The sequence below is a fragment of the Campylobacter sp. IFREMER_LSEM_CL2151 genome, from assembly GCF_025771725.1.
Taxonomy (GTDB): Bacteria; Campylobacterota; Campylobacteria; order Campylobacterales; family Campylobacteraceae; genus Campylobacter_D; species Campylobacter_D lari_C.
The window spans coordinates 1-167,823 of record NZ_JAKMQT010000003.1; the positions used below are offsets into that span (position 1 = coordinate 1).

The following is a 167,823-nucleotide window of genomic DNA, read 5'->3' on the forward strand; positions in this document are numbered from 1 at the left end:
TTCTTATGGCTTAGATTTGTGTTGTTGGTTGTTGAATTGTTTTAATGGTTTATTTGATGGGTTGGGTTTATTATTTTATTTTTATGGTTTTTATTTAGTGGTTTAGTTATTATGAACTTTAGTGATTTATCTTTTGTTTTTTGGGTGGTTGTATTTATGTTTTTATTTCTATATCTTTAGTAATTTAATTGGCTAGACTGTTTTAATTTTTTAATTTTAAATTGCTTATAGTAAATTTGTTTTTTAGGTTTTTAGTGGTTTTTATATTTTTAGTTGGTGGTGGATTTTTTGGCGAGATAGTAGCTAGGCTAGTAGCAATACTTTAATTTGGTGTTTGAATCAATTGTGGATGATAGGTTTTGGTTGTTTATATTAGATAAGGTATTAATTGATAAAAAATATAAATTAGTTTGTAAGAGATTTTTATAAGGGTTTTACTAGATTATAATATAATGTTAAGATGATATTGAGTAGATTGGAAAATTTTTTAAGAGATAATAACATATTTTTAAGTGGTGGTGCAGGTGTTGGTAAGTCTTTTTTAACTATGGAGCTTATAAAATCTTATAGAGTTCAAGGAAAAATTGTCGTTGTATTGGGTTCTACTGCACTTAGTGCTTTTAATATAGGTGGTGTTACTTTACATAGTTTTTTTGCTTTTAAAAGATGTCAAAATTATGATGAGTTGTATTATGAAGATAGAAAGCAAAAAGATAAACTAGAAAAATTAAAGAGAATTTTAAAACAATGTGATTTATTGGTTATTGATGAAATCTCTATGGTAAGCGCTTCATTGATGGAAATGATTTATTATAGATTATCAAGAAGTGGTTTTAATGGTAAAATTTTATTAGTTGGAGATTTTTTTCAACTTCCACCCGTGGTTAAGTATAAAGAAAATCAAACTCAAAATACTTTATTTCAAAATACTTTATATGCTTTTTCTTCGCAAGCTTGGAATGATCTTAAATTTATTAATTTAAAACTTAGTATTACAAAAAGAACTTTAGATAAGCAATTTTATGAATATTTGTTTTTTCTTAGAATGGGTGAAGTAAATAAAGAAATGCTAAATTTCTTTAAAAAAATGTTAATTAGTTCAAAAAATTTACTTGAGTATATGGATGAATATACTCTATTATGTGCCACAAATAAAAAAACTAATCATATTAATACTGAAAAATTAAATCTTTTACAAGGTAAAGAAAGTATATTTAAAGCAAAAGCTGAAAAACTAGACTATACTTTAGATGATAAAACTTACGAGCAGTGGATTAACGGACTTAATTCTTTGGGTGAGTTAAAATTAAAAATAGGCGCTAAGATTATTTTTTGTGTGAATAATAAAGAAGAAAATTATTATAATGGGGAGCAAGGTGTTGTTTTAGATTTTATAAAAGATAAAGAGCAAGAATATATTCTGATAGAAAAAAATAATGGTGAAAGATTGAAATTAAAATCATATGAATATACCTTAGAAGAGTATGAGCTAGATAAAGATGAAAAACTAGAAGTTAAGATAAAAGCTAAATTTGTTCAATTTCCTATAAAACTAGCTTATGCTATAACAATCCATAAATCTCAAGGTATGAGTATAGATAAATTAATATGTGATATTGATGGAATTTTTGAAAAAGGGCAATTATATGTATGCTTATCAAGAGCTATTAATCCAAGTAATTTAAAAATCGTATATAATTATAAAATGCCTTTTGAGGATTATTTTTTAAAAATTTTAAAATTCGATAAAGAGGTAAAACAATTTTATCTACAAGAAAAGTTTGTAAATTTAGAATAAGATGGAGAATGATTATGAGATGGGTGGTAATTTTATTTTTTTCTTTTTGTAGTATTTATGCTAATTCTTTAAGTATAGAAGATTTTAGAACAGATTTGTATTCAAAGGTTGGAAATAATACTTTAAAAAAGATTGAAATGACTTTGGATTTTGAGGGAGAAAATTTAGACCAAAAGAAAATTATTGATGCTTTAAACACTATTGTATCTAGTTATTTTTATGAAGATTTATTCACAGAAGTGGGTAAAAACAACTTCAAAGAAACTTTGCTTAAATTTAGCAATAAAAAATACAAAACTCAAATAAAAAATATTTACATTCTAAAAATTAATTCAGTAGCTCAATTTGATATAGAAGAACTGAAGCGTTTTGTAAAAGATTTAGAAAAAAAGGATGAAGATTTAAAAGAAACTGCTAAACAAGAAGAAATTCAAAATATTCTTAAAGTTACTAAAACTTCAGATCAAAATAATACCCAATCAAAAGATATGAATGCTACTCAAACAAGCAGTGTTAAAGATGACAATATAAGTTTCAATCAAGATGTTAATGCAAGCAAAGAAGCTATGGATATGATTTTAAAAACTATGAAAAATACCCAAATGCAAATGTTAGCACCAAGCAAAGAACAAGATTTGTTTAAAGAGATACCATTTTGATTATTGGATTATATCAAAATGACTTGGGATTTTTGGTATAAAAATATTTTCGTTAATATTTTGATCAAATTTTTGGTTGTAAAAATAAATACTAACTAAATTTCCTAATTCATCTTTATAAGAAATACTACTAAGGCTATCATTTTCTAGTTTGATATTATATGTGATATTTTCGTATTTTGCTTCATAATTTTCATGAGATATTAATTTTGCATTTTTAAAAATTGCTTGAAGATTTGGTAAATTTTGCAATTGAGTATAAATGGCTTGTTCTAATTCAGGTTCTATGATAATAACTTCTTTGTTATTGATATAAATCTGCTTTTTATTTGGTTTAGTGTAATTCCAAAAAGCTTTATTTTGAGTAATGATAAAATTTCCCTTATAGTTTAGTGAAGAATTGTTACTTTGCACTTTTTGCTCAAAATCACTGCTAAAATTTTTAAAATTTATATCAAAAGCAAAAATATTACAAGCAAATATCATTAAAAATATAAAATATTTCATAATTATCCTTTAAAATTTAACAAATTATATAAAATTTATGCAAATAAAACTTTTATATAGTTCTAATTAAAATCAAGGTATAATCTAGCATATATTTTTGTAATTAAAGGTAAAAAAATGTTTTCTAGTGTATTTAAAGCAATATTTGGCACCAAAAACGATCGAGAAGTAAAAAAATATTTAAAGAGAGTTGCGCAAATTAATGCTTTAGAGTCAAAATACCAAAATTTAAGTGATGATGAATTAAAACAAAATTTTATAGATTTTAAAACACAAATTCAAAAAGAAGAAAAAACTTTAGACCAAATACTAAATGATGTTTTTGCAATAGTTAGAGAAGTAGGAAAAAGAACGCTTAATATGCGTCATTTTGATGTACAATTAATCGGTGGTATGGTTTTGCATGAGGGAAAAATCGCTGAAATGAAAACTGGGGAAGGTAAAACCTTGGTTGCAACTTTACCTGTTGTATTAAATGCTATGAGTGGCAAGGGTGTGCATGTGGTTACTGTAAATGATTATTTAGCCAAAAGAGATGCAGAGCAAATGAGTGCCATTTACAATTTTTTAGGTTTTAGTGTGGGGGTGATACTTTCAGAGCAAAATAGCGATGAAGCGCATAAAAAAGCTTATGAGTGTGATATAACTTATGGTACAAATAATGAATTTGGCTTTGATTATTTGCGTGATAATATGAAATTTTCAAAACTTGAAAAAGTGCAAAGAGAACATAATTTTGTTATAGTTGATGAAGTAGATAGTATTTTAATAGATGAAGCAAGAACTCCGCTTATTATAAGTGGGCCTACAAATAGAACTTTAGATGGTTATATTAAAGCAAATGAAGTAGCAAAACAAATGCAAAAAGGCCAAGCAGCTGCTACTCCTCAAGAATTGCCAAGTGGTGATTTTGTTGTCGATGAGAAAAATAGAACTATCATGATTACAGAGGCTGGAATTTCTAAGGCAGAAAAATTATTTGGAGTAGAAAATTTATATAGTTTAGATAATGCAATATTAGCCCATCAACTTGATCAGGCTTTAAAAGCACATAATTTATTTGAAAAAGATGTGCATTATGTATTAAGAGATAAAGAAGTTGTAATTGTTGATGAATTTACAGGAAGGCTAAGTGAAGGAAGACGCTTTAGTGATGGCTTGCATCAAGCATTAGAGGCTAAAGAAGGGGTAAAAATTCAAGAAGAGAGTCAAACTTTAGCAGATATTACTTTCCAAAATTACTTTAGAATGTATAAAAAATTAGCAGGTATGACAGGTACTGCACAAACTGAGGCAACAGAATTTTCTCAAATTTATAATTTAGACGTAGTTTCTATACCTACAAATATACCGGTTGCAAGAATAGATAAAGATGATTTGATTTATAAAACACAAGAAGAAAAATTTAAAGCAGTTATTGAAGAGATAAAAAAAGCAAACGCAAAAGGTCAACCGGTTTTAGTAGGGACTGCAAGTATTGAAAGAAGTGAAGTATTTCATAATATGCTTGTAAAAGAACGCATTCCTCATCATGTGCTTAATGCTAAAAATCACGAGCAAGAAGCTTTAATTATCCAAGATGCGGGTAAAAAAGGCGCAGTAACTATAGCTACCAATATGGCAGGTCGTGGGGTTGATATAAAAATAGATGATGAAATAAGAGCTCTAGGAGGGCTTTATATCATAGGAACTGAGCGCCATGAAAGCAGAAGAATAGACAATCAACTTCGTGGGCGTGCAGGACGTCAAGGTGATCCTGGTGTAAGTAGATTTTATTTAAGTTTAGAGGATAATCTTTTGAGAATTTTTGGTGGTGATCGCATTAAAAATATCATGGAAAGATTAGGTATAGAAGAGGGTGAGCATATAGAAAGTCGCATTGTTACAAGAGCTGTTGAAAATGCACAAAAAAAAGTTGAAAGCTTGCATTTTGAAAGTAGAAAACACTTGCTTGAATATGATGATGTGGCTAATGAACAAAGAAAGACTATTTATAATTATAGAAATGAATTATTAGATGAAGAATTTGACTTGCAAGATAAAATTTTAAAAAATATTGTTGAATATAGTAATCATTTAGTAAGTCAAATTTATCTAAATGCAGATCTTGAAGATGATGTTAAACATTTTGAAAGTTTAAAACAAAAAGTAAGTTATGAGTGTAATCTTGAGCTTAGCGAAGCTGATTTTAAAGATTTAGGTGTAATTGAAGTAGAAAATAAATTAAGTGAAATTTTAGAAAAAGCTTACAAAGATAAAATGAGTATTATTGAAGATAAAGAAGCTAGAAGAATTGAAAGAATTTTATATCTTCAAATTTTAGATAATCTATGGAGGGAACATTTATACCAAATGGATATTTTAAAAACTGGTATAGGTTTAAGAAGTTATAATCAAAAAGATCCTTTGGTAGAATATAAAAAAGAAAGCTATAATCTTTTCATGGAGCTTGTTGAGCGTGTTAAATTTGATAGTTTAAAATTACTATTTAATGTAGTTTTTACTCAAAAAGAAGCACAAAATTTTGAAGAAAAAAGCCACGAGCAAAACGAGCAGTTTTTAGCTAATACCACAGAAAGTGGTGTTGATGAAAACGGTGAAGCGCAAATTACTAAAGTGCCTAGAAATTCACCTTGTCCTTGTGGTAGTGGTAAAAAATATAAAGAATGCCATGGTAAAAGTGGTCCTAAAAAAGGTATTTTAGCTTAAGGTATGTAATGAATTTAGTTATAGTTGAAGATGATATAAATATGAGAAAATCACTCGAAATTGCTTTGAGTGAGTATGAAGAATTTACTATAAAATCTTATAAATCAGCAACTGAAGCTTTAAAGAAACTAAATGATGATGTTGATTTGATTATTACAGATATTAATATGCCAGGTATGGATGGTATTGAATTTGTGCAAGCTTGTGAGAATAAATATGATTTTATTATTATTACAGGTAATGCAACACTAAATCGTGCTATAGAGGCAGTAAGGCTTGGGGTAAAAGACTTTCTAGTAAAACCATTTGATATTAATACTTTAGTAACTGCGATAAAACGCGCAAAAATAATTCAAGAAAAGACTTCTAAAAAAACAAATAAAAAGACTGTCAAAAAAGATGAAAATCAAGATTTTTATGGCACTTCTAAGGCTTTGGAAAATTGTTTAAAATTAGCTACAAAAGCTGCTAAAACAGATGCAAGTGTGCTTTTTTTTGGAGAAAGTGGGGTAGGTAAAGAAGTTTTTGCAAATTTTGTGCATAAAAATTCAAAAAGAGCACAAAAGCCTTTTGTAGCAATTAATATGGCGGCAATTCCATCAAATTTGATAGAAAGTGAGCTTTTTGGTTTTGAAAAAGGTGCATTTACTGATGCTAATACTACTAAAATAGGATTATTTGAGCTTGCTAATGAGGGCACTTTGTTTTTAGATGAAATAGGTGAAATGCCTTATGAAATTCAAGCAAAATTATTAAGAGCCTTGCAAGAAAAAGAAATTACAAGATTAGGAAGTACTAAAAGTATAAAGATTGATGTAAGAATTATTAGTGCAACTAATGCTCATATAGAAAAAAAGATTGCAGATAATGAATTTAGACAAGATTTATATTATAGACTTAATACTATTCCTATTAATATACCACCACTAAGAGAGCGTCAAGAAGAAATTTTACAAATTGCGCAAAAGGTACTACTTGATACGTGTAAAGAATATGATTTTAATGAAAAAACTTTAAGTCAAGAAGCACAAGATGCTTTGCTAGCTTATGATTTTCCAGGTAATATTAGAGAGTTGATTTCTATTATACAAAGAGCTTGTATTTTAAGTGAAAATGATGAGATTAGTGCTCAAGATTTATTCTTAGAAAGTAGAAAAAGTAAAGATATTAAAAATCTTGAAAAAGAATTGATTTTAGAAGCTTTAAAAAATTCACAAGATATTACAGAAGCAGCTAAGCTTATAGGGATGAGTGAGAAAATTTTTAGTGAAAAAATGAAAAAATATAATATTACTTAAAAAGGACGGACAATGAAAAAAATAGCTATTGTAGGTGCAACAGGAGCAGTTGGTGAAGAACTTTTAAATGTCTTAGACGAGCTTGATTTTCCAGTTGAAAGTATTTTACCATTAGCAAGTGCAAAAAGCGCAGGTAGTGAAGTAGAATTTAGAGGTAAAAGTTATAAAGTAAAAGAATTAACTCCAAATGTTTTTAAAGAAAATCCTGTAGATATTGCTTTTTTTAGCGCTGGAGGAAATATAAGTGCTGAGTATGCAAAATACGCAGTAGAATGTGGTGCTGTGGTAATTGATAATACAAGTCATTTTAGAATGGATGAGAATGTTCCTTTAGTGGTTCCTGAATGTAATAGTGAAGATATTAAAGATTGGGAAAAAACAGGAATTATTGCTAATCCAAATTGTTCTACTATACAAATGGTACATGTTTTAAAACCACTTGATGATGTATTTAATCTAAAAAGAGTAGACGTAAGTACTTATCAAGCAGCAAGTGGCGCAGGTAAAGAAGGTATGGAAGAATTGGTTCAAGGAATGCAAAGTTTTTTTGCTTTTAAATTAGATGAATTTGAAGCAAAAACTTTTCCTTATACCTTAGCTTTAAATTTGATTCCTCAAATCGATGTTTTTAGCGACAATGGCTACACCAAAGAAGAATTAAAAATGGTGAATGAAACGCAAAAAATATTGCATAAAAAACTTGAAATTTCAGCCACTTGCGTAAGAGTCCCTGTGCTTAGAAGTCATAGTGAAGCCATTACTATGCATTTTGAAAAAGATGTTGATGTTGCTAAAGTTAGAGAGATACTTTCTAAAGCACCAAGTGTTGTTGTGATTGATGATGTAGAAAATAAAAAATACCCTATGCCACTTTTTACAAGTGATACTAACGAAACTTATGTAGGAAGAATTAGACGTGATATTAATCACAAAAACATTTTACATTTATGGTGCGTGGCTGATCAAATTCGTGTAGGAGCTGCTACAAATGCAGTGCGTATTGCGCAAAAATGGCTAGAATTGGTTTAAAAAGGAGAAAAATGCTAGAAAGATTTTTTGAGAATTTATTAGTTAAAAGTCGTTTGGTTACTATTTTACCTGTAATTTTTGGTTTAATAGGAGCTTTTGTTTTATTTTTTATCGCAAGTTATGATGTGATTAAAGTTTTAAAGTATGTATTTGAATACTTTATGTTGCCAAATTCTACGGTAGATTTGCATGAAGATATTGTTGGTTTGATCATAGGAGCTGTGGATTTATATTTGATGGCTTTGGTTTTATTTATTTTCTCTTTTGGAATTTATGAGCTTTTTATTAGCGAAATAGAGGATTTTAAACAAACAAAGCAGTCAAAAGTTTTAGAAGTGCATAGTTTGGATCAGCTAAAAGATAAGCTTGCAAAAGTAATTATCATGGTTTTAGTTGTAAATTTTTTCCAAAGAATTTTACAAATGCAACTTAATACAGTTTTGGATATGACTTATTTGGCAGGTTCTATTTTGGCTCTTTGTGTGGGGCTTTATTTCTTGCATAAAAGTGATCATTAATAAGGAATAAAAATGGTTTTTATTGATGCGTGTTTTAAAAAATCAACCCCTTATACTCCAGTTTGGATGATGCGTCAAGCAGGAAGATATTTACCTGAATACATGGAAGTTAGAGCAAGCGCTGGAGATTTTTTATCACTTTGCAAGGACTATAAAAAAGCAAGTGAAGTTACTTTGCAACCTGTGGATATTTTGGGTGTTGATGCAGCTATTATTTTTTCAGATATTTTAGTGGTGCCTTTAGAAATGGGTATGGATTTAAAATTTGAAAAAGGCGAAGGGCCGGTATTTTCAAATCCCATTAAAACTAAGGAAGATTTGGAAAGATTAGATGTTGAAAAAAGTGTTAAAAATCTTTCTTATGTTTATGATGCACTAGCACTTACTAGAGAAAAACTTGTGTATGATAAAGCTTTGATTGGTTTTTGTGGAAGTCCTTGGACTATTGCTACTTATATGATAGAGGGTGGTGGTAGCAAAAATTATGCAAAATGTAAAAAATTAGTTTATCAAAATCCTGAATTTTTACATCAAATTTTATCTAAACTCACTTTGGCTTTAAAGTATTATATCCAAGAGCAAATTAAAGCAGGTGCTAATGCTATACAGATATTTGATAGTTGGGCAAGTGCTTTAGAAAAAGAAATGTTTTTTGAGTTTTCTTTTAAATATATGCTTGAAATTGCTGATTTTATTAAAGAAAAATATCCACATATTCCTGTGATTTTATTTCCTAAAGGTGTTAGTGGATTTTTAGATGATATAAGTGGTAATTTTGATGTTTTTGGTGTAGATTGGAGTACGCCTTTAGAATTAGCAAAAGAAAAACTAAGCGCTAAATACACTTTACAGGGCAATATGGAGCCTTGTAGATTGTATGATAAAAAGGCGATTGAAATAGGAGTGGATAAAATTTTAAATATCATGCAAGATAGTGCACATATTTTTAACCTAGGACATGGTATTTTGCCTGATATTCCTGTTGAAAATGCTAAATATTTTATCAAGTTAGTTCAAGAGAAATCTAAAAAGTGAATAAAATTACCTTTGGCCCCATAAGCTCAAGAAGATTTGGGCTTTCTTTAGGGGTTGATTTAAGTCCAAATCAAAAGCAATGTAATTTTGATTGTGTATATTGTGAGTTGCAAGCTGCAAAACCTGTGGAAAAATCTTTAGTATATCCAAAAATTCAAGATATCTTAGAACAAGTAAAACAAGCTTTATCTAGTAATGTGAAATTTGAATTTCTTACATTAACTGCAAATGGTGAACCTAGTTTATATCCTCATTTAAAAGAATTAGTTTGTGAGTTAAATAAAATAAAACAAGATAAAAAACTCTTAATATTAAGTAATGGTAGTGGTGTGTTAAATACACATGCATTTGATGCTTTAATGGATATTGATGTGGTTAAATTCAGTCTTGATAGTGCTAAAGAAAAAACATTTTATAGGATAGATAGAGCTTTAAAACAAATTAAGCTTGAAATAATGATTGAAAAAATGATAATTTTTAGGAAAAAATTTCCAGGTGAGCTTATCATGGAAGTATTGATTGTACAAGGCTTAAATGATAGTAAAGAAGAAATGTTAGCTTTAAATGAAGTATTTGATAAAATAAAGCCATCAAGAGTAGATTTTAGCACTATTGATAGACCTCCAGCTTATCCTGTTAAAGGTATATCTATGGAAAAATTAGAAGAATTAAGTATGTATATTACTAGTGTGCCTGTTGTGCTTGCTAAGCATTATTATAAAGGCGAAAAGATTGATTTTAATACTCAAGAGCTTTTGAAGATGTTACAGCTTAGAGCGCAAAGTGAATTTGATATAGAAAATAAATTTAGTCAATATAGCAAAGAGGTATTGGAAAAATTAATTAAAGAGCAAAAAGTCGTTGTAAAAAATTTAGCAGGAGTAAATTTTTATAAAAAAATATAATTTTTTGTAAAAAACTCTTGACAAAAGTTGTTTTTTCTTATATAATACCATTTCTTATTTATTGATGTTCCGGATTAGCTCAGCGGTAGAGTAGTCGGCTGTTAACCGATTGGTCGTAGGTTCGAATCCTACATCCGGAGCCACTTCATAAAATTATTCCCATATATTATAGTGTATTAACAAGTTAATTTATAATTTATTTTTGTATATATTTTTTAAGAATTAATTAGTATTTTCTTGTTTTATGAAAATACTAATTTTTAATATCAAAAGTAAAGAATTTGCTTTCAAAATTATTACCTACTTTTTCATATTGAAACATAGCAGGTTCTAGGTTTTGCACTTCATGGTATAAAAGTCCTAAAGCAAGCCTTGCTTCTAAGGTTTCTTCGTTTTCCAATCTTGCTAGTTCAAGTAAGGCTATAGCTGAATTTGGATTGTTTGAGCCTATTGCTGCAACTGCAGCTAAAAATAAAGTTTGCGCATCTTTGATTTTATAATCATCTATTAAAATATTGTAAAGCGTATATGCTTCTTGGTATTCTTTTGCAAAAATATCAACATAAGCTAGAGCAAAAATCAGCCCGATGGAGTTTTTATTGCTCATGGCAAGTCTTTTTTTAATGTCGTTTCTAACATGATTAAGCAAGCCTGTTATTTGCATAAGTGTTACATAACTATCTTTAACTATTCCAGCTCCGCCAAATAAAGAATTATAATCAAGTTTGGTAGTTAAAAAATACATTTGTGCTTGTTTGGCATACTCTTTAATATCAAGATTTGTATTTTTAGAATTAAAATATAAAATATTGCTAATAATATCTTTATTTAATAGATCTTTTAATTCCTTAATTTTTTGATTTCTTAAAGTTTCAAGATTATTGCCATTAGCAGCTATAATAGCAAACATTAGTTCTAAAGGTGTATTGTTTGTGTTTGAAAGATTATCTAAATAAGGGATCATGGCGGTAAAATCATTTTTGGCTAAATGCAATAAGTATTTAAATATATTATGATTTTGATCTATAGTGTTGTCTGCTTGGAGATTTTCTAAAAGTTCATTAGCTAGTTTAGTATAATCTTTTTTTACTAAATCCATACAATATATAGCAAAAATCCCTGCGATATAATTTTTGGGATTTAAATGATATGCGGTTGAAAAATGCTTATAGGCATTGTTATAATCTTGTAATTGTGCATAAGTTAGCGCAAGATTATAATGAATTACATCGTGAGCATGATAAATTTCACTTAAGTTTTTAAATTCTTGATTTGCTTCTCTTAAATGAAAATTAAAAGCTAAATTAATAGCATGAGATAATTCTATATTAACCCCTGATAAAGCCTTACTTTTAACAAGCAATTCATTTTCGTATTCATAACCTTGTATAAAATTACCCAAATCAGCCTTTGTGATAAGCTCCATACTTTGCTTAATATCAAAAACACGATAAGGCGAGAAGTAAAACAGCAAATCATAAATTTGTTGTTTTCCGGTAATCAATCTTTTGGCAAAATGCTGTTGGGCTATGTCGATATTTGAAAAATTTCTTTTTAATCTAGTTTTTATATTATAATATTTTGAACCTATATTTCTATCTTTTATATATAAAGCTTTTAAAATTTGAGCTCCGCTTTCAAATTGCCCTGTTTTTAATTCTACTAAAGCTAGAGCAACTTTACTTCTTGCTTCATGATTTTCTATTTTTGAAGCTTTTTCAAGATATTCTTTAGCTTTTTGATATTCACCTGATTTTGCATATAATAAGCCCAAGGGCAAACTTGCTTCGTAATCTTCTTGTTTTTGTAAAAATTCAATAGCATTTTTTTCTGATTTTAATAATGCATAAATTTTTGCTCCAAGGTAGTAAGATTCACTTTGGTATCCATTAATATTATTTGAACGCATAAACATCTGTAAAGCTTCAGGATAAAATCCTTGATAATAATTAATTAAGCCTAGGTAATAATCATACAAAGATGATTTAGAATCTTGTGGTAAATGTACTTTTGCTAAGTCAAGATAATAATTAAATTTTTCTTTATTACCAAGATTAAAATAGCATACAGCTATATTGATGGCCGCAGCTACTTTATGTTCTTCTAATTCTAAAGATTGTTTAAAATTTTCAATGGCACTAGCATAGTCTTTTTGTTTCATTTGAGCTACGCCAAGATTATAGCTAGATAAGGATTGATTGAAAATATTAATATTATTATAAAGTTCTAAAGCGCTTTCTACATCACCTTTTTCGTATAATAAATTTGCTTTTTGCACTACAAGATCTAATGCTGATTGTTTTACTTTAGTGATGCTTGTGCTAGTATTATCATCTAAGATTTGAGTATTTAAAGCGGATTTTTTATCTTCTTTGAAGACTATGAGTAAAATTAAAACTACAAGCAGTATTAGAGCAAGACCTCCAAGCGCAGAAATTAAAATAATAAATTTTTTATCAAAAAGCTTTTTTTTCTCTTCAGGTTGTGGTGTTTGAGGTTCTTCTTCTACTCTTTGAAAGGTGCTTTCTTCCTCCTCTAATTCAGGAGGTATCATACCAGGAGGGATAGCTTGCTCTTCTACTCCTGGATTTTCATCTATCTCAGAGAAAGCTTTTTCTTGATTATCTTGTTCTTTAAGTGTTACTTCTTCGGCCATGTTTTCTCTTAAAAGTATTTTCTTAATACATCAGGAATTCTTATATTTCCATCTTTTTCTTGATAATTTTCCATAATAGCTACTAAGGTTCTACCAACAGCTAATGAAGAGCCATTAAGTGTATGTACTAATTCGTTTTTGCCTTTATCATTTTTAAAGCGAATTTTTGCACGTCTTGCTTGAAAATCTTTACAATTAGATACAGAGCTAATTTCACGGTATTTATTTTGCGATGGAAGCCAAACTTCTAAATCCACTGTTTTTGCAGCTGAAAAACCTAAATCTCCAGTACAAAGCATCAAATGCCTATGTGCTAGACCTAAAGAACTTAGTAAGTCACTAGCACAATTTAGCATTTCTTCAAACATTAGCTCGCTTTGATCAGGCTTGCATATGCTAACAAGCTCTACTTTTTCAAATTGATGTTGTCTTATAATACCTCTTGTGTCTCTACCTGCACTTCCTGCTTCTTGTCTAAAACAAGCACTATAGCAAGTCATTTTTAAAGGTAATTCTTCTTGAGTTAAAATTTCATTAGAATAAAGATTAGTTACAGGAATTTCAGAAGTTGAGATGAGGTATAAATCATCATTTTCTACCTTATACATATCATCTTTAAATTTGGGAAGTTGTCCGGTGCCATACATGGTCGCACTATTTACTAAAAATGGCACATTAACTAACTCAAAACCTCTGCTTCTATTAAAATCTATCATATAATTTACCAAAGCTCTACTTAGTAAAGCCCCTTCGTTCTTAAGCACACAAAAGCGACTTTGTGAGATTTTAACTCCTCTTGTAAAATCAAGCCAATTTAATTTTTCTCCTAAATCATGATGTTCTTTGATTTCAAAATCAAAACTAGGTGGAGTTAAAACTTTTTTTAATTCTACATTCTCATCCTCATCTTCTCCAAAAGGCACGCATTCATCAGGGATATTTGGTATTGCTAGAGCAATTTGTTCTAGTTTTTCTTCTAATTCATTAACGATTTTTGATTGAGTATTAATTTTTTCTTTATTTTGACTTAGTTGTGCTTTTAAACTTTCTTTATCTTGCGCTGTTGCAAGTTCTTTGCTAAATTTGTTTTGAAAAGCTTGAAATTCTTCTAAAAGTGCTTTTTCTTTTTTTAAATTTATAAATAAATCACTCAGTTCTTTAAGTAAATTTTCATCCACTTTTTTAGCTTTTAGTTTTTGTGCAATTTCATCAAAATTATTTTGCAAAAGTTTTAAATCTAACATTCTAACTCCTTTTATAGTCCTATTTTAGCATAAATTTTTTCCATTGTTTCTTGGGCTTGTTTTTTTGCTTTGTTTGCTCCAAATTCTAAAATCTCTTCGATTTTAGAAGGATTAGCTAATAATTTTTCATATTCTTCCTTAGCCAAGGCAAAATACTCACTAACGATTTCATTTAAATACATTTTAAAATGCCCATAGCCTTCGCCACCTTTTTCATAACGGCTTTTTAAAGCTTCTTGTTCTGTTTTGTTTAAAAACAATTTTGCGATTTTAAATATATTGCAATTTTGCCAATCTTTTGGATCTTCTAAAGCTGTACTATCTGTGACAATGGAAGAAATTTGTTTTTTAATAGCTTTTGGTGTATTGAAAATATCAATTGTATTTTGATAGGACTTACTCATTTTAGCTCCATCAGTACCAGGTACTACAGCAACTTCATCATTAACTTTAGCTTGAGGTAGAGTAAAAATTTCGCCCCATTCATTATTTACTTTTAAGGCTATATCTCTTGCTATTTCAACGTGTTGAATTTGATCTTTACCCACAGGAACTACTTGAGCATTAAAAAGTAAAATATCTGCAGCCATTAAAACAGGGTAAGAAAAAAGTCCATGGTTGGCATTTAAACCTTTGGCAATTTTATCTTTATAGCTATGCGCTCTTTCTAAAAGCCCCATTGGGGTAAATTGAGAAAGAATCCAATAAAGCTCCATTACTTCTTTTACATCACTTTGTAGCCAAAATACGCTTTTTTGTGGATCGATCCCTAAACTCAAAAAAGCTGCTGCAGCTTTGAGTGAATTTTGTCTGAGTTTTTCTCCATCAAAACTTGAAGTCATAGCATGATAATTTGCTATAAACATATACATTTGATTTTCTTCTTGCATATTTAGCATTTGCCTTATAGAGCCAAAATAATTTCCTATATGTAAATCCCCACTTGGCTGTAATCCCGTAATAACTCTCATTTTACCTCTTTTTTAATTTCTTTAATAATCTCATTAACGTTTTTATTTTCAATATCTATAATAATATTTGCCTTTTTTTCGTATTTTTTTGCTCTTTGATCAAAAAGAATTTTGGCATTATTTGTATTTGCAAATAAAGGTCTAGTGGTTAATTCTTCTTTGCTTAGTCTTTGTAAAAGATAATCAAAACTTGCTTTTAAATAAACAATAATACCAATATTTTTTAATTTTTTTTGCTCTATAAAACCACCGCCACTTGCAATGGAGCAATTTTGCAAACAATGTAAAAATAAAGCTATTTTTTGCTCTTCTTTACGAAATTTTTTCTCTCCATATGTTTTAAAAATTTCACTAATTTCAAGATTATATTTTTCTTTGATCAAACTATCTGTATCTAAAAAGATTTTATCATATTTTTTAGCATAAGCTCTTGCTATGGTTGTTTTACCACAGCCCATAAAACCCACAAAAAGGAGATTATCCTTCTTGTTCATCTTTGCTACCTTTTTTTCTTGAAGCTAAAATCAAAGGAACACCTTCAAAATTAAATTGTTTTCTAATTTGATTTTGCAAATAGCGCTTATAGCTAAAATGTAAAGCTTTTGGTCTATTCATAATTAGAGCTATTTTTGGAGGTGCTAAGTCATATTGAACTGCATAATAAATTTTTACTAATTTACCATAATCATGTGGTAGTGGATGAGCTCTTGTGGCTTCTTCCACTAAAGCATTTAATTTTGCAGTTGGAATTTTTTGCGTGAAATTGGCAAAAACTTCTAAGATTTTATCTAAAAGCACATGTACTCTTTTTCCGCTTAAAGCTGATACACTTACAACGGGTGCATAAGCTAGAAATTTAAAACGATCTAGTTTTAATTCTTTTAAAGTTTTATCAAAATCAAGTTCGCTTTTATCCCATTTATTAAGCACGATAATCACACCTAAACAATGTTTAGCAGCAAGTCCTGCAATACGCTCATCAAGTTCATTAAAACCCTCAGCTGCATCAAGTACTAAAAGTGCAATTTGAGCATTAGCTAGGGCATATTCAGTTCTATTTAGCGCATAACGTTCCAAGCCTTGTATTTTCCCGCGTTTTCTAATCCCTGCAGTATCTACAAACTCAATGATTTTATCTTTATGCATAATGCTTTCATTAACAGGATCAATCGTAGTACCTGCTATATCGCTTACCACGCTACGTTCTTCTTTTACTAAAGCATTTAAAAGACTTGATTTTCCTACATTTACCCTGCCGATAATTCCTACTTTAATATGGTTTTCATTGATGGTTTTTAGTTTAAAATCTCCGCTATTTTCATCAAAATTTTCTAAATAACTTTCAAAGTCTTCTTCTTCATCTGCATTTAAAAAACTTTCATTTAAAAACTTACCAGCCCACATGCAAAGTTCATCAATGCCTATATTATGTGTAACCGAGATGTTAAAAACTTCTTTTACTCCAAAATTAGAAAATTCCCAAGATCTTTCTTCATCTTTTTTGTTATCGACTTTATTGATTACTAAAGCTATGGGTTTATTGAGTTTTTTCATTTCATAAAAAAATGCTTTATCTTCATCATCAGGTAAAAATTTACCATCCACCATATAAAAGATAATATCACTATTTTTAGCAGCTTTAAGCGAATTTGCTTTGACATTTTTAAAAAGCTCATTGCTCTCATCAAGTCCGCCACTATCTATTAATAGGGCTTTTTTGCCATCAATTTCTACCTCTATTTTGTTTGTATCTCTTGTAGTCCCGCTTATGTCACTGGTGATAGCTATACGTTTTCTTGCAAGTCTATTAAAAAGACTTGATTTGCCAACATTTGGTTTTCCTATTAAAATAATACTTTGCATTAATACTCATTTTTTAAATTTTTATTTGTGATTATATAAAAATTGCCTTAAAATTAAGCAAAAAAGACTAAAATAACGGGAATTTTTATATGGAATTTATATGTTAAGAATAGTTAAAAAGAATTTAGGTATATATTTTATGATTATTGCTTCCATAGAATTTGCATTTGTAGGTGCTTGTGCAAAAATTCTTAGTGAAGAATTATCATCGATCGAAATTATGTTTTTTAGAAATATCATAGGCACAGCTTTTATGCTTTATGCGCTTTCAAAATTAAATTTTCATAAAAGTGGTGGGCATTTAGGTTTGCTGATTTTTAGAGGTGTTATAGGGACAATCGCTTTATATCTTTTCTTTTATAATGTTTCTAATATTTCATTAGGTGGTGCTTTTGCTTTTCAAAAAACAGCACCTATTTTTATAGCTTTGATCGCTTTTTTGTTTTTTAAAGAAAGTTTAGGATTAAAAGCTTGTTTTGGGATTTTGATTGCTTTTATAGGGGTGTTGTTAATTTGTCAGCCTTTTGCAGATAGCACTACGCATTCAGGTTTTGATTTAAAAAATAGTATTTTGGGAATTTTAAGTGGTTTTTGTGCAGCTTTAGCGCTAACTAGTGTAAGAGAACTTAGAAAATCATACCCAGCGCCTTTTATAGCTTTATCTTTTGTTTTAATTGGTACTCTTATGCCTTTAATATCTATGATTATAGGTTCTTTTTATGAAATAAAAGAGCTTGATTTTTTAATTGCTCCTTTTGTTATGCCTAGTCTTAAAGCTTGGATTTTTATTGTTTTGATGGGAATTTTTGGAGCAATGTATCAAATTCATGTTACTAAAGCTTATGGAGTAGCAAAAAAGGCAGGAGTTGTTGCAGGAGTTAGTTATATAGATGTAGTTTTTACTTTGTTTTTAGGTATATTATTAGGAGATGAATTTCCTAGTTTTATGGTTTTTATAGGAATTTTTAGCATTATTTTAGGAGGAATTATTTTGGTTAGTAAGCAAACAAAAGGAAAGAAAAATGGAAAATAAAACAGATTTAATTTATGGTTTAGAAGATAAACCACCTTTTGCTAAGGCATTTTTTGCTGCATTGGTGCATTTGATGGCTATGTTTGTGGCTGTGATTACACCTGCTTTATTAATTTGCAAAGGTCTTGGAATAGATGATACTAATACAGCAAGAATTATTTGTATGTCGCTTTTTGCTTCAGGTGTTGCTTCGCTTTTGCAGATTAAAACTTGGGGTCCTATAGGGAGTGGGCTTTTATCTATTCAAGGGACTAGTTTTAACTTTGTTGCGCCTATTATACTAGGTGGGCTTGTTTTAAAAAATAATGGTTTATCGCAAGAAGCAATGCTTGGAGCTATTTTTGGTACTTTAATGCTTTGTTCTACTACTGAAATGATTATTTCTCAAATTTTACCTTTTGTAAGAAGAGTGATTTCGCCTTTGGTTTCTGGTATAGTAGTGATGATTATAGGTCTTAGTTTGATTAATGTTGGCCTTGTGAGTGCAGGAGGTGGATTTGCGGCTAAAGCAAGTGGTGAATTTGGTTCTTTGCAAAATTTATTATTAGCCGGAGTTGTGATTTTAAGTATTATTGTTTTAAATCGTTTTAATAATGCCTATATAAGAATTTCTTCTTTGTTTATAGCTATGATAATAGGGCTTTTGGTAGCTATGACTTTTGAAAATTTTAGCTTTAATTTTAATGAAAATTTGCCTTTAGTGTTTTTACCTGATCCTTTACATTATGGTTTGAGTGTTGATTATAATCTCATTTTACCTTTGATTTTGGTTTTTATGGTAACTTCTTTAGAAACAATTGGTGATATTAGTGCCACTAGTGAAGTTTCAAATCAGCCGGTTAAAGGTGAACTTTATGCAAAAAGATTAAAAGGTGGAGTTTTAGCAAATGGTTTTAATTCTTTTGTTTCAGCCTTTTTTAATACTTTTCCAAACTCATGTTTTGGGCAAAACAATGGTGTCATAGCCCTAACAGGTGTTGCAAGTCGCTATGTAGGGTTTATTGTAGCTTTTATGTTGATGATTTTAGGTTTATTTCCTATTGTGGCTGATATTACTTTACAAATTCCAGAGCCTATTTTAGGTGGAGCAACTTTAGTAATGTTTGGCACTATAGCTGCAACAGGAGTTAGGATTATTTCTAAAGAAAATTTAAACCGTCGTTCTATTATCATTATAGCTATGAGTTTGGGTATAGGGCTTGGAGTTTCTAATAATCCTGATATTTTAGAATTTATGCCAATGTGGTTTAAAACTTTATTTTCTTCAGGGATTGCAGCAGGTGGGATTACAGCTATTATTTTAAATTTTGTTTTCCCTCTTGAAGAAAATAATAAAAATAAAGTAAAATAATAAAAAACAAGGAAAAATGATGAAAAAAATGATACTAATAGCAGGGCCTTGTGTGATAGAAAATGAAGAACTTGTTTTTAAGGTTGCACAAGAGCTTGAATGCTTTTTAAAAGATGATAGAATTGATTTTTATTTTAAATCAAGCTTTGATAAAGCAAATAGAACTAGTATTAATAGTTTTAGAGGACCAGGTCTTGAAAAAGGTTTGGAAATTTTGCAAAAAGTTAAAGATAAATTTGGCATGCAAATTTTAACTGATATTCATGAGAGTTCTCAAGCAAGTATTGCGGCTGAAGTTGTAGATGTTTTACAAATTCCTGCCTTTTTATGTAGGCAAACTGATTTATTAGTAGCTGCTGCTAAAACAAAGGCTAAGGTAAATGTAAAAAAAGGGCAATTTTTAAATCCTGAAGATATTAAATACAGCGTAGCTAAAATTTTACAAACTAGAGGCATTAACGAAGAAGGTTTTGAAATAGCCAAAGAAAATGGGGTTTTTGTAGCTGAGAGAGGTTCTAGTTTTGGCTATGGAAATTTGGTTGTAGATATGAGAAGTTTGGTTATCATGAGAAAATATGCTCCGGTTGTTTTTGATGCTACTCATAGTGTGCAAATGCCAGGAGCAAATGGTGGAAGTAGTGGAGGCAAAAGTGAATTTGTAGAGCCTTTAGCAAGAGCTGCTGCCAGTGTGGGTGTGGATGGATTTTTCTTTGAAACGCACATTGATCCTTGTAAGGCTTTATGTGATGGACCAAATATGCTTGATCTTTCAAGACTTAAAAATTGCGTGAATACGCTTTTAAAAATTCAAGAAATCATTTAAAAAAGGAAAAATATGAATATAATAGAGGGAAATTTAAGTTTAAAAGGTGACGAGAAAATTGCAATTATCAATGCAAGATTTAATCATATCATCACAGATCGTTTAGTTGAAGGTGCTAAAGATGCTTTTTTAAGACATGGGGGCAAGGAAGAAAACTTAAGTCTTATTTTAGTTCCAGGTGCTTTTGAAATTCCTTTTGCATTAAAACAAGCTTGTGAGAGTAAAAAATTTGATGGAATTTGTTGTGTTGGAGCGGTAATTCGTGGAAGTACGCCACATTTTGATTATGTGGCAGCTGAAACTACTAAAGGTATAGCAAGTGTAGGGCTTGGAGCTAATGTGCCTGTAAGCTTTGGGGTTTTAACAACTGATACCTTAGAGCAAGCCATAGAAAGAGCAGGTAGCAAAGCAGGTAATAAGGGTTTTGAAGCTATGCTTACTGTGGTTGAAATGCTTAATTTAATCCAAAAAATTAAGGCTTAAAATGGCTACTAGACACCAAGTAAGACAAAGTATTGTTTCTTTGCTTTATGCAGCACAGTTAAATCAAGAAAATAAAGATTTTATCAATGAATTTTTAGATGAGAAAAAAATTCGCAACGATCAAAGAAAATTCACTCTAGATTTATATAATGGCATTAATGAGCAACTTACTTTGCTTGATGAGAAAATCAATGAGTGTTTAAAAGAGCATAAGTTAGATGGAGTGGCTAGTATAGAAAAAGCTATTTTGCGTTTGGGTGCTTATGAGATTTTATTTACTTCTACGCAAAAAGCGATTATTATTAATGAGGCTATAGAGCTTGCAAAAGAAATGGCAGGGGATAATGCTCCTAAATTTATCAATGGAGTACTAGATAAAATCAACAAGGAAGCGCAATGAAACTTTGTGTGGCTTTTGATGTGGCAAGCTATGATGAGTGTATAAATTTAGCCAAAGAATTAAAAGGCTTAGACCTTTGGGTTAAAATAGGGCTTAGATCGTATTTAAGAGATGGGGTAAAGCTTTTAGAGACGATTAAAAAAGTGGATGATTTTAAAATATTTTTAGATCTAAAACTTTATGATATACCAAATACTATGGCAGATGCTTGTGAAGAGCTTGCTAAGCTTGATGTAGATATGTTTAATATTCATGCAAGTGCAGGTAAAAGTGCTATGTGTATGATTATGGAGCGTTTAAATGCTTTAAGTAAAAGACCTTTGGTGCTTGCTGTATCTGCTTTAACTAGTTTTGATGAGCAAGAATTTTTTAGTGTATATAAACAAGATATCAAACAAGCTGTTAAGGATTTTTCTAAAATTAGCTACGAAAGTGGTCTTGATGGTATGGTTTGCTCGGTATATGAAAGTTTGTTGATAAAAGAAAACACTAATTCAAATTTTATCACATTAACCCCTGGAATTCGCCCCTTTAAAGAAAATTTAGATGATCAAAAAAGAGTAGCTGATATACAGTGTGCTAAGGATAATTTGTCAGATTTTATTGTGGTTGGAAGACCTATTTATAAAGCAAAAGAACCTAGAAAGGTTTGCGAGGATATATTAGAGCATTTAAAATAAGCCTAAAGGCTTATTTTAAATATACTTTCATTTTTTTATTTTCCAAAATAATTCCATCATCGTCGCTAATAATTTGAAAATCTCCGTTGAAATTTCTTAAGAAATTATCTTCAAATTTCATAGACTCTTGATCGCAAAGCATTTTTGTTGAAGCAAGATTATCTTCTATTTTAATGCTATTTCCTTGATCTTTATAGTTTCCAAAAAATCTGTTACATCCTGAAACACCAAAAACTCTTTTGTCTTTATTATCAAAACTAATGCTTGCTTTAGAATTTTGAGGAAGTTCATAACTTTTTCCATTAGCTTCATAAGAACTTATAGTAAATTCTTTATTTTGTAAATCATCAACACTTAAATTTGCCACAGAACACCCACTAAAAATAGCTAAGCTTGCTATACTTAATGTAATTATTTTTTTCATTTTGATTCTCCTTATACATGAAAATGTTTTAATTCATCTTCTAAATTTTGACAAACTACATTTAACTCATGAGCAACATCAAGTAAAATTTTTGAAATTTCTTCGTTTTTATCACTTAATTTTACTGTTTCTTGCATTTTATCAAGCAAAGATTGTAAAGTTTCTTGTGTGCTTGAGATTTTTTGCATACAAGCATTTGCTAAATCTCTTGCATTTTCATTGCAAACTTTTACTTCATTAGTTCCTTCTACAAGATCTTTTGCATCTTGATTTAAAGAATTAATTTCTTTAGCATTGTGTTTTAACTCTTTGGAAACTTCATTAATACTATCTACTAATTGCTTGGTGACAATAGCAATATTTTTTAAAAATTCCTCTGAGTTTTGAGCAAGATTTCTTACATCTTCAGCAATAACTGAAAATCCGCGACCAAATTCTCCAGCACGTGCTGCTTCAATACCCGCATTTAATGATAAAAGATTAGTTTTATCGGCAATTTCTCCCATCATATCAGAAGCTTTTTTAATCTCTTCTGCTTGTTTTTCCATAACTTCAACTTTTTGAGATAACACATCTTCATTTTCTGCAACAACTCTTACTTTATCTACTACCTGATTTAGTGAATCAAGCATAGTATTTAAAACTTCAAAAGATTTTGTATTTGCCTTGTTTGCATTATTTGAAAGTTCAGCAAGATCTTGTAACTCTGTATGAATTTGCTCACTTAAATGATAAGATTCATCGGTTTTTGTATGACCTTCTTTAGTTCTATTTGCTAGATCAAGTGCATTAGCATTTAAAAGTTTAGATTGTTTATCTACCATTTGAGAATTTTCATTAGTAGAAATTACTGCATTTTGAATTTTTTCAATAAATTGATTAATATAAGTACAAGCTTTGCCTATCTCATCAGTGCTTTTTATGTTAATTCTTGCGCGTAAATCTCCATCGCCACTAGCTAGCTCTTTGGCATGTTTTAAAAGATCTAAAACAGGATTACCTACAACTATTTTTAAAATATAAAGCACAGCAAAAACAGTAAAAAGTAAAGCTATGCTAAAAATAACAATATAAGTTCTAGCTGAGCTTGCTAAATCATCATCTACATGTTTTAAGTCATTATACATATCCATAACCCCTAAAACATCACCTTCTTTAGCGTTTGCATGGCAAGCAAGACAACCCTCGTTAGCAATTAATGGACGTATAAGCCTTAGATAATGTCCTTGATCATTGTTAATCTCAACTGCTTTAATTTCTGGCTTGTTAAATTGCTCATTGATAATACTTTCATTACTTTTTGTGTATTTTTGCATTTCAAAAAGCTCAACGGTGCTTTTTGAAGGATAAATTTTAATATCTTTTATACCTTCTATCTCACCTGCTTCTTTTATAGCTTGTTCTATAATGGCAGGATCACCCAAATTCATCGCCATTCTTAGTGTTTGAAAAACAGAAGTGCTTAAGGTATCTAAATTTGCACGGCTGATTCTATCGGTCGTTTGCTGAGAGTCTTTTTGTAAAATAATTTGCATAATAATAAAACTAATTAGCAATGTAGAAATCATTGCTAAAGATATCTTTGCACCTATGCTTTTAAACATTTAAACTCCTTGTGTTAATGTAAAAAGTGTCTTACGCCACTAAAATATAGTGCAATACCATATTCATTAGCAGCTTGGATGATATCCTCATCTCTTATGCTTCCACCTGGTTCAATAATAGCTTTTACGCCTATTTTGCTAGCCTCATCTATGCTATCTCTAAATGGAAAGAAAGCCTCGCTTGCTAAAACACAACCATTTAAATCAAGTCCCATTTCCTTAGCTTTATTAATAGCTGCTTTAGCTGCATCAATACGACTTGTCATACCCATGCCAATAGCCACCATAGCGCCATTTTTTACATAAACTACGTTATTTGATTTGGTAAATGCAGCAATTTTCATAGCTATTTCAAGATCTTTTAATTCTTGTTCATTAGCTTTTCTTTCGCTTTTTAATACCGCATTTTTTAATTCTTCTTCTTTAACTTCATCGCTATCTTGATATACAAAACCACCATCTATGTGTTTAAAATCATATTTATCATAAGCTCTAGTTAAAAATGGCGCTTTTTGTGTAAAGATTTTAATACGCTTTTTATCTTTAAATACTTCCAAAGCATCATCATCTACATTTGCTGCAATGATTACTTCTATATAAATTTCATTGATTTTTTGCGCTAATTCTTTATCTAAAGTTCCATTAATAGCTACAACTCCTCCATAAGCACTCAAGGTATCGCATTTAAGTGCATGGATATAGCTTTGGAGTAAGTTTTCTTTTATGGCAAATCCACAAGCATTTGCATGTTTTACAATGGCTACTGCTGGAGCTTTATCAAAAGCACTTGCTAAATTTAAAGCTGCGTTAATATCGGTTAGATTATTAAAACTTGCTTCACCTTTTAAGGTTGTAAAATTGTGCGTGAAAAAATCATCAAATTCATATAAAGCACCTTTTTGATGAGGGTTTTCTCCATATCTTGTATCAAATACTTTTTGACCTACAATAAATTTACTTGCCCCAAAACCACCATTAAAACGCTCATTCATATAATTTGCTATATAAGCATCATAATTTGCTGTATGCTCATAAGCTTTGATCATCAATGCTCTTCTAAAGTCAAGATCTAAAGTATTATCTTTTAAAGCTTGTATGATTTTATCATAGTCTAAAATATCGCAAACTACAATGACATTTTTAAAGTTTTTTGCACCGCTGCGTATCATAGCAGGACCACCGATATCGATATTTTCTACAATCTCATCAAAATCTTGGGTTAAAATTGTAGTTTTTTTGAAAGGATATAAATTCACACAAAGTAAGTCTATGCTTTCTATATTATGTTCTTTAGCTTGCTTTTGGTGGCTTTCATCTTCTCTTTTATATAAAATTCCGCCATGAATTTTTGGGTGTAAGGTTTTTACACGTCCTTCAAACATTTCAGGACTTTGAGTAAAATCACTAACTTCTTGTACTTGCAAGTTATTTTCTTTTAAAAGCTTATAAGTGCCTCCAGTAGATAAAAGCTCAAAACCTAATTTTGCAAGCTCACTAGCAAATTCTACTACTCCTTCTTTATCACTGACACTAATTAGTGCTTTCATTGATTTTTCCTTTCTATGTATTGTTTTAAAAATTCATAAGATTCATTAACTTCTTGAAATTTTTTTACACCTTCTTTTATTTTTGCTTCATCGCTGTTGTTCGCGTTTAAAATATCAGGATGATATTTTTTAGCAAGTTCTCTATAGCGTTTTTTAAGCTCTTGTAAATTTACATTTTCGCTTACACCTAAAATCTCACATGCTTTTTGCAAATTCATGCCTACTTTTTGAGTTTGCATAGAATTTAGAAGTCTCTCAAGCATATTTAGATCAAGATTAAAGGCTTTGACAATGGCTTTTAATACATCTTTTTTAGTGCTGTTAAGTTCTCCATCAATCAAGGCCATTGCAACCAAAACATTTAATATATTAATTCTTTCTTGTTGAGGTAAAGGTACTTCCTTGATGAGTTCTTTGGCTACTTCATAGGTGTCATTTAAGGTGTTTTTGTGTTCATTAAAACTTTGTTTTAAAAATTCTCTTTCTCTTGAATCTTTAGCGTTATAATCAAGAATTTGTGAGATCATATTAGCTTCATTTTCGCTAACCCTGCCATCACTTTTTGCTATTTTTGCTAAAAGTGCTATTACATAGTAGTTTAATCTTCTTTTAAAGCCATCAATTCTTTCTTCGTGATAGCCTTGCTTAAAACCTTGAGAGAAACTTTTAGCCCCTTTTTTAAAGGAGCCTAAAAGATCATCTTTACCCCATGTTTTATAATACCAATAAAATGCCAAAATTGCCAATACAAGTAAAACAAAAAGCATTTTTATCCTAAATACTCATTAAATTTATCAAAATAAATTGTTTGTAGTTTTGCTAAAGATATCTTAATATCATCTAAAATGAAATCTTTTTCATTTAAATTTCCAAGTTTTGTAAATTTAATTCCCATTTCATTTACAAATTTAATAAATTTTTCTTCATCTTTAACGCCAACTATAACTCTTGTCGGACTTTCTTCGAAAATAAAACTCTTATCTTCAAAATCAGTTTTTACTTCAATGCCTAAATTTGCTTTTGCACTCATTTTAGCTAAAGTAATAGCAAGGCCACCTATGCCTATGCTATTAGCACAATCAAGTAATTTTGCTTCGTTTGCTTTTAACAGAAAATCCCATAGTTTTAATTCTGCTTTAAAATCAATATCTTCAAGTTCTCCTGCTACTTTTTGATCTAGTACTTTAGCAATCAAAGATCCACCAAAACTACCTTTGCTTTCTCCAAGTAGATAAATAGCCCTAGTGTCTTTACTAAAATATGATTTTAAAACATTTTCTGCTTTTTCATTTACCCCAACGCAAGCTATAGTTGGGCTTGGAAAAATACTTACACCATCGGTTTCATTGTATAAAGAAACATTGCCGCTTACTACAGGGGTATTGAGTTCTTTACAAGCTAATTTAATACCTTCGCAACCTTGTGCAAATTGCCACATTACCTCAGGATTTTGTGGGTTGCCATAGTTTAAACAATCACTAATTGCTAAAGGTCTAGCTCCTGAGCATGCTATTTTTCTTCCTGCACTTGCAACGGCCGCTGCTGCACCGATTTTTGGGTTTACATAGTTTAATCTTGAGTTGCATTCAATTGCCATAGAAAGTAAGCAGTTATTTTCTTTAATTCTAATACTATTTGCACCTAAAGCCCCATCACTTTTTAAAGTATTGGTTTGTACGCTTGAGTCAAATTGCTCATAAATATAAGCTTTATTGCTAACATTTTCATCTGCAAGGAGTTTTTCAAATGCTTCTTGGGTAGGAATGTTAAGTTTAAATTGATAGCTTTTTATTTCATCTAAGTATTTTGGCTTAGATACAGATCTATCAAGCATAGGTGCTTTTTCGCTTAGTGGCTCAATCGGGATCAAACCAACTAATTCATCATGCCAAAATAGTTCCATTTTACCAGTATCGGTAACTTCGCCTATAATAGCTGCATCAAGCCCCCATTTGTTAAAAATTTCAATAACTTTCTCTTCATAGCCTTTTTTAGCACAAATTAGCATTCTTTCTTGAGATTCACTTAACATTAATTCATAAGGAGTCATACCTTCTTCTCTCATAGGAGTTTTATCAAGGTAAAGTTTCATACCGCTACCACTGCGTCCTGCCATTTCAAAAGAGCTTGAAGTAAGTCCTGCTGCGCCCATATCTTGAATTCCAACTATATAATCAGTTTTGAAAAGTTCTAAACAAGCTTCCATTAATAATTTTTCAGCAAATGGATCGCCAATTTGCACGGTTGGTCTTAAGCTTTTGCTAGATTCATTAAAACTATCACTTGCCATTACAGCTCCACCAAGCCCGTCACGACCAGTTTTTGAACCCACATAAATTACAGAATTACCTATACCTTCAGCTTTTGCATAAAAAATATCTTCGATTTTGCAAGTTCCAAGTGCAAAAGCATTAACTAAGATATTTCCATTAAAACACTCATCAAAAGCACATTCTCCACCTATGGTAGGTACACCCATGCAATTACCATAGTGTGAAATTCCACTTACTACACCTTTAACTAAATATTTTTGATGTTTGCCTATTTTTTCATCATGGATATTGCCAAATTTTAAAGAATTCATACCTGCAACAACTCTTGCACCCATGGTAAAAACATCGCGTAAAATTCCGCCCACACCTGTAGCTGCACCTGCAAATGGCTCTATAAAACTTGGGTGATTATGACTTTCTACTTTAAATACAGCTGCCATTCCTTTGCCTATATCTATCACCCCAGCGTTTTCACCAGGACCTTGGATTACCCAAGGGGCTTTGGTTGGAAAGCCATTAAGGTATTTTTTGCTTGATTTATATGAGCAATGCTCACTCCACATAGCAGAAATTACTCCAAGCTCTAGCAAATTAGGCTCTCTACCTAGTATGTTTAAAATTTCTTGATATTCCTCGTCGCTAATTTTATGTTGTTTTATAATTTCTTTATCCATTTTCTCTCCTTTTTATTTTCCTAAACAAAAATTACTAAACATAGCATCTAAAATTTCATCTCTTTCAAAATCTTTTGTAAATTGAGCTATTTCTCCTATGGCTAAATTTAATTCAAAAGCAAAAAGTTCTAAAGAACTTTCTTTTAATAAATCTCTTGCACGCAAAATAGCTTCGCTAGCATTTTTACAAGCATTAAGTATTAAGGTATTGCTAATTAGCATTCCATCGCCATCTAAAGTATTTAAGTATTCATTTAAACTTTCCTTAATGGCTTGAGTGTTTTCTTGGGCGCAAATGCGTATACAAGAAGTGCTAATTTCATGCTGAAATTTGGTGGCTAGATCACTTTTATTTAAAACATAAATGATTTTTTTATCACAATCTTTTAAAGCTTGTAAAATACGCTCATCTTCTTCTTCAAATTCTTTAGATCCATCGAAAACAGCTATGATAATATCTGCTTCTTTAATACTTTCATAGCTTAAATTAACCCCGATTTTTTCTATCTCATCATCTGCATTTCTTATACCTGCTGTGTCGATGATTTTGATTAAATGTGAGCCTATTTTTAAACTTTCCTCGATACGATCTCTTGTGGTGCCTGCAATATTAGAAACAATAGCTCTATCAAAAGCTAAAAGTGAATTTAACAAGGAACTTTTTCCTGCATTTGGCTTACCGATAATAGCAACTTTAAAGCCTTCTATAAGTCCTTTTTTACTTAAAGAAATATCTACTATATCACGTAAAAGTTTTGAATTTTTTTCACACATAGCAATGATTTGATCAAGTAAATCTTGCGGTAAATCATCATCTGCATAATCAATGCTTGTTTCTACAAAAGCAAGGGTTTGAACAAGATCCATTCTAATGGTATTTAAAAATTTACTTAAATCACCTTTAATGTTTTTTGCTATGATATTTGCAGCACTTGTTGATTTTGACATGATGGCATCTTGTATGCTTAAAGCTTTTAAAAGATCCATCTTGCCATTTAAACAAGCTCTTTTGCTAAATTCACCAGGGTTAGCAAGGCGTGCACCTGCTAAAATAAGCTCATCAAGTAAAATTTCACTCAAAGAAAAACCCCCGTGGAGTTGAAATTCTACTATATCTTCTCCTGTAAAAGAGTAGGGTGCTTTAAAATAAATCACTAAAGCTTCGTCTAAAAAATCATTGTTGTTTTTATAAAGTTTGCACAAATGTGCATAGCGTGGTGTTAGCTCTTTTTTGTGGGTAATTTTCAATGCAAGCTCTAAAGCTTTTTCCCCACTTATTCTAATAATACTTATAGAACCCACTCCATGGGCTGTGGCAATGGCAGCTATAGTGTCATTCATTCATTTTTCTTCAAAAAATCATTCACAACGATATATCTTTGATCGTCATTTTGTTTGATAGCTACATATTTATCAGGAAAGCGTTCTCTTAATTTTTCTAAAGCAAGTTTTAGCCAAATTCCATCAAGTGGTTTTGTTTGAACTCTTCCTGTACTTTCTACTTTTTCTATAAGAATTTTTAAATAATTTTCTATAGCTTGGGTTTGATTTTCTAAAAATTGAGCAATTTCTAGTCTTGGTTGAATTTTGTATTTAGCGCTAAGCCAGTTATAAAGCAAATAAGAAAAAGCCTTATATCTATGAGCTTCTTTGCCTATAAGTAAAGCCGCATCTTCACCATCAAGTTTTATTAGTACGCAATTTTCATCCCAAATGCTAACTTGTACAACTTTGATGTCAAAATCAAAAGTTGCTAGTAGCTTTTCTAGTGAAATTTTTATCTCATCAATATAGGAAGCGATATTTCTTTCTTCTGAGGATTCTTTATGAAATGAATCAAAAATGGCATCATTTTTTACTTTATAGTGCTCTTTAGGTTGAGCAATATCTTCAATTGGTTTTTGAAAATTTTCTTTGTATTCTTTCTTTGGTTCGTTTTTATCAAAGTTTTTTTGCGTATGCTTGTTAAATTTCTCATTTTGGAATTTTTTAGCTCTTTCTTGATGAGGTTTTTGGGTTTTTTTGTGTCCTTTAATACAAATAATAGCATTTTTTCTAAACAAACCAAAAAAACCTGCTTTAGCATGTTGAATAACTTCATATTCTAGATCAATCACAGAGCACTCAAGTTGCTTTGAGGCTTCTATGAGTGCGGTTTGTAAGTCTTTAGCTTCTATGTTCATGTTTAGCTATTTCCTCTTTTTTGTGGTTTTTGAAAAGTTTATTTACAATCACTTGTTGAATAAGTGAGCATATATTATTTACACACCAATATAAAGTTAAACCTGCTGGGAAGGTTAAGAAGAAGAAAGTGAAAATTAATGGTAAAAATTTCATAATCTTTTCTTGCATAGGATCTTGTATGGCCATTGGTGTGATAAGTTGTTGGATAAACATAGTTAGACCCATAAATATAGGTAAAATAAACCATGGATCCATTACAGATAAATCTGTAATCCAAAAAGCCCAAGGTGCAGCTTTTAGCTCTATGGCATTTAGTAAAACTCTATAAATTGCAAAGAAAATTGGAATTTGAATAAGTATAGGCAAACATCCGCTCATAGGATTTGCACCATGTTTTTTATAAAGTTCCATCATATGTAAATTCATTTTTTGCGGATCGCCTTTATAGCGCTCTCTGATTTCTTTCATTTTAGGTGCCAAATCTTTGAGTTTATTCATAGAAATCATTGATTTATAAGTAAGTGGGAAAAGAATAATACGCACGATTAAAGTCATCACTACAATAGCCCAACCCCAGTTGCCCATGTAGCCATGTAAGAAATTTAAAAATTCAAACATAGGCTTAGCTATAAAAGTAAACCAACCATATTCCACAACATCATCTAAATCCGCATGAATACTTCTTAAAATTTCATGCTCTTTTGAGCCAACATAACCGCTTGCTTTAAAAGTATTTGTCGCACTTGCAAAAACGATAGAATTTTCGTGATTATCTTTAGTAACTACAGCATTAAGCGGTTTTTCAAAATTATAAAAGAAAACACTATAATAGCGATCTGAAGCCGCCATAAGGGTTACATTAGAAAAACTTTCATCATTTTCTACATCACCGTCTTCTAACATTGTGATTTTATCATCTTTATCTAAGATTAAAACCCCATGCACTGTATAGCTATCAACTGCTATATTTGGACGATAACCTGGAGTGATAAAATAAGCTGCGTCTTTACTTAGATTAACCTCTAAATCATAGTTTCCATATTTATGGAAAGTGATTTTTTTAGTTACTACTAAATCGTTTAGATTTTGAGTAAGGATTAAGGTTGTGTTTTCATCGCTTACATTGATAGTTTTTTGACTTGTGGTGTATGAAGTATTAAAAGCTTCTTGATTGATTTTTGCATCGCTAAATCTTACTTCTAACGGTAAAGGCGATAAGGAAGTATCTACTAGATTAATACTTTTACCATTTTCATCTTTATATTTTTCATCACTTAGATAAAATTTAGCTATTCTACCTAAAGAGTCAATATGTGCTTCAAAATGTTCACTTTTAACAACTGCTATTTCTTCTTTTTGATTAACACTAAGTTCTGTTTTTGGAGCTTGTGTATTTGTATTTGCAGTTGTGGTTTGTGGAGCTGAGTTATTTTGTTCTATTTGGGTGATATTTTGCTCAGTTTGTGGAGCTTTGGGGATAAAAAAATAATCATAAACTACAAAAAATAAAAATGATAATACAACAGCAATTAATATGCGTTTTTGTTGAGATAAATTTTCTGACACGGATTGTCCTTTGGAAATATAATCTTAATTAAAAAAAATTGATTATCGTTGCAAGGGATATAAAGATAGTTGAGTTGTTTTAAAGCGTTAAAACTAGGTTTAAAACATATACCTGAGTTTAGATTATTCTTGCGTATCTTAGGATAATCAATACCACCTTTAAAAAACGGATTGCATTTTAAAATTCTTAAAAAAACTGCACCAAATGCTTTAAAAATATTATTTTTTTTAAATTGCCACAAGGCATATTCAGAGCAACTTGGGTAATACCTACAGCATTGTGGTTTAAAAGGACTGATAAAGAGTTGATAAAATCTGATAAGTTTTAGACAAGCTATTTTATACATCCTATTTTTTTCAAACCCCATTTCAAGTTTTTTTCTAATTTTAAAAAAGGAATTTCAGTGATACTTGTTTTAGCTACAAGTATGTATTTTCCGTTTTCAACTTGATTTTTAACCTGAAAAAAAGCTGATCTTAAGAGCCTTTTGGCTCTATTTCTTATGACAGCTTTTCCAACTTTTTTGCTAGCAACAACAGCGAATTTTTTTTCATCACTTAAAATGTAAAAGATGATCATGCCTTCGCAATGCCATTTTTTACCTTCTTTATAAATTGTTGCAAACTCTCCTAAGTCGTTAATACTTAGAAAATCTTTTATACCGCTAATCTTTTTCTACCTTTAGCACGTCTAGCATTGATCACTTTGCGACCATTTTTACTTTTCATACGTACGCGAAAACCATGAGTTCTTTTTTTAGGGGTTTTATGTGGTTGGTATGTTCTTTTCATATTTTTTCCTTAACTTAAAATAAAAAACAAAATAATAAGCGAGTATGTTAGCAAAATCTTACTTAAATCTGCTTTTAATTAAGAGTTATTTTAAAACTTTTTGCTAAATTTTGATTTTATTTTGTAAATTAAGGAAAAATAATGGCTTTTGAAATTTGTGAGAGTAAAAAAGAAGATTTAGAAAAAATTTTGGAATTACTCAAAGAGCTTGCTATTCATGAAAATATGCTTGATGATGTAAAATGCACAACTAAAGAGCTTGAAGAATCGTTTTTTAAACATGAATATGCTAAGGCTTTGAGCTTAAAGGTTGATGGTGAGATAATAGGCTATGTGATGTATTATTTTACTTTTTCATCTTTTTGGGGTTTGGGCGGGTTGTACTTAGAAGATATTTACATACAGCCAAAACATAGAAAAAAAGGCTATGCTAGAGCTGTTTTTAAATACTTAGCACAAATTTGCAAAGAAAAAAATCTCAAACGCTTAGAGTGGGTTTGTTTAAATGATAATGATTTGGGTATTGAATTTTATACCAAGTTAAATGCAAGACATATGAGTGAGTGGAGAACTTATCGTTTAGAGGGTAAAAATTTAGAAGCATTGATGTAATGAATAAACGCAGTTTGTATTATCTAAAAGCTTTTGGTTATGAATACTTAAATGAACAAAAGAAAATTAGACATTTTAACTTAAGCTTTAAAGAATTAAACGAAAGAGTGAAAACTTGCAATCTTTGTCATTTTTCCAAATTAAGAAAGCATAGTTTAATGGAAAAAGAAGCCAAAAATGCTAAAATTTTGATTTACCAAGCTTTTGTTGATAAAGAAGAAAATGAAAGTGGAAAGTTTTTTGCTTCTAAAAATAAGCAAGAGTTTTTAATGCTTTGCAAAGAGCTTTTAAATTTAAAAGAAGATGAAATATATTTTTCTTATATGTTTAAATGTTTTAGTAATTTTAAAATAGATGATCAAGCATTAAAATTATGCTTGCCATATTTTTATAATGAGCTTGATTTTGTAAAAGCAAAGATTATTTTATGTCTTGGTCAAGAAGCTTTTGCGAGTTTGGGTTTTGAGAATTTTCAAAAATACAAAGGGCAATGTATGCGTTTTAATAATGCTTTGCTTTTGCCAAGTTATGATTTGAATTTTGTGAGTAAAAATCCTAGCTTTTATACTGAATTTATAGAAGATATTAAAAAAATAAAAGGTTATTTATGAGAAAAAGTTTAGTTTGTTTGATGATGAGTTTTGTTTTAACTTTAAGTGCTTTTGCAAAAGAGCAAAAACCATCACCCATAGAACCTAGTGAGTCTTTTTATCCTAATTTAGAATTTCAAAATTGCGATAATGATTGTTTGTTTACTTTGTTAGAAACAGGACTTTATTTTAATTTCTTATCAAGATTTAACAATGATAATGCAAATGAACTTTTGGTTAATATCTATACTAAACTTTTAAACTCTATTATAGATTTTGAAAAAAGAATTCAAAAAAATGCTAGTGTAAAATTAGCTATTATTATACCTGAGCAAACGATTAAAAGCTATTCTAATACTATTATAAACTCAAGTATAGCGTATTTGCTAAGACAAAGAGCGCAGATAAAAGTAAAGGTGTTTTTAATAGGCACTGAAGATGAGAGCAAGATAGCTAAAGCTTTTAAGCAAGCTCAAGAAGAAAAATTTAATTATATCATCGCAGGTTTTACAGATAAGGGTGTGAAAAATTTATTAAAAGAAAATCTTGATTTAAATGTAAAAGTTTTCATACCTACTGCACACAAACGAAATTTTGATACGCAAAATGAAAATGTATATTTTGGAAGTATAGATTATCAAAAACAAATTCAAAAACTTTTAGAGTATTCAAATGGCAAAAATATTATTTTTTCAGATGGAACACCTTTGGCAAATCGCTTAGATGAGAATGTTTTAAACGCAGGTAATGGTAGCGAGAAAATTTATACTATCAATAGTTCTAAATTTGATTTTAGAAGTATTTTAAATCAAAATAGAAGTTTTCAAGATTCTAGTATTATTTTAAATACTTCTTTGATTAAAACAGCGCTTATAAGCTCACAAATAAGAACTTATGATATAGAGCCTTTTGTGTTATTATCAACTCAGATTAATTATAATCCTATTTTGCTAAGTTTAACGCAAATTAATGATAGAAAAAAACTTTTGCTAGCAAATTCCATTTCTAATGAGGATCAAACTCTAAGCTATCTTAATGAGCTTTTTTCGCAAAATATTAATTACAACTGGATAGCGTATGCAACTAGCGTGGGGCTTGATTATTTTTATACGCAGTTTTTAGATAAAGACTCTCAAAGAATTTTCGATGAGAGTTTAAATGATAATCAATTTGACTATAAGGTTAAAATCATTCGCTCGCAAGGCTTAGGTTTTACTCCTTTGTAAAATCAGTAAAAACCTTAGCTATAGCCTCATCTATAGGGGCTACTTTTTCATTTTTTAAAAAAGCTAGGGTAAAATCAGCCTCAAAAAGCTTGGTGCTATCTTTGTAAATCTCTTGTTTTATACAAACTGAAGCTTTTTTAAGCTTTGCGATAAATGTTTTTACTTCTATAAGATCTCCAAGTTTAGCGGGTTTTAAAAAGTTACAATTTGCTTTAGTAAGTAGGAAATGTCCTGTGCTTTTATCAAAAATTTTCGCGTTTTTTTGAAAAAATATCTCACTTCTTGCTCTTTCGCAAAATTTTAAGTAATTGCTATGATATACCACTCCACCTGCATCGGTATCTTCATAATAAATTCGTATTTGCATTTAAAATCCTTTAGTTTGGTATGATAGTGTTTTTTCTTGCTGTTTTTTGAAGGGAAAAGATGATTAAACCAAAAACTATGATATAAATTGATGTGATTAAATTTTGCCACCAGTTAAAATCATTACTTAATAAATTTGGTATTGCTAAAATCATTTTGGGTTGATTGCATAATGTTATAAAAATTATTATAGATGATATTATTATAGAAGTATTTTTTGCTTTTAAAAAAACACCAATAATAAAAAAACTTATTAATGCTATGGGATATATATACCAAATTTTTCCTATAAGTAAGATATATAAAGCTATGGTAAAAACTAGCCATTTTGCATTTAAAACTAAATCTGTATGATGATCGCAAAGCTTGCGATAAAAGAAAAGTTGGTATTGCTCAACTTTTTCTTTTAGGGTTTTATCTTTTTGATGTTCTAATTCCAATTCTCTAGCATAAAGCTCTTGGGTATGGAGCCTGGAAGCATCGATTAAATTATGATATGCTAAATTATTACTCTTAAGCTTTCTGAATGAACTTCTGTATTTTTGTATAATATGCTCCTCAAACACATCCTCTTGTTTTGTTGAACCCTCGGTTTCTTTAGATTCATCATCTTGTTCTATTATTTTTTCAAGTTCTTTGTGTAATTCTATACTTACTTGCTTTGGTTTATCTCTAGGTAGCTTGTATGCTTTATTATTTTTTAAAAATTCTTCAAGCTTATCTAGATGGAAATATTGATCCAATATATTTGGAGCTTCATTGGGCTCATTAAGATACTTGTTAATTTCCTCCTGTAGTTCTTTTTTGTTAGATATATTTATTTCTTTTTTGATTTCTTTTTTGATTTCTTTAGCAAGTTCACAATAGTTTTTTTGTTCTTCTGCCAAGCTTTTTATTTTTTCTTTTAATTCTTCATAGTCGCATTTTAGGTATTTTAATTTTATACTGACTTGATTGCCAAAATTACAATCAAAGAATATAGGTTTTATATTTTCAGTTTCAAAATAAAACATACCTTCAAAAATACATGATTTGAAGCCTATTTCTTTTGTTCTTTTTGAAAAAATGGTATCTATAAAATAACTTTTATTAAATAAGGTGTTATGAAAAATAACTTCTTTATAGAACTTAGTTTTTCTAAAACTAGAACTTTTTTCAAAACTAGTATAGGTAAGATCAACATCATCATGAAACGGTGCTTCATCAAAGATCACAGCTTGATAAAATTTTGCATTTCTAAAATTAACTAAAAAGCCAAATTGTGCGTGTTGAAAATTTGCATTCTTAAAAAATGAAGTATCAAGAAAACTAACACTATATTTATTTTCATTTTTCTTTGAGTTATCCCCGAATTTAATTGATGTAAACTTTGCATCACCTTGAAATTGACTTCCTATAAAATTCGCTGCGCTGTGAAATTCCATGCCCGTAAAATCAATATTGCTTTCAAATACACAGTGAGTAAAATTATTGACATTTTCGATACATTCTTGTTTTGCTTTAAAGAAAATCACCTCACTCTTAAAAATGCAAGATTGCAATGTGATTGTATTTTCAAATTTTACCAACCTAAGATCTAATAAACCATTAAACAAGCAAGTATTAAAACATATAGGTTTTTTAAAACATATAGATTCTTCTTCAGGATTTATAGAATTTTTTACTAAAAAATTTTTATGAAATGTGCAGTAGTTAAAAATTAATTCTAGCTCTGTATCTTCACAAATAATATCTTGTTTAAATTCGCAATGATAAAATTCTATTTTGCCTTTTGCTTTCCAAAAGCATGGCTTTATACTATCAATAATGCAATTACATAGCTTGTCTTTATTTTGTAACTTATCGAGGTATTTTAAATGCTCTTTTAAATACATTTTATCTCTTCAAGCATATCTTTTTGTCTTCTAGACATTTAATACATATTTTTCATAGATATTGCGATAAAAAATCATCATGGTTAGCATAATATTTTTTAGCACTATCATTAAATATAATCTTCCCCCCCAAAGTTCCTGAATAAGGACCTATTTCTACAATATAATCTGCTTGCAAAAATATATGTGGATTATGTTCTATGATGATAGTCGCAAGTGTTTGTGTTTGTTGTAAGAGCCTTAAAGCTTTATTGGCATTATCTAGATCTAATCCAGCACTTGGTTCATCAACAATCAATATCTTATCTTTCAAATTAGCCAAAACCTCCTTTAACAATTTAATTCTTTTTATCTCTCCACCAGATAGGGTATTGATTTTTCTGTTAAGCGATAAATGTCCTAATGATAATTTACAAGCAAATTCGCTAAGTTTTCTAAGCTTTGGTATGAAGCTGTTGTTTAACAATGCTAATTCGCAATCATAAATATCTATAACACTTAAACCATTGATTTTAAAATTTTGTGCTTTATCGTTAAACATTTTTCCTTCACATTGAGTGCATATAATGTCTAGGTTTAACTCAAAACCTCTTTCATATCTAATAATTCCAGTTCCATTGCATTGAGAGCAGACAATATCGCTTCCTCCATTGCTTGTAAAATAACCATCTTCTTTGTGAAAGTGCTTTGCAAAATATTTGCTAATTTCTTTGCTAAGCTCTAAATATGTCACAACACTTGATTTAATATTACCGCGCAAAGTTTTTTGCGAAATATAGATACATTTTTCTTGAGTATCACTTAAATATTTTGCCAATGATGACTTTCCTGAACCAGATCTGCCAATAAATGCAGTGATTGCAGATATAGGTATTTTTATATTTTGATTTATTATATTATTAATATTGATATTTTTTATATGTAAAAAGTCATTAAACTTCGTGGCTTTATTTGTGCATGCAAATGGTATCTTTTTAAAAGTAGAATCAATAATATATCCCCCATCTTTTCCGCCAACAGGACCTATGTTAATTAACCTATCGCATTTTTCCAATAAGTATTGATTGTGCTCAATTAGCACAATAATATTACCTCTATCTTTTAATTTTTGTATTAATTGCAAAACTTTATCAAAATCGCTTATATGTAATCCCGATGATATTTCATCAATTACAATAAATAAATTTGATATATTTGTATGTATAAGGTTTGCGAGCTTGAGTTTTTGTAGTTCTCCACCAGAGAGTGAGGGAATGCTTCTATTTAAAGAAAGATATCCTATACCCAAATCACAATAAGATTGCAATATATCATAAATGCGTTGAGACTGTATAGTCTTATTTTTAAAATCTTGCTTAATTATATCAAATGGTTGGGTTAAAAAATCTTGAAAACTTCTCTCCCATAAAAAAATATTTTTATATTTTTCTGTGTTGATTTTTGATCCTTTGCAAATGGGGCATAGTATATTTGTGCAGTATTTTTTAGCTTTAGCGTATTCTGATTTTTTATCTGATTGCAAAAGATTTTCAATATAAGTCATAATACCTGTATAGCTAATATGACGGATTCTTGGTTTTTTATTGTGTTTGTAATTAATCTTAAATTTATATTCTTCTTTAGCATAGAGCAAAATATCTTGTATGTGCGGTGATAATTCTTGGAAGCTTTTGTTAATATCTATTTTGTGTTGTTTACAAAACTCTAATAACAAAATTTCCATACTATTATTGCCGTATTCTTTTGGTTTCCATGGGATAAAAGGCATATCACATATTTTTTGAGTATTATTAATAATTAAATCTTTGTTTATAGTATTAGTACTCCCTTGTCCATGACAATGAGAGCATTCGTTTGTTGGTTTATTTAATTTTAATAAATTATAATCTAGCATATTGAGAGTAGATAAAAGAGAAGAGAAATTTGCGTATGAATAAATATTAGAGCGGGGATTTGTATTTAAATTTAGTTGCTTAATTGCTATACTAGGAATTAATTTTTCATAATATTGGACAATATATTGCCCATTTTCTATATGCCCATTTTCTAATGCCTCAAAAGTATCTTTACAAAGTGCATATAAGGTGTGATATGCAAATGAGGATTTCCCGCCACCACTAACACCATAAACTCCTATTATTTCTGGATCTAAAGCTTTAAAATCAAGATTTTTTAAATTATGAGTTTTAATCCCTTTTAATATCATTTTTTTCCTTACAACACTGGCAAGTTGGATCTCTAGAAATAGGCATTCTTTCTATATCCATTTCTCGTATTTTAAACTCAATTCTTGTTGATGTGTTAGTTAGCTTATTATAAAAACCACATAATATTTTAAAAGCATCTAAGGCTGCAAGAGAGGCTGATATTGTGCATAATGGAGTAAAAGAACCAATTTTTCTGTTTGTTCTATGAAGTTTTTTTAATTCCGCGTGGTATGTATTAATTTTTTGCAAAGCTTTATTAAAACACTCATGACAAGCGCTCTCATAGGGTATAACGCTTTGCCCTATCAAACTTAAATGCAGATTGTATCCACCACCTATAATGTGTGGAATATTGCGTTTCATACATTCTTTACCTAAGATATTTGTTGTTGTGTCTACATTTGGATAATCAGCGCAATTAATTGCCAAACAAAATTCTTTGTCAAAATGATGAAAAAAATTTTCATCAAAAATGGTATAAAATTTTTCTATTTCAGTGTTTCCAATTTCTAACAACCTTTCTTCTATGCAATCTAATTTTAATCTGCCTATATCACTTTCAAAATAAAAATCTTGTCTATGAATGTTACTTAAGTCTACTTTATCATGGTCTACTAAGATAAATTTTTCAACACCACATCGTCTTAAAATATCAACAATCCAAGTACCGACAGCACCCAATCCTATTACAAGAACAGGTTTTTGCGACAATATAGCTAAGATATTTACAACCTGTTTAGTATCAAAGCAATATTCTTCTAAAAAATTAATAAGACGATATTTTTCTAAAATTACATTTTTATTATAATTGCAATTTACTTCTATGAGAATATTTTTATTATGTAGAAAGCTAATTAATTTTTGTGCACTTATATCATCAAATATACTATCTTGTAAAATATCTTTTAAGGGCTTGATACCATCAAATTTTTTAATAAAATCAATGAGATTGCAAGGAGTTTTTAGTACAATGTTTTCTCTTATATTTGTTTTAAAAAATTCCATTATCCCATCACGATAAGATAAAGCTATACTAGATCTAATTCTGTATTTTTTTTCAAGCATTACATACCTTGCATGTTTCTTTCTTGTTTTGTAAATCTATCCAAACAATATCACCCCGATCAATCCTATATTCCCCTCTTGCGCACATTTTAAGGTTAATACCTAAAAAATAATATATTATTTGCATACACGCATAGCTTGCGCTAAATAAAGAGCAAGCAGCTATGCTTCCCTGTCCCCCTAGGACTATATTATCGCTTTCATCTATGTCTTTTGAAATTTCTTGCATATTTTTGTTATTTGTATTAATGACATAAGTAGGCTTATAATCTTTAAGTGCTGATTTGAAGTTATTGCTATAGCAATCAATACAAGGTGTAGTTTTTGGAATAATGAATTCTCCCGTACTCATAGAATGCGCATCAAAACCTCCTGCAATATACATTGCAATATTTTTATCCCAAGCATATCTGCCAATTTTTATAGAAATATGTCCGATATAAGGTTCGTCGGCTGTGTTGATTATTATACTTGTATTGTTTGGTATAAACTTTCTTAAATCGCTATTCGGTAGGATTTTTTCGTTAAAGGTTTTAATATTAATAGTGCTATCTATCTTTAAAAGGTACTCTTTAAGAGCATCATTTTTAAATTGATATAGATTTTTTTCATTGCAGTATAGATGTTTAATAAAATGAGATCTGTTGATTTTTTTATAATCAATAAAAACAAAATTCTTAATACCCATTCTGGCTAATATTATTGTTATAGCAGAACCAACGCTTCCAAGCCCAAAAATTACAATATTTTTATCTTGCAAATTTTCTTGTATTTTTTTGCCATTTTGATTTATAATAAGATCTTCAAAATATGCTATTTGTCTAAGATATCTATTATTTATATTATTATCATAGTAATCTTTTTCAACTTCTATTGCTAGACCTTTGTCTAGTAAAAAACTTACCAGCTTCAAAAGACTTTGGTGTTCAAAGTTATATGTTGCTGCAAGTTTTAAAAGCTTATTCTTTCCATCTAAAAGGGATAATAGTTTTATCGTATCTTGGCTTGATTCTATATAAATACTTTCTCTAGTATTGATTTTATAAAACTGAATTAAAAATAAATTAGCCTTACCATCACTTGTTTGTGTGAAAATTTCAACACTATCTTTTATTTTATAAACCCGATTTAACATAACTTAATACTGAATTACTCCAGATACAAGTTCTAAATAATCTTCCCATTCTTTTAGATCTGAGTCGCTAAGATTATCGCGTCTAGTACAAGTGCGTGTACAACAATCACTCCTGCTGCCAGAACAAGTATCTGTATAATGCATACTTTGGATATTAGAATAATCAATCTCTGTAAATTCCAAACTAATTTTTTTCATACTATCTCCTCATAATTTATAGAATAAAAAAAGAGAAAAACTTTAGCCTCTCTCCACATTAAATTCATCTAGTATGAATTTTTATTCATTTGAAAATTATATATAAAACTTCTTAATATTCTATTAATTTTTAAGTAAATCTTTGTTATTTATTGAAAGAGAGAGGTAAAATAATTTTCTTTATTTTAAATAATTTTTCCACTTTTTGCATTGTTTGAAAAAAGAAAGTATATCTTTTTTTGTATTTTTGATAACTTGGGAGGTGCAAATTTTATTAAATAAAACAATCGTTACAAGGCAATCGTATAAGAGTGGAGAGTTGAATTGTTTATGTATATATTCTGAAAGTAAATTAAGCTTTTTGATATAACTTTATACTTGTTTGTTAGGTTTAAAATTATCATTATATTAGGTATTTAGCATACAATTATTGCGTGTAGAAGCATTGCGTAAAATTCGCACACAAAAAACCGTTTTGATGATAAGCATTATAAAAATATTTAGCAGGATAATTTTCAAAATAAAACTTATAAAATCCCAAAAATCTCTAAAACTTAAAATCTCTACTAATGTCCATAGTAGAATATCACTATATTTGTTGAGTAAATTTTGAATAAACGAAGCACTTTTTTGGTAAATTTGATTATTTATGCTAGGATTTTGTTTTAAAAAAAACTTTTTACTATTTTACAGCCACTTTCTTTTTCTTTTTTTGATTAGTATTGAAATGTCGCAATAAAATGAGTTTTAAGTTATGTTTTATATCTAGACTAGTAAGATAATAAAATCAATCTTCTAAGATATAAGTCGAGAATAGAAAATTCTATTAAACAAGCGAAACTAATGTTTATATATTTTTTTATAAGATTTTTTGTCATAATTTTTTGTATAGGATTTAATTCTAAAAAAAATAATTATTATTTTGCGAAAACCTCAACTTTTCTTTTTGCTTATGTTAAAGACTATTCCTTTGCTTTCAAGAAGCCTTAACTGCTCATCAAATATGCACTTTTGCTTTATTTTTATCTTTTTTTACACTAAGTCGGGATTATAGAATTTTTCCTTGCGATTCTTTGCAGGAAAAAAGGATTAAAACATTAAATATAGTATAGGTAGATTTTTACATATGCAAATGAAGGATCTTTAAATTTTATTTTATCGCTAATTAAATTTCAAATAAAAGAACTTAAAATATCTATATTTATACCTATTTTGATATAATTGTAATGATATAGTCAATAATAATAAATGAATACCTTAAAAACAATGAATTTAAATATATTGTCTATAAATAGAAAATAATAAATAAAAATATCACTAGATTCCAAAGAATGTTAAGGCTATATTGCTGTTATCGATAATTATGCTTTTAAATTCAATATTATTTTTTAATTATTTTCCAATCCTTTTTTTGAAAATATGATTCATTATTATTATAAGGTATAATAAACATAAAATAACAAAAAAAGTTAAAATATAAATATAATATTCTTTGATAAATGGTAAAATTAAAAATATATTCTTTAAAAATTATAAGAAATAAAGGAATATTGCTTGATAAGTTAGTATCTAATGGGCTAGAAGAGTTTTGCTTTATTTCACATCTTTCAAAATAAACAAATAAAGCATTAGCAATGTAAGATTATTAAAAACTCTCAAAAATCAGTATGATACTCGCATAATTTTCTATAAAATTCTAAAAGTAAAAATCTATAAAATCCCTAAATATCCAAGTATTTCTTTGTAATTCGAGTATATTTTTTGCTTTTTTGTCCCAGTTTCCCATTAGCTCTATCTCTTTACAATAAAGCTCGTATTTATGAAAATTTAAAGATTTTTAAAGATTATTTTTTTATCAAAACATTTTTAAAAGTTATAAAAGAATCTTTAAAATCATTTGTAAAATTATTTAAAGAATATTCTTGATATAAATTTGATATAGTGTCTGCCTCTTTATTTGTTCTTTGGTTTTCATAAAAATTATATTTTTATTTGATTTTTTCTTGCAATTCATCAAAAGTAAAACTTAAATTTGTATTACAGCATTTAAATTTCTTTTGAAAATTACTTGAGAAAAATTTGGAGCTTTTTCAAAAGTTATCTCATAAAAACATGTTGTCTTTTTAAATTCGCATTCGTAAAAATCTATATAATCTTTAAAATAGAAATTGTTAAAATAAATATTATTTTTAAATTTATAATTTTTTAAAAATGCTTGATTGAAATTATTGTTTTAAAACAAACTTCATCTAAAAAATGACAATTTGAAAAATCCGCATATTTAAAACTATAACTTCCAAAACCATTTTATTTTTCTATATTTCTATCATTAATTTCTTTACCAAGACATACTTCTTTCTTAAAAGCAGTATATTTGAACTCTACTTTTAAATTGTCTTGTCTAAAAAATAATTTTTTTAATTCACATTTTTTAAAATGAAGATTTTTCTCAAAAAAGCATCCTGTAAATTTTTATCTCTTTTTAAAAATATTATTATTTAAATTAACATTTTTGGATAAAATTATATCTCTAAAAATTATTTTTTCTTAAAAATTTAATTATAAATATTGATATTTCTCGAAAAATTACAAGAAATAAATTCTAGTGGATAAAGATTTAATAAATCTGAAGATTCATCACTATGATTATTTTCTAAAATATTACAAGGCTCGCAATCAGATTTTTTACCCATAACATAAGTTTGATTTTTATCATCAAAATTTGCATTTTTTCAGGTATTTCTAAAATTTTAGCTATTTTTGCTATTACTTGTTCTTTTGTTTATTTTTTCATTGTTTACCCTCAATGATTTTTTATTTCTTTATTAGTGAGATTGTAGAGTTTGTAAACTAAAGAATCAAGTTATTTTTGAATATCTAAAAGTGCTTATGTTATATCAATATCTTTTTCAAATTTTTCCTATTGTGAAGCATTTGGATAAAATATACTCTTTGTATCTTTCTTGGTTTATCTTTATCTAATCTTATAAAATAATCATTGAAATATTGGGCGTTTCTTCAATTGCTTGTTTCTTTGACTTCCTGTCCGAAATAAAACCAGCTTTCATTTTCTACATTCATCGAAGTTCTGATTTTACTAGGAAGTGAGGCGATGTATTCAAATTCTTTGGGATTTTTTTTCAAAAAGCTTAAGAATAGAGTCAAAAATAAAGGTTCTGGAGTTTATTTTCCTGTTTCTTTCTTGTTTTCTCATATAAGCCTGAGTTTCTATCTTTTCATCAAGAGTGAGAACCACAGAACTCTTGCCAAGTTTTAAATTGAAGCTTTACAGTTTTTGAAAAACTTGCTTACAAAAGCTTAGAATTTTCTTGCCAATATTGCTGGGTTGGAAATTATATATAAAAAGCTCTTTGAGTTGAGTCTGTATACGATTGACTCCAAGTTAATTTTGTTGCATTCCAAATGAACATTATAATTGATGAGTATGTTAAAGCGGTGTATATTTACCATAAAATTTCCTTAATGGCTTGTTTATATTGTTTTAGATTTTTTGAATATACTTGTAAAACTCCTGAAAACTGGCTTTCAAGTTTCTCTTTTAAGTATACTTCAGTCGTTTGTGTTATCTGTAAAATAAGGCTTTTGGTTCATCATTTTTGACTTGTTTTTTGAAGTTGTTTAAGTGTTTCATAATATACCCCAAGATTACTTAGATTTTTAGTTGGAAGATCGATCTTATTCTCATTCTATTATCTTAATAAGATTTTTAATAGATCGGATTTGGTGTTCTATGATTTCGATAAAAGGTAGATATTTTACTAACCTCATCAGACACTCTGCGGTTTGCTCACAAAATTCACTATCTATTTTGCTACTTCTCATTTGATCTTAATAATTTTTTGCCCATCTGTTGAGAGATCGGGATAGATAAGATAGTGATAATAACCATATTTACCTATAGTGTTTTTTTAAGCTCAAGAAGCCTAAGAGTTTGTTTGCTCAATTTTTACACATCTTCTTGCATGGTGTATTCTAATGTAATTTGGTTTGATGTTTCAGGAAATACGATTTATTGTATTTCTAGATTATTCCGATAAGAGCTTTCTAATATCCTCATGTGTTCGGCGTATCATAATGTATTTGAGTGTTTTATCTCTCATATCATTGGTAATTTGACTCAATTTTTCTTTGAGCCGATCTTGTTTTTTGATTAGTAATTGTATCTTTGCTTTGAGAGAGGATTTTTAGCTTATCTCTGATTTTTTTTGTATTGGGTGTTAATATTGTCAAAAAACTTTTCTAAGTTTCTTATTGTGCCAATCATAGAACCTCTTGGATATTAAAAAGATAGATTTGACTTGCTAAATTTTGTGGGATGTTATTTTGGGATGTGACAGATAGAAGGATAATTTTTTTAATGGTTTTAAGTTTTTCATAGTATTGAGAAGTACTTGATTTTAAGTGGTGAGATTCATAAATGATAATTAAGCTATAATCTTGATGATTATTAATTTCGTGAAGTGTGTTGTGTGTTTTGATTTCTTATGTCGATTGATACTTACTTTCTCGAAGTGATCTCTCCAATTTACCTATAAAGTTGTAGGAAAAGCAGCAGGGATTTTCCCTCTAAGCTTTCCACTTGTTTCAAGTTTTTGGGTAATGATTGTGGCAATGAGAGTTTTCCAAGGCTCATCACATCAGAGAGAAAAAACCATTGTATTTTTCTATTTTAATTTATAGCCCATCTTTAATGGTAAAGATTTGATGTCTGAATGCTTTACAGCTATTAGGGAAAAGATTTTCAATATTCTTATTAATTTGAATTTTTCCTTATCAAAATACTCGAAATGTTTTTATAGTTTTGTCATTAGCAAAAAGGCTTTTTATATTCTTTAGCATCTATGATAAAAAAATCTTTTGCAGTGCAAATAATGATGAATTTTATAAAATTGTTTTTATTGCCTTTTATGTTTGTTTTGTAGTTGTATGTTTTCTCTAAAAAAATTGATATTTCTTTCTTTTGATAATCATAATCTTCTTCATTTACTTTTGAAGCTTGAGATAAAAATTCATTTATTTTGACTTTAAAATCTTTTATGATGTCTTTGGTTGGTGTTTTTGCATTATTTTTGATGAATTCTTGAAGTGGTATTAAATCAAAGCGCATGAAAGTCCTTATAAATTTTAGTAAATTTTATCTAAAACGCTATAAGAAAAGCATAAAACATTCTTGATTTTATATCTTATGTTAAAATTATATTTTATATCATCAAAAAAAAGGAAAATCATGCAAGTTTTGCAAAAAATATTTAAATTATTAGCTATTATAGCTTTTGTTTTTAGTGCAAACGCAAATGCATTAAGTGAGGGTAAAGAGTATATTACTTTAAAAATACCTATCCCAAATGCACAAAATTCTCTAATAGAGGTATTTTCTTATCGTTGCATTCATTGTTACACCCATCATCAATTTCACACTTTAGCAAAGGTTAAAGAGGTTTTGCCAAATTTAAAATATGATCTTTTTTCGGTAAGTTCTATGAGTGAGTATGGTGGTGCTTTAAATGAGATGTTTGCTTTAGCTTCTTTTAAAGAAAAAGCTTTAGGTTTGGATGTTACTAGCGAAAAAAGTCTTACTTATAAGCTTGCTGATGTGTATTTTATAAGTCATTTTGAGCAAAAGTTAAATTTAAATGATATTGATTTGTTTTATAAAATAGGCTTAAATGCTATCGGTGCTAGTAAAGAAGAATTGCAAAAATTTTTACAAACTAAAGAAGCTAAAGAGCTTTTAGCTGCTTATGATGTAGCTAATGAAATTTCAAGAAATTATGGCACGCCTGCTTTTGTGGTAAATGGTAAATATCAAATCAATCCTGAATATATCACTTCTTTAGAAGAATTAATCCGTATAGTTAAAGAACTTTCTACTAAGTGATATGTATCCGCTAAAAAAGGAAAAAATATGAAATTTAAAAAAATCATTAGCATTAGCTTGCTTGCAAGCATGGCTTTATTACCTAATGTTGCTTTTGGTATAGGTGGGATGAGTGGTGCTAAAGTGGATTATCAAGTGCAAGGACAAATTGGAGCTATAAAGCTTAATCCTTATGGTTTATCTCCGCTTAGTGCTGTAATTATGGATGGTGGATATAAACTAAGTGATGTAAGCGTAACTATAGTTCCAAAACCAAATGGGCAAACTATATCTTATAGGGTTAGCCCTAGTAAAATCAAAACTTATGGGGGAATTCCTATTTTTGGACTTTATCCATCGTATTTAAACACAGTAAAAGTAAGTTATACCAAAACTGCTTTTGGAAAAAGTGAAAAAGTAATAGACGAGGTATATAAAATAGCAACTGGTGGGGTAAATATAGAGCCAAGTGGAAGTCTTATGCAAAGAGGTGTGCCTTTTGAAAAAGTGGAAGTGATTAAAGTAGATAAAGAATTTGAAGATAGATTGTATCTAGTAAATAATACTCCAGGAAAATACAGCGCAAAAAGCTCTCAAGCTATATGGAATAACCCAAGCGGTGGTGCTTTAGAATGGGATGAGGCTTCTAATGTCTTTATTGTCGATACAAAGGGTGAAATTCGTTGGTATTTAGATAATGATAAACTAATGGATAAAAACAATATTTATAATCGTGGTATTATGATGGGCTTTAGACAAAACTTAGATGGGGCGTTAAGCTTTGGGTTTGGTCAAAGATATGTAAAATATGATTTAATGGGTAGAGAAATTTTTAACCGCCTTTTACCTTCTTCTTATATAGATTTTTCTCATTCTATGAGCCAAATGCCAAATGGTAATTATCTTTTAAGAGTGGCCTTGGCTAATGTTAAGCGTCCTGATGGTAAAAATGTACGTTCAGTGCGTGATGTGATAGTAGAAGTTGATAAAAATGGCAATGTAGTAGATGAGTGGAGGCTTTTTGAAATTTTAGATCCATATAGAGCTAATATTATCAAAGTTTTAGATCAAGGTGCTGTTTGTTTAAATGTAGATGTTTCAAAAGCGGGTAAAACTTTAAGCAATGAAGAATTAACTAAAATGGATACAAGTGAAATTTTTGGGGATATAGCAGGCACTGGAGTAGGGCGTAACTGGGCTCATGTAAATAGTGTAGATTATGATCCAAGTGATGATAGCATTATCATTTCAAGTCGTCATCAAAGTGCTATTATAAAAATCGGACGTGATAAAAAAGTAAAATGGATACTAGGAGCACATAAGGGCTGGGGAGAAAAGTATAAAAAAGCACTTTTACAACCTATTGATAAAAATGGCAAAAATATAATTTGTGAAGATGATTATAGTAAATGTCCTGGTTATAAAAATAAGGAAGGTGGCTTTGATTTTACATGGACACAGCACACTGCTTTTAGAATAGATGAAAAATCTAATAAAAGATATATTTACATTACAGCTTTTGATAATGGCGATGCAAGAGCTATAACACAACCTGCTTTTGCTTTGATGAAATATTCAAGAGCGGTTGTATATAAAATAGATCAAAAAAATAAAACCGTAGAACAGGTATGGGAATACGGAAAGCAAAGAGGCAATGAATGGTTTTCACCTATTACTTCTTTAACTGAGTATCATAAAGATAAAAATTCTATTATGGTTTATAGCGCTAGTGCTGGCATGGCTTTTGATTTAAGCAAGGGTGTTGCTATAGGAGAACCAAAACCTGAAATAGATGAGTTTAAATGGGGAGCTAAAGAACCTTCGGTGCAAATTCGTTTTAGTGGAGCAAGCACTGGTTATCAGGCTATGCCTATTGATTTAGAAAAAGCATTTAAATAAAAAAAGGGCTTTTTTAAAGCCCTTTAGTTTTATAAATATCCTGCACCTAAAGCTAAGAAATAACCTACTATACAAGAAACAATTACACCAATTAAACCTGGTAAGATAAAGCTGTGATTGATAACAAATTTACCTATTTTTGTAGTACCTGATCTATCAAATTGTATAGTTGCAAGATCGCTTGGATAGGTTGGTAAAATATAATATCCATAGCAAGCTGCTGCAAAAGCAATGATAATACCTGGTTCAACACCAATACCTAATGCAAGTGGTACAAATGCTGCAATCGCTGCTGCTTGAGAATTAACAAATTTAGAAATTAATAAAAGCATAACTGCATAAGTCCAAGGGTGTTCTATAACGATATTTCCTAAAGACTCTTTCATCATAGGAGTATGTACTGCAAACATAGTATCTGCCATCCAAGAAATTCCAAAAACAGCCACCAAAGCTATCATACCTGATTTAAAAATCTCATTTTTTGCAATTTTACTTGCATCAAGTTTAGTAAAGATGATGAGTGCTGCACCTGCTAAAAGCATAAACATTTGAATGGTTGCGACCATATTCATAGGTTTGGTAACACCTTTTGAGGTAAATTGTGGTCTAAGCTCTGGGAAGGCTCCAAGTATAGCCACTATTGCAATAGCGCCTAGGAAAATCCACATAGCTACCCATTGAATAGTTGGAAGTTTTTGCCCAAGAAGAGTTTTGCTATCGCCATAGATATATTCTCTTTGCTCTGGATCTTTGATTCTAGCTTGAAATTCTTCATCTTTATCAAGATCTTTTCCTCTAAACCAAGAAAAAATTCCTATAGCTAAAACGCCTACTAAAGTAGAAGGTATAGTAATAGCAAGTAAATCTACATAGCCATCAAATCCCGCTAAAGGATGTTTATTGATTTCTGGATTTAAAAGTAGTGCAGTTAAACTTACAACAGCAACTGAAACAGGACTTGCTATAACCCCAAGTTGAGAAGAAATACTAGAAGCAGCCATTGGTCTTTCTGGGCGAATGCCATTTTTAATAGCAATGTCATAAATAATAGGCATCATAGTATAAACAACATGTCCGGTTCCACAAAGCATGGTTAGAAAACAAGTTACAAAAGGAGCTAAGATGGTTAAAAATTTAGGATTTCTTCTTAAAACTCTTTCTGCGATTTGTAACATTACATCCAAACCACCACTAGCTTGTAAAGTTGCACTAGCAACAACAACAGCTAATATGGTAAGCATAACATCGATTGAAGGTTTTCCAGGTGCTACAGCAAAACCAAAACTTAAAACTAATAAACCTATACCGCCTAATAAACCTAGAGCGATACCACCTTTTTTTGCCCCATAGAAAAGACAAATGAGAACTACGGCTAGTTGGATACTAAATTGAGTGCCTTCGCTAAGGCTAGTTAGCATTTCCATACTCTCTCCTTGTTTTTAAAATATGCGAGAGTATAGTGTAAGTTTTATTAATAGTAAATAAAATTTTTTATTATTTAAATAAATATTTACCAATATTTTGAATTTGTTTGTCAAAATATTGGTTTTTTCAGTTTATTGGTAATTTTTTAAGACAGCAAAAAGAATTTTACTGATTTTTTCAATAGAAGCTATTTCACATTTTTCATCTGTTGAGTGAGGGCTATGGATATTTGGCCCTATGGAGCAACATTCTAGCGGTTGTTTTTCACTGATAATACCACATTCTAAACCAGCATGTATAGTGTAAAGTTTGGCATTTGGATTTTCTTTTTTAAAATAGCTTAGAATTTCTTCTCCAAAATTAGTATCTTTATTAGCCCAAGGTGGATAAAAATTCGCACTTGAAACTTCACAATTTTGCATTTTAAAATAAGTTAAGGTTTCAAATTCTATAGTTTTAAGCTCTTGTAAATCATTTGATCTTGCAAAAAGTTCAAAATGAAATTTACCTTCTTTTTCATAAGCTAATGAAAGATTGATACTTGTTTGGACTAAATTTAATTGATGATTAAAAGTTCTAACACCTTGTGCAAAAGCATTGATAAGATTTAAAATGATTTGAGAATTTTTATAATATGTTCTTTTGGTTTTACCTAGATATTTTATTTTAAAATGATTATTTTCTTTTGGAGGATTTTGAAAAAATGCTATGATTTTAGCATGTTTTGGTATAGAATTAATTCTCTCACCTGCGCTAAATTCACAAAGCTCGCCTTGGTTTTGAGTGATAAAATAACTTGCTTCTTTAATAGAAGATTTAATATTTTTAACAATATCAATCCCTGAATGTCCACCTTTAAAATCAATTGCCTCTATTTCATAGCATTCGCCTTCTTTTTCGCCTATTTCTAAGTTTAAGTTAGCAAAAATATCCACACCACCAGCACAACCTATAACAACTTCATCATCACTCTCATGATCTAAATTTAACAGCTTGTTTGAAATTAAAGTATGTGCAAGATTATTTGCTCCACAAAGTCCAACTTCCTCATCATTGGTAAAAAGACATTCGATATTTTCAAAGTCTTTTAAAGCCTGCATCATTAATGATACTCCTATACCATTATCTGCACCCAAACTTGAGTTTTTAGCTTTTAAATATCCATTTTCTTCATACATTTGTATATTTGGAGCTTCTCCCATGCAAACCATATCATAATGACTTTGTAAGCAAATTTTAGGGTTTCCTTTATATGCATGGATATTACCTGCTTTATCAACACTTACTTGGCAGTTTTGACTTTTAGCAAAGTCAATGAGAAAATTTTTTAATTCTTCGGTTTTAAAACTACAATGAGGTATTTGAGTAATTTGTTTAAAATTTTGTATAATTTCTTGCATAAAATCTCCTTTTTATTGTAATTATGGCATATTTTTATATAGATGAGGTTTAAATGAAAATTTCTAAAAAGCAAATTAAATTATTGATAACTTTATTAAAAGATCCAAAGAAATTTTTAATTGTACTTTTTTTGTTTGCTTTTGCTTATGTTTTAAATTATGATAGTGGCTCGTATATTAATGCTAAAATAAGTCGTGTGATAGATGGGGACACTATTGAGGCTAAATTTGAAGATGAGAAGCTTAAAATTAGACTTTTTGGTATAGACGCGCCTGAGAGTGATCAAGCCTATGGAAAAATGGCTACGCAATTTTTAAATGCAATTGTGTTGAATAAAGAAGTGGTTTTGAATGTAAAAGATGAGGATAAATATGGTAGAATTTTAGCCATTGTATATTTAAATGATAAAGATATTAATCAAGTTATGGTTAAAAATGGCTTTGCTTGGGCTTATGAACATTATAGTGATTTATATGTAAATGAGCAAAATTATGCCAAAGAAAACAAAAAAGGTTTATGGGTTGATGAAAATCCTATAGAGCCTTACAAATGGCGTAAGCAAATAAGATTAAAATAGGATGAGAAATGTTTAAAAGTGTATTTTTTCTAGGGTTTTTAGCATTATTTTTTAGCGGTTGCTTTGTAAATGAAAGAGGGGTTTCAAATCGCTTTTATGATGATTGTAAAGAATATTATGATGCAAGTGGGACTTATCATAAAGAATGCCCAAAGAATTGGGTGGATTTACCTTTAACCCCCGATTCCTTTTAAGACCGCATTAAGCTCTTCTTGTGTAGTTTCTTGTTTGGCTGGTTCTTGTTGGTTTTGATTGTTGTTTGTGGCAGTTTGATTTTGTTTGAGTTTAAATATATGATCATCGGTGGTAATTACTTGAAATGATGCGTCAAAAATTTTAATTTCATTGACAAAACCAACCACTTTAACTTCTCTTTTTCTTGAGTCATCACTAAATAAAGCACTTGCTTCAAGATTTAGAATATCTCCTACTTTTAAAGGAGCATAAAAAAAGCTTCTTGAGCCTATTAAGACGCTAAATTCTTTATTGATTGCAGCTTGTGCTATATAATTTGCTGCATTAAATACAAAACCACTATGCACTAATCCTAGCTCATCTACTGCCATATCATGAGTTGTGATTAAAATACCCTTAGCGAAATTTTTTTCTATATGAGAAATACTTCCTGCTAAAGTATTGTTTATCCCTGGACAAGTGATAAGTTCTGATTTAATGCGATTTAATTCTTCTGGATCTATTAATTCTTCTATACTAACAGCACTTACTGTTCTTGCCATTTTTACACCTTTAATTTAACATAAACTCTTTTTGGTGCCTCATAGCCTTCGCAAGTTAAATTTGAGTCATTTTCATCTAAAAATTGATCTAAAGAATAAGAATCAATCCATTGTGTTTTTCTTTGTTCTTCAAAATCAGTTTGTTTAGTTGCTATAACTTCAAATTCACTAAATCCAGCTCTATAACACCAATTTCTTAAACCCAATATCGACGGAATGAAAAAAATATTTGGTATTTTTGAATAAGTTTTTTGAGGAATAAGTGCAATTTCTCTTTCATCTTCTATATACATAGTATCTAAAAAAACTATGCCATCTTTATTTAAAGATTGCTTGAGTTGTTTTAGCATGGCTATAGGATCACTACGATGATAAATTACGCCAAGACAAAAAATCACATCAAATTTTATGCCATAATTTGGTACATCAGCCACACCTAAAAGCTCATATTGTATAGGAGTTTTTGCAATGGAGTTTAAAAGTAAAAATTGCAAATAATACTTAATAGAAGGATCAAAACCTATGAGCTTTGAAGGATTAAATTCAAGCATTTTAAACATATAATAACCATTATTACAACCAATATCCGCAACCACCTTACCTTTGATTTCTTGCATATAAGGCTTTAATATGTTAAATTTAATAAAACTTTGCCACTCTGTATCTATGAACAAATCATTGATTTTAAAAGGTCCTTTACGCCAAGGTTTTAATTCTAAGGCAATGTCCTTAATCTCATTATCTAAGCTTTTATCACAAAAAATATCAAAACTTTCGTTTATAAGATAATTTGAGTTTTGAACTTTTGTGTCAAGTTTTTGAATTTTTTCATATAAAGGATGTTTTAAAACTTGCTTTAACAAAGCATTATCTTGCATATTTTTCCTTAAAAAACTCCCTTATTTGGGAGTTTTATTATTGAAGTAGGCTTGCTAGTTTAGTTTGTAGCATTACATTTGAGTGAGCATTTGCAAATAAAAATGCATTTTCTTTTAGGTAATTTGCATTAAAATCATTGATATTTTGTGCTAAGTCATTATTTTGCAATTTACTTTCAGCTTCTTTAGTGTTAATGCTAGTTTGCAAAGATGAGTTGATATTAGAATGGATAGCATTGATCCCAGCACCAATATCTGCGCGTAAAGAACCTACTTGATCTTGAAAATCACGAATTCCATCTTGGTTTTCAAGGCTTAAATTTGCTGTGCTTGGTTGATTTAAATTGATACTTTCAACCCCAGATCCAACAACAAAATCCATACTTTGGAAAACATTTTTTCCATTAAAAGTTGCATTTGAAAATGCATCATTGATTGAGCTGATGAGTTTATTTGCTTCGGTATTTAGCATACTTTTTTGTCTATCATTTAATGCAGCACTATTTGAGCGTACTGAAAGTTCATTAAGTCTATCTGCAGTAGCTGAGATATTATTTAGCGCTGAGTCTGCAATTTGCAAAACACCCACTGAATCATAAGCGTTTAAAATACCTTGATCTATAGTGCTATACTGACTTCTTAAAGAATCAGCTATGGCTAAATTTGCCCCATCGCTCCCGTCTATAGCACGCATTGCGGCTATATTTTCTAAAGCTTTTTCTTGGCTTTTTTGAGCTTGATTTAAGTAATGGTTTTGTTGAGTTGTTCCTATATCGCCTATTTTCATCTTTGACTCCTTTTAAAGACTTATTTTATTATATCACTTTTTTGTTTTAAAATTTAAAAAAAACAAAATTACTTGTGATAACATGATAATTTTCATCACAACTTCACTTGCACCATGAATTTTTATAAATTCTTGAGTCTTAGTTGCTTCTTCTCCTAAGCTTTGTGCTTCTAAAACATAAGCAATGAAGTAAAATACAAAAAGCAAACTTAGTGCCAAAATGATCAAAGAAAGCATAAATTTTGAAAAATTTATTTTAAAAGTTAAATTTTTATCCTTAAATGAGAAAATTTCCATTAAAATAGATAAAACACTCACACCTAGCAAAACATAACCAAATTGCACAAAAATGTGTGTCATTAAAAGTCCACTTTGAAAATGAGTTAAAACCCCTTCGCCTATGAATTTAGCAGGATAAAATATAGTCGGAGCTAAAAATACACCTATGCTAATTTCAATCCCAATTAAACTTGCTAATAAAAATAAATATATTGATTTCATATTTTCTCCTATAAAAAGATAATTATAGTCTAATTTTTTAAATTCCACGCAACAAAGGCTCTATCAAATCCATTATAATCTTGATAAAAAGTAGCTTTAAAATCATTTTCTTCTAAAATTTTATTTAAAATTGCTTTTTGATCATAGCCAAACTCACACGCTAAGATTTTTGTGTTATGATTTTTGGCAAAAAGGATAATTTCATGTAAAATTTCCCAACCTTTATCCCCGCCAAATAAAGCATTATGCGGTTCATTTTGCACCCATTTATCCAAAGGATAATTATTTTTTATATAAGGAGGATTAGAAAAAATAAAGTCAAAATTTCCTTGCATAGTTTTAAAATCACAAAGTTGAAAATTAATTAAATTTGAAACATTATGAAAATCTGCATTTTTTTTAGCAAGCTCTAGCGCTTTTGGATTAATATCGCAAGCTTGTATAAAAATTTGCTTTAACTTTGCTAGAGAGATACTTAAAATTCCACTCCCAAAGCCGATCTCAAGTATATTTTTAAAAGAGTTATGATCTAAAATTTCTAAGCATCTTTCAAGTAATATTTCACTATCAAAACGCGGTACTAAAACCCCTTTTTCAATAAAAAAATCTAAACCATAAAACTGTGTTTTTTGAAATAAATACTCAAAAGGCTCGCCATTTAAAAATTTATCTACGTATTCTAAAAAAACTTTTTCATCAATTTGAAATTCAGGATTTAAAAAAATCCAAGCTTTATCTTTTTGCAAAAGCTCACAAAGAATAAAAAGTATATATTCTTTGTGAGTAGGATCTTTTGCGTAAGCTTGCTTTAAAGCTTGTTTGATTGAAATCATTGCAAAGCTTTAATTCTATCGTAAATACAAGGATGACTTAGATGAAAGAAAGTATAAATTTTACTTGTTTTAACAAAGGCTTTATTTTCTTTTGCTAAGGCTATGAGGGCATTTTTCATATCTTCTTTAGAACTTAGTTTTGCTCCATGTAAGTCAGCATTAAATTCATTTTTTTGACTCATTTTGTTTAGTAGTGGGGAGATAATAAAAGTAAAAATATTTCCAAAAATCAATAAAAGCGCAAAAACTCCAGCATTAACCCCATCTAAATGACTTTCAATATAAAAAAAGCTTGGTAAATGTGCAAAGATAAAAAATAAAGCAAAAAGCATCAAAGCACTAGAAAATAACATTTTTAGTAAATCTTTATGCACAAAATGTCCTAGCTCATGACCTAAAACAGCGATGAGTTCTTTTTCTTTTAAAGCATTTAAAAGTGTATCAAAAAGCACCACTCTTTTGCTTTTAAATAAACCGCCAAAATAAGCATTTAATCTTTTGTCCCTTTTACTTGCATCAATAACATAAACACCATTTGTGCTAAAACCACATTTTTGCATTAAATTAGTGATTTTTTCTAATAAATTTTCATCTTCAAGTTTTTTCATTTTATTAAACATAGGTGCAATAAGTGTAGGATAGATAAGATTTATAATAAGTATGATTATAAAGCTTAAAGCAAAAGCCACTACCCACCAGTATGTGCTAAAAAATTCAAAACAAAACACTAAAGCATAGATGATTAAAAAGCCAAAAATAAGCATTAGGGCTAAAGATTTAATGCTATCTTTAATAAAAAGTGCTAAAGTCATATTTGAAAAGCCGTGTTTTTTATCTTTTATAAAGCTTTCATAATAACTAAGTGGTAAATTTAAAATACTAATAATCAATAAAAATGTAAGCAAAAATAAAGTATTTTCTAAAGTAGAATTTTCTTTGATGAAAATTTCTTTTAAATATAAAAAGCCAAAGCTAATCCAAGAAATATTAATCATCAGATTATAAAGATTAGAAAAGATTTTGTATTTTTCATTTTCTATGGCGATATTTGCAGCATTTTTATAATCATGCTCATTTAAAATAATCGCTTGTTTTTCTCTTTCTTTTTTTAAAAAAGAAATTTGCATATAAGATATAAAAACCAAAAAGGCCGTGTAAATACATAAAATAGATATTAAAGTCATAATTTTTCCTTAAATAAATTTGAGTAATTTTATCTTATTTAAAATATATAAAGTTAATCAATACTTTCACTTTTTTCCAAAACCTCAAAATAAGCTTCTTCTAAAATACTAAGTTCATTTTCTAAGGAATTTAGCTTTTCATAAAGGGTATTTATACCTAGTTCTTGATAGATTGCAGGATTGCTTAGAGCATTTTTGATTTCTTTGATTTCTTCTTCTAATTTATGAATTTTATCAGGATATGAGTTTAAAATTTCATTTTCTTTATAGCTTAGTTTTTTATTTGATTTTTCTTTTGTTTTTACACTTGTTGTGGTGTTTGTTTCTAAACTTTTGGAAAATTCTTCAAAGTCTTTGTATTCTTTTTCATTTTCTAAATACTCACTATAAGAAAGAACTTCTATGTTAATATTTGCATTCTCTTCAAAAGCATAAAGTTTAGTTGCTATTTTATCAACAAAATATCTATCATGTGATACAAGCAAAATCGCACCTTCAAAAGAAAGTAAATATTCTTCTAAGATATTTATTGTAGCTATATCTAAATCATTTGTTGGTTCGTCTAAGATTAATACATCATATTCTTTAGTAAAAAGCAAGGCAAGAGCAACTCTGTTTTTCTCACCCCCACTTAACACACTCACACTTTGTTCTAAAAATTCTTTTGGAAATAAAAATTGTTTTAAATACCCATAAACATGCATATTTTTACCACGCACTTGAATATGATCACCGCCATTTGGGCAAAAAATTTCTAAAAGTTTTTTATCAGTATTGAGTAAGCTTCTGCTTTGATCAAAATAGCCTATTTTAACTTCACCTCTTTTAATTTCCCCGCTATCAAGCGGAATTTGATCAAGTAAAATTTTTAAAAAAGTAGATTTCCCACAGCCATTTTTACCTACTATGGCTATGCGCTCACCTTGTAAAATTCGTGCATTAAAGTCTTTAAAAAGTGTCTTGTCTGCTATGGATTTTGAGATATTTTTAAGTTCAAAAAGCATTTTTTTGCGGTTTTGATTTTGGGTTTGATTGAAATTTTTACTTGCTCTTTTGATTTCAAGCTGTAAGCGTTTGATAGCTCCTGGATTTTTCTTGGCTTCTTCACGCATTTTAAAAATGCGTTCTTTGCGTCCTTCGTTGCGTTTAAGCCTAGCTTTGACTCCTCTTCTTAGCCATTCTTCCTCACTTTTTAATTGCTTAAGCAAGGTTTCATGACTTTTAGCTAAAGAAGCTAAAATAGCTGCTTTTTTTTCTAGATATTGTGTGTATCCACCTTCAAAAACGCTTAATTTTCCTGCTTCTATTTCAACGCATTTTTGTGCTATTGCGTCGATAAAATACCTATCATGAGAGATGAAAATAACACACATTTTAGAAGCTTTCAATCTTTCTTCTAAAAAGCTACTCATATATACATCTAGGTGGTTGGTTGGCTCATCAAGCAATAAAATATCAGGATTTTTTAGCAAAAGCGTGCAAAGCCCTACGCGTCTTATTTCGCCTCCGCTTAAAGAGCAAAGTGTTCTGTCTTTGTATTCTAATAGTTTAAATTCTTCTAATATTCTTTGTATTTTTTGGTCTAAATTCCATGCATCTTTTGAATCTATAAATAAACTTAATTCATCTACTTTTTTTAAATATTCTTTATTTTCAGGATCAAGAGCTAGTTTTTCGTTATAGTTTTCAAATTCTTTTAAGGCTCGGTATATTTCTTCAAGTTCTTTTTTGATGGCTTCGCTCACACTTAAGGTGCTTTCAAAGCTTACTTGTTGACTTAGCATGCCTATGCTAGCATTATTTTGTTTAATCACTCTACCGCTATCTAGTTTTAAAGTTCCCATAAGGGCTTTTAAAAAGCTTGATTTTCCTTCGCCATTTTTGCCTATAATGGCGATTTTTTCTCCTAAATTTGCACTAAAATTTGCATTTTCTAAAACTATTTTTGTATTAAATTTCTTATTTGCGTCAATTAAATCTATTAAAGCCAAATTTCTTTCCCAAATGTTTTTTGCGATTTTACTTTAAAAAGTATTAATTTTGCTTAAATAAAATTACACTATGAGAGTGTTTGTTTTTTTTACTTTATTAGTTTTATTTTTTGCTTTGGCAAATTGGTATATTTATAAAAGATTTTTAAGTAGGGTTGATTTTTTAAAACCTTATAAAAAGCTTGTGTTAGCTTTTGTTTTAATAGTTTTTGTATGTGAATTAATCTTTTTTGTAAATATGCGCGGGGATTTTTTACATGAAAAGCTTTATTATATTTTAGCGATTTTTCCTACTATTACCTGTTTTTTCTTGCTTTTTGGAGTGGTTTTTGAAATTGGTTCTTGGATTTTCTTTAATGAAAATAAAAAAGAGCAAATTTTTAGCCTTCAAAGAAGAAAGTTTTTAAAATTAATTTTTGATTCTTGGCTTATTATACTTAGCGTTAGTATGGTGTTTAAAGGTTTTGTAAATGCTATTAGTACACCTAAGGTTAATGAGGTAGATATTAAAATTAAAAATTTAAAAGAAGATTTAAACATAGCTTTGCTTTCTGATGTGCATTTGGGAAAAAATTTAGGTGAAGATTTTTTAAAAACCTTAATCGATGAGGTTAATGCTTTAAATGCTGATATAATCATCATAGCTGGGGATTTAATTGATACAGATATAGCTAGCATGTCTTATATTAATTTATTAGAAAATTTTAAATCAAAATATGGTACTTATTTTGTTTATGGAAATCATGAGTATTACAATGATATAAATGCAATAAGCAAAAAACTTAAAACGCTTAAAAATTTCAAAGTTTTAGAAGATGAAAGTGTTGATTTTGGGGATTTTACTTTAAGTGGGACTTTGGATTTGGCTGCTAAGCGTTTGGGATTTAAAGAAAGCAATATAGAAAAAATCAAAACTCAAATCAATCAAGAGAAAATTAATATTTTAATCACGCATCAGCCAAAATATGTAAAAACTTATGATGTGAGTGGGTTTGATTTGATTTTATCAGGACATACACACGCAGGACAAATTTTCCCTTTTTCTTTGCTAGTATATTTAGAGCAAGGCTTTGTGTATGGGCTTTATAAATTAAGCAAAGATAGTTTGCTTTATGTAAGTAGTGGAGCTGGATTTTGGGGGCCTGCTGTGAGATTTTTGGCTCCTAGCGAGATAGCTTTGATTAGATTAAAAGGAGAATGAGTGGGATTTAGCAATAGTGCTTCAAAAATGTTTGGAATCATAGCAAAATATAAATTTCCAAAAATCATACAAAAAAATATAAATAAAGCTTATGTAAATGCTTTTAATATCAATATGAGTGAATTTAAACCTTTAGAAGAATACGAGAGCTTAAATGCTTTATTTACAAGAACTTTGTTAAATGAGCGAGAATTAGAAGATGGCTTTATAAGTCCAAGTGATGGTAAAATTTTAGAACTTGGAAGTAGTTTTCAAAATGACTTAAAAGAAAATTTAGCCTTTAGCATTAAAGGTTCAAGTTATAGCATAGAAGAGCTTTTAAAAAACTCAGCTAGTAAAGAAGAATTAGAAAATGGCATAGATTATGCAAATATTTATTTATCTCCAAAAGATTATCATCATTATCATGCACCTTGTAATATGCAAATTTTAAGTGCTACTTATATGAGTGGGGCTTTATTTAGCGTGAGTGAGGCAAAGTTAGCTAAGATTATAAACCTTTATACTAAAAATGAAAGAGTAGTTTTAAAGTGTTTGGTGGAGGAAAAATTTATACTTTGGATGGTATTTGTGGGTGCGCTAAATGTTGGTAAAATGCATTTTAGCTTTGATACTAGCATACAAACTAATGCTGCAAATTTTGATTTTACTCATACTTATGAAGATCTTTTTGTAAAAAAAGGCCAAAGACTTGGAAATTTTGAGCTAGGTTCAACTATAGTTTTAATCGCTCAAAAAGGGTTTTTAAAATTTAGCAAAAATGCTTATGAGCAAGTTGAATTTTCTAAGAAGATTGCGGACTTTGTTTAGTCTCATCTTCATTGGCAACTTTATATAAAAAGGCAAAAATTTCAGCCACTGCTTTATACATATTAGGTGGGATTTCATCGCCTAGATCAAGTTTGCTAAGCACTTCTACTAAGTCTTTATCTTCTTTTATAGGTATGCCATTTTCTTTAGCTAAAGAGATGATTTTAGCAGCGTTTTCGCCTTTAGCATTAGCTAGAATTTTTGGTGCATTTTGATCTTCTTTGCTATAGCCTAGTGCAACGGCTTTTTTTGTTTTTTTAGCCATTTTTAAGCCCTTGTGTCAAAACCCATATTAAAGTCATTGTATTCTTCTTGATTGTGAAATTTGCTTTTAACTATATCACTGATGAAAAAATTAGAGCTTAGAAGTCCTACTTTAACTAAGGCTTTTTTTAGCTCATGTGCTCTTTCATAAAGTTTTTTTCTAAAATTAGCATTTTCTATCATCATATTTATATCAATGTATTTATCATTACTTAGAGATAAAAATACATTGATTTTTCCTAATTTTTCAAATTCAAGATTAATTTGCGCATAAAATTTATCTTTTTTGCCACGTTTAAAGACTACATTAGATTTTTCTAAATCATCCCAAAAGAAAGGTAAAAAAGTATGAATGCTATTATTAGCTAAAGATAAAAGCTGGTTAAACTCAAGTTGAGCTATAAGACGATTTGCTTGATTTAGTATGCTTTCATTGTCTAAATTTTTAGCCAGATTAGAAACTTGCAAAAGAGTGGATTTGATGTCTTTTTGTAATTCTGAAGAAATTTCTGCAGTATCTTTTGGAGTAATTTTTCCAAGATCTTTTATAGAAAGTTCTAATTTTTTTTCTATATTTTTTATATCATCTAAAGAATTTTTTGCTTCATAATTTTTAGGATCTAAAGCTTTTAAAACCTCATTGAGTTTTCTTCCTATTAGGCCTAGTTCTTTGTTAAGATTATTTAAAAGCTCTTCTTGCAAATTTTGACTAAAATTAAGATTTTTACTTACATTTTGTTTGAAAATATCTTCTAGTAAAATTTTGCCCGAAGTGCTTTTAAATATATCTTCTAATTTAGTGTTATTTGTTTGTAAATTTTGACTTTTACTATCATTTTTGCTTGGTTCTTCAGTATTTTTTTGTGGTGTTTTAGGCTCTTCTTTGGGATTTTCTTTGATATCTTTGCTTTGTGGTGTTTTTTCTTCTTTTGTGTTTTGAATTTCTTTATCTTTTGCTATGCTTTCTTGTTTTTGTTGAGTTTCTTTTTTATCTTCTGTGTTTTTTTGCGGAGTTTTTATTTCCTCTTTTAACTCTTCTTTGATGTCTTTAGTGTGTGGAGTTTTATTTAAATTTTCTTGTGTTGTTTCAGTTTTGTTTTTGTGATTTTTTATGTCTTTTAAAAGCGTTATAAGATCTTTAATGTTTTGACTAAGTTCTTTTAGTATATGCGTATTTTGAATTTTTATATTTTCAGGTTTAGCTAGTTCTTTGTTGATAAGTGCTAAATTTTTATTAAGATTTTTAATGAAATTATTAGCAATATTTTGTAGCTTTTCTTGACTAATGGAGTTTGGATTTTTATTGATATAGTTTTTAAAATTTTCTATTTTATCAAATAGCTTAAAAAGTGTCTTGTAGTTTGTATTTTCTAAAGAAATTTTATTATCTTTTTTGTGATTTTGTAAGATGTGAATAAGTTCTTTTAGTGTACTTGTAGTGTCAAGATTTTTAAGATCTAAATTACTTATATCGCGTTTTAGATTTTCGCTAGTAGCCCCTTTTATGGTATTTAAAAGATTAAAAAAGCTTTGTGGTAAATTTTGTTCTTTTAAAGAATGATTGAGTTTTGCTTCTAAAAATACACCTGAATTTTTTACCAAAGATGAAAGATTTTTATTGTTGATATCTTTAGCGGGTTTAACTAGATCTTCTAAAACTTTAAGTAGTTTTTCAAATTCAGGATTTTTAGAAAGCTCTGCTTGAAGTTTTTTAACTTCATTAGCAAAATTAGGTGCAAAATTTAAATCTTTGTGATTTTTTAATACTGCTAAATCAGGATCTTTGTTGGTTTTGATTTGATCTAAAAGTTTATTTAATAATTCTTGTAATTTTTGATCGATTTTGCTTACATAATCTTTAGGTAATTTGACTTCAGGATCATTTTTAAAAAATAAAGGATTTTTTAAAGCATCATTAAGTGAGGTTTTTTTGTCTGATTTCTCGCTTTTGTTGTCTTTGCTTGTTTTGTTTTTTGCAAATTGATTTTGATTGTTAGAAATATTAGTTATCATCTAGCATTACCATATTGCCTGGTTTTCTTTTAAATTTGGTTAGATTTTTAAATTTTGGTTTATCTATAGCAAAGGCAATTAAAACAGTTAATAAAACGATGTAAAAATACATAAAACCATTGCCTTCAAAATAATACATCAAAGTTCCAAGCACAGCAGGCGCAAATAAAGCACCAAAAGAATAAGTAAAAAGAACGGCTCTACCTAGCTCAACTCTTTTGCTAGAATCTTCAAGCATATCATTTGCTCTAGCTAAAGAAAGAGCATATAAACAACACATTCCCATACCCAGTAAAAAGCCAAAAAAGTATTTTAAATAAATATTATAGCTTAATAATAAAATACAAAGCATAGCACTTAAAGCGGTAAAAGCGCATAAAATAATAGCAAATTTACGACTAATTTTATCAGAAAGGGTTCCGATGAAAAGTTGAGATATAAATCCTCCTAGCATGGTACAAAATATAAAAATTGAAGCTTCTTTTGCGCCAAATCCTTGTATGAGTATAAATAAAGAGGCCATGGAGAAAAATCCATTTAAAAGCATACCTGCTATAAAGCTTGTCACTAAAGCTAAAGGCACTATATCAAAAACTTTAGGGATGGAAATTTTGGTTTTTTGTGGTAAAACCGGCTCTTTAATACGGATTAAAAATAAAGGAATAGAAGCAAACATAATAAAACTAGCGCTTAAAATAAATACTGTATTACTTGGGAAATCAAATGACATAAGTAAAATTCCAAAGCCTGATGATGAGTAAAATACTACTTCATAAAAGGCTATTACTCTTGAGCGAATAGCATTTTTTGCTTTTTCATTAAGCCATGATTCTATGACCATTAAAAGTGCATAGTAACAAAAACCAAGTAAAAATCTCAAAACCATCCAAAAATATAGATTAGAATTTAAACTATGAAGCATAGTGGCTATACCAAAAATGATGGCAAAAATTCCAAAAGATCTTATATGTCCTACTTTAGAGACTATCCTATGGGCACTAATAGTGCTTACCATAGCACCAAGAAAATAACAACTTCCTATTATCCCTATATAAAAATTACTAACATCGTTATGTTTTAGAATAATTGCTATAGAATTTACCGTTAAAGCACTTCCTATAAAAACAAAAATCATACCAAAAAACAATGCAGTTAATGATCTAATCGTTCTCTTTGAGCTCAACATTTTCTTATTAAAAAATTATATATTAATACCGCTATGGGTGTGACAAACATTGCACAAAACAAGGCAAAAATACTCATTAAGCCTTGAAACTCTAAAAATAAAAATCCTGCTATTAAAAACACATAAGCAAAAATTTTAAACAAAGAAAAAAAAGCCAATGCGTTTTTAAAAATACTTTTAAATTTTGGTTTTAAATCGTCATCTATATGGATAAATTTTATAATTTTTGGCAAAGAATATTGTTTTTTAGCAAAAATTTGCAAAGGCCTTTGTGTAAAATCATAATTTTTAGCTGCTTTAAAAATAAAATTTTTGTAATTTAAAAAAGACACCAGAATGATTAAATTTTGAGCCAAAAAGCCAAATTCAAAGCTTATAAAGGTTTTAAAGCTTAACTCTTTATAGAAAAAAACTCCTGCTAAGAAAAGTAAATTTAATCCTAGCAAGAGTTTTAGTAAAATTTTAGGCTTTAGGATCATTTTTTAAATCTTTATAGCGATTTTCTTCTTTAAATTCCTCATAGCTTTTTACTTGTGCTTTGTAAGCTTTGTAAACATTTAAAATCGCTGCAGCTACTCCTATAAACACTCCTACCCAAAAAAGCCAAGCTATACTGGTTAAGTTTTTTAAAAAATAACCTATACCAACTCCGATTAAAACAGCTACAACCATGGATATGCCAAGGCTTAATCCATCTGCAGCTTCTATACCTTTGTGAATGATTTTTTGTCTTTTATTCATAGGGCTTTAAAGCTTTCTTGTGCTGCTTGTATGGTTTTATCAATGATTTTTTTATCCATACATTCACATATAAAACCTGTTTCAAATTGAGATGGTGCCAAATACACGCCTTTGCTTAGCATTTGTGCATGAAATTTAGCAAATAATTTAGTATCTGATTTTAAAGCATCTTGATAATTATTAACAGGGTTTTCACAAAAGAAAAATCCAAACATAGAACCAACGCAATTAACTTGCAAAGGAATTTTACAATCATTTGCAGCTTCTTTAAAGCCTTGAGTGAGTCTTTTACCTAGTTTTTCTAATTTTTCATATAAACCTTCATAATTTCTTGCTTTTTTTAAACTCGCATAACCTGCAGCCATAGCAAGAGGATTACCGCTTAGTGTTCCTGCCTGATATACCCCGCCCAAAGGACTTAATAAATCCATAATCTCAGCTCTTGCAGCAAAAGCAGCCGCAGGCATACCTCCGCCTATAACCTTACCAAAAGTTACTATATCAGCTTTTATATTATTAATTCCAAAAGAGCCTAGATATGAAGCTCTAAAGCCACTCATAACTTCATCAAAAATCAAAAGAATTTGATGCTCATCACATAGTTTTCTTAGCTCTTGTAAAAATTCTATTTTAGCAGGTACTAAACCCATGTTTCCTGCAATTGGCTCTATAATGATACAAGCTATATTATCATCATTATTGATTAAGTTTTTAACACTTTCAATGTCATTATAAATAGCCACTAGAGTATTTTTAGCTACATCAGTTAAAACTCCTAGTGAGCTTGGGGTGTTAAAAGTAGCGGCGCCACTTCCAGCGCTTACTAATAAAGAATCAGAATGTCCATGATAACATCCTTCAAATTTGATGATTTTATCTTTTTTGCTAAATCCTCTTGCAAGACGAATAGCACTCATAGTAGCTTCTGTGCCACTGCTTACAAAGCGTATTTTGTCTAAATGTGGCCAATCTTTTAAGATAAATTTAGCTAATTTAGTTTCAGCTAGGGTTGGTGCACCAAAGCTTGAACCATGTTCTAATGCTTTTTTACAAGCTTTTTCAATATCCTCATCACAATGCCCAAAAAGTAAAGGCCCCCAACTTTGTACATAATCTATATAAGTATTATCTTCTATATCGCTAATATAAGCACCTTTTCCTTGCTTGATAAATAAAGGATTGCTACCCACGCTAGCAAAAGCACGCACAGGAGAATCAACCCCGCCCGCTATATATTCACAAGCTTCTTCAAAGGCTTTTTTGTTATTTTTCATTTTTTACTCCTTTTGTTATTAGTAATATAATCATAAAGCGATTTCATCTCATCTTCTGTTAATGAGTAAGTTGGCATAATGCTTTTTGCCTCTTGAGGTTGGCTTAAAATTTCTCTAAAACGTGTATAAGGAGTGTTTTTAATACTTGGCACTATAAAAGGTGTTTTTTCTCCATTTTTAGTATAATATCCTAGTATTTGTTGTCCTCCATCACCATGACATTTAGCACAACTTATGCCTCTTGGATTTTTGTAAAGGGATTCTTGGTACTCTTTAGGTGAAATAAAATCTTCAGCCCAAGCACTATAAACTATAAAAAATAAAAATAAAATAATTTTCATTTATCACCTTTAACAAAAAAGAAGTTTTATTATGATACAATTTTTTAAGTTAAAGAAAGCTATAAATTTAAGGAAAGAAATGACACTTTTAGATGGTAAAAAGCTAAGTGATGAGATAAAAAATAATCTAAAACAAGAAGTATTAGAACTTAAAACCCAAAGTATAGAGCCTTGTTTGGCCGTGATTTTAGTAGGTGAAGATCCTGCTAGTGCTACTTATGTGGGTTCTAAAGCAAAGGCTTGCGAGCAATGTGGGATTAAGTCTTTGGTTTATAGACTTGATGTAAATACAACTCAAAATGAACTTTTGGCTTTGATTAATACCTTAAATCATGATGATAGTGTTGATGGAATTTTAGTTCAGCTTCCATTACCAGCACATATTAATAAAGACATAATCTTAGAAAGTATTAATTTTAATAAAGATGTAGATGGCTTTCATCCTTTTAATGTCGGGAATTTAAATTTAAATTTAAAAGGTGGTTTTTTGCCATGCACACCTTTGGGTGTTATGAAAATTTTAGAGTGTTATGATGTAAAATTAGAAGGTGCTGATGTAGTTGTAATAGGAGCTTCTAATATAGTAGGTCGTCCTATGGCTACGCTTTTATTAAATGCTAATGCTAGTGTGAGTATTTGTCATATTTATACAAAAGATTTAAAAGCTTATACAAAAAATGCTGATATTATCATCGTAGCAGCAGGTTGTCCAAATCTTTTAAAAGAAGATATGGTTAAAGAGGGTGTGATAGTAGTTGATGTAGGGATTAATAGGGTTGATGGAAAAATAGTAGGTGATGTTGATTTTGAAAATGTAAGTAAAAAAGCTAGTTATATTACTCCTGTACCAGGTGGAGTAGGGCCTATGACTATAGCAATGCTTTTAGAAAATACTATAAAATCAGCTAAAAATAGGATTAAAAAATGAATTTTTTGAAAAAAATCTATAAATTCACGCAATCTTGGACAGGGACTTTAATAGTTGTTTTATTGATTATATTTTTCTTTATACAAGCTTTTACCATACCAAGTGGTTCTATGAAAAATACTTTATTAGTAGGGGATTTTTTATTTGTAAAAAAATTCTCTTATGGTATTCCAACTCCACATATTCCTTGGATAGAAGTGCCTGTTTTGCCTGATTTTAATAAAAATGGACATTTAGTAAGTGCTGAGGGTCCTAAAAGAGGAGATATTGTAGTATTTAGATATCCACATGAGCCAAAAATCCACTATGTAAAAAGATGTGTGGCTAAGGGTGGGGATGAGGTTGTTTTTGCAAATAAAACCTTATATGTGCGTATGGTTGAGGGTGATGAGTATATGAAAGATTATTATCCTAATAAAACAAAAATCATAGGCGGAAGACTTTTTGTAAAAGAACCTTTTGTAGAAAAAGGAATACATTATGATTCTAGAGTGGATATAGAAAGTGTTTTTTTTCGCTATTTAAATTTAGGTCAATTTGCTATGAAGCCTGCTTCTTTTGATGAATTAGGTACTAATAATATTTATGGTTTTAATGCTTATTATTATAAAGTGCCTGAAAATGAGTATTTTATGATGGGAGATAACCGTGATCACTCTAGTGATAGTAGATTTTGGGGGAGTGTAGATTATAAATATATAGTTGGTCAACCTTGGTTTATTTATTTTTCATGGGATGAAAATAAAAAAGTTAGATGGGAAAGAGTAGGGCGTTTGGTTGAAACTATAGAAAAAGATGAGCGTTTTATTCATCATAATGAAAGCGATATAGAAGCTTTAGAATAATTACCCAAAGAAACAATATAAAATTTTTATGTGTAGAAAATGTATAGTTTCTACACAAATTTATAAAAATATACACTCTTAATTTTATTCGTAGATTTTTTTAAGCTCCAAGTTGTAACAATTAACACAAATAAAAATCAAAGCAAAAAATAAAGGATAAAAAATGCTAAGTCAAAGATCTCAAAATCTAGGAGAATCCTTAACTTTAGTAATGACTGATATAGCCAAAACTTTAAAAGCAAATGGTGAAAAAGTTATTAGTTTTTCAGCAGGTGAGCCTGATTTTGATACTCCAGAAATCATTAAAAAAGCAGCAATTGAAGCTATTGAAAAAGGTTGTGGGGCTTATACGCCAGTTGTTGGCATAAAAGAAGTTATAGAAGCTATACAATATAAATTTAAAAATGATAATAATTTAGAATACAAAGCAAGCGAAATCATTACCAATGTTGGTGCTAAGCATTCTTTATTTATGGCGATTGAGTGTTTAGTTGAAGAAGGTGATGAGGTTATCATACCAAGTCCTTATTGGGTGAGTTATCCTGAAATGGTAAAATTTGCAGGCGCAACTCCTGTGTTTATAGAAGGTGAGGCAAAAAATGGATTTAAAATCACCCCTGAGCAATTAAAACAAGCTATTACTCCAAAAACTAAAGTTTTGATGTTTAATTCCCCATCAAATCCTACAGGGGCAATATATTCTAAAGAAGAAATTACTGCTTTGGCTAAGGTTTTAGAAGGAACTAAAATCGTAGTTTTAAGTGATGAGATTTATGAAAAATTAGTTTATGATGGAGAATTTTGTGCTTTTGCACAAGTGAGCGAAGATGCTTTAAATAGAACTGTAAGTATTAATGGTCTTAGTAAATGCGGTGCTATGCCAGGATGGCGTTTTGGTTATATGGCGAGCAAAATGAGTGAGTTTAACAATGCTGTTAAAAAATTACAAGGACAAAGTACTTCAAATATTTGTTCAATCATTCAACACGCAGCTTTACCAGCCTTGCTTGGAAAAGCAGATAGTGATATTGAAATGATGAGACAAGCTTTTTTAAAGCGTAGAGAATTAGCGTGTGAAATTTTAGCTAAAAGCGATAAGTTAAAATTAGAACAAATTCCACAAGGAGCTTTTTATTTATTTATTTCTTGTAAAGAAGTTGATAGTGATTCTATGAGATTTTGTAAAAGATTATTAGAAGAGCAAAAAGTAGCTTTAGTACCAGGCATAGGTTTTGGTATGGAAGGGTATTTTAGACTTTCTTATGCAACTAATGAAAAAGATATCTTTGAAGGTTGTGAAAAAATCGTTGAATTTGTAAAAAACTACTAATTTCTTAAGCCTGTTAAAAACAGGCTTTCTTTCAAAAAACTTATAAGCAAGTCTTTGGTATGATTATGCAAAAAATATAGGAAAAATAATGGAATTTGAAGTTCAATATAAAAGTGCAAATGCTAGAGCTTGTCGTATAAAAACTACACATAGTGAAATTTTAACTCCCATCTTTATGCCAGTTGGGACTTTAGCTGCGATTAAAAGTCTAGATGCTGTTGATATGGGTGAAATTTTAAATGCAAAAATTATTTTAGCAAATACTTATCATTTGTATTTAAGACCAGGTTCTAAGGTGATTAAACAAATGGGTGGTTTGCATGGTTTTAGTAAATTTGAAGGCTCTTTTTTAACAGATAGTGGAGGTTTTCAAGCTTTTTCTTTAAGTAAAAATTCCAAACCTGATGAAAAAGGAATTCAATTTAAAAGTCATATTGATGGAAGTTTGCATTATTTTACCCCGCAAAGTGTTTTAGATGCACAGTATGATTTTAATTCAGATATTATGATGATTTTAGATGATTTAGTGGCCTTGCCTGCAAGTAAAGAAAGGATAGAGCTTTCTTTAAAACGTACTATAAAATGGGCAAAAGAAGCTATTGATTATCATAAATTAAAGCAAAGCCAAGGTGTGGGAATAGGGCAAAATATCTTTGGTATTATCCAAGGTGGAACGGATTTTGAAGCTAGAAAAATTTGTTCTCAAGCACTTTGTGAGATGGACTTTGATGGACTTGCTATAGGTGGATTAAGCGTAGGAGAAGAAAATGAGGTTATGTATGATACGGTTGAGGCTATGATGCCTTATGTTGATAGCAATCGTCCTAGATATTTAATGGGAGTTGGCACACCTGAGGATTTAGTAGAAAATGTAGCAAGAGGTGTGGATATGTTTGATTGCGTGATGCCAACAAGAAATGCAAGAAATGGAACTTTATTTACTAGCTTTGGAAAATTTAATATCAAAAAAGCAGAATTTATTACCGATCATGCCCCTATAGATAATAAATGTTCTTGTTATACATGTAAAAACTTTTCAAGAGCTTATTTAAATCATTTGTTTAAAGCTAAAGAATTAACCTTTTTTAGACTTGCAAGTATTCATAATTTGCATTACTATCTAAATTTGGTAAAGCAAATGCGTGAAGCTATTATCAAAGATGAATTTGAAAATTTTAGAAAAGAATTTTATAGACAAAGAATGTAAATAAAGTGGTACGCCCAAGAGGATTCGAACCTCTGACCTTTTGAACCGCAATCAAATGCTCTATCCAGCTGAGCTATGGGCGCAAAATAAAAGAGTAATTGTATCAAAAAATTCTTAAAATTAGCAAAAACAAGTAATTTTATAGAATTTTTATATTTTTATGCTAATCTTCTTTGAATAATATTTTAGCTTAAGGCAAAGTAATGATACATAAGATTTTAATAGCCAATAGAGGTGAGATTGCAGTAAGGGTAATCCGTGCTTGTAGGGATTTGCATATAAAAAGCGTTGCTGTTTATACTGAACCTGATCATGAGTGCTTGCATGTAAAAGTTGCTGATGAGGCATATAGAATAGGAACTGATGCAATAAGAGGGTATTTAGATGGTAAAAGAATAGTTGAAATTGCTAAAGCTTGCGGTGCTGATGCTATACATCCTGGATATGGCTTTTTAAGTGAAAATTATGAATTTGCTAAAGAATGTGAAGAAGCAGGGATTATATTTATAGGGCCAAAATCAGATGTTATTCGTAAAATGGGAAATAAAAATATAGCAAGATATCTAATGAAAAAAAATGGAATTCCTGTGGTTCCAGGTACTGAAAAATTAAATCATTGCACATTAGAAGAAATCAAACTTCAAGCTTTAAAAATAGGTTATCCGGTGATTTTAAAGGCCAGCGGTGGCGGTGGCGGTAGGGGTATACGCGTAGTGCATAAAGAAGAAGATTTAGAAAAATCTTTTGAAGCTTGTAAAAGAGAAGCATTAAGCTTTTTTAAAAATGATGAAGTTTTTATGGAAAAATATGTTATTAATCCAAGGCATATTGAGTTTCAAATTTTAGCAGATAATTATGGTAATATCATTCATCTTTGTGAAAGAGATTGCTCAATACAAAGAAGACACCAAAAAATCATAGAAATTGCACCTTGTCCAAGTATCTCAGAAAAATTAAGAAAAACCATAGGAGTTACTGCAGTAGCTGCTGCGAAAGCTGTAGGTTATACGAATGTTGGGACGGTTGAGTTTTTACTTGATGATTATAATAGATTTTATTTTATGGAAATGAATACAAGAATACAAGTAGAACACCCAATCACAGAAGAAATCACAGGAATTGATCTTATCACAAGACAAATTCGTATAGCAAATGGGGAAATTTTAGATCTTGAGCAAAGCGATATAAAACCAAGAGGCTTTGCAATAGAAGCTAGGATTACAGCAGAAAATGTATGGAAAAATTTCATTCCAAGTCCGGGTAAAATCACAGAATATTTTCCAGCTTTAGGACCGTCTGTAAGAGTGGATAGCCATTTATATAAAGACTATACTGTGCCACCTTATTATGATTCTTTACTTGCAAAATTAATCGTTAAAGGTTCAAGTTATGATAGTGCGGTTAATAGACTTGAGAGAGCTTTGAAAGAATTTGTGATTGATGATATTAGAACAACTGTGCCATTTTTGATTGCAATTACCAAAATAAGAGAATTTAGAAGAGGGTATTTTGATACTTCTTTTATAGAAACACATATGGAAGAGCTTTTAGAAAAAACAGAAGATAGACACCAAGAAAATAAAGAAGAAGTAATTGCTGCTATAGCTGCAGCCTTGCAAAAAATAAAAGAAAGTAGGCAATCATGAGTTTTTTAGATGAATTAAAAGATATAAAAAAGGCACTCCAAAAAGAACAAGGTCAAACAAAAAAAGAAAAAGTTAAAGCGAGTAAAAGTGGAGTTAGTATGAAAAATGCTGACTTAGATACTATAGAAAAAGACTTAGCTAAGCAAAAGGAAGATAAAAAACAAGAGCAAGAATTTGAAGATATGTTTTTAAAAGAAGAGCGTTTAGCTAATGAATTTATGGAATTTGTAAAAAATAGCGATATAAAAAAGATCTAATGAATAATATTATTGGTTTTTGTACTTTAGAGGAAGAATGCCCTTATCTTGAAAATAGATATTGTAGAAATGAGTATAATTATGTATCTTTTATTAATAAAGCACAAAATCAAGAATTAGTTTCAAGAGGTTGGCGTCGCTTTGGCTCGTATTTTTCAAGACCAATATGTAATGATTGCAATGAATGTCAAAATTTGCGTATTTTGGTAGAAAATTTCCATTTTAGCAAAAGCTATCGTAGAGTTTTGAAAAAAAATACAGCCACTAAAATAATCTTACAAAAACCTTCTTTAAGTGATGAGCATTTATTACTTTATGAAAAATACCACCATTATCAAAAAGATAAAAGAAATTGGAAAATTTATGATTTAAATTTTAGAAAATATTATAATCTTTATGTGGATAATGCAGGTACTTTTGGATACGAGCTTGATTTTTATATCGATAATAAGTTGGTTTGTGTTGATTTGATTGATATTTTAGAAGATGGAATTTCTAGTATTTATTGTTTTTATGATCCTGATTTTTCTCATCTAAGTCTCGGTAAATACTCACTTTTAACAGAAATCAAGCTTGCACAATTAAAAAAATTAAAATATATTTATTTGGGATATTTTGTAAAAGGGTGTCAATCTTTATCATATAAAGCCGATTATAGTCCAAATGAAATTTTAAAACACACTAGTGCTTTAAATGAGCAGGCATTTTTGTGGAGTTAGTTTTATAGAGAGGATTTTATGCAAGTAGTGCAAACTTTAGAATCAGTTAGTGTTAATACTGATGATTTTTTAATGTTTAAATATTTTCAAGATCTTATCCGTAAAAATTTTTCTAAAGTTATAGGTAATAAAAATAAAACCTTATCTTTTTTTGTAGAAAATGAAATTCCTCAAAGAAGGTATTTTTTAAAACTTGTTAATCACAAATATAAAAAAAATACTGGAAATCAAATCGATAATCTTGCCTTTGCGCACTATAAAACCTTTAAGTTAAACCTTGCTCAAGCAAATACTTTAAAACCTGTAATCTTTGCTAAAATAGGCTTTGCGCAAAAGAATATTTTAATCACACTAAGTTCGAATGAAAAATTATTTGCTGTATATTTAGAGCAGTATTTTAAAGATCACAAAAGCGTGTATGATGAAAAAAATTGTATTTTTTCAGTAGAATACAAAGATGATAATACTTTAAATCTTTTAGAAATTTTAGCAAGTGTGAATGAGCATTTAAAATATTGCGTTGATTTTACGATTAATGAAACTCAGCTTTTAGAATTTAGAAATAAAATGAAAAACAAAGCTAGTACTAATTGGAAATTTAATGCTCTTGCAAAGCTTTTTGAAAATTATTTTCAAACACTAGGGTGTAATTCTAGTGATGATTTTGCTACTATTAGACAAAATTATCTTAATTTGGTTAAAATTTATCATCCTGATCGCCATCAAGGTAAAAGCAAGATCGAGCAAGCTTATTGCCGTGAAGAATTTGAGAAAATTCAGCTTGCTTATGAGAGTTTAAAATCTTTATATAAAAATAATACTTGAAGTTAAAATAACATCATTTTAAGTTGCAATTTATTAAAATTAACTTTTTTATAAAAATTTAGGGAATAATATTGGTTGCTGATAGAAAGTTATTTTTTTTAAGTTGCATTCTTATAACTATAGGAATACTTTTTTCATATTCTTTAAGTGCTTTTACTGTGCTTTATTTAGAGTATAATGAATTTCATTTTTTTATCAGACAGCTTTTTTTTGGGCTTAGTGGTATAGCTATTATTTATTTTGTTTCAAGATTAAATCCTGATAGTAAAATGGCACATTATTTGATGATAAGTGTTTTACTCATCTCTTTTTTGTTTATACTTATTTTACCTTTTTTGCCCACCTTTCTTGCTACTGCAGCAGGTGGTGCTAAAAGGTGGATTAGGCTCGGCCCTTTATCTATTTCTCCGGTTGAATTTTTTAAAATAGGTTTGATTTATTTCCTTGCTTGGTCTTATACAAGAAGGATTGATGATAGTAAAAAAGCAATCAAACATGAAGTTTTAATCTTAATTCCTTATTTTATTTTAGCTGCTTTTGTTATTGGTTATATTTACATGACACAAAATGATTTAGGGCAAAGCGTTATTTCTTTTTTCTTGGTTTTTGCTCTAGCTTTTTTTGCAGGAGCTAGTAAAAGACTTTTTGCTTTTGGTGTGGTTATTGTTGGAATGATTGGTGTTTTGGTGATTTTAAGTAATCAAAGAAGAATTCAGCGTATTTCTGCTTGGTGGGGAAATATTCAAGACGCATTTTTACCTTTTTTTCCTGATTGGCTAGCAAGCGCTTTAAGGGTAAGTCATAATTCAGAGCCTTATCAAATTTCACATAGTTTAAATGCTATAGCTCATGGTGGATTTTTTGGAGAGGGTTTAGGACTTGGAACTTTTAAACTAGGATTTTTAAGTGAGGTTCATACAGACTTTGTTTTATCAGGGATTACTGAAGAAATAGGACTGCTAGGATTAAGCATTATATGTTTTATTTATTTGATGGTAATACTTCGAATTTTTAGAATAGCAGGGCGTTGTGAAAATAAGGTTCATTTTTTGTTTTGCTCAGGCGTAGCTTTGCTTTTGTTGTTTTCATTTTTTATGAATGCCTTTGGAATTATTTCTTTAACCCCGTTAAAAGGAGTTGCTGTACCACTTTTAAGTTATGGTGGTAGTTCGATGTGGTCTATTTGTCTTGGAATAGGTTATGTTTTAATGATTAGTAAGAAAGTAAAAATTTAAATACATTAGTTAAAATATATAAAAATTAACTTAAATAAAAAATATTTTATAACAACTCTTTACAAAAAACTTTTTTCTGCTATAATTATGCTCACATTTATTATAAAGGAGGCGGATATGAAGAAATACAGGCGTTTAAACACATTATAATCATTTATCAATTTTATTTTAATTTAACAAAGGAAAAAAATGAAAAAAATATTATATGTTGTTTTAGCGTTATTTGGTATATTAGCTTTAGGTGCTTGCTCAAGCGATAAAAATCAAGCTAGTGCTTCTGGTGAAAAGGTTTATAAAGTAGGTATAGCTGCAAATTATCCTCCTTTTGATTTTATTAAAGATGCAAAAATTACCGGCTTTGATGTTGATTTATTAGAAGAGATAGCAAAGAGAGAAAATTTAAAACTTGAGTGGGTAAATATGAGTTTTGATGGTTTAATCCCTGCTTTAAAAGCTGGAAAGATTGATATGATAGCTTCTGCTATGAGCTCAACACCACAAAGATTAATAAGTATGGATTTTAGTGATACTTATTTTAATACTAAAAATTTATATTTAAAATTAAAAACAGATTCTAGTATTAGTGATAAACAAAGTTTGGAAGGTAAAAAAATAGGTGTTCAACTTGGAACCATCCAAGAAAGCGCTGCTAAGGCTATTCCAAATGCTCAAGTGGTAGCTAGCGAGGAAATGTTAGCCGCGATTTTAGCTTTAAAAGCTGGTAAAATAGATGTGGTTTTAACAGATAAAGATATTGGTAAGGGTTATTTAAAAACTAATGAAGAATTAGAAGCATTTTTAGAAGAAAATGATGGAAGTTCAGGTTTTTGTGTAGCTTTTGATAAAGGAAAACAAACTGAGCTTGTTCAAAAAATCAATGCAGGTTTAGAAAAAGTTAAAGCTGATGGTACTTACCAAAAAATCGTAGAAAAATACGATTTACAATAATTAACTTAAAGCCTTGATACTTGCTTTCAAGGCTTTAAAAAAATACTCTATATCTTCTTTTGTATGCGTATAATGAAAACCCACTCTTAGCCATCCTGGTTTAAATTTTAATTCTTGATTATCTTTTAGATTGAGTAAATCATGCCCATAAGGTCCTGCACAAGCACAACCTGCTCTTGTTTCTATCTTATAGGTTTTGCTTAATTTATAAGCTAAATCAAAAGGAGAAATTCCTTCTATATTAAAAGCAAAAATAGGTAATCTATGAGTGATATTTTTTGCATATAAGATCATTTTTGGAAAATTTGCACATTGTTTAAAAAAATACTCACAAAGCTCTTTTTCTTTTTTTTCTATATTTTTTAAACCTATTTCATTGCGTACTTTAAAAGCTAAACTTGCTCTAATTAGTTGAATAATTCCAGGTGTACCACCTTCTTCTAAATTTTCAACTTCGCATAAGTATTGCTGAGAGGTTCTTGAAACATAGCCTACAGTTCCACCTGCAGCAAAGCTAGGAGTATTACCACATAAACTTTTTTTAATAGCAAGCAAACCACAAGATCCTACACCTCCAAGTAGCTTATGAGAGCTAATAAACACTGCATCATAAAATTTAGGATCTAAATTAGCATAAGGAGCTAAGGTGGAAATATCAAAAGCAACTATGCCATTATATTGTTTGATTAGGGTATAGATTTTTTTATAATCACTTAAAATTCCTGTGACATTTGAAGCTGCGTTAAAGCTTGCTATGATTTGTCTATTTTTAGATTTTTTTAATAATTTTTCTAAAAAAGCATAATCTAACTCGCCATTTTTATCTAAGGGTATGCGAACACATTCACACAAAGCCTCTCTGAATGAAAGTTCGTTAGAATGGTGTTCATAAGGTCCTACTATAACCAAAGGCAAGGTGTTTTTATCTGTATTTTTAAAATATTTTTCTTTAATAAGCGGGGGTATGTACAGACCTAAAAGTTCTTGAAATTTTTTAATAGCAGCTGAAGATCCACTCCCACAAGCTATAAGAGCAAAGCTATCATCTAATTCAAGGTATTTTTTTAAATTTATTCTTGCATTTTCATAATGTTGCTGCGTGATGAAAGAATTTAAAGAGCTATCTGAATGTGTATTTGCATAGGTAATAAGAATTTTTTTAATTTCCTTTTCTATGCTTTTTAATGCTAAAGCACTAGCTGTAAAATCAAAATAATATATTCCTTTTTTTAAAATAATATCTTTTTTTAATGTTTCAATATTCAAAAAATTCCCCCAAAAATTTGTTAAAATTATAACATACAAAATATTTAAAATTAAGGATATGACTATAAAATTTAGTGAATTTTCAAAGCATTGTGATTCTTTAGAGCTTAAAAGTATTTTTGATTTTTATAGTGTTTTTGATGAATTTGAATTTGATTTGAAATTAAGTTTATATGATAATATTTTAAATGTTTTTATTTTAAAAGCTTTTGATATTTTAGCTGATTTAAATTTAGATGATAATACTTTAAAAGCTTTGAGTGTTTTGAGTAAAAATGATAGAAAACGCTATTCTATTAATAAATCCATTCCGCATTTTCAAGCACTAGGACTTATTAATAAGCTTTTAGAAAGAAATATTTTGATTTTAGAAAAAAGTCAAGAAAAACCTATTATAAAAAATAAAAGACAAAAAATTAAAAAAGAATTGCGCTCTTATAGTATTCAAGATAAGGTTATTTTTAAAAACCAAGGATTGAGATTTTTCTTTTATTTTATACACCCTAACTTAAACTTAATTGCGATGAAAAAATACAACGAGCTAATGGAAGTAATCCAAGAAAATTTAGAAAAATATCAAAGCTTTACTTTTGAGCTTTTGTGTAAAGAATTTTTAGCCAAAAAGCTTAAAGTGGATCAAGTATATAGTTTTTGGAATTATTACCATGAAATAGATTTGTATTATCATGAAAATAATTTTTGTGTTTTAGGTGAGGTTAAATTTAAAGAAAGAAAAATATGTAAAAATATTTTAAATACTTTAAAAAATAAGGCAAAGCAGTTGCAAATTCAACCAAATTTGTATGTGCTTTTTTCAAAACAAGGTTTTAGCAAAGAGCTTGTATTAAATAAAGAGCGTAATTTGCTTTTATATACTTTAGATGATTTTGATTTTTTGATTAAGGATTAATATGGATGAAAATATTTTAAAAAGTTTAGATTCTAGTGAAAAAGAAAACTTACAGCAAGGTTTAAAAGCATTAATAGAACAAACCTATGTTATAGAAAATGAATATAAGCAACTTAATGAAAACTACACAGCATTAAGACAAATGGTAAGTGAGATTATAGAGGTTTTACCTATGGCTTTGTGGATTTTAGATGCAAATAAAAATATTATTTTGCAAAATAATTTAGCTACACAAAAGCCAAAGCTTTTAGAGTGTATTGATCTTGATAAAACACATTATGAGCTTGAGTTTGATCATAAATTTTATCTAATCAAAATCACCTCTCATACTGATAAACTTATAGTGAATGCAACAGATATTAGTGATGAAAAAAGAAATGAAAGATTAGCCAGCATGGGAACAGTTGCTGCACACTTAGCACATGAAATACGCAATCCTATCGGCTCTATTTCTTTATTAAGTTCTACTTTGTTTGAAAGAAGTGAGTTAAAAAATAAGCATATAGTTTTAGAAATTCAAAAAGCAATTTCAAGAGTAGAGCGTATTGTAAATTCTACCTTGCTTTTTACAAAAGGTGTGCATGTTAATTTAAATAAGTTTAATTTAAAAGAATTACAAGATGAATGCGAGCAGGCTATTGGGGCTTATAATTATCTAGCTAATATTGATTTTAAATTTGAATTTTTGGATTTAAAAATCAATGCAGATAAATCTTTGCTTGCATTAGTATTACAAAATTTGCTTTATAATGCCATAGATGCTATTGAAGAAAGTGAAAATGATGATGGTTGTATAAAAGTTAAATGTGAGCAAAAAGAAGATAAAGTTTTTATCAAAGTTTATGACAATGGTGTGAGTATCAAAGATAAAAAAATGGTTTTTGAAGCTTTTAAAACAACTAAGTTAAAAGGCAATGGTTTGGGTCTTTCTTTATCAAAACAAATTATTGATGCGCATAATGGAGTTTTGGGTTTTGATGAAAATCCAAAATGTTTTTTTATAGAGCTTAAAATTTAAGCTCTATAAAATAAATTTTTTCTTAAAATAATAAAAATATTTGTCCTCATAGCTCAGCTGGATAGAGCGCAGAATTCCTAATTCTGAGGCCGCAAGTTCAAACCTTGCTGGGGACACCATTTAAGGAAAAAGATGTTTCATATAGTCTTAGTTGAGCCTCGTATACCGCAAAATACAGGAAGTATAGGTAGAATGTGTTTTAATGCAGGATTTACTTTGCATATTATTAATCCACTTTTTAGTATTGATGAAAAGGCGGTTAGAAGAGCAGGGCTTGATTATTGGAAAAAATTAAATCCTTTATTATGGGATAATTTAGAAGATTTTTTAAAAAAATATGAAGAATTTCAAGATAGATTTTTCTTTGCAACAACTAAAACCACTCAAGCTTATTTTGACGTAAATTATCAAAAAGGCGATTTTTTGTTTTTTGGAAGTGAAAGCTTTGGTTTACCTATGGATTTAATGCAAAAAAAATGGGAAAATGCTATTACTATACCGATGAGAGATTGTGGTAGAAGTTTAAATTTAGCTACAAGCGTAGGCATAGTGAGTTATGAAGCTTTGAGGCAAAATTTTGCCTCTTTTGAAAAATTTTAATGATTTAAAACTTGATTTAAAAATTCTTTCAATCTTTCATTTTTTGGGTTTTCAAAAGCTACTTTAGGACATTCATCTACTGCTATAATACCTTTATCCATAAAGAAAATTCGATTAGCTACATTTCTTGCAAAGCCCATTTCATGTGTAACTACAAGCATAGTTAAACCTTCTTTAGCCACTTCTTTCATAATGTTTAAAACCTCACCTATCATCTCAGGATCTAAAGCCGAAGTTGGCTCATCAAATAAAATCACATCAGGATTCATCATCAATGATCTTGCTATAGCAATACGCTGTTTTTGTCCACCTGAAAGCTTGTGAGGAAAATAGCTTTCTTTGTCACTTAAGCCAACTTTTTTGAGTAGTTCCCGCGCTTTTTTTACTGCTTCGTCTTTGCTCATGATTTTAGTTTGTACTGGTGCTAAGCATAAATTTTCTAAAACATTTTTATTATTAAAAAGATTAAAATGTTGAAACACCATGCTTACTTTTTGACGAATTTTATTGATATCTGCTTTTTTATCAAGTATATTGACATTATTAATATAAATATTACCACTATCTGGTGTTTCAAGTTTGTTTAAGCAGCGTAAAAAAGTACTTTTTCCGCCTCCACTAGGCCCTATAATAGCAATAATATCGCCTTTATGCACTTCAACGCTAATATCTTTTAAAACTTCTAAATCTCCGTATTTTTTAATCAAATTTTCTATTTTAATCATGTTTATTTAATCTCACTTCTATAAATCTTGCAATGAGTGTTAAAATTTTAACACTTACATAATACACAAGTCCTGTAAAAATAATAGGTTTAGGGTTATAATAAATTGCTTGCAAGCTTTTACTTTGCATGGTAATATCCATAACGCTAATATAGCCTACTATCGAAGTTTCTTTAAATAAAGAAATAAATTCATTCATTAAAGAAGGTAAAATGTTTTTAATTGCTTGTGGGAAGATGATTAGTCTCATAGAAGTAGAATAATTAAGCCCCATTGCTCTTGCTGCTTCCATTTGTCCTTTGTCTACACTTTGAATTCCACTTCTTACGATTTCAGCTACATAAGCAGAGCTATTAAGTCCAAGCGCGATAATAGCTACATAAAAATTATCACTCCAAGTGGCAAAAATCACTACTGAAAAAATTAAAAGTTGTAAAAGCAGTGGGGTTCCGCGTATAATGTCTATGTATTCATCTATAATAAAATTTAAACTTTGGATTTCTAAAAATCTTAAAAATGCTAGGAAAAAACCAAGCACAATACCTATTAAAATTCCACCCACTGTTAAACCAAGTGTTGTGAAATAACTATGAACATAAGCCTTGGCTTCTATAGTATAAGCATATTCACCTGTGGCTAAACCATTTTGATCTTTAACTTGCAAAATTTCAATAGGAAATGAAAAATAAGCCCAAAAAACAATAATGGCAAAAAATACAAAAATTTTCATCGTATTTTGTTTCAACTTACACACCTTGTAAAATTTTAAAAATATAAGTGTATAAAAATTAAGTTTTCTTTTTACTTAAAGGTGTCTTATGTGATTTTATTACTAGTATTTTGAGTTAAATTTTCACATAGCTTTAAAAAATAAAATAAATTTAACCTAAAATTATATTTTTTTATGACAAATTCATTTTTTTATGATAAATTTATGCTCAGAAATTATAAAAAAGGAGATAAATATGGATTTGATATCCCAATTTGTTGCCTTTGTGAATAATCAGTATTATTCTATTTTAGTAATTTTACTTATTGTCACAGGGTTTTATTACAGTTATTTGACCGGTTTTGTGCAATTTCGAATGCTCCCTTATGTGTTTGATATCTTAACAGAAAAGCAAGAAAAGCATGAAAAACACCATATTACTCCTTTTCAAGCTTTGATGATTTCAACAGCTTCAAGAGTTGGTATAGGAAATATCGCAGGTATCGCAGTAGCAGTTGTTTTGGGTGGACCAGGTGCTTTATTTTGGATGTGGGCTATGGCGTTTTTTGGTGGTGCCTCGGCTTTTGCAGAAAGTACTTTAGCACAAGTTTATAAAAGCCGTGATGGTAAAAGCTTTAAAGGTGGTCCTGCTTATTATATTAGCAAAGCTTTAAATTTAAAATGGCTTGGAGCTATATTTGCGGTGATTTTAATCATTACTTATGCTTATGGATTTAATGGTCTTCAAAGTCAAACTATGACTTCAGCGTTTGAGTTTTATTATAAAGGTATGGTTGATGCTAGTGAAGTAAGCTTTGCTCAAAGTTGGTGGCCTATTGTAATAGGAGCAATTTTAGCTGTTTTTGCAGCTTATATGTTTTTTGGCGATCACACTAAAATAGGTAAAGTAAGCTCAGTTATCGTTCCTATTATGGCAATGATTTATGTTGGTTTATCTATCATAGCAATGTTTATGAATTTTGATAAAATTCCTGAAGTGTTTTCTATGATTTTTAAAAGTGCTTTTGATTTTGAAGCTATTTTTGGTGGATTTGCAGGTTCTGCTTTGGTTATAGGTATAAAAAGAGGATTATTTTCTAATGAAGCGGGTATGGGTTCAGCGCCAAATGCAGCAGCTTCAGCTCTTACAACTCACCCTGCAAAACAAGGGGTTATTCAAGCATTTTCTGTATTAATTGATGTGATTATTTGTACAAGTTCAGGATTTTTAGTGTTATTTTCACTTGCTTATGCAAATAATATCGGCGTAGATGGCAAGCCTATTTTAACAGCCCTGCCTTTGGTGCAAGAATCTATGAGAGAGTATTATGGAAATTTAGGTGTACATTTTACTACTGTTAGTATAGTTTTATTTGCTATTACTTCTTTGATAGGAAATTACTATTATGCTCAAGCAAATATTAAATACCTTACTCAAAATCCTATTATTATCAATCTTTTTAAAGCAAGTGCTGTGCTTATGATTTTTATTGGTGCAAATATGGATTTAAAATTTGCGTGGGATTTGGCTGATACTACCATGGCGTTTATGGCTACGATTAATATCATTTCTATTTTATTGCTTGGTGGTATAGTGAAAAAGGTATTAAAAGACTTTAGCGAACAAAAAAGACAAGGCAGAGATCCGGTATTTAGCGCTTCAAAACTTGGTATTAAAAACGCAGAGTGTTGGGACTAATGATAGATTATATTATTATCGCTTTGTTTGTAGCTTTTATGGTTTTTCTTGTGTTTGGCTTTAACCGCCAAATGCAAGAAAAAGCTAAACAAAGAGAAGAAAAACTAAAAACAAAGAAAGATTTTAAAAAAAATAGGTAAAATACACTAAAAATTTTTAAAAAAGAGTGTAAAATGAAATTGTTAATAGAAATAGGCACAGAAGAGCTTCCTGCTATTCCTTTATTAAAAGAACTTCCAAATATTACTAAAAAATGGGAAAAGATTTTACAAGAGTATCATTTAGAATCTGAATTTAAATTTTTCTATACTCCTAGAAGATTGGTTTTTATCCATGAAAATTTTAAAGAAAAACAAGATGATTCTTTTGTGGAATTTATAGGTGCACCTAAGGCGATAGCTTATAAAGATGGAAAACTTACTCAAGCAGGACTTAGCTTTTTAGAAAAAAGTGGTTTAAAAGAAGATGAGCTTGAATTTAAAGAAATTAAAGGTAAGGAGGTCTTGTATTGCCAAAAACAAGTGCAAGGCTTACAAAGCAAAGCAGTTTTAGCTCAAATGATCGAAGCTTTCTTGAAAAGCTTGAGCTTTGGTAAAACTATGAGATGGGGTGATGGTAGCTTTGAATTTATTAGAGCTATTCGCTCGCTTTGTTGTGTATTAAATGATGAGTTGATTGAGTTTGAAAGCTATGGTGTTAAAAGTGCAAAAAGTACTTTTGTGCATAGAAGTGTTAGTTATGATTTGATAGCTTTTGCGAATATTGATGAGTATTTTAAAACTTTAGAGCAAAATTATATTATTTTAGATCAAGAACAAAGAAAAAAGCTTATTATTGAACAGTTAAAGACACTTGAAAAAGAAAATGATATTACTATTGCAGAAGATGATGAGCTTTTGGCTGAGGTTGTAGCTATCACAGAGTATCCAAAGGCATTATTAGGGCATTTTGAAAAAGAGTATTTAGAAATCCCAAGTGAGGTAATCATCACTTCCATGAGAGAAAACCAACGCTATTTTGCAGTATTTAAAAACAATACTTTAAGCAATCATTTTATTGTAGTTTCTAATGCGGTTTGTGAGGATTATTCTAAAATCATTAATGGAAATGAAAGAGTTTTAAGAGCAAGATTAAGCGATGCGATGTTTTTTTGGAAAAATGACTTAGCACAGGGCTTAAATAATGATAAAATAAGCCAAATGGTTTATCTTGAAGGACTTGGAACCTTAAAAGATAAAATTATTAGAGAACAAAAAATCGCTGCTAAGCTTTGTGAGATTTTTGCTAATACCCAAAAAGATGAAATCTTAAAAGCTATAGAATACTCAAAAGCTGATCTAAGCACTCAAATGGTATATGAATTTACTGATCTTCAAGGTATTATGGGATCTTATTATGTTAAGGCTATGGGTATGAGCGATGAGCTTGCTTTGGCGATTAAAGAACAATATCTTCCAAATGGCGATAATTCAACTATGCCAAGTAATGAATTTAGCTCTATTGTAGCTTTAGCTTATAAGTTTGATACACTCATGGGGCTTTTTTCAATGGGGAAAATCCCAAGTGGTACAAAAGACCCTTATGCTTTAAGAAGAGCAGCAAATGGTGTTTTAAAAATTATCCTAGCTTTAAATAAAAATTTTGATCTTAAGATATTTTTAGAAGCAATAGCTAGTGAGTATAAAAGCTTTGATTTGAAAATTTTATTAGATTTTATCTTAGAGCGTTTATATACTTTTTATGAAGTAAATGCTTCTTTTGTTAAAGCTGTGCTTAGCTCTAAAACTTATGATGTTATTTATATTGATTCTTGTATGAAAGCTTTGATTCAAAGCGCAAATAAGGCAGATTTTAGTCAAAATTTTGCTACTTTTAAGCGTTTGGCAAATATTGCAGTATTGAGTGAAGCTCAAGTTAATGAGAATTTGTTTAACACTCAAGAGGAAAAAGATTTATACCAAGCTTTTATGCAGTGTAAAACAAAAGAAAATAATACCCAAGAGCTTTTAGAAAGCCTTTTTGCACTCAAACCACAAATTGATACTTTTTTTGATAAAGTAATGATTAATGACAAAGATGAAAATATTAAAAACAATCGCCAAGCTTTAGTATGTGCAATTTATCGTGAGTTTTTAAAAATAGCTGATATTAAAGAGCTTAGTGTATGAGAAAAATTCTTTTTTTTCTATGTTTTTTGATTTTTACTTTAGAAGCTAGAGAGATTGAGCTTGTAAAAGGTCAAGTAGTTTTTTTAGAATTTGATAAAAATAATTTTTTACAAGTTAGTTCAAATTCTAAAAAACTTCCTTTTTTTGAGTATAAAAATAAAGTCATTGTTAGTATAGCTATGCCTTATAAAAACCCCAAAGATAGAAAATTAATAGCTGAATTTAAAGATAATTCCAAAGAAGAAATTAACATAAAATTTAGCGAAGGAAACTATAAAAAAGAATTTTTAAAAGTTAGTGCTTCTAAGGTTAATCCACCTAAAGAAACACTTGATCGCATTAGCAAAGAATATCAAGAAGCTATTAAGGTTTACAATACTTATACTAATACAGCTTTATTTGAAGGCAATTTTACATACCCTTTAGAAAGTAAAATTACAAGTGATTTTGGAAAAGCAAGATTGTTTAATGACACTCTTAAAAGTTATCATAGTGGAACTGATTTTAGAGCAGCAAGTGGGACAAAAATTTATGCGAGCAATGATGGTATTGTAAGGATTGCTTCAAATCGTTACTATGCGGGAAATTCAGTAGTGATTGACCATGGATATGGGATTTATTCTCAATATTATCATCTATCAAAACTTAATGTAAAAGTAGGACAAAAGGTAAAAAAAGGCGAGCTTGTAGGTTTGAGTGGAGCTAGTGGTAGGGTTACAGGGCCACATTTGCATTTTGGAATTTTAGTTAATGGTGTGCAAGTTGATCCACTTGATTTTATCGCTAAATTTAATGCTTTATAATGATAGCTTTTAGTGAGTTTTTTCAAAATTGGATTGATAAATATTACTCCCAAGCTGTGAGTGTTGGCAAAAACGGAGATTTTTATACCGCAGTTAGTGTGGGAAATCTTTTTGGAGTGCTCTTAGCTAATCATTTTTTAAAACTTATAGATGATAAAAAACTAACTTTACCGGTTGAAGTTGTAGAAATAGGAGCAAATGAAGGGCATTTAATGCTTGATTTCATACAAGCTTTATACACTCTTAGAGCTGATATTTTAGAGCAGATTGAGTGTTTTGTCATAGAGCCGCATGAAAAGTTAAGAAGTGTTCAAAAAAAACTTTTTGATGAATATGATTTGGACGTGAAAATTTATAATTCTTTAGAAGAATGTCATTTTAAAAATGCCTTTTTTTATGCTAATGAATTATTTGATTGTTTTGCGTGTGAACTTATAAAAGATAGAACAATGGCATATGTTGATGATGATTTAAACATTATTTTTAAAGCTATGAGTGAAGATCTTTTAAAAGAATGTGAAGAATATGCTATCACTAATAGTGAGCTTTGTATCTCTTATAAACCTTTTTTATCCAAATTAAAACAAACTTGTGAAAAACTAACTTTTGCATGTTTTGATTATGCAAAAAAAGAAGAAAAAATTAGTATTAGAATGTATAAAAATCACCAAGTGTATAATCTTTTTGAAGAGAATTTAAAAGATTTTTTTGCTAAAAGCGATATTACATATAATGTAAATTTTGATCATTTTTTACAAGTTTTAAAAGAAGAGGGCTTTGAGGTGTTGGAATATAAAAATCAAAATCAAGCTTTAATTGACTTTGGCTTAGAAGAAATTATCGAGCAAGCTAAAAATACTAACCCTCAAATTTGTAAAAACTTTATCAACCAAAGTAAAAATTTGATGTTTAACTTTGGCGATAAGTTTAAGTTTTTAGAATTTAAGCTTTAAAATCACTGCTTGTAATATCAAGCCCAAAACCTTTTAAGCCTATAAATTCTTTATCGGTATTTTGACTTAGAAGTTTGATTTTTGAAATTTTTAAATACCTTAAAATTTGCGCTCCTATGCCGTAATTTTTAAATTGTGTGTTTTCTTGTTTTTCATTTTTCATGAAAATAATTACACCACCTTTTTGACTTAAAAATTCAATCTGTTTTAATAATTCATTAAATTTATTAGAAGTTAGAAGCTCAAAGTCGCTTCCACTAAGATAAAATTTAACATTCTCGCATTCTTTCAAAGTGCCAAAGCTAAAAGCTATGTGTTCATTTTCATTGTGATCTTTAAAAGTCATTTTTTTAGCTTTAAAACCTGCTAAAATACTTTCTTCTTCTTTAATTAAAGAAATCAAACTTTCATTTTTTAGACGATACTCGATTAAATCTGAAATAGTAATCATATTAATATCGTGTTTTTTGCAAAACTCAAGCAAATCGCTTCTTCTAGCCATATCTCCATTATCTTTAACAATCTCACATATCACACATGCTTCTTTTAATCCTGCCAAGCGACATAAATCCACCGTGCCTTCTGTATGGCCTGTTCTTTCTAAAACCCCGCCTTTTTTTGCTATCAAAGGATTAATATGACCAGGACGCACAAAATCACTTGCCTTTGCATTATCATCAGCAAAAATTTGTATAGTCATATCCCTTTCATAAGCACTTACTCCTGTTGTTGCATTTTTTGCATCGACAGTGATGGTAAAAGCTGTTTCGTGATTTGATGTATTTTTAGGCACCATTAAAGGTAATTCAAATTTTTTAGCTAAGTTCTCACTCAATGCTACACACACCACACCTCTTGCATGAGTAATGGCAAAATTTACTTTTTCTTGTGAGCTAAATTGTGCAGGGAAAATCAAATCTCCTTCGTTTTCTCTATCTTCTGCATCTACCATAACTAGCATTTTGCCATCTTGAAGTTCTTTTATAGCTTGTTCTACACTAACATATCCCACTATTAATCTCCTTTTTTCTATTTTTTAAGAAATTATATAACATTTTTCTTGACATTATGTAAAAAATAATATATAATACCACTTTTAATTTAAAAATTACTTCATTTATTGGGGTATCGCCAAGCGGTAAGGCAACAGGTTTTGGTCCTGTCATTCAGGGGTTCGAATCCCTTTACCCCATCCACTTCATATGATGCCGCGAAGTAGAGCAGTGGTTAGCTCGTCGGGCTCATAACCCGAAGGTCGGGAGTTCAAATCTCCCCTTCGCAACCAATTCCCTATAAAATTTTTCAAAGAATTTAAATTAAGAGTAAATAAAACTTGTTAATCTTACTTTTAATGATTTTCATTAACCTCTTGAGTATTTTTAATACCCTAGTTAAACATATAAGAAATTCGAAATTATGTATTTTTTGGTTTTAACGCAAAATATATAAAAAAGAATCAAAATAAGAATGAAATTTAAAAAAAAGTTTTAACCAAAATAAAAATACGAGATTAAATAAAATGGTGGATTTAGCAGGCGTGTAATTTACCAACTAAACTCCTAAATATCCATACTTTAATGAAATATTTTTCATTTGCACATACTTTTGCACATACTTTGTATTTTATTGTAAAAATGTGTAAAAAAGTGATATTGTTTTGCTAAATAGGTGATATATTAAAATTTTTAGAGTGTGAATTTCAAGGAAAGAATATTGTGGATTTAAATTCTAACAAAGAAAATACTGCCTGACTAATGAAGAGCAAGTGTTTAATATGTTCAAGAAGCAATTTTAAAAATAGAATATTTATTATTATATGAATTGCTAAAGTAGATTAATTTTATTTTAAAGATTTAACTCCTGATATAATTTTAGCTATTTTTTCAAAGCTATAAACATTTTTTAAAATCATTATCATTTAATTTTTTTCTAATATCTATAATTCTACATTATACTATATTAAATATTTTATTTTATGTCCTGTTTATACTGTAAAATAAAATATAAATGCTATGCTTTAGATAGTTTTAGAAGTTAGTAAAGATATTGTATGTTTAAAACAATAACTATTTTAATGTAATAGTTGTGTTTTAAAAAAGCACTAGCCATATCGAAGATGAAGATACTCAAGTTGGTATTAATGATGAAAATAATAATGGTTGGGAAGATGATGGTTCTTGTGGAGGACAAATTTTTATCTTTAATGGAAAAGATAATAGATGTCGCTCTAAAGACAAATTTTTTGGCTTAACTGGTGGTGGTTGCTGTGATAAAGATAAAGTATTTATAGGGCTTGTACCTTGTAAAGAAGATGAAAAAAAGCTAGCAAAACTCAATAAGCAAAATAGATGTGTAGAAGTTGGTGAATATTGCTCTAAAAAAATTAAATTCATAGGTTGTATTCAGCATAAAAAAACACATTGTTGTTTTAATTCAAAATTAGCAAGAATATTTAATGAACAAGGACGCCCACAAATTAAAAGAGGTTGGGGTTCTCCAAAGAGTCCTGATTGTAGAGGATTTACTCCAGAAGAATTTCAAAAGTTAGATTTTAGTGAAATAGATTTAAGTGAATTTATTGCTGATATTGTTGGAAGTATTGATGTAGATAAAATACAAGCTGATTCTATAAAAATACAAGAAAAGGTTGAAAGCAATCTTGAGAATTTAACAAGAAAGCCTACTAATTAAAAAGAAAATAAAATTATAGAAAGGAGATAGAGTTTAGTTAAAAGTTTGTTTGGTAAAAGCCAAAGGGATTGTTCTAAACCCTGCAAAAGCAGGGGATACTCAATAAGCCTTGACATAGCAAAGTGTTAAGAGTATAATTATAAGGATAATTTTTGTTAGCATTATGCTCACCTCCCTTCTGGGCGGTAAATTAACGCTAAAGGGTTGCGCCCCTTTGGCGTTGCACCCTTAATATAATTATATCAAACAAACTCTTTAACTTCTTTAATACAATTGATGAAAAGATTTTACATTTTATTCCTTAGTGCTTTAATTTTTGCACCTTCTTTATTATTTGGTGCTACAAATATAGATGATAATCATATTATCTTTACTTGGGGCTATGGTGAAGTAGCAAATGATATTTTACAAGTTATAAAAGATGTTATATTTTTGCTTCAATTAACTAATAAAAGTAAAGAATCTTTTCATATCAATATCTTAATCAATAGTGATACACTTTATAAAAATCCTTTATTGCAATATAATATAAATAGAAAAATTTCTAAAGATGATAATATCATTTATGCTTTAAAAAATACTTCTAGTATAAATCAAGCTTTTAAAAACTTAAAACAATTACAAGAAGCATTATTAAAAGAAAATATATTTTTAAATTTTATAGACTTAAATAGCAAAGAAAGTCTTTTAAGTTTTTACAATCAAATATTAAGTAATCATCATCTTAAAGATTATTTTTATATAAAAAATAATCAATTTTTTATTAAAGAAGATATAAAAAATAAAATTATATTTCACAATATCAATTCTTCTTCTATTATAAGTAATTATCTTAGCTTGTTAAATGATTTTAATACTTTAAGTAAGATAGAACTTATAAATATATTAGAAAGTTTAAGTTTATACAATCTTTCAACTTTAATGCAAGATATACAAAAAAGATATTTAAAACTAGAATATAACTTAAAAAGCTTTGATAAAGATAGTATCTTTTTATCTAATATGATTATGAATGTGAGGTTGAAGTAGGTAAATGATAGATTTAGCAGGTGTGGTTTGTTAATTAAAATAAAAACTTTGTAATTGATTTAAAAAATAGCAAGATTTTAAAAGCAATACAAGAGAGATGTTTTAAAGAATTTGGGTAATGTAACTAGGTTTAATAGATATATGCTTTTAAAACAAGGTTTTACAAATCCAAATTCACAAGATGAAGTTTTATATGATGATATTAAATCAATAACATAGATTGATATAAAGGTTTATATCAATCTGGATATAAATTTTAAATAAAATTTACCAAGAAGCTTTTTTATAAAGACTATATATTTTTTAAAAAAGTATTTTTAAACCAAAGTTTTTACTATGATAATAAAACCTATCATTTAAGAAATTAAACTTAAAAAATGAAAATTTGATTATCAAAATTCCTAGTGATTTTTCAAAGCTTTAGAAAATATTATAAAGTATGATAATAGCTCACATAGTATAATTAGTTTTATCTATGAAAAAGATTTATACCTAATATATAATTTAGGTGTAAAATAAATTATTATTATGGTTGTTTATATAATATACAAAAAGCTATTTTTGAAAATATAAAAACTCTTTTTTAATATTTTGAATATAATTTGCCAAAAAAACACTCGGGAGTAAAAAATAAATGGTGGATTTAGCAGGACTCGAACCTGCGACCAACCGGTTATGAGCCGGTTGCTCTAACCAACTGAGCTATAAATCCGCCAGAAGTTAAAATAAAAATGTTATTATATCTTTATTTCCTTAATTTAAATTTAGAATTTTATTTTTACCGCTTTTTCTATTGCTAAATATCTAAAAGTTATTAAATTTTGTAAAATTCCAAAGAAAATCATAAAGGTAGCAAAAGAACTTCCCCCATGACTAAAAAATGGCATAGGTATGCCAACAACAGGAGCAAAACCTATAGTCATTGATATATTTACTGCTACATATATGAAAATAAATAAAGCAATGCAATTTGTCACTACTCTTGTAAAATAATCATCTTTGAGCTTATAATTTAAACTCAATAAGTGAAAAATGAGTAAGGTATAAAGCAGTATGATTACAACCGCACCGATAAAACCAAATCTTTCAGATAAATATGCAAAGATAAAATCACTCGTAGAAATAGGTAAAAATTTAAAATGTGTTTGTGTGGCTTCATCGGCCTTTTTTCCGCTCAAACCACCACTTCCTATAGCAATGATGGATTGTTTTACATGGTAACTTGGCTCTTCAGCTAAGAAATCATGAATTCTTTGTTTTTGATAAGGTTTTAAAAAATCACTATAAATAATAGGTGAAGCTATAGCTATAGCTAAAAAAATACTAAGCCAAATTTTATAATTTACTCCTATAATAAAAAGTGTTCCAAAGCCTACTATTAAAAGTACTAAAGCTGTTCCTAAATCAGGTTCTCCTGCTATAAGTAAAAATGGGAGTAAAATATAAAAACTTAGCTTTAAAAATTGTTTTAAACCATAGCCATTATGAGGTGGAGGGTTTTGATAAATCAAATAAGCTAACATTAAAATAAAAGAAGGCTTAAAAATTTCAGAAGGCTGTATGGTAAAATGTGTAAAAGGTATCTCAAGCCATCTTCTAGCTCCAAGTTTTTCAACACCAAAAATATCCACGCTCAAAAGCAAAGCTATATTGATCCAATATAATACAGGTATAAGCCACATTAATCTTCTTAAAGGTAAAAAGAAAAAAAACGCAAATCCTGTAAAACCCACTAAAGTATAGATAAATTGTTTTTCGGCTAAGCGTGTATTTGCTTCATAAATTAAAAGAAAAGATATAGCTATGATAGGCAACACTAAAAGAGGTTGAACAAAATCAAAATGCGTTAGAATTCTTCTATCAAGTTTTATCAAAGCTAACCTTTTTTACAAAATATTGTGTAATTATATGCTAAAATTGCAAATTTTATCACAAGGAAATATAATATGCTAAAAATTTCATCACTTTGTGAAGAAAGATTGGATATTTTTTTATCAGATATACTTAAGCAAAGTCGTTCGCAAGTTACTAAACTTATCAAAGAAAACTGCATATATATTAATGAAAAATTAGAAAATAAAAGTTCTAAAAAAATAAAACAAAAAGATGAAATAAGTATTTTTTTACCTTTAGTAAAAGAAGCCAAAGAAAGCTACACGCCTGAGTTTGATATAGAAATTTTATATGAAGATGATGATGTTTTAGTTTTAAACAAAGCTCCTAATGTTGTCGTACATGGTGCAAGTAGTGTTAAAGAAGCGACTTTGGTGGATTGGCTTTTACATAAGGGCTATGCTTTATCAAATTTAAATGGAGAGCATAGAGCAGGGCTTGTGCATAGACTTGATAAAGGCACAAGTGGAGCTATCATCATAGCTAAAAACAATCAAGCGCATCAATTTCTAGCAAATCAGCTTTTAGATAAAAGTATGGGTAGATTTTACCTTGCTTTGAGTGAATTGCCTTTGAAAAATGATAAAATGAGTAATGAAAAAGCCATTATGCGTTGTCCCAATAATAGGCTTAAAAAAATTACTACAAATACCAAAAATCCTTTAGCAAAAAATGCAAAAACAGATTTTATAAATTTATTAAGTGCTAAAAACTGCTCTTTGATAGCTGCTAAGTTATACACAGGAAGAACCCATCAAATTAGGGTGCATTTGGCAGATTTTAATCGCTATATTTTAGGAGATGAATTATACGGATATAAAGGAAAAATAAAGTATAATAGAGTAATGCTTCATGCGTATTTGATTTATTTTATTCATCCTAGGACTAAAGAGTTAATGTTTATAAAAGCTCCTATGTTTGATGATTTTTATCAAATTTTAAAAGAAAATTTTACACAAGGAGAGATAGATGAAAAAACTTCACTGGATTATCTTAAGTTCTGCTTTAGCTTTTAGTGCTTGTAGTACAACTATGAGTTCGCCTCAAATTGCCCAAGTAAATGATACTTTACCAAAAATTTCAAGCATTAAAAGTATAAGTGATATTACAAGTATAGCTTTTGAATGGGAACCATTGTATGATCAAAATATAGCAGGATATTATATTTATAGAGCAAATGCAGCTGGTGCACCTATGGAGCTTATAGCAAAAATTAAAAATAAATTTCAAACTCATTATACTGATACAAATTTAGAGCCAAATACAAGATATTATTATTCTATGAAAACCTTTAATGAGCTTGGACAAGTTTCTCAAGATGGTGTAAGCATAGAAGCTTTTACAAATAGAGTGATTGATCCAGTACCTTTTGTGCAAGCTATTGTTGGTTTGCCAAATCGTGTAAAAATAGTTTGGAGACCACATCCTGATGTAAGAGTAAATTCATACATCATTGAGCGTGCAAACATGAAAGATATGAAATTTAAAGAATTAACTAGGGTTAAAAATCGTTTAAGTGCTGAATATATAGATGATTCATTAAAACCTGATGAAAGCTTTCAATATAGAATTATAGCTTTAACTTATGATGGTATTAAAAGTACTCCAAGTAAGATAGTCGAATCAACTACCAAAGCGCTTCCTCCTATGGTAAGTAATTTACAAGCAAGTAAAGATGCGCCAAGAAAAATCATTTTAACTTGGGATAAAATTGATTATGCTGATTTTGCTTATTATAAAATTTATTCTAGCTCAACCACCTTTTTACCTTTTAGCGTGGTAGCTAAAACTTCTGAAAATACTTATGAAGATGTAGTTAAAGGTGTGGCTGAAAAAAGATATTATAAAGTTAGTATGGTCGATAAAGATGGCTTGGAAAGTCCTATAGCAAGCGAGCCTGTAGAAGGTATTACCCTAGGAGCACCATTAGCGCCAAGTATTGTTTTGTGTGCTATTGAAGATGATGGTATTAGAGTTGAATGGGTTGATAATGATGATAGAGCTAAAGAGTATATAGTTAAAAGAAGTGGCGGTGGAAGTAATGCTGTGTTTAAAGAGATTAAATCTAAACAATTAAAAGATATCACAGCTGTTCCTGGAAAAGTGTATAGTTATGAAGTTATAGCTATTGATGCAAATGGTATAGAATCAAAAGCTTCTGATAAATTTACAGCGGTGAAATAATGCCAAATTTTAAGTGTAAAATTTTAAAAGAAATTCAACTTCCTTTTGAAAAAGATGGGGTTGAATTTTTATGGCTTGCTAAAGGTGAAAATGTTGATTTGCTTTTTACGCGCATAAAGCAAGAAAACTTTTTTTTGCAGATTAAAAAAGATGAAAAAAAACAAGAATGGCTTATTAAAGGTGAAAAACACACTAAACCTTCGCAAATTGGGTACTTGCAAAAAGCTTTACTTGTGTTTAAAGAAAATTTCACTCAAGATGTAGTCTGTGAAGCTGTGGCGTTAAAACACACAAGGTTAATCCAAAAAACACCTTTAATTGCTAATGATTTAAAAGAGTTGTTAGAGCAAATAAAAAACAAAAAGCAAATTTTTATTGAAATAGGCTTTGGAAGTGGTAGGCATTTGCTTTATCAAGCAAGATTAAATCCTGATGTTTTGATTATAGGTATAGAAATTTACACCCCTGCATTAGAGCAAGTAGCTAAACTTGCCTTAAGTGAAAACTTAAATAATGTTTTATTAATAGAAACTGATGCAAGATTATTATTAAGCGTACTTGAATCTAACTTGGTAGATAAAATCTTTTTGCATTTTCCTGTTCCTTGGGATAAAAAGCCTCACCGTAGGGTAGTGGGGTTAAATTTTGCAAATGAATGTGCTAGAGTTTTAAAAGAAAATGGACAATTTGAACTTAGAACGGATAGCTTTTTATATTTTGATTTTACTTTGGAAACTTTTTTAACTTTTTCGCATTTAAAAGCTTTAATCAAAAAAAATGAAAATTTAGAAATTTCAAGTAAATACGAAGATCGCTGGAAAAGACAAAATAAAGATATATATAATTTAATCATCAGTGGTTTTAGCAAGAGTGAAAGTTTAAGCAAGGATCAAAAATTTGCTATTGAAGATTTAAAATTAAACACAGAAGAATTAGCTTGTGTAAAAAAGAATTTTAAAAATGAAGTTTTTAAAGGTGAGGATTTTTTCTTGCATTTTGAAAAAATGTATATTAAGGATGATGGGCTTATCATTAAAATAGCTTTTGGCGCTTTTTACAAGCCTGAACATGTTTATATAGCTTTAAATACACAAAAAATAGAATTTATCTTTGAGCAACCCTTTAAAACTAAAGAAAATTTAAAAGCTATAGAAAAATTAAGAGAAATATTGTATTCTTATATCAAATAATAATTTATAAAATAAATAAGGAAAAAGTAGTGATGATAGAAGCTAAAAAGCTTTGTCTTGGTTATGATGAACTTGTTATAGAAAATGCTAGTTTTTCGCTAAAAGATAATGATTTTGTTTTTATTACAGGAAAAAGTGGTAGTGGAAAATCAACTTTGTTAAAATCTTTCTATGGAGATTTGGAGCCAATAAGTGGAAGCTTAAAGGTTTGTAATAATGACTTAGTGGATATTTCTAATGCTGAGCTTTTGCAGCTTAGGCAAAAAATAGGAATTATTTTTCAAGATTATCGTTTAGTTCAAGAATTTAGTGTAGAAAAAAATGTAATGTTACCTTTGATGATTAAAGGTTATAGTAAGAATGTATGTAAAGAGCAAGCCGCAAAGCTTTTAAAGCATGTAAATTTAACTTTCAAAGCTGATAAAAAGCCAGCTCAGCTTTCAGGTGGAGAGCAACAACGTGTGGCTATGGCAAGAGCTTTGGCGCATAATCCAAAATTACTCTTATGTGATGAACCAACGGGAAATTTAGATGAGTATTCTTCAGATATTATATGGACTTTATTAAAATCAGCTAGAGAAATACTTGGAACTTGCGTGGTAGTTGTTACACATAGAATTCCTACTAATTTAAGACTTGATTATCGTCGTTTTAATATAGAAAATGGGAGAATGAATGAAATCTTTTAAAAATCATCTTTCTTTAATATTTGCTTTAATGGTGATGATGTTTGCTTTTGAGTTTTTGATTATCACAAATAAAACTATTGAATATTATGAAAAACTTTTAAATAAAGACTATAATATCATTTTAGTAGGAAAAACTCACTTAGATAAAAAAAGCATAGAAGATCAAGTAAGTCATTTTCAGTCTTTAGAAATTTTAAATCCAAATGAAATGATAGACAGACTTAAAAATGATATATCAGCCAAAAACATAGAGGTTTTAAAGGCTACATTGCCAAAATTTTATACTTTAAAACTCAATAAACTTTTGTCAGAAGATGAACTAAATGCTTTAAAAGATAAGCTTTTAAAAAATCCTAATATTACTAAAGTAGAAACTTTTGCAAAAACGCATACAAAAATTTACAAACTTTTGGTTTTGGTAAAATTTTTATTATGGTTTTTCTTGTTTATTATAATATTGCTTAGTTTTGTATTATTACTTAAGCAAATGAAAATTTGGCTTTTTGAGCATACTCAAAGAGTGGAAATCATGTGTTTACTTGGGGCGCCGTTTTGGTTTAGATCTTTTATGCTTTATAAGATTGTTTTTATTGATTGTTTTATAGCATTTTTGTTGCTTGTATTATTTTTTACCCAAGTTTACGATCTTGAATCTATTAAGCTAGCTTTACAAAGTGTGGATATTAGCTTGCCTAAAATAAGTATTTTCACACATTTGTTTTTGATTTTTTTAGCAATGCTTTGTGTTTGTTTTGCTTGTGTGAATTTTGTAATGTTTAAGGTTAGAAAATGAAAAAATGCTTTTTGCTTTTTTTGTTTTCTTTTTCTGTTTTATTTGCAAATGAAATTGCGCAAAAGCAAAAAGATATTAAAGAAAATGAACGTATAGTAAAGCAACTTTCTAAAAAATTAGAAGATTTAGCTAGTGAAATTTTAGATAATGAGAAAAATTTAAAAAAAATCGCTTCAGAAATTAGCACTTTAACTTCAAAAACCTCTAAGCTTGAAAGCTCGGTAAAAACTCAAATAAAAGCACTAGAACAACTTAATGTGCAAAATAAAGATCTTTTGCAAAATAAAAATAAAATCGAAGGAAAGATAATCGATTTAATTGCTAAAGATTTTGCTTATGATTTGGCAATTCCTAAAAATTATATTGAAAGTGAAGATAGTATTATAGCTTTAGAATTAGTTGGGGTTTTGGATAAAATTTTTAAGGAAGAATTTTACCAAATTTCAAAAGATTATGAAGATATAAGCAAAAAAATAGAAGAAAAACAAACACAAATCACTACAATTAATAGCAATTTAAAAGTTTATAAAGATCAAATTGATGAGCTTAGAAATCTTAGAAAAAAACAAGAACAAGAAATAGCTAAGCAAAAAACCGATAAGGAAATTTATACTAGAAAACTTTCTAATTTACAAGCCCAACAACAAGAATTAAGAAAAACACTTAATAAATTAAAAATTATCAAAGAAAAAGAAGAAGAAAAATTAGCACAAAAAAAAGAAGACAAAAAACCAAATTCAAACATAAAACAAGTGGGTTCAAGCTATCAAACAAGCAGTGTTAAGCGCTATAGTGGCCCCAAGACAATCGCCCCTTTAGAATCTTACACAGTAAAACAAAAATTTGGAAATTACATAGATCCTATTTATAATATTAAAATTTATAATGAAAATGTAGTTTTAAAAAGTGATAGTGCTAATGCTGCAGTGAGAAATGTTTTAGATGGTAAAGTGGTTTTTGCAAAAGCAACTCCAACTTTAAAACAAGTTGTGATTGTTGAAAATAAAGATGGTATACATACTATTTATGCACATTTAGATAAAATTGCACCTGGGGTTAAAGTGGGTAGAAATATTAAAAAAGGTTATATTATAGGCAGGGTTGAGAGTGATTTAACTTTTGAAGTAACACAAAAGAATTTTCATATTAATCCTTTAGAAATGATTAAATAAATTAGTTTTTTTTAATGCGAATTTTGATATAGTTTCAAATCAAAGGAGAAATTTAATGAACAATAAAAGAAAAAGAGTATTGGTTAAATTTTCTGGGGAAGCTTTGGCTGGAGAAAATGGGTTTGGTATAGAAAATTCTATTTTAAAATACATAGCTTCTGAAATAAAAAGCTTGATTAATGAAAATGTTGAAGTAGGTATAGTAATAGGCGGTGGAAATATCATTAGAGGGGTATCTGCTGCAAGAGATGGACTTATAAAAAGAACAAGTGGCGATCATATGGGTATGCTTGCTACTGTGATTAATTCTATAGCTATGCAAGAAGCATTAGAAAGCGCTGGGCTTGATGTAAGGGTTCAAAGTGCTATTCAAATGGAAGCATTTTGTGAAACTTATATCATGAGAAGAGCACATAGACATTTAGAAAAAGGACGTATAGTTATCTTTGCTTGTGGTACAGGTAATCCTTATTTTACTACAGATACTGCTGCAACTTTAAGAGCGGTAGAAATTCAAGCAGATATGATTATTAAAGCAACTAAGGTAGATGGAATTTATGATAAAGATCCTAAAAAATATGATGATGCAATTATGCTTAATGAGCTAAGTTATGAAAGAGCTTTGCATGATAATATTAAAGTTATGGATGATACTGCAATAGCCTTAGCTAAAGATAATGCTTTACCTATTGTGGTATGTAATATGTTTAAAGAAGGAAATTTATTAAAAATCATCCAAGGCGATATGAGTTTATGCTCTATTGTTAAAAATCAAGATTAAAGGTAAAAAATGAGAGTAGAACAAATAGCTGCAAAAGCATTAAAAAAACTAAAAGATGATAGATATAAACTAGCTCTTGTAGTGGCTAAAAGAGCTGAAGAGCTTGCAAATGGTGCAGAACCTTTGGTAAATTTAGATAAAAATAAATACAAATATACCGACATTGCTTTACATGAAATAGCAGAAGATAAAATCGTTTTAGAGGGATTTATTGAAGCTAGTAAATGATGAGTTATTGTTAGATAAACTTGTTGATGATGTTAAAAATTGTAAGGATTTACAAAGAGCAAAAGAAATCCTTTTTATGGTTTTCCCGCAATCTGCTGTTTTAGAAAAAGCAGTAGATTTTTGTATCCAAAAACACGAAGGACAATTTAGAAAAAGTGGAGAGCCATATGCAGTTCATCCTATATTAGTGGCTTCTTTTGTGGCTTTTTTAAGTCCGGTGCAGTCTATGATCATAGCTGCATTATTGCACGATGTTTTAGAGGATACAAATTGCAGTGAAGAGGAATTAAATGCAAATTTTGGCGAAGAGGTAACCAAATTAGTTCAAGGCTTAACCAAAATAGTCAGTATTAGAGAAGATCATCTTACACGCTCTAATTCTAATGAAAAACTTGCAAAATCTGCTTTGACTTTTAGAAATATGCTTTTAGCTGGTGTTGAAGATGTGAGTGTGCTTGTAATAAAACTTTGCGATAGATTACATAATATGCTTACTTTAAATTTTTTAAGAGAAGATAAACAAAAAAGAATCAGCGAAGAAACCTTGGTAGTATATGCACCTATAGCTCACAGACTTGGAATTTCAAGTATAAAAAATTTACTTGAGGATTTAAGTTTTAAGTTTTTATTACCTGATGAGTACGCACAAATTGATAATTATATAAATGCAAAAGATCAACAAATTCAACTTGGATTTAATGAATTTATTTCAAAGATAGAAATGTTGTTTTTAGAGAATGGTTTTAGACAAGGCAGTTTTGTTATACATAAAAGAATTAAACATAATTATTCTATTTATTTGAAAATGCAAAGAAAAGGTGTAGGACTTGATGAAGTTTTAGATCTTTTAGGTGTAAGAATTTTGGTAGAAAAAGTTTATGATTGTTACTTGGCTTTAGGAATTTTACATACGCATTTTAATCCTTTAATCTCAAGATTTAAAGACTATATAGCCTTGCCAAAGCAAAATGGTTATCAAACTTTACATACAACGCTTTTTGATGCAAAAAATATCATAGAAGCACAAATTCGCACCTTTGATATGCACAAGACTGCTGAATTTGGCGTGGCAGCACATTGGAAATACAAAGAAGGAAATATAACAACACCAAATTTAGATTGGCTTGCAGATATTTCCATGCATGGCAAAGAAGAAGGAAATAATATACAAGATTGTGATGCTATTGAGCTTTATGAATATGCAAAAGATAGTTTATATATAGAAGATATAGCGGTGTATTCTCCAAAAGGTGAGATTTTCACTTTGCCGCGTGGGGCTACGGCTTTGGATTTTGCATATGAGGTTCATACTAAAGTAGGGCTTCATGCAAAAACTGCTTTTGTTAATCGTATGAGAGTGCCGCTTTTAACTGTGTTAAAAAATGGAGATATAGTTAGTATAGAAACTTCAGAGGAAGAATTTTTTAGATGTTCTTGGATAGATAGTGTTAAAACAGGAAAGGCTAGGGCTAGTATAAGAGATTTTTGTAAGCAAAAGAAAAAAGAATTAAATAATAAAATTGCTATAAATCTTTTATCTACAGTATTTAATAAAGATTCTAAGCTTATAGAAGAGTGGCTTGAAAAAGAAAAATTTAACAAAAAGCTCAGACAAATTGCTTTAGATTTTAATTATTTTAAAGAGGTAATTATAGCTCTTAGAAAATATGTAGGGCAAAATCAAGCAGCTAAATTTGAGCAAAATGAGCAAAAATTTGAAAGTATAGTGATTGGTTCTAACTATAAAGTAACCACGATTAATTTTGATTATTGTTGTAGACCTAAAAGAGGGGATGAAATCATTGCTTTTAGACACTCAACTGGAGCAACGATACACCATAAACTTTGCGAGCAAGCAATGAAAATGATAGAAGATAATAAAGAAATGGTTTTTGTTTCTTGGAATGATAGCTCGATAAAAAGTTACAAAATCATCGTTTCTATAGAAAATAAAAAAGGTTCTTTAGCAGATTTTCTAACTACTTTAGCTAAAATGCAAATTAATGTTTTAAGTATTAATTCAGCTGATTCAGAGCCTGTGGTGGCAAATTATTTTGAAGTGCAGGTTGAATTACCTAATAATGTAGATGTTGAAAATGCAAAAGAAAGATTAAAAGCTAGGTATAAAATTTTAGACTTTACATCTTTAAATGATGCGTATAACAATCACTAAAAAAAGGTTTTGTAATGAATATTGAAGAAATTATTAAAGAAATTAAACGAGGAATAGCAGAAATTATTGATGAGGAAAGATTAGTTTCTTTGGTAAAAAATTACTATGAAAAAGGTGAAAATTTTTTTGTAAAGGCTGGTTTTGATCCTACGGCTGCTGATTTGCATTTGGGTCATACTGTGGTTTTGAGCAAAATGGCTTTGCTTCAAAAGCATGGAGCTATAGTGCAGTTTTTAATAGGTGATTTTACTGCTCAAATAGGCGATCCAACAGGAAAAAGTGCTACAAGAAAAAAGCTTGATAAAGAAGAAGTACTTAAAAATGCCAAAACTTATGAAGAGCAAGTTTTTAAGATTTTAGATCCAAGTAAAACTCAAATTCATTTTAATTCTAAATGGCTAAATGAGCTTGGTGCTGCTGGTATAGTAGAGCTTACGTCGACTTTTAGCGTTGCTAGAATGCTTGAAAGAGATGATTTTACCAAGCGTTTTAAAGAACAAAGTCCTATATCAATTTGTGAGTTTTTATATCCACTTTTACAAGGTTATGATAGCGTTGCATTAAAAAGTGATATAGAAATGGGTGGAACGGATCAAAAGTTTAATCTTTTAATGGGTAGACAGCTTCAAAGAGTATATAATTGTCAAAAAGAACAAGCAGTAATGATGATGCCATTGCTTGAAGGCCTTGATGGTGTAAATAAAATGAGTAAAAGCTTGGGAAATTATATCGGTGTGACTGAAAATGCCAAAGATATGTATGCTAAGGTTTTGAGTATAAGTGATGAGTTAATGTTTAGATATTATGAGCTTTTAAGTGAAAAAAGCTTAAATGAAATTTCACAAATAAAAGATGATATTAAAAATGGTTCATTACATCCTAAAAAAGCTAAGGAAAATTTAGCTTTAGAAATTACTGCACGTTTTCACTCAAGCGAATGTGCTTTAAAAGCTAAGGAAGAATTTGATAAAGTTCATAGTGCAAAAGAGCTTCCTAGTGATATGCCAAGTTTTGCCTTAGAAGGTAGTATTTGGCTAGCAAAAGCTATAGTAGAGTGTAAAATGGAAAGCTCTACTTCAGCAGCTAGAAGATTGATTAATTCTAATGCAGTAAGTGTTAATGGAGAAAAAGTTCAAGATGAACAATACCAACTAGAAAGCGGTGAATATATTTTACAAGTTGGAAAAAGAAAATTTGCAAAATTAAAGGTAATATGATGAGTTTTAAAGCTTTAAAAATTGGAAAGCATGAGATAAAATATCCTATTTTTCAAGGTGGTATGGGACTTGGTATAAGTTGGGACAAACTTGCTTCTGCGGTTTCTTTAAATGGTGGATTAGGGATTATTTCTTCAGTAGGAACTGGATATTATGAAAATAGAATACACATAGATAAAGAGTTCAATGCAAAGCCTTATGGTAGTGATAATTTTTACTCAAAAGCAGGTTTAAAAGCCTTGATAGATAATGCTAGAAAGGTTTGCAAAGATGCGCCTTTGGGCTGTAATATTTTATATGCAAGTAATAATTATGCGCAAATTGCACGCAATGCTTGTGAAGTTGGTTTTAATGTAATAGTTTCAGGCGCAGGGCTTCCTACAAATTTACCTGAATTTACACAAGATTATCCTGATGTTGCTTTGGTGCCTATTGTATCATCAGCTAAGGCTTTAAAAATTATTTGCAAAAGATGGCAAAGCAGATACAATCGCTTACCTGATGCAGTTATAGTTGAAGGACCAAAAAGTGGAGGACATCAAGGTTTTACTTATGAGCAATGCTTAATGGATGAATATCAATTAGAAAATGTAGTACCACAAGTTGCACAAGAAATTAAAAACTGGGGAGATATACCATTAATTGCTGCAGGTGGAATTTGGGATAAGCAAGATATAGAAAAAATGATGTCTTTAGGGGCAAGTGGTGTTCAAATGGGAACTCGCTTTATAGGAACTTTTGAATGCGATGCGAGTGATGATTTTAAACAAGTATTGCTAGATTGTAAAAAAGAAGATATTGAGCTTTTAAAATCTCCGGTTGGCTATCCTGCAAGAGGGGTAAGAACTAACCTTTTAAATTTAGTAGATAAAAGAATGGGGCCAAAAATTTCTTGTGTGAGTAATTGTGTTGCACCATGCGGTAGAGGCAAGGAAGCTACTAAGGTGGGTTATTGTATAGCAGATAGATTATATGATGCTTGGAGTGGTAAAAAAGAAACAGGCTTATTTTTTACAGGGGCTAATGGATATAGACTAGATAAGCTTATTAGTGTAGAAGAGCTAATGAAAAAATTAGTTAATGGTGAAGATGCTTAGAATATTTTTTATTTTTTTATTATTTTGTCTTAGTGTTTTTGCAAATGCAGAAGTTAAGAAATTTGATCAAAATTTTTTAACTTCTAATTCAGAAGAAAAACTACAATTGCACCAGCAATTAAAATCTTTGTATATACAAAGTGTGATTAATGATAATAATGAAGAAAAAAATGAGATTTTAAAAAGATTAATCATAAGTTCAAATTCTTTAGGTTTTGATGATAGAGCTTATGTGCAAGAGCTTAAAGAAAGTGGAGTAAGTGAAGAAGAAATTTCACGTTTAAAAAATGCTTTAAAAGTTATACAAGATCAAAAAATAAAAAAAGAACAAACAAAAATTGAAACTAATGTCACATCACCTATTAATAAAAAAGAAGATAAAAAAGAAGATAAAAAAGAAGATAAAAAAGAAGATAAAAAAGAAGATAAAAAAGAAGATAAAAAAGAAGATAAAAAAGCTCCGGTGCAAAAAGAGCTTTTTGTGCTTGATGTTAAAAAATTAGACAATGGCATCTTACTTGATTTGAGTGAAAAAATCAGTCAAAAAGATATTAAAAACTTTACTCTCAAAGGTGATAAGAATTTTCGTTATGTTGCAGATTTTGATGGAATTTTAAAAGGACCTAAGAGAAATTTTGAATTTAAAGATTTTGATATTATCGTGTCGCAATTTAACCCAACAAGTATGCGTTTGGTCTTAAGCTCAAAAAAAGAATTAAAGATCAAAATAGAGCTTAAAGAACAAAGTCTTTTTATGGGGCTTGAAAAGGTAGAAAAAAAAGAAGAACCCAAACCTATAGTTAAACAACAAAATGAAGTCAAAAAAACAGAAGTTAAAAAAGAGCCTTTATATATTTTAAAATCAAGTAAAGATAAAAATGGTATTAATTTGAAATTAAACAATGATATTGATATTGAAGATATTAAAATCAATTCTTTTAAAGATGGCAAAACATATCGTTCTATTGTAAGCTTTGAAGCTATTTTAGAAGGTGATAGAAAAAAAATCGATATCAACAAAAATCAATCCATCACAATAGTGCAATTTAATAAAACTACAGTAAGAGTTGTTTTAAATTCTACTAGTGATTTTAAAACTAATCTTGATTTAGACGATGAGGAATTGTTTATAGGCTTTGAAAAAAAGGCTAAAAAAACACCGACAAAAACTACTTCAAAAATGGCAAAAACTACCATTAAAAAATCAGGTAAAATCATAGTAATTGACCCAGGTCATGGAGGTAAAGATCCAGGTACTTTGGGTGATAAGGGTGTTAGAGAAAAAGATGTAGTTTTAAGCGTGGCTTTAAAACTTGGTAATGAGCTTAAAAAACGCGGATATAGAATTTATTATACTAGAAGTACGGATAAATTTATAAACTTAAGAGATAGAACTTCTATGGCTAATGAAAAAATGGCAGATTTGTTTATTTCTATCCATGCTAATGCAGCTCCAAATAAACAAAGAGCTAAAACTTTACAAGGTATTGAAACTTTCTTCTTGTCGCCTGCAAGAAGCGAAAGAAGCAAAAAAGCTGCTGAGTTGGAAAATCAATCTGATTTTGAAGAGATGAATTATTTTTCTAAACAAACCTTTTTAAATTTTTTAAACCGTGAAAAAATAGTTGCTTCAAATAAATTGGCTATCGATGTTCAAAAAAAGATTTTAAGTAATGTAAGAAAAAAATATAAAGTTGTGGATGGTGGAGTTAGAGAAGCTCCTTTTTGGGTTTTAGTGGGTGCGCAAATGCCTGCTATATTGATTGAAACAGGTTATATTAGTCATCCTAGTGAAAGAAATAGATTAACAAATAAAAATTTCCAAGAATTATTAGCCATTGGTATTGCTAATGGTATAGAGAGTTATTTTTATAAAAATCAATGAAAAAAGCAAATATTATCATTAAAAACAATGCACCTTTTTCTTTAGATTTTGATGATTATTATTTTAATTCTAGTGATGGTTTAAGTGAGAGTGAATTTATCTACACTAATGCTTTTGAATTTCAAACAAAACAAACTATCATTGCAGAGCTTGGTTTTGGTATAGGTTTAAATTTTTTCCTTACTTTAAGGCGTTTTATAAAGGAAAAAAAAGAAAATCAAAGACTATTTTATCTTAGTTTTGAAAATTTTTATATAGAAAAAGAAACATTAAGAGAAATTTATAAAAATCTTGGTTTTTATGAGGAATTTGAAGAGCTTTTAGAACAGTTTTTAAAATTTTATCCCCCATGTAAAGATGGAGTTTATAGATTTTATTTTCAAGATTGTTTTTTAGACTTGGTATTTGGTAATGCTAAAGAAAAGTTACAAAATTTAGACTTTAAAGCTGATATTTGGTATCTAGATGGTTTTGCTCCTGCTAAAAATCAAGAGATGTTTGATGAGGATATTATAAACAAAGTTGCTAAAAATTCAAAAATAAATGCCAAGATTTTAACCTTTTCTTCTGCAAGCATTTTAAAAAAAGCTTTAATTAATAATAATTTTCAAGTACAAAAGATCAAAGGTTTTAAAAAAAGAGAAATGATACAGGCTATTTTTAATGGCCTTGAGTTTGAAGATAAATTTGCTTATTTTAACACTCCGTGTTTGAAAAAAGAGATACAAAAAATAGCCATCATCGGAGCAGGTATAGCCGGAGCTAGTATAGCTTATGAGCTTTCTTTAAGAAATGTTCAAGTAGATGTTTTTGAAAAAGAAAATTCATTAGGAAAAGGTGCTTCTGGAAATATCAATGGAATTTTAAGCTCTTTGATTTTAAAACCTGATGTATTATTGGGTGAGTTTTCACAATATGCTTTTTTAGAGGCTAGTAGATTTTATAGGCAAATTTTAGGTTTAATTCCTCAAGGAGTTTATGAATTTGCTCATAATGAGCTTATGCAAGAGCGTTTTGATAGTCAAAAAGATAATGTTTTATTTGAAATTATTAACAACCAAGCCTTTTTAAAAGATGGAGCTTGCATAAAGCCCCAAGAGCTTGTAAAAACTCTTTTACAAAAAAGCAAGGCCAGGGTGTTTTTTGAGTATGAATTTAAAGATTATTCTTATGAAAATGAAAAGTTTTCTTTGCAATTTAATAATCAAAAAACATTAAAAGATTATGATGTGTTAATTTATGCTCAAGGTGCTGATGTTAAGAATTTTTTAGAGTATAAATATATGAAATTAAGCAGTGTTAGAGGGCAATGTACTCATTTAAAACCATTTTTAAAAAATTCTCATGCTTTATCTTCAAAAGGCTATATTTGTCCTATCAATGAAGAATTGAATTTGCAACTTATTGGCGCAAGTTATGATAGGCTTAATCAAGATACAACGCTTTTAAAAAATGATGATTTGCAAAATATTGAAAATATAAAAGAATTTTTACAAGGTGAGAATTTAGAAATTATGGGTGGTAAAGTAGGATTTAGATCATATTCTAGTGATAGATTTGCCATAATAGGTCAAGCTTATGATGAAAATTTTTATATGCAAAATTATAAGGCACTTTTATGGCATAAAAATAAAAGTCAAGTAGAGCCAAATGATTTTATTCCTTTGTATTTTTCTATTGCTCATGGATCTAGGGCTTTTGCTAGTGCTATTATTGGAGCTAGAATGCTTAGTGCATTAATCTTTGATGAACCAAAAATAGAAAAAGATTTTTTACATGCCACTCATCCTGCTAGATTTTTAATCAGAATGCTAAAAAAAGGAAAAATTTTATAACAAGTAGTTTTTTTGTTTGAAATGCTATTAGCTATATTGTAAAAATATAATGCTATTATAAATATAGAGTTAGCAATATTTCATGATAAATGTGGAATTTTGTATCTTTATAAAATAATACATTAGAGGTTGAGTGAAAAAATACATTTTTTTAAGCTGTATATGCATAAATGCATTTGCTTTAAATTTAGAAGAAAGCTTAGGTGAGGGTGAGGCTAATGTTAGCAAAGAGCAAAAAACAAATACAGTTTCTAAGCAAGTATTTTTTCAAAAACCACAAGAATATCAAGCCCAAAATGTTGATTTTGGATCCTTTGCTAGTAAATCTTTAGGGCAAGTTTTAAATTTAAGTTCTAAAGATAAAACAGAAGCAAGTTTAGACTACAATGCTTTGAGTGTTAATATAAAAAATATCAATTCGATATTAGATTATGATAATGCTACCTTACTTTTAGAAAAACAAGCAAGAATAGATCAAGCAGAGCAGGCATATTCTTTAGGACTTATTAATCGTTATGAATTTGATGAGTTTAATTTTGGTTTTAATTATTTTAATGATCAATATAAAGAAGCATATACTAAGAATAGCTTTGGTGCTGAATTGCAGTTTAGTCATTATTTTAAAGCATATGCTAATCATTATAAGATCAAAGAAAACGATAGTGATGATAGTACAGAGCTTGGGGTTGTATTTGACTTGCCATATTTGAATGTTTTAAATGTAAATTCTAATATAAAAGAATTACAAAACCAATATAACATTACTTATTCTCCAATTTCTATTTTAGATTTATCGCTTAATTATCAAGATGAAAAAACTAACGCCAAAGATCAAACAGCAATGTGGGTAAGATTTAGACTAAATTATGAGCAAAGTTTAAGTAAGCAATTTTATAATAGCTTTTACCGTAAAAATAATATAGGAGAATTTAATCGCTATGATTTTGCTACTAGGACTTATTAATTATTCATAAAACGAGTAATATCATTATAAGTTACAAATACCATTAAACTTAAAAGCAAAGCCATGCCAAAATAACTAAGATATTCAAAGCATACTTTTGGTACTTCTTTTTTAAAGATTAGCTCATAAAGGTTAAAAAGTATATGTCCCCCATCTAGTGCTGGAATAGGAAGTAAATTTAATACTCCAAGGTTGATAGAAATTAAAGCAGTGATTAAAAATAAAACCACTATGCTAGTATTTGCTGCTTTGGAGGTTATATCTACCATAGTGATGATTCCACCCATGTTTTTAGCGTCTAACTCCCCGCTGATGATTTTAGCAAGGCCTTTAAAAATAAGCAAAGAAGCCTCTATACTTTCTTCATAAGCGTATTTTAAACTACTAATTCCTGGATGATAAATAGTAACAAACTCACCCTTAGGTGCTATGCCAATTAGTGGTTTTTGAACTTTTTGATAAAACTCATTATAACCTTGATCAATTTGCGGGGTTAGGGTGATGTTGATGAGTTTACCATCGCGTTCTATACTAAGTAAGGTTGGTTTTATATGTACAAGTTTGCCAATTTCTTCAAAGCTTTGAATTTTAACTCCATCTATAGCTAGGATTTTATCTCCAATTTGTAAATTTGCTTTTTGTGCAGCTGAGTTTGGTGCTATATTTCCAATAACAGGTGCAAGTTTTTGCACACCTAAAAAACCTATGGCTATATAAAGCAAAAATGCTAAAAAGAAATTAAAAAATGGTCCTGCAAAAAGTATATAAATTCTAGCTAGAGGACTTAGAGTATTATAGCTATTTGGTTCATAATTTTTTTCACTAGGATTTAAATCATCTTGTCCTTTAAGTTTAACATAACCACCAAAAGGTAGAGCAGATAAGCGATATTCTGTGTTTTTGTAAGTTTTTTTAAAAACAGCTTTTCCAAAGCCTATACTAAAAATTTCTACATCGACTTTCATATGTTTTGCGGCTAAAAAATGTCCTAGCTCGTGAAAAAAAATTAAAAAAGATATAACCAAAAGTGTTATTAAAAAGCTAAAAGAATAAAATTTAAAGCCAATAGCTAAGATGATAAATAAAAATAAATATGATTTCAAATTATACCTTTTTTAAATGTTTTATATAAGCTAGTATGTATTCAAAAGCTGAATAAAGTGTAAGTACTAAGGCAATAAATAACAATGTATTAGCAAAAGGCCATTGCATGATTAAAAATATAATGGCTATCATTTGAAAGGTTGTTTTTATTTTTCCCGCAAAAGAAGCACTTACATCAAATTTTTCACTCACCATAACTACTCGAAAACCAGTTATAAAAAATTCCCTTACTAAAATAATATAAATCATCCAAGGATCGGCTTTTTGAGTGAGTAATAATCCTAAAAAAGCAGCCAAAACAAGCATTTTATCTGCTAGTGGATCTATAATAGCTCCAAGTTTTGTAGTTTGATTCCAAGTTCTTGCAATATAACCATCAAAAAAATCAGTCAAGGCAGCTATACCAAAAATAACACAAGCAAAATAATTTACCCAACTAGGATGAATATTTTCAAAATCATTAATAAGCAAAAAAAACAAAAGTGGAGCTAATAATATCCTTATAAATGCTAAGATATTAGGTAAATTCATTGTTTATTAATCCTTGTGTTTAAAGAAAATACCCCAAAATGGGGTAATGAATCATTTAAAAGTGGTACCACCATCTACGATTAAGGTGTGTCCTGTGATCCAATTTGCTTTATCAGAACATAAAAATAAACATGCTCCTGCTAAATCTTGAGGCTGTCCAATACGATTTAGCGGACTAAGATTGATAGTTGCATTTTTAACTTCTTCATAATTTGTAAATGCTTTAAGTGCGTCAGTGTCAATTGGTCCACCACTTACTACATTGACACGGATGTTTTTAGAACCAAGTTCAGTTGCAGCATATCTTGCCATAGCTTCTACCGCTGCTTTAGCTGTACCGTGTCCTGCATAGTTTTCAATATGTACCAAATTTCCTGTTGAAGAAATAGATAATATACTACCCCCGCCAACTTTTTCCATTCTTTTTGCTGCTTCTTGTGCTCCAACAACAAAAGCATTTACAGTTGCTGTGAAAATATTATTTATTCCACGAGGTTTTAATTTCATAAATTTGGTATATCCACCTACAACGGCACGACCTGAGATAATAGCATTAGAGATGAAAAAATCTATTCTGTCAAAATCTTGATCGATTTTTTCAAATAACTCTTTATAAGTTTCTGGTTCAAGTATGTTAAACTCATAAGCCTTTGCTTTGATTTTATAATTATTTTCTAAATCTTTTACAATTTCTTGAGCTAAATCCGCATTAGAATTATAAGTAAAAGCTACATTAGCTCCTGCTTTTGCAAACTCATATACAATAGCCTTACCAATCCCTCTTGTTCCACCACTAATTACTAAAGTTTTATTTTGAAAAAAAGTATCCATTAAAATCCTTTGATATTATAGTTTTTCATAATCGCTTCTATTTTTGCTAAATTGCAATCACTAGGTTTACAAAGTGGCAAACGATACTCTAAAGTAGGGGTTAAACCTGCTATATACATTGCCGCTTTAATAGGTATAGGATTGCTTTCGCAAAATAAAATTTTATTGATATTATACAACTCATCATTGATTTTTTTAGCTTCAATATATTTTTCTTCTAAAGCTAGATGAGTTAATTTTGAAATCATATCAGGAAGTAAATTTGAAGTAACTGAAATCACACCTTTACCGCCATTTGAAAGTATAGGATAATTAATCGCATCTTCTCCGCTTAAAAGTATCATTCTAGGTTCATGTGCTAGTAAATCAACACATTTATCAATACTTCCACTAGCTTCTTTTACCCCATAAATATTTTCACAATCTCTAAACAATCTTATAATGGTTTCTGTTTGAAGCTCACAACCTGTTCTTCCTGGGACATTATATAAAAGCACAGGTATATCTATGCTTTTTGCTATTTCTTTATAATGTAAATACAAACCTTCTTGTGTGGGTTTGTTATAGTATGGAGTAACACTTAAAATGCCATCAGCTCCATGCTCTTGTGCAAACTTAGCCAAACTTACAGCCTCATGTGTAGCATTACTTCCTGCTCCTGCTAAAACCTTACAAGAACTTCCCTTGCAAGCATCTAGTGCTATTTCTATACAAATTCTATGTTCCTCATGGGTTAAGGTGGCACTTTCTCCGGTTGTTCCAACAGGTACCACTACATCAATTCCATTTGCTATTTGTCTTTTGATGAGTTTGTGGTAAGTTTGTTCATCTAATTTTCCATTTTTAAATGGAGTTATTAAAGCTGTCATTGCTCCTATGATGATTTTATTGTCCATTTTCACCCCTTTTTTAAGATTATTGTAGTAGATTTGTTTTCATTGAAGTATTTTTTAGCACAATGAATTAAATCATCTTTACTTAAATTTTCTATATTTTTTTTATAATCAAGCAAAGGTTTTAAATCACCTTTTGCAAGATAAGATCCATAAATATTTGCAACGCTACTTGCATTGCTTAGTGAAAAGATAAAATCACTTTTTACAGTATTTTTGATTTTTTCCATGATAGTATCATCAAATTTAGCATTTTTTACATCTTCAAGAATTTTTAAAAGCTCTTTTTCAACATCTTCTGCTTTTATACCTTCATTACAAACGCAAATAAATATAAATAAATTCTCATCTATATTTTCACTTGCATAAGCATAAAATTCATTGATAAGTTCTAATTTATCAATTAAAATTTCGCTTATTAAAGAACTTTTTCCATTTCCTAAAAGCTCACTCAATGCGCAAAGTTTTGGCATATCTTCGTGGTTAAATGCAGGAATTTTATATGCAAGTGCTAGTAATTGTGTGTCACTTTCTTTATGTAAGATCACACGTTTAGCACCATCTTGCTCAGGTTCTTTTTCATGAACTATAGGGATTTCTTTGGTATTTTTTATATCTTGAAAATGTTTTTTAGCTAAAGTAAATACTTCATCTTCATCAATATCACCACTCACAAGCAAAATAGCATTTTTGGGTTGATAAAAAGTTTGATGAAAATCTTGTATATCTTCTATTTTCCAATTTTGTATATCTTTAAAAAAGCCTATCGGGGTCCAGTGATATGGATGGTGTAAAAAGGCATGGTTGTATAATCTAAAATACAAATATCCCAAAGGATTGTTATCGGTTCTCCAACGCCTTTCTTCTAAAACTACATTTCTTTCAGGCTGAAACTCATCATCTTTTAAATTTAAATTACGCATTAATTCAGCAAAAAGCCATAAAGACTTATCTAAATTTTCACTAGAGCATTTTATAAAATAATGCGTATAGTCAAAGCCCGTACTTGCATTATCCACTCCGCCAAAACCCTTGACTATTTCATCAAATTCACCTGCTTTTAAATTTTTTGTACTTTTAAAATTTAAATGTTCAAGCATATGGGCTATACCACTTTTTCCCATTTTTTCATTTCTTGAGCCAACTTTATAAAAAATATCTACACTTACAACCCCGCTTTTTTTATTTACAGGTAAAGTATAGACTTCAAGTTTATTTTCAAGGGTGATTTTTTTATAATTAATCATTTAAAATTAACTCCTATAGCTTGACTAATATGATTAAAACCATCTTGTTTTAAAAGCTCAATTAAACCTTGATTGATATTTTTAACAATGCTTGGTCCTTTAAAAATCATAGCTGTATAAATTTGAACCAAACTAGCCCCGTTTTTAATGCGCTCATAAGCAAGTTCAGCACTATCTATGCCTCCACTTGCTATTAAAATGGTATCTTGATAAATTTCTTTAGCTACTTCTTTAAAAAATGTCGCACTTTTTTGGGTGATCAATCTACCACTAATTCCACCAAAAGTTCTTGCGTTGTCAATCAAAGAATAATCTACACTAGTATTTGCCATGATGATACCATCAGCTTTTGCGCTAATAGCGCTTTTGCAAAGTGAAATTGCGCTGTCTATATTCATATCTGGAGCAATTTTTAAAATTACAGGTTTATTTGTGATTTCTTTTGCTTGGTTAAATAAAGTACTTACAAATTCCTCACTTTGTAAATCTCTTAAATTTTTGGTATTTGGAGAGGATATATTAATCACAAATAAATCACACAAATCTTTAAACTCTTTTAATAAAATAATATAATCATTAATAGCTTCTTCATTTGGAGTGATTTTGTTTTTGCCTATATTTGCTACTAAAGGTATGCTAAATGGATAGACTTTTTTTACTTCTTTTGCGATAGCATCTTTACCTTTATTATTAAAACCCATAGCATTTTGAATACTTTCTTGCTCAACAAGTCTAAAAAGTCTAGGTTTTTCATTACCATTTTGAGGTTTTGGGGTGAAAGTTCCATATTCTAAAAAGCCAAAACCTAAAGCACTTAGTGGTCTTATCATTGTGGCATTTTTATCAAAGCCACCTGCTAAGCCCACAGGATTATAAAAATTTAGATTAAAAATTTCTTGATTTAAAATTTCATCATTTATCACACAATCTTTTGCAAAAAAACTAAGCCCTCCAGGAAATATACAATCTAGTGTTCGCATACTAAATTCAGCTAAAGCATGAGCATTTTCTGGATCTAATTTATATATTAAAGGTTTTAAGCTTTCATAGGTCATATTTTTCCTTTTTTACAAAATAGCATATTGTACTAAAAAAATGATAATTCTTAGTTTTCATTTTCATTAACTTTATCAGTTTTTTGTACTTTTTGTTTTAATTTTTGATAAATTTCACAATTTTTCATTAAATAAGCATCATTTCCTATAGAAGCTATTTTTCCTTTATCAAGTACAGCAATTTTATCAGCATTTTCTATAGTGCTAAGTCTATGAGCGATAATGAGTATTAAGCGATCTTTTTTTAAGCTTTCTATAGTTTTTACTATGGCTTTTTCACTTTCATTATCAAGTGCTGAAGTTGCTTCATCAAAAATTAAAATTTGAGGATTTTTATATAAAGCCCTTGCTATAGCAATGCGTTGTTTTTGTCCACCGGAGAGATTTTTCCCATGTTCTTTTAATTCAGTATGTATACCACCAAGTTCTTGAACAAAATCATAAGCATTAGCTTGTTTTAAAACCTCTATTACACGTGCTTCATCGTATTCTTTAGCATAAGCTATATTTTGAGCTATAGTGTCATTAAATATATAAATATTTTGAGTTACCAAAGAGATATTCTCTCTTAAGCTAACAATATCAAAAGAACTAATATCTTTTTGATTGATTAAAATTTCACCACTATCTTTTTCAAAAAAATACATTAAAAGATTGATAATAGAAGACTTTCCTCCGCCACTTGATCCAACTAAGGCTAGAATTTCTCCTTTGTTAAAAGAAAAATTTACATCTTTTAATACCATTTTATCTTTTTGATAGCTTAAAGAGACATTTTTAAAATGGATATTTTGGATATTTTCTGTAAGTTTTTCATCGCCACCTTTAATTTGCGGTTCTAAATCAGTTAGATAGAAAGTTCTCTCACTTGCTGCTACTGCATTTTGTAATCTTGTATAAAGTGAAGAAAGTCTTTTAATAGGAGTATAAGCCATAAATAAAGCTGTAGTAAAACTAAAAAAAGAACCTATGCTTAAACTTCCATCGATTACTTCTTTGCCGCCTATTATAATTACTATTGCAAAGCCAATTGAACCCATAGATTCCATTAAAGGGCTACTTAAAGCTTCGATTCTAATGCCTTTTAAGGAAAGTTTGCAAACTTCACTATTAGTTTGGCTGAATTTTTGCATTTCATTTTTACTTGCATTAGAAGCTTTAATAAGTTCTATATTAGAAAAGATTTCACTTAATCTTGAAGTAAGATCAGAATTTTTTTCTTGAGTATTGCGTCCTATTTTTTTGATTTTTTTAGCAAAAATAGCAAGGGGATAGATTGCTAAAGGTAAAATTACTAAAGCAAAAAAAGCAAGTTTTGGACTTTGATAAATCACTACGCTTAAAAGTCCAATGGCAGTTAAACTTTCTCTTAAAATTTCAGGTATTATAGTAGAAACTATATTTTGCAAAGCTCCAATATCAGAAGTACAACGACTAATTAATTCCCCACTTCTGTATTTATGAAAAAAACTCATATCTAAGCGCAAAAGATTGCCAAGAACTAATTCTCTTAATCTTCTTAAAATATCTGTCCCAACATAAGATATATAATAAACTTGCATATAAGCGCCAAGATTTTTTAAAGCATAAATTAAAATAACAAGCAAAGGCATATAATAAAGCAATTGAGCGTTTTTTTCTATAAAAATTTTATTTAAAATAGGCTCTATGATGTATGCACTAGCTGCTGTGCCACCACTGGTTAAAAGCATGCCAATAATAGCTAAAACAAAATAAAACCAATAATCTTTATAATAAGGCTTAAAGCGAGTAAAAACTTCTTTAAGCTTCATTTCTTTGTAATTTTTATCCATTTTTCTCCCATACCACACCATTTGGTGTATCCATTAAAAGAATATTCTCTTTAGCCAAATCATCACGAATTTGATCTGCTAAGGCATAGTTTTTTTCTTGTTTTGCCTTGTTGCGTAGAGCAATTTTTTCTTCTATTTCTTGACATTTTTCTTCACTAATACCAAATTGAAAATATTTTATAGTATCTATAAAACCTATACCAAAAATAAAAGCAAGTTCTTTTAAGGTTTTTTCCAATTGTATTTTATAAGTTTTATCTTTTGGGTTTTTATCTAAATAAATATTACTTTCATTGATAAACTCATCAAGTAAAGCTAAGGCTTTAGAGGCATTTAAATCATCATTTAAAACTTCTAAGATATTTTTAGCTACTTCACTTTCTATGGTAGTTTTTTCATCTATAAAAGCATTTAAATTTAAGCGTTTTTTTAAGCGATAAAATTTATCAAGTCTTTTTTTAGCAGCTTGTAAGTCTTCTAAAGCATAGTTAAAATGCGCTCTATAATGCACACTTAAAAGATAAAATCTCAAAACCTCTCCACTAAAAAGTTTTAAAGAATCTTTTAGAAAAAAGCTATTTCCCAAGCTTTTGCTCATTTTTTCACCATTAATTTGCACAAAGCCATTGTGTAGCCAAAAATTAGCTAATTCATGATTGTTTTTACAACGACACTGACAAGCTTCGTTTTCATGATGAGGAAAAAGTAAGTCTATACCCCCTGCATGAATGTCAAGTTTATCTTTAAAAATACTTTCTATCATCACAACACATTCTGTGTGCCAACCTGGTCTTCCTTTGCCAAAACTTGCAGGATAAAATTTTTCATCAAATTTCCATAAAACAAAATCGCTATCATTTTTTTTAGCCACGCTTTCTTCTAGGCGTGATTGATTATCTTCTAAATTTCTTTTAGAGATATAAAAGTATTTATCATCTTTGCTAGTATCAAAATAAATCCCATCTTCAAGTTTATAAGCTAGGTTTAATTCTAAAAGTTTTTCTATATATATAATCATTTGCTCAATATAAGCTGTAGCCTTTGGTTTAAAATCAGGTTCTAAGATATTAAGCGCTTGCATATCTTCTTCATATCTTTTAATATAAAAATTTGTAATTTCTTCTAAACTTTTACCACTCTCTTGCATTTTTTTTAAGATTTTATCATCAATATCAGTGTAATTTCTAACAAAAACTACTTTATAATCATTTGCTAGCAAAACTCTTCTTAAAAAATCAAAACACACACTACTTCTTGCATGTCCTAAATGTGCATCATCATATACAGTAGGCCCGCATAAATAAATATTTGCTTTTTTTGCCTCATGTGGGATAAATTCGCATTTTTTCTTTAAAACACTATCAAAAAAAACCATTAAAACAAACCTTTAAAAAAATGATAAATTTCAATTAAAAATTGTATTAAAATATCTTTAATTTCAAATAAGCCTAAAGCAAATAAACTTAAAAATACTATACTAATAAGCCAAAATTTAACCCTAAAAATACCCCAAAGATTTTTAAAGCCAAATTCTTTTATATTAGCATATAATAAATAAAAAGCACTAATAGATGAAGCTAATGCAATGCCTAAGCTCTTATAAGCTTCTTCTTTGATAAGTAAAATAATCACTATACTAAAAAATGCTGATATAAAAAGTGTTTTAAAGGCGATTATAGCGGCTATTTTTTGTTTAAATTTAGCATAAAGCCATAAAGAAAAAAGTTTTTGTAAACCAAAAGGTAAAAGTCCTAAAAGATAAGCTTGTAATAAAAATGCAGTGATTTTTGTATCTTCTTGATTAAAATTTCCTCTTTGAAATAAAAACTCCACAATTTCTTTAGCTAAGATAATCCCCACTATACTAGCTAAAATCAAAAGCACGCTTAAATATTCAAAAGCTTTTTGCATAAAAGCTAAGGCTTTTTGTTCTTCATTTGCTTTTAAATGTCTTAGTATTTTTGGAAAACTTACTTGACTTAGTGCGATTGCAAAAAGAGCTAAAGGAAGCTGAAAAACCCTATTAGAATAATACAAATACGAAATACTTCCAGCCATTAAAAAACTAGCTATAGTGGTATCTAATAATGAACTAATTTGATTTGCTGAAGAGCCTAAAAGTCCATGAGTAAATGTAGAGTGGAACTTATCTAAATTAGTCTTTGTTTTTTTAAGTTTTATGCTTAAATACATACTTTTTAAAATTCTAGTGTTTTTTAAAGCAAAAATATGCCATATAAGTTGAGCTAGACCACTTAAAACAGTCGCATATGAAAAATAATACAAAGCTTCTAAAGGTTTATCTTGAGTGACAAAAAATCCGGCAATCACAACAAAAAGATTAAAAAATGAAGCAGAAAAAGAAGTGATGAAAAAATTTTGTTTATAATTTAACAAAGAGCCTAAAAAAGTTACTAAAAAAATAAAAAACAAATACCAAAAATTAATAGAAACTAAAGGCGCAGCTAGAATGATCGTTTCTTTGTTAAAACCAAAGGCAAAAATCTTTGTAAAAAATTCAGCAAAAAAACTCACTAAAACACAGGTTAAAAAAACAATAATACTAAATTGTAATAAGACATTTATACAAAAAGCACCTTTTTTACTTGCTTTTAAAAAACTTGGTAAAAAAGCTTGTCCAAAAGCCCCTTCAGCGAAAATTCTTCTAAAAAAAGCAGGCATTTTTAAAGCCACAAAGAAAATATCACTATAAATTCCAGCACCTAAGTACAAGGCTAAAACAATATCTCTTAAAACACCCATAATCCTAGAAAATAAAATTCCCAAGGCATTGATGATGAAATTTTTAAAAATAATATTTTTTCTCATTAATTTTCATTCTTTAAACATTAGTTTGAGTATTATAAAATTTTTTAATAGCAATAATTTTAACTAAATTTTGATTTTATTTTTGCTAAAATCAAAATTTTATACACAATAAGGAAGCTTAAGCTATGGAAGAGAAGAAAATTTTATATACTAAAGACCCTTATAAAGAGCTTTTGATATTTGCTTCTGAAAATAAATGCGAAGTTGATGAACTTGATTTTAGATTGTTAAGTTTTAGTACTTCTTATACTTATGATAATCAAGAATGGATAAAAGTTAATGAAAAAGAATTAAAAATTTTTGAAGAAAATGAAAAATTTTTAATTCATGATTTAAGTATAGAGCAAGAGTATAAAATAGAAATTTATTTTAAAAAATTTGCACGCATACCAACTTTTGAAGTTAGCTTGCATGCTAATGAGCTTTGTACTTTATTAAAAGCTAGTGTTAGAGCTAGTGAAGCTATTGCTTTTCATGATAAATTAGCACTAGAGCTTTTAGAAGCTATTTATAAAGCGATGATAAAAGAAAAATATTTGCTTGGATTTAGAATTTTTGATTTTAAAAAGCAAATTATTGATTTTAATACTAAAGTTAAAGAAAAGCAAAAATTTGATTTTGAAGTTGAATTTGAAGTATGTAAGGGAGTTAATCCACAAGAGCCTACAAATGAAGAAATTCAATATCACTATTTAGAAAATCTAAAAAAACACAATGATGTGATGAATAGAAACTATGTAGCACCTATAGGAAAAGATGAGGTGGCTATTGAGAGGATTAAACCAAAAGAGGGTAGTGATGGTAAAGATTTAAGATTTAAAATTTTAAAAGCCCTCCCGCCAAAAACAAACAAAGAAAAAGTTATTTGTTCGGATAATTTTGAAGTTAAAGAAGATGATGAAAGTATAAAATATATTGCCAAAAAAGATGGATTTATTATCCAAAAAAAATCTATTTATGAGATAGAAAATTATTTAGAATTTAACAAGGTTGATTTTAAAAGCACGGGTTCTATTTGGGCGGGTTTTGATAAGCAAGTTATTATCGTGATTAAAAATACAAATAGTTTAGAGGATGCAATAGGCCCTAGAATTACCGTTGAAGCACAAGAGTTAGAGGTTGTGGGCAATATGGCTCAAGATTCTGTTTTAAGAGGTAAAAAAGTAATTCTTAAAGGCAATATGCACCATAAAAGTACTATTATAGGGCAAAAGGTTGAGGTTAATATCTTAAGAGGATATTGTGAGGCTGAGGAAATTTTTGCTGAAACTTTAGAAAATGGCTCTATTAAGGCTAAAAAAGTAAATATTAAAAAGGCTGTGGGTGGGGAGATTATTGCTGATGAAATTTATATACAAGAACTTGGTGGAAATTGTTTATGTAGTGCTAAAAGTTTAATCCGCGTTGAAAAAATTCAAGGAAGTGGCAATAAACTTGTAATTCAAGATCTCAAAGCTTTTGATAAAGAAAAAAGTGGCGAGGAAATACTTTTGCATATTGAAGAGTTAAAAAAAGAACAAGAAAATTTAGTCAAGGAAATTGAAGAAACCAAGCATACTATCCATGTGAGTAAAGATTCTGTGAGAATTTTACAGCAAAAGGCAAAAGAATTAATGAATGCAAAAAGAGCTATACCGCAAGCTTATAAGATTACTATTAAAGATTTTAATCAAAAGATTGAAAATTTAAATATTTTAGCTAATAAGATAGAAACTTTAAAAGAGGAAGAAAAAGCAAATATAGAAAAGCTTAAAAAAATTCAAGATGAACTTTTAAAATCAAAAATTATTAATAAAAGTGGAAAATGGATGGATTTAAACGAAGTTAAATTTGTTTTATTAAATCCTAGAAAAGAGTTAAGCTATCATCCGCGTAATGATGAGATGATTGAGTGTTTTGAACTTGAAAAGATAGATACTGAAGATGGAGTAAGTGTTTATGAAATTCGCTCTATTAATAATTACAAGGAATAAACTAAATGATAGTGGCAATTGAAGGAATAGTGAGTAAAAAAGAACCTACTTTTGTAATTTTAAAAACTTCAAGTGGGGTAAGTTATGGTGTTTATGTGTCGCTTTTTTGCTCAAGTAATTTTGAAAAAGATCAAAAGGTTGAGTTTTTAATCACGCAAATTATCAAAGAAGACTCTCATAAATTATATGGATTTTTAGACATTAACGAGCAAAGAATGTTTGAATTATTAATCAAAATTAGTGGTATAGGAGCAACTACTGCTATGGCACTTTGCTCAAGCTTAGATACTAATACTTTTTATACAGCTTTGCAAAGTGGCGATGAGAGTGTATTTAAAAAGGTTCCTGGTATTGGTCCAAAGAGTGCAAAAAGAATTATAGCTGAGTTAAGTGATGCAAAAATCAATATAGAAAATTCTAATCAAGATCAAGCACAAGCTTTAGCAGCTTTACTTTCACTTGGTTTTAAACAAGAAAATATTTTAAAGGTTTTAAGAACTTGTGAGAGTAAAAATACTAGTGAGCTTATTAAAGAGGCTTTGAAAAAATTAGCATAATAAAAGGAAAAATATAATGATATATGGTGTAATTTTTGGTGCAAATTCTTATGAGCATGAAATTAGCATTGTGAGTGCTGTGGTATTAAAAAAAGTACTCAAAGCGCAAAAAAAATTTATATTTTGTGATAAAAATAAGGAATTTTTTCTTATAGATGAAGAAAAAATGAATGCAAAAACTTTTAGTAGTGGTGCTTATAAAAAAGAAAAAGCCTTGGTATTAAAGCAGGGTGGGTTTTTTATAAAAACCATGTTAGGTGAGAAAAAACTTGACATTGATGTGGCGGTAAATATCGTACATGGAAAAGATGGCGAAGATGGCAAAATAGCTGCTTTGCTTGATTTTTATGGTATAAAATACATAGGACCGCGCATAGAAGCTAGTGTTTTATCTTTTAATAAGGTTTTAACTAAACTTTATGCACAAAGCGTAGGGGTGAAAACACTTGATTATAAGGTTTTAAATTTGCATAAAGAGCAAAATGTTTCTTTAGACTTTCCTTGTATTTTAAAGCCCGCAAGATTAGGTAGTAGTATAGGTATAAGCATAGTTAAAGATGAAAGCGAGCTTAAATATGCTAAAGATGTTGCTTTTGAATTTGATGAGGATGTTGTGGTTGAAAAATTTGTAAGCAATATTAAAGAATATAACTTAGCAGGTTGTATGATAGGTGATAGGATGGAATTTTCTATCATTGAAGAGCCTAGAAAAAACGAAATTTTAGATTTTGAACAAAAATATTTAGGTTTTTCAGAAAGTTCTAAAGTGAGTGAAGCAAATATTAGTGAAGAATTAAAACAAAAACTAAAGGATAATTTTACTAGAATTTATAATCCTTTGTTTAAAGGAGCTTTGATTCGCTGTGATTTTTTTGTGATAGATGATGAGGTTTATTTAAATGAGATCAATCCAAATCCAGGATCATTGGCAAATTATTTATTTGAAGATTTTACTAATACAGTTGATAATTTAGCAAAAAATATAGAGCTAGAAAAGCAAATTAAGATTGATTATGCTTTTATTCACAGCATTAATGGGCAAAAAGGTAAATTATAATCATGGCTACTTTTAGCAAAGATGAAATTTATACTGCAACTGAAGTAGTAAGAAATTTCAGTACTATGCTTGAAAAAACAAAAAAAAGTGAAAATAGCAGGGTGGTGATAGTAAAAAATAATAAATTTGAAGCCGTGCTTTTAAGCTTTGAAGAGTATGAGCGTTTAAATGAAGCTGTAATGCTTTTAGAAAAGATTTATAAAGATAAAAAAGGCTAGAAATGGCAAAAACTAGAGTATATTCTAATGGATATTTTTATAATTTAAGTTATGAAATCATCAATCCAAAATGCGAAAAAACAATTCTTATTTTACACGGTTGGGGTGCTAATAAAGAGCTTATGAAACAAGCTTTTGAAAAGCCTTTGAATGATTTTAAGCAAATTTATTTAGATTTACCTGGTTTTGGAAATTCAAGCATAGACGCACCTATGGATTCTTATGCTTATGCAAAGGTTGTAGAAGATTTTTTAACTACGATAGAGCAAAAGGCAGATTATTTAATGGGGCATTCTTTTGGAGGAAAAGTTGCGACCATTATGTGTCAAAATGCTAATTTTCAAGGTTTGATTTTGCTTTCTAGTGCAGGCGTGGTTTTGCCAAAAAGCTTTAAAGTGAGGTTTAAAATAGCCTTGTTTAAAATTTTAAAAAATCTTCCTTATGGGGATTTTTGGAGGAAATTTTTTATTAGCAAAGACGCTCAAGGCATGAGTGAAGTGATGTATGAAACCTTTAAGAAGGTTGTTAATGAAAATTTAGAAAATGAATTTCAAAAGCTTAAAAACCCTATTTTGATTTTTTGGGGTAATGAAGATAAGGCTACGCCTTTAAAAAGTGGAGCGATTATCCATTCTTTGGCGCAAAAGGGAAATTTTTTTGCATTAGATGGGGATCATTTTTTCTTTTTAAAACATGCTGATTTTATAAATAAAAAAATACATGAGGAATTTTTAAAAAATGATTAGTATGATAGCTTTTTTAAGTTTGAATTTTTTACTTGGATTTTACCTGGTTTTAGCTTTGCAATGGTATTCTTATAAATTCTCACGCATAATTTTACATTTTGCTAAACCTTTGTGGCATTTATATTTTTTAATAATTCCTTATTTTGCTTTTGTATTTTCTTTGTATAGTGGAAATTTTTATTTATATTTTATAGTTTTTGCTTTGTCTTTGTTATATGGTGGATACTTGTATAAAAATTTAGATAAAAAGCTAGTTTTTACTGCTAGGATTAAGCGTTATTTTTTATTTTTATCGCTTTTTACTTTAGTATTTATGCCATTTTTTTGGATAGGTTTGGAAGCTTTAGTGGCTGCATTTTTATTAAGCTTTTTAGTAGAAAAAATAAACCAAAATACATTTATAAAAAAGGCAAATAAAAAAATTTGTGATAATCCAAATTTAAAAATTATTCTAATTACTGCAAGTTTTGGAAAAACAAGTATAAAAAATTTTTTATACGAACTTTTAAAAGATGAGTTTAAGTGTTATAAAACTCCAAGAAGTGTTAATACTTTTATGGGTATAGTAAAAGATATCAATGAAAATTTAGAAAATAATACTGAAATTTATATCGTAGAAGCTGGCGCAAGAGAGCAAAATGATATTTTAGAAATTGCAGAGTTTTTAAATCCTCAAATTTGCATAGTTGGTGAGATTGGTTTAGCGCATTTGGAGTATTTTAAAACTCAAGATAATATCCGCAGTGCTAAGTTACAAGCTTTAAAATCTAAGCGTTTGGAAAAATACTTTTTACACTCAAGCACTTTATATGAAAATGAATTTTATGATGATTGTTTAAGTGATGTTAGGGCAAGTTTAGAAGGTTTAGATTTTAAAGTAAGATTAGATGATAATATTTATGATTTTCATGCGAATTTATTGGGTGCTTTTAATGCTTATAATATTAGCGTGTGTATTTTACTTGCTCATTATTTAGGAATAAAAATAGAAAGTATTATAAAAAGTGTATCAAATTTAAAAGCAGTAGAGCATCGCTTGCAGGTGATTTCTAAAGAACCTAAATTTATCATAGATGATGGTTTTAATGGAAATTTTAAAGGTATGAGTCAAAGCTATGAGCTTTGCAAAAGTTATCAAGGAAGAAAAGTTTTGGTAACTCCTGGTATAGTTGAAGTTAATGAAGAAGAAAATATAAAATTATGTAAGATAATCAATGAATGTTTTGATTTTGTAATTATTACTTCAGAAGCTAATAGTGTGATTTTACAAAAACATATTACATTAGATTTTTATGTATTAAAAGAAAAATCTCAACTTGTGCAAACTTTATCAAAATTAACCCAAAATGGAGATTTGATTTTATTTTCTAATGATGCGCCAAGTTTCATGTAAAACCATTTAGCTTAAAAAGGCCAAATGGTTTCCATGAATTTTGTACCCCAAGGCTTACGCGTTGATTTATCTATATCACCTTCAGTTTTATAAAGAATTTTTGCATCAGCTATGTATTTACTATCTATCATATTATCTTGAGAAATATCATAAGGTCTTATAACCCCGCTTAGCTGAATGATTTGTTTTTCTCCATTGATTAAAAGCTCACGACTTCCTTCTATAAAATAATTTCCATTAGATAAAACTTTAATCACTCTAGCAGAAATAGTAGTTTGGAAATTTTCACTTCTAGTTTGGCTTCCTGTGCCTTGGTATTGTGAAGTGCTTGCTGTGGTATAGCCTATATTTGTATAATCATTGATAAAATCTCTAGCTTTGCTAAGTCCAGCACCAGTGGTTATTTGTCCTCCACCTAAATTAACATTATTATTTTTACTTGTAGCTTTAGAGCCTTGCGAGTTTTGTGTAGCATTTTCTCTAATGACTACAGTAACTAAATCATTTACATTCATTGCTTTTTTATCAGAAAATAAAGGATTATCTCCTTTACCAAACAGCGATCCAGGATTACTTTGGGTGTTATGATTTTGCTTTGGAGCTAATTCTTCTACATAAGTTGGAGGTTTCATGTTAATATGCGGATCGACTGTGGCGCTACAACCAAACATTACAAAAGGTAACAAGTAAAAATTAACATTTTTAAATTTCATAGCTTTATAACCTTATATTATTGTGATGAATTTTAAAATTATTATATTACAAAAAAACAATTATTTTGTTAAAAAAGAGGAAAAAATGAAATCCATGTTTTTATTAAATTGTGTTGATGAGAAATTTTTAACACAGTCTTTAGGAAAAGTTCAAGGTAAAATAGCTTTTTATTTTCCTGTTTTTTGTGAGAAAAATAAAGAAAAAATTGCTTTAATATGCTCAAAAAATAATACTAAACTAGAGTTTTTTAGTAGTTTTGAAAAAAATGATTATCAAAGCAAATTTACTCAAAATTCAAATGATTTTTTTAAAAAAATAATTCAAGATTATGAAAAATTAAAAAAAGAAAATGATTTTGTTATAGTGGTTGGAGTAGATGATTTTGGCTTGATGGGTGATTTGAGTTTAAATATAGCCTTAGCTAAAGAGCTAAATACTCCATTATATGCAAAAAGTCAAGATGAAAATCATACTATGTTAAATTTCTTACTAAGCCAAAAGCTTAGCGACTTTGTTTTATTAAAAGAAAATGAAGATTTTACTCAAGATTTATTACAAGAATATACCTATAAAACTCAGGCAAGATTTTCTTATGAGCTTTTTGAAAAAGCAAAAGCAGATAAAAAAATAGTGGTTTTACCTGAAAGTTTTGATGAAAGAGTATTAAAAGCTAGTGAGTTTTTAATGCAAAATGAGATTGTTGATTTGATTTTACTAGGCGATAGCAATGAAATTTGTGCTAAAGCTAATAGTTTAAGTATTAATATCGATGGTGTACGTATTATAAATCCTAAAAATTCTCAATATAATGAAGAATTTGAAGAGCTTTTGTATGAAGCTAGAAAAAGTAAAGGTATGAGTAAAGAAGAAGCTAAAAAGTTAGTGCAAGATAAAACATATTTTGCGACCTTGCTTGTACATACTCAAAAAGCGCATGCTATGGTAAGTGGAGCAAGTACAACTACTGCTGAAACTATTCGTCCTGCTTTGCAAATTATCAAAACAAAACCTGATGTGAGCTTAGTTTCTGGTATGTTTTTTATGTCTTTAGAAGATAAAGTTTTGGTTTTTGCTGATTGTGCTGTTATGCCAAATCCAACTCCTGAGCAACTTGCTGAAATTGCTTATGTGAGTGCAAATAGTGCTAAAGCTTTTGGACTTGATCCTAAAGTGGCTTTGCTTTCATATTCTAGTGGAGATAGTGGAAGCGGGGCTAGTGTAGATGTAATTAAAGAAGCTACTAAAATAGCTAAAGAAAAATATCCTCAACTTGAGCTAGAAGGTCCTATACAATTTGATGCAGCATATGATATGCTAACAGCAAAAAGTAAAATGCCAAATTCTAAAGTAGCAGGAAAGGCAAATGTATATGTATTTCCTGATTTGAATGCGGCAAATATTTGCTATAAAGCAGTGCAAAGAACAGCAAATTCTTTAGCTATTGGCCCAATTTTACAAGGTCTTAAAAAACCGATTAATGATTTAAGTAGAGGTTGTTTGGTAGAAGATATTGTTAATACTGTGATTTTAAGTGCTATTCAAGCGCAAGAATAAGGAGAAAAATGAAAATATTAGTTTTAAATTCAGGTTCATCTTCAATTAAATTTAAGCTTTTTGAAAAAGATGAAGCCCTAGCATCTGGTTTAGTGGAAAAAATAGGTGAGCAAAGCTCTAAAATAGAATTAAAAGATCTAAAAAATGGTCAAAAATACAAAAAAGAATTAGCGATTAAAGATCATGAGCAAGGTATTGAATTAGTAAATGAATTATTTGCTCAAAGTGGAATTTTACATGATTTAAATGAACTTGATGGATGCGGACATAGGATAGTTCATGGAGGCCCAAATTTAACCAAGCATTGTTTAGTGGATGATGAAATTTTAAAAGAAATTGATAGAGTTGCTCACATAGCACCTTTACATAATCCTGCACATTTAATAGGTATTAAAACTATGATAAAAGCCGCTCCAAAAGTTCCTAATGTGACAGTTTTTGACACAGCTTTTCATCAAAGTATGCCTGATTATGCTTATATGTATGCTTTACCTTATGAATTTTATGAAAAACACCAAGTAAGAAAATACGGCTTTCACGGTACATCACATTCTTATGTAAGCAAGCAAGCTGCACATATACTTGGTAAAGATATTAATGAATTTAATGCAATTAGCGCTCATCTTGGAAATGGTGCAAGTGTTTGTGCTATAGAAAATGGAAAATGCGTAGATACTTCTATGGGCTTTACACCGCTAGAAGGTTTGATCATGGGGACTAGATGTGGAGATATTGATCCTGCTGTATTGCCATTTTTAGCAAAAGAATTAAATTTAAACCCGTCTGATTTAGACACTATAATGAATAAAAAAAGTGGTGTTTATGGAATTTGTGGGTTTAATGATTTTAGAGATATTGAAGCTCAAATTGAACAAAATAACGAAAAAGCAAGACTTGCTCTTGATATGTTTTGTTATCGTTTGAGTAAATATATTGGCTCATATTTTGCGATTTTACCTAGAGTCGATGCGTTGATTTTTACAGCTGGTATAGGCGAAAATGATGATATTGTTAGAGCAAAAGTTTGTCAAAGACTAGCGCATTTAGGATTTGATATAGATTTAGATAAAAATGCACAGCTTAGAAATGGCGAGATTAGTAAAGAAGACTCTAAAATTAAAATTTTAATTGTTCCAACAGAAGAAGAATTAGAAATAGCTAAAATTACCACAGAACTTATTAAAAATAAATAAACCTTGAGTTTTAAAACTCAAGGTTTATTTTTAAAATGCAGGGACTACTGCACCTTGGTATTTTTCATTGATAAAATCTTTTACTTTTTGACTTTGTAAAGCCTTTACTAAAGCTTTGATTTTAGGATTGTCTTTATTATCTTGAGTGGTTACTAAGATATTTGCATAAGGACTTTCTTTACTTTCTATTAAAATAGAATCTTTTACAGGATTTAAATTTGCTGATAAAGCATAGTTTGAATTAATCACTGCAAAATCAACATCATCTAAAGCTCTTGGAAGTTGTGCTGCTTTTAATTCTTTAAATTTGATATTTTTTGGATTATCTTTAATATCAAGTGGAGTTTTTAATGCACTATTTTCAAAACTAACGAGCTTGGTACTAGCGATAATATCTAAAGCTCTGCTTTCATTTGTTGGATCATTTGGTACAGCTATGGTAGCATTTTGTGGAAGATCTTGGATGTTTTTATATTTTTTAGAATAAACTGCCATTGGTTCGATATGAACTTTTGCAACGCTAATTAATTTTGTGCCTTTATTGGCATTAAACTCATCCAAATAAGGCTGATGTTGGAAGAAATTTGCATCAAGTTCTTTGCTATCTGTGCTAAGATTTGGTAAAATATAGTCATTAAATTCTTTAATTTCCAATGTATAACCTTCTTTTTTTAATAAATCTTTAGTTTGTTCTAAAATTTCAGCGTGAGGAACAGGTGTCGCACCTACAGTAATAACTTCATTAGCAAATAAACTTGCACCTAAAATTGTGCTTGCGGCGAGCAATTTTAACAATTTCATTTTAACTCCTTTTTATAGTTTTTAATATGCTTGATTATATTGTAAAAATATTAATAAGATAGGAAAAGTTTTATTTTTGTTTGTTTTTGTATTCTTTGGCAAAATGTTTGAGTTCTTTTATAAAATCTACATAACCACCTTTGTGCCAATTTTTTTGAGCCTTAATAAGAGCTTGTCCGATTTTGTAAGAATAAGTATTTTGGTTTTTAATACCCTCGCTTTTATAATCATCATAGCTTGATAAAGGTGGAAGTTTAAGATAAGGTTTTGTTTTTAAATCTTTTTGATATTGCTTGGCAAGTTTTGTGTGTTTATAGTAAATCTTTAACAAAGTAAAAGGTAAAAAAGGAATTTTTTTCTTATTTTTAGTGCATTCTATAAAAGCATAGCCTAGTTTGTATGATAAATGATATCTTACTCTTGCTTTTGCTTGAGTATTAGTAGCTTTTATTCCATCTAAATATCTACTTCCTCCAAGTTTTAACCATTTTTTATAGTATTCTTGCCATTTAGGCCATGTTTGATTGCATAAAACATTGTTCCAAAAACGATTATTACTACCTTCTGCATGTGTTATAGAGGCTTTTTGTGATAAATTAGTTCTATAATCAATATTTCCATTATAAGTATCTTTTAAATCTTTTATTTTAAATTTGTGTTCTAGTGCTAGGAGTGTAAACAATCCTTGATCGTTTAAATTTTGAATGTTTTCATTTAAATGTTTATATATAAATTGATAGCATTTTAAAGGATTTGGTATAAGATCTGTAAAGACTAAAATTCCAGTTAAATACGTACGCTTTTGATGATACTCTTTTTTTGCAGGCAAGCTTTCAAGAAGCAAAGTTTTACCTAATCTTGCACCAAAATGATATTTTTTAGCTCTTAATTTGCTAAGTTCATCTATACTTTTTAAAAGTAAAACATCAAAATCAAGATAAATAATACTTTCGCATTCATCTAAAAACTTAAAAGCTTCAAATCTTGCAAAAGCCATATGCGTCCATCTCTTTAAGAAAAATAAATTATTAATATCATTTTGATTTTTACTAAGAGTGGCTAAAAAATCTTCTTGAGTAAAAGGAAGAAATTTAATTGTTTTATTTTTAACAATTTTTTGCATGATATTTTGATCATTCAAGCTAAAACCATCATGTAAAATGTAAAACACATCTACCTTCTCACCCATAACATCCATGATGTTAATGAGCAAGGTTCCTATGGTAAAGCTTGAATTTTTAGTCGCTGCTAGCAAAATACCAAGTTTATGTTTCATTGTTTATCTTTTGGTGATTTTATAAAGAATATTTCCTATAAATTGTATGATTTGAACCAAAACAATTAAAATCACAACGGTTTGAATCATAATATCAGTTCTAAAACGCTCATAACCATAGCGAATAGCTACATCGCCCAAACCACCACCACCAACAGTTCCTGCCATAGCGGAAAATCCTATTACGATGATTAAAATCAAAGTGATACCATTAATAATGCTTGGTAAAGCCTCGCTAAACATAACTTTAAAGATAATTTGTGCTTTGCTAGCTCCATAAGATCTTGCTGCTTCAATGATAGCAGGATCAATTTCTTTAAAAGCACTTTCAATCATTTTAGCTAAATAAGGCGCAATTCCTATAGTAAGTGGTACTATGGTAGCAGTTGTTCCTATACTAATACCAATGAGATATTTTGTAAAAGGGCTTAAAACTACAATGAGTACTAAAAATGGAAAGGATCTTAAAATATTGATAATAAAATCAAGCACACTGTAAATGCTTTTATTTTCCCATAAGCCACCTTTATCAGTAACAGTAAGCACAATTGCAGGGATAAGTGCGATTAAAAAGGCTAAAAAAGTGGCTGTAAAACTCATATAAAGAGTTTCTAATAATGCCGGATAAAGTATATTTTCAAAATTTTTTAAAATTGCTTCTAAATTCATTACACAAGCTCCCAAATAACGCCATTTTCTTGTAAATAATTTAAAACTCTTTCTTGATCTTTAGCTTCTATATTGATTACCAAATTTCCTAAAGCATTATTATTTAGCTTTTCTATTTTACCCCAAACTATATTAAAATCAATATTTAAACTTCTAGCCATATGAGTGATTATGCTTTGATTTGCTTTTTCTTTGCAAAAATATAAGCGCACATTGACTCCATTTTGTGGTAAAAAATCACTCTCCCCTAGAAATTCACGCATTTTTTCACTTGGCTTTAAGAATAAATCTTCAATTTTTCCTTGACCTATGATTTGTCCATGCTCTAATAATACAGCCTTTTGTGCTATTTGCTTTACTGCCTCCATTTCATGAGTTACTAATACTACGCTGATGTTAAATTCTTGATTGATTTTAGCAATAAGCTCTAAAATATTGTTTGTAGTATTTGGATCAAGTGCAGAAGTAGCTTCATCGCTTAGTAAAATTTTAGGATTTAAAGTAAGGGCTCTAGCTATGGCTACCCTTTGTTTTTGCCCACCACTTAGTTCATTTGGATAAGCTTTGCTTTTGGCTAAAAGCCCCACAAGATCTAAAAGCTCATTAACTCTTTTTTGAATTGTGCTTTTGTCAAAATTATGAATTTCTAAAGGCATAGCCACATTTTCAAATACACTTTTTCTACTCATAAGTGCAAAATGCTGAAAAATCATTCCTATATCTTTTCTAAATATTCTTAACTCTTTTTCTTTTAAGGTAGCTATTTCTTTACCAAAAACCTCTACGCTACCACTTTGATAATTTTCCAAACCATTAATACATCTTAGCAAAGTTGATTTTCCTGCCCCGCTGTGTCCAACAAGAGCATAAATTTCTCCTTCTTTAACTTCTAAAGAAACATCATTTATAACTAATTCTTTGCCATAATATTTTTTAAGATTTTGTATTTTTATCACTTATTAGCCTTCTAAATTAGAAATTTCATCATTGATTTTTTCAAGTTGAATTTTAATGCTTTCAAGTTGAGTTTTATTTTGCTCAACAACCGCAGCCGGTGCATTAGAAATAAATTTTTCATTTTTCATCATAGCATCTAGCTTGTTAAAATCTTTTTCAAGTTTTATTTTTTGACTATTAAGTCTATTTAAAACACCACTTAAATCAAGATCTTGAGTTGGTATAAATACTTCTAAATTCTCGCTTACATCTCTAATGGATTTTTCTAAATTTGTACTAATAAATTCGATGTTTTCACATTTTGCAAGTGTTGAGATGAAATTAGTGTAATTTTTTAACTCAGCCATTAAACTCTCATCGTTTAATTTTATACAAGCTTTTTGAATTTTTGCATTTGCAAGCTCTACTAGGGTTTTTGCACGACGTAAACTCACTATACTTTCTATAATGATATTAAATAATTTTTCTATTTTTTCATCTCTAGAATTAAATTTAGGATATCTTGAAATCATTATAGACTCATGAGTTTGGATAGAAGTTTTACTTAACTCATGGTATAAATACTCACTAATAAATGGCATAAAAGGATTTAAAAGCTTTAATGCTTCTTTAAAAATGCTTCCAAGCTCTTTTATGCTTGATTTTTCAGCCTTACTAAGCTCGATTCCCCAATCACAAAATTCATCCCAGAAAAATCTATACAAAGTATTTGCTGCATCATTAAAGCGGTAATTATCTAAATTTTCTCTTGTTTCTTTTACGCATACTTCAAAACGAGACAGCATGTATTTTGCCAAGTTGGTTTGAATTTTACTTTTATCTAAATCTTCAAATTTTTTTTCATTTAAAAGTAAAAATTTGCTTGCATTATAAAGCTTATTCGTAAAATTTCTAACTTGTATGAGTTTGTCATTGCTTAATTTTATATCTCTACCTTGGATAGCTAAAAGAGCAAGGGTAAAACGCAAGATATCAGCACTGTATTCATCCACGCTTTGCACAGGATCAATGACATTACCTAAAGACTTACTCATTTTTCTACCTTGCTCATCTTTAACCAAAGCATGTAAATATATATCTTTAAAAGGAAGCTCACCTAAAGCATTAGTACTTTGAAACATCATTCTAGCAACCCAGAAAAATAAAATATCAAAGCCGGTGATTAATAAAGAATTTGGATAGAAATCTTTTAAGTCATCTTCACGCCAAAGTGTGTTTTTACCCCAGTCTTTATTACCCCAACCTAAAGTACTCATAGCCCAAAGACCTGAAGAAAACCAAGTATCTAAAACATCAGGGTCTTGTTTGAAATTAGTGCTTTGGCATTTTGGACATTGACTTGGAGTTTCTTCGCTTGCCCATTCATGTGAGCATTTACAATAATACACAGGAATTTGATGACCCCACCAAAGTTGTCTTGAAATACACCAATCTTTTAAATCCCTCATCCAAGCATTAAAACTATTAATCCAATGTGCAGGGTAGAATTTGCTTCCACCAAGATTAACTTTTTCTATGCTTTCTTTTGCGATTTCATTTTTTACAAACCATTGTTTAGAAATGTAAGGTTCAACTACATTTTTACAACGATAACAATATCCTACTTGATTAGTATAATCTTCTATTTTTTCAACAAAACCTTTTTCTTGTAATTCTTTTATAATAACATCTCTTGCTTCTAATCTTTCTAAGCCTTTAAAATGCAAGCAATGTTCATTTAAAATACCTTTTTCATCAAAGATAGTAATAAATTCAAGTTGATGTCTTAAGCCTACTTCATAGTCATTATGATCATGTGCTGGGGTTACTTTCACAAAGCCTGTACCAAATTCCATATCTACATGCTCATCAGCAATAATAGGAATTTTTCTATCTATTAAAGGTAAAATGACATTTTTGCCTATTAAGTGTTTAAATCTTTCATCGTTTGGATTAACCATCACAGCGCTATCGCCAAAATAAGTTTCTGGCCTTGTGGTGGCTACTACGATGTATTCTTGAGAATTTTCTAAGAAATATTTTAAATAATATAATTTTCCTTTATTTTCTTTGTGTTCTACTTCTATATCACTTAATGCTCCATCATGAGTACACCAATTTACCATGTAATTTCCACGCACAATAAGCTTTTTGTCATAAAGATCTACAAAGGCTTTTTTTACTGCATTTACTAAACCTTCATCCATAGTAAAGCGCAAACGACTCCAAGCAGGAGTGATACCTAAAATTCGCATTTGCTTAACTATGGTACCACCGCTTTGTTCTTTCCACTCCCATACTTTTTTTATAAATTCCTCTCTACCAAGTTCTTCTTTTTTAATACCTTGAGCTAAAAGTTGTTTTTCTACAACATTTTGTGTTGCAATCCCTGCATGATCAAGCCCTGGTTGATAAAGAGTTTTATAACCATCCATTCTTTTATAACGCGTTGTGATATCTTGTAAAGTACAAGTTAGAGCATGACCTATGTGTAAAACGCCTGTTACATTAGGTGGAGGCATCATAATGCAAAAGTTTTTACCTTTTTCTTGAATTTTTTCATTACCATTGATTTCAAAATATCCGCGTTCTTCGCAAATTTTATAATATTCTTTTTCTAGTGATTTATCATACATAATTGCTACCTTGAGAATGAAAATAAATTGTTATGTTAGCTTAAAATTGTTAAAGAAGTTTTGAAATTTAGAAATTAGTTATAAAAAACTAATTTCTACTTTACGATTATTTTGTCTTTGAGAATCAGACTTATCTTTAGTAGGGTAGGTATCTTTTCCCAAAGATTCTATTTCTATAACCTCAGTAAAACTAAAGAAATGTTTGGCCACATTCATTGCTCTATTTAACCCTATCATATAGTTTGCAAAAGTGCTACCTCTATCGTCTGCATAACCTTGAATTTTAACTCTTTTGAGTATATCTTCTCTTGCTAGATTTTGATTGATTTTTTCAAGTAAATTTTCATTGCTATATTCGCTATACCCATTTCTTTCAAATAAAAATTTCAAATCAGAAATTTTAACATCTACATAATTGTATTTTTTCTTATTTTTAGCAAAAACAATATCTTTATTATATATGCTTAATTTCATATTATCATTTGATAACATATCGATAAAAATAGTTAAATTATAATCTTGGGAATTAACTTTAACAGGATTAATCATTTCTTTTAACATATCAATTCTATAATCACTTAAGCTTTTTCCATCTAATACATAAACTTTAACAAAATCATCACTCAAACTTGGCTCATATCTGCTAGTTTTGCCTTTTGCAATGTATTCTTGCATGGTATTTTTATATTTTGTTGTTTTTTCTTTTTTTATGCTTGTTTGTTTGTTGTTTTCAACGAGAACTTTGTGTTCTTCTTGGGTTGCTTTAGGTGTAATAGTTTCATTTTTAGAAACTTCAGCTATATTTGTTTGGGTTGTTGGTGCAACTTCTTGAGTGCTTGTATTTTCATCTATGATAGGATTATTTTGTACTGGAGTTTCTTCTTTTAAAGGCTCTTGAACTGTTTGTTGTGATTGATAAGTATTATCACTTATATTATTTCTTTCTTGGTTGTATTGAGTACTTGGCGGAGTGTAGCTTTGATAAGAACTACTTTTTTTATAATCATATACATAAGTATTTGAATCATCTTCAAAATACCACATATAAAAACCAATACTAGCGCCTATTAGCACCACAAAAGCTATACTAAAAGCAATAATACTTTTCATTTTTTATCCTTTGTGAAGTCCTTAAAAGGACTTTTGATTATTTATAATTTTTAATAGAATTTTCTAAAATTTCACTTGCTTTTTCAATGTCTGCAAATTCTTTTACTTTTACCCATTTGTTTGGTTCAAGCATTTTATATGTTTCAAAGAAATTTTTGATTTTATCTAAGCTCGCTTTTGGTAAATCATCTAAACTTTTAATATTATCATATCTTGGGTCAATTTTGCTTACAGGAACAGCTAGTAATTTTTCATCCATACCGCTTTCATCTTCCATTAATAATACCCCTATTAAACGACAAGGAATCACAGCTCCTGCTTGGATAGGGTATTCATTTAAAACCAAAACATCAATAGGATCGCCATCATCTGCAAGAGTATTTGGTATAAAACCATAGTTTGCTGGATAAAACATAGCTGAATACATCACACGATCAACCATGATGGCTCCGCTTTCTTTATCAAGCTCGTATTTGATGTTTGATCCATAAGGAATTTCAATAACTGCATTAAGTTTGTTTGGTACTTCTCCAACTTTGATTTTGCTAATATCCATTTTTTATCCTTTATTTTAATAAATCATTGATTAAATTTTTCATATCAGCTACGATAGCTTCAATACTTCTTTCACCATTGATTACATGGTGGATATTTTCTTTGGTATAAAAATTTGTTATTTCTTCTAAAGGCTCTAAATAAACTTTCATTCTATTATTGAAAACTTCTTCGTTATCATCAGCACCTCTAGCACGTCCTAAAACTCTTTCTCTAGCAACTTCTTCACTAACTTTAACTTCTATAACACCTTTTAAATTTACTTCATTTTGATTTTTTAATACCTTATCAAACTCAAGCATTTGTTCAATACTTCTTGGATAACCATCGATAAGTATCGTGTTGGTTGGTGCATTTTTTAAAGCAGTGATGATGGTATTTACAACTACATCTAGTGGAACTAAATTTCCTTTAGAAATAAAACTATCAATAGTCTTTCCAAGTTCGCTTCCACTAGCCACTTCTGCTCTTAGTAAATCACCTGTAGAATAATGAGTAATATTTGCATCATTTGTAGCTATAATGCTTGCATCAGTTGTTTTGCCACTACCTGGTGCGCCTATGATTAAAAATAATTGTTTCATTTAGTATTCTCCCTTAATCTTATACCTAATTCTCTCATTTGTTCATTACTTACTTCGCTTGGAGCTTGAGTCATAAGACATTGTGCTCTTTGTGTTTTAGGAAATGCTATAACTTCTCTAATGCTTGAAGATTTTGTTAAAAGCATGATAAGTCTATCAAGGCCTATTGCTATACCACCATGTGGTGGTGCTCCAAAGCTTAATGCATCAAGTAAGAAGCCAAATTTCTTTCTTTGTTCTTCTTCATTAATATTTAAAAGTTTAAAGACTTTTTGTTGGATAGGGCTTTTATGAATTCTTATACTACCACCACCTAATTCTACACCATTTAACACCACATCATGTGCAATAGAATTAATCTCTTCTAAATCTTGCTCATCAATATTTTTTGGCATAGTAAATGGATGGTGCATTGCAGAATAGCTTCCATCATCATTTTGTTCAAACATAGGAAAATCAATAACCCATAAAAATTCTAACTTATCCTCATCAATAATTTTCATTTCATCAGCAAGGAATAATCTAAATCTACCCATGTAATCAAGCACGGTTTTCTTAGCTCCTGCGCCAAAAAATACTACATCTCCAACTTCTAATTCGCATCTTTGAATTAAAGTATTCAAATCCTCTTCACTAAAGAATTTGCAAAGTGGACCCTTAGGACCATCTTCTTTCATTTGTATGAATGCAAGTCCTGCCGCTCCAAATTTGCGCACAAATTCTTCAAATCTTTGCATTTGACGTTTAGAAAAAATCGTATCACCTTTTGGAGCTCTTAAAGCTTTAATGCGATTTTTCTTTGTATCTTTTGCAATATTTGCAAAAATTTCGTTATTTGATTTTGCAAAAATATCAATTACATCAATAAATTTCATATCAAATCTTAAATCAGGCTTATCAGAACCATAATTTTCCATAGCTTCTTTGTAACTCATTTGTCTAAAAGGTATGCTAATTTCTTTTCCGCAAGCTTTGAAAATATCTTTGAGTAAATTTTCTGCCATAGCTATGATATCTTTTTGCTCACAAAAACTCATTTCTATATCTATTTGAGTAAATTCAGGTTGGCGATCTGCTCTTAAATCCTCATCTCTAAAGCATTTTGCAATTTGAAAATATCTATCAAATCCTGAACACATTAAAAGTTGTTTGAAAAGTTGAGGACTTTGAGGTAGGGCATAAAATTCGCCTTGATGTACGCGTGATGGTACCAAATAATCTCTTGCGCCTTCTGGAGTTGCTTTAGTTAAAATAGGAGTTTCAACCTCTAAAAATCCCATTTTTGCTAAAGAATTTCTTGTTGCTATACAAGCAGTTGATCTTAGAGCAAAATTATCATAAAGTTTTTTACTTCTTAAATCTAAAAATCTATATTTTAATCTTAATTCTTCATTCACGCTTTCATCGCCTATAGCAAAAGGTATTACAGCGCTTTCATTTTCAATAGTAAGTTTGCTTATAACAACTTCTATTTCCCCGGTTTTTAATTTTGGATTTACAAGTCCTTCACCGCGTGGGCGAATTTTTCCTTGTGCTATTAAAACATATTCATTTCTTACTGATGAAGCTATATTGTGTGCTTCTTGATTATCTGCAGGATCGCATACTAACTGTATAAGTCCGCTACGATCTCTAAGATCGATAAAAATTACACCTCCATGATCACGGTAAGAATTTACCCAACCACATAATGTTACTTCCGCGCCAACATTTTGTATGTTAAGCTCTGTATTGTAATGAGTTCTCAAAATTTTTCCTTAGCTTAATTTTGTTCAATTTTGTTATTATAGTATTTTATTCTTTTGCTTAGCTAAGTTTTGTTATAATTTTTTTATGAAAAAAAATATAAATATAGAGAAAATTCAAAAAATAGGCTTATTTTGTAGGTTAAATACAAATTTAAATGAGCAAATTGCTTTTTTAAAAACAATTTTTTTGCAAAAAAATATAGAGCTTGTATTATTAGAACAAGAAAAAATTAATTTAAAAGATTTACAAAAATTAGATTTTTTGATTTCTTTAGGTGGGGATGGTACGCTTTTGTCTTTATGTAGGCAAGCTTATCAGGCTAAAAAGCCTATTTTGGGGATAAATGCAGGAAATTTAGGTTTTTTAACAGCCCTTTCTTTTAATGAGATAGAAAGTTTTTTTGAAGATTTTTTTAAAAGTGATTTTAAAATAGAAAAAGCCAAAATGCTTCAAATTACCTTGTATAAAAAAAATAAAATCATTAAAAAATTTGCTTTTAATGACGCAGTTTTTTCGCGTGATAATGCTTTAATGGCAAATGTGGAAGTTTTTTTTGAAAATAAACTTTTTAATGCTTATTATGGAGATGGTTTAATCATAGCTAGTTCAAGTGGTTCAACTGCTTATAATATTAGCGCAGGTGGGCCTATAGTTCATCCTTGGAGTGAAATTTTTGTTTTAACTCCAGTTTGTTCTCATTCTTTAACCCAAAGGCCTATAGTTTTACCTTATGGCTTTGAGCTTGAATTAAAAGTTGAGCATTGTTTGTTGTATTTAGATGGGCAAGAAGTGATTGATCCTAAAGAATATGATAGAATTCTTATAGGACTTAGTAAAAAAGAACTTAGTTTTATACATAAAAAAGATAGAGATTATTTCCAAGTTTTAAAAGAAAAGTTAAATTGGGGTAAGTGATGATAGAGAGTATTTTAATTAAAGAAAATTTAGGTTTTAAACAAGCAAAATTAGACTTAGAAGCGGGACTTACTGTCTTTACTGGCTTAAGTGGTGCTGGAAAATCGGTGCTTTTTAAGGCTATTTTGGCAGCTTTTGCTCTAAGTGAGAGTGAAGCCAAAATGGTAGAAATTTTGTTAAATGATGAACTTGAATTAGATGAGTTTGGTATCGAAAATGAAGAATTAAATGTATTTAAACTTTTAAAAGATAAAAGCTCGCGTTATTTTATCAATAATCAACTTATTTCAAAAAAGAATTTAGCCTTGCTTTCTAAGAAATTTGTAAAATATCTTTCAGCTAAGGAAAATAATGAGTTCTCAAATGAAAGATTTTTAAACTTACTTGATTTTATGCAATCAAAAGAGGATAAGAAATTTCAAGATTTTTTAAATGAATATAAAAATATTTATAAAGAATATATGGAAAATAAAACTAAATTAGAAAAAATTCAAGAAGAAGAAAAAAAAGTAGAAGAATTAAAAGAATTTACGAGCTTTGAAATACAAAAAATTCAAAGTATTAACCCAAAAATTGGCGAATTTGATGAGTTGATGAGTTTAAAAAAAAGACTTTCTAAAAAAGACAAAATTGACGCTGCTTGGAATAGGGCAAGCAGAATTTTTGAATTAGAATCAGCAGTGATTGAAGCTTTGCAAATTAGTGATGTTGATAGTTCATTTTTTTCAGAGTGTTTAAATGAATTAAGGGCAGTGTGGGAAAATCAAAGCTTTGATGATTTTGATTTTGATATAGAAGAAGTGCTTGATAGGATAGAAAAACTTTCTTCTTTGATTTCAAAATACGGAAGTATAGAAGAAGCTTTAGAAGCTTTAGAGAAGAAAAAAGCAGAATTAGCTCATTATGAAAATTTAAGTTTTGAAAAAAAAGAATTAGAAGAAAAAGTGCAAAATGCCAAAATGCTTTTAGATGAGAAAAGTCAAAAATTAAGTACTTTGCGTAAAAAAAGATTAAAAGAGCTTGAAAAATTACTGAATTTTTATCTTGAAAAACTTTATATGAAAGAAGTTGAATTAGAGCTTAAAGATTGTGCTTTAAGTATTTTAGGTAAAGATGAAGTGAGTTTAAATATCAATGAAGCTAGTTTAAAAAATTTAAGTTCAGGTGAGATAAACCGTCTAAGACTTTCTTTTATTGCAACAGAATGCAATGTTACTAATAAAGCTAGTGGTATAATATTTTTAGATGAAATTGATGCAAATTTAAGTGGTAAAGAAGCAATGAGTATAGCTGAAGTTTTAAAAGAGCTTGCTAAGTTTTATCAAATTTTTGCAATTTCACATTTACCACAGCTTTCATCAAAAGCAAGCAATCATTTTTTAGTAGAAAAAATAGGAAATGAAAGTAGGGTAAGAAAAATAGAAAAAGAAGAAAGAGTAAGAGAGCTTGCTAGAATGGTAAGTGGGGAAAATATTACCCAAGAAGCTTTAGAATTTACTAGAACTTTACTTTAAAAATAAAAAGTAAATTTTCTATATGGTATAATAATAGTTTTAAATTACAAAGAGAGTTGGCTATGGAAGAAAAAATTTTAATTATTGATGATAATAAAATGCTTACAAAGCTTTTGGCAAAAAAAGTAGAAAATACTTTAGGTTTAAAAGTAGATGTTGCTTTTGATATGAATAGTGCTAAAGAATTAGTGAAAAATAATTATTTTATGGCTTTTGTAGATCTTTGTTTGCCAGATGCTCCTAATGGAGAAGTGGTGGATGTAATTTTAGAAAAAAATATTCCTGCTATAGTGCTTACAGGAAGTAGTGATGGTCAAACGCGTAAGAAATTTATGGAAAAAGATATTATAGGTTATATACAAAAAGATAGTGAAAGCTGTATTGATGAAATGTTAAACTCTATTAGAATGCTTCAAAAAAATAATAAAACTAAAATTATTCTAGCAATCGCAAATGTAACTTTACGTGCAGAAATGAAAAAAAATCTTAATAATCAACTTTTTAATGTCTTAGCAGCAGCACATGGAGAAGAAGCGCTAAATTATCTAAGTGATAATCCTGATACAAAATTAGTAATTTGTGATGCAACTATGCCTGTAATTAATGGGGAAGATTTGCTTGTAGAAATTCGCTCAAAATACTCTAAAATAGAGCTTGGTGTGATTATGGTTGGAGATAAAGATGATGCGCTAGAGGCAAGAGCTTTTAGAAAGGGTGTAAATGATTATGTGATTAGACCTTTCCAAAAAGAATCACTTAATTGTAGAGTGAATAATTGCTTAGATTATATGCAAAAATGTGTTTTACTTGATGAGTATAGTTTGGGTAAAGATTTGCTAACAGGACTTGATGATTATGCAAATTTTGAAAAAAGATTTTTAGATTATTTAGAAGATATGCAAGAAAATGAAGAAATGGCTTTGGCATTAATTGATATAGACAATCTTGCAACAATTAATTATGAGTTAAGTTATGATTGTGGCGATGGAGTAATAAAACACACAGCTAAAAAAATCAAAGATCAAATTCGCGGTATGGACTTAGCAACCAGAATTGAAGATGGTAAATTTTACGTACTTTTAAAAAATACAGATAATAAAGAAGCGTTGAAAGCTTTTTCAAATATAAGAGTAAATATTGCTAAAGAAAGTGTTTTAATAGCTTTAGATGAGGTTGATTATAGTGTTTCTGTGGGAGTTGCTTTTGGAGTTAAAACAAGTCAAATGCAAGATTTACTTAATAATGCTCAAAAAGCACTAGATTTAGCTAAGTCTAATGGTAAAAATAGGGTAGAGGTATGTTTTTAGATTGTGATTTTAGTGAAAAAATCATAGATACGCATTGTCATCTAGATAGCCAAGTTTATTTTGGATATTTAGATGAAATGTTAAGCCATGCCTTTGCTAATGGAGTAGATAAAATCATCATACCTGGTGCGGATATAAAAGATTTGCCAAGAGCAAGAGAAATTGCACATGATTATGAAAATGTGTATTTTTCTTGTGGGGTGCATCCTTATGATATAGATGATTTTGATTTAGATATTTTAAAAGAATTTATAAATGATAAAAAATGCGTTGCAGTGGGCGAGTGTGGGCTTGATTATTATCGCTTAAGGGCTGATGAGGATGAAATAAAAGCAAAGCAAAAAGAAGTTTTTATAGCTCAAATTCAACTAGCTATTGAATACAAAAAGCCTTTGATTGTGCATGTGCGTGAGGCTAATGAAGATAGTTTTAATATTTTAAAAACATATGCAAAAGATTTGCAAGGTGGTGTTTTGCATTGTTTTAATGCTAGTGAGCTTTTACTTCAGCTAGCAGATGATGGTTTTTATTTTGGTATAGGTGGGGTTTTAACTTTTAAAAATGCAAAAAAACTAGTAGAAGTTTTACCTAAAATTCCAAAAGATAAGCTTGTTTTAGAAACAGATGGACCTTATTTAACCCCAGAACCACATCGTGGCAAGGTAAATGATCCTATTTTGACGCATTTTGTAGCTCAAAAAATGGCTGAGTTTTTAAATTTATCTAAAAATGAAATAATAAAACTTACTAATTTTAACGCTAATCGTTTGTTTTTCCAAGGTTTATAATGAAAAAAAGCTTTTTGTTTTTTATTTTAGTATTATTATGTTTAAATGCTAAGGCCTTGCAATTTACTCCAGAGCATTACACGCAACAAGCACAAATCTTAAGAAATTTAGATATAGAAGCAAGTTATCTTAGTGATATGATTTTTTTAGAATTTAAAGAATCTTCTATGGATATGCATTCTAAAACTTTAGTAGATACGATGAGGGAATTTTATAAAATCACTCCGATTATCCGCAAAATATTAGAAAAAGAAAATATTCCTCAAGAATTTTTATACTTAGCGATTGTAGAATCTGGTTTAAAAATTCATAGTATTTCAAGAACTAAAGCAGTAGGTGTTTGGCAATTTATGAAACCAACGGCACAAACTTTGGGTTTAAGGATAGATCCTTATGTAGATGAGAGAAAAGATTTAGTAAAATCAACTTATGCAGCTATTACTTATTTAAAACAATTAAAAGAGCAGTTTGGAAAATGGTACTTGGCTATTTTAGCTTATAATTGTGGTGATGGTAAATTACGTCAAGCTATAAAAAAAGCAAAAAGTGATGATTTAAGGGTTTTGCTTGATCCTGATAAAAAATACTTACCATTAGAAACTAGAATTTTTATTAGAAAAATTCTTACTATGGCATTTTTGGCTAATAATAATGATTTTTTAATTTCACAAGATAGCGCCTTGCTTAATTACGCCCTATCAAGTGAAGTTAAAAAAATCTCAGTTCCCCCAAGTGTTTCTTTAAGAGAGCTTGCTAAAGTAGCTAAAATGTCTTATAATGAATTTAAACGTTATAATCCACATTTTAATTATGACTTTACTCCACCTGATAAAAAAGATTATTACATGTATATTCCTTTAAGTAAAAGCGTGGCGGTAGAAAAGGCATTAGAGAATGTAAAATTAGCTAAGGTGGATACAACTATTCCACATACAAAAATTTATATAGTAAAAGAGGGTGATAGTCTTTATACTATTGCAAGAAAACACAAAATAAGTGTTGAAAGCATTAAAGAATATAATAAAATCAAAGGAAATTTAATCAATATCAATCAAAAACTTGTGTTAAAAATTAAGGAGAATAATAATGCAAAAATCAAAACAACTCAAAAAATATCAAAAAACTCTCATACAAAAGTCGTTAGTCGTTAGTTGTGTAGGCGTTTTATTTAGTGCTTGTAGTATGGTACCCATTAGCACGCCTACTGTGTATTACCCAGAAAGAGATTTTAAAAGTATAAAGCATAATAATACAAGCTTAAAAGGCACTATGAAACCTTACACTATTAATGGTAAAACTTATTATCCAACAGTAGTAGAAGTAGGTGAGACTGCTGATGGTATAGCTAGTTGGTATGGACCAGGTTTTCATGGTAAAAAAACTTCTAATGGTGAAACTTATGATCAACACGCATATACCGCAGCTCATAAAACTTTACCTATGAATACCATAGTAAAAGTAACTAATTTAAAAAATCATCGTCAAACTACTGTTAGGATTAACGATAGGGGACCTTTTGTAGCAGGTAGGATTATAGATTTATCTAATATGGCTGCAAGAGATATAGATATGATTCAAGCAGGAACAGCTCCTGTAAGACTTGAAGTGATTGGCTTTGGAACAAGTGCAAGTTCGGGTTCGGTGCATACTAATTCTAATTTAGGCAGCAGTGGAGAGATTGCTGATAGTGGTCATATTTTCCAAGGTGGATCTTTTATGGTGCAAATTGGAGCATTTAGAAATAAAAGTGGTGCAGAGCTAATAGCAAGTAGATATAAAAATTATAATTCTTACACTTCAACTATACAAACAAGTGCTAAAGATGGCTTACATAGAGTATTTTTAAAAGGTTTTAGAAGTGAGCAAGAAGCAAGAGATTTTGTTGATAGCGGATCTTTCCCAGGTGCGTTTATAGTAAGAGAGTAAAATCATGATAGAACTTATTTTTTTAGATGTAGATGGTTGTCTAACAGATGGTAAAATCATCTACACACAAAATTATGGTGAGATTAAAGAATTTAATGTAAAAGATGGCGCAGCAATTGAAGCTTGGCAAAAGCTTGGCAAAAAAGTTGCTATCATTACAGGTAGAACTAGTGAGTGTGTGTATTTTAGAGCTAGGGATTTAAAAATTGATTTAGTCTATCAAGGTATTAGTGATAAACTAGCTTGTGCTAAAGAAATTTTAGAAAAATTAAATTTGGATTTTTCTCAATGTGCTGCTATTGGGGATTATTATAATGATATGAGCTTGCTTGAAGCAGTTGGATATAGCTTTAAGCCAAAAGATGCACACAAGGCTTTAAAAACTGATAAAGTTTTAAATAGAAAAGGTGGTAATGGAGCAGTGAGTGAGATGATAGAAATTTTAATTGAACATAATAATATGCAAGCTCAATGGGATAAACTTTGGCGATAAAAATTTTTGCTATATTAATGAGTTTATTCGCCTTTGTTATGGTGATTTTAAGTACCCAAGATCCTTATTTATTTGCCATAAAACCACAAAAGGTAGATGTGGCAAATATGCAAGCTTTTGATGTGCTTGATTATGAGTTAAATGCTAGTGTAATTAAGGCTACATATCAGGCAAGTCGATGGGTAAAATACCAAGATAAAGATATTTTTGATGATTTTAAAGTGCAAGCGCTTGATTATAATTTAAGTTCAGATTTATTAGTAAGAAATGAAGAAAAATCCATTTTAGAAGGTAATGTAAGTTATTTTGATCATAATCAAACTTCTATTTTTACCCAAAAAGCAACTTATGATATGAAAAATAAAATTTTATTTTCTAATGATAATTTTAAAGCATATATAGGTTTAAATGAGGTTTTTGGGGATAATTTTTTATATGATGTGAATCAAAAAGAATTAAAAATTCAAGGAATAAAAGCATGGTTTTTAGAGCAATAATTTTTTTGTGTTTGTTAAATTTATTTGCATTTAGTGCGCAAAAAATAGAAGTTTATGCTAAAGATTTTTATTTAGATGAAAAAAACGAAACAAGTGTATTAACCGGTGATGTGGAAGTTAAAAAAGGCAAAGATATTTTAAATTCGCAAAAATTAGTTATTTATATGAAAAATAAACAACCCATTAAATATATAGCTACTAAAGACGCTAAATTTAAAATCATAATGAAAGATAAAACTTATCATGGAAGTGGTGATGAGTTTATTTATAATGTAGCTAAGGATACATATGAGATTAATGGCAATGCAAAAATTACAGAAATGCAAACAAAAAAAGAACTCATAGGGGATAAAATCATAGTAGATAGAAAAAATATGACTTATAGAGTAGTGAGTAAAGATAAAAAACCTGTGAAATTTGTATTTGAAGTAAAAGAATGATACTAAATGCTAAATTTTTAATTTCTGCTTCCAAAATAGACGAAGCCCCACAACCTATATACACTGAAATCGCTTTTTTAGGGCGCTCTAATGTGGGTAAAAGTTCTTTGATTAATACTCTTTGTAAGAATAAAAATTTAGCAAAAAGCTCTTCAACTCCGGGCAAAACCCAACTTATTAATTTTTTTGAAGTTGATTGTAAAAAAGATGAAGATAAATTCAAATTAATGTTTATTGATTTACCTGGTTTTGGTTATGCGAAAGTGAGTAAAAAAACTAAGGCTATTTGGAATAAAAATTTAGATGAGTTTTTAAAAGAGCGCAGTTCTATCAAACTTTTTATCCATCTAATAGATTCAAGGCATGATAATTTAGATATTGATACAAATTTGGATTTATATTTAGATTCTTTTATTCGAGCTGATCAAAAAAAAATAACAGTTTTTACAAAAGCAGATAAGCTCAATCAAAGCCAAAAAGCAAAAATTTTAAATGCAAATAAAAATGCCATTTTGGTGTCAAATTTGAAAAAAAGTGGTATTGATAAATTAGAACAAAAAATCATTTTAGAGAGCTTGGGTTTTAATGAGGAGTAGAAATTTAGTAAAAAATAGATTTGATTTTTCTTATTTATTTTTTTATCTATCTTTGATTTTTTATCAAGTACTAAGCTCTGTGTATTACTGGATGCCTCCTTTGTTTGGGGTATTTTTTTGTTATATGATAGTGCTTTTAAAAGAAAAAGAAAGAACCCTTAATAAGCTTGATTTTAGATGGTATTTTTCTTTGTTTTATCTTTTATTAATTGATGTTATTCATGGATTTTATCTTTTTAGTTCTTGGATAGCTTTTTTTATTTTTTATCATTTTTTTGTGGATTGGTTTAAAAGTAAATTAAAACTAGGGCATTATTTGCTCGTTATATTCACTTTTTGTGCTTATATTTTCATCTATCTTTTTGATGTGTTTTTAGCATATTTAGATAATAATGAAATTTTAAAATTTGGTATTGAATATTTATGGTTTTTTGCTGTTGAAGCTTTGATTTCTTTTGTTATTTTTAAAGGAAAAATCTGATTATGCGTATGCGCTTAGTGATGGGCTTTATAGCTTGTTTTTTTATGCTTTTGCTTGCTAGAGTGTATTATATAAGTATAAAATCTAATGTTTATTATGAAGAAATAGCCAAGCAAAATGCCATTAAAACGCAGTTTTTAGCACCCGTAAGAGGGCAAATTTTAGATGTTAAAGGTAGACCCTTAGCGGTAAATAAATTAGGTTTTTCAATCTCTATAAAGCCATATTTGCATATAAAAAAGAAAAACAGAAATCTTTTAGAGCAAGAATTACAAGCCATAGTAGATGCTTTTCCTGATTTAAATATAACTAAATTAAAACGAAATTATATAAAAGCGGATTCTTATTATAATCAAGATTATATAGAAGTGGTGCCATTTATAGAATATGATGCCATGATTAAGCATTTTACTAAGCTTAATTTGCGCGAAAATATGCAAGTTAAATCTACTACTCAAAGATTTTATCCTTATGATGCTTTGGCTAGTCATGTTATAGGTTATGTTGGAAAAGCAAATTTAAATGATATGAATGAAAATGAAATTGCAAGATTAACTAGCTATGTAGGGCGTAGTGGTATAGAGCGTTCTTATAATGAAATTTTACAAGGCCAAAAGGGCGAAAAGGTTAGTAAGGTAAATGCATTAAATAAAGAAATAGAAGAGCTTTCTTACAAAAAACCTACTTCAAGTAATATCACTTTAAGTATAGATCTTGACTTGCAAGAATACTTAGCTAGTATTTTTGAAAATTTAGCAGGTGCGGCTATAATAATGGATGTAAAAAGCGGGGCTATTTTAGCAGCGGGTAGTTTTCCTGAGTATAATCTTAATCCTTTTGTTACGGGTATTAGCCAAGAAGAATGGGATAAACTTTCTAATGATTTAAACCATCCTTTTACTAATAAACTTATTAATGGTCTTTATCCTCCGGGTTCAGTTGTGAAAATGGGTACAGCTTTAGCTTTTTTAGATAGTGGTAAAGTAAATGAAAATCATAAATATTTGTGTGATTCTAACTTTGAGCTTGGTGGTAGAAAATTTAGATGTTGGAAAGCTACAGGTCATGGTTATGTAAATATGAATGATGCTATTAGAGAAAGCTGTGATGTGTATTTTTATAAAGGCGCTTTAGAAGTTGGTATTGACACTATTAGTTCTGTTTTTGAAAGAATAGGTTTTGGTACAAAAACAGGAGTTGATTTACCTAATGAATTTATAGGAACAGTACCTAATAGAATTTGGAAAAAAGAAAAATACAACCAACCATGGTATCAAGGCGAGACTTTAAATACAAGCATAGGACAAGGTGATTTTCTTGCTACTCCTATGCAAGTGGCTAAATTTACAGCTATGATTGCTACGGCTAAAAATATCACACCACATTTTTTACATAGCGTTGATGATAATGTTACTAAGATAAATTTTGACAATAATGAAAGTGTTTTTACGACTTTTGAATTATCAAAACTCCCACTTTTAAGGCGTGCTATGTATGAAGTTGCTAATGAAGACGGTGGAACTACGGCAAGATTTTTAAGAAATTCGCCTATCACTATAGCAGCTAAAACAGGAACAGCGCAGGTAGTTGGAATTTCTCAAAGTGAAAAAAAGCGTATTAAAGAAGAGGATTTAGAGTATTTTTTAAGATCTCATGCTTGGATTACTTCTTATGCACCTTATGAAAAACCACAATATGTAGTAGTGGTTTTAATCGAACATGGGAAAAGTGGTAGTAGCACAGGGGGACCTATACTGGCTAAAATTTATCAAAAACTTATAGATTTGGGTTATATTGATAAAAAATATATCAAGAAAAAGACTAAATAATTAGCATTCCATCGCCATATGAGTAAAAACGATAGTTATTTTCTATGGCTTCATGGTAAAGCTCTAAGGTTTTTTCTCTACCTATAAATGCTGCTACAAGCATAATTAAAGTTGATTTTGGTAAGTGAAAATTAGTAAGTAAATAATCAAGTCTTTGTGGGGTATTTTGTGGGTGTAAAAACAAATCACAAAAACCTTCTTTTATTTTTTTTCTATGATAATATTCTATACAACGAGTAACAGTGGTACCAACGCCTAGTATTTTCTTAGAAGAATCAATCAAAGCACAAGTTTCATCATCAATATGAAAAAATTCTGAATGCATTTTATGATCACGTATATCTTCACATTCTACACCTTTAAAAGTTCCTGCGCCAACGTGTAGTGTAATAGTATGGATATTATGATTTTTTTTAAGTTCATTAATCATTGCTTCATCAAAGTGTAAGCTTGCAGTAGGTGCGGCAACTGCGCCTTGATTTTTGGCAAAAATACTTTGATAGTTAATGCTATCTTGTGCCTCATCTGCTCTTTTTATATAAGGTGGTAAAGGCACATGGCCTATTTTTTCTAAAATTTCAAAAACTTCATGATGACTAAGCTCTTTTTCATCATTAAAAAATTCTACTTCTCTTGTGCCATCATCATGTAATTTTTTGATTTTAGCTTTTAAAGAATTTTCAAAATATAAAATTTGTCCTTCTTTAACCTTACCCCGAATTTGCACTAAAAAATCATTATTTTTTAAAGGATGATTAATGAAAAGTTCTATTTTACTACCACTTTCTTTGTTTCCATAAATTCTTGCTTTGATGACTTTAGTGTCATTAAAGATGATTTCGCAAGGTGGTAAAATTCTAGCTAAGTCTTTAAAATGTAAATGTGAAATTTGATCTTTACATCTTTCATATACTAAAAGCTTGGCATTTTCTTTGGGTAAAATAGGAAAATTTGCTATAAGTTCATTTGGTAAGTTATAATCATAACTAGAAAGCAAAAGATCTTTATCAATCATTTTCATCATCTTCTTTTTGACTAGGATTAACTTTTTTAGCTATATAAATAGAAATTCCATAAAGCCCACACAAAGGTACAGCCATTAAAAATTGCGATATAACATCAGGTGGTGTCATCATAGCTGAAAAAACAAAAATCACTAAAACAGAAACCCTAAAATGTTTTTTCAAAAAAGTATCATCAATCAGTCCAAGTTTAGCAAAGAAAAAGGTTATTACAGGCATTTCAAAAGCCAAACCAAAAGCAATTACTAATTTAGTAAAAAAGCCTACATATAAACCTATACTAATTAAAGGCTTAAAATCTTGGGTTTGCACCCCAAAATCAATCAAAAATTTAAAAGCCAAAGGTATAACTATATAATAACAAAACAAAGCACCAAGTGCAAACATAATACTAGCAAAGCTTACAAAAGGCACTACTAATCTTTTTTCATTATCATAAAGTCCAGGTGCTACAAATTTCCAAAACTGCCAAAAAATAACCGGTAAAGAAATCAAAAAAGCTGTAAAAAACGAAACCTTCATCGCAGTAAATAAAGGCTCTTGCAATTCAACGAAGGTCATTTGTCTTGAAATTTCAGGTAAGGCTGCTTCAACAGGCGCTTTTAGTATATCTATGATGTAGTTATTAAAACTAAAACATACAAAAAACATCACAACAACACAAGCAACACTTATAAATAATCTTTTTCTAAGTTCTACTAAATGCGGTTTTAATTCTTCAAACATTCTTAGCTTTCCATTTTCTGAGTATTTTTTTCATCTTTTTGAATTTTTTCTTCAAGATTAGAAAGTTCTTGTATATCCTTTTCTAAATCATTAATTTCACTTTTTAATTCTTTGGTGTTATTTAAAATATCTTCTTTGAGTTGATCAAATTCTTCAAAACTTAGTTTTTTTCTGATATTTTCATTAGTTTGTGAGAATTCATCTTTGTATTTTTGTGCTTCATCTTTTAATTCTGCTATTTTTAGTTCTTTATTAATACTTGCTTTTGCTTCATCAATATTGCTTTTAATGGCTTTTAAAATTTTTGCAATTTCAACTATAGTTGAAGGTAATTTTTCAGGCCCAAGTACTAAAATAGCTACAACTAAAATAACTAAAATTTCACCAAAACTCATTATTTTGTCTTCTTTCGCTTGAATATATGGTTTACATTTTACATAAAAATACTTAAAAATATTATTACTTTTATTATATTAATATATAAAGATATCTTGATATATTAATATATTTTTGTTATATTTGATTAAAAACAAAAAGGAAGAGTATGGAGAAATTAGTTTTTATTTTAAAAGATTTTCTTATTTTATTTATAGAAATATCTGTTTTATTTATTTTAGTTAGTATACTTATTGCTTATTTAAATGAGCGTTATGCTAAATTTTTTAATGAGCATTTAAAGAAAGATTCTTTTACAAGCTATATAAAAGCCATACTTTTAGGTTGTTTAACCCCATTTTGCTCATGCTCAAGCATACCGTTTTTAAACGCATTTTTAAAAGCTAAAGTTCCACTTGGAGTATGCATAGCTTATTTAATCACCTCGCCTTTAATTAATCCTATTATAGTGGTGATGTTTGTGGTGAGTTTTGGCTTAAAAATCTCTTTATTTTATGCGGGTTTTTTATTTTGTGTGATTTTATTTCTTGCTTTTTGTGTTTCTAAAATAAACACTCAAAGATTTTTTAATGAAGACTTTTTAAAAAATGAATTAGAGCAAAAGTCAAGTTGTTCTAATAATACTTTTCAAAGCTCATGTTGTCAAAAACCTAGCTTGGTTTTTAACAAAAATTCTAAAACAAGTAAAATTTTAAATTTTAAAAACAAAACTAAAGAAAATAAAATCAAAATATTATTTTCACAAAGTTTTAAAGAGTATAAAAAAATTTTACCTTATATTGTTATAGGTATGGCTATAGGGGCTATTATACATGGTGCTTTTCCGCAAGATTTTTTTCAAAATTATATGAAAGATTACGGGGTTTTGGGTGTATTTATAGCAGCTTTTATAGGAGTTTTACTTTATATGAATTGTACAGCTATGATACCTGTAGCACTAGCTTTAACTACCAGTGGAATTCCACTTGGTATAATGATGAGTTTTTTAATAGCAGGAGCAGGGTGTTCTTTACCTGAGCTTATTTTGCTTAAAAGAATTTTCAAAACAAGCTTTTTGATTTTATTTGCAGGTATGATTGTTGCTATTGCGATTAGTTTTGGTCTTTTAATATTTTTTATATAAGGATTTTTATGCAAGAGTTTTTAAAAATAACAAGTGCAATTAATGATGAAAGTAGGATTTTGATCTTAGCTTTTTTACAAAAATACGGAAAACTTTGTGTGTGTGATTTGCAAAGTTCTTTAAATATGAGTCAATCAAGACTTTCAAGACATTTAAAAATTTTAAAAGAAGCTAATTTTTTAGAAGTAGATAGGCAAGGTGTTTGGGCGTATTATGGAGTAAAAGAAAATTTAAATAATTTTTGCAATGATATACTAAAAAACATCAACGAGCTTTCTATAAAGCTTCCTGAGCTAAAAAGAATTTCTTGTGAATGTAAAACTTAAGTGCTAATATACAAAGCTAGTTCATCGCTTAAAAGGTAGTTGGTGTTATAAAAAATTCCATTTTTATAAATTAGCTTTCCTTTTTTGCTAAGAAACATTGCTTTTTCTTTTTCTAAAGGTTCTAGTTTTGTTTCATCCACTCCTATAATACTTCTAAGTCCTAAGAAAATATGCTCTAAACGTAAATCTTTTGAATTTAAATTTTCAATCTCTCTAAAACAAGGATCATTGATATAATCTTTTAAACTTTTTTTGGTATAAAATCTTTGATTTTTTAAAAATCCTACCGCACTTAGACCACATCCTATATAGTCTTTTCCTTGCCAGTAAGCAAGATTGTGTTTGCAAATTTGTCCAAAATTACTGATTTCATATTGTTTATAGCCAAGATTTTCAATCGCTTTGATAAAATATTTTGCAAGGCGTGGCGCATTTTTTTTATAATGAAATTTTTTAGCAAAACTTGTCCTTTCTTCTATAGTTAGATTATAAGCGCTTATATGATTAATATCAAGTAGGGTTAGTTTAGAAATTTCATAATCAAGCATTTTTTTATCATCAAGTTTTGTATCATAAATTAAGTCTAAGTTGATATTATCAAATCCTGCTTTTTTTGCATTTTCTATGCTAGTAAAAATGCTTTTTTGATCATGAATGCGTCCAAGAAATTGTAGTTTTTTTTCATGAAAACTTTGCACTCCAAAAGAAATACGGTTAAAACCTAAATTTTTTATTTCTTTAAGCCATGAAAAATTACTCGAGTTGGGGTTTGCTTCTATACTAATTTCACTATCTTTTTGTAAATAACTTTGTAAAAAAATAAATATTTTTTCATAAAAACTAGCTTCCATTAAACTAGGCGTACCACCACCTACAAAAACAGTCTTTATGGAATTTTTATCAAGCTTAAAAAAATCTAGTTGATATTTTATATCTTGCATTAAGGCATTTAAATAATCTTTTTCAAAGTCCTTTTTTTTAAGTGAAGTAAAAGAACAATAAAAACACTTACTTTCACAAAATGGTATATGTATGTATAAATGCATAAAACTTCTTTAAAATGTGATTATAAATTCGTATTTTTTTGTTAGAATTATATTATTAAAAAGTCAAGGATAAGAAAATCATGGAAAAAGAAAAAAAATATAGGCCAAATGTAGCCGCTATAGTGCTATCATCAGCTTATCCTTTTGAATGTAAAATTTTACTTGCTAAACGCAATGATATGGAAGATATATGGCAGTTTCCTCAAGGTGGGGTAGATGAGGGAGAAGATGTTAAAAGTGCATTATTTAGAGAGTTAAAAGAAGAAATAGGCACAGATGAGGTTGAAATTTTAGCTGAACATCCTGAGTGGATTAGTTATGATTTTCCAGCTAAGGTTGCGCAAAAAATGTATCCTTATGATGGTCAAAGTCAAAAATATTTTTTAGTTAGATTAAAAAATAAAGCTATTATTAATCTAAATACTAAAAATCCTGAATTTGATGCATATAAATTTACTTCATTAGAAGATGTTTATGATATGATTAACCATTTTAAAAAACCTATATATATCAAGGTTTTGAAATATTTTAAAGAAAGGGGGTATATTTAATGCTGATCGTACAAAAATATGGAGGAACGAGTGTAGGAACGCTTGAGCGTATTGATGAAGTTGCTAAAAGAGTGGCAAAAAGTAAAAAAACTTGCGATAAGCTAGTTGTAGTAGTTTCAGCGATGAGTGGGGTTACTAATGAGCTTATTGATTTTGCTCATCATTTTAGCAAAAATCCTTCAGGTCGTGAGATGGATATGCTTTTAAGTAGTGGTGAGCGCGTAACTTCATCTTTACTTGCCATTGCATTAAATGAAATGGGTTTAAAAGCCACTGCATTTTCCGGACGCAATGCAGGGATTGTTACAGATGATGTTTATACCAAAGCAAGAATAGAACACATTGATACTACAAATATCAACAAAGCCTTAGATGAAGGATATATCGTAGTAGTTGCTGGCTTTCAAGGTATTGACAAAATGGGTAATGTTACTACTTTGGGTCGTGGTGGAAGTGACTTAAGTGCAGTAGCGCTAGCAGGAGCTTTAAATGCTGATTTGTGTGAAATTTATACCGATGTAGATGGAGTATATACTACTGATCCTAGAATTGAACCAAAGGCTAAAAAGCTAGATAAAATTTCTTATGAAGAAATGCTAGAGCTTGCAAGTTTAGGAGCTAAAGTTTTGCAAAATCGCTCTGTAGAGCTTGCTAAAAAATTAAATGTAAAATTAGTTACTAGAAGTAGCTTTAATGAAAATGAAGGGACGATTATTACTAAGGAGGAAAATATGGAACAAGCTTTGGTTAGTGGTATAGCACTAGATAAAAACCAAGCAAGGGTTACTTTAAGAAATATCGATGATAAACCAGGAATTGCTGCTGAAATTTTTGGGACTTTAGCAAATGAAAATATCAATGTAGATATGATTATCCAAAATGTAGGTGTAGATGGAGCTACAAATTTGGGCTTTACTGTGCCTGAAAACGAGCTTGATTTAGCAACTAATGCTATGAAAAAAGTTTTAGGTGCTAATGCTAATATAGAAACAGATAGTGCTGTGGTAAAAGTTTCAGTTGTGGGCGTGGGTATGAAATCACATTCTGGAGTAGCTTCAGCAGCTTTTAAAGCTCTAGCAAATGAAAATATCAACATACAAATGATCTCTACAAGCGAAATTAAAATTTCAGTTATCGTGCATGAAAAATATGGCGAATTAGCTGTAAGAGTATTGCATGAAGTTTATAAACTAGATGTATAAATGAGTAATAGTTTTTTAAAATTTACCCTAGAACAAATTCGAGAAAATGGCACTTATACAAGTTGGTTAGAAGAAAGGCGTCTTGAATGGTCGCCTTTGATCGCTTCTAAGCTAGCTTTGCTTTTGCAAGGTTATACTTTTATTGTGATTACTGATGAGCAAAGAGCTTGGTTTGAAGAGTATTTTTTAAGCCAAATCAATGCTAATACTACAAGACCTTTAGTGCCTTTTGTGTCTTTAAAAGGAATTTATAATAAAGCTTGCAATACCCAAGAAGATATAGATTTGCTTAATGATCTTTTGAGTATTTCTTTTCCTAATGGTTATGCCTTTTTTTATATAGGAACTAATACTGGGTTTAAATTTAAAATCGCTAATTCTAAAGCAGAAAGTATGCTTTGGCTTTTTGATGAGCAATTACAAAATAGCTTTTATCTTTCCTCGCGCGATAAAGAATTAGACTATAAACTCATTTCTTTATATAAAGTATTTGAACAAAGCTTAGAGGCTGTACTTTTTTCTAAGGTAGAAATTTGAATCTAAGAAATAAAATCATTATTCATAATGATTTTGAACTAATGCAAGAAAAACTCACAGAAGAATATGGAGCAAAAAATATTAAATTTTTCATACCTAAAAATCCTGACTTAGAATTAAGATTAAATGACTTAACTTATGACAAAAATGCCCAAGCAACCGCAAAAGCTATTATGAAAGAAAGCTATGTAGCTGAAGCACAAGCTAAAATCATTGTTATACTAGCTAGATCTTTTCGTGAAGAAGCGCAAAATTTTTTACTAAAGCTTTTTGAAGAGCCACCAAAAAATGTGTATTTTATCATCGTAGCTCCTTCAAAAAATGTTTTTTTACCTACTATACTTTCAAGGTTTATCATAGAAAAACATAAAATTCAAAAAGAAAAAATGTCTTTAAACTTAGATCTTAAAAAAATAGATCTAGCTCAAATTGCTTCATTATTAAAACAATATGAAAATATAGACAAGCATGAGTGTTTAGAGCTAATTAGTACTATAAGCCATGAATGTTTTAAACAAAATATAAAATTAAACGATGAAGAAATTGAATTTTTTTACAAAGCTTATGAATTAGCTAAATTAAATGCAAAGCCAACTATTTTACTAAGTACCATAGCTTTAATTTTACACGAGAGAAAAAATGAAAATCATCAAAATCAATCCTAACACAGACTTTGAGCAAATTTCTAAATATATAAAACCACACAAAGCAGGTGAGAAAATTATGAGTGAAAAAACTCAAATTCATTTTTTTCTTATTAAAGAGTTAAGAGCGCCTGCTGCAAATATACTCAAGCAAGATGCACTAAGAGTTGGAGCTGAACTTGTAACACACAAAGAAGTTATACTAGGTAAAGAACATACTAATGCCTTACTTATGGTAACACAAGATCAAGCCAAAAAGCTTATAGAAAAAGAAAAATTACAAGATTTTAAACTTAAAAATTTAGCACTATTTTTAAAGTCTAATTTTAACAAACCAAAATATGCAAAAATTATGGGTGTGATTAATGTTAATGAAGATAGTTTTAATGCTCAAAGTAGGGTTAAAGAAAATGAAGTTTTAGAAAAAATAGAACTTATGATTTCTCAAGGGGCTGATTATATAGATATAGGCGGGGTTTCTTCAAGACCTGGTAGTGTGTATTGTGGGAAAGAAGAAGAGTTTAAACGCTTAAAAAATACCCTAGATTTAATCTATAAAGAAAAACTTTATGAAAAATGTATTTTTAGCTTAGATAGCTTTGATGAGTATTGTTTAGAATATGCTTTAAATAAAGGCTTTAAGCTTATTAATGATATTACTGGTTTTAAAAATGAAAATTTAGCCAAATTAGCTTTAAAATACAAAGCCACTTATACACTCATGCATATACAAAATACCCCACAAAATATGCAAGATAACCCACATTATGAAGATGTACTCGCTGAGCTTGATGATTTTTTTGCGCAAAAGCTAGAAAGGCTAAGTGAGCTTGGTTTAGAAGATGTGATTTTGGATGTTGGTATTGGTTTTGGTAAAAGTCCTTGGCATAATATGATGTTAATCAAACATTTAGAGCATTTTTTACGCTTTGAAAAAGAACTTTTAATCGGAGCTAGTAGGAAAAGTATGATAAATGCTTATTTTAACTCAAGTGTTGAGCAAAGACTAGCAGGTACGCTTTATTTACATTTAGAGGCTTTTAAAAATGGTGCAAGTATTATAAGAGTGCATGATGTGTATGAACATAAGCAAATGTTTGAACTTGCAAAAGCTATGGATGAACTTTCTTTGGAGTAAAAAAGTAGATAAAATATCATATAGTAAATCGAGGAGATAAAGATGAATAAAATGTTGTATTTAAAAAATATAGGAATTATAAAAGAAGCAAATATTAATCTTAACAGCCTATGTATTGTAGCTGGTGAAAATGATAGTGGTAAGAGTACTATAGGTAAAATTTTAATGGCACTTATAAAAACACATAATATAAGTAAAGCTTTATCTAAAAAATATAAAAAAAAAGGGCACAAAGAAAAAGAATTTGATAAATTATCAAATTTGCTATTTGATGGTGAGTTAAAAGAAGGTGGTGAGGTGTATTTAAAAGAAAATGATAAAAATCTTTACAATGCAATTATAGGAAAGAATGGTTGCTTAGAATTTGAAAGTGATGATTTTAATTATCTTGATTGCACTTTTATACAAAGTCCTTTGGTTTGGGATTTGTTTGATTTTTTTCGAGATGCGAGTCTTGCAGATGATGGCGCTAAAATTTATGGAGGTGGTTATGAAATTAGTTATCCTTATTTGCTTTGGGATTTATATCAAAAGATAGAACAAAATCCTTTGAAAGAATATGATGATTTTAAAAGTATTAAACAAGAAATTACCGAAGTTATCCAAGGGTATTTTTCAAAAAATGATAAAAAAACTTATAAATTTTATAGAAATAATAATGAAATTTCATTGAAAAATGTGGCAATTAGTATCAAACAATTTGGGATTTTACAGGTTTTAATTAATAATAATCGCGTCACATCTAAAGGATTTTTGATTTTTGATGAACCAGAAAATCACTTACATCCAACTTGGCAAATTATTTTTGCTAAATTATTAGTAAGACTTTCGGTAAAAAAAATTCCAATATTAATAAATACCCATAGTCCTTATATTATTGAAGCTGTTTATAAGTATAGTTTGATTTATAAAAATCAAATAAATTTTCATTTGAGCTTAGATGGAGTGATTCAACAATATGAAAATAATGAAAAAACCATGGAAATGATTTTTGAAAAACTAAATAAGCCATTTGAAACATTTGATCAATTGGATGAAAAAAATGGTAGATCTTAATATTATTAAAAATAAATATAAGAATTATATGGATAGTTTAAAAAATACAAGTTTTGATAAAGAAAATCACGAATATCTTTGTTATAAAGAAAATGAAGTAATAAATTTTGAAAAATTAAGCGAAGAATTAAATAGAACAAATAAGATTAAAGGAAAAAAAGCAGTAGATGCTTTAATTTTGAATTATTGTGATGCGTATTTTATTGAGTTTAAAAATCAAAAAAAAGATAATATTGGAAAATCAAAAATAATACAAAAATTTAAAGATAGTCTAGAATTATTTGAAAAACTTTGTGAAAAACACAATGTATCTTTAGAAAAATGTGTAATTTTTTTATACTGCATAATGAAAGATTCAAAAAAACACATTTATAAGAAACGACAAATCGGTTTTGAAATAGAACATGCTATTAAATCTGATGATTATTTAAGTAAGTTTAAGGTAAAGTGTGCGCCTAAAGAATGCTTTTTATCAGCATATAAACAAATTTTTAATGAAATTTATCAAGAGTATTTAGAAAAGGTAAAATTAGCAAAAGAATGGATGAGGGCTTATTATGAAGATGATGAGCCTTTAGCAAGCGATGAAGAATACGATAAACTTATAAGAGAGTTAAAAGCATTTGAAACGCTTCATCAAGAAAAGATTTCTAAAGATTCTCCTACACAAAATATCGCCCCGACTATACAAAGTGAGTTTCATAAACTTGCACATAGTGCAAAAATGTGGTCTATGGAAGATGTTTTTGATGAAGCTGAGCTTAGAGCTTGGGCAAAAAGAGCTAAATGTGAGTTTGATTTTTTCATAGAACCTAAATTTGATGGAGCAAGTTTAAATCTTACTTATGAAAATGGTATTTTAATCAGCGGTGCTACAAGAGGCGATGGAGAAGTAGGCGAGGATATTACTTTAAATGTAAAAGAGATATCTAATATACCTCAAAAAATTCCTTATAAAGACAAGATAGAAATTCGTGGCGAAGTAGTGATTTTAAAAGAAGATTTTGAAAAAATCAATGAAAAAAGAGCTAAAGATGGCTTAAGTTTATTTGCAAACCCACGTAATGCAGCAAGTGGCTCTTTAAGACAGCTTGATACAAGCATTACAAAAGAAAGAAATTTAAAATTTTATCCTTGGGGAGTGGGGGAGAATTCTTTAGAATTTAGTAAGCACTCTGAAGTGATGGAGTTTATAAGAAGTCTTGGCTTTTTAAAAGATGATTTTGTTTTTTGTGTGAAAACTTTAGATGAGGTTTTAGAAAAATATCATGAGCTTTTAGAAAAAAGAGATCAAAAGCCTATGATGATGGATGGTATGGTTGTAAGAGTAGATGATTTAGCTCATTGTAAGCTTTTGGGTTATACCGTGAAATTTCCAAAATTTATGGCTGCGTTTAAATTTCCTGCTTTGGAAAAAACCACAACCTTACTTGGGGTGAATTTACAAGTTGGAAGAAGTGGAGTGATTACCCCTGTGGCAGTGCTAGAACCTGTAAATTTAGATGGGGTTGTAGTAAAGTCTGCAACCTTGCATAACTTTGATGAGATAGCTAGACTTGGAGTGATGATAGGCGATAGCGTAAGTGTGATAAGAAGTGGAGATGTCATACCTAAAATCACTAAAGTTTTTACCCAAAGGCGTGATGGTTTAGAAAGTCAAATTGCCAAGCCAACTCTTTGTCCTGAGTGTTTAAGTGAGCTTTTAGATGAGGGTGCTTTTTTAAAATGCCAAAACCTAGACTGTAAAGCAAGGCTTGTAAATTCCATTATACATTTTGTATCCAAAAAGTGTTTAAATATAGACGGCCTTGGAGAAAATATCGTCGAGCTTTTATTTAAAGAAGGAAAAATCACTAACATAGAAAGTATATTTTTCTTAAAATACAGCGATTTTGAAGGCTTAGAAGGCTTTAAAGAGAAAAAAATCAACAATCTTTTAAGCGCTATTGAAAATGCAAAAAAATGCCCTTTATCAAGGTTTATCACTGCTTTGGGTATAGAGCATATCGGAGAAGTAGCAGCTAAAAAACTAGCACAATCTTTTGGCTTTGAATGGTTTATGCAAAGCTATGAAGCTTATGCAAATTTAGAAGGTTTTGGCGAGCAAATGGCTAAAAGCTTAGAAGAATTTACCCATGTCAATGCAAATCGTATTAAGCATTTTTATGAAATTTTGCATTTAGAGGATGAGAAAAAAGAGCTTATTGTAAATGATAATATTTCTAATAAAACCTTTGTTATCACAGGTACTTTAAGCAAATCACGCGATCATTTTAAAGAGCTAATCGAAAGCTTTGGAGCAAAAGTAAGCTCAAGCGTATCTAAAAAAACTGACTTTGTATTATATGGAAGTGAAGCAGGCTCAAAGCTTGAAAAGGCTCAAAACTTAGGGGTTAAATGTATTAATGAAGCTGAGTTTAATGCTCTTTTAGGCGGTGATGATGAGGTTTGATGTTTTTGTAAGCACAAAATTAAACATTTCTCGCAATAAAGCTTGTGAGCTTATAGAAAACAAGCAAATTTTACTCAATGGCGAGTTTAAAAAAACCTCTTTTAAAATCACATCTTTAAATCCTTTAGAAGATGAGAGTTTAAAACTCACGCTTTTAGAAGAGCTTTTTGTAAGTAGGGCTGCTTTTAAGCTCAAGCATTTTTTACAAGAGCATACATTTACCATCAAAGATAAAATTTGTTTAGATATAGGTTCATCAACCGGAGGTTTTGTGCAAATTCTACATCAAAACAAGGCTAAACACATCACAGCTTTAGATGTAGGTTCTAACCAACTTCATGAGAGCTTAAGAAATTTAGAAAATATCCAAATTTGTGAAAACACTGATTTGCGTGAGTTTAAAAGTGAAATTTTATATGATGTTATCACTTGCGATGTGAGTTTTATCTCTTTAACACATTTGATTTTTCATATAGATAAGCTTGCTAAAGATCTTATCATCTTGCTTTTTAAACCTCAATTTGAAGTAGGTAAAAATGCTAAGCGCGATAAAAATGGAGTAGTAAAAGATATAAAAGCTATTAAAACTGCTAAAGAGAGCTTTGAAAAAGCTTGTGCAAAGCTTGGTTGGATCTTGCAAGCAAGTCAAGAGTCACACTTAAAAGGAAAAGAAGGTAATGTTGAGTTTTTCTACGCCTATAGAAAAAACTAAAATCACAAATTTAGCCATAGGGCGTTTTGATGGTATGCATTTGGGGCATTTTGAGCTTTTTAAGCATTTAGATGAAAATGGAGCTTTGTTTATCATCACAAAAGAAGAAAAAGAAGCTCTAACGCCTAAGGATTTTAGAGCAGATTTGGTTGATTTTCCTATGATTTTTTGTGATTTTGAAAAAATCAAAAACTATAAAGGCGAGGATTTTTTAAAGCTTTTAAAGCAAGAATTTCCTAAACTAGGAAAAATTATCGTAGGTTATGATTTTAAATTTGGTAAAGAAAGAAAATGCAGTGCCAAAGACATACAAAGCCTTTGTGGTATAAACACCATCATTGTAGATGAGTTTAAAATTCAAAACAAAAGTGTTCATACAAGTATGATTAAAACCTTACTTAAAGAAGCAAAAGTTAAAGAAGCTAAAAAATTTCTAGGTAGATTTTATATTATACAAGCAAATATCATAAAAGGGCAAGGCATAGGCGCTAAAGAGCTTTTTGCAACTTTAAATTTATACGCAAAAGACTTCTTTTTACCTAAAGATGGCGTATATGCGACTTTGGTAAAGATTGAAAATAAAAGCTATCATAGTGTAAGCTTTATAGGCATAAGATCTACTGATGAAAATTTTGCTCTAGAAACGCATATTTTAGATGAAAATTTTACAAGCACAAAGGCAAAGTTGGTGGAGTTAAGTTTCATTGACTATATAAGAGCTAATGAGAAATTTAACGACTTAGCCTTATTAAAAGTACAAATTAGTAAAGATATCAACAAAGCAAAAGAAATTTTAGGAAAATTAAATGAAAGATGAAATTTTTAAAAAACCCTTAGAAAAACAATTTGAATTTGATAAAAGTGTAGCAAGTGTTTTTGATGATATGGTGTCAAGATCCGTGCCTTTTTATACGCAAAATTTAAAACTCATAGTCGAACTCATAGATCATTTTGCCTCGCAAAATGCGAGAATTTGCGATCTTGGTTGTTCTACTGCTAGTTTATTGCTTGCACTTTATGAAAAAAGAAAAGATTTTCTTTTAAGTGGGGTTGATGAGGCTAATGCTATGCTAGAGATTGCTAAAAGTAAATGTCAAGCCTTTGGAGCTAGGGTGGATTTTTATCAAAAAAATTTAGATGACTTTGAGTTTTTTAAAAATGATGTTTTTATAGCTACTTATACTTTGCAGTTTATCCGCCCACCTAAAAGACAAGAGTTAGTTGATAAAATCTATCAAAACCTAAATGAAAATGGTATGTTTGTGCTTAGTGAAAAAATTCTTTATGAAGATGTCAAAATAGCCAAAAAAATGATACAAATTTATGAGCAGTATAAACTAGAGCAAGGTTATAGCAAGCTAGAAATTTCAAGCAAACGAGAAGCCTTAGAAAATGTTCTCATACCTTATACTCAAAATGAAAATATAACCATGCTTAAAAAAGCAGGATTTTCTAAAGTAGAAAGTGTTTTTAAATGGGTAAATTTTGAAACCTTTATAGCTTTTAAGTAATTATTTTTTAGTATAAAAACTTAAAAATATCATATTTTGAATAAATCAGATATTTTTTCTTCTATTTTAAATATTTTATAAATTAATGCTATTGCTATTGCAAATATTTAAAATTTATTATATAATCTTGCCCGTTTTTTTGTGTTTATTTATGCTTATTGCTTGATTGTTAAAAAATATTATAAAAAAGGACTTTTATGATTAAATGGGCAAAAGAATACAGTGTGCACAATAAAACTATTGATGAGCAACATAAAGCTTTGTTTGATATAGCCAAAAAGGCTTATATAATTGCTGAAAATCACGCAAGTATAAGTGAGATTAAAAGTGTTTTAAGTGAGCTTTTTGAATATGTAAAAACTCATTTTAAAGATGAGGAAGTATATATGGAAAGCATAGCTTATCCTGATTTAGAACATCATAAAAAAATTCATCAAGAAATTACAGCTTCATTAATTGCTTTGGTAAAAAATATCAAGACTGTGAATGAATTTAAAGCACAGCTTAATGTCATTACAGAAAAATGGCTTTTAGAGCATATATTAAAAGAAGATATGAAATTCTACAAATATGAAAAACAAAAACAACTTCAAGCAAAAGAAAGTACATTTGAAGAAGATACTTCGGCTGTAGAATGTACTTTTGAAGAAATTACACCAAAATATATTATTTATGTTTGTGGTTGTTTAAATGAAAAACATAAAATTCCTCATCGTGTGCATTTGCAAATTCTTGATGGTGCAAAATATAATTGTAAAGTTTGTAAAAAAACCATTCGCATTGCATAGGGTTTTTGTGGAAGCATTCCCTATATGGCATGATAAATATAGTATTGAAAATGCAGATATTGACTTGCAACACCAAACTCTTTTTATTTTAGCAGATAAAACTGCTAAGCTTTTAAATAGGCATATTTACAAGACAGAGGTTAAAGAGTTATTAAGTGACTTTTTTGATTATATGCGAACGCATTTTAAAGATGAAGAAAATTATATGCATTCAATAAATTATCCGTATTTATCAGAGCATAAAGCAATGCATAAAAAAATCGTTAAAGATATGAGTGCATTACTTAGCGAGTGTGCTAGCACAAATGATCTTAAGGAAAAACTTTACAAAATAGTTTCAATATGGCTTTTAGAACATATTGTAGAGCATGATATGAGGATTAACAAATTTAAAAAAAGCTTGGAAAAAGAAGACAAAATACAAGAGCAGGAAAAAGATGATAAATTTGAATACATTTGTGGTTGTAAAGATATGACTCATAAGCTTGATTATGGCTTACATGTAAAAATTAAGTATTTAAATATAGCTTACAAGTGTAAAAAATGCTCCAAAGAACTAATTTTTAAACTACAAGATGAAAATTTAGATTGAAAGTATATTTTCAATCTAAAATACCATAAAATAGGTATTTGAGCTAAATAAAATATTTTAGGATATTTTCTATCTTAAAATATTTTTAAGGAAAAATTTATAAACAAAATATTAATATTCCTAGTTCATTATTAAATTGTTAGTAATGAGCGTTACAAAATATACAAACAAGCAATAAATCAAACAACACATTAACTATTTTTTGAAAGGAATTTTCAATGAATAAAAAACTATCCAAAAATCACCTCACGGGGGGGGGGGAACGATAATTTTCGTTTTAGCTTAAATGCTTTAAATTCTTTAAAAAACTATAAAAACTCTAATCTTTTAAAGCTTTCTTTATTTACTGTATTTTCCT

The 167,823-nt window shown here is 29.1% G+C and carries 158 protein-coding genes, 6 tRNA genes and 2 pseudogenes; 95 read left to right on the top strand and 71 right to left on the bottom strand.

Annotation, left to right across the window (positions count from 1 at the left end; translation table 11 throughout):
• Positions 1-463 precede the first annotated feature (463 nt).
• Together L8V82_RS02980 and L8V82_RS02985 are read left to right on the top strand one after the other, a co-directional pair.
• Positions 464-1,798 carry an ATP-dependent DNA helicase gene (locus L8V82_RS02980; protein WP_318529670.1) on the top strand — a complete coding sequence of 445 codons (1,335 nt, stop codon included), beginning with the start codon at positions 464-466 and terminating at the stop codon, positions 1,796-1,798.
• A 14-nt stretch (positions 1,799-1,812) separates the two neighbouring features.
• Positions 1,813-2,457 carry a flagellar basal body-associated FliL family protein gene (locus L8V82_RS02985; protein WP_263723959.1) on the top strand — a complete coding sequence of 215 codons (645 nt, stop codon included), beginning with the start codon at positions 1,813-1,815 and terminating at the stop codon, positions 2,455-2,457.
• On the opposite strand, the gene lolA is transcribed toward L8V82_RS02985, so the two are convergent.
• Positions 2,458-2,964, bottom strand: a complete 507-nt coding sequence (lolA, locus tag L8V82_RS02990) for a LolA-like outer membrane lipoprotein chaperone (RefSeq protein WP_263723960.1) — start codon at positions 2,962-2,964, stop codon at positions 2,458-2,460.
• A 117-nt stretch (positions 2,965-3,081) separates the two neighbouring features.
• Here lolA and secA point away from each other — a divergent pair, with 117 nt between their 5' ends.
• From secA to L8V82_RS03025, 7 genes are all read left to right on the top strand, one after another.
• On the top strand, positions 3,082-5,673 hold the full coding sequence (gene secA / locus L8V82_RS02995; protein ID WP_263723961.1) for a preprotein translocase subunit SecA: 2,592 nt from the start codon (positions 3,082-3,084) through the stop codon (positions 5,671-5,673).
• A gap of 8 nt (positions 5,674-5,681) precedes the next feature.
• Positions 5,682-6,971 (top strand): sigma-54-dependent transcriptional regulator, encoded by a 1,290-nt coding sequence (locus L8V82_RS03000; RefSeq protein ID WP_263723962.1) that lies wholly within the window; start codon positions 5,682-5,684, stop codon positions 6,969-6,971.
• 12 nt (positions 6,972-6,983) lie between these two features.
• Entirely contained in the window at positions 6,984-8,000 is a 1,017-nt protein-coding gene (locus L8V82_RS03005; RefSeq protein WP_263723963.1) for an aspartate-semialdehyde dehydrogenase, read from the top strand.
• A gap of 11 nt (positions 8,001-8,011) precedes the next feature.
• The gene (locus L8V82_RS03010) at positions 8,012-8,518 is read left to right on the top strand and encodes a YqhA family protein (RefSeq protein ID WP_012661246.1); all 507 of its coding nucleotides are present in this window, start codon (positions 8,012-8,014) and stop codon (positions 8,516-8,518) included.
• Positions 8,519-8,530: 12 nt separating this feature from the next.
• Positions 8,531-9,553 carry a uroporphyrinogen decarboxylase gene (gene hemE, locus L8V82_RS03015; protein ID WP_263723964.1) on the top strand — a complete coding sequence of 341 codons (1,023 nt, stop codon included), beginning with the start codon at positions 8,531-8,533 and terminating at the stop codon, positions 9,551-9,553.
• Entirely contained in the window at positions 9,550-10,458 is a 909-nt protein-coding gene (locus tag L8V82_RS03020) for a radical SAM protein (protein WP_263723965.1), read from the top strand. The genes hemE and L8V82_RS03020 overlap by 4 nt, the downstream gene beginning before the upstream one ends.
• Before the next feature lie 68 nt (positions 10,459-10,526).
• Positions 10,527-10,601, top strand: a tRNA-Asn gene (locus L8V82_RS03025).
• 110 nt (positions 10,602-10,711) lie between these two features.
• Here L8V82_RS03025 and L8V82_RS03030 read toward each other — a convergent pair.
• The 5 genes from L8V82_RS03030 to der are packed head-to-tail and all read right to left on the bottom strand — an operon-like array spanning position 10,712 to position 17,192.
• The gene (locus L8V82_RS03030; RefSeq protein ID WP_263723966.1) at positions 10,712-13,114 is read right to left on the bottom strand and encodes a tetratricopeptide repeat protein; all 2,403 of its coding nucleotides are present in this window, start codon (positions 13,112-13,114) and stop codon (positions 10,712-10,714) included.
• Between the two features lie 8 nt (positions 13,115-13,122).
• A complete protein-coding gene (serS, locus tag L8V82_RS03035; protein ID WP_263723967.1) occupies positions 13,123-14,358 on the bottom strand; it encodes a serine--tRNA ligase in 1,236 nt (411 codons plus the stop codon).
• Between the two features lie 11 nt (positions 14,359-14,369).
• Positions 14,370-15,329, bottom strand: a complete 960-nt coding sequence (gene trpS / locus L8V82_RS03040; protein ID WP_263723968.1) for a tryptophan--tRNA ligase — start codon at positions 15,327-15,329, stop codon at positions 14,370-14,372.
• On the bottom strand, positions 15,326-15,823 hold the full coding sequence (locus tag L8V82_RS03045) for a shikimate kinase (RefSeq protein ID WP_263723969.1): 498 nt from the start codon (positions 15,821-15,823) through the stop codon (positions 15,326-15,328). Before L8V82_RS03045 ends, trpS begins: the two co-directional genes overlap by 4 nt.
• Positions 15,807-17,192: a ribosome biogenesis GTPase Der gene (der, locus tag L8V82_RS03050; RefSeq protein ID WP_263692243.1), complete on the bottom strand. Its 1,386-nt coding sequence runs from the start codon at positions 17,190-17,192 to the stop codon at positions 15,807-15,809. The genes L8V82_RS03045 and der overlap by 17 nt, the downstream gene beginning before the upstream one ends.
• 100 nt (positions 17,193-17,292) lie before the next feature.
• Here der and L8V82_RS03055 point away from each other — a divergent pair, with 100 nt between their 5' ends.
• The 6 genes from L8V82_RS03055 to pyrF are packed head-to-tail and all read left to right on the top strand — an operon-like array spanning position 17,293 to position 21,962.
• Positions 17,293-18,225 carry a DMT family transporter gene (locus L8V82_RS03055; RefSeq protein ID WP_263723970.1) on the top strand — a complete coding sequence of 311 codons (933 nt, stop codon included), beginning with the start codon at positions 17,293-17,295 and terminating at the stop codon, positions 18,223-18,225.
• On the top strand, positions 18,215-19,576 hold the full coding sequence (locus L8V82_RS03060) for a uracil-xanthine permease family protein (RefSeq protein ID WP_263675201.1): 1,362 nt from the start codon (positions 18,215-18,217) through the stop codon (positions 19,574-19,576). The genes L8V82_RS03055 and L8V82_RS03060 overlap by 11 nt, the downstream gene beginning before the upstream one ends.
• Positions 19,577-19,595: 19 nt before the next feature.
• Positions 19,596-20,399, top strand: a complete 804-nt coding sequence (gene kdsA, locus L8V82_RS03065; protein WP_263723971.1) for a 3-deoxy-8-phosphooctulonate synthase — start codon at positions 19,596-19,598, stop codon at positions 20,397-20,399.
• A gap of 12 nt (positions 20,400-20,411) precedes the next feature.
• On the top strand, positions 20,412-20,882 hold the full coding sequence (gene ribE, locus L8V82_RS03070) for a 6,7-dimethyl-8-ribityllumazine synthase (protein WP_214124644.1): 471 nt from the start codon (positions 20,412-20,414) through the stop codon (positions 20,880-20,882).
• A 1-nt stretch (position 20,883) separates the two neighbouring features.
• Positions 20,884-21,282 carry a transcription antitermination factor NusB gene (gene nusB / locus L8V82_RS03075; RefSeq protein WP_257397005.1) on the top strand — a complete coding sequence of 133 codons (399 nt, stop codon included), beginning with the start codon at positions 20,884-20,886 and terminating at the stop codon, positions 21,280-21,282.
• Positions 21,279-21,962 (top strand): orotidine-5'-phosphate decarboxylase, encoded by a 684-nt coding sequence (gene pyrF / locus L8V82_RS03080; RefSeq protein WP_263723972.1) that lies wholly within the window; start codon positions 21,279-21,281, stop codon positions 21,960-21,962. Before nusB ends, pyrF begins: the two co-directional genes overlap by 4 nt.
• Positions 21,963-21,972: 10 nt before the next feature.
• On the opposite strand, the gene L8V82_RS03085 is transcribed toward pyrF, so the two are convergent.
• From L8V82_RS03085 to rpmH, 11 genes are read right to left on the bottom strand one after another with little or no spacing between them, the layout of a single operon-like run.
• Positions 21,973-22,386 (bottom strand): META domain-containing protein, encoded by a 414-nt coding sequence (locus L8V82_RS03085; protein ID WP_263677630.1) that lies wholly within the window; start codon positions 22,384-22,386, stop codon positions 21,973-21,975.
• Between the two features lie 11 nt (positions 22,387-22,397).
• The gene (locus L8V82_RS03090) at positions 22,398-23,990 is read right to left on the bottom strand and encodes a methyl-accepting chemotaxis protein (RefSeq protein ID WP_263723973.1); all 1,593 of its coding nucleotides are present in this window, start codon (positions 23,988-23,990) and stop codon (positions 22,398-22,400) included.
• A gap of 14 nt (positions 23,991-24,004) precedes the next feature.
• Positions 24,005-25,537 (bottom strand): bifunctional phosphoribosylaminoimidazolecarboxamide formyltransferase/IMP cyclohydrolase, encoded by a 1,533-nt coding sequence (gene purH, locus L8V82_RS03095; protein WP_263723974.1) that lies wholly within the window; start codon positions 25,535-25,537, stop codon positions 24,005-24,007.
• The gene (locus L8V82_RS03100) at positions 25,534-26,304 is read right to left on the bottom strand and encodes a TerB family tellurite resistance protein (protein WP_263723975.1); all 771 of its coding nucleotides are present in this window, start codon (positions 26,302-26,304) and stop codon (positions 25,534-25,536) included. Before L8V82_RS03100 ends, purH begins: the two co-directional genes overlap by 4 nt.
• A 2-nt stretch (positions 26,305-26,306) precedes the next feature.
• Positions 26,307-28,484 carry a phosphoribosylformylglycinamidine synthase subunit PurL gene (gene purL, locus L8V82_RS03105; protein WP_263723976.1) on the bottom strand — a complete coding sequence of 726 codons (2,178 nt, stop codon included), beginning with the start codon at positions 28,482-28,484 and terminating at the stop codon, positions 26,307-26,309.
• A gap of 12 nt (positions 28,485-28,496) precedes the next feature.
• Entirely contained in the window at positions 28,497-29,825 is a 1,329-nt protein-coding gene (gene mnmE, locus L8V82_RS03110) for a tRNA uridine-5-carboxymethylaminomethyl(34) synthesis GTPase MnmE (RefSeq protein WP_263723977.1), read from the bottom strand.
• Complete coding sequence (locus L8V82_RS03115) at positions 29,822-30,667, bottom strand: Jag N-terminal domain-containing protein (RefSeq protein WP_263723978.1); 846 nt, start codon at positions 30,665-30,667, stop codon at positions 29,822-29,824. Before L8V82_RS03115 ends, mnmE begins: the two co-directional genes overlap by 4 nt.
• The gene (yidC, locus tag L8V82_RS03120) at positions 30,651-32,234 is read right to left on the bottom strand and encodes a membrane protein insertase YidC (RefSeq protein ID WP_263723979.1); all 1,584 of its coding nucleotides are present in this window, start codon (positions 32,232-32,234) and stop codon (positions 30,651-30,653) included. Before yidC ends, L8V82_RS03115 begins: the two co-directional genes overlap by 17 nt.
• Entirely contained in the window at positions 32,198-32,581 is a 384-nt protein-coding gene (gene yidD / locus L8V82_RS03125) for a membrane protein insertion efficiency factor YidD (protein ID WP_039617892.1), read from the bottom strand. Before yidD ends, yidC begins: the two co-directional genes overlap by 37 nt.
• A complete protein-coding gene (gene rnpA / locus L8V82_RS03130; protein ID WP_263675214.1) occupies positions 32,569-32,895 on the bottom strand; it encodes a ribonuclease P protein component in 327 nt (108 codons plus the stop codon). Before rnpA ends, yidD begins: the two co-directional genes overlap by 13 nt.
• Positions 32,892-33,026, bottom strand: a complete 135-nt coding sequence (gene rpmH / locus L8V82_RS03135; RefSeq protein ID WP_012661270.1) for a 50S ribosomal protein L34 — start codon at positions 33,024-33,026, stop codon at positions 32,892-32,894. Before rpmH ends, rnpA begins: the two co-directional genes overlap by 4 nt.
• Positions 33,027-33,164: 138 nt before the next feature.
• Between rpmH and L8V82_RS03140 the strand changes: the two genes are divergently transcribed.
• Genes L8V82_RS03140 through L8V82_RS03150 form a run of 3 tightly spaced genes read left to right on the top strand, consistent with a single transcriptional unit; the run spans position 33,165 to position 35,454 of the window.
• The gene (locus L8V82_RS03140) at positions 33,165-33,638 is read left to right on the top strand and encodes a GNAT family N-acetyltransferase (protein ID WP_258107944.1); all 474 of its coding nucleotides are present in this window, start codon (positions 33,165-33,167) and stop codon (positions 33,636-33,638) included.
• Complete coding sequence (locus L8V82_RS03145; protein WP_263723980.1) at positions 33,638-34,249, top strand: uracil-DNA glycosylase family protein; 612 nt, start codon at positions 33,638-33,640, stop codon at positions 34,247-34,249. The genes L8V82_RS03140 and L8V82_RS03145 overlap by 1 nt, the downstream gene beginning before the upstream one ends.
• Positions 34,246-35,454: a hypothetical protein gene (locus tag L8V82_RS03150; RefSeq protein ID WP_263723981.1), complete on the top strand. Its 1,209-nt coding sequence runs from the start codon at positions 34,246-34,248 to the stop codon at positions 35,452-35,454. Before L8V82_RS03145 ends, L8V82_RS03150 begins: the two co-directional genes overlap by 4 nt.
• Here the strand turns inward: L8V82_RS03150 and L8V82_RS03155 are convergent.
• The 8 genes and pseudogenes from L8V82_RS03155 to L8V82_RS03185 form a co-directional block, all read right to left on the bottom strand.
• Positions 35,441-35,821: a YbgC/FadM family acyl-CoA thioesterase gene (locus L8V82_RS03155; protein ID WP_263723982.1), complete on the bottom strand. Its 381-nt coding sequence runs from the start codon at positions 35,819-35,821 to the stop codon at positions 35,441-35,443. The genes L8V82_RS03150 and L8V82_RS03155 overlap by 14 nt on opposite strands.
• A 10-nt stretch (positions 35,822-35,831) precedes the next feature.
• Positions 35,832-37,694: a pentapeptide repeat-containing protein gene (locus L8V82_RS03160; protein WP_263723983.1), complete on the bottom strand. Its 1,863-nt coding sequence runs from the start codon at positions 37,692-37,694 to the stop codon at positions 35,832-35,834.
• 52 nt (positions 37,695-37,746) lie between these two features.
• Entirely contained in the window at positions 37,747-39,900 is a 2,154-nt protein-coding gene (locus tag L8V82_RS03165) for an ATP-binding cassette domain-containing protein (RefSeq protein WP_263723984.1), read from the bottom strand.
• Entirely contained in the window at positions 39,881-40,966 is a 1,086-nt protein-coding gene (locus tag L8V82_RS03170; protein ID WP_263723985.1) for a HesA/MoeB/ThiF family protein, read from the bottom strand. The genes L8V82_RS03165 and L8V82_RS03170 overlap by 20 nt, the downstream gene beginning before the upstream one ends.
• Positions 40,959-42,101, bottom strand: a complete 1,143-nt coding sequence (locus L8V82_RS03175) for a ThiF family adenylyltransferase (protein ID WP_263723986.1) — start codon at positions 42,099-42,101, stop codon at positions 40,959-40,961. The genes L8V82_RS03170 and L8V82_RS03175 overlap by 8 nt, the downstream gene beginning before the upstream one ends.
• Before the next feature lie 3 nt (positions 42,102-42,104).
• Positions 42,105-42,284 carry a hypothetical protein gene (locus tag L8V82_RS03180; protein WP_263723987.1) on the bottom strand — a complete coding sequence of 60 codons (180 nt, stop codon included), beginning with the start codon at positions 42,282-42,284 and terminating at the stop codon, positions 42,105-42,107.
• A 1,641-nt stretch (positions 42,285-43,925) separates the two neighbouring features.
• Positions 43,926-44,496: pseudogene (locus tag L8V82_RS07785) on the bottom strand (hypothetical protein); the annotation flags it as partial.
• A 2,631-nt stretch (positions 44,497-47,127) separates the two neighbouring features.
• Positions 47,128-47,427 carry a hypothetical protein gene (locus tag L8V82_RS03185; protein ID WP_263723988.1) on the bottom strand — a complete coding sequence of 100 codons (300 nt, stop codon included), beginning with the start codon at positions 47,425-47,427 and terminating at the stop codon, positions 47,128-47,130.
• A 120-nt stretch (positions 47,428-47,547) separates the two neighbouring features.
• On the opposite strand from L8V82_RS03185, the gene L8V82_RS03190 reads away from it, so the two are divergent.
• Together L8V82_RS03190 and L8V82_RS03195 are read left to right on the top strand one after the other, a co-directional pair.
• Positions 47,548-48,198: a thiol:disulfide interchange protein DsbA/DsbL gene (locus L8V82_RS03190; protein WP_263723989.1), complete on the top strand. Its 651-nt coding sequence runs from the start codon at positions 47,548-47,550 to the stop codon at positions 48,196-48,198.
• A gap of 27 nt (positions 48,199-48,225) precedes the next feature.
• On the top strand, positions 48,226-50,076 hold the full coding sequence (locus L8V82_RS03195) for an aryl-sulfate sulfotransferase (protein ID WP_263723990.1): 1,851 nt from the start codon (positions 48,226-48,228) through the stop codon (positions 50,074-50,076).
• 29 nt (positions 50,077-50,105) lie between these two features.
• Here L8V82_RS03195 and L8V82_RS03200 read toward each other — a convergent pair whose 3' ends face one another.
• Together L8V82_RS03200 and L8V82_RS03205 are read right to left on the bottom strand one after the other, a co-directional pair.
• The gene (locus L8V82_RS03200; protein ID WP_263723991.1) at positions 50,106-51,500 is read right to left on the bottom strand and encodes an anaerobic C4-dicarboxylate transporter; all 1,395 of its coding nucleotides are present in this window, start codon (positions 51,498-51,500) and stop codon (positions 50,106-50,108) included.
• Between the two features lie 132 nt (positions 51,501-51,632).
• Positions 51,633-52,901, bottom strand: coding sequence for a M20/M25/M40 family metallo-hydrolase (locus L8V82_RS03205; RefSeq protein WP_263723992.1), 1,269 nt, complete (start codon positions 52,899-52,901; stop codon positions 51,633-51,635).
• A gap of 53 nt (positions 52,902-52,954) precedes the next feature.
• Between L8V82_RS03205 and L8V82_RS03210 the strand changes: the two genes are divergently transcribed.
• The gene (locus L8V82_RS03210; protein ID WP_263723993.1) at positions 52,955-53,479 is read left to right on the top strand and encodes a thermonuclease family protein; all 525 of its coding nucleotides are present in this window, start codon (positions 52,955-52,957) and stop codon (positions 53,477-53,479) included.
• 8 nt (positions 53,480-53,487) lie between these two features.
• Positions 53,488-53,673 carry a hypothetical protein gene (locus L8V82_RS03215; protein WP_263662160.1) on the top strand — a complete coding sequence of 62 codons (186 nt, stop codon included), beginning with the start codon at positions 53,488-53,490 and terminating at the stop codon, positions 53,671-53,673.
• Here L8V82_RS03215 and L8V82_RS03220 read toward each other — a convergent pair.
• The 7 genes from L8V82_RS03220 to abc-f are packed head-to-tail and all read right to left on the bottom strand — an operon-like array spanning position 53,653 to position 60,390.
• A complete protein-coding gene (locus L8V82_RS03220; protein ID WP_263723994.1) occupies positions 53,653-54,216 on the bottom strand; it encodes a hypothetical protein in 564 nt (187 codons plus the stop codon). The two genes, L8V82_RS03215 and L8V82_RS03220, sit on opposite strands and share 21 nt — an antisense overlap.
• A 2-nt stretch (positions 54,217-54,218) precedes the next feature.
• Positions 54,219-55,094 (bottom strand): tRNA 5-methoxyuridine(34)/uridine 5-oxyacetic acid(34) synthase CmoB, encoded by an 876-nt coding sequence (gene cmoB / locus L8V82_RS03225; RefSeq protein ID WP_263723995.1) that lies wholly within the window; start codon positions 55,092-55,094, stop codon positions 54,219-54,221.
• Positions 55,095-55,131: 37 nt separating this feature from the next.
• The gene (locus tag L8V82_RS03230; protein ID WP_263723996.1) at positions 55,132-55,881 is read right to left on the bottom strand and encodes a flagellin; all 750 of its coding nucleotides are present in this window, start codon (positions 55,879-55,881) and stop codon (positions 55,132-55,134) included.
• Between the two features lie 33 nt (positions 55,882-55,914).
• Positions 55,915-56,382, bottom strand: coding sequence for a DUF4149 domain-containing protein (locus tag L8V82_RS03235; protein ID WP_263723997.1), 468 nt, complete (start codon positions 56,380-56,382; stop codon positions 55,915-55,917).
• A gap of 29 nt (positions 56,383-56,411) precedes the next feature.
• Entirely contained in the window at positions 56,412-57,212 is an 801-nt protein-coding gene (locus L8V82_RS03240) for a HemK/PrmC family methyltransferase (protein ID WP_263724073.1), read from the bottom strand.
• Positions 57,212-58,399 (bottom strand): M48 family metallopeptidase, encoded by a 1,188-nt coding sequence (locus L8V82_RS03245; protein WP_263723998.1) that lies wholly within the window; start codon positions 58,397-58,399, stop codon positions 57,212-57,214. Before L8V82_RS03245 ends, L8V82_RS03240 begins: the two co-directional genes overlap by 1 nt.
• Before the next feature lie 53 nt (positions 58,400-58,452).
• Positions 58,453-60,390: a ribosomal protection-like ABC-F family protein gene (gene abc-f / locus L8V82_RS03250; protein WP_263723999.1), complete on the bottom strand. Its 1,938-nt coding sequence runs from the start codon at positions 60,388-60,390 to the stop codon at positions 58,453-58,455.
• 70 nt (positions 60,391-60,460) lie between these two features.
• On the opposite strand from abc-f, the gene L8V82_RS03255 reads away from it, so the two are divergent.
• Both L8V82_RS03255 and L8V82_RS03260 read left to right on the top strand, forming a co-directional pair.
• Positions 60,461-61,591: a metallophosphoesterase gene (locus L8V82_RS03255; protein WP_263724000.1), complete on the top strand. Its 1,131-nt coding sequence runs from the start codon at positions 60,461-60,463 to the stop codon at positions 61,589-61,591.
• The gene (locus L8V82_RS03260; protein WP_263724001.1) at positions 61,592-62,401 is read left to right on the top strand and encodes a phosphatidylserine decarboxylase; all 810 of its coding nucleotides are present in this window, start codon (positions 61,592-61,594) and stop codon (positions 62,399-62,401) included.
• Here the strand turns inward: L8V82_RS03260 and L8V82_RS03265 are convergent.
• The 7 genes from L8V82_RS03265 to L8V82_RS03295 are packed head-to-tail and all read right to left on the bottom strand — an operon-like array spanning position 62,376 to position 68,220.
• Entirely contained in the window at positions 62,376-62,666 is a 291-nt protein-coding gene (locus tag L8V82_RS03265) for a FlhB-like flagellar biosynthesis protein (protein ID WP_263724002.1), read from the bottom strand. The genes L8V82_RS03260 and L8V82_RS03265 overlap by 26 nt on opposite strands.
• A gap of 2 nt (positions 62,667-62,668) precedes the next feature.
• Positions 62,669-64,678 carry a flagellar hook-length control protein FliK gene (locus L8V82_RS03270; protein ID WP_263724003.1) on the bottom strand — a complete coding sequence of 670 codons (2,010 nt, stop codon included), beginning with the start codon at positions 64,676-64,678 and terminating at the stop codon, positions 62,669-62,671.
• Entirely contained in the window at positions 64,668-65,861 is a 1,194-nt protein-coding gene (locus L8V82_RS03275) for an MFS transporter (protein ID WP_250325593.1), read from the bottom strand. The genes L8V82_RS03270 and L8V82_RS03275 overlap by 11 nt, the downstream gene beginning before the upstream one ends.
• Complete coding sequence (locus L8V82_RS03280) at positions 65,858-66,343, bottom strand: hypothetical protein (RefSeq protein WP_052241350.1); 486 nt, start codon at positions 66,341-66,343, stop codon at positions 65,858-65,860. Before L8V82_RS03280 ends, L8V82_RS03275 begins: the two co-directional genes overlap by 4 nt.
• Positions 66,327-66,605 carry an AtpZ/AtpI family protein gene (locus L8V82_RS03285; RefSeq protein ID WP_263724004.1) on the bottom strand — a complete coding sequence of 93 codons (279 nt, stop codon included), beginning with the start codon at positions 66,603-66,605 and terminating at the stop codon, positions 66,327-66,329. Before L8V82_RS03285 ends, L8V82_RS03280 begins: the two co-directional genes overlap by 17 nt.
• Complete coding sequence (hemL, locus tag L8V82_RS03290) at positions 66,602-67,879, bottom strand: glutamate-1-semialdehyde 2,1-aminomutase (RefSeq protein ID WP_039628192.1); 1,278 nt, start codon at positions 67,877-67,879, stop codon at positions 66,602-66,604. The genes L8V82_RS03285 and hemL overlap by 4 nt, the downstream gene beginning before the upstream one ends.
• A complete protein-coding gene (locus L8V82_RS03295; RefSeq protein ID WP_263724005.1) occupies positions 67,876-68,220 on the bottom strand; it encodes a c-type cytochrome in 345 nt (114 codons plus the stop codon). Before L8V82_RS03295 ends, hemL begins: the two co-directional genes overlap by 4 nt.
• A 79-nt stretch (positions 68,221-68,299) precedes the next feature.
• Between L8V82_RS03295 and folD the strand changes: the two genes are divergently transcribed.
• From folD to tgt, 4 genes are all read left to right on the top strand, one after another.
• Positions 68,300-69,148, top strand: a complete 849-nt coding sequence (folD, locus tag L8V82_RS03300; RefSeq protein ID WP_263724006.1) for a bifunctional methylenetetrahydrofolate dehydrogenase/methenyltetrahydrofolate cyclohydrolase FolD — start codon at positions 68,300-68,302, stop codon at positions 69,146-69,148.
• Positions 69,145-69,993 (top strand): signal peptidase I, encoded by an 849-nt coding sequence (gene lepB / locus L8V82_RS03305; protein ID WP_087700520.1) that lies wholly within the window; start codon positions 69,145-69,147, stop codon positions 69,991-69,993. Before folD ends, lepB begins: the two co-directional genes overlap by 4 nt.
• Before the next feature lie 163 nt (positions 69,994-70,156).
• On the top strand, positions 70,157-71,323 hold the full coding sequence (locus L8V82_RS03310; RefSeq protein ID WP_263724007.1) for a pyridoxal phosphate-dependent aminotransferase: 1,167 nt from the start codon (positions 70,157-70,159) through the stop codon (positions 71,321-71,323).
• Between the two features lie 88 nt (positions 71,324-71,411).
• Complete coding sequence (tgt, locus tag L8V82_RS03315; protein ID WP_263724008.1) at positions 71,412-72,530, top strand: tRNA guanosine(34) transglycosylase Tgt; 1,119 nt, start codon at positions 71,412-71,414, stop codon at positions 72,528-72,530.
• A 6-nt stretch (positions 72,531-72,536) separates the two neighbouring features.
• On the opposite strand, the gene L8V82_RS03320 is transcribed toward tgt, so the two are convergent.
• A tRNA-Arg gene (locus L8V82_RS03320) sits at positions 72,537-72,613 on the bottom strand.
• 120 nt (positions 72,614-72,733) lie between these two features.
• On the opposite strand from L8V82_RS03320, the gene L8V82_RS03325 reads away from it, so the two are divergent.
• The 6 genes from L8V82_RS03325 to L8V82_RS03350 all read left to right on the top strand — a co-directional run bounded on the left by L8V82_RS03325 (position 72,734) and on the right by L8V82_RS03350 (position 78,160).
• Positions 72,734-74,176: an acetyl-CoA carboxylase subunit A gene (locus L8V82_RS03325; RefSeq protein WP_039617956.1), complete on the top strand. Its 1,443-nt coding sequence runs from the start codon at positions 72,734-72,736 to the stop codon at positions 74,174-74,176.
• The gene (locus tag L8V82_RS03330) at positions 74,173-74,433 is read left to right on the top strand and encodes a hypothetical protein (RefSeq protein WP_263724009.1); all 261 of its coding nucleotides are present in this window, start codon (positions 74,173-74,175) and stop codon (positions 74,431-74,433) included. The genes L8V82_RS03325 and L8V82_RS03330 overlap by 4 nt, the downstream gene beginning before the upstream one ends.
• Positions 74,433-75,152, top strand: coding sequence for an arginyltransferase (locus tag L8V82_RS03335; protein WP_263724010.1), 720 nt, complete (start codon positions 74,433-74,435; stop codon positions 75,150-75,152). Before L8V82_RS03330 ends, L8V82_RS03335 begins: the two co-directional genes overlap by 1 nt.
• 18 nt (positions 75,153-75,170) lie before the next feature.
• The gene (locus tag L8V82_RS03340) at positions 75,171-75,977 is read left to right on the top strand and encodes an adenylosuccinate lyase (RefSeq protein ID WP_039617961.1); all 807 of its coding nucleotides are present in this window, start codon (positions 75,171-75,173) and stop codon (positions 75,975-75,977) included.
• 71 nt (positions 75,978-76,048) lie between these two features.
• Positions 76,049-77,212 carry a putative lipid II flippase FtsW gene (gene ftsW, locus L8V82_RS03345; protein WP_263724011.1) on the top strand — a complete coding sequence of 388 codons (1,164 nt, stop codon included), beginning with the start codon at positions 76,049-76,051 and terminating at the stop codon, positions 77,210-77,212.
• Between the two features lie 189 nt (positions 77,213-77,401).
• The gene (locus tag L8V82_RS03350) at positions 77,402-78,160 is read left to right on the top strand and encodes a transporter substrate-binding domain-containing protein (protein ID WP_263724012.1); all 759 of its coding nucleotides are present in this window, start codon (positions 77,402-77,404) and stop codon (positions 78,158-78,160) included.
• Here the strand turns inward: L8V82_RS03350 and L8V82_RS03355 are convergent, their stop codons facing one another.
• Positions 78,161-79,426 (bottom strand): aminotransferase class V-fold PLP-dependent enzyme, encoded by a 1,266-nt coding sequence (locus tag L8V82_RS03355; RefSeq protein ID WP_263724013.1) that lies wholly within the window; start codon positions 79,424-79,426, stop codon positions 78,161-78,163.
• A gap of 58 nt (positions 79,427-79,484) precedes the next feature.
• Between L8V82_RS03355 and L8V82_RS03360 the strand changes: the two genes are divergently transcribed.
• From L8V82_RS03360 to L8V82_RS03375, 4 genes are all read left to right on the top strand, one after another.
• Complete coding sequence (locus L8V82_RS03360) at positions 79,485-80,336, top strand: DUF234 domain-containing protein (protein WP_263724014.1); 852 nt, start codon at positions 79,485-79,487, stop codon at positions 80,334-80,336.
• A 1-nt stretch (position 80,337) separates the two neighbouring features.
• A complete protein-coding gene (locus L8V82_RS03365; protein WP_263724015.1) occupies positions 80,338-81,354 on the top strand; it encodes a sensor histidine kinase in 1,017 nt (338 codons plus the stop codon).
• Positions 81,355-81,396: 42 nt separating this feature from the next.
• Positions 81,397-81,473 (top strand) — tRNA-Arg (locus tag L8V82_RS03370).
• Between the two features lie 13 nt (positions 81,474-81,486).
• Entirely contained in the window at positions 81,487-81,954 is a 468-nt protein-coding gene (locus L8V82_RS03375; RefSeq protein ID WP_263724016.1) for a tRNA (cytidine(34)-2'-O)-methyltransferase, read from the top strand.
• On the opposite strand, the gene L8V82_RS03380 is transcribed toward L8V82_RS03375, so the two are convergent.
• Both L8V82_RS03380 and L8V82_RS03385 read right to left on the bottom strand, forming a co-directional pair.
• A complete protein-coding gene (locus L8V82_RS03380; protein WP_039617973.1) occupies positions 81,951-82,679 on the bottom strand; it encodes an amino acid ABC transporter ATP-binding protein in 729 nt (242 codons plus the stop codon). The genes L8V82_RS03375 and L8V82_RS03380 overlap by 4 nt on opposite strands.
• Positions 82,672-83,424 carry an amino acid ABC transporter permease gene (locus L8V82_RS03385; RefSeq protein WP_263724017.1) on the bottom strand — a complete coding sequence of 251 codons (753 nt, stop codon included), beginning with the start codon at positions 83,422-83,424 and terminating at the stop codon, positions 82,672-82,674. Before L8V82_RS03385 ends, L8V82_RS03380 begins: the two co-directional genes overlap by 8 nt.
• Positions 83,425-83,644: 220 nt before the next feature.
• Between L8V82_RS03385 and L8V82_RS03390 the strand changes: the two genes are divergently transcribed.
• From L8V82_RS03390 to L8V82_RS03410, 5 genes are read left to right on the top strand one after another with little or no spacing between them, the layout of a single operon-like run.
• On the top strand, positions 83,645-85,087 hold the full coding sequence (locus L8V82_RS03390; RefSeq protein WP_263724018.1) for an alanine/glycine:cation symporter family protein: 1,443 nt from the start codon (positions 83,645-83,647) through the stop codon (positions 85,085-85,087).
• A complete protein-coding gene (locus tag L8V82_RS03395) occupies positions 85,087-85,227 on the top strand; it encodes a hypothetical protein (protein ID WP_087685579.1) in 141 nt (46 codons plus the stop codon). The genes L8V82_RS03390 and L8V82_RS03395 overlap by 1 nt, the downstream gene beginning before the upstream one ends.
• A gap of 33 nt (positions 85,228-85,260) precedes the next feature.
• On the top strand, positions 85,261-87,255 hold the full coding sequence (gene glyS, locus L8V82_RS03400; protein WP_263724019.1) for a glycine--tRNA ligase subunit beta: 1,995 nt from the start codon (positions 85,261-85,263) through the stop codon (positions 87,253-87,255).
• Positions 87,252-88,058: a M23 family metallopeptidase gene (locus L8V82_RS03405; RefSeq protein WP_263724020.1), complete on the top strand. Its 807-nt coding sequence runs from the start codon at positions 87,252-87,254 to the stop codon at positions 88,056-88,058. Before glyS ends, L8V82_RS03405 begins: the two co-directional genes overlap by 4 nt.
• Before the next feature lie 2 nt (positions 88,059-88,060).
• Positions 88,061-89,011, top strand: a complete 951-nt coding sequence (locus L8V82_RS03410; protein ID WP_318529671.1) for an SAM-dependent methyltransferase — start codon at positions 88,061-88,063, stop codon at positions 89,009-89,011.
• Here the strand turns inward: L8V82_RS03410 and L8V82_RS03415 are convergent.
• Positions 89,001-90,023 (bottom strand): bifunctional 3,4-dihydroxy-2-butanone 4-phosphate synthase/GTP cyclohydrolase II, encoded by a 1,023-nt coding sequence (locus L8V82_RS03415; RefSeq protein WP_263724022.1) that lies wholly within the window; start codon positions 90,021-90,023, stop codon positions 89,001-89,003. The genes L8V82_RS03410 and L8V82_RS03415 overlap by 11 nt on opposite strands.
• Before the next feature lie 109 nt (positions 90,024-90,132).
• Here L8V82_RS03415 and L8V82_RS03420 point away from each other — a divergent pair.
• The 4 genes from L8V82_RS03420 (at position 90,133) to L8V82_RS03435 (ending at position 92,731) form a co-directional block, all read left to right on the top strand.
• Positions 90,133-90,207 (top strand) — tRNA-Gln (locus tag L8V82_RS03420).
• 13 nt (positions 90,208-90,220) lie between these two features.
• Positions 90,221-90,296, top strand: a tRNA-Met gene (locus tag L8V82_RS03425).
• Positions 90,297-91,207: 911 nt separating this feature from the next.
• Positions 91,208-91,702 carry a conjugal transfer protein TraN gene (gene traN, locus L8V82_RS03430; RefSeq protein ID WP_263724074.1) on the top strand — a complete coding sequence of 165 codons (495 nt, stop codon included), beginning with the start codon at positions 91,208-91,210 and terminating at the stop codon, positions 91,700-91,702.
• 276 nt (positions 91,703-91,978) lie between these two features.
• Positions 91,979-92,731, top strand: a complete 753-nt coding sequence (locus L8V82_RS03435; RefSeq protein WP_263724023.1) for a hypothetical protein — start codon at positions 91,979-91,981, stop codon at positions 92,729-92,731.
• A gap of 635 nt (positions 92,732-93,366) precedes the next feature.
• Here L8V82_RS03435 and L8V82_RS03440 read toward each other — a convergent pair.
• Positions 93,367-93,443 (bottom strand) — tRNA-Ile (locus L8V82_RS03440).
• 52 nt (positions 93,444-93,495) lie between these two features.
• Positions 93,496-94,605, bottom strand: coding sequence for an FtsW/RodA/SpoVE family cell cycle protein (locus tag L8V82_RS03445; protein WP_263724024.1), 1,110 nt, complete (start codon positions 94,603-94,605; stop codon positions 93,496-93,498).
• Between the two features lie 72 nt (positions 94,606-94,677).
• On the opposite strand from L8V82_RS03445, the gene L8V82_RS03450 reads away from it, so the two are divergent.
• The 14 genes from L8V82_RS03450 to L8V82_RS03515 all read left to right on the top strand — a co-directional run bounded on the left by L8V82_RS03450 (position 94,678) and on the right by L8V82_RS03515 (position 110,832).
• A complete protein-coding gene (locus L8V82_RS03450; protein WP_263724025.1) occupies positions 94,678-95,640 on the top strand; it encodes an RluA family pseudouridine synthase in 963 nt (320 codons plus the stop codon).
• The gene (locus tag L8V82_RS03455) at positions 95,594-96,808 is read left to right on the top strand and encodes a fibronectin type III domain-containing protein (RefSeq protein WP_263724026.1); all 1,215 of its coding nucleotides are present in this window, start codon (positions 95,594-95,596) and stop codon (positions 96,806-96,808) included. The genes L8V82_RS03450 and L8V82_RS03455 overlap by 47 nt, the downstream gene beginning before the upstream one ends.
• Entirely contained in the window at positions 96,808-97,998 is a 1,191-nt protein-coding gene (gene trmB, locus L8V82_RS03460; protein ID WP_263724027.1) for a tRNA (guanosine(46)-N7)-methyltransferase TrmB, read from the top strand. The genes L8V82_RS03455 and trmB overlap by 1 nt, the downstream gene beginning before the upstream one ends.
• Positions 97,999-98,030: 32 nt before the next feature.
• On the top strand, positions 98,031-98,687 hold the full coding sequence (locus tag L8V82_RS03465; RefSeq protein ID WP_039642523.1) for a cell division ATP-binding protein FtsE: 657 nt from the start codon (positions 98,031-98,033) through the stop codon (positions 98,685-98,687).
• On the top strand, positions 98,674-99,480 hold the full coding sequence (locus L8V82_RS03470; protein ID WP_263724028.1) for an ABC transporter permease: 807 nt from the start codon (positions 98,674-98,676) through the stop codon (positions 99,478-99,480). Before L8V82_RS03465 ends, L8V82_RS03470 begins: the two co-directional genes overlap by 14 nt.
• Positions 99,477-100,652 carry a murein hydrolase activator EnvC family protein gene (locus L8V82_RS03475; protein ID WP_263724029.1) on the top strand — a complete coding sequence of 392 codons (1,176 nt, stop codon included), beginning with the start codon at positions 99,477-99,479 and terminating at the stop codon, positions 100,650-100,652. The genes L8V82_RS03470 and L8V82_RS03475 overlap by 4 nt, the downstream gene beginning before the upstream one ends.
• A 55-nt stretch (positions 100,653-100,707) precedes the next feature.
• On the top strand, positions 100,708-101,433 hold the full coding sequence (pyrH, locus tag L8V82_RS03480; protein ID WP_039628219.1) for a UMP kinase: 726 nt from the start codon (positions 100,708-100,710) through the stop codon (positions 101,431-101,433).
• Positions 101,434-101,442: 9 nt separating this feature from the next.
• Positions 101,443-101,661, top strand: coding sequence for a DNA-directed RNA polymerase subunit omega (locus L8V82_RS03485; protein WP_039618002.1), 219 nt, complete (start codon positions 101,443-101,445; stop codon positions 101,659-101,661).
• Entirely contained in the window at positions 101,645-103,834 is a 2,190-nt protein-coding gene (locus L8V82_RS03490; protein WP_263724030.1) for a RelA/SpoT family protein, read from the top strand. Before L8V82_RS03485 ends, L8V82_RS03490 begins: the two co-directional genes overlap by 17 nt.
• A 14-nt stretch (positions 103,835-103,848) precedes the next feature.
• Complete coding sequence (gene tyrS, locus L8V82_RS03495) at positions 103,849-105,051, top strand: tyrosine--tRNA ligase (RefSeq protein WP_214099483.1); 1,203 nt, start codon at positions 103,849-103,851, stop codon at positions 105,049-105,051.
• Positions 105,051-106,148, top strand: coding sequence for a nitronate monooxygenase (locus tag L8V82_RS03500; protein WP_214126380.1), 1,098 nt, complete (start codon positions 105,051-105,053; stop codon positions 106,146-106,148). Before tyrS ends, L8V82_RS03500 begins: the two co-directional genes overlap by 1 nt.
• Positions 106,141-108,033, top strand: coding sequence for an N-acetylmuramoyl-L-alanine amidase family protein (locus tag L8V82_RS03505; protein WP_263724031.1), 1,893 nt, complete (start codon positions 106,141-106,143; stop codon positions 108,031-108,033). Before L8V82_RS03500 ends, L8V82_RS03505 begins: the two co-directional genes overlap by 8 nt.
• Entirely contained in the window at positions 108,030-109,868 is a 1,839-nt protein-coding gene (gene mnmC / locus L8V82_RS03510; protein WP_263724032.1) for a bifunctional tRNA (5-methylaminomethyl-2-thiouridine)(34)-methyltransferase MnmD/FAD-dependent 5-carboxymethylaminomethyl-2-thiouridine(34) oxidoreductase MnmC, read from the top strand. Before L8V82_RS03505 ends, mnmC begins: the two co-directional genes overlap by 4 nt.
• Before the next feature lie 133 nt (positions 109,869-110,001).
• Positions 110,002-110,832, top strand: a complete 831-nt coding sequence (locus L8V82_RS03515; RefSeq protein WP_263676871.1) for a hypothetical protein — start codon at positions 110,002-110,004, stop codon at positions 110,830-110,832.
• On the opposite strand, the gene rseP is transcribed toward L8V82_RS03515, so the two are convergent.
• The 9 genes from rseP to murJ are packed head-to-tail and all read right to left on the bottom strand — an operon-like array spanning position 110,829 to position 121,136.
• Positions 110,829-111,935, bottom strand: a complete 1,107-nt coding sequence (gene rseP, locus L8V82_RS03520; protein ID WP_263724033.1) for an RIP metalloprotease RseP — start codon at positions 111,933-111,935, stop codon at positions 110,829-110,831. The two genes, L8V82_RS03515 and rseP, sit on opposite strands and share 4 nt — an antisense overlap.
• 1 nt (position 111,936) lies before the next feature.
• On the bottom strand, positions 111,937-112,467 hold the full coding sequence (gene pgsA, locus L8V82_RS03525) for a CDP-diacylglycerol--glycerol-3-phosphate 3-phosphatidyltransferase (RefSeq protein ID WP_263724034.1): 531 nt from the start codon (positions 112,465-112,467) through the stop codon (positions 111,937-111,939).
• Positions 112,468-112,518: 51 nt separating this feature from the next.
• Positions 112,519-113,298: an enoyl-ACP reductase gene (locus tag L8V82_RS03530; protein WP_039618024.1), complete on the bottom strand. Its 780-nt coding sequence runs from the start codon at positions 113,296-113,298 to the stop codon at positions 112,519-112,521.
• Positions 113,298-114,194, bottom strand: coding sequence for a 4-hydroxy-tetrahydrodipicolinate synthase (dapA, locus tag L8V82_RS03535; protein ID WP_039618026.1), 897 nt, complete (start codon positions 114,192-114,194; stop codon positions 113,298-113,300). The genes L8V82_RS03530 and dapA overlap by 1 nt, the downstream gene beginning before the upstream one ends.
• Positions 114,195-114,196: 2 nt before the next feature.
• Positions 114,197-115,438 (bottom strand): M16 family metallopeptidase, encoded by a 1,242-nt coding sequence (locus L8V82_RS03540; protein ID WP_263724035.1) that lies wholly within the window; start codon positions 115,436-115,438, stop codon positions 114,197-114,199.
• Positions 115,435-116,493, bottom strand: coding sequence for a quinone-dependent dihydroorotate dehydrogenase (locus L8V82_RS03545; RefSeq protein WP_263724036.1), 1,059 nt, complete (start codon positions 116,491-116,493; stop codon positions 115,435-115,437). Before L8V82_RS03545 ends, L8V82_RS03540 begins: the two co-directional genes overlap by 4 nt.
• Before the next feature lie 50 nt (positions 116,494-116,543).
• Positions 116,544-118,307, bottom strand: a complete 1,764-nt coding sequence (locus L8V82_RS03550; RefSeq protein WP_263724037.1) for an ABC transporter ATP-binding protein — start codon at positions 118,305-118,307, stop codon at positions 116,544-116,546.
• On the bottom strand, positions 118,300-119,682 hold the full coding sequence (cysS, locus tag L8V82_RS03555) for a cysteine--tRNA ligase (RefSeq protein ID WP_263724038.1): 1,383 nt from the start codon (positions 119,680-119,682) through the stop codon (positions 118,300-118,302). Before cysS ends, L8V82_RS03550 begins: the two co-directional genes overlap by 8 nt.
• Positions 119,682-121,136, bottom strand: a complete 1,455-nt coding sequence (murJ, locus tag L8V82_RS03560) for a murein biosynthesis integral membrane protein MurJ (RefSeq protein WP_263675733.1) — start codon at positions 121,134-121,136, stop codon at positions 119,682-119,684. The genes cysS and murJ overlap by 1 nt, the downstream gene beginning before the upstream one ends.
• 125 nt (positions 121,137-121,261) lie before the next feature.
• On the opposite strand from murJ, the gene L8V82_RS03565 reads away from it, so the two are divergent.
• The 6 genes from L8V82_RS03565 to L8V82_RS03590 are packed head-to-tail and all read left to right on the top strand — an operon-like array spanning position 121,262 to position 127,080.
• Positions 121,262-123,109, top strand: coding sequence for a FapA family protein (locus L8V82_RS03565; protein ID WP_263724039.1), 1,848 nt, complete (start codon positions 121,262-121,264; stop codon positions 123,107-123,109).
• 5 nt (positions 123,110-123,114) lie between these two features.
• Complete coding sequence (ruvA, locus tag L8V82_RS03570; RefSeq protein WP_263724040.1) at positions 123,115-123,666, top strand: Holliday junction branch migration protein RuvA; 552 nt, start codon at positions 123,115-123,117, stop codon at positions 123,664-123,666.
• Between the two features lie 16 nt (positions 123,667-123,682).
• Positions 123,683-124,723, top strand: coding sequence for a D-alanine--D-alanine ligase (locus tag L8V82_RS03575; protein ID WP_263724041.1), 1,041 nt, complete (start codon positions 123,683-123,685; stop codon positions 124,721-124,723).
• Positions 124,724-124,725: 2 nt separating this feature from the next.
• Positions 124,726-124,941 carry a type II toxin-antitoxin system Phd/YefM family antitoxin gene (locus L8V82_RS03580; RefSeq protein ID WP_039618043.1) on the top strand — a complete coding sequence of 72 codons (216 nt, stop codon included), beginning with the start codon at positions 124,726-124,728 and terminating at the stop codon, positions 124,939-124,941.
• Between the two features lie 2 nt (positions 124,942-124,943).
• Positions 124,944-125,687: an alpha/beta fold hydrolase gene (locus L8V82_RS03585; protein ID WP_263724042.1), complete on the top strand. Its 744-nt coding sequence runs from the start codon at positions 124,944-124,946 to the stop codon at positions 125,685-125,687.
• Positions 125,680-127,080 (top strand): Mur ligase family protein, encoded by a 1,401-nt coding sequence (locus L8V82_RS03590; protein ID WP_263724043.1) that lies wholly within the window; start codon positions 125,680-125,682, stop codon positions 127,078-127,080. The genes L8V82_RS03585 and L8V82_RS03590 overlap by 8 nt, the downstream gene beginning before the upstream one ends.
• An 11-nt stretch (positions 127,081-127,091) precedes the next feature.
• On the opposite strand, the gene flgH is transcribed toward L8V82_RS03590, so the two are convergent.
• Entirely contained in the window at positions 127,092-127,793 is a 702-nt protein-coding gene (gene flgH / locus L8V82_RS03595; protein WP_039618049.1) for a flagellar basal body L-ring protein FlgH, read from the bottom strand.
• A gap of 85 nt (positions 127,794-127,878) precedes the next feature.
• On the opposite strand from flgH, the gene pta reads away from it, so the two are divergent.
• The gene (pta, locus tag L8V82_RS03600; RefSeq protein WP_318529669.1) at positions 127,879-129,348 is read left to right on the top strand and encodes a phosphate acetyltransferase; all 1,470 of its coding nucleotides are present in this window, start codon (positions 127,879-127,881) and stop codon (positions 129,346-129,348) included.
• Between the two features lie 8 nt (positions 129,349-129,356).
• Positions 129,357-130,541, top strand: a complete 1,185-nt coding sequence (locus L8V82_RS03605) for an acetate kinase (protein WP_263724044.1) — start codon at positions 129,357-129,359, stop codon at positions 130,539-130,541.
• Positions 130,542-130,571: 30 nt separating this feature from the next.
• Here the strand turns inward: L8V82_RS03605 and L8V82_RS03610 are convergent, their stop codons facing one another.
• The 9 genes and pseudogenes from L8V82_RS03610 to aspS all read right to left on the bottom strand — a co-directional run bounded on the left by L8V82_RS03610 (position 130,572) and on the right by aspS (position 140,856).
• On the bottom strand, positions 130,572-131,342 hold the full coding sequence (locus L8V82_RS03610; protein WP_263724045.1) for a MetQ/NlpA family ABC transporter substrate-binding protein: 771 nt from the start codon (positions 131,340-131,342) through the stop codon (positions 130,572-130,574).
• 70 nt (positions 131,343-131,412) lie between these two features.
• A complete protein-coding gene (locus L8V82_RS03615; protein ID WP_263724046.1) occupies positions 131,413-132,618 on the bottom strand; it encodes a glycosyltransferase in 1,206 nt (401 codons plus the stop codon).
• A gap of 9 nt (positions 132,619-132,627) precedes the next feature.
• A pseudogene (locus L8V82_RS03620) lies at positions 132,628-133,284 on the bottom strand (methionine ABC transporter permease); the annotation flags it as partial.
• Positions 133,285-133,286: 2 nt separating this feature from the next.
• On the bottom strand, positions 133,287-134,243 hold the full coding sequence (locus tag L8V82_RS03625) for a methionine ABC transporter ATP-binding protein (RefSeq protein WP_263724047.1): 957 nt from the start codon (positions 134,241-134,243) through the stop codon (positions 133,287-133,289).
• A 3-nt stretch (positions 134,244-134,246) separates the two neighbouring features.
• The gene (locus L8V82_RS03630) at positions 134,247-136,859 is read right to left on the bottom strand and encodes a valine--tRNA ligase (protein ID WP_263724048.1); all 2,613 of its coding nucleotides are present in this window, start codon (positions 136,857-136,859) and stop codon (positions 134,247-134,249) included.
• Between the two features lie 78 nt (positions 136,860-136,937).
• Positions 136,938-137,969, bottom strand: a complete 1,032-nt coding sequence (locus L8V82_RS03635) for a hypothetical protein (protein WP_263724049.1) — start codon at positions 137,967-137,969, stop codon at positions 136,938-136,940.
• Between the two features lie 37 nt (positions 137,970-138,006).
• Positions 138,007-138,525 (bottom strand): inorganic diphosphatase, encoded by a 519-nt coding sequence (ppa, locus tag L8V82_RS03640; RefSeq protein WP_263683166.1) that lies wholly within the window; start codon positions 138,523-138,525, stop codon positions 138,007-138,009.
• A 10-nt stretch (positions 138,526-138,535) separates the two neighbouring features.
• Complete coding sequence (locus L8V82_RS03645; RefSeq protein WP_263724050.1) at positions 138,536-139,108, bottom strand: adenylate kinase; 573 nt, start codon at positions 139,106-139,108, stop codon at positions 138,536-138,538.
• On the bottom strand, positions 139,105-140,856 hold the full coding sequence (gene aspS / locus L8V82_RS03650) for an aspartate--tRNA ligase (RefSeq protein ID WP_263724051.1): 1,752 nt from the start codon (positions 140,854-140,856) through the stop codon (positions 139,105-139,107). The genes L8V82_RS03645 and aspS overlap by 4 nt, the downstream gene beginning before the upstream one ends.
• A gap of 85 nt (positions 140,857-140,941) precedes the next feature.
• Between aspS and L8V82_RS03655 the strand changes: the two genes are divergently transcribed.
• The 12 genes from L8V82_RS03655 (at position 140,942) to mrdA (ending at position 151,643) form a co-directional block, all read left to right on the top strand.
• The gene (locus tag L8V82_RS03655) at positions 140,942-141,772 is read left to right on the top strand and encodes an NAD(+)/NADH kinase (protein ID WP_263724052.1); all 831 of its coding nucleotides are present in this window, start codon (positions 140,942-140,944) and stop codon (positions 141,770-141,772) included.
• A complete protein-coding gene (locus tag L8V82_RS03660; RefSeq protein WP_263724053.1) occupies positions 141,772-143,286 on the top strand; it encodes an AAA family ATPase in 1,515 nt (504 codons plus the stop codon). The genes L8V82_RS03655 and L8V82_RS03660 overlap by 1 nt, the downstream gene beginning before the upstream one ends.
• Positions 143,287-143,348: 62 nt before the next feature.
• A complete protein-coding gene (locus L8V82_RS03665) occupies positions 143,349-144,593 on the top strand; it encodes a diguanylate cyclase (RefSeq protein WP_263724054.1) in 1,245 nt (414 codons plus the stop codon).
• The gene (locus L8V82_RS03670) at positions 144,584-145,381 is read left to right on the top strand and encodes a TatD family hydrolase (RefSeq protein WP_263724055.1); all 798 of its coding nucleotides are present in this window, start codon (positions 144,584-144,586) and stop codon (positions 145,379-145,381) included. The genes L8V82_RS03665 and L8V82_RS03670 overlap by 10 nt, the downstream gene beginning before the upstream one ends.
• On the top strand, positions 145,381-146,532 hold the full coding sequence (locus L8V82_RS03675; RefSeq protein ID WP_263724056.1) for a lytic transglycosylase domain-containing protein: 1,152 nt from the start codon (positions 145,381-145,383) through the stop codon (positions 146,530-146,532). Before L8V82_RS03670 ends, L8V82_RS03675 begins: the two co-directional genes overlap by 1 nt.
• Complete coding sequence (locus L8V82_RS03680) at positions 146,468-147,307, top strand: septal ring lytic transglycosylase RlpA family protein (RefSeq protein ID WP_039618075.1); 840 nt, start codon at positions 146,468-146,470, stop codon at positions 147,305-147,307. Before L8V82_RS03675 ends, L8V82_RS03680 begins: the two co-directional genes overlap by 65 nt.
• A 4-nt stretch (positions 147,308-147,311) precedes the next feature.
• Positions 147,312-147,800 (top strand): 3-deoxy-D-manno-octulosonate 8-phosphate phosphatase, YrbI family, encoded by a 489-nt coding sequence (locus tag L8V82_RS03685; protein ID WP_039618077.1) that lies wholly within the window; start codon positions 147,312-147,314, stop codon positions 147,798-147,800.
• Entirely contained in the window at positions 147,791-148,297 is a 507-nt protein-coding gene (locus L8V82_RS03690) for a hypothetical protein (protein WP_039628246.1), read from the top strand. Before L8V82_RS03685 ends, L8V82_RS03690 begins: the two co-directional genes overlap by 10 nt.
• Positions 148,279-148,737: a lipopolysaccharide transport periplasmic protein LptA gene (gene lptA, locus L8V82_RS03695; RefSeq protein WP_263724057.1), complete on the top strand. Its 459-nt coding sequence runs from the start codon at positions 148,279-148,281 to the stop codon at positions 148,735-148,737. The genes L8V82_RS03690 and lptA overlap by 19 nt, the downstream gene beginning before the upstream one ends.
• The gene (gene yihA, locus L8V82_RS03700) at positions 148,734-149,333 is read left to right on the top strand and encodes a ribosome biogenesis GTP-binding protein YihA/YsxC (RefSeq protein WP_263676839.1); all 600 of its coding nucleotides are present in this window, start codon (positions 148,734-148,736) and stop codon (positions 149,331-149,333) included. Before lptA ends, yihA begins: the two co-directional genes overlap by 4 nt.
• Complete coding sequence (locus tag L8V82_RS03705) at positions 149,323-149,814, top strand: hypothetical protein (protein WP_263724058.1); 492 nt, start codon at positions 149,323-149,325, stop codon at positions 149,812-149,814. Before yihA ends, L8V82_RS03705 begins: the two co-directional genes overlap by 11 nt.
• 2 nt (positions 149,815-149,816) lie before the next feature.
• Positions 149,817-151,643: a penicillin-binding protein 2 gene (mrdA, locus tag L8V82_RS03710; protein WP_263724059.1), complete on the top strand. Its 1,827-nt coding sequence runs from the start codon at positions 149,817-149,819 to the stop codon at positions 151,641-151,643.
• Here mrdA and queA read toward each other — a convergent pair.
• From queA to tatB, 3 genes are read right to left on the bottom strand one after another with little or no spacing between them, the layout of a single operon-like run.
• A complete protein-coding gene (gene queA / locus L8V82_RS03715; RefSeq protein ID WP_263724060.1) occupies positions 151,636-152,664 on the bottom strand; it encodes a tRNA preQ1(34) S-adenosylmethionine ribosyltransferase-isomerase QueA in 1,029 nt (342 codons plus the stop codon). The genes mrdA and queA overlap by 8 nt on opposite strands.
• Complete coding sequence (gene tatC, locus L8V82_RS03720) at positions 152,651-153,391, bottom strand: twin-arginine translocase subunit TatC (protein WP_039628251.1); 741 nt, start codon at positions 153,389-153,391, stop codon at positions 152,651-152,653. Before tatC ends, queA begins: the two co-directional genes overlap by 14 nt.
• A 2-nt stretch (positions 153,392-153,393) precedes the next feature.
• Positions 153,394-153,786: a Sec-independent protein translocase protein TatB gene (gene tatB / locus L8V82_RS03725; RefSeq protein WP_039618091.1), complete on the bottom strand. Its 393-nt coding sequence runs from the start codon at positions 153,784-153,786 to the stop codon at positions 153,394-153,396.
• Positions 153,787-153,935: 149 nt separating this feature from the next.
• Between tatB and L8V82_RS03730 the strand changes: the two genes are divergently transcribed.
• Complete coding sequence (locus L8V82_RS03730) at positions 153,936-154,910, top strand: permease (protein WP_263724061.1); 975 nt, start codon at positions 153,936-153,938, stop codon at positions 154,908-154,910.
• A gap of 8 nt (positions 154,911-154,918) precedes the next feature.
• A complete protein-coding gene (locus L8V82_RS03735) occupies positions 154,919-155,236 on the top strand; it encodes an ArsR/SmtB family transcription factor (protein ID WP_263676834.1) in 318 nt (105 codons plus the stop codon).
• Here L8V82_RS03735 and hemW read toward each other — a convergent pair.
• Entirely contained in the window at positions 155,233-156,282 is a 1,050-nt protein-coding gene (gene hemW, locus L8V82_RS03740) for a radical SAM family heme chaperone HemW (RefSeq protein ID WP_263724062.1), read from the bottom strand. The genes L8V82_RS03735 and hemW overlap by 4 nt on opposite strands.
• 80 nt (positions 156,283-156,362) lie before the next feature.
• Here hemW and L8V82_RS03745 point away from each other — a divergent pair, with 80 nt between their 5' ends.
• The 12 genes from L8V82_RS03745 to L8V82_RS03800 all read left to right on the top strand — a co-directional run bounded on the left by L8V82_RS03745 (position 156,363) and on the right by L8V82_RS03800 (position 167,465).
• Positions 156,363-156,833, top strand: a complete 471-nt coding sequence (locus tag L8V82_RS03745) for an RNA pyrophosphohydrolase (RefSeq protein WP_263724063.1) — start codon at positions 156,363-156,365, stop codon at positions 156,831-156,833.
• Positions 156,833-158,035, top strand: a complete 1,203-nt coding sequence (locus tag L8V82_RS03750; protein WP_263724064.1) for an aspartate kinase — start codon at positions 156,833-156,835, stop codon at positions 158,033-158,035. The genes L8V82_RS03745 and L8V82_RS03750 overlap by 1 nt, the downstream gene beginning before the upstream one ends.
• Positions 158,036-158,572, top strand: coding sequence for a HobA family DNA replication regulator (locus L8V82_RS03755; RefSeq protein ID WP_133319197.1), 537 nt, complete (start codon positions 158,036-158,038; stop codon positions 158,570-158,572).
• A gap of 41 nt (positions 158,573-158,613) precedes the next feature.
• Positions 158,614-159,237, top strand: coding sequence for a DNA polymerase III subunit delta' (locus tag L8V82_RS03760; protein WP_263724075.1), 624 nt, complete (start codon positions 158,614-158,616; stop codon positions 159,235-159,237).
• Positions 159,212-160,354, top strand: coding sequence for a dihydropteroate synthase (folP, locus tag L8V82_RS03765; RefSeq protein WP_263724066.1), 1,143 nt, complete (start codon positions 159,212-159,214; stop codon positions 160,352-160,354). Before L8V82_RS03760 ends, folP begins: the two co-directional genes overlap by 26 nt.
• A 42-nt stretch (positions 160,355-160,396) precedes the next feature.
• Positions 160,397-161,410 carry an ATP-binding protein gene (locus L8V82_RS03770; protein WP_263724067.1) on the top strand — a complete coding sequence of 338 codons (1,014 nt, stop codon included), beginning with the start codon at positions 160,397-160,399 and terminating at the stop codon, positions 161,408-161,410.
• 28 nt (positions 161,411-161,438) lie between these two features.
• Positions 161,439-163,862, top strand: coding sequence for an NAD-dependent DNA ligase LigA (ligA, locus tag L8V82_RS03775; RefSeq protein WP_263724068.1), 2,424 nt, complete (start codon positions 161,439-161,441; stop codon positions 163,860-163,862).
• The gene (locus L8V82_RS03780; RefSeq protein WP_263724076.1) at positions 163,852-164,574 is read left to right on the top strand and encodes a TlyA family RNA methyltransferase; all 723 of its coding nucleotides are present in this window, start codon (positions 163,852-163,854) and stop codon (positions 164,572-164,574) included. Before ligA ends, L8V82_RS03780 begins: the two co-directional genes overlap by 11 nt.
• Positions 164,540-165,391: a bifunctional riboflavin kinase/FAD synthetase gene (locus L8V82_RS03785; RefSeq protein WP_263724069.1), complete on the top strand. Its 852-nt coding sequence runs from the start codon at positions 164,540-164,542 to the stop codon at positions 165,389-165,391. Before L8V82_RS03780 ends, L8V82_RS03785 begins: the two co-directional genes overlap by 35 nt.
• The gene (gene cmoA, locus L8V82_RS03790; RefSeq protein ID WP_263724070.1) at positions 165,381-166,085 is read left to right on the top strand and encodes a carboxy-S-adenosyl-L-methionine synthase CmoA; all 705 of its coding nucleotides are present in this window, start codon (positions 165,381-165,383) and stop codon (positions 166,083-166,085) included. Before L8V82_RS03785 ends, cmoA begins: the two co-directional genes overlap by 11 nt.
• A 197-nt stretch (positions 166,086-166,282) precedes the next feature.
• Positions 166,283-166,873, top strand: coding sequence for a bacteriohemerythrin (locus L8V82_RS03795; RefSeq protein WP_263724071.1), 591 nt, complete (start codon positions 166,283-166,285; stop codon positions 166,871-166,873).
• A 7-nt stretch (positions 166,874-166,880) separates the two neighbouring features.
• Positions 166,881-167,465 (top strand): hemerythrin family protein, encoded by a 585-nt coding sequence (locus L8V82_RS03800; RefSeq protein ID WP_263724072.1) that lies wholly within the window; start codon positions 166,881-166,883, stop codon positions 167,463-167,465.
• The last annotated feature ends 358 nt before the right edge of the window (positions 167,466-167,823 follow it).

Coding starts and splice junctions, on each gene's coding strand:
- pyrF (WP_263723972.1), top strand. CDS start 21,279: ATGAAACTTTGTGTGGCTTTTGATGTGGCAAGCTATGATGAGTGTATA.
- L8V82_RS03335 (WP_263724010.1), top strand. CDS start 74,433: ATGAATAATATTATTGGTTTTTGTACTTTAGAGGAAGAATGCCCTTAT.
- L8V82_RS03190 (WP_263723989.1), top strand. CDS start 47,548: ATGCAAGTTTTGCAAAAAATATTTAAATTATTAGCTATTATAGCTTTT.
- L8V82_RS03675 (WP_263724056.1), top strand. CDS start 145,381: ATGAAAAAAAGCTTTTTGTTTTTTATTTTAGTATTATTATGTTTAAAT.
- ribE (WP_214124644.1), top strand. CDS start 20,412: ATGAATATAATAGAGGGAAATTTAAGTTTAAAAGGTGACGAGAAAATT.
- L8V82_RS03575 (WP_263724041.1), top strand. CDS start 123,683: ATGATATATGGTGTAATTTTTGGTGCAAATTCTTATGAGCATGAAATT.
- purH (WP_263723974.1), bottom strand. CDS start 25,537: ATGAAAGCACTAATTAGTGTCAGTGATAAAGAAGGAGTAGTAGAATTT.
- L8V82_RS03350 (WP_263724012.1), top strand. CDS start 77,402: ATGAAAAAAATATTATATGTTGTTTTAGCGTTATTTGGTATATTAGCT.
- kdsA (WP_263723971.1), top strand. CDS start 19,596: ATGAAAAAAATGATACTAATAGCAGGGCCTTGTGTGATAGAAAATGAA.
- secA (WP_263723961.1), top strand. CDS start 3,082: ATGTTTTCTAGTGTATTTAAAGCAATATTTGGCACCAAAAACGATCGA.
- L8V82_RS03235 (WP_263723997.1), bottom strand. CDS start 56,382: ATGAAATCAATATATTTATTTTTATTAGCAAGTTTAATTGGGATTGAA.
- pta (WP_318529669.1), top strand. CDS start 127,879: ATGAAATCCATGTTTTTATTAAATTGTGTTGATGAGAAATTTTTAACA.
- L8V82_RS03360 (WP_263724014.1), top strand. CDS start 79,485: ATGACTATAAAATTTAGTGAATTTTCAAAGCATTGTGATTCTTTAGAG.
- L8V82_RS03265 (WP_263724002.1), bottom strand. CDS start 62,666: ATGGCTAAAAAAACAAAAAAAGCCGTTGCACTAGGCTATAGCAAAGAA.
- ruvA (WP_263724040.1), top strand. CDS start 123,115: ATGATAGTGGCAATTGAAGGAATAGTGAGTAAAAAAGAACCTACTTTT.
- L8V82_RS03245 (WP_263723998.1), bottom strand. CDS start 58,399: ATGACTTTAATATCTATTTTATGTATTTACACGGCCTTTTTGGTTTTT.
- mnmE (WP_263723977.1), bottom strand. CDS start 29,825: ATGAATGACACTATAGCTGCCATTGCCACAGCCCATGGAGTGGGTTCT.
- L8V82_RS03590 (WP_263724043.1), top strand. CDS start 125,680: ATGATTAGTATGATAGCTTTTTTAAGTTTGAATTTTTTACTTGGATTT.
- L8V82_RS03670 (WP_263724055.1), top strand. CDS start 144,584: ATGTTTTTAGATTGTGATTTTAGTGAAAAAATCATAGATACGCATTGT.
- L8V82_RS03330 (WP_263724009.1), top strand. CDS start 74,173: ATGAGTTTTTTAGATGAATTAAAAGATATAAAAAAGGCACTCCAAAAA.
- serS (WP_263723967.1), bottom strand. CDS start 14,358: ATGTTAGATTTAAAACTTTTGCAAAATAATTTTGATGAAATTGCACAA.
- tatC (WP_039628251.1), bottom strand. CDS start 153,391: ATGTTTGAAGAATTAAAACCGCATTTAGTAGAACTTAGAAAAAGATTA.
- L8V82_RS03145 (WP_263723980.1), top strand. CDS start 33,638: ATGAATAAACGCAGTTTGTATTATCTAAAAGCTTTTGGTTATGAATAC.
- L8V82_RS03390 (WP_263724018.1), top strand. CDS start 83,645: ATGGATTTGATATCCCAATTTGTTGCCTTTGTGAATAATCAGTATTAT.
- L8V82_RS03085 (WP_263677630.1), bottom strand. CDS start 22,386: ATGAAAAAAATAATTACATTAAGTATAGCAAGCTTAGCTATTTTTAGT.
- L8V82_RS03530 (WP_039618024.1), bottom strand. CDS start 113,298: ATGGATACTTTTTTTCAAAATAAAACTTTAGTAATTAGTGGTGGAACA.
- L8V82_RS03340 (WP_039617961.1), top strand. CDS start 75,171: ATGCAAGTAGTGCAAACTTTAGAATCAGTTAGTGTTAATACTGATGAT.
- pyrH (WP_039628219.1), top strand. CDS start 100,708: ATGAACAATAAAAGAAAAAGAGTATTGGTTAAATTTTCTGGGGAAGCT.
- L8V82_RS02985 (WP_263723959.1), top strand. CDS start 1,813: ATGAGATGGGTGGTAATTTTATTTTTTTCTTTTTGTAGTATTTATGCT.
- L8V82_RS03750 (WP_263724064.1), top strand. CDS start 156,833: ATGCTGATCGTACAAAAATATGGAGGAACGAGTGTAGGAACGCTTGAG.
- L8V82_RS03365 (WP_263724015.1), top strand. CDS start 80,338: ATGGATGAAAATATTTTAAAAAGTTTAGATTCTAGTGAAAAAGAAAAC.
- queA (WP_263724060.1), bottom strand. CDS start 152,664: ATGAAAATGATTGATAAAGATCTTTTGCTTTCTAGTTATGATTATAAC.
- L8V82_RS03045 (WP_263723969.1), bottom strand. CDS start 15,823: ATGAACAAGAAGGATAATCTCCTTTTTGTGGGTTTTATGGGCTGTGGT.
- cmoB (WP_263723995.1), bottom strand. CDS start 55,094: ATGCAAGATAATGCTTTGTTAAAGCAAGTTTTAAAACATCCTTTATAT.
- lptA (WP_263724057.1), top strand. CDS start 148,279: ATGGTTTTTAGAGCAATAATTTTTTTGTGTTTGTTAAATTTATTTGCA.
- ligA (WP_263724068.1), top strand. CDS start 161,439: ATGGATAGTTTAAAAAATACAAGTTTTGATAAAGAAAATCACGAATAT.
- lolA (WP_263723960.1), bottom strand. CDS start 2,964: ATGAAATATTTTATATTTTTAATGATATTTGCTTGTAATATTTTTGCT.
- tgt (WP_263724008.1), top strand. CDS start 71,412: ATGGAATTTGAAGTTCAATATAAAAGTGCAAATGCTAGAGCTTGTCGT.
- L8V82_RS03200 (WP_263723991.1), bottom strand. CDS start 51,500: ATGGAAATGCTAACTAGCCTTAGCGAAGGCACTCAATTTAGTATCCAA.
- L8V82_RS03655 (WP_263724052.1), top strand. CDS start 140,942: ATGAAAAAAAATATAAATATAGAGAAAATTCAAAAAATAGGCTTATTT.
- L8V82_RS03645 (WP_263724050.1), bottom strand. CDS start 139,108: ATGAAACAATTATTTTTAATCATAGGCGCACCAGGTAGTGGCAAAACA.
- hemL (WP_039628192.1), bottom strand. CDS start 67,879: ATGAAAAATAACAAAAAAGCCTTTGAAGAAGCTTGTGAATATATAGCG.
- L8V82_RS03150 (WP_263723981.1), top strand. CDS start 34,246: ATGAGAAAAAGTTTAGTTTGTTTGATGATGAGTTTTGTTTTAACTTTA.
- mrdA (WP_263724059.1), top strand. CDS start 149,817: ATGCGTATGCGCTTAGTGATGGGCTTTATAGCTTGTTTTTTTATGCTT.
- L8V82_RS03615 (WP_263724046.1), bottom strand. CDS start 132,618: ATGAAACATAAACTTGGTATTTTGCTAGCAGCGACTAAAAATTCAAGC.
- L8V82_RS03465 (WP_039642523.1), top strand. CDS start 98,031: ATGATAGAAGCTAAAAAGCTTTGTCTTGGTTATGATGAACTTGTTATA.
- rpmH (WP_012661270.1), bottom strand. CDS start 33,026: ATGAAAAGAACATACCAACCACATAAAACCCCTAAAAAAAGAACTCAT.
- L8V82_RS03470 (WP_263724028.1), top strand. CDS start 98,674: ATGAAATCTTTTAAAAATCATCTTTCTTTAATATTTGCTTTAATGGTG.
- L8V82_RS03550 (WP_263724037.1), bottom strand. CDS start 118,307: ATGGATAAAAATTACAAAGAAATGAAGCTTAAAGAAGTTTTTACTCGC.
- L8V82_RS03770 (WP_263724067.1), top strand. CDS start 160,397: ATGAATAAAATGTTGTATTTAAAAAATATAGGAATTATAAAAGAAGCA.
- L8V82_RS03210 (WP_263723993.1), top strand. CDS start 52,955: ATGAAAATTTCTAAAAAGCAAATTAAATTATTGATAACTTTATTAAAA.
- L8V82_RS03160 (WP_263723983.1), bottom strand. CDS start 37,694: ATGTATTTAAAAGAGCATTTAAAATACCTCGATAAGTTACAAAATAAA.
- L8V82_RS03605 (WP_263724044.1), top strand. CDS start 129,357: ATGAAAATATTAGTTTTAAATTCAGGTTCATCTTCAATTAAATTTAAG.
- L8V82_RS03585 (WP_263724042.1), top strand. CDS start 124,944: ATGGCAAAAACTAGAGTATATTCTAATGGATATTTTTATAATTTAAGT.
- L8V82_RS03090 (WP_263723973.1), bottom strand. CDS start 23,990: ATGTTTAAAAGCATAGGTGCAAAGATATCTTTAGCAATGATTTCTACA.
- L8V82_RS03115 (WP_263723978.1), bottom strand. CDS start 30,667: ATGAACATAGAAGCTAAAGACTTACAAACCGCACTCATAGAAGCCTCA.
- L8V82_RS03155 (WP_263723982.1), bottom strand. CDS start 35,821: ATGCAAATACGAATTTATTATGAAGATACCGATGCAGGTGGAGTGGTA.
- pgsA (WP_263724034.1), bottom strand. CDS start 112,467: ATGAATTTACCTAATATCTTAGCATTTATAAGGATATTATTAGCTCCA.
- L8V82_RS03565 (WP_263724039.1), top strand. CDS start 121,262: ATGGAAGAGAAGAAAATTTTATATACTAAAGACCCTTATAAAGAGCTT.
- flgH (WP_039618049.1), bottom strand. CDS start 127,793: ATGAAATTTAAAAATGTTAATTTTTACTTGTTACCTTTTGTAATGTTT.
- L8V82_RS03255 (WP_263724000.1), top strand. CDS start 60,461: ATGAGAGTGTTTGTTTTTTTTACTTTATTAGTTTTATTTTTTGCTTTG.
- L8V82_RS03010 (WP_012661246.1), top strand. CDS start 8,012: ATGCTAGAAAGATTTTTTGAGAATTTATTAGTTAAAAGTCGTTTGGTT.
- L8V82_RS03230 (WP_263723996.1), bottom strand. CDS start 55,881: ATGAAAATAGGCGATATAGGAACAACTCAACAAAACCATTACTTAAAT.
- L8V82_RS03005 (WP_263723963.1), top strand. CDS start 6,984: ATGAAAAAAATAGCTATTGTAGGTGCAACAGGAGCAGTTGGTGAAGAA.
- folP (WP_263724066.1), top strand. CDS start 159,212: ATGAAAATCATCAAAATCAATCCTAACACAGACTTTGAGCAAATTTCT.
- L8V82_RS03730 (WP_263724061.1), top strand. CDS start 153,936: ATGGAGAAATTAGTTTTTATTTTAAAAGATTTTCTTATTTTATTTATA.
- L8V82_RS03505 (WP_263724031.1), top strand. CDS start 106,141: ATGCTTAGAATATTTTTTATTTTTTTATTATTTTGTCTTAGTGTTTTT.
- L8V82_RS03760 (WP_263724075.1), top strand. CDS start 158,614: ATGCAAGAAAAACTCACAGAAGAATATGGAGCAAAAAATATTAAATTT.
- mnmC (WP_263724032.1), top strand. CDS start 108,030: ATGAAAAAAGCAAATATTATCATTAAAAACAATGCACCTTTTTCTTTA.
- L8V82_RS03405 (WP_263724020.1), top strand. CDS start 87,252: ATGAGAAAAATTCTTTTTTTTCTATGTTTTTTGATTTTTACTTTAGAA.
- L8V82_RS03195 (WP_263723990.1), top strand. CDS start 48,226: ATGAAATTTAAAAAAATCATTAGCATTAGCTTGCTTGCAAGCATGGCT.
- hemW (WP_263724062.1), bottom strand. CDS start 156,282: ATGCATTTATACATACATATACCATTTTGTGAAAGTAAGTGTTTTTAT.
- L8V82_RS03795 (WP_263724071.1), top strand. CDS start 166,283: ATGATTAAATGGGCAAAAGAATACAGTGTGCACAATAAAACTATTGAT.
- L8V82_RS03060 (WP_263675201.1), top strand. CDS start 18,215: ATGGAAAATAAAACAGATTTAATTTATGGTTTAGAAGATAAACCACCT.
- L8V82_RS03220 (WP_263723994.1), bottom strand. CDS start 54,216: ATGGCAAGAACAGTAAGTGCTGTTAGTATAGAAGAATTAATAGATCCA.
- L8V82_RS03280 (WP_052241350.1), bottom strand. CDS start 66,343: ATGATCCTAAAGCCTAAAATTTTACTAAAACTCTTGCTAGGATTAAAT.
- L8V82_RS03660 (WP_263724053.1), top strand. CDS start 141,772: ATGATAGAGAGTATTTTAATTAAAGAAAATTTAGGTTTTAAACAAGCA.
- L8V82_RS03485 (WP_039618002.1), top strand. CDS start 101,443: ATGAGAGTAGAACAAATAGCTGCAAAAGCATTAAAAAAACTAAAAGAT.
- L8V82_RS03100 (WP_263723975.1), bottom strand. CDS start 26,304: ATGCTTTTTGTTTTACTTGTATTGGCAATTTTGGCATTTTATTGGTAT.
- glyS (WP_263724019.1), top strand. CDS start 85,261: ATGAAATTGTTAATAGAAATAGGCACAGAAGAGCTTCCTGCTATTCCT.
- L8V82_RS03170 (WP_263723985.1), bottom strand. CDS start 40,966: ATGCTTGAAAAAAAATACAGAATTAGATCTAGTATAGCTTTATCTTAT.
- L8V82_RS03165 (WP_263723984.1), bottom strand. CDS start 39,900: ATGATATTAAAAGGGATTAAAACTCATAATTTAAAAAATCTTGATTTT.
- L8V82_RS03735 (WP_263676834.1), top strand. CDS start 154,919: ATGCAAGAGTTTTTAAAAATAACAAGTGCAATTAATGATGAAAGTAGG.
- L8V82_RS03630 (WP_263724048.1), bottom strand. CDS start 136,859: ATGTATGATAAATCACTAGAAAAAGAATATTATAAAATTTGCGAAGAA.
- folD (WP_263724006.1), top strand. CDS start 68,300: ATGACACTTTTAGATGGTAAAAAGCTAAGTGATGAGATAAAAAATAAT.
- cysS (WP_263724038.1), bottom strand. CDS start 119,682: ATGGTTTTTTTTGATAGTGTTTTAAAGAAAAAATGCGAATTTATCCCA.
- L8V82_RS03450 (WP_263724025.1), top strand. CDS start 94,678: ATGCTAAAAATTTCATCACTTTGTGAAGAAAGATTGGATATTTTTTTA.
- nusB (WP_257397005.1), top strand. CDS start 20,884: ATGGCTACTAGACACCAAGTAAGACAAAGTATTGTTTCTTTGCTTTAT.
- hemE (WP_263723964.1), top strand. CDS start 8,531: ATGGTTTTTATTGATGCGTGTTTTAAAAAATCAACCCCTTATACTCCA.
- ppa (WP_263683166.1), bottom strand. CDS start 138,525: ATGGATATTAGCAAAATCAAAGTTGGAGAAGTACCAAACAAACTTAAT.
- L8V82_RS03055 (WP_263723970.1), top strand. CDS start 17,293: ATGTTAAGAATAGTTAAAAAGAATTTAGGTATATATTTTATGATTATT.
- yidD (WP_039617892.1), bottom strand. CDS start 32,581: ATGTATAAAATAGCTTGTCTAAAACTTATCAGATTTTATCAACTCTTT.
- L8V82_RS03325 (WP_039617956.1), top strand. CDS start 72,734: ATGATACATAAGATTTTAATAGCCAATAGAGGTGAGATTGCAGTAAGG.
- L8V82_RS03665 (WP_263724054.1), top strand. CDS start 143,349: ATGGAAGAAAAAATTTTAATTATTGATGATAATAAAATGCTTACAAAG.
- L8V82_RS03745 (WP_263724063.1), top strand. CDS start 156,363: ATGGAAAAAGAAAAAAAATATAGGCCAAATGTAGCCGCTATAGTGCTA.
- L8V82_RS03635 (WP_263724049.1), bottom strand. CDS start 137,969: ATGAAAAGTATTATTGCTTTTAGTATAGCTTTTGTGGTGCTAATAGGC.
- L8V82_RS03205 (WP_263723992.1), bottom strand. CDS start 52,901: ATGCAAGAAATTATACAAAATTTTAAACAAATTACTCAAATACCTCAT.
- L8V82_RS03545 (WP_263724036.1), bottom strand. CDS start 116,493: ATGACCTATGAAAGCTTAAAACCTTTAATATATAAATTAGATCCAGAA.
- L8V82_RS03500 (WP_214126380.1), top strand. CDS start 105,051: ATGAGTTTTAAAGCTTTAAAAATTGGAAAGCATGAGATAAAATATCCT.
- yihA (WP_263676839.1), top strand. CDS start 148,734: ATGATACTAAATGCTAAATTTTTAATTTCTGCTTCCAAAATAGACGAA.
- L8V82_RS03030 (WP_263723966.1), bottom strand. CDS start 13,114: ATGGCCGAAGAAGTAACACTTAAAGAACAAGATAATCAAGAAAAAGCT.
- L8V82_RS03610 (WP_263724045.1), bottom strand. CDS start 131,342: ATGAAATTGTTAAAATTGCTCGCCGCAAGCACAATTTTAGGTGCAAGT.
- L8V82_RS03270 (WP_263724003.1), bottom strand. CDS start 64,678: ATGATAACTAATATTTCTAACAATCAAAATCAATTTGCAAAAAACAAA.
- L8V82_RS03310 (WP_263724007.1), top strand. CDS start 70,157: ATGCTAAGTCAAAGATCTCAAAATCTAGGAGAATCCTTAACTTTAGTA.
- tyrS (WP_214099483.1), top strand. CDS start 103,849: ATGAATATTGAAGAAATTATTAAAGAAATTAAACGAGGAATAGCAGAA.
- lepB (WP_087700520.1), top strand. CDS start 69,145: ATGAATTTTTTGAAAAAAATCTATAAATTCACGCAATCTTGGACAGGG.
- L8V82_RS03295 (WP_263724005.1), bottom strand. CDS start 68,220: ATGAAAATTATTTTATTTTTATTTTTTATAGTTTATAGTGCTTGGGCT.
- murJ (WP_263675733.1), bottom strand. CDS start 121,136: ATGAGAAAAAATATTATTTTTAAAAATTTCATCATCAATGCCTTGGGA.
- trpS (WP_263723968.1), bottom strand. CDS start 15,329: ATGAGAGTTATTACGGGATTACAGCCAAGTGGGGATTTACATATAGGA.
- L8V82_RS03455 (WP_263724026.1), top strand. CDS start 95,594: ATGAAAAAACTTCACTGGATTATCTTAAGTTCTGCTTTAGCTTTTAGT.
- L8V82_RS03215 (WP_263662160.1), top strand. CDS start 53,488: ATGTTTAAAAGTGTATTTTTTCTAGGGTTTTTAGCATTATTTTTTAGC.
- L8V82_RS03285 (WP_263724004.1), bottom strand. CDS start 66,605: ATGAATAAAAGACAAAAAATCATTCACAAAGGTATAGAAGCTGCAGAT.
- L8V82_RS03375 (WP_263724016.1), top strand. CDS start 81,487: ATGTTTCATATAGTCTTAGTTGAGCCTCGTATACCGCAAAATACAGGA.
- L8V82_RS03780 (WP_263724076.1), top strand. CDS start 163,852: ATGAGGTTTGATGTTTTTGTAAGCACAAAATTAAACATTTCTCGCAAT.
- dapA (WP_039618026.1), bottom strand. CDS start 114,194: ATGGACAATAAAATCATCATAGGAGCAATGACAGCTTTAATAACTCCA.
- purL (WP_263723976.1), bottom strand. CDS start 28,484: ATGGATAAAGAAATTATAAAACAACATAAAATTAGCGACGAGGAATAT.
- L8V82_RS03380 (WP_039617973.1), bottom strand. CDS start 82,679: ATGATTAAAATAGAAAATTTGATTAAAAAATACGGAGATTTAGAAGTT.
- L8V82_RS03755 (WP_133319197.1), top strand. CDS start 158,036: ATGAGTAATAGTTTTTTAAAATTTACCCTAGAACAAATTCGAGAAAAT.
- L8V82_RS03435 (WP_263724023.1), top strand. CDS start 91,979: ATGAAAAGATTTTACATTTTATTCCTTAGTGCTTTAATTTTTGCACCT.
- trmB (WP_263724027.1), top strand. CDS start 96,808: ATGCCAAATTTTAAGTGTAAAATTTTAAAAGAAATTCAACTTCCTTTT.
- cmoA (WP_263724070.1), top strand. CDS start 165,381: ATGAAAGATGAAATTTTTAAAAAACCCTTAGAAAAACAATTTGAATTT.
- L8V82_RS03685 (WP_039618077.1), top strand. CDS start 147,312: ATGATAGAACTTATTTTTTTAGATGTAGATGGTTGTCTAACAGATGGT.
- L8V82_RS03580 (WP_039618043.1), top strand. CDS start 124,726: ATGGCTACTTTTAGCAAAGATGAAATTTATACTGCAACTGAAGTAGTA.
- der (WP_263692243.1), bottom strand. CDS start 17,192: ATGCAAAGTATTATTTTAATAGGAAAACCAAATGTTGGCAAATCAAGT.
- L8V82_RS03540 (WP_263724035.1), bottom strand. CDS start 115,438: ATGATTAATTATAAAAAAATCACCCTTGAAAATAAACTTGAAGTCTAT.
- L8V82_RS03785 (WP_263724069.1), top strand. CDS start 164,540: ATGTTGAGTTTTTCTACGCCTATAGAAAAAACTAAAATCACAAATTTA.
- L8V82_RS03680 (WP_039618075.1), top strand. CDS start 146,468: ATGCAAAAATCAAAACAACTCAAAAAATATCAAAAAACTCTCATACAA.
- L8V82_RS03185 (WP_263723988.1), bottom strand. CDS start 47,427: ATGCGCTTTGATTTAATACCACTTCAAGAATTCATCAAAAATAATGCA.
- L8V82_RS03475 (WP_263724029.1), top strand. CDS start 99,477: ATGAAAAAATGCTTTTTGCTTTTTTTGTTTTCTTTTTCTGTTTTATTT.
- L8V82_RS03705 (WP_263724058.1), top strand. CDS start 149,323: ATGAGGAGTAGAAATTTAGTAAAAAATAGATTTGATTTTTCTTATTTA.
- L8V82_RS03395 (WP_087685579.1), top strand. CDS start 85,087: ATGATAGATTATATTATTATCGCTTTGTTTGTAGCTTTTATGGTTTTT.
- L8V82_RS03175 (WP_263723986.1), bottom strand. CDS start 42,101: ATGTTAAATCGGGTTTATAAAATAAAAGATAGTGTTGAAATTTTCACA.
- L8V82_RS03000 (WP_263723962.1), top strand. CDS start 5,682: ATGAATTTAGTTATAGTTGAAGATGATATAAATATGAGAAAATCACTC.
- tatB (WP_039618091.1), bottom strand. CDS start 153,786: ATGAGTTTTGGTGAAATTTTAGTTATTTTAGTTGTAGCTATTTTAGTA.